The 230686-nt window shown below is 71.3% G+C and carries 199 protein-coding genes, 5 tRNA genes, 1 pseudogene and 1 riboswitch (1 of these 206 cut by a window edge); of the genes and pseudogenes, 63 read left to right on the forward strand and 142 right to left on the reverse strand.

What is annotated here, in order from left to right:
• Positions 1–48: 48 nt before the first annotated feature.
• The 6 genes from ACFV46_RS09610 to eccD form a co-directional block, all read right to left on the reverse strand.
• Entirely contained in the window at positions 49–501 is a 453-nt protein-coding gene (locus tag ACFV46_RS09610) for a tetratricopeptide repeat protein (RefSeq protein ID WP_151786208.1), read from the reverse strand.
• A 14-nt stretch (positions 502–515) separates the two neighbouring features.
• Positions 516–1268: a 4-hydroxy-tetrahydrodipicolinate reductase gene (dapB, locus tag ACFV46_RS09615; protein ID WP_361927312.1), complete on the reverse strand. Its 753-nt coding sequence runs from the start codon at positions 1266–1268 to the stop codon at positions 516–518.
• A gap of 28 nt (positions 1269–1296) precedes the next feature.
• Positions 1297–2676: a M16 family metallopeptidase gene (locus tag ACFV46_RS09620; RefSeq protein ID WP_385497669.1), complete on the reverse strand. Its 1380-nt coding sequence runs from the start codon at positions 2674–2676 to the stop codon at positions 1297–1299.
• A complete protein-coding gene (locus ACFV46_RS09625) occupies positions 2673–4892 on the reverse strand; it encodes a polyribonucleotide nucleotidyltransferase (protein WP_361927307.1) in 2220 nt (739 codons plus the stop codon). The genes ACFV46_RS09620 and ACFV46_RS09625 overlap by 4 nt, the downstream gene beginning before the upstream one ends.
• 340 nt (positions 4893–5232) lie before the next feature.
• Positions 5233–5520 (reverse strand): 30S ribosomal protein S15, encoded by a 288-nt coding sequence (gene rpsO, locus ACFV46_RS09630; protein WP_030046008.1) that lies wholly within the window; start codon positions 5518–5520, stop codon positions 5233–5235.
• 197 nt (positions 5521–5717) lie between these two features.
• Positions 5718–7175 (reverse strand): type VII secretion integral membrane protein EccD, encoded by a 1458-nt coding sequence (eccD, locus tag ACFV46_RS09635; protein WP_283285611.1) that lies wholly within the window; start codon positions 7173–7175, stop codon positions 5718–5720.
• A gap of 266 nt (positions 7176–7441) precedes the next feature.
• Between eccD and eccCa the strand changes: the two genes are divergently transcribed.
• From eccCa to ACFV46_RS09675, 8 genes are all read left to right on the forward strand, one after another.
• On the forward strand, positions 7442–11386 hold the full coding sequence (eccCa, locus tag ACFV46_RS09640; RefSeq protein WP_385497670.1) for a type VII secretion protein EccCa: 3945 nt from the start codon (positions 7442–7444) through the stop codon (positions 11384–11386).
• A gap of 163 nt (positions 11387–11549) precedes the next feature.
• Positions 11550–11936, forward strand: a complete 387-nt coding sequence (locus ACFV46_RS09645; protein WP_361927298.1) for a hypothetical protein — start codon at positions 11550–11552, stop codon at positions 11934–11936.
• 157 nt (positions 11937–12093) lie between these two features.
• Positions 12094–12393 carry a DUF397 domain-containing protein gene (locus ACFV46_RS09650; RefSeq protein ID WP_283285614.1) on the forward strand — a complete coding sequence of 100 codons (300 nt, stop codon included), beginning with the start codon at positions 12094–12096 and terminating at the stop codon, positions 12391–12393.
• 123 nt (positions 12394–12516) lie between these two features.
• Positions 12517–14478: an ATP-binding protein gene (locus tag ACFV46_RS09655; protein WP_385497671.1), complete on the forward strand. Its 1962-nt coding sequence runs from the start codon at positions 12517–12519 to the stop codon at positions 14476–14478.
• A 92-nt stretch (positions 14479–14570) separates the two neighbouring features.
• Positions 14571–15902 carry an SUKH-4 family immunity protein gene (locus ACFV46_RS09660; RefSeq protein WP_385497672.1) on the forward strand — a complete coding sequence of 444 codons (1332 nt, stop codon included), beginning with the start codon at positions 14571–14573 and terminating at the stop codon, positions 15900–15902.
• A gap of 246 nt (positions 15903–16148) precedes the next feature.
• The gene (locus tag ACFV46_RS09665) at positions 16149–17222 is read left to right on the forward strand and encodes a hypothetical protein (protein ID WP_385497674.1); all 1074 of its coding nucleotides are present in this window, start codon (positions 16149–16151) and stop codon (positions 17220–17222) included.
• Positions 17223–17607: 385 nt separating this feature from the next.
• Positions 17608–18297 carry an SUKH-4 family immunity protein gene (locus tag ACFV46_RS09670; RefSeq protein WP_385497675.1) on the forward strand — a complete coding sequence of 230 codons (690 nt, stop codon included), beginning with the start codon at positions 17608–17610 and terminating at the stop codon, positions 18295–18297.
• A 605-nt stretch (positions 18298–18902) separates the two neighbouring features.
• Entirely contained in the window at positions 18903–20669 is a 1767-nt protein-coding gene (locus ACFV46_RS09675; RefSeq protein WP_385497676.1) for an SUKH-4 family immunity protein, read from the forward strand.
• Positions 20670–20738: 69 nt separating this feature from the next.
• Here ACFV46_RS09675 and ACFV46_RS09680 read toward each other — a convergent pair whose 3' ends face one another.
• The 5 genes from ACFV46_RS09680 to ACFV46_RS09700 all read right to left on the reverse strand — a co-directional run bounded on the left by ACFV46_RS09680 (position 20739) and on the right by ACFV46_RS09700 (position 24846).
• Positions 20739–21164 (reverse strand): hypothetical protein, encoded by a 426-nt coding sequence (locus tag ACFV46_RS09680; RefSeq protein ID WP_361927284.1) that lies wholly within the window; start codon positions 21162–21164, stop codon positions 20739–20741.
• 244 nt (positions 21165–21408) lie between these two features.
• Complete coding sequence (locus ACFV46_RS09685; protein WP_376727309.1) at positions 21409–21792, reverse strand: hypothetical protein; 384 nt, start codon at positions 21790–21792, stop codon at positions 21409–21411.
• Positions 21779–22903: a hypothetical protein gene (locus ACFV46_RS09690; protein WP_385497677.1), complete on the reverse strand. Its 1125-nt coding sequence runs from the start codon at positions 22901–22903 to the stop codon at positions 21779–21781. Before ACFV46_RS09690 ends, ACFV46_RS09685 begins: the two co-directional genes overlap by 14 nt.
• 23 nt (positions 22904–22926) lie before the next feature.
• Complete coding sequence (locus tag ACFV46_RS09695) at positions 22927–23802, reverse strand: hypothetical protein (protein ID WP_385497678.1); 876 nt, start codon at positions 23800–23802, stop codon at positions 22927–22929.
• Between the two features lie 342 nt (positions 23803–24144).
• On the reverse strand, positions 24145–24846 hold the full coding sequence (locus ACFV46_RS09700) for a hypothetical protein (RefSeq protein ID WP_385497679.1): 702 nt from the start codon (positions 24844–24846) through the stop codon (positions 24145–24147).
• Between the two features lie 16 nt (positions 24847–24862).
• Here ACFV46_RS09700 and ACFV46_RS09705 point away from each other — a divergent pair, with 16 nt between their 5' ends.
• Positions 24863–26827: a toxin glutamine deamidase domain-containing protein gene (locus ACFV46_RS09705; protein ID WP_385497680.1), complete on the forward strand. Its 1965-nt coding sequence runs from the start codon at positions 24863–24865 to the stop codon at positions 26825–26827.
• A gap of 107 nt (positions 26828–26934) precedes the next feature.
• Positions 26935–28965: an SUKH-4 family immunity protein gene (locus ACFV46_RS09710; protein WP_385497682.1), complete on the forward strand. Its 2031-nt coding sequence runs from the start codon at positions 26935–26937 to the stop codon at positions 28963–28965.
• 39 nt (positions 28966–29004) lie between these two features.
• Here the strand turns inward: ACFV46_RS09710 and ACFV46_RS09715 are convergent, their stop codons facing one another.
• The 5 genes from ACFV46_RS09715 to ACFV46_RS09735 all read right to left on the reverse strand — a co-directional run bounded on the left by ACFV46_RS09715 (position 29005) and on the right by ACFV46_RS09735 (position 32771).
• Positions 29005–29289, reverse strand: a complete 285-nt coding sequence (locus ACFV46_RS09715) for a hypothetical protein (protein WP_361927263.1) — start codon at positions 29287–29289, stop codon at positions 29005–29007.
• A gap of 79 nt (positions 29290–29368) precedes the next feature.
• The gene (locus tag ACFV46_RS09720) at positions 29369–30487 is read right to left on the reverse strand and encodes a hypothetical protein (RefSeq protein ID WP_385497683.1); all 1119 of its coding nucleotides are present in this window, start codon (positions 30485–30487) and stop codon (positions 29369–29371) included.
• Between the two features lie 99 nt (positions 30488–30586).
• Positions 30587–31000: a hypothetical protein gene (locus tag ACFV46_RS09725; protein ID WP_385497684.1), complete on the reverse strand. Its 414-nt coding sequence runs from the start codon at positions 30998–31000 to the stop codon at positions 30587–30589.
• Between the two features lie 242 nt (positions 31001–31242).
• Entirely contained in the window at positions 31243–32382 is a 1140-nt protein-coding gene (locus ACFV46_RS09730) for a PE-PGRS family protein (protein WP_385497685.1), read from the reverse strand.
• 20 nt (positions 32383–32402) lie between these two features.
• On the reverse strand, positions 32403–32771 hold the full coding sequence (locus ACFV46_RS09735) for a WXG100 family type VII secretion target (RefSeq protein ID WP_385497686.1): 369 nt from the start codon (positions 32769–32771) through the stop codon (positions 32403–32405).
• 415 nt (positions 32772–33186) lie between these two features.
• Here ACFV46_RS09735 and ACFV46_RS09740 point away from each other — a divergent pair, with 415 nt between their 5' ends.
• Both ACFV46_RS09740 and ACFV46_RS09745 read left to right on the forward strand, forming a co-directional pair.
• Positions 33187–33441 carry a hypothetical protein gene (locus ACFV46_RS09740; protein WP_385497687.1) on the forward strand — a complete coding sequence of 85 codons (255 nt, stop codon included), beginning with the start codon at positions 33187–33189 and terminating at the stop codon, positions 33439–33441.
• Positions 33442–33535: 94 nt separating this feature from the next.
• Complete coding sequence (locus tag ACFV46_RS09745) at positions 33536–34138, forward strand: hypothetical protein (protein ID WP_385497689.1); 603 nt, start codon at positions 33536–33538, stop codon at positions 34136–34138.
• Between the two features lie 335 nt (positions 34139–34473).
• Here the strand turns inward: ACFV46_RS09745 and ACFV46_RS09750 are convergent, their stop codons facing one another.
• From ACFV46_RS09750 to eccB, 13 genes are all read right to left on the reverse strand, one after another.
• The gene (locus tag ACFV46_RS09750) at positions 34474–34899 is read right to left on the reverse strand and encodes a hypothetical protein (protein ID WP_385497690.1); all 426 of its coding nucleotides are present in this window, start codon (positions 34897–34899) and stop codon (positions 34474–34476) included.
• Positions 34900–35225: 326 nt separating this feature from the next.
• Positions 35226–36263, reverse strand: a complete 1038-nt coding sequence (locus ACFV46_RS09755; RefSeq protein WP_385497691.1) for a S8 family serine peptidase — start codon at positions 36261–36263, stop codon at positions 35226–35228.
• A 164-nt stretch (positions 36264–36427) separates the two neighbouring features.
• Entirely contained in the window at positions 36428–37147 is a 720-nt protein-coding gene (locus tag ACFV46_RS09760; protein ID WP_376727318.1) for a hypothetical protein, read from the reverse strand.
• An 878-nt stretch (positions 37148–38025) separates the two neighbouring features.
• Entirely contained in the window at positions 38026–39240 is a 1215-nt protein-coding gene (locus ACFV46_RS09765) for a hypothetical protein (RefSeq protein ID WP_385497692.1), read from the reverse strand.
• A 131-nt stretch (positions 39241–39371) separates the two neighbouring features.
• A complete protein-coding gene (locus ACFV46_RS09770; protein ID WP_385497693.1) occupies positions 39372–40541 on the reverse strand; it encodes a WXG100 family type VII secretion target in 1170 nt (389 codons plus the stop codon).
• Positions 40538–40906: a hypothetical protein gene (locus ACFV46_RS09775; protein WP_385497694.1), complete on the reverse strand. Its 369-nt coding sequence runs from the start codon at positions 40904–40906 to the stop codon at positions 40538–40540. Before ACFV46_RS09775 ends, ACFV46_RS09770 begins: the two co-directional genes overlap by 4 nt.
• Before the next feature lie 232 nt (positions 40907–41138).
• A complete protein-coding gene (gene mycP / locus ACFV46_RS09780; RefSeq protein WP_385497695.1) occupies positions 41139–42419 on the reverse strand; it encodes a type VII secretion-associated serine protease mycosin in 1281 nt (426 codons plus the stop codon).
• A gap of 120 nt (positions 42420–42539) precedes the next feature.
• A complete protein-coding gene (locus ACFV46_RS09785) occupies positions 42540–44093 on the reverse strand; it encodes a hypothetical protein (protein WP_385497696.1) in 1554 nt (517 codons plus the stop codon).
• Between the two features lie 40 nt (positions 44094–44133).
• Positions 44134–44484 carry a hypothetical protein gene (locus ACFV46_RS09790; RefSeq protein WP_361927230.1) on the reverse strand — a complete coding sequence of 117 codons (351 nt, stop codon included), beginning with the start codon at positions 44482–44484 and terminating at the stop codon, positions 44134–44136.
• A gap of 94 nt (positions 44485–44578) precedes the next feature.
• Positions 44579–45853: a type VII secretion-associated serine protease mycosin gene (gene mycP / locus ACFV46_RS09795; RefSeq protein ID WP_385497697.1), complete on the reverse strand. Its 1275-nt coding sequence runs from the start codon at positions 45851–45853 to the stop codon at positions 44579–44581.
• A 209-nt stretch (positions 45854–46062) separates the two neighbouring features.
• On the reverse strand, positions 46063–46353 hold the full coding sequence (locus ACFV46_RS09800; RefSeq protein ID WP_361927226.1) for a WXG100 family type VII secretion target: 291 nt from the start codon (positions 46351–46353) through the stop codon (positions 46063–46065).
• A 97-nt stretch (positions 46354–46450) separates the two neighbouring features.
• Positions 46451–46762, reverse strand: a complete 312-nt coding sequence (locus ACFV46_RS09805) for a WXG100 family type VII secretion target (RefSeq protein WP_055623214.1) — start codon at positions 46760–46762, stop codon at positions 46451–46453.
• A gap of 239 nt (positions 46763–47001) precedes the next feature.
• On the reverse strand, positions 47002–48567 hold the full coding sequence (gene eccB, locus ACFV46_RS09810) for a type VII secretion protein EccB (RefSeq protein ID WP_361927223.1): 1566 nt from the start codon (positions 48565–48567) through the stop codon (positions 47002–47004).
• Positions 48568–48940: 373 nt separating this feature from the next.
• Here eccB and eccE point away from each other — a divergent pair, with 373 nt between their 5' ends.
• The 3 genes from eccE (at position 48941) to ACFV46_RS09825 (ending at position 54377) form a co-directional block, all read left to right on the forward strand.
• Entirely contained in the window at positions 48941–50260 is a 1320-nt protein-coding gene (gene eccE / locus ACFV46_RS09815; RefSeq protein ID WP_361927220.1) for a type VII secretion protein EccE, read from the forward strand.
• A complete protein-coding gene (locus ACFV46_RS09820; RefSeq protein ID WP_151786169.1) occupies positions 50260–51099 on the forward strand; it encodes a hypothetical protein in 840 nt (279 codons plus the stop codon). The genes eccE and ACFV46_RS09820 overlap by 1 nt, the downstream gene beginning before the upstream one ends.
• A 299-nt stretch (positions 51100–51398) precedes the next feature.
• Positions 51399–54377, forward strand: coding sequence for an SCO5717 family growth-regulating ATPase (locus ACFV46_RS09825; protein ID WP_385497698.1), 2979 nt, complete (start codon positions 51399–51401; stop codon positions 54375–54377).
• Between the two features lie 215 nt (positions 54378–54592).
• On the opposite strand, the gene ACFV46_RS09830 is transcribed toward ACFV46_RS09825, so the two are convergent.
• The 9 genes from ACFV46_RS09830 to rimP form a co-directional block, all read right to left on the reverse strand.
• On the reverse strand, positions 54593–55549 hold the full coding sequence (locus ACFV46_RS09830; RefSeq protein ID WP_361927215.1) for a bifunctional riboflavin kinase/FAD synthetase: 957 nt from the start codon (positions 55547–55549) through the stop codon (positions 54593–54595).
• Positions 55550–55695: 146 nt separating this feature from the next.
• A complete protein-coding gene (locus ACFV46_RS09835; protein ID WP_385497699.1) occupies positions 55696–59277 on the reverse strand; it encodes a trypsin-like peptidase domain-containing protein in 3582 nt (1193 codons plus the stop codon).
• 272 nt (positions 59278–59549) lie between these two features.
• On the reverse strand, positions 59550–60455 hold the full coding sequence (truB, locus tag ACFV46_RS09840) for a tRNA pseudouridine(55) synthase TruB (RefSeq protein ID WP_385497700.1): 906 nt from the start codon (positions 60453–60455) through the stop codon (positions 59550–59552).
• Positions 60452–60907: a 30S ribosome-binding factor RbfA gene (gene rbfA, locus ACFV46_RS09845; RefSeq protein ID WP_108708958.1), complete on the reverse strand. Its 456-nt coding sequence runs from the start codon at positions 60905–60907 to the stop codon at positions 60452–60454. Before rbfA ends, truB begins: the two co-directional genes overlap by 4 nt.
• A 32-nt stretch (positions 60908–60939) precedes the next feature.
• Positions 60940–61233 (reverse strand): DUF503 domain-containing protein, encoded by a 294-nt coding sequence (locus tag ACFV46_RS09850; protein ID WP_062669224.1) that lies wholly within the window; start codon positions 61231–61233, stop codon positions 60940–60942.
• A gap of 143 nt (positions 61234–61376) precedes the next feature.
• Positions 61377–64454 carry a translation initiation factor IF-2 gene (infB, locus tag ACFV46_RS09855; protein WP_361927207.1) on the reverse strand — a complete coding sequence of 1026 codons (3078 nt, stop codon included), beginning with the start codon at positions 64452–64454 and terminating at the stop codon, positions 61377–61379.
• 146 nt (positions 64455–64600) lie between these two features.
• A complete protein-coding gene (locus ACFV46_RS09860) occupies positions 64601–64897 on the reverse strand; it encodes a YlxR family protein (RefSeq protein ID WP_376727331.1) in 297 nt (98 codons plus the stop codon).
• 102 nt (positions 64898–64999) lie between these two features.
• Complete coding sequence (gene nusA, locus ACFV46_RS09865; RefSeq protein ID WP_151786165.1) at positions 65000–65986, reverse strand: transcription termination factor NusA; 987 nt, start codon at positions 65984–65986, stop codon at positions 65000–65002.
• A 2-nt stretch (positions 65987–65988) separates the two neighbouring features.
• On the reverse strand, positions 65989–66486 hold the full coding sequence (rimP, locus tag ACFV46_RS09870) for a ribosome maturation factor RimP (protein ID WP_385497701.1): 498 nt from the start codon (positions 66484–66486) through the stop codon (positions 65989–65991).
• A 221-nt stretch (positions 66487–66707) separates the two neighbouring features.
• On the opposite strand from rimP, the gene ACFV46_RS09875 reads away from it, so the two are divergent.
• Genes ACFV46_RS09875 through ACFV46_RS09885 form a run of 3 tightly spaced genes read left to right on the forward strand, consistent with a single transcriptional unit; the run spans position 66708 to position 68686 of the window.
• Positions 66708–67259 carry a hypothetical protein gene (locus ACFV46_RS09875; RefSeq protein ID WP_385497702.1) on the forward strand — a complete coding sequence of 184 codons (552 nt, stop codon included), beginning with the start codon at positions 66708–66710 and terminating at the stop codon, positions 67257–67259.
• Complete coding sequence (locus tag ACFV46_RS09880) at positions 67256–67738, forward strand: ferritin-like domain-containing protein (protein WP_361927196.1); 483 nt, start codon at positions 67256–67258, stop codon at positions 67736–67738. The genes ACFV46_RS09875 and ACFV46_RS09880 overlap by 4 nt, the downstream gene beginning before the upstream one ends.
• Before the next feature lie 48 nt (positions 67739–67786).
• On the forward strand, positions 67787–68686 hold the full coding sequence (locus ACFV46_RS09885; RefSeq protein ID WP_361927193.1) for an aminoglycoside phosphotransferase family protein: 900 nt from the start codon (positions 67787–67789) through the stop codon (positions 68684–68686).
• 100 nt (positions 68687–68786) lie between these two features.
• Here the strand turns inward: ACFV46_RS09885 and ACFV46_RS09890 are convergent, their stop codons facing one another.
• The 4 genes from ACFV46_RS09890 to ACFV46_RS09905 form a co-directional block, all read right to left on the reverse strand.
• The gene (locus tag ACFV46_RS09890; protein ID WP_376727333.1) at positions 68787–69299 is read right to left on the reverse strand and encodes a hypothetical protein; all 513 of its coding nucleotides are present in this window, start codon (positions 69297–69299) and stop codon (positions 68787–68789) included.
• A gap of 172 nt (positions 69300–69471) precedes the next feature.
• Positions 69472–70185, reverse strand: a complete 714-nt coding sequence (locus ACFV46_RS09895) for a WhiB family transcriptional regulator (RefSeq protein ID WP_385497703.1) — start codon at positions 70183–70185, stop codon at positions 69472–69474.
• A complete protein-coding gene (locus tag ACFV46_RS09900; RefSeq protein WP_385497704.1) occupies positions 70182–70886 on the reverse strand; it encodes a BN159_2729 family protein in 705 nt (234 codons plus the stop codon). Before ACFV46_RS09900 ends, ACFV46_RS09895 begins: the two co-directional genes overlap by 4 nt.
• Positions 70883–71473 (reverse strand): RNA polymerase sigma factor, encoded by a 591-nt coding sequence (locus ACFV46_RS09905; RefSeq protein WP_062669235.1) that lies wholly within the window; start codon positions 71471–71473, stop codon positions 70883–70885. Before ACFV46_RS09905 ends, ACFV46_RS09900 begins: the two co-directional genes overlap by 4 nt.
• 276 nt (positions 71474–71749) lie before the next feature.
• On the opposite strand from ACFV46_RS09905, the gene ACFV46_RS09910 reads away from it, so the two are divergent.
• Positions 71750–72175: a helix-turn-helix domain-containing protein gene (locus tag ACFV46_RS09910; RefSeq protein WP_361927181.1), complete on the forward strand. Its 426-nt coding sequence runs from the start codon at positions 71750–71752 to the stop codon at positions 72173–72175.
• A gap of 187 nt (positions 72176–72362) precedes the next feature.
• Positions 72363–72605 carry a hypothetical protein gene (locus tag ACFV46_RS09915; RefSeq protein WP_376727336.1) on the forward strand — a complete coding sequence of 81 codons (243 nt, stop codon included), beginning with the start codon at positions 72363–72365 and terminating at the stop codon, positions 72603–72605.
• Positions 72606–72692: 87 nt separating this feature from the next.
• Here ACFV46_RS09915 and ACFV46_RS09920 read toward each other — a convergent pair whose 3' ends face one another.
• The 10 genes from ACFV46_RS09920 to ACFV46_RS09965 form a co-directional block, all read right to left on the reverse strand.
• On the reverse strand, positions 72693–74396 hold the full coding sequence (locus ACFV46_RS09920) for a proline--tRNA ligase (RefSeq protein ID WP_151786156.1): 1704 nt from the start codon (positions 74394–74396) through the stop codon (positions 72693–72695).
• 72 nt (positions 74397–74468) lie between these two features.
• Positions 74469–75032: a GNAT family N-acetyltransferase gene (locus tag ACFV46_RS09925; protein WP_361927173.1), complete on the reverse strand. Its 564-nt coding sequence runs from the start codon at positions 75030–75032 to the stop codon at positions 74469–74471.
• A gap of 84 nt (positions 75033–75116) precedes the next feature.
• Entirely contained in the window at positions 75117–75965 is an 849-nt protein-coding gene (locus tag ACFV46_RS09930; RefSeq protein WP_361927170.1) for a GNAT family N-acetyltransferase, read from the reverse strand.
• 119 nt (positions 75966–76084) lie between these two features.
• Complete coding sequence (gene ispG, locus ACFV46_RS09935) at positions 76085–77242, reverse strand: flavodoxin-dependent (E)-4-hydroxy-3-methylbut-2-enyl-diphosphate synthase (RefSeq protein WP_151786153.1); 1158 nt, start codon at positions 77240–77242, stop codon at positions 76085–76087.
• A 169-nt stretch (positions 77243–77411) separates the two neighbouring features.
• Positions 77412–78704 carry a site-2 protease family protein gene (locus ACFV46_RS09940; RefSeq protein ID WP_361927327.1) on the reverse strand — a complete coding sequence of 431 codons (1293 nt, stop codon included), beginning with the start codon at positions 78702–78704 and terminating at the stop codon, positions 77412–77414.
• Between the two features lie 8 nt (positions 78705–78712).
• On the reverse strand, positions 78713–79972 hold the full coding sequence (gene dxr, locus ACFV46_RS09945; protein ID WP_376727337.1) for a 1-deoxy-D-xylulose-5-phosphate reductoisomerase: 1260 nt from the start codon (positions 79970–79972) through the stop codon (positions 78713–78715).
• 106 nt (positions 79973–80078) lie between these two features.
• Positions 80079–82013, reverse strand: coding sequence for an acyl-CoA dehydrogenase family protein (locus tag ACFV46_RS09950; protein WP_385497705.1), 1935 nt, complete (start codon positions 82011–82013; stop codon positions 80079–80081).
• Positions 82014–82283: 270 nt separating this feature from the next.
• On the reverse strand, positions 82284–83729 hold the full coding sequence (locus ACFV46_RS09955; RefSeq protein WP_361927160.1) for an aldehyde dehydrogenase family protein: 1446 nt from the start codon (positions 83727–83729) through the stop codon (positions 82284–82286).
• Positions 83730–83892: 163 nt separating this feature from the next.
• Positions 83893–85557 carry a PucR family transcriptional regulator gene (locus tag ACFV46_RS09960; RefSeq protein ID WP_361927157.1) on the reverse strand — a complete coding sequence of 555 codons (1665 nt, stop codon included), beginning with the start codon at positions 85555–85557 and terminating at the stop codon, positions 83893–83895.
• A 143-nt stretch (positions 85558–85700) separates the two neighbouring features.
• Complete coding sequence (locus tag ACFV46_RS09965; RefSeq protein WP_385497706.1) at positions 85701–88085, reverse strand: ATP/GTP-binding protein; 2385 nt, start codon at positions 88083–88085, stop codon at positions 85701–85703.
• Between the two features lie 262 nt (positions 88086–88347).
• On the opposite strand from ACFV46_RS09965, the gene gabT reads away from it, so the two are divergent.
• Positions 88348–89682: a 4-aminobutyrate--2-oxoglutarate transaminase gene (gene gabT / locus ACFV46_RS09970; RefSeq protein WP_385497707.1), complete on the forward strand. Its 1335-nt coding sequence runs from the start codon at positions 88348–88350 to the stop codon at positions 89680–89682.
• A 190-nt stretch (positions 89683–89872) separates the two neighbouring features.
• Positions 89873–90736, forward strand: a complete 864-nt coding sequence (locus ACFV46_RS09975) for a phosphatase PAP2 family protein (protein ID WP_385497708.1) — start codon at positions 89873–89875, stop codon at positions 90734–90736.
• On the opposite strand, the gene ACFV46_RS09980 is transcribed toward ACFV46_RS09975, so the two are convergent.
• The 8 genes from ACFV46_RS09980 to ACFV46_RS10015 all read right to left on the reverse strand — a co-directional run bounded on the left by ACFV46_RS09980 (position 90675) and on the right by ACFV46_RS10015 (position 100341).
• Positions 90675–92468 carry a chitinase gene (locus tag ACFV46_RS09980; protein WP_376727341.1) on the reverse strand — a complete coding sequence of 598 codons (1794 nt, stop codon included), beginning with the start codon at positions 92466–92468 and terminating at the stop codon, positions 90675–90677. The two genes, ACFV46_RS09975 and ACFV46_RS09980, sit on opposite strands and share 62 nt — an antisense overlap.
• A gap of 93 nt (positions 92469–92561) precedes the next feature.
• A complete protein-coding gene (locus ACFV46_RS09985; RefSeq protein WP_361927143.1) occupies positions 92562–93023 on the reverse strand; it encodes a hypothetical protein in 462 nt (153 codons plus the stop codon).
• Between the two features lie 126 nt (positions 93024–93149).
• The gene (locus ACFV46_RS09990) at positions 93150–94577 is read right to left on the reverse strand and encodes an NAD(P)/FAD-dependent oxidoreductase (protein ID WP_376727342.1); all 1428 of its coding nucleotides are present in this window, start codon (positions 94575–94577) and stop codon (positions 93150–93152) included.
• 22 nt (positions 94578–94599) lie between these two features.
• Positions 94600–95400, reverse strand: coding sequence for an ABC transporter permease (locus ACFV46_RS09995; protein WP_361927137.1), 801 nt, complete (start codon positions 95398–95400; stop codon positions 94600–94602).
• Positions 95400–96335: an ABC transporter permease gene (locus tag ACFV46_RS10000; RefSeq protein ID WP_283285724.1), complete on the reverse strand. Its 936-nt coding sequence runs from the start codon at positions 96333–96335 to the stop codon at positions 95400–95402. Before ACFV46_RS10000 ends, ACFV46_RS09995 begins: the two co-directional genes overlap by 1 nt.
• Positions 96335–97504 carry an ABC transporter ATP-binding protein gene (locus ACFV46_RS10005; protein ID WP_361927132.1) on the reverse strand — a complete coding sequence of 390 codons (1170 nt, stop codon included), beginning with the start codon at positions 97502–97504 and terminating at the stop codon, positions 96335–96337. Before ACFV46_RS10005 ends, ACFV46_RS10000 begins: the two co-directional genes overlap by 1 nt.
• Before the next feature lie 4 nt (positions 97505–97508).
• Positions 97509–98756, reverse strand: coding sequence for a spermidine/putrescine ABC transporter substrate-binding protein (locus ACFV46_RS10010; protein WP_385497710.1), 1248 nt, complete (start codon positions 98754–98756; stop codon positions 97509–97511).
• Positions 98757–98805: 49 nt separating this feature from the next.
• The gene (locus ACFV46_RS10015; protein ID WP_361927126.1) at positions 98806–100341 is read right to left on the reverse strand and encodes a gamma-aminobutyraldehyde dehydrogenase; all 1536 of its coding nucleotides are present in this window, start codon (positions 100339–100341) and stop codon (positions 98806–98808) included.
• Between the two features lie 198 nt (positions 100342–100539).
• On the opposite strand from ACFV46_RS10015, the gene ACFV46_RS10020 reads away from it, so the two are divergent.
• On the forward strand, positions 100540–101109 hold the full coding sequence (locus ACFV46_RS10020; protein ID WP_385497711.1) for an NADAR family protein: 570 nt from the start codon (positions 100540–100542) through the stop codon (positions 101107–101109).
• Positions 101110–101136: 27 nt separating this feature from the next.
• Here ACFV46_RS10020 and ACFV46_RS10025 read toward each other — a convergent pair whose 3' ends face one another.
• Positions 101137–101898 (reverse strand): DUF4190 domain-containing protein, encoded by a 762-nt coding sequence (locus ACFV46_RS10025; RefSeq protein WP_385497712.1) that lies wholly within the window; start codon positions 101896–101898, stop codon positions 101137–101139.
• 155 nt (positions 101899–102053) lie between these two features.
• Here ACFV46_RS10025 and ACFV46_RS10030 point away from each other — a divergent pair, with 155 nt between their 5' ends.
• The 3 genes from ACFV46_RS10030 to ACFV46_RS10040 all read left to right on the forward strand — a co-directional run bounded on the left by ACFV46_RS10030 (position 102054) and on the right by ACFV46_RS10040 (position 105156).
• Positions 102054–103115, forward strand: coding sequence for an adenosine deaminase (locus tag ACFV46_RS10030; RefSeq protein WP_361927118.1), 1062 nt, complete (start codon positions 102054–102056; stop codon positions 103113–103115).
• A 17-nt stretch (positions 103116–103132) separates the two neighbouring features.
• Positions 103133–103831 carry a glycerophosphodiester phosphodiesterase gene (locus tag ACFV46_RS10035; protein WP_385497713.1) on the forward strand — a complete coding sequence of 233 codons (699 nt, stop codon included), beginning with the start codon at positions 103133–103135 and terminating at the stop codon, positions 103829–103831.
• 164 nt (positions 103832–103995) lie between these two features.
• Positions 103996–105156 (forward strand): serine hydrolase domain-containing protein, encoded by a 1161-nt coding sequence (locus ACFV46_RS10040; RefSeq protein ID WP_361927113.1) that lies wholly within the window; start codon positions 103996–103998, stop codon positions 105154–105156.
• Here the strand turns inward: ACFV46_RS10040 and ACFV46_RS10045 are convergent.
• Positions 105146–105682, reverse strand: coding sequence for a hypothetical protein (locus tag ACFV46_RS10045; protein WP_361927110.1), 537 nt, complete (start codon positions 105680–105682; stop codon positions 105146–105148). The two genes, ACFV46_RS10040 and ACFV46_RS10045, sit on opposite strands and share 11 nt — an antisense overlap.
• Positions 105683–105810: 128 nt before the next feature.
• Between ACFV46_RS10045 and ACFV46_RS10050 the strand changes: the two genes are divergently transcribed.
• The 4 genes from ACFV46_RS10050 to ACFV46_RS10065 all read left to right on the forward strand — a co-directional run bounded on the left by ACFV46_RS10050 (position 105811) and on the right by ACFV46_RS10065 (position 114992).
• Entirely contained in the window at positions 105811–107175 is a 1365-nt protein-coding gene (locus ACFV46_RS10050; RefSeq protein WP_361927107.1) for a diacylglycerol kinase family protein, read from the forward strand.
• A 270-nt stretch (positions 107176–107445) separates the two neighbouring features.
• Positions 107446–107883 (forward strand): hypothetical protein, encoded by a 438-nt coding sequence (locus tag ACFV46_RS10055; protein WP_385497714.1) that lies wholly within the window; start codon positions 107446–107448, stop codon positions 107881–107883.
• Between the two features lie 89 nt (positions 107884–107972).
• A complete protein-coding gene (locus ACFV46_RS10060; protein WP_361927101.1) occupies positions 107973–110006 on the forward strand; it encodes a flotillin family protein in 2034 nt (677 codons plus the stop codon).
• A 96-nt stretch (positions 110007–110102) separates the two neighbouring features.
• The gene (locus ACFV46_RS10065; protein ID WP_385497715.1) at positions 110103–114992 is read left to right on the forward strand and encodes a DNA repair ATPase; all 4890 of its coding nucleotides are present in this window, start codon (positions 110103–110105) and stop codon (positions 114990–114992) included.
• Between the two features lie 180 nt (positions 114993–115172).
• Here ACFV46_RS10065 and ACFV46_RS10070 read toward each other — a convergent pair whose 3' ends face one another.
• A complete protein-coding gene (locus tag ACFV46_RS10070) occupies positions 115173–116621 on the reverse strand; it encodes a gamma-aminobutyraldehyde dehydrogenase (protein ID WP_385497716.1) in 1449 nt (482 codons plus the stop codon).
• Positions 116622–116804: 183 nt separating this feature from the next.
• Between ACFV46_RS10070 and ACFV46_RS10075 the strand changes: the two genes are divergently transcribed.
• From ACFV46_RS10075 to ACFV46_RS10105, 7 genes are all read left to right on the forward strand, one after another.
• On the forward strand, positions 116805–117323 hold the full coding sequence (locus tag ACFV46_RS10075; protein ID WP_361927094.1) for an Lrp/AsnC family transcriptional regulator: 519 nt from the start codon (positions 116805–116807) through the stop codon (positions 117321–117323).
• Positions 117324–117342: 19 nt separating this feature from the next.
• A complete protein-coding gene (locus ACFV46_RS10080) occupies positions 117343–118707 on the forward strand; it encodes an aspartate aminotransferase family protein (protein ID WP_361927092.1) in 1365 nt (454 codons plus the stop codon).
• 181 nt (positions 118708–118888) lie between these two features.
• A complete protein-coding gene (locus ACFV46_RS10085; protein WP_376727349.1) occupies positions 118889–119629 on the forward strand; it encodes an ABC transporter ATP-binding protein in 741 nt (246 codons plus the stop codon).
• On the forward strand, positions 119611–120882 hold the full coding sequence (locus ACFV46_RS10090; RefSeq protein ID WP_385497717.1) for a hypothetical protein: 1272 nt from the start codon (positions 119611–119613) through the stop codon (positions 120880–120882). Before ACFV46_RS10085 ends, ACFV46_RS10090 begins: the two co-directional genes overlap by 19 nt.
• Positions 120883–120980: 98 nt before the next feature.
• The gene (locus ACFV46_RS10095) at positions 120981–121400 is read left to right on the forward strand and encodes a VOC family protein (RefSeq protein ID WP_385497718.1); all 420 of its coding nucleotides are present in this window, start codon (positions 120981–120983) and stop codon (positions 121398–121400) included.
• 26 nt (positions 121401–121426) lie between these two features.
• Positions 121427–122551: an LOG family protein gene (locus tag ACFV46_RS10100; RefSeq protein WP_385497719.1), complete on the forward strand. Its 1125-nt coding sequence runs from the start codon at positions 121427–121429 to the stop codon at positions 122549–122551.
• Positions 122552–122731: 180 nt separating this feature from the next.
• The gene (locus tag ACFV46_RS10105; RefSeq protein WP_361927080.1) at positions 122732–123385 is read left to right on the forward strand and encodes an LAETG motif-containing sortase-dependent surface protein; all 654 of its coding nucleotides are present in this window, start codon (positions 122732–122734) and stop codon (positions 123383–123385) included.
• A 75-nt stretch (positions 123386–123460) separates the two neighbouring features.
• Here the strand turns inward: ACFV46_RS10105 and ACFV46_RS10110 are convergent, their stop codons facing one another.
• The 6 genes from ACFV46_RS10110 to ACFV46_RS10135 form a co-directional block, all read right to left on the reverse strand.
• A complete protein-coding gene (locus ACFV46_RS10110; RefSeq protein ID WP_376727353.1) occupies positions 123461–124258 on the reverse strand; it encodes a maleylpyruvate isomerase family mycothiol-dependent enzyme in 798 nt (265 codons plus the stop codon).
• Positions 124259–124282: 24 nt separating this feature from the next.
• Positions 124283–125302, reverse strand: coding sequence for an ABC transporter ATP-binding protein (locus ACFV46_RS10115; protein ID WP_385497720.1), 1020 nt, complete (start codon positions 125300–125302; stop codon positions 124283–124285).
• The gene (locus ACFV46_RS10120) at positions 125303–126970 is read right to left on the reverse strand and encodes an ABC transporter permease (protein ID WP_385497721.1); all 1668 of its coding nucleotides are present in this window, start codon (positions 126968–126970) and stop codon (positions 125303–125305) included.
• The gene (locus ACFV46_RS10125; RefSeq protein ID WP_385497722.1) at positions 126946–128040 is read right to left on the reverse strand and encodes a thiamine ABC transporter substrate binding subunit; all 1095 of its coding nucleotides are present in this window, start codon (positions 128038–128040) and stop codon (positions 126946–126948) included. Before ACFV46_RS10125 ends, ACFV46_RS10120 begins: the two co-directional genes overlap by 25 nt.
• Positions 128041–128117: 77 nt before the next feature.
• A riboswitch (TPP riboswitch) is annotated at positions 128118–128223 on the reverse strand.
• A gap of 24 nt (positions 128224–128247) precedes the next feature.
• On the reverse strand, positions 128248–129354 hold the full coding sequence (gene rlmN, locus ACFV46_RS10130; RefSeq protein WP_376727357.1) for a 23S rRNA (adenine(2503)-C(2))-methyltransferase RlmN: 1107 nt from the start codon (positions 129352–129354) through the stop codon (positions 128248–128250).
• A gap of 365 nt (positions 129355–129719) precedes the next feature.
• Positions 129720–130865 (reverse strand): hypothetical protein, encoded by a 1146-nt coding sequence (locus ACFV46_RS10135; protein WP_385497723.1) that lies wholly within the window; start codon positions 130863–130865, stop codon positions 129720–129722.
• Positions 130866–131680: 815 nt separating this feature from the next.
• Between ACFV46_RS10135 and ACFV46_RS10140 the strand changes: the two genes are divergently transcribed.
• Complete coding sequence (locus ACFV46_RS10140) at positions 131681–133135, forward strand: PIN domain-containing protein (RefSeq protein ID WP_385497724.1); 1455 nt, start codon at positions 131681–131683, stop codon at positions 133133–133135.
• A gap of 341 nt (positions 133136–133476) precedes the next feature.
• On the opposite strand, the gene ACFV46_RS10145 is transcribed toward ACFV46_RS10140, so the two are convergent.
• Both ACFV46_RS10145 and ACFV46_RS10150 read right to left on the reverse strand, forming a co-directional pair.
• Positions 133477–133830, reverse strand: coding sequence for a hypothetical protein (locus tag ACFV46_RS10145; RefSeq protein ID WP_385497725.1), 354 nt, complete (start codon positions 133828–133830; stop codon positions 133477–133479).
• 51 nt (positions 133831–133881) lie between these two features.
• Positions 133882–134233, reverse strand: a pseudogene (locus ACFV46_RS10150) (NUDIX hydrolase).
• A 64-nt stretch (positions 134234–134297) separates the two neighbouring features.
• Here ACFV46_RS10150 and ACFV46_RS10155 point away from each other — a divergent pair.
• The gene (locus ACFV46_RS10155; RefSeq protein WP_385497726.1) at positions 134298–134498 is read left to right on the forward strand and encodes a replication initiator; all 201 of its coding nucleotides are present in this window, start codon (positions 134298–134300) and stop codon (positions 134496–134498) included.
• 404 nt (positions 134499–134902) lie between these two features.
• Here the strand turns inward: ACFV46_RS10155 and ACFV46_RS10160 are convergent, their stop codons facing one another.
• From ACFV46_RS10160 to rpsB, 6 genes are all read right to left on the reverse strand, one after another.
• Entirely contained in the window at positions 134903–135052 is a 150-nt protein-coding gene (locus tag ACFV46_RS10160) for a hypothetical protein (RefSeq protein ID WP_385497728.1), read from the reverse strand.
• A gap of 287 nt (positions 135053–135339) precedes the next feature.
• Complete coding sequence (locus tag ACFV46_RS10165; RefSeq protein WP_361927051.1) at positions 135340–136497, reverse strand: phosphatidate cytidylyltransferase; 1158 nt, start codon at positions 136495–136497, stop codon at positions 135340–135342.
• A complete protein-coding gene (frr, locus tag ACFV46_RS10170; RefSeq protein ID WP_062666818.1) occupies positions 136497–137054 on the reverse strand; it encodes a ribosome recycling factor in 558 nt (185 codons plus the stop codon). The genes ACFV46_RS10165 and frr overlap by 1 nt, the downstream gene beginning before the upstream one ends.
• A gap of 168 nt (positions 137055–137222) precedes the next feature.
• Positions 137223–137981, reverse strand: coding sequence for a UMP kinase (gene pyrH, locus ACFV46_RS10175; RefSeq protein ID WP_361927049.1), 759 nt, complete (start codon positions 137979–137981; stop codon positions 137223–137225).
• Positions 137982–138175: 194 nt separating this feature from the next.
• Positions 138176–139012 (reverse strand): translation elongation factor Ts, encoded by an 837-nt coding sequence (tsf, locus tag ACFV46_RS10180; RefSeq protein ID WP_361927046.1) that lies wholly within the window; start codon positions 139010–139012, stop codon positions 138176–138178.
• Between the two features lie 179 nt (positions 139013–139191).
• Positions 139192–140085 (reverse strand): 30S ribosomal protein S2, encoded by an 894-nt coding sequence (gene rpsB / locus ACFV46_RS10185; RefSeq protein ID WP_385497729.1) that lies wholly within the window; start codon positions 140083–140085, stop codon positions 139192–139194.
• Positions 140086–140355: 270 nt separating this feature from the next.
• On the opposite strand from rpsB, the gene ACFV46_RS10190 reads away from it, so the two are divergent.
• Positions 140356–141012 (forward strand): murein hydrolase activator EnvC family protein, encoded by a 657-nt coding sequence (locus tag ACFV46_RS10190; RefSeq protein ID WP_385497730.1) that lies wholly within the window; start codon positions 140356–140358, stop codon positions 141010–141012.
• On the opposite strand, the gene ACFV46_RS10195 is transcribed toward ACFV46_RS10190, so the two are convergent.
• From ACFV46_RS10195 to proS, 18 genes are all read right to left on the reverse strand, one after another.
• Positions 140993–141550, reverse strand: coding sequence for a TetR/AcrR family transcriptional regulator (locus ACFV46_RS10195; protein WP_385497801.1), 558 nt, complete (start codon positions 141548–141550; stop codon positions 140993–140995). The two genes, ACFV46_RS10190 and ACFV46_RS10195, sit on opposite strands and share 20 nt — an antisense overlap.
• A 94-nt stretch (positions 141551–141644) precedes the next feature.
• A complete protein-coding gene (gene whiG / locus ACFV46_RS10200; RefSeq protein WP_062666734.1) occupies positions 141645–142487 on the reverse strand; it encodes an RNA polymerase sigma factor WhiG in 843 nt (280 codons plus the stop codon).
• A gap of 299 nt (positions 142488–142786) precedes the next feature.
• The gene (dprA, locus tag ACFV46_RS10205) at positions 142787–143962 is read right to left on the reverse strand and encodes a DNA-processing protein DprA (protein WP_385497731.1); all 1176 of its coding nucleotides are present in this window, start codon (positions 143960–143962) and stop codon (positions 142787–142789) included.
• Positions 143959–145584, reverse strand: coding sequence for a YifB family Mg chelatase-like AAA ATPase (locus ACFV46_RS10210; RefSeq protein ID WP_385497732.1), 1626 nt, complete (start codon positions 145582–145584; stop codon positions 143959–143961). The genes dprA and ACFV46_RS10210 overlap by 4 nt, the downstream gene beginning before the upstream one ends.
• Before the next feature lies 1 nt (position 145585).
• Complete coding sequence (locus tag ACFV46_RS10215) at positions 145586–145948, reverse strand: YraN family protein (RefSeq protein ID WP_361927034.1); 363 nt, start codon at positions 145946–145948, stop codon at positions 145586–145588.
• Positions 145949–146077: 129 nt separating this feature from the next.
• On the reverse strand, positions 146078–146386 hold the full coding sequence (locus ACFV46_RS10220; RefSeq protein WP_003993268.1) for a DUF2469 domain-containing protein: 309 nt from the start codon (positions 146384–146386) through the stop codon (positions 146078–146080).
• 56 nt (positions 146387–146442) lie between these two features.
• Positions 146443–146979, reverse strand: a complete 537-nt coding sequence (locus ACFV46_RS10225; protein ID WP_385497733.1) for an NUDIX hydrolase — start codon at positions 146977–146979, stop codon at positions 146443–146445.
• Positions 146969–147736, reverse strand: a complete 768-nt coding sequence (gene lepB, locus ACFV46_RS10230) for a signal peptidase I (protein WP_385497734.1) — start codon at positions 147734–147736, stop codon at positions 146969–146971. Before lepB (ACFV46_RS10230) ends, ACFV46_RS10225 begins: the two co-directional genes overlap by 11 nt.
• 176 nt (positions 147737–147912) lie before the next feature.
• Entirely contained in the window at positions 147913–148815 is a 903-nt protein-coding gene (gene lepB / locus ACFV46_RS10235) for a signal peptidase I (RefSeq protein WP_376727367.1), read from the reverse strand.
• Positions 148748–149857, reverse strand: coding sequence for a signal peptidase I (gene lepB / locus ACFV46_RS10240; protein ID WP_376727368.1), 1110 nt, complete (start codon positions 149855–149857; stop codon positions 148748–148750). Before lepB (ACFV46_RS10240) ends, lepB (ACFV46_RS10235) begins: the two co-directional genes overlap by 68 nt.
• Positions 149850–150566: a signal peptidase I gene (lepB, locus tag ACFV46_RS10245; RefSeq protein WP_385497735.1), complete on the reverse strand. Its 717-nt coding sequence runs from the start codon at positions 150564–150566 to the stop codon at positions 149850–149852. The genes lepB (ACFV46_RS10240) and lepB (ACFV46_RS10245) overlap by 8 nt, the downstream gene beginning before the upstream one ends.
• Before the next feature lie 60 nt (positions 150567–150626).
• Positions 150627–150977, reverse strand: a complete 351-nt coding sequence (gene rplS, locus ACFV46_RS10250; protein ID WP_151786088.1) for a 50S ribosomal protein L19 — start codon at positions 150975–150977, stop codon at positions 150627–150629.
• A gap of 135 nt (positions 150978–151112) precedes the next feature.
• Positions 151113–151946, reverse strand: a complete 834-nt coding sequence (trmD, locus tag ACFV46_RS10255; RefSeq protein WP_385497736.1) for a tRNA (guanosine(37)-N1)-methyltransferase TrmD — start codon at positions 151944–151946, stop codon at positions 151113–151115.
• On the reverse strand, positions 151946–152497 hold the full coding sequence (gene rimM / locus ACFV46_RS10260; RefSeq protein ID WP_151786086.1) for a ribosome maturation factor RimM: 552 nt from the start codon (positions 152495–152497) through the stop codon (positions 151946–151948). The genes trmD and rimM overlap by 1 nt, the downstream gene beginning before the upstream one ends.
• A 105-nt stretch (positions 152498–152602) precedes the next feature.
• On the reverse strand, positions 152603–152842 hold the full coding sequence (locus tag ACFV46_RS10265; protein ID WP_003973401.1) for an RNA-binding protein: 240 nt from the start codon (positions 152840–152842) through the stop codon (positions 152603–152605).
• Positions 152843–152844: 2 nt separating this feature from the next.
• The gene (rpsP, locus tag ACFV46_RS10270; RefSeq protein WP_151786085.1) at positions 152845–153264 is read right to left on the reverse strand and encodes a 30S ribosomal protein S16; all 420 of its coding nucleotides are present in this window, start codon (positions 153262–153264) and stop codon (positions 152845–152847) included.
• Positions 153265–153648: 384 nt separating this feature from the next.
• The gene (locus ACFV46_RS10275; RefSeq protein ID WP_086870333.1) at positions 153649–154245 is read right to left on the reverse strand and encodes a hypothetical protein; all 597 of its coding nucleotides are present in this window, start codon (positions 154243–154245) and stop codon (positions 153649–153651) included.
• Between the two features lie 260 nt (positions 154246–154505).
• A complete protein-coding gene (gene proS, locus ACFV46_RS10280; RefSeq protein ID WP_361927016.1) occupies positions 154506–155921 on the reverse strand; it encodes a proline--tRNA ligase in 1416 nt (471 codons plus the stop codon).
• Between the two features lie 198 nt (positions 155922–156119).
• On the opposite strand from proS, the gene ACFV46_RS10285 reads away from it, so the two are divergent.
• Positions 156120–156974 (forward strand): SAM-dependent methyltransferase, encoded by an 855-nt coding sequence (locus ACFV46_RS10285; protein WP_385497737.1) that lies wholly within the window; start codon positions 156120–156122, stop codon positions 156972–156974.
• A 19-nt stretch (positions 156975–156993) separates the two neighbouring features.
• Here the strand turns inward: ACFV46_RS10285 and ftsH are convergent, their stop codons facing one another.
• The 6 genes from ftsH to ACFV46_RS10315 all read right to left on the reverse strand — a co-directional run bounded on the left by ftsH (position 156994) and on the right by ACFV46_RS10315 (position 166645).
• A complete protein-coding gene (gene ftsH / locus ACFV46_RS10290) occupies positions 156994–158931 on the reverse strand; it encodes an ATP-dependent zinc metalloprotease FtsH (protein ID WP_376727371.1) in 1938 nt (645 codons plus the stop codon).
• Positions 158932–159030: 99 nt separating this feature from the next.
• A complete protein-coding gene (gene ffh / locus ACFV46_RS10295) occupies positions 159031–160584 on the reverse strand; it encodes a signal recognition particle protein (protein ID WP_385497738.1) in 1554 nt (517 codons plus the stop codon).
• Between the two features lie 84 nt (positions 160585–160668).
• The gene (locus ACFV46_RS10300; protein WP_385497739.1) at positions 160669–163116 is read right to left on the reverse strand and encodes a [protein-PII] uridylyltransferase; all 2448 of its coding nucleotides are present in this window, start codon (positions 163114–163116) and stop codon (positions 160669–160671) included.
• Between the two features lie 25 nt (positions 163117–163141).
• Positions 163142–163480 (reverse strand): P-II family nitrogen regulator, encoded by a 339-nt coding sequence (locus tag ACFV46_RS10305; protein WP_003997576.1) that lies wholly within the window; start codon positions 163478–163480, stop codon positions 163142–163144.
• On the reverse strand, positions 163477–164820 hold the full coding sequence (locus ACFV46_RS10310; protein WP_361927005.1) for an ammonium transporter: 1344 nt from the start codon (positions 164818–164820) through the stop codon (positions 163477–163479). Before ACFV46_RS10310 ends, ACFV46_RS10305 begins: the two co-directional genes overlap by 4 nt.
• Positions 164821–165154: 334 nt before the next feature.
• Positions 165155–166645 carry a hypothetical protein gene (locus ACFV46_RS10315; RefSeq protein WP_385497740.1) on the reverse strand — a complete coding sequence of 497 codons (1491 nt, stop codon included), beginning with the start codon at positions 166643–166645 and terminating at the stop codon, positions 165155–165157.
• Between the two features lie 459 nt (positions 166646–167104).
• Here ACFV46_RS10315 and ACFV46_RS10320 point away from each other — a divergent pair, with 459 nt between their 5' ends.
• On the forward strand, positions 167105–167761 hold the full coding sequence (locus tag ACFV46_RS10320; protein WP_376727374.1) for a bifunctional DNA primase/polymerase: 657 nt from the start codon (positions 167105–167107) through the stop codon (positions 167759–167761).
• 131 nt (positions 167762–167892) lie between these two features.
• On the opposite strand, the gene ftsY is transcribed toward ACFV46_RS10320, so the two are convergent.
• Complete coding sequence (gene ftsY, locus ACFV46_RS10325) at positions 167893–169101, reverse strand: signal recognition particle-docking protein FtsY (protein WP_385497741.1); 1209 nt, start codon at positions 169099–169101, stop codon at positions 167893–167895.
• A 102-nt stretch (positions 169102–169203) separates the two neighbouring features.
• Between ftsY and ACFV46_RS10330 the strand changes: the two genes are divergently transcribed.
• The gene (locus ACFV46_RS10330) at positions 169204–169359 is read left to right on the forward strand and encodes a hypothetical protein (protein WP_385497742.1); all 156 of its coding nucleotides are present in this window, start codon (positions 169204–169206) and stop codon (positions 169357–169359) included.
• A gap of 116 nt (positions 169360–169475) precedes the next feature.
• Here the strand turns inward: ACFV46_RS10330 and ACFV46_RS10335 are convergent, their stop codons facing one another.
• From ACFV46_RS10335 to ACFV46_RS10350, 4 genes are all read right to left on the reverse strand, one after another.
• The gene (locus ACFV46_RS10335; RefSeq protein WP_376727376.1) at positions 169476–170891 is read right to left on the reverse strand and encodes a sugar porter family MFS transporter; all 1416 of its coding nucleotides are present in this window, start codon (positions 170889–170891) and stop codon (positions 169476–169478) included.
• A 228-nt stretch (positions 170892–171119) separates the two neighbouring features.
• Positions 171120–174674 carry a chromosome segregation protein SMC gene (gene smc / locus ACFV46_RS10340; RefSeq protein WP_376727377.1) on the reverse strand — a complete coding sequence of 1185 codons (3555 nt, stop codon included), beginning with the start codon at positions 174672–174674 and terminating at the stop codon, positions 171120–171122.
• A 253-nt stretch (positions 174675–174927) separates the two neighbouring features.
• Positions 174928–175131: a hypothetical protein gene (locus tag ACFV46_RS10345; RefSeq protein WP_055623302.1), complete on the reverse strand. Its 204-nt coding sequence runs from the start codon at positions 175129–175131 to the stop codon at positions 174928–174930.
• 381 nt (positions 175132–175512) lie between these two features.
• Positions 175513–175794 carry an acylphosphatase gene (locus ACFV46_RS10350; RefSeq protein WP_062666689.1) on the reverse strand — a complete coding sequence of 94 codons (282 nt, stop codon included), beginning with the start codon at positions 175792–175794 and terminating at the stop codon, positions 175513–175515.
• 152 nt (positions 175795–175946) lie between these two features.
• On the opposite strand from ACFV46_RS10350, the gene ACFV46_RS10355 reads away from it, so the two are divergent.
• The gene (locus tag ACFV46_RS10355; protein WP_376727378.1) at positions 175947–177089 is read left to right on the forward strand and encodes a CAP domain-containing protein; all 1143 of its coding nucleotides are present in this window, start codon (positions 175947–175949) and stop codon (positions 177087–177089) included.
• A 225-nt stretch (positions 177090–177314) separates the two neighbouring features.
• Here ACFV46_RS10355 and ACFV46_RS10360 read toward each other — a convergent pair whose 3' ends face one another.
• The 3 genes from ACFV46_RS10360 to ACFV46_RS10370 all read right to left on the reverse strand — a co-directional run bounded on the left by ACFV46_RS10360 (position 177315) and on the right by ACFV46_RS10370 (position 179182).
• Positions 177315–178091, reverse strand: coding sequence for a phosphotransferase (locus ACFV46_RS10360; RefSeq protein WP_385497743.1), 777 nt, complete (start codon positions 178089–178091; stop codon positions 177315–177317).
• A 28-nt stretch (positions 178092–178119) separates the two neighbouring features.
• Positions 178120–178461 (reverse strand): hypothetical protein, encoded by a 342-nt coding sequence (locus ACFV46_RS10365; RefSeq protein WP_385497744.1) that lies wholly within the window; start codon positions 178459–178461, stop codon positions 178120–178122.
• Between the two features lie 133 nt (positions 178462–178594).
• A complete protein-coding gene (locus ACFV46_RS10370; RefSeq protein ID WP_385497745.1) occupies positions 178595–179182 on the reverse strand; it encodes a flavodoxin family protein in 588 nt (195 codons plus the stop codon).
• Between the two features lie 159 nt (positions 179183–179341).
• Here ACFV46_RS10370 and ACFV46_RS10375 point away from each other — a divergent pair, with 159 nt between their 5' ends.
• Complete coding sequence (locus ACFV46_RS10375; RefSeq protein WP_361926976.1) at positions 179342–179743, forward strand: helix-turn-helix domain-containing protein; 402 nt, start codon at positions 179342–179344, stop codon at positions 179741–179743.
• On the opposite strand, the gene mutM is transcribed toward ACFV46_RS10375, so the two are convergent.
• The 8 genes from mutM to recG form a co-directional block, all read right to left on the reverse strand.
• Entirely contained in the window at positions 179716–180576 is an 861-nt protein-coding gene (gene mutM / locus ACFV46_RS10380) for a bifunctional DNA-formamidopyrimidine glycosylase/DNA-(apurinic or apyrimidinic site) lyase (RefSeq protein WP_376727383.1), read from the reverse strand. The genes ACFV46_RS10375 and mutM overlap by 28 nt on opposite strands.
• A gap of 81 nt (positions 180577–180657) precedes the next feature.
• Positions 180658–181443: a ribonuclease III gene (gene rnc, locus ACFV46_RS10385; RefSeq protein WP_151788276.1), complete on the reverse strand. Its 786-nt coding sequence runs from the start codon at positions 181441–181443 to the stop codon at positions 180658–180660.
• 19 nt (positions 181444–181462) lie between these two features.
• Positions 181463–181636: a 50S ribosomal protein L32 gene (gene rpmF / locus ACFV46_RS10390; protein ID WP_003951102.1), complete on the reverse strand. Its 174-nt coding sequence runs from the start codon at positions 181634–181636 to the stop codon at positions 181463–181465.
• Positions 181637–181638: 2 nt separating this feature from the next.
• Positions 181639–182280, reverse strand: coding sequence for a YceD family protein (locus ACFV46_RS10395; protein WP_361926972.1), 642 nt, complete (start codon positions 182278–182280; stop codon positions 181639–181641).
• A gap of 140 nt (positions 182281–182420) precedes the next feature.
• Positions 182421–183485, reverse strand: coding sequence for an ATP synthase F0 subunit B (locus tag ACFV46_RS10400; protein WP_385497746.1), 1065 nt, complete (start codon positions 183483–183485; stop codon positions 182421–182423).
• A 58-nt stretch (positions 183486–183543) separates the two neighbouring features.
• Entirely contained in the window at positions 183544–184023 is a 480-nt protein-coding gene (gene coaD, locus ACFV46_RS10405; RefSeq protein ID WP_225994478.1) for a pantetheine-phosphate adenylyltransferase, read from the reverse strand.
• A 26-nt stretch (positions 184024–184049) separates the two neighbouring features.
• Positions 184050–184637 (reverse strand): 16S rRNA (guanine(966)-N(2))-methyltransferase RsmD, encoded by a 588-nt coding sequence (gene rsmD / locus ACFV46_RS10410; protein WP_361926968.1) that lies wholly within the window; start codon positions 184635–184637, stop codon positions 184050–184052.
• Between the two features lie 106 nt (positions 184638–184743).
• Positions 184744–186948, reverse strand: a complete 2205-nt coding sequence (gene recG, locus ACFV46_RS10415; protein ID WP_385497747.1) for an ATP-dependent DNA helicase RecG — start codon at positions 186946–186948, stop codon at positions 184744–184746.
• 190 nt (positions 186949–187138) lie between these two features.
• Between recG and ACFV46_RS10420 the strand changes: the two genes are divergently transcribed.
• Together ACFV46_RS10420 and ACFV46_RS10425 are read left to right on the forward strand one after the other, a co-directional pair.
• Entirely contained in the window at positions 187139–188965 is a 1827-nt protein-coding gene (locus ACFV46_RS10420) for an HSP90 family protein (protein WP_385497748.1), read from the forward strand.
• The gene (locus ACFV46_RS10425; protein ID WP_385497749.1) at positions 188965–191904 is read left to right on the forward strand and encodes a tetratricopeptide repeat protein; all 2940 of its coding nucleotides are present in this window, start codon (positions 188965–188967) and stop codon (positions 191902–191904) included. The genes ACFV46_RS10420 and ACFV46_RS10425 overlap by 1 nt, the downstream gene beginning before the upstream one ends.
• 12 nt (positions 191905–191916) lie before the next feature.
• On the opposite strand, the gene ACFV46_RS10430 is transcribed toward ACFV46_RS10425, so the two are convergent.
• Positions 191917–193587, reverse strand: coding sequence for a DAK2 domain-containing protein (locus ACFV46_RS10430; protein ID WP_385497750.1), 1671 nt, complete (start codon positions 193585–193587; stop codon positions 191917–191919).
• 255 nt (positions 193588–193842) lie between these two features.
• Between ACFV46_RS10430 and rpmB the strand changes: the two genes are divergently transcribed.
• On the forward strand, positions 193843–194028 hold the full coding sequence (gene rpmB, locus ACFV46_RS10435) for a 50S ribosomal protein L28 (protein ID WP_004924906.1): 186 nt from the start codon (positions 193843–193845) through the stop codon (positions 194026–194028).
• Positions 194029–194129: 101 nt separating this feature from the next.
• On the opposite strand, the gene thiD is transcribed toward rpmB, so the two are convergent.
• Together thiD and ACFV46_RS10445 are read right to left on the reverse strand one after the other, a co-directional pair.
• Positions 194130–194912 carry a bifunctional hydroxymethylpyrimidine kinase/phosphomethylpyrimidine kinase gene (gene thiD, locus ACFV46_RS10440; RefSeq protein WP_385497751.1) on the reverse strand — a complete coding sequence of 261 codons (783 nt, stop codon included), beginning with the start codon at positions 194910–194912 and terminating at the stop codon, positions 194130–194132.
• The gene (locus tag ACFV46_RS10445) at positions 194909–195877 is read right to left on the reverse strand and encodes a thiamine-phosphate kinase (RefSeq protein WP_385497752.1); all 969 of its coding nucleotides are present in this window, start codon (positions 195875–195877) and stop codon (positions 194909–194911) included. Before ACFV46_RS10445 ends, thiD begins: the two co-directional genes overlap by 4 nt.
• Before the next feature lie 206 nt (positions 195878–196083).
• On the opposite strand from ACFV46_RS10445, the gene ACFV46_RS10450 reads away from it, so the two are divergent.
• On the forward strand, positions 196084–196317 hold the full coding sequence (locus ACFV46_RS10450; RefSeq protein ID WP_055623321.1) for an Lrp/AsnC family transcriptional regulator: 234 nt from the start codon (positions 196084–196086) through the stop codon (positions 196315–196317).
• Between the two features lie 20 nt (positions 196318–196337).
• The gene (locus ACFV46_RS10455; RefSeq protein WP_361926951.1) at positions 196338–196847 is read left to right on the forward strand and encodes a DUF3515 domain-containing protein; all 510 of its coding nucleotides are present in this window, start codon (positions 196338–196340) and stop codon (positions 196845–196847) included.
• Between the two features lie 51 nt (positions 196848–196898).
• On the opposite strand, the gene ACFV46_RS10460 is transcribed toward ACFV46_RS10455, so the two are convergent.
• From ACFV46_RS10460 to ACFV46_RS10470, 3 genes are all read right to left on the reverse strand, one after another.
• Complete coding sequence (locus ACFV46_RS10460) at positions 196899–198056, reverse strand: D-alanine--D-alanine ligase family protein (protein ID WP_361926949.1); 1158 nt, start codon at positions 198054–198056, stop codon at positions 196899–196901.
• 104 nt (positions 198057–198160) lie between these two features.
• Positions 198161–199171, reverse strand: a complete 1011-nt coding sequence (locus ACFV46_RS10465) for an NAD(P)H-dependent glycerol-3-phosphate dehydrogenase (protein ID WP_361926946.1) — start codon at positions 199169–199171, stop codon at positions 198161–198163.
• Entirely contained in the window at positions 199168–199956 is a 789-nt protein-coding gene (locus ACFV46_RS10470; protein WP_361926943.1) for a lysophospholipid acyltransferase family protein, read from the reverse strand. The genes ACFV46_RS10465 and ACFV46_RS10470 overlap by 4 nt, the downstream gene beginning before the upstream one ends.
• A 213-nt stretch (positions 199957–200169) precedes the next feature.
• On the opposite strand from ACFV46_RS10470, the gene cofC reads away from it, so the two are divergent.
• Both cofC and ACFV46_RS10480 read left to right on the forward strand, forming a co-directional pair.
• On the forward strand, positions 200170–200808 hold the full coding sequence (cofC, locus tag ACFV46_RS10475) for a 2-phospho-L-lactate guanylyltransferase (protein WP_376727390.1): 639 nt from the start codon (positions 200170–200172) through the stop codon (positions 200806–200808).
• Between the two features lie 65 nt (positions 200809–200873).
• A complete protein-coding gene (locus ACFV46_RS10480) occupies positions 200874–201077 on the forward strand; it encodes a hypothetical protein (protein ID WP_055623327.1) in 204 nt (67 codons plus the stop codon).
• An 87-nt stretch (positions 201078–201164) separates the two neighbouring features.
• Here ACFV46_RS10480 and ACFV46_RS10485 read toward each other — a convergent pair whose 3' ends face one another.
• From ACFV46_RS10485 to leuC, 4 genes are all read right to left on the reverse strand, one after another.
• A complete protein-coding gene (locus ACFV46_RS10485) occupies positions 201165–201818 on the reverse strand; it encodes an HU family DNA-binding protein (RefSeq protein WP_361926939.1) in 654 nt (217 codons plus the stop codon).
• Between the two features lie 139 nt (positions 201819–201957).
• The gene (locus ACFV46_RS10490; protein ID WP_055623329.1) at positions 201958–202188 is read right to left on the reverse strand and encodes a hypothetical protein; all 231 of its coding nucleotides are present in this window, start codon (positions 202186–202188) and stop codon (positions 201958–201960) included.
• 263 nt (positions 202189–202451) lie between these two features.
• Positions 202452–203045 carry a 3-isopropylmalate dehydratase small subunit gene (gene leuD, locus ACFV46_RS10495; protein WP_361926936.1) on the reverse strand — a complete coding sequence of 198 codons (594 nt, stop codon included), beginning with the start codon at positions 203043–203045 and terminating at the stop codon, positions 202452–202454.
• Between the two features lie 6 nt (positions 203046–203051).
• Positions 203052–204482: a 3-isopropylmalate dehydratase large subunit gene (gene leuC / locus ACFV46_RS10500; protein WP_361926933.1), complete on the reverse strand. Its 1431-nt coding sequence runs from the start codon at positions 204480–204482 to the stop codon at positions 203052–203054.
• Between the two features lie 203 nt (positions 204483–204685).
• On the opposite strand from leuC, the gene ndgR reads away from it, so the two are divergent.
• Entirely contained in the window at positions 204686–205402 is a 717-nt protein-coding gene (ndgR, locus tag ACFV46_RS10505; RefSeq protein ID WP_055623332.1) for an IclR family transcriptional regulator NdgR, read from the forward strand.
• Positions 205403–205774: 372 nt separating this feature from the next.
• Here ndgR and ACFV46_RS10510 read toward each other — a convergent pair.
• The 10 genes from ACFV46_RS10510 to ACFV46_RS10555 all read right to left on the reverse strand — a co-directional run bounded on the left by ACFV46_RS10510 (position 205775) and on the right by ACFV46_RS10555 (position 210594).
• A tRNA-Glu gene (locus ACFV46_RS10510) sits at positions 205775–205847 on the reverse strand.
• A gap of 28 nt (positions 205848–205875) precedes the next feature.
• Positions 205876–205947: transfer RNA gene (locus ACFV46_RS10515), tRNA-Gln, on the reverse strand.
• 20 nt (positions 205948–205967) lie between these two features.
• Positions 205968–206040 (reverse strand) — tRNA-Glu (locus tag ACFV46_RS10520).
• Positions 206041–206102: 62 nt separating this feature from the next.
• Positions 206103–206175 (reverse strand) — tRNA-Glu (locus ACFV46_RS10525).
• 40 nt (positions 206176–206215) lie between these two features.
• Positions 206216–206287 (reverse strand) — tRNA-Gln (locus tag ACFV46_RS10530).
• 91 nt (positions 206288–206378) lie between these two features.
• Positions 206379–207110 carry an HAD family hydrolase gene (locus tag ACFV46_RS10535; protein ID WP_385497754.1) on the reverse strand — a complete coding sequence of 244 codons (732 nt, stop codon included), beginning with the start codon at positions 207108–207110 and terminating at the stop codon, positions 206379–206381.
• A 67-nt stretch (positions 207111–207177) separates the two neighbouring features.
• Entirely contained in the window at positions 207178–207852 is a 675-nt protein-coding gene (locus ACFV46_RS10540) for a DUF4241 domain-containing protein (RefSeq protein ID WP_385497755.1), read from the reverse strand.
• A gap of 128 nt (positions 207853–207980) precedes the next feature.
• Positions 207981–209468 carry a glutamate--tRNA ligase gene (gene gltX / locus ACFV46_RS10545; protein WP_385497756.1) on the reverse strand — a complete coding sequence of 496 codons (1488 nt, stop codon included), beginning with the start codon at positions 209466–209468 and terminating at the stop codon, positions 207981–207983.
• Complete coding sequence (locus tag ACFV46_RS10550; RefSeq protein WP_361926923.1) at positions 209461–210246, reverse strand: fumarylacetoacetate hydrolase family protein; 786 nt, start codon at positions 210244–210246, stop codon at positions 209461–209463. The genes gltX and ACFV46_RS10550 overlap by 8 nt, the downstream gene beginning before the upstream one ends.
• A 165-nt stretch (positions 210247–210411) precedes the next feature.
• Complete coding sequence (locus ACFV46_RS10555) at positions 210412–210594, reverse strand: hypothetical protein (RefSeq protein ID WP_376727396.1); 183 nt, start codon at positions 210592–210594, stop codon at positions 210412–210414.
• A 606-nt stretch (positions 210595–211200) separates the two neighbouring features.
• Here ACFV46_RS10555 and ACFV46_RS10560 point away from each other — a divergent pair.
• The 8 genes from ACFV46_RS10560 (at position 211201) to ACFV46_RS10595 (ending at position 221682) form a co-directional block, all read left to right on the forward strand.
• Positions 211201–214896 carry a nitrate- and nitrite sensing domain-containing protein gene (locus tag ACFV46_RS10560; protein ID WP_385497757.1) on the forward strand — a complete coding sequence of 1232 codons (3696 nt, stop codon included), beginning with the start codon at positions 211201–211203 and terminating at the stop codon, positions 214894–214896.
• Between the two features lie 9 nt (positions 214897–214905).
• A complete protein-coding gene (locus ACFV46_RS10565; protein WP_055624380.1) occupies positions 214906–215319 on the forward strand; it encodes a roadblock/LC7 domain-containing protein in 414 nt (137 codons plus the stop codon).
• Between the two features lie 114 nt (positions 215320–215433).
• Positions 215434–215832, forward strand: a complete 399-nt coding sequence (locus ACFV46_RS10570) for a DUF742 domain-containing protein (RefSeq protein WP_003997626.1) — start codon at positions 215434–215436, stop codon at positions 215830–215832.
• The gene (locus ACFV46_RS10575; protein WP_055624289.1) at positions 215813–216388 is read left to right on the forward strand and encodes an ATP/GTP-binding protein; all 576 of its coding nucleotides are present in this window, start codon (positions 215813–215815) and stop codon (positions 216386–216388) included. The genes ACFV46_RS10570 and ACFV46_RS10575 overlap by 20 nt, the downstream gene beginning before the upstream one ends.
• 385 nt (positions 216389–216773) lie before the next feature.
• Positions 216774–220031, forward strand: coding sequence for a nitrate- and nitrite sensing domain-containing protein (locus ACFV46_RS10580; RefSeq protein WP_385497758.1), 3258 nt, complete (start codon positions 216774–216776; stop codon positions 220029–220031).
• 10 nt (positions 220032–220041) lie between these two features.
• Positions 220042–220455 carry a roadblock/LC7 domain-containing protein gene (locus ACFV46_RS10585; RefSeq protein WP_004983065.1) on the forward strand — a complete coding sequence of 138 codons (414 nt, stop codon included), beginning with the start codon at positions 220042–220044 and terminating at the stop codon, positions 220453–220455.
• A 95-nt stretch (positions 220456–220550) separates the two neighbouring features.
• Complete coding sequence (locus ACFV46_RS10590; protein ID WP_062666611.1) at positions 220551–221120, forward strand: DUF742 domain-containing protein; 570 nt, start codon at positions 220551–220553, stop codon at positions 221118–221120.
• Entirely contained in the window at positions 221101–221682 is a 582-nt protein-coding gene (locus ACFV46_RS10595; protein WP_026248371.1) for an ATP/GTP-binding protein, read from the forward strand. Before ACFV46_RS10590 ends, ACFV46_RS10595 begins: the two co-directional genes overlap by 20 nt.
• A 148-nt stretch (positions 221683–221830) precedes the next feature.
• Here the strand turns inward: ACFV46_RS10595 and ACFV46_RS10600 are convergent, their stop codons facing one another.
• The 3 genes from ACFV46_RS10600 to ACFV46_RS10610 all read right to left on the reverse strand — a co-directional run bounded on the left by ACFV46_RS10600 (position 221831) and on the right by ACFV46_RS10610 (position 226127).
• The gene (locus tag ACFV46_RS10600; protein ID WP_062666609.1) at positions 221831–222022 is read right to left on the reverse strand and encodes an acyl-CoA carboxylase subunit epsilon; all 192 of its coding nucleotides are present in this window, start codon (positions 222020–222022) and stop codon (positions 221831–221833) included.
• 45 nt (positions 222023–222067) lie between these two features.
• Positions 222068–223651 (reverse strand): acyl-CoA carboxylase subunit beta, encoded by a 1584-nt coding sequence (locus tag ACFV46_RS10605; RefSeq protein WP_361926910.1) that lies wholly within the window; start codon positions 223649–223651, stop codon positions 222068–222070.
• 154 nt (positions 223652–223805) lie between these two features.
• Positions 223806–226127: a polysaccharide lyase 8 family protein gene (locus ACFV46_RS10610; RefSeq protein ID WP_385497759.1), complete on the reverse strand. Its 2322-nt coding sequence runs from the start codon at positions 226125–226127 to the stop codon at positions 223806–223808.
• Positions 226128–226256: 129 nt separating this feature from the next.
• On the opposite strand from ACFV46_RS10610, the gene ACFV46_RS10615 reads away from it, so the two are divergent.
• Positions 226257–226868 (forward strand): YceI family protein, encoded by a 612-nt coding sequence (locus ACFV46_RS10615; RefSeq protein WP_385497760.1) that lies wholly within the window; start codon positions 226257–226259, stop codon positions 226866–226868.
• A 278-nt stretch (positions 226869–227146) separates the two neighbouring features.
• Positions 227147–227929 carry a serine protease gene (locus ACFV46_RS10620; protein WP_361926901.1) on the forward strand — a complete coding sequence of 261 codons (783 nt, stop codon included), beginning with the start codon at positions 227147–227149 and terminating at the stop codon, positions 227927–227929.
• A 66-nt stretch (positions 227930–227995) separates the two neighbouring features.
• Here the strand turns inward: ACFV46_RS10620 and ACFV46_RS10625 are convergent, their stop codons facing one another.
• Entirely contained in the window at positions 227996–229354 is a 1359-nt protein-coding gene (locus tag ACFV46_RS10625) for a hypothetical protein (protein WP_385497761.1), read from the reverse strand.
• Positions 229355–229408: 54 nt separating this feature from the next.
• Positions 229409–230686, reverse strand: the 3' portion of a protein-coding gene (gene cimA / locus ACFV46_RS10630) for a citramalate synthase (protein ID WP_376727401.1). It continues 327 nt past the right edge of the window; only the last 1278 of its 1605 coding nucleotides appear in the window; the start codon falls outside the window, past its right edge — the gene reads right to left on this strand; the stop codon is at positions 229409–229411.

Consider the following 230686-nt stretch of genomic DNA (forward strand, 5'->3'; position numbering starts at 1 on the left):
CGTGAGGGGCCGGTCCACGGTGGTGGACCGGCCCCTCACGTATGCGGGTCAGGCGTCGACGGTCCTGCCGTCGTGCAGGGCGATGGCGCGCTGCATGGCCTTGCGGGCCCGCGGGGTGTCACGGGCGTCGTGGTAGGCGACGGCGAGGCGGAACCAGCTCCGCCAGTCGTCGGGCGCGGCCTCGGTCTCGGCCTTGCGCCGGGCGAAGACCTCGTCGGCGGAGTCACGGTCGATACGGCCGCCGGGGGTGCGCCGCAGTTCGTCGACCGGCAGGCCGCCCTCGGCGTCGAGTTCGGCGGCCAGGGCGTTGGCCCGGCGGACGAACTGGGTGTTCTTCCACAGGAACCACACGCCGATGACCGGCAGGATCAGCACGGCCACACCGAAGGTGACCGTGATGACGGTGCCGGACTGGATGAGCATGACGCCCCGGCTGCCGACCAGGACGAAGTAGACGACCAGGACGGCGGCCGTCACGGCGTAGGAGATCTTCGCGCGCATCAGTGGGTCTCGTGTCAGCTCAGGTCGAGGAAGTGCTCCAGGCCGAAGGTCAGGCCCGGAGTGGTCACCACCCGCCGCGCGCCGAGCAGGATGCCCGGCATGAAGCTGCTGTGGTGCAGGGAGTCGTGGCGGACGGTGAGGGTCTCGCCTTCGGCGCCGAGGAGGACCTCCTGGTGGGCGAGCAGGCCGCGCAGCCGGACCGAATGGACCGGGACCCCGTCGACGCTGGCGCCGCGAGCGCCGTCCAGGGCGGTCTCCGTGGCGTCCGGCGCCGGTGCCGTGCCCGCCGCGCGGCGTGCCTCGGCGATGAGCTGAGCGGTGCGGGTGGCGGTGCCGGAGGGGGCGTCGACCTTCTTCGGGTGGTGCAGTTCGACGACCTCGACGGACTCGAAGTACGGCGCGGCGATCTGCGCGAACTTCATCGTCAGGACGGCGCCGATGGAGAAGTTCGGCGCGATGAGCACGCCCGTCTCCGGGGAGGCGTCGAGCCAGCCGCCGAGCTGCGCGAGGCGGTCGTCGGTCCAGCCGGTCGTGCCGACGACGGCGTGGATGCCGTGGCCGACGCAGTACTCCAGGTTGGCCATCACCGAGTCCGGCGTGGTCAGTTCGACGGCGACCTGGGCACCCGTCTCGGCGAGGGTCTCCAGCTGGTCGCCCCGGCTCAGGGCGGCGACCAGCTCCATGTCCTCGGCGGCCTCGACCGCCCGTACCGCCTCGGAGCCGATCCGGCCCTTGGCGCCGAGGACCGCCACGCGCAGCTTGCTCATCTCTTGTGCTTCCTTCAACCGGGGATGGTCAGGCGACGGCGTCGTGCAGCCGGGCCGCCTGCTTGTCCTTGAGCGGGCCGATGACCGACAGCGAGGGCCGCACACCCAGGATGTCGCGGGCGACCGCGCGCACGTCGTCGGGGGTCACGGCCGCGATGTGGGACAGCATGTCGTCGACGGACATCTGCTCGCCCCAGCACAGCTCGCTCTTGCCGATACGGTTCATCAGCGCGCCGGTGTCCTCCAGGCCGAGGACCGTGGAGCCGCGGAGCTGGCCGATGGCGCGGTCGATCTCGTCGTCGGACAGGCCGTGCTCGGCGACCTGGTCGAGCTCGTCACGGCAGATCTTCAGCACGTCGTGGACCTGCGAGGGACGGCAGCCCGCGTACACCCCGAACAGCCCGCAGTCGGCGAAGCCGGAGGTGTACGAGTACACGCTGTAGGCCAGGCCGCGCTTCTCGCGGACCTCCTGGAAGAGCCGGGAGGACATGCCGCCGCCGAGGGCGGTGTTGAGGACGCCGAGCGCCCAGCGGCGCTCGTCGGTGCGGGCCAGGCCGGGCATGCCGAGGACGATGTGCGCCTGCTCGGTCTTGCGGCCGATCAGATCGACGCGGCCGGCCGCCCGGACGGTGCGCCGTCCGTGGCGCGGGGCGACGGGGACGGCCGCCGTGTCCTTGAAGGCGCCCGCCTTCTCGAAGGCGGCGCGGACCTGCCGGACGACCTTCTGGTGGTCGACGTTGCCCGCGGCGGCCACGACCAGGTGCGTCGGGTCGTAGTGCTTCTTGTAGAAGCGGCGGATGCGGTCGGCGGTGAGCGCGTTGACGGTGTCGACGGTGCCGAGGACGGGGCGGCCGAGGGGGTTGTCGCCGAACATCGTGTGCGCGAACAGGTCGTGCACACAGTCGCCCGGGTCGTCCTCGGTCATGGCGATCTCCTCGAGGATCGCGCCGCGCTCGACGTCGACGTCCTCCTCGCGGATCAGCGAGCCGGTCAGCATGTCGCAGACGACGTCGATGGCGAGCGGCAGGTCGGTGTCGAGCACGCGCGCGTAGTAGCACGTGTACTCCTTCGCCGTGAAGGCGTTCATCTCGCCGCCCACCGCGTCGACCGCGGCGGAGATGTCCAGGGCTGACCTGCGGGCCGTGCCCTTGAACAGCAGGTGTTCCAGGTAGTGCGTGGCGCCGTTCAGCGCGGGCGTCTCGTCGCGGGAGCCGACGTGCGCCCAGATGCCGAAGGTCGCCGAGCGGACCGAGGGCAGGGTCTCGGTGACGATGCGCAGACCGCCGGGGAGGGTGGTCTTGCGGACCGTGCCGATGCCGTTCCGTCCCTTGATCAGGGTTTGGGTACGGGCGACGGCCCGCGCCTCCGAGGAGGTGCGGGCCGTCGCCGTGGAGCTGATCGACGTCACTTGTCGGCGTCGTCCTTCTTGTCGGCGGAGTCCTCTTCGCCCTCGATCACGGGGATGAGGGAGAGCTTGCCGCGGGAGTCGATCTCGGCGATCTCGACCTGGACCTTCTGGCCCACGCCGACGACGTCCTCGACGTTCTCCACGCGCTTGCCGCCGGCGAGCTTGCGGATCTGCGAGATGTGCAGCAGACCGTCCTTGCCGGGCAGCAGCGAGACGAACGCGCCGAAGGTCGTCGTCTTCACGACGGTGCCCAGGTAGCGCTCGCCGACCTCCGGCATGGTCGGGTTGGCGATGCCGTTGATCGTGGCGCGGGCGGCCTCGGCGGCCGGGCCGTCGGCGGCACCGATGTAGATGGTGCCGTCGTCCTCGATCGTGATCTCGGCGCCGGTGTCCTCCTGGATCTGGTTGATCATCTTGCCCTTGGGGCCGATGACCTCACCGATCTTGTCGACCGGGATCTTCACGGTGATGATCCGCGGCGCGTTCGGGGACATCTCGTCCGGCGTGTCGATCGCTTCCATCATCACGTCGAGGATGTGGAGGCGGGCGTCACGGGCCTGCTTCAGGGCGGCGGCCAGGACGGAGGCCGGGATGCCGTCCAGCTTGGTGTCGAGCTGGAGGGCGGTCACGAACTCCTTGGTGCCGGCGACCTTGAAGTCCATGTCGCCGAAGGCGTCCTCCGCACCGAGGATGTCGGTGAGGGTGACGTAGTGCGTCTCGCCCTCGATCTCCTGGGAGATCAGGCCCATGGCGATACCGGCGACGGGGGCCTTCAGCGGCACACCGGCGTTCAGCAGCGACATGGTGGAGGCGCAGACCGAGCCCATGGACGTCGAGCCGTTGGAGCTCAGCGCCTCGGAGACCTGGCGGATCGCGTAGGGGAACTCCTCGCGGGTCGGCAGGACCGGGACGAGGGCGCGCTCGGCGAGGGCGCCGTGGCCGATCTCGCGGCGCTTCGGGGAGCCGACGCGGCCGGTCTCGCCGGTGGAGTACGGCGGGAAGTTGTAGTTGTGCATGTAGCGCTTGCGGGTCACCGGGGAGAGGGTGTCCAGCTGCTGCTCCATGCGGAGCATGTTGAGGGTGGTGACGCCCAGGATCTGGGTCTCGCCACGCTCGAACACCGCGGAGCCGTGCACGCGCGGGATGGCCTCGACCTCGGCGGCGAGCGTACGGATGTCCGTGACGCCGCGGCCGTCGATGCGCTTCTTCTCCTTGATGACGCGCTCACGGACCAGGGTCTTGGTCAGCGAGCGGTACGCGGCGGAGATCTCCTTCTCGCGGCCCTCGAACTCCGGGAGGAGCTTCTCGGCGGCGAGCGCCTTGACGCGGTCCAGCTCGGCCTCGCGCTCCTGCTTGCCGGCGATGGTCAGCGCGGAGGCGAGCTCCGGCTTCACGGCGGCGGTGAGGGCCTCGAGGACGTCGTCCTGGTAGTCCAGGAAGATCGGGAACTCGGCGGTCGGCTTGGCGGCCTTCGCGGCGAGGTCGGCCTGGGCCTTGCACAGGACCTTGATGAAGGGCTTCGCGGCCTCGAGACCGGCGGCGACGACCTCCTCGGTCGGCGCCTCGGCGCCGCCCTTGACCAGCTGGATGGTCTTCTCGGTGGCCTCGGCCTCGACCATCATGATCGCGACGTCGCCGTCCTCCAGGGTGCGGCCCGCGACGACCATGTCGAAGACGGCGTCCTCGAGCTCGGTGTGCGTGGGGAAGGCGACCCACTGGCCGTTGATCAGCGCGACGCGGACGCCGCCGATCGGGCCGGAGAAGGGCAGGCCGGCCAGCTGCGTCGACGCGGACGCGGCGTTGATCGCCACGACGTCGTACAGGTGGTCGGGGTTGAGCGCCATGATCGTGGCGACGACCTGGATCTCGTTGCGCAGGCCCTTCTTGAAGGAGGGGCGCAGCGGGCGGTCGATCAGGCGGCAGGTGAGGATGGCGTCCTCGGAGGGACGGCCCTCACGGCGGAAGAAGCTGCCGGGGATCTTGCCGGCCGCGTACATCCGCTCCTCGACGTCCACCGTGAGGGGGAAGAAGTCGAGCTGGTCCTTGGGGTTCTTGGAGGCGGTGGTGGCCGACAGCACCATGGTGTCGTCGTCCAGGTACGCCACGGCGGAACCGGCGGCCTGCTTGGCCAGGCGGCCCGTCTCGAAGCGGATGGTGCGGGTGCCGAAGGAGCCGTTGTCGATGACGGCCTCGGCGTAGTGGGTCTCGTTCTCCACTAGCGTTTTCTCCGTTACTTGTCGTCTTTCGTCCGCCGGCTGCCCGTGTGGCAGGGGGACGGTGGCGGAGAAGCGCTCCGTGCGGTGCGGGCCGGTCTTCGATCGAAGCACCCGGGGATCGCTTCCCCCCGGGGGCCACTACCGAGGACCGGCGGCGGCTAGGCGCGCTTCTCCTCGTGGCGTGGACCACATCGTTCCGTGTTCCACGTCATGCGTTGTGCTACCACACTACAAAGCGTGAGTGACAGTCCGCATGTTTCCGCATGTGCGGGCGGTTTTCCGCATGTACGGCAAAGGGAGCGGCCCCCGAGTCGTCGGGAACCGCTCCCCTCATGGCGTCCTACTTGGCGCCCGCCGCACCGCGGCGGATGCCGAGGCGGTCGACCAGCGTACGGAAGCGCTGGATGTCCTTCTTGGCCAGGTACTGCAGAAGGCGGCGACGCTGACCGACCAGGATCAGCAGACCACGACGGGAGTGGTGGTCGTGCTTGTGGGTCTTGAGGTGCTCGGTCAGGTCGGAGATCCGACGGGAGAGCATGGCGACCTGGACCTCGGGGGAGCCGGTGTCGCCCTCCTTCTGGCCGAACTCGCTGATGATCTGCTTCTTCGTAGCGGCGTCGAGCGGCACGCGTACTCCTTGGGTGTCTTCTGTTGCCACCGAGTGCCCCTGGTCTGCATCTCAGGGGAGCTTCCGTGACTCGGGAGGCGGGGATCCGCTGGGCGCAGCCCCCAGGTGGACCGGGGGCGCGTACACAAACGGCCGTCACACAGCGTACCAGCCCCGAGGCGCGCCCCCGGACGGGGCCCTCCCCCGCCGGGACCGGGTCAGAATCCGCCGCGGACCTCGGCGTACACGTCGAGGACGGCGAGGCAGATCGGCACCAGGGAGAGCAGCACCAGGGAGTCGGCGAGGTCGAGCATGCGGCCCCAGAAGGGGGACAGCCCCTTCTGGGGGACGATCAGGGCGATCGCGATGAGCAGCAGGACGCCCGCGCCGACGGAGGCGCCGAGCCACAGGGTGCGTACGTCGACCGGTCCGGAGTTGCCCTGGAGCAGGTCCATGATGATGTCGGCCGGCGGGGAGATCGCGAGGCCGAGCACCAGCAGCGCGAGGGTGACGATGCCGGCCACGAACAGGCAGGTCACCTGCGCGGTGTAGCGGAAGAGACGGGCGCGCAGCATCGCGGCCAGGCCGGTGCACAGGGCGAGCAGCTGCGCCCAGCCGCTGTCGCTGAAGCCGAGGACGGCGCCGGCGGAGCCGACGATGACAGCGGCGCAGCCGCCGACGAGACCGAGCAGCAGCTCGTGGCCGCGGCTGGTCTGGGCGACGATGCGCTGGACGTCGACGGCCTCCAGGTCGCCGTCGCGGCCCTCGCGGCGGGCGCGGGCCAGGTCCTCGGGGTTGCGGAAGCCGATGGGCAGCTTGGCGAAGCGGGCCGACCAGCCCGGCAGGAAGCCGACGACGGCCAGGGCGACGACGGCGGTGCCGGCCGCGATCTCGCGGGGCTCGGCCTCGGTGAGCACTCCGCAGAACACGGCGAGGGTGCCGATCGCGGAGGCGAGCGCGGCGGCCACGAACGGGGCGTCGCCCTGCGGCAGCAGCATGATCAGGACGACGGAGAGGAGCAGCACGGCGACACAGCCGACCAGGAACTGGATGCGTCCGGGGCCCTCCCCCGCGTCCTGCGGGATGGCGCCGGAGCCGGCGATGAGCGCGTGCGGCAGCGCCGAGATGCCGAGGGCGACGGCGGAGCCCCGGTCGTCGTAGACACGGGCGCGGACACCGGCGAGGGCGGTCAGGGCGATCGCGGTGACACCGGCGAGGATGCCCTGCAGTCCGTGCATGTCGTGCCGGACCGGGTCGGCGAACCAGAACACGAAACCGAGCATGACCAGCAGCAGGGACCCGGCGACGAGACCGGCGAGCCGCATCAGGTTGTCGTTCCAGCTGCGCAGGTCCTGCTTGACGGCGGCGGCGATGGCGTCCACCACGTCGTCGTGCACGGCCGGCGGCAGCGAGTCCGCGAAGGTGCGCAGCAGCAGCACCTCGCCGTCCCTGACCCGGTGCTCCAGCAACGAGCGGCTGGCGTCGAGCACCTGTCCCTCACGGGTGACGAGGTGGTAACCCGAGGGGCTGGTGTCCGACTGGACCAGGCCCGAGAGCCTCACGATCTCGGGAAAGAGGTCCTGGATCGGCAGGTCCTCGGGCAGCGCGACGTCGACACGGCTGTCCGGTGCTGCGATGGTGATTCGGCAGAAACCTGTCGAAGTCCCCGTGCTCACCTGGTGTTCCCCCTGCTAGACAAGGCTTCTTCGCGTCGCTCGTACGACGCGGTTGGCCACCCTATCCGTTGTGGCACCCGCCTCACGGGGCACCTCCCGCATTCCTCCCAGGACCTGCGCCGCATCTCCATCCTCCTGGCTCCCTGGGGTCCTGCCCGCATCAGTAGGATCGACGCCTACGCGAACGACGCCTACGCGAACAGAACGTCGCGGTACACGGGGGCGTCAATGCCAGGACGTATCAATCGCGAAGGATGAGTGCATCGGTGAGCGTCGTCATCATCAAGCGACCACCGCGGACAGTGCCCCCGGCCGTCCCGGACGGCGAGGTCAAACTCGAGACGCCGCCCGAGATTCCGCGCGAGGGCGACGAGAGCATGCTGATGAACCTGCTGCCCATGATGGGCATGCTGGGTTCGGTCGGCTTCTTCTTCATGCCCAACCTGCCCTCGTACATGAGGGTGGTCGGTGGTCTGATGCTGGCTTCGACGGTGGCCATGGCCATAGCCCAGTTCGCCAAGTCGCGGCAGGGCGGCGGCGCGGGCATGGCGCAGGACCGGCGTGACTACTTCCGCTATCTGGAGCAGGTCCGCAAGGACGTGCACAAGACCGCCGAACTCCAGCGGCAGAGCCAGCTGTTCCAGCACCCGGACCCGGAGCAGCTGTGGGCGGTGGCGGCCGACAGCAGGCGGCTGTGGGAACGGCGCCCGATGGACGGCGACTTCGCCTCCGTGCGCATCGGCCGCGGTGTCCAGCAGCTCAACACCCCGCTGGTGGCGCCCGAGACGGCGCCGAAGGAGGAGCTGGAGCCGCTGACGGCGGCCGCGATGAAGGCGTTCCTGGACGCGCACGGCAGCCTGTCCGACCTGCCCGTCGCGATCTCGCTGCGCGCCTTCTACCACGTGACGATCTGCGGCGAGACCGAGACGGTCTACGGCAACGCCCGCGCGGCCCTGGCCCAGTTGGCGACGCTGCACTCCCCCGAGGACCTGATGATCGCCGTCGTGGCGCATCCGTCGTCGGCGGAGGAGTGGGACTGGATCAAGTGGCTGCCGCACAGCCAGCACCCGAACGCCAAGGACGGCGCCGGCTCGGCCCGGCTCCTCTTCGACGACCTCGGCGAGCTGGAGGAGTCGCTGGCGGACCAGCTGGACGACCGGCCGCGCTGGAACCGCGAGGCGAACCCGGTCTACGACCAGCCGCACCTGATCGTCGTCCTGGACGGCGGCACCGTGCCACCGGACTCCGAACTGGCCAGCAGCGAGGGCCTGCAGGGCGTCACCTTCCTGGAGATCGCCCCCGGTGAGCTGGAGGAGGAGCTGCGGGCCGGCCTCACGGCGTATGTGAAGCCGCAGCGGATGCGGCTGTTCGTCGGCCACGAGTCCGCGTACACCGGCAGGCCCGACGTCCTCAACGTGGCGCAGGCCGAGTCCCTGGCCCGTCAGCTCGCCCCGTTCCGGGTGGGCTCGGCGGAGGAGGGCGAACCGCTGCTGTCCAACCTGGACTTCACCGACCTGATGGGCATCGGCGACGCCGGCACGGTCGACGTCTCCCGCACCTGGCGGCCGCGCACCCTGCACGAGCGGCTGCGCGTGCCGATCGGTGTCGGGGAGAACGGCGAGCCGGTCATGCTCGACCTCAAGGAGGCCTCCCAGGAGGGCATGGGCCCGCACGGCCTGTGTGTCGGCGCGACCGGTTCCGGCAAGTCAGAGGTGCTGCGCACGCTGGTGCTGGGTCTCGCGGTCACGCACTCCTCGGAGACGCTGAACTTCATCCTCGCGGACTTCAAGGGTGGCGCGACCTTCGCCGGTATGGCGGACATGCCGCACACCGCCGCCGTCATCACCAACCTGGCCGACGACCTCACCCTGGTCGACCGCATGCGCGACTCGATCATGGGTGAGACGCAGCGCCGTCAGGAGCTGCTGCGCTCGGCGGGCAACTACGCCAACCTGCACGACTACGAGAAGGCGCGGGCCGCGGGCGCCGCGCTGGAGCCGCTGGCGTCGCTGGTGATCGTGCTCGACGAGTTCTCCGAACTCCTCACCGCCAAGCCCGACTTCATCGACATGTTCATCCAGATCGGCCGTATCGGCCGGTCGCTGGGCATCCACCTGCTGCTGGCCTCGCAGCGGCTGGAGGAGGGCAAGCTCCGCGGTCTGGACACCTATCTCTCGTACCGGATCGGTCTGCGGACGTTCTCCGCCGCCGAGTCCCGTACGGCGATCGGTGTGCCGGACGCCTACCACCTGCCGTCGATCCCCGGCTCGGGCTATCTGCGCTACGACACCGACACGATGGTCCGGTTCAAGGCCGCGTACGTGTCCGGGCCGTACCACGGCGAGGGCCCGTCGCGGGTGAGCCGTTCGACGCAGCTGCGGCCCGCCCTGTTCACGGCGGAGCAGGTGGCGCTGCCCCCGCAGCCGGTCGTGGAGGAGCCGGAGCCCGAGAACCGCGTGGACGACGCGCTCGCCGACACCGTCCTCGACGTCCTGGTCAGCCGTATGGTCAACCAGGGTCCGCCCGCCCACCAGGTGTGGCTGCCCCCGCTGGAGGAGGCGCCGTCGCTGGAGCAGCTGCTCCCGCAGCTCGCCGTCACCCAGGACCGCGGTCTGACCGCGCCGGACTACACGGCCCTGGGCCGGCTGAACGTGCCGGTCGGCCTCGTCGACAAGCCGTTCGAGCAGCGGCGTGACGTGCTGTACCGGGACTTCCTGGGCGGTGCCGGTCACGGTCTGTTCGTGGGTGGCCCGCAGTCCGGCAAGTCGACCCTGCTGCGCACGCTGATCTCGTCGTTCGCGCTCACGCACACGCCGTCCGAAGTGCAGTTCTACTGCCTGGACTTCGGCGGTGGCGGGCTGATCTCGATGGAGGAGCTGGCGCACGTCGGCGGCGTCGCCAACCGTCTGGACGCCGAAAAGGTGCGCCGCACGGTCAGCGAGGTCGAGGGCATCCTCAACGCCCGCGAGGAGTACTTCCGCGCCCACAACGTCGACTCGATCGCCACGTTCCGTCAGCGCCGGGCCTCGGGTCAACTGCCCGACCAGCCCTGGGGCGACGTGTTCCTGGTCATCGACGGCTGGGCCACCTTCAAGACGGACTACGAGCAGCTGGAGGCGTCCGTCACCGAGATCGCGACGCGTGGCCTCGGCTTCGGCGTGCACGTGATCCTCACCGCCAGCCGGTACACCGAGGTCCGGCCCGCGCTCAAGGACATGCTGCAGAACCGCATCGAGCTGCGGCTCGGTGACCCGACCGAGTCCGAGATCGACCGCAAGGTCGCCCAGAACGTCCCGGCGACCGTGCCGGGCCGCGGTCTGACCCAGGACAAGCTGCACTTCATGGCGGGTCTGCCGCGCGTCGACGGCTCCTCGGAGACGGAGGACCTCTCCGAGGCCACGTCGATCCTGATCCGCGGCATCAACGACAACTGGCAGGGCAGCCACGCCCCGGCGGTGCGCCTGCTGCCCACGATGATGCCGGCGGACCGGCTGCCCAAGGGCTTCGAGCACCCGGACCGCGGTGTCGCCATCGGCATCGACGAGTCGTCGCTGTCGCCGGTCTTCGTCGACTTCGAGACCGACCCGCTGTTCATCGTGTTCGGTGAGAGCGAGTCCGGTAAGTCCGCGATGCTGCGGCTGCTCATCAAGCAGATCACCGAGCGGTACACGCCGGAGCAGGCGAAGATCGTCATGGGTGACTACCGGCGCGCCCACCTGGAGGGCGTGCCCGAGTCGCACCTGTCGCGCTACTGCGCGGCGGCGCCGGCCCTCACGGAGACGCTGGAAGGTCTGGCCGGTTCGATGCACCGCCGGATGCCCGGCCCGGACGTCACGCCCGAACAGCTGCGCAACCGCAGCTGGTACAGCAGCCCGGACGCGTTCGTCATCGTCGACGACTACGACCTGGTGGCGACCGGCGTGAACCCGCTGGCGCCGCTGCTGGAGTACCTGCCGTTCGCCCGCGACATCGGTCTGCGCGTGATCATCGCGCGGGCGTCGGGCGGTGCCAGCCGGTCGCTGTACGAGCCGGTGATGCAGCGGATGCGGGAGCTCGGCGCCCAGGGTGTCGTGCTCTCCGGCGACCGGTCCGAGGGCGCGCTCCTCGGCAACATCACGGCGACGCAGCTGCCGCCGGGGCGTGGGTACTTCCACACCCGCCGGCGCGGTGGGCAGCTCATCCAGACCGGGTGGCTGCCGAACCGGTTCTGAGCACTGCCGGCTTCTTCCGAGGGGGCGGTACCCGAGCACGGGTGCCGCCCCTCCGCCGTCCCGGGGTTGTCCCCAGGGGCTGGGGCCGCGGCCGGTGCCCCGGTTATGGTGGCGGTGGACCAGAAATGCCGAGCCACGGGGGGCAGTTGTGTCATCGGACTACATGGACTCCGATCCCGCGGTCCTCAAGAGCGAGGGCTACACGATGTTCAGCGTCGGCGTGGACTTCGCCAAGGCCGTGAAGGAGCTCCAGACGGGGCTGACCGCGCTGGAGAAGGGCGACACCCCGCCCTGGGGCGACGACGACATCGGCGAGAAGTTCGGCGTCGTCTACGAGGGCCTGCGCGACGGCATGTACGAGTCGATGGGCAGCCTCGCGGAGCGCATCGCCGGGATGGGCGTCGCCTTCACGAAGATGGGCCTGGCCCACGAGAAGAACGAGGCCGAGCAGGACGCCATCTGGCGCGACACGATGGCCGACTACGACGGTCAGGTGAAGGTGCCGTCGGGGGTGGCGCAGGGCCAGCTGCACACGCGGCCGTCGAACTGATCCTCCCCCGGCCTGTGATCGCGGCCTGTCACACGCCCGTTGTCGACGGCTCGCCACCCGCCCGGGGGACGAGTGCGCGACCGCCATGTGGGGGACCCCCGGCGTCAGTAGGGTGAGAGCCGTACGTCGTTCGCACGTCAGGAAGAGGCCCAGCGGCATGACCGAGGCACGCAACAACGAGGCCGGGACCGCGGCCGAGGACACCAAGGCGCGCAAGGAGCGGGAGCGGGACGAGCTGTACGCCCTCGACATCTCCGGCGTCGAGTGGCACTGCGCGCCCGGCACCGAGCAGGACGAGGAGCGCGTGGAGATCGCGTACCTGCCGAACGGCGCGGTCGCCATGCGGTCCTCCCTGGACCCCGGCACCGTGCTGCGCTACACCGAGGCGGAGTGGGAGGCGTTCGTCCTGGGCGCGCGGGACGGCGAGTTCGACCTGGAACCGGCGCCGGGCGAGTAGCCGGGACGGGAGGAGGACGGTCGGCCCCTGTCCGTACACCCCCGCCGTCGTGTTCGTTCCCTGTCCGGCGCCTAAGATCGGGGCCGTATCGATTGCGTCCGCGACGGCGGAGGACGGGGACACATGACCGGCTCGACCGAGGACTACGCACCGCACCCCCACATAGGCGGCCGTACGGCGGCGTTGCGCGCGCTCGCCGCGTGGCGGGCGGCGGCGCCGGGCGCTCCGCGCGTCGTGGTGCTCACCGGGGACGCGGGCAGCGGGCGTTCGCGACTGCTCACCGGCTTCCTCATGCTGTGCGAGCCGGAGTACCGCAAGCAGCTGCCGCTGGACGCGATGGACCCGTCGACGGTGCCGCCGGAGCTGCCGCCGCCCGCGGTGCCGAGCGCCGAGGGGCTGACCGCCGCCCAGGTCCTGTGGCTGATCGCCGACCACTTCGGGCTGCGCGCCACCGGTGTCGAGGGCGTGTACGCCGAACTGGCCGCCCTGGACGAGCCGGTGACCGTCGTCGTCCCGGACGTCGACCGGGCGGGCCCGGTGCGGGCCGCCGACGAACCGGCCCGTCTCGTACGGGAGGTGCTGGCCCCGCTGGCCGCCACCGAGACCGTACGGCTGATGGCCGAGGTGCCGCGTCCGCTCGCCGCCGAACTGGTGGAGGGGCTGCCGCCGGACACCGCGCAGATCATCGACCTCGACGAGCCCGAGTGGGCCGACCCGGACGTGCTGGTGCGGTTCGCGCAGGCCGCGTTGAACCCGGAGTTCGGGGCGCCGGAGTTGCCGTTCACCGTGGACCCGGCCGTGCGTCTCGCCCTGGGGGCGGCGATCGGGCGGCGGGCCGGCAGCCCGTTGGGCGTCCAACTGGCCGTCAACTGCATCCTCATGGCCCCGGAGGGGTTCGATCCGGCCGACGAACGGTTCCTGCCGACGTCGGTCGGCGCGGCGCTGGACCTGCACGCCAGGCGGCTCGGCACCGACTCGCAGACGCTGCGGATGCTGCTGGCGCCGCTCGCGCTGGCCGAGGCGGAGGGGATACCCGTCCAGCTGTGGGCCCGGCTGGCGAGCGCCGTCGCCGGGCATGACATGAGTCCGGCCATCGCGGGCGGCATGCTGCTCGCGGGGCCGTTCGTGCAGCCGGTGGAGGTGCCGGGGTCGGGCGCGGAGAGCGACGGGGCCGATGAGGGGCGCACGTTGTTGCGGTTGCTGCATCCGGCGCTCGCCGAGGAGATCCGCGCCGGGCTGCCGAACGTCGCCGCCGCCCAGACGCAGATCGCGATGTCTTTGCTGGAGGCCGTGCCGGAGCAGGACTGGGGCAAGGCCGATCCGTACGTCCGCGACCACATCGCCGGCCACACGCTGGAGGCCGGGCTGCTGCCCCAACTCCTCACGGACCCCGGCTTGTTCGTACACGCCGATCCGGTACCGCTGCGGGCCGCCGTCGAGGCCGTACCGCTGGAGCAGTTGGGCGCGCCGGCCCGGACGTATCTGCGGACGGCTCCCCTGCTGACCCGCACGCAGGCGCCCGCCGAGCTGCGGGCCGCGTTCCTGGAGACGGCGTTCGTCGAGGACGGGCTGCCGGAGTACGCCGAGGCCATTCGCGAGCGGCTTGGTCTGGAACTGCCCTGGCAGACGCTGTGGAGCCTGCCGGTGAACGGCGGCGTCAGCGCGGTGACGGTGGGCAGCCTGCCCGGCGCGGAGGGGGCCGGCGCCACGCCGGTCGCTGTGCTGGTCGTACCGCCGGGGACGCCGGGCGCACGGCCGGTCGGCGCCGGTGCGGAGACTGGGGAGTCCGGGCCGGCGGCGCTGGTCCACGGTCTCGTACAGCCGGGTCTCCTGGACGACGCCGATCTCGACCGGATCGTCCGCCCGTCCGAGGAGGAGCGTGCCGCCGCACCGCTCGGTCTGAGCCGTGGCGGGGACTACCTGCGGGTCTGGAACCGGGCGGACCAGGAGGTGGTGGCCGCGCTGATCTCGGACACGCCCTTCACGGCCGCCGACCTGTCCCCCGACGGCATCCTGCTCGTGGCCACGGAGCGGGGGGCGAAGGCCCTCCGGATCCGGGCGGCGGGCGCGGAGATAGCCTCGTAAGCAGCAGACACGACGACCTCGGACGCAGCCCCGTCCGTCTCCTCCCCCTCTTCTTCTGCAGCAGTGCATCGACCGATCGAAGGAGCCTCCCCGTGACCAGCCAGGAGCAGGCGCTCGCCGTCGCCGACCGTTGGCTCAACCCGGAAGGGTCGACGGAGCCGCGCCGCGAGGTCCGGATGCAGGAGTTCGACCTGGGCTGGGTCGTGTGGGCGGCACCGGCGGCGCCCGAGCGCGACCCGGAGACCGGGGAGCGGCGGCCGCCCGCCGAGATCGGCAACGCGTGCGGGGTCGTGGACCGCCGTACCGGCGAACTGACGGTCTGGCCGTCGGTGCCGGTGGAGGAGGTCATGCGGATGTACCGGGAGAAGCATGGGGGTGCGGGTGCCGCCGGTGGCTCGGAAGCTGCCGGTGCGCGCCCGGTAGTGGGTCCCGGCAACACGGCGGTGTTCACGTACACCGACCCCGCGAACGGTGAGGAGACCACCCTCTTCCGCACCTCCGCCCCGGGGCTACCCCCGGCCGAGTACCAGGCGTGGGCCGAGCTGCGACGCATGGAAGTGCCCGCGGAGAGCGTGCTGGCCGTACACACCGACCTGCGCCCCAGCCTGCTGCCCGGCGGCTACACCGCCGAGCTCCTCAACACCTTCCGGAACGCCCAGTTGTCCTGCTCGCAGACGTACGGTGCCCGTGCGGAGACGCGGGCCGAGGGCATCGCCGCGCTGGTCGAGCAGGTCGAGACGACGCATCGCATCGCCGGCCAGCAGCCGCCGCCCCGCCCGCACCGCGTGCCGGTCCCGGCGCAGGTGACGCCCGCCGCGCCGATGTCCGACGAGGAGCTCGGCCGCCATCTCGTCGAGGTGTTCGGCGGGGAGGGCGTACGCCGGTACGCCGCCGAGGCCGTGGCGGGCAGCGCACTCCCGGAGACCGCCGCGTCCACGCTGACCTCGGCGGGGCTGCCCGACGACCTCCCGCTCTTCTTCACGGCCGACCGGCCCGACGCGCCCCCGGCCGGCGGCCTGTTCACCGACGTCTCCACCAACCTGCGCGAGCGGCGCAGCCCGGCCGGCGAGGAGAAGATCGCCGCCCTGTCGTACCTGGTCCGCATCGGCTTCGACGGCGTGGCGGTCATCGCGGTGCAGTGCCTGCCCGGCACCGGCCAGCCGGACGGTCTCGGCGCGCTCTGGGCGGTGGACCCGGTCACGGCGACGGCCCGCTACGTCAACGTCTCGACGGCCGCGTTCGCCCGCTCCCTCGCCCTGCTGGCGACGGCAAGGCAACGGATGCGGGGCCTGGACCCGGTGGCGGCGGGCGCGGAAGTGGCCGCGCTGCAGGAGCAGTTGGTGGCGGTGGACGCGTCGGCGCTGACGGATCCGGACGCGTGGTGGTCGCTGGTGGTCGAGCAGATGTGGCATGGGTTGTTCTGACGTCGGCGGTCAGCAGTCGGGTGCGGGGTGTGGGGTGTAACGCCTGCTCCCGGGCCCAATTCTGGGGCTGGGCCCTCTCCAACGCCTGATCAGGAGTGACCGACGACGGGTGGTCCCCTTGCTTCTTCGAAGAGCTCAAAGCCTGGCTTGCAGGCATCGACCCCGCCGCCGCAGCCACCCGCAACTGGGGACACGTCACAGAGGCCGATGAATTCTTCTACCTGAGGAAGACATGACCCGAAGCACATGAGTACAAGCCCATACCCGGACGCCGTCACAGCCGACCTCGCCTTGAATCGCGCCCTGCGCTGGATCGACCGCCCTCGCGACCACAGCGCATGGATGTGGATCGGCGGTCGCGCGGGCAGCGGGAGAACGGCGCTGCTGCGCGAGGTCGTCGTCCGTCACCCTGCCGCGGCCTACGTCGACTGCGCGGGCAGGTCCGCGGAAGAGGTGGCCCGCGACGTGGCGGCCGCCCTCGACATCCGCGCCACGGACTCGTTCAAGGGCAACTTCGCCACCGTCGTCGGCCAGATCACCGACGACCCCGTGGTCATCCTCGCGAACACGCAGTGGGCCGGACGACTGCGCACCACGCGTGAACCGGAACGTGTGCTCGGTCAGGTGGCGCACGCGCTGATCGAGCACCATCGGCGCGGCCTGCGGATGCGCTTGCTCGTCGAGGTCGACGACGGTCCGGGCAGGGTCGCCGAGTGGCACGGACGGCAACTGACACTGGAGGGCGGCTTCGAACCCGGGCCCGCCCTCCCATCACCGGCCGACGAGGCGCCTTGGCCGTCCGCCCTTCGCGCGCTGGGCTTGGCCGAGCACCGTTTCGTTCCCCTCTCCATATGGTCCGTTCTCTGCTCGGCCCTGGGCCGGGACATGTCGGAGGTCCAACTCGAGTCGCTGCTCGACGACACGGCGGCCACGGAGTGGATCCACCGCACCGAGGACGGGACCGGCGCTCCGCAGGTCTCCTTCAAGCAGGAAGCAGCCGCCCGGCACTTGCGTGGGCAGATGCCCGCCGACGAGGCCGAGCGTTGTCACGCGCGTATCGTCACCGCCCTGTCGGCCGCAGACACCTCGGACGATGCCACGCGCTGGTACGCCGAGCGTGCCTTGGCCGGTCACGCCGCCGGCAGCCGGCCAGTTCGAGGGACTTCTCGGGGACACCGCGGCAGTCGCCAGGGTCGGATTCGCAACGCTCTTCGAGGCGTTCGAGGCCGCTTTCCATGGGCAGCCCATTGCCCAGGGCACGGCGGGAGCCCGACTCCACTACCTGGTACGCCGTGGTGGGCAGCCTTCGTCCCAGGGTGAGTGGCTGGCCTTGTTGCACCTGACATTGATGCAGGGCGGACCGGCGGAAAGAGCGGCCGCCGATCGGCTTTTGGCGGCGGCCGCACCCGTGGTGCTGCCTTGGCGGACGCTCTGGGCCCAAGGTGTCGGCGCCGGTGCGTTGAGTACAGACGCCCTGGTCAAGCGCCCGATTGTCCGAACTCTCCAGATCACGCACACCCCGGCCGGTGACGTCCTCACAGCCCGCACCCGCCGCGACTACATCGGCACCTGGGACCTGGCCACGGGCGCACCACGCCCCGAGCCCGGCGAGGCGACGAGCACGCCGAGTGCGACGGCAGCAGATCAAGGGCCCCGCGGGTGGCGCCCTGAGGGAGCCGCGGATGGGGAAGTGGATCTGCCTCGCATGCCCGAGTACGTTCGGCGAGGCGTGCGCCTGGGCCAGTACCTTGCTCTGGCCTCCACGGACGGAGTGTTCGTGGTCGAGATCGATCAAAGCGCAGGGCGGGAGACCGCGTCCGGTCTCCTCAAACGGTTGGTGGGCACCGGAACGACTCTCGCTCCGGCGGACCTGCCGGCCGCGGCCTCGGCCCCCACGACCGAATGGCTGACGGACCTCTGGGGCTCTGCGGCGGTCAGGCGCTTCTCGCAGGAGGCTGTGCCGTCCGCCCTCTCGGACGCCGGTGCCCGCGAATTCCTCACCTCAGTCGGCTTCCCCTGCGTCACGGGCTTCCTCGAACTCGACACCACCGGCCTCGCGGACACCGGCCCGCGCCCCCTCGCCGGGCCGGCCGAGGAGGAATCCGCGTACTACTCGCTCGGATGGTGGCAAGGTGCGCGTCTGCTTCTCGACGGTCACAACGGGCGGGTGCTGCAAGACGGTTCGTCCGGGATCGAGGACGCGCTGGCCGGCAGCAGCCTCGGTCAGTTCGTCGCCATGGTCCGTCTCTACTACTGGTGGTTCGCGTCCGACTGGTCGATCGAGGACACGGAGTCGGACCTACGTCACTGGCTCGATCGCATCGACCCCGATGCCTACCGGACACAGGGATGGCAAAGAGTCTTCGAGGACTACAACTTCGCCGACCGAGTCTGACCGGGGCGGGTCGAGGACCGGTCGCACGGGACGAGTTCGGGCCTCGCTCGGGAGGACGGCATCCCTCTCATGTGCGCGCCATCGGGCCGGGTCAGTAACGTCACGGACCGCACCACCACTTTTGGAGGGGGATCACACGAGTGCCCGAGATCAACGCTGAGGACTGGGCTCGCGTCGAGGCCTGGCGGGAGCTGCCCGCACGGCAGCGGCGGGTGTTCTCCGTCCTCGGCCCGGCGCTGAGTGGCAAGAGCGCGTATCTACGGGCTGTCCAAGACCGCTGGCCCAGCGCCCTACTCATCGACTGCCGGGGCTTGAGCGCCGACGCCGTGGCAACAAGCATGCGCGAAGAGTGTCGTGCCGCTCCGGCCGGTCACCCGTGTGTCCTTCTCCTCGCCAACGTGCAGTACGCGGGTGAGGCGGTGACGTCGACCGAACCCGCCCGCGTGGCTGAAGTCCTGGCTCCGGGGTTTCGACGGTTCCAAGGGCGTGAGGTCTGGGTCATGGCGGAGTATGACCAGGACCTCGTGGCAACCCCCCACATCGCCGAACATGAAGTCATCCTCCCCACACCGGTCTTGGGCACGAAAGGTGGCAGGGAGGAGGAGTTGTCCGCCCTGGCCGCTGCCGAGCTGCGTCAGGTGCCGCTGCTCGTCTGGCAGTTGCTGTGCGACGCGCGCGATGTGCCCACGGAGGCGCGCTCGCTCCTCTCCTTCGCGGAGGAGCGCCCGGACATCCTGATCGTGGACGAGGACCGGTCGTCGGTCGCGTTCCGGTCCGAGGCGTTCCACCATGTGTGGCGACGCAGGCAGCCCATGGATTCGGAGGTCCAGACCCGCATCGTCGACGCGTTGGTGTCCGCGATGACGGACGGCGATGGACCGGGTCTCTGGTCGGAGCAGGGGCCGGTGAGGCAGTACGCCGCTCGCGCTCTGCCTCTGCATGCGGCCCTGGCGGGCACCCTCCCCCACCTCCTGGACGACGGGCGTCTGCTGGCCCAGTTCTCGCCCACTGCGCTGCGTGAGGCTCTCGCCATCGCCCACCCGGACGGCGTGCCGTACGGCAGCGTGGCCGCGATGCTGCACTATCTGGAGGCTCAGGGCGTTACTCCCTCGTCGCAGGGTGAATGGGTGGCCTGGCTCCACCACGCCGCGCTCAGCTCCGGCCGCGCGGAACTGGCCGACGGGCTCCTGGCCGCGGGGGTCCCGCTGTCGTGGCGGACGACATGGACGCACTGGCGCCCCGCAGGCATCTTCGGTCGCATCGAGAGCGAGGCCGGCCGGGTCGACGAACTCGGCGTGCTGGTCGGACAGTCGGGCCTGACCGTCGTCACGGCCCGGGACGTGACGACCGGCAAGATCGCCCATCCGAAGTACCAGTACGTCCGCCAGGAGTGGAGCCCGAGGACCGGGGAGCCCGACTCGGCTCCCGTCGAGGTGCGCGCCTCCCTGTCGGACGAACTTCTCCCCTGGAGCAGCCCGAGACGCTCCGAGGGTCCCGAGGTGCATGACGTCACGTTCGCCGAGCACACGGACACCGGCTGGAAGCTGGAGACGCCCACCGTCCCCGGCCCGCCCGCCTGCCCTCAGGCAGTCACGAAGGGCGCCTACGTCGACGGACACTGGGTACTCGCCGGCACCATGGGCCTCTTCGCCGTGTCCGTCCAGGCGACGGCCGACACCGCGCAGGTCACCTACCCCAAGCGCCCTCTGATCGCCGCTCACACCCGCCCCGCCCCCTGGCCCCTCCCCCCGTCCGCGGCAGCCGCCCTACGCGGTGACGGCATGCGGGACTGGCTCGAGGAGACCTTCGGCACAGGGGCCTGCCACCAGCTCGCCGATGAGCAGCTCCCTGCCGGCCTGACGGACCCCGCCGCACGGGACTTCCTCACCCGGACGGGTCTGCCGGAGATCAGAGACTTCCTGCACCTGGCCATCACCCCGCGCGGAGACAGCCCCTTGGCCGAGGTGCCCTGGCCCGGCCAGGACCGGAGCCTCCCCCGGCAGCGCCGCGCCAAAAGCGAGGCACCCACCAGCGGCCCGTTCTACGAGCTGGGCACGTGGATGTACTCCAGACTCCTGCTCGACGGCGGCACCGGCCGGCTCTACCGAGACACCACGGGCGGCTCCCCCGACCCCGTCGCAGGCAGCAGCCTCACCCAGTTCTTCGCCACCGTCCGGCTGTACGACGAGTTCCGCAGGACCCACTTCCCCTACGCCACCGACCACAAAGACGCACTGGACAACCTCGCCAGGTGGCACGAGCACATCGATCCCGCCGCTTCCCGGGCCGAGACCTGGACGCTCATCCTCGAGGGCTACGACTTCGAGGACAGCACGTGGGACCTGGCGTCCTACGGACTGGAATGGATCTGAGCCGTAGTTCAAGCACCCCGCTTGTCCGCCGCCGACAACGGCAGTGGTTCAGGGCCGCGTGCGGGGCCCTCAGTACAGCGAGAAACCCCCGCTGTGCCGCCCCCCGCCCGGCTTCTTGCCGCCCGGTTCCGAAGGCCCGCCCTCGGCGTCCTTCCGAGCGGCGTCGGCGTCACCCTGCAAGGGCTCGCCGTGCCTGAGGCGGTCGCGCTCCTCCTCGGGCAGGGACTCCCACTGGCCGCGCAGGGACGCCAGTCCCCCGCTGCCGAAGGCGCGGGCGAACGCCGGGTCGTCCAGGGCGTCACGCAGGGCGAGCCGACCCGACAGCATGCGCTTGGCGGCGTCCTGGAGGTCCTTGCTCACGTTGTCGGTCTGCGACAGCTTGCGCAGCGCGGAGTTCAGGGACTTGATCTGCTCGGGCTCGAGCGCCTCGTCGAGCACGCCGCGCTCGGGCGACGCGCCCTGCGGGTTCGATGAGTTGTCGGGCTGCCGTGCCATGTCGCATCTCCTCGCTGTTCCGGTCCGCTCGTCGGCCCCCGCAGTATCTCGTGATCTCGTGCGGGATGTTCCGTGGGACCGCATGGCTGCTGCCGTGGCCACCCCAACCGTACGGCCACCGCCGCCAGGAGCCGCACGGACCTCCACATCAGCCACACGGGCGGACACAGCAGTCTCACGGGGCCAAGCGGCAAGTACCGCCTCAGCCACTCGCCCAGGCCACCCGGTCACGGCCGCTCGGCGGTCAGGGCAGCGCGTTGCCCAGCGTCGCGCCGACCGCGCCCACGATGGTCGCCATGAGGGCCCAGCGGGTGCGGCCGCGCCGGGCGAGTTCCACGCCGGGTGTGGCGGAGGCGAGGCCTATCGAATAGGCCACGGTCCAGGCACCGGCCTCCGTGCCGCCGTTCAGCCGCCCCACGATCGCGAAAAGGCACGCCACCGCGACCAGTGCCCCTATGGCCATGAGGCCGCCACGAGCGCTCCGCGCCTGCTGCGACCGCTCGCTCGGCGTGCTGGGCTCCGTGAGTCTCTGAGGACGCGCCCGCAGTTCCTTTACGTCTACGTCGTCCCGGACCGGACTGTCCGCGCCGCGTTCCGCCAGCATTTGTTCCCCATCACGCGTCGTCATGTGCAGGCAGCGTAGCGCCCGCGGGGCCGTACGCGAACGGCGGGCGAGTCCCATGATCCGGCCGCGCGGACGGCCGTCGCGTGGCGCGCCGCGACAGGCCTCGGCTCTGCTCTTCGCCCGAGGGTCTCGCTGGGGAGGTACGGGCGTCGGGCGAACGTCGGTCGGCCCTAAAGAAGGGGGCGTTCGGTGTGCATCGCGGTGACGCCAGCCGGGCCGTCCCGCCAACGGCTCCGTCCTGAAACGGACTTGTGACAGCACCACCCTGAGGCGGTTCGACGGTGATTCCGTAAACTTTGCGGACGGCTGTACTCCTGTGTGATTTCCCTGGACGGGTGAGGGAGTTGTACGGCCGTTCGGTCTGACGGGGGTGCTTTCTGCTGTGTCGATGATGCTGCCGGACGAGCTCGAGTGGGTACTCGAGATGCTGGGCTACCGATGGCCTACAGCGGACGAGGACAAGCTCAGAGACTGTGCCGAGGTGTGGCGGCAGTTCGGCGAGAAGGTCACCGAGCTGCACGGCACGGCGAACGGCGCCGCCCGTCAGGTCACCGCGCACAACGCCGGTGAGTCGATCGACAAGTTCGTCAAGACGTACGAGAAGTTCGACGGCGGTGGCGGCGGAGACGGTTACCTCCGCAACGCCGCCGAGGCCGCGTTCCTCATCGCAAACGTGCTGGAGGCCTGCGCCTACCTCGTCGAATTCGCCAAGTGGGCGGTCATCGCCCAGCTGATCGCCCTGGCGATCGAGATCGTCGCCGCGCACGCCGCCGCTCCCTTCACCTTCGGCCTGTCGGAGGTCGCCGGCCTCGGCGCCACGCAGGTCACCCGTCTCATCGTCCGCCGCCTCCTCGACGAGCTGAAGAAGGCTCTGCTCGAGGCGATCGTGGAGACGATGAAGGAGCCGGCCATCTCGGCGATCGAAGCGATCATCACCGACCTCGTCCGCCAGACGGTGAACGTCGGCTTCGGTGCTCAGGAGGGCTACGACGTCGGCGCCACCCTCAAGGCCGGGGGTACGGCGGGACTGGACGCGCTCAAGCAGAGCCCGCAGACGTTCGCCGAGGGCGTCCGCGACAGCCTGGGCCAGAAGGCCGGCAGCCGGGCCCGCCATGCGATCGACAGCCGTATCGACGGCTACGACGGGGCGTCGGGACTGCCTGACGGCGACGTCGGCAGCGACCCCGGTTCGGACAGCGGCTCCAGGTCGTCCTCGTCGTCCTCCGACTCGCCGTCCTCCAACTCCTCGCCGTCGAACTCGGACGGCAACTCCGGCACGTCCAGCTCCGATTCGAACGGGTCGGACTCCTCGACGTCCACGCGGTCGGGCAACGGCAACAACCTGCCCGGCACGAACATAGGCAACGGCATATCCGCCGACATCGGCGGCAACAACATAGGCGGCCCCAATGTGGGGGCGGGTCCGGACTCCGGTTCTGGGCCGGGCTCGGACTCCAGGAGTCCGTCCTCCTCGGACACGCCGTACTCGCGGCCGGCGCAGTCGCCGTCCGACTCGTCCCTGTCCGACTTCGACGACCCCTCGCCGGGCGGCCGCTCGCCCAGCGGCTCCGACAGCTCCACCGGCTCGTCCAGCTCCCCGAGCACGTCGGGCCCGTCCCACAGCGGTGGCTCCCCGGTGTCCGGGCTGTCGTCACCGTCCCCGCAGTCGGCGCCCGCGCACGCGTCGTCGTCCAGCAGTCCGTCGTCCTCGCCGACGGGCGGCTCGATCGGCACCCAGATCGACAGCCTGGCGGCCACCGCGCCCACGCAGACCAACGCGGCGCCGACGCCGACGACCGGCGACTCCGCCCCGACCGGCTCCGGAGGCCGTCCGGACGGTGGGTCGGGCGGCATGCCGACGTCGCCCACTGCGGCCTCCCCCGCCGGAACGGCTCCGGCCGCGAGCCACAGTTCAGGCGGCCCGTCGGGCGGCGGTACGTCCCCGACGAGCCCGGCCGCCAACTCGAACCCGGCGAGGAATCCTTCCGCCAGCACCCCCGGCAACGCGCCCACTGCCGGGACAGGACCGGCCTCCACCTCACGCCCCACATCTCCCACGGCGCCTCGGAGCACACCCGCTCCGGACGGCCGCGTCCCCGGAGCCGGGGACAGCCGTACGCCGGGCACGGCCGACGGCCGAATACCGGCGCAGCGCCCCGGGGGTACCCCCACGGGAGATTCCGGCACCACGCCACGCAACACCCCGGGCACTCCTCCCGGCGACCGCACCGCACCGCGCGGCAACACGCCTGGTAGTCCTGCCACCGCCGGGGACGGCAACACACCCCGGCCGCGTCCGACGACCGCGACCCCCGGCGACGGAACGGCGTCCCGCACCAACACGAGTACGACGCCTCACGACAACTCGACGTCCCGGAACAACCCCGGCACGAGGCCGAGCGACACGTCAACGCCCCGCAGCAACCCCACTACGACGCCGGGCGACAACTCGACCTCCCGCAACAACCCCGGCACGACACCGAACGACCGCGGCGACCGCACGCCGCCCCGCACCACCACCCCCGGCAACCCGAGCACGGCCCCCCGGAACGACAGCACCGCTCCGCGCAGCACGCCGGACCAGCCCGGGAGCAGCCGTACCCCCACCCCGGGGCAGAACCCCACACAGTCGTCGCCGTCCAGGACGACACCGCCGTCCACGACGTCTCCGTCCACATCGACACCGGGCGGCAGCACTCCCCACGCCCCGTCGACCTCGCCGAGCCCCGCCACGCCCAACCAGCCGGGCACCGGCACCACCCCGTCCCGTCCGCCGCAGCAGCCCGCAGGCAGCACACCGAACCAACCCGGTCCCCAGACCCAGCCGCAGCCGCACACCCAGCAGCACCCTGCGAGCACCCCGAACCACCAGCAGCAGTCGCAGGTCACACCGGTCCCGATCCACCACGTGACCACCACGCCGAGCGGACAGGCCACCCCCTCCGCGCCCCACAACCCGGACTCGGGCGGCCCCACCACTCCCGACCACCAGAGCACCACCCCCGACACCGCGAAGCCGAGGGACGTCCCGACCCCGGCCTCGGAGACGCGCAACACGAACCCTCCGGGTGGCGTGACCGACCCCAGCCGGGCCGAACAGGACGCCCTGGAGAACTCGGTCCCCCGAGACGAGAACGGCGACCCGACCCGGCCGCCGGACCCGGCGGACGGCCCGTGGGTGCAGCGCATCAACGGCGAGGGCCCGGACGCACCGGGCCGGAGCAACAACTGTGTCGACACGGCCCTGTCCACGGTCGACACGTACGCGGGCAACCCGACGGCCGCCGGCGCCCGTACCCCCGACCTGGACGCGGACGGCAACCCGTCGGACCGCGGTGAGAGGGGCGGCCGCGACCGCATCGAGAACACGCTCGGCGCCCGCTTCAACGACATGGGCAACGGACGCGACGCCTTCAACCGCTTGGAGAACACCCTCCGCGACAGCGGCCACGGCTCCCAGGCCGTCATCATCACCCAGGACGCCAACGGCCGCGCCCACGCCTGGAACGCCGTCAACCACAACGGCAAGATCACCTACATCGACGCCCAGACGGGCCAGCAGAGCCGGAACCCGCTGCACAGCGGCGACCACGGCGTCTTCGCCATCCCCCTGGACTCGAACCGCCAGCCGGCCACGCCGGACCGTGCGCCAGGGCGTGACCACTCCCAACCCGACGGGACCACCCGCCCTGACCGAGATGCGCCGACGACACCTGCAGAAACTGACCGGCGTGCCCCTGAGGAGCCTGCAGGTACGGATCCGACGAAGAACGACCAGAACCCGCCCGACGACCCCACTCGGGAGGAACGCAACAAGTCGTTGCCCAATCCGGAGGATCGGACGCAGGAGCGCAGTAACCTGGCTCCCGACTCGGCCCAGCAAGATGTGCGCAATTATCAAAGTGACGCTCAGGACACGCACCAGGCATACGACCCGGATGCACCTCGTGGCCTGAAGGTGTACCGCATCGGGCTGGACCCGGTACACGACAGCCTGAGGAACTGGGCCGACGAAGGTCGTCTGACTCCCCTACTCCAGAGCGCCGCGGCCCGTATGGACGCATACAACCAGGCGCGAGAGAACGGCGACACGAACCTTCCGCCAACCGCCTTCACGCGCCAGGAGTTGGAAGACGCTTTGGGCGACGACTTCCGTCAGATGAACGACGGACAGCGCTACGCGGTCGTCGCCTCACTCGCTCGCCTCAGTCTCGGGTACCACGAGAGCCAGGGAGTGGGGCACAACCCCGAGCACGACAGGGACGGTCGCCCCTATGCGGACTCCAAGCGTGCCAACGGTACGCCCGATGCGGCCGCCGAGAACGAAAGGGCTCGAAGCGCGGAGTCTCGAGATGAAGCCAACGCAAAGTTCCCGAAGGAATATCGCAACGACGCCGAGACAAAAAAGAATATAAGCGAACTACACCACAGACTAACTGGAGCAAAAAAGGCCAATCCCAGCAACGCCGATGTCAACAAACTGATCGACGCCATGGGCGCCCACAAGCCAGATTTCTCCGGCAAAAATTATGCCGTGATCGAGATGGTGGACAATGACGGGAACAGCACGTTCGTCGTCGACTCATCGGTTCCGGCAGATCCAACCGGCGTCACTCCTCGGCACTCTGAAAAACATCTCCTCGACTGGTTCGACCGGACTAATTCCGGCCCAGGTGGAGCGAAATACCGCCTAGCAGGCCTATATACCGAGCGTGAGCCTTGCGGCTCCGGACAGGGTCACGCTGACTGCTCGACACGGCTCCGCACACACCCTGATTTGAAAGACGGAAAGGCACCCGTGTATTACAGCACTACATACCGGACCGATCCCGACGGCGTTGCCTTGCGCGACGCAGCGCGTGCGAAGCTAAAGGAACAGCAAGAAAAGAGTGGGCTCACCGAGCAACAGATAGCCACCAGGGTAAAGAAGATCCGCACAGATAGGGAAAATGATATGCGGAACGAGATGGAAGACCATCTCAAGGTCATCGGATCGGTTTGGGCCAAGGCTATGCTGCACATAGGTCCGTCGGAGTAGGGAGCCCCATGTCCGTTCCACCCCCGCCCCCCGAACGCTTCACTCCAAGCCAGCTGATAGTCCGGCTACGTCAGTGGTGGGGTGACGGCTCCCCGGAGAAGAAGCGTGTGGACGTTGTCGGCAACTTCGGCGGTGCGGCAGTTCTGGAGGAAGTGCACCGGCAGATCCCCGACAGCGTGCTGGTCGACGCTACTGAAGCGGATCTGGAAGCCGTATTCCGAAGTGCGCTTAGGGCCATTGGGGTACCTGATGACTCGGCGCAGTCCGATGCCTGGCGCCGAGCTGTCCGCCAGCACAGGGACGGCAAGCTGGTACTCATCACTCACGCAGGCCGCGCGGGACTCACGCGGCGCTCCGCTCAGCCGACTCTTGTCCGGGAGCATCCGGTGGAACGCCTCGCGCTCGCCGGAGTGAGCACTGTGGTTGACACGCTCCCATCTGCCGGCGGGGTGCTGACACGCCATCACCTGTCGCTCTGCCTGGACGACAGCACACCAGACCCGGTCCCGGCGGCTTCGCGGTCCCCACAAATTCGTGCGCTGGCTTTGTCGGAGCCGCGGCGAGTGCCCTGGGAGGCGTGGTCCGAGCTGGCCCGAGCGGCGGGAGCCGAGGAAGTCGACGACACGGCCCTGCGCGGTCTGACCCATCGATTCTCCGATGTGCTGACCGTGACCGGCGAGGAGGTTTCCTTCATCGATGAGGCGGTCGCTGAAGCCCTGCGCCGGGACACGCCGGCGGAGTTGAGCCAGCGGGTGAACAGCCACATGGTCGCCTGGCTGCGTGGGCTGGCCTCGCGGCTCCGTCATCCGGACGGTTGGGCCGCCTCCGGCCCCCTCGGCCGATACGCCGCACACGGTCTGGCGATGCATGCCGTACAGGCCGGCGAGTTCGACACGCTGCTGCGTGCCGGCGAGATCCTGGCCAACCTCCCGCAGTCCGCCCTCCTGGATGCGGCGCACTGCGCCCACGACGGCTCCGTCCCCGACACCAATGCCGCCGCCGACGCCGTCTACCTGCACATGTACGGGGTGACACCTGCTGAACAGGGCGAGTGGGCGGCGTGGCTGCACCTGATGGCGACGGCCCGCAACGACACCGCCCTGTGCGCCTCCATCGAACGATCGGGCGTCCAACTCCCCTGGAAGGTGCGCTGGACCCACTGGCGTCCCCCCGGCGGATACGACCCCAGCTACCTCGAACCAGGCCCCGTCTCCTCACTGTTGGACGTGCGCTGGCACGACCGCCCCGCCATCGCCACCCAGGGGGACGACGACAGCATCCGTGTGTATGACGCCGAAACTGGCCGCCTGGTAGCAGGGCCCTACTACGGCGAGCTTCCCGACGAAGTCACCAGCGCACTCACGTGGCCGATGGAAACAGGCCGGGCCCGGCCTACCAGCAGGCAGCAGCTCCTCGCCCATGACGACACCCAAGAAGGACCAGACTTCTTCTTCCTCGGCGCTCTCCTGCGCACCGGCCAACTGACCGTACTCGCCGGACCCGGTGGACTCTTCGCCGTCCAAGGCACCGACCCCGCACCGCTGCCCGGACCACCGCTCCTGGGCACCAAAACCGCAGCGAGCCCCACCCTCCTCAGGGACGCCTCCGGCACGACCGCAGCCGACCTGCCACAACTCTTCCCCGACGCCAGCGTCTTGTGCACTCCGCTCGAGTCCCTGCCGCCAGGGCTGGCCGATGAGACGGCCCGCCGCGTCCTCACCGAGATCGGGCTCCCCGTCATGCAGGAGAAGGGCATCCGGCTGGAACCCGACTACGACAAGTTCCTGTTCGAGCTGCCCTGGACCAAAGACATCGAACCGCCGGCGGAAACCGGCCCGTTCTTCCAGATCGGCCTCTGGTCAGGCGCCGAGATCGTCATCGACGGCCCCACCGGCCACATCCTGCGCATGCCCCGCAGCACCGACGAAAGCGGCCTCGACGGCTACCTCGTCGCCACGAATCTCGACCGCTTCCTCGCCATGGTCACCTGGTGGATCACCGGCCGCCGCATTCTCAACACCATCGAGAACCGCGACGAGGAACACCTCTTCCGGCAGCACATCGAAGACGCCATCTGGATCATCGACAACGCCGGCTCCCGAGCCCAGATCTGGACCTACGCCCTCTACAACGACTGACGGGGAGGCGTGTGGCCCGGCACGGCACGAGACCCCGCCTCACGCCCCCTCGAGCACCGCCAGCCCGAACGCCAACGGCAAGGCACCCACAGCGAGGAGCAAGCCGATCGCCGCCAGCCCCGCCCGGATCTCCCGGTTGCCCCGGAAGGCCAGGTAGGCGCCGATCGGCGGCAGGATGCAGCACAGCAGCAGGCTGAAGCGCCAACCCTCTTCGCGGATGAAGAAGAACATGAGTGCCAGGCTCACAGGAACCAGACAGGCACTCATGATCCGGGCACGCCCGAGGAAGAGATCGAGGCCCCCGGCGCCGTTGAAGAAACTCATCCCGTCCGTCCAGTTCCGTCAGAAGTGCGCAGTCAGCAGTCAGCAGTCAGCAGTCAGCAGTCAGCAGTCAGCCATTGTTCTAGACGGCCGCGTGGTCGTAGCCGCCGGTTCCCACCTGCGGGAATCCGTCCGCGGCCGCGAACCCGTTCACGGCCGTCGACATGACCAGACCAAGCGCACTCAGCGCCGACGCGAACGTGTCGAACGCCTTCGACGCCTCGGCCCACAGCTGCATGAGCCGGATGGCCTCCGCCGCGGCCAGCGCGAACATCGCCGCCGAAGCGACCTGTCCGCCGACCGGGATGACGTTGACGGCCTGCGCCGCGAGCAGGTTGACCAGCCAGATGACGAGCAGGTCGCAGAACATCACCAGGAACGACTTCAGGAACTCCGCGAACTGGAACGCCATCTGCGCCGCCTGCGCATAACAGCGCTGCAGGGACGTGAACGTCTCCTTGATCTCCTCGAGCTTCTTGGTGAACTCGTCGAAGTACACGGTCGCCGCATTCGCGGCGTTGCCGTCCCAGGTCAGACCGACGTTCTGGGTGCCCTTGCGCACGTTGGCGGCGAGCGCGTCGCAGAAGGACGCGAGACTGCCCCAGACGTCGGAGCAGTCGTTGTACCCGTTCCAGTCCCCGAACACCCAGTTCGTCACTTCGGCGAAGGGGTCGAAGTCGAAGAGCAGCTTGGACGCCTCCACGGCCATCGCCGAGGGGCTGCCCAGGTCAAGAACGCTGCCCAGCGTCTTCTGCACCGGGCTCATCTGGTATTCGTCCGCGTGCCCGGACGCGTATTTGACGAGGGGATTGCTGGGATCCCCGGGTGCCTTCAGCAGGTCCACCGCGTCGCTGGCGTCGGAGAAGTCGTGCGGATCGCCGCCGGAGTCCCCGCCCGAGACCTTGGAACCCGGGTAGGTGGCGTCGAGCTTGGCCGCCTCGTCCGTGTCGGTCGCCCTGTAGTACTTCGCCGTGCCGGTCAGCTCCTTCTCGGACGCCTCCAACAGGCTCTTGACCTTCTCCAGCGCCTTCTTGGCCTCGCTGACGTACCGGTCGTGCTCACCTGCGACGAGGTCCCAGGCCATTCCACCGACCGACTTGTCGATCTTCGCGTTGTTGCCGACGAACGAGACCGCCTGGGCGCCGCCGTCCGCGGCACGGCCGACGAGCTTCGAGAAGCCGTCGATCGCACCGGGTTCCACCCGAAAGTTCACTTCTCCCCCATTGCCGGGACCAGAGCCGCGTACAGCCGCTCAGTACGGGGCCGGCCACCGCTCGGTACAGGAACCAGCCAGTCGCATCTAGTACAGGGACCAACCACGCCCGTCGTGACGCCGCTTGGCGCTGGAACGGTTCTCCGGCTCGGCGCGCCGCTCCTCCTCGAGCTTGCGGCGTTCGTCCTCCAGTCGGCGTTCTCCCTCCGCCGCGAGGGCCTCGCGCTCGCTGTCGGACATGGCGGCCCACTTCTCCGCCAGCGGCGCCGACCGCTGCACGGCCTCCTCCGCGTACGCGGAGACGTTGGCGGCCTCGCGCAGCCCCATGCGCCCGGAGAGGACCTCCTGGGCCATCTCCTTGAGGGCCGGACCGCCCAGTCCCGAGGCGAGATGTTCCAGGGACTGCCGCAGGATCCTGGCGTGGGCGGGGTCCTGCTGGGTCATCTCCAGAAACTCGGAGTCGTCGACGCGTTTGTCGGAACTGCTCTCGGCGCTGTCCAAGGGAAACCTCATCAGGAGGGTCGGCGGGTCTCGACCGGCGTGAACCTACCAACGCATCTGCGAACGCTTCAACACACGTTCCGCGGGCCATATCAGTCGCTCGCTCCAACTCCAGTTCGCCGCGTGCGGCTTGGAGCTCCCAGTCGGCGTCTCCGCGTATCCCTATGAACGCGCTCACTCACGGTGAGCCAACGCGAAGGATGCGAGCGGGCCCGATATGCCCGCGTATCTCCGGTGCCGGCTCACCCGAACTCGTTCCGAGCCCAGTCGTCCCCGGCCCCCGACGCGGCCGGAGGACGGGAGGGGCGGGAGCCTGCCACGGACGCCGCACCCGCGGGTGCACCGGCCGCCGCGGGTACGGCGGGCGAGTCGGCGGTTGAACCGGCGTAGGAGCCGGAGGCCGGGGTCGAAGCGGTGGCCGGAGTCGAGTCACCGGACGCCTGCTCCCCACCCGTGGCATCCTGCCCGTCCGCCCCGCCATGCCCGCTCAGCGCGTCGACTCCCCGCTGCACGCGGTCGCCGGCCGCGCCCGTGACCGCCTCCGTGCCGCGGTCGATGTACGTGTTCGGATCGAGGTAACCGGCGGCCGACGAGCCCTCTCCTCCCGTGACCTCCGCCTTGAGGCCGTCCAGGTACTCACCGCCCGCCTTCTTGGCGACGTCGACGGTCTCCCCGACGTCGATGCCGGAGCGGGCGTCGAAGTAGGCCTCGATGCTCTGCTGGCCGACGTTCTGGGCCATGCCGACGGCGGCCTCGCGGGCCTTCTCCTTGGCGGCGTCGACGACCTTCTCCTGGACGATCTGCTTGACCTGGTCCTTGACGACCCGCTTGGCGGCCTTCTTCAAGGCGTCCACGGTGGCGTGCTCCATGGCCTTCGCGGCGGCCTCCAGGATCTCCTTCTTCAGGCGGTCGAGCAGCTCGCGGACGATCAGCCGGGTGGCCTGCGTCGCGCCCATCGCCCCGAGTTCGGACAGCCCGAAGGTGAAGGGCGCCGCGGCCTGCGCCGCGATGATCTCGATGGCCAGGGCGATGAGCTGGGCGATGACGGACAGTTTGGCCGTGAGGACGGCGATCGCGGCCGCGTCGAAGGCGAGGGCGATCACCTCGCACGCGAGCTTCGCGTCGGGGAGATACCGGTCCTCGCCGTTCGCGCCGGTGTAGGCGCCCCAGTCCTTGCTGAACCCCTCGATGGCGGAGCCGACGTTGGCGGCGACGACCGTGCGGGCGAAGCCTTCGCCCTGCGCCTCGATCTTCTCGAGTTGGGCTCCGAAGCCACGCCAGGTCTCGGCGACCTGGTGGAGCGCCTCCTCGTCGGCCTCGGGCCAGCTGTAACCGAGCAGGTCCAGCACCCAGGCCAGCTCGTCGGGCAGAGTGAGCGACATGTGAAGTACCCCCGCGCCACTCAGAGTTGACCGGCGATGCCGCTCAACAGCCCGCTGTTCGACGTATCGGAGGCGTCGTACGTACGGGCGTTGTCCTGAAGTGTGTGCCCGATCTGCTGCATCCGCTCGGCGAGGCTGTCCAGCGAGGCGAGGATTCCGTCCCGGATCGGCGTGTAGATCTCACCGAAGACATCTCCGAAATCGGCGTCTGACCAGGGCTCACCAAGCCCTTCCAGAGCACTTGCCAGTTGTTTGGACGCCTTGGCGAAATCGCCTCCGAGGTCGGTGAAATTCTGGCCCTGCCGTCGCAGCACGGCCGTATCCACGTCAAATCCGCCGAACGTCATCGCATCTCCCCCGAACTCCCGGTCCAGCACGTCATATTGCATGACAGGCCGGTAGCTTAGACTCCTCGCGCACGACCCCGAAAGTCGATGGGTCAAGAGATCGTCAAGTTGACCAAAGGACCCCCAAGTGGTGACGTCGCCGCCGCATCATCCCAGCTCAGCCAGCCTCTGGACGGGACGGCTCATAGGGCTCGGAGCACTCCTCGCGGCCATCGTGATAGCCGCGGTGGCGATTCCGGAACTGCGCAGTGAACTCGCTGGAGAAGGAACCGAGGGAACCCTCACGGTATCTTCATGCGAGGCACACACGAAGACCCGTTACGGCGGCTCGCACCGGCGTTCCACCGAACTCCGGTTCGACTGCGCCGGAACCTGGACCGCGCAGCAGAGTGACCTTTCTTACGAAGACGTGGAAGTGGACACTTCATCGCGTTTCGAGACAGGTTCGAAGATCCCCGTGATACAGGTAGACGACACGTTCGAACTCCCCCAGGACCGCGATGCCGGGGACGACGCGGCCGTGGTCGCACTCTGCCTCTCCCTGCTGGCCGCGGGCGTCTACTGCCTGCTGACCGGCTTCGGCGCCCGCAACGGCCTCGGCTTCGCGGCCTCCTGGCGCCGCCTGCCGGCCGCCACCGTCACGGGCCCCCTCCTGGGCGGCCTCTTCGGCCTGGGCGTCCTGGCGGCACTGATCTGCGCGTTCGCCCTGTGAGGCACAAGTCCGGGGCCGCCTCCCCCACACAAGGGCTCTCGCCGTTGACGACCCCCCTGACCACTCCCGTAACCCCACCGTGAGGAGCGCCCCCATGGCACAAGCACAAGCGAGCTCCACCTCGTCGGGATCGAGCGCGGGCGGCCCCGGCCGGCTGATCGGCGTCGGCCTGGTCCTGGTGAGCGTGGTCCTCCTGGCCCTGGGCGCCTACCTCGGGCCGTACGCGTACGCCACGTCCACCCCCGGCAAGCTGACGGTCGAGACCTGCACGGTCGACTACAAGCACCGCAGCAGTTCGTCCAGCAGTTCGCGCAAGCGCACCAAGACCAGATGGTGCTACGGCACGTTCACGGCGAACGACGGCTCCGTCAAGGACCTCAACGCCGAGCTGCGCAGCGACTCGCTGCACCAGCGGGGCGAGGTCATCGAGGCCCTGAAGACCGGTGAGACGTCGTACCAGCAGGACAGCGGCTGGGTCGGCTCGATCGCGGTCGGCTGCGCGTGGTGGTTCGGCGCCCTGATCCCGCTCGCCCTCGGCCTCCTGTCCACCGCCACAGGCTTCGCCTTCGGCGGCGCGTCCGACTTCAACCGGGCCAAGCAGGCGATGGGACACGGCCTGCTCAACACGTTCGTCACGCTGATCGCGGTCGGCGTGATCGGCGTCGCGCTCAGCTTCCTGGTGATGTTCTTCGCGTGACGCGGGCCCCGGCGCCGCCTCATGAGACGAACGCCGCGTGCGGCCATTCGGAACGGGCGGCCCACCAGGCAGGGACGCAGAACCGCCTCGAGGTGGCTGAGCCGCAGCGTAAACGCGTCCGGCACCCGGCTCCAGCCCTGGCCCGAGAGGTGGGCCGAGCACCACGACCCATCGACGAAGCCGATCTCGTGGTCACCGCACACCACATCGCCGCGGTCCCGGATCCAGGCCACATTGCGGATGTTCGTGCCCCACCCCGCCTCGACCGAGCCCGGCCAGCCGGCCGGTGAGGGAGAGCACGCGGGACACGTACACGATGTGCATACGGCGGTCGGTCACCAGCGTGGCCACGAGCGCGGGGTTCGCCGGGTTCTTCGTCCGAGGGACCAGGCGCGGGCCGGATGCCCTGCCATGATGTTCCAGCCGCCGTGGAACGGCTTGCCCGGCTTCCTCTCCTCCCGCTCCGTGAACGCTTCGGTTAACCGCTCGAACGGGCTCAGGGAGGCCGTGACCATGCGCAGGAGCCAGGCGAACGGAATCAGCAACCAGCTTCCGAGCGCACGCCCTTCGGACGCGAGAACCCGCGGGCGACGGAGGTAGCCGGGCGAAGGCGCGCGCACGGCCAGATTGATCACCTGATCAGCGCGCAGCACCTCACCCGCCGGCACCGACGCCCTCGCCCGCTCAACCGTGTCACGAACGAATTCCGCCTGCCCCACCTGCAACAAGGCGTCGCCTTCAACATCGAATTCCCCGCTCATGACTTCCTTTTTGTCCGGATCCTGGAGGCGGCGGGGCCGACACCGCGACCATTTCATCAGTCATCGCAAGCCGGCCGCTCGACGACGGGGGGGGGGAGGCAAGTGTGCGTATCAAAGCGGGCGCACTCCTCGATTCGGGTTCGCGTTGTTGTTCCATCCCGGAGAGCGGGCATGGATTCGAGTGGAACCTGCTGACCCCCGTGCTCCTGGGGGTACTTGAGGGCATCGCATCCACACGAAGATCTCGGGGAACCCGCGGGGCTCCTGCGCTACTGGTGACGACACCTCAAGTCTTCCCAGGGGCCCTCGCAATGAAGCGTCAGGGCTCAGCTCGGGTAGGAACCCTGCGGCGGCATCATGTGGGTCGTACCTGCCTGATCATTGCGTCGTCCGGAGCGCGCGAGGAATACGCCACCGATCAAGGAGACCAATCCCGCGACCGCGGCGACCAAACCCGTCATCCGCAATCCCTGCTCCAGCTCAGGGTGCGTAGTCTTGGGAGTGCCGTCCGGAGCAGCCAGGTGCTCGTTGCCGTTGTAGGCAACGGCCCCCGTCCTGTCCTTGGGCGGCGCTGCAGCCGCCTTCACTGCCGCATCGGCATTGATCAATCCGTAGCCCAGCATGGCGTTACCACCACCAGGAGGACGATGGGTGGTGGCGATAAGTACGTCGTTCGCCTGCGCAGGCGAGAGCTTCGGATTCTCAGCGTGCATGAGCGCCACGACGCCCGCCGCCAGCGCACATGCGGGCGATGTGCCGTCGACCGACCGATAGCCTCCGGTGTTGCTGGCACTGGCGATGTCGACGCCGGGTGCGGCCACATCGTTGTACGTATGCACGGTCGAGAAGTCGGCACGCTCGCCGCCCGGCCTTACGGCCGCCACCGAGATCACGCCCGCATAACCGGCAGGATAGGAGCCTCCATTGAGTACGTCGCCCGAGTTGCCGGCCGAAGCGAGGACAGTCACCCCTTTCCGTGCGGCATAGGCAACGGCGGCGGCCTCGCCCTTGTCGTAGGAACTGAGCATGTCGTCATCACCGAGAGACATGGAGATCACATCCGCCCCGTGCTCGACCGCGTACCGGATGCCCTGAGCGACCGGGCTCTCGCCGCGCTGCCGCAGCTCCTCAAACTCCTTCCGATCGAGTTCCTCGTTGACCTCGTCGTCGATGACCCGTACAGAGAGGATCTGCGCCTTCGGAGCCACCTTGAGGACATCCGATGCCATAGCAGTCCCATGCCGGCCCCATTTCGGATTGCCCGGCTGCAGGCCGTCCTTGCGGAAGTCAGGTCCCGTCGTCACACGGCCTTTGAGTGCAGGATGATCCACCTCGACACCAGTGTCGAGAACGGCAACCGTCACTCCCTCACCCTGGCTGCGCTTCTGAGCGGCCGACAGCCCGAGCGCTGCTCCCTCCCATCCGATGGGGGTGGCTGCTTGTGCCGGCGTAGCAGCGAGAGCGCTGAGCAGACCGGTGAGGACCAAGGCCCCGCAAGTTGAGTTTAGAGTCTGGAACTTCACTGGTCTTACCTCTCCAGGCGCGTGATGTGTACGTGGAATGCCTTGCTCAGCGCCTCCGCCGCATTCATCCAGGGTCGTCTGTCTTCGACGTCCGCGCCGTACTCGCCGAACTCATCAGGCAGATTTCCCGAAACGCGGCCATCGACCGCGCCGGTAGTGACGGCGATGGCATAAGGGAGATTTGCTCCCAGTCCGACGCCGCCCATGCCGTTACGTCTGTCCTCCTTCCACTTCGCTGCGAGCGTCCCCGGCACCTTGAACGGAATCACGGCGCCATCGGGATACTCCTCGCCCGACTGATCCTGGAGATACTCGCCCATTTCCTGAGCGGCAGTAGCGGACTCGGGAAGGACGACGATCGCTACGGTAGCGACCATTTCGCCGGTCAGATCGACGTATGTGGCCCGCACCACGGCCTTGCATCCAAGCTGCTGTGCAGTCTTCCTGGTCTCCCCGCTGAGGCCCTTGGAACACTCCGTGTCCTCGGAGATACCCATCCGGCGCCACTGAGCCACACTCTTGTCGGACACTTCATACTGGCTGTTGGGCGGATCCCCGACCGAGGCCGGGAAGAGCCTCTCAGCCGATTCGTTGCGCCACAGGACCGGGCCGTACGCCTCGGCATTGGGTACGTCTTGCTGGCTGTTGCTGTACGCGTGAGCCGCCAGCGCTCCGCCACCCACCATGCCGAGCACCCCGAACGCGGTGAGCAGAGCCCCCGTCACCCTTCGGCCGTTGCCTCCCCGACTGGGCGGACGCACCGATGCTCCGTGCCCAGTGTTCCCGGAAGGGCCATAGGGAGACGGCCCCGGTTGAGCCGGAAACCCAGTCGGCGGCGCCCCTGGTGGTGCGAGCGGCGCGGGGATCGAACCCTGCCATTGCTGCTGCCAACCGTTCTGTGAGGGTGGCTGCCCGTACGGATTGCCGCCTCCTGGAGGCGTGGGATAAGACATCGGTTCCCTCTCACAGGTCAATCTGCGAGGGAGCACCCCGGGTTGTGCGGCCTCACCAGACGCGACCGCATCCCAACAGACCCGCGTCCCGGGTAGCAGCAGGGCCGACTCAGGCCACTCGCTGCACCCTCCGGCGCCCCCGTGAATCATCTGACAGTTTATGACCTTCGCAGCCGCAAGGCATAACCCACCCCACGGCGGTCGCCCTAGGTTGCCGCTGCGTCAATCGCCGCCCCACGGCGGAAGGTTGAAGTCCGCCAGGCTGCGAAGGGGTTTACTGCCCCGGCGCCTGGCCCGGATGTGGGGGTAGCTGAGCATAAGGATTCGAATGCTGGGGGGCTTGCCCGGGAGGAGAGACGTACCCCTGGTTGGAGGTCTGCGGGTACGGCTGCTGAGCAGGTGGGTAGATCCGATGCTGGGGCGCATAGCCCATCGGCTGCTGTGAGATTCCGGGAGCACCTCCCGGCCTGGAATCGGGCCGGCGATTGCGTGTTGTGGCGTACACCACGACTGCGGCGATCACGGCTCCTACGACTGCGATGAGGACAATGGCGCCCACTATCGAGTAGTCCCTTCTTGTACTCAGGTTGATTTTCGACTCGGCACCATTGCTCCGTGCCGAAGGCCGGGCCCACACGGGCAGGCCACGGTCACGCACGAAGCCTGACACCCATACCGAGGTCGCAGTCCGGTTCGAGACCCTCCAAGTGCCGCTTCACCAGACGCGCCGCTCGCCTTCGTCCTGCCACCACCGCAAGACCGGAGGCGACGGCGAGAGCTACAGCCGCCACGTCACTGACACCGAACGTGATCACCGCCAGGGGCACGAGCGCGACCAAGAAGCTCTGGAGAATGGCCGAGTTGGCGTGCGCCACTACTCGGGAATTGGGACGTATGGCTCGTGACTCTCCAGCGATGGGCAGCTCTCGGTCTGACGGGACGAGCGCGTCTCCCGGAAGGGGGACGGAAGCATCCGGTGACTCGAGCCATCCCCAGAGGTAGCGCTGTTCGTCCAGAATCACCACGGCGTAGCCGACCGAATCCGCGTAAGGGAGCTGCCGCGTAGGCGGTCGCCAAAAGACCTGGCCACGAACGCCCACGAGCTGCTGCGCCAAGGAGACTGGGTCGACGATGTCATCGAGGTAGAAGTACAGCTCGCCGAATCCCGTGCTCGTCATGCGAATACGAGGCTTCAGGTGCTTCCTGCTCGACGCCGAAGCTGGGCGCTCATCGATTGCCACCTGCACACCTGCAACGACGACCGGGAGCTCGTGCAGCGTGCCCTGCTGCCGTGTTCGGTGTAGACCAGCCACGGGATCTGACCGCCAGCGGCCGAACAGGTTCATGAACCAGCAGAGCGCCAACCACCCGACGACTACGAACACAGTCCACAGATCTGCGCGCCCGCCAATCTCCTCCTCAAGCGACTGCCGGTCTCCGACGAACACACCCAGTTCGGGTGCCGAGGGGGCGAAGAGTACCCACACCTCTTCACCCGGAGTCGGCTTGTCCCCCGAGGTCAGCGCCACTTCAGTGATCCGCGGTCCTTGGTCGAAGGGCACGGACACCAACACGGTGGAGGTGTAGTGGCCCGTGCGCTGGCTGCTCACGTACTTCGAGGACACGACCTTCTCGATTTCGGTCGTTCGCATCGCGGAGTCGGCGTCAACGATTTCCCAGGCCGCGGGCGTGGGAGACAGCGCGGCGTACGCCACGAAGAATGCCAGTGCCCCCCAGGACCAGGCGGCAAATCCGACCCAGCCATTGCGCTGCTCGACCCACCAGTGCCTGCCTGCCGTCTCCCGACTGTCGGAGGCGCTGCGACGTATGAGAAGAACTCCTACGCCGGCAGCGATCGCCGCCACTACAAGGCAGGACAAGAGGTCCCATCGCGGAGGCCGAGTGGCGGGCTGTATCAGTACGACGGCAACCGCAGCGGCAAGACTCAGGCCCAGCAGAGCCATACAGCGGGCCACGGCGCTGAACCTCGTCCTCATCATCCGAAGTCTTCCTCGAGGCTGCGCTGCTTGCGACCGAAAGCCGTCTTCGGTGCGTCCTCGCCGCTGCCCTTAGCGGTGCCCTCCTGGTCGTCGCCCCCGGTCAGCTCGCCGCCTGCGCCTGCCAACCCGGCACCCACGCCACCGGCGGGTACCTCGATGGCGAAGTCGGGATTGTCGCCACGCCCTCCGTAGCGCGACGTGTCCCAACCCTCCGCAACGGGGATGCTGTCCCGGTAGTGGCCGGCGCCACCAACGGCTCCTCCGCCAATTGCGCCACCTACGGCATTGACTAGAGCGTTCTTACCCCACTCAGGGTCTTCATTCGTCGTGAGGGCTGTATGCCCGTCCACAGCCAGGCCGCCGGCCACGTTGCCGACGACTCCACCCGCGACGTTCTCGGCAACGCTCTTGGTCAGTGCACTCGGCGGTGTGGCCATGCCATCCATGACCTTGGCGGCCTTGCCCGCTGCTGCGGCGCCGGCAGGGGTACCGGCAGCAGCGGCAAGCCCTCCCTGCCATGTTGCTTCCCACATCTTGGCCCCGTCGATGTCCTGGCCGGAGAGGCCGGCACCGAGCAGCGTGCCACCAGTGTTTCCAGCCCAGTTGACGAAGAACCCCGCAACCAGTTTGGTTGCCTTGCCGGCTTGTTGGTACGCGCGGATCGCAGCCGCGATGCGCCTGAGCAAAGCGCCAAGGCGAGCCGAGATACGAACCGCCTGAGCGGCGAGTCGCGTGACGTTCGCCGCGGCTGCACCGCCCGCGACACCAAAGCTCACAAATGACAACGCGACGCCGACGCCGATCGAGACACCGATTTCTGCATAGATCGCGTGGATCTCGTCGTTGACGGTCTCGATTTCATCGGCCACTTCATCGAGCTGCTTGGCGATGTCATCGTATTCTTCGACTCCGTCTTCGACAGCAGCTTTGAACTCGAGCCAGTGCTTACGGAATGCCTCCGCTGCTTCGCCACGCCACGTGTGACCGACGGTGTCTTCGACATTTCTGTCCAGAGCCTTGAGGAGGCCTTCCGGACCCGCCACATCCGCCTTCAACTGCCGCCAGGCCTTGGCAGCTTGCCTCAGTTCGTCAGGTCGACCGCCGGGATTGACGATCTCGAGCCCCAGCTCTACGAGCTCCTCAGCACCCGACTCGTTCCCACTCACCGATCTCCCCCAGCGCCCTTACCGAAGAGCACAGCCACATCTTCATCGGTCACTTCGGTGTTTCTGTTGACCTTCCTCAGCGCATCGGCGATTGCGTCCAGGTGGTCATGTACGGCTTTCATAGCAGCGGCCGCGGTGGTTGAGTACTCGATGTACGCGTTCCGGACCTCGTCCGATTCCGTGAGCAACCCAAACCCGTCAGAGATTGCCTCTTCGTCCGTTTCCTGTTCGAATTTCTTGAGGTAGGCACGCAGGTCGTATGCTTGGAGTTCGAACTTCTTACCGAGGCTCCTACCTACACCATCGGCGAAGTACGACGCATCGTCTGCCACTTTCTTCCCCCGGTTCCTAGGCGGCCTGCCCATCTTCTATATGGCGCACGCCACCTCACTGCGCGGCGTCTTCGACTAACTCACTGCACTTCACTTATTACTGTCAAGTCACGGGTGTGACTATTTAGAGCGTGGATATCAGGCCGCTTCCAGAAGGATGGCGCGTTCCAAGGGGATCCACTTGCGCTGGCGTCAAATTGAACGCGCACCCGTTGGATGACCGGGTGCGTCTCAGTTGCCACCGCTCACGATGGAGACTCCCTGCCTACTGCCCCTGATGAGGAGGTTGTTGGGAGTAGGGGTTCGGCTGCTGCGAACCCGGCGCGCCGTACTGCTGGTGACCCATAGGAGGCTGGGGCGGGTAACCCGTGCCCTGAACAGGTGTTCCACCACTGGGGCCGGAGCCACCGCTACCGCCGTTGCGGCGGCTGCGCACTACCGCGACGAGGATGCCGATGACGATCACGGCGCCTGCAATGCCGGCAATGAGGTAGGCACTCCCCGACGAGGACTCCTTCTCGTTCTTTGCGGCCTGATTCGTAGGGCCACCATCGGAAGCGGCACCAGAATTGGTGGACGTGGATGGGGCGGCTTGAGCCAGGGGGCCCTGCTTCGGCCCCTTTGGAATATCCATAGTCAACGCCTTGTACGGGCGGATGATGCCGTAACCGAGCTCCTCGTCAGGCCTCTTCTTGACATCTTGGTCAAGGAAAGTAGCCGACTTGACCATCCTGTTGATGACTTGGCCTGCGGTGAGGTCAGGGTACTTGGATCGGACCAGCGCAGCCGTCGCTGACACGTAGGCGGCAGCATCTGACGTGCCTGTCCCTTGTGCGTAGCCACTGGCCTCCGTGGAGTCAGCCTCGATGATGCTCACTCCAGGGGCTGCAAGCGTTACTCCTGGCCCAGTATTCGAGTCTGCCCAATGTTCCAGAGACTCATCGACTGCGCCGACGGCAACTACCCCTGGCAGCTTAGACGGATACGAAAGTTCCGCATTCCCTTCATTTCCGGTGGCGGCGACAACAACAACGTCATGATGCTGTGCATAGGCGATTGCCTTAGCACCCTCTGAGCCTGGCGTTGCGAGGGAATCACCGAAAGACAGATTGATTACGTCTGCACCCTGATCAACGGCAAATCGGACGCCTTTCGCCCATTCGTCATCGTCGAAATCGTCGCTCTCGGCGGCCTTAATCGGGAGGATTTTGGCCTTAGGCGCCAACCCGATCACGCCTGCTGAGTTGTTTTCTCCATGCCCGCGACCGGCAATAATGCTGGCCATCCCAGTACCGTGACCGGCGGTATCATTGTGGGCATTTCCGCCGCCTGCGGTGACATCTTTACCTTCTAGGACTTGGCCGACCAGGTCGGGGTGGTCTTTATCTACCCCCGTATCCACGACCGCGACGGTAACTCCCTGCCCCTGAGACTCGGACCATACCTTCTGGAAGTCGATGACGTCGATAACCCATTGTTTGTCTCGAACGTAATCCGCCGAAGCAATAGGAGCGGACGCGAGGAGCAAGGCTCCTGTCAATGCCACGACCCCAGTCGCGGACCAGACACGCTTGAAACCCAATTCCTTGCTCCTCACTCGCCGATGGCTGGGGCTCATGAGCCCCATGCGTGACCGAACGACAAGTCGTCCGGCCCTCCTACATGCTTACTCGATGGTCCGCGGCACGTTGCGGTTACGATCTTCTTCGGAGATCCAGGTCTCTTCATCCTCGACCAAGTAGTCGGGACGGTCACCCCTGTTGTTCTCGTCCTCGGAGCGTCGACCGCTTCGGCCGCCAAGGCCGCCGGCTCCGCCCGCCATGGCGCCACGCTGGGACCCGCCTCGACTCCCATGCAAACCTGCGCCGCCGCCGGCCCCTTTACCACTGGGACCCTTGGCCGCTCCAATAACACCGCCGCGGGCCTTCGCGAGGGCTCCACGGCCTCCGGCGCCAGCACCACCCCTACCAGCCGCACCGGTGCCCGCACCGCCCATGCCGCCCATACCCGCACGGCCTCCGGCACCTCGACCAGTTCCCGCGCCGCCGCCGGTCAAGCCGCCACGACCGCCAGCCATCCCAATGCCAGCTCTTCCAGCACTGCCGCGCCCCAACCCAGATGTGCCACCAGGGGCCACGATCCCCGGGCCCTGCGCTCCACCAGCGCCACCGCCACCGCCACCGGCGCCGATCCCGCCACTTCCCGTGCTAGGACCTGTACCGGTAAGGCCCGGAGAAATGCTGTCGACCTTTGTCCTGGCAGTCGGTAGCTGTGTGCCCCCCGTAACTCCCTGGTCACGCGGCACGGCAGGAGCAGGCTTGATGCTGGCAGTCGAGCCGGCGCTCCACGGCTTGTTGGTCATAGCACCCGGCTTCGGGCTACCAGCAGTGCCGCTTGGCACCGAGATCGGAGGAGGCATGCTCACGTCCATGTTCGGAGGAGAGACAGGATCCTTCTCGTTGTAGCGTCCGCCGCTTTTGAGGTTTTTTGTATAAACCTGGTAGTTGGCCGCCAGCTCCTCCATGACCGCCACAGCCTGGAGCCGTCGTTCCATCTGAAGCGACAGGCTCTTCTCGTTGGCGTCGGCGACAGTGCTTGCGCTCACGCCCGCAGCCAAGTCCTTCTTCATCTGAGCGTCATCGCGGCCGTTGTCGTTGAGCTTGTCGCCGGCGCGCTCAGCAAGAGAAGGCTCCTTGATGTCCTCCATCTTGGTCTTGGCGGCATCAAGGTCCTTGCTGATCGCGAACAGCTGCTCAGCAGTGAAGTTGGCGTGCGCGGCGCCGTTCCGGATCTGGACGGCGATTTCGTCAGCCCGACGCTTGAATGCCTGGGCAGCCTCACCTTCCCAGTGCTCAAGAACGTTGTCGACAGCTGTCTGCAGCATGCCGGCGACGCTGTCCTTGGAGGACACCTGGTCCACACCACCGGACTTGCCGTCGCCGTCCCCGCCGGACAGGACATTGTGAACCGACTTCCAGTGGCTTCCCGCCTCCGCCACCTTGCCCGGCTGGGAGTCGAGGATCATCTGGCGCAGGCCGTTGATCGAGTAGGAGATGAAGTCCGTCTTGAAGGACGAACGGTCAATCCCACCACCATTCTGCGCGACCTTGTCCGACTCAAGAAGGCGGTCGTGTTCTTTCTTCTGTTCTTCCTGCCTCTGTTTGGCCTGCGCTTCAGCGTACTGCTGGCTTGCCCGGTAATCTCCTGCTGCATCGGCCATGGTCCGCTCCCCTCGTTACTGATCTGCCTGGACCCGACTACTACGCGAGTTTCCCCTTCGCGGGGCTACCCGAGTTGTCCCCCACGCTCCGCTTGATCTCGTGCTCTTCGTCGTTGTACTTGTCTCGGACCTTCGAGGTCTTCGTACTGAAGTCGTCGATGAGCTCGTGAAGCTTCTTGATCATCTGCTCGATCTTGGCCTTCATCTCGCCCTGAGCCCCATGCAGGTCTCGAGCTTCGGTGAAGAAGCAAGACTGACCGAAGGCATCCATCGGGATTTCAGTGCTGTACTTCGACGTGGTGCCGGCCTTGTCCATGTCGTCCAGCAACCGCCACAGCTTTCGGATGACCTCGTCCAGCGCGCTGAGATCGACCCGCATTCCGTTACTCATACCCCGTTGTCCTCTCCCCTGTTGTCCAAGTCCTCGGCATCCCCGGATGCCTGCTCGTCGCCCGCCGTCTGCTCCGGCGCCCCCGTCCGGCTGCTCATCGCCCGGTCCGTCGGGTGCGCCAGTCCCGGACGGCTACGCCGCTGCCCGCGATCACCAGGGCCAGGGCCACTCCTGTGCCCAATACGTAGACGGCGGTGCGGCGTTCACGTTCTGCCTCGGTCTCCCCCATCGTCACAGCCATCGGGACGACACCGCCAGACCCCGCCTTCACCGGTGGGTCCGGTTCCGGGGTGGTGCCCGGGGTCGAGTCGTCCGAGAGGGCGGCCACCGGGTCGACGACGCCCCAGCCGATGAAGCCGTTGGGGCCGCGGCCCGGGCGCTGGGCCGTCTCCTCGATGCGGGTGGCGATCTGGGCCGCCTTCCACTCCGGGTGCTTCTCCTTCAGCAGGGCCGCCACACCGGCGACGTACGGCGCCGCGAAGCTTGTGCCGTCCGCGGTGCACTGGCCGCCGCCCGGGACGGTGGAGACCATGCCGACGCCGGGTGCGGCCACGTCCACGAAGTCGCCGGACTGTGAGAAGAAGGCCCGCTCGTCGTTGCGGTCGGAGGCGCCGACCGCCAGGACGCCGTCGTACGCGGCCGGGTAGGTGTCGGCGAACTTGCCGTCCGCTCCGTCGTTGCCGGCGGCCGCGACGATCAGGGCGCCCTTCCGCACGGCGGCGGCGACGCTGGTGCGCAGTTGGCCGTTGTCCTGCCTGTTCGCGGTGTCCGAGGAGATGTTGATGACGTCGGCCCCGGCGGCGACCGCGGCGTCGATCGCCTGGGACATCGTGCGGGAGTTGCCCTGCTTCTCCTGGCCGCCCGTGTAGCGGAAGGACAGGATGTCGGCGTCGGGGGCGAGGCCCACGAAGCCGGTGCCCTTCAGCGGGCGGGCGGCGATGATGCCCGCCACGCGTGTCCCGTGACCCTCGATGTCCCGGGCGGCGGAGCCGTCGACGTAGCTCTTGCCGCCGGTCACCGCCGCCGTAAGCTGACGGTTCCGCTTGTCCACGCCCGTGTCGATCACCGCGACCTTGACGCCCTTGCCGGTGGAGTGCTCCCACAGCTGGTCCAGGAGGATCCGCTGGAGCGACCAGGGCGTGGACTTGATGACGTCGCCACCGAACACGCACTCGGTGCTGGCCGTCAGACCGAAGTCCGGGCCGCCGTCGGACGCGGCCGCCGTCGGGGCGAACGGCGTCGCGGTGACGCAGACACCCGTCACCGCGAGCACGCCGAGGACCCGCTTCAGAGCGCGGGTTCCACTCGTGCGGCCACTCGTGCGGCTACGCGAACCGGCCTTGTGGCCCTCCACGTTCAGGCCCCTCATGTCCAGGCCCCCAGGGCTTCCTTGTCGACGGTGTCCCGGCCGCCGGCGCGTACGCCGCGCCGTCGGCCGATGTGAAGATTCGGCGGATTTACCGTGTGCGGTCCGGAAGGCGGTGTGAACGACCCCGGAGCAGAGGTCGGCCCAGCGGACGCCATGGCGTCGGCTGGGCCGAATCTCTTCATCCGATGTCCCCCGGCTCGCCGGCTGGCTCAGCTCCAGGTGGAGGCGTTGCTCTTCTCCGTGGCCTGGTAGTTCTCGGCGGCGCTCTGCAGGGCGGTGGAGATCTTCAGCAGGGTGGAGTGCAGGTCGGCGGCGGTCTGGTCCCACTCGCGCTGCTTGCGCTGGTAACCCTCCTGCGCCTCACCTTCCCAGGTGTTGGCGACACGCTTGACCGCGGCCTCGAGGTCGTCCAGCTGCTGCTTGATGCGGCCGGCCGTCGACTTCACGTCGGTGGACGCGTTGGTGATGGTTGCGTAATTGACGAGGATCGACATCGTCATTCCCTTTCAGGAAGATTCGGAGGAAAGTCGCTGGAAAGAGGGAGGAGCGGACGGGTCATGCCGGTGGACGGCACGACGCGCGAACCGGTCGGCTCGATCAGCCGAAGTCCGACATGATCTTGCTGATCTCGGAGTTCTGCTGCTCCTCGGACGCGGAGTAGTTGCTCCGCGTGGAGTCCACGGCTTCCTTGATGTCGTTGAGGATGTCGCTCATCTTCTTCGCGTCCGCGTTCCAGCGCTCCTGCAGCTGGCGGTAGGACTGGGCAGCCTGGCCCTTCCAGCCGCCCGCGATCTGGTCGATCACTCCGTTGAGGCGGCGGATCTCGCCCTGCAGCTGACCGTTGGCGGTGCTGATGTCGCTGGAGAGCTTGGTGAGTTCGTCCTCTGTTACCCGGAACTGGCCGGCCATGTGAACCTTCCCCCATGTCGTCGTTGGTCCGGGAAACCTGAAGCCGTTGCCCGGAGCTGCTTCGCACGCTTGAGCGCTGCAAACACTCTATCGTCAGCCTGTCACTCATCCACAGGCGAGGCCAATCAGTTACACGCCTCACACACATGGGCGACGAAGCTGTGACCCGTGCGTCGTCTTACCTCAAATGCCTTGGCAGAAAACGTTGTTGGGGCCGGAGGTCCGGCCCCCGTCCCGCGTCACTGGCTCTGCGGCTGCGCCGCGCCCGCCGTGTCGAGCGTCGGTCCCTTGGGGATGAACGTCGCCCACGTCTGCGGCACGACCGCGGGCTGGTTGAGGTCCTCGTAACCCAGCCGGGTACGGGCCTTGTCCGTCTCGCTCGCCTCGCCCTGGGACGAGCCGCCGCCGGTCGACGCGGCCGGGTTCTGCGCCTCGCTGTCGTTGCCCTTCGGCAGGGAGTACCGCAGGCCCGTGTCCGTCAGCAGATACGTGGCACCGCCGCCTGCGGCCGTACCGGCGACCTCCTGGAACAGCAGGCCGGAGCCGGAGGAGACGTACGCGCTCAGCGAGTCGGTGATGACCTTCTTGGGGTAGTCGGCCCCGGCCCACGCCGCCAGGCTCGGCTTGCGGTCGGCGCCGAACGCGCCCTTGTAGACGCTGCAGGACGTCCTGGCCGCCGCACCCGTCGTCGGGTTGGCGCTGTTGGCCTGCCGGGGAACGATCTCGGGCCAGCCCCTGTCGGCGTAGAAGCGGTCGGCGCGGCCGCCGTTGGCCTCGATGACGACGCGGGTGTCGACCTTCAGGGCGCCGTTCTCGTCGCGGGCCACGAGCAGGGCTGCGACGAACGGCGAGACGGCGGCGACCTTGTCCTTCAGGACGATGTAGAACTGCTCGCCCTGGGCGTCCCGGGCCCGCAGCACCTGACCGATCGTGCCCGCCTCGGCGGGGAGCCCCTGGACGGCGGTCCGGCCGCCTGCGCCGGGCACGACGGGGAAGGTGATGTCCCCGCCGTCGTTGAGGGTGTTGAGCCATTCCTGGCTCACCGGCTGCGGGTCGGTGGTGGCGCTGCTGCCGATGACGGCGGACCGCAACTGCTCCATCGAGGTCTCGTCGAGGCCGGACTTCCCGCCGAGCAGGAAGCGGTTCCCCTTGCTGTCGACCAGGTACTCGGCCTTGGTCCTGCTGTCGGTGACGTACAGGGCCTCGCGGGGGTCCACCTTCCCGGCGTTCCCAAGGGACTTGGCGTCGCTGTCGTCGAAGACGAACACCGCGCGGTCGATGGCCGCCTTGGAGCCCGGCGCCGGACGCTCGCACACCGCCCAGGTCTTGGTCTTCTCGGCGTCCTCCTTGGAGGGGAGGCGGTCGGGCGCGTACGGGATGCCGATGGTCGCGCCGTGCCGGATGCCGCTCTTGTCGATCTCCTTGCCGGGGACCTCGAGGACGCTTCCCTTGCCCTTGTCCAGCAGCAGCTTCGCGGACGCGTAGTTGAGAACCGGGTGGAGGACCTTCTCGACCTTGCTGTCCTTGGGGTTGGGGTCGAGGACCACGTACCGCGTCGTGGAGTCGCTGTCGACGATGATGTACTCGCCGGGGGTGTCCCAGCCCTTGGGAGCGGTGGGCTTGATCACGCCCCACGCGATGAAGCCGATGACCAGGACCACTCCGACGGCGAGGCTCGGCATCACCGTGCGCACGGGCCGCGGGGCGCCTTCCTCCGAGCCGCCCGGCGACGGCGCCAGGAAGGCCGCGACGGTGCGCTTGCGAGCGAACGTGTAGGCGGCGAGCTCGTCCCGACGCTTTGCCATGGTCCCCGTATCTCCCGTTCGGTGATGCTTCGATCGCGCTCGAAGAGGCCGCGACGGCCGTGCAGGGACCTACTATGCCCTGCGCCGCCCGCCGACGATCCCTCAGGTGTGGACAGGCCCCGGCATCTTCACAGAGCTTGCCCACAGCCCTCCACCACGCGGGCGCGGACCATGACAGGCTGGCCGTTCGGGGCCCGGGTGTCGTCCGTGGGTCCGGGTGTCCCCTGTGTCGCCCGGGGTGCCGCAGCGGGTACCGTGAGCCACCCGCATGGATGGTGTGGGCCGATGAAGCCCCTGGCCCGGCGCCGGGATCCGGGACAGCGGTTCCCGCCCGCCCGACGGCCACTACTTCGCGAAAGGGATGTCCCGGGGGATGAGCAGCGCTACGAGCACTCGGCGCGGACGCCGCGCACCGCAGCAACCGGGAGGCCCGGACGGCAGACGTACGCCCGCCCCGTCCCCCGCTCCCTCCGCCGCCTCGCCGCGTACGCTGCCCCGCCCGGGCGGGCTCGGTCCGGTCCGTCTGCAGCAGCTGATCCTGGTGGAGCTGGCGGTGGCCGTCATGGTCGCCGCCTGGGCCGCCGGGACGTCCTGGCTGCTGGCCCCGGCCGGTGCCGTGGCCGCACTGCTGCTGCTCCTCGCGGTGCTGCGCCGCGGCCGCCGTCCGCTGCCGGAGTGGTACGAGACGACGCGCGCCCTGCGGCAGCGCCGGCGGGACGCCAAACTGCCCGTGCCGCCGGGGACGGACGCCATGCTGGTGCCGGTCGTCGAGTGCGATCCGGCCCTGCGGACGTACGCGTTCGTGTCCCGTGACGATCGCTCGATCGGGATGATCGGCGACGGCACGTTCCTGACGGCCGTGCTCTTCGTGCAGCCCGGCGACCAGCCGCTGCGGCCCGGAGCGGGCGAACGGCAGCTGCCGCTGAAGCTGGTCCAGGACGCCCTGGAGGTCGACGGGATCCGGCTGGCCTCCGTGCAGGTCGTGCAGCACACCCAGCCGGCGCCCGCCCCGCATCTGCCGTCGCAGTCGCTCGCCGCGCGGTCCTACGGCCCGCTCCAGGCGCAGTCCGGTTCGCCTGCGCTGCGGCTCACCTGGGTGGCCCTCAAGCTGGACCCGGAGCTGTGCCCGGAGGCGGTGAAGGCGCGCGGGGACGGTGTCCCGGGGACGCAGCGCGCCCTGCTGCGGGTGGCGGACCAACTGGCGAGCCGGCTGGCCGGCGCGGGCTTCAAGGCGACGATCCTCGACGAGACCGAACTGGTGCAGGCGCTCGCGACGTCGAGCTGCCTGAACCCGCGCGCCAACCAGCAGCACGGCCAGGACGGGCGCACCCAGCGCCGTACGGTCGAGGCGGTGCGCACCTGGCGGGTCGACGACCGGTGGCACACGACGTACTGGGTGTCCCGCTGGCCGCAGTTGGGCCCCGGCGGGGTGGCGCTGCCGGAGCTGGTGACGCGGTTCACCTCGTTGCCGGTGCTGGCCACGACGTTCAGCATGACCCTGAGCAAGGCGGGCAACCGGGGTGTCGCCCTCACCGGGCACATCCGTGTCACCGCGCGCGGTGACGACGAACTCGGCCAGGTGGGCCGGGAGTTGGAGCGGGCCGCGAGCGCCGCGAAGGTCGGCCTGGTCCGCCTCGACCGGGAGCAGGTCCCCGGAGCCCTCGCCACTCTGCCGCTCGGAGGTACCTACTGATGTCCCAGCCCGCTCCGACCATGCCCCCGGGACAGCAGGGCCGCGCCCCCGGCACCCCGGCCCATGTGGCCTCCCCGACCGACACCGGCATGATCCCGATCATCCGGCAGCCGGAGGCGCCGCAGCGTCAACGGCGCATCTTCAGCCCGGGGTTCGGGCTGCGCGGCCCGCGCCGCAACCGTCATGTGGTGACCGTCGACGAGCTCGCGGCCATCAGCATGCCGATCGGTGACGACGGTGTGCTCATCGGGACCGACGCCGAGTCGCAGCCGGCGGTGCTCGGCCTCGCCCGTCCCACCCCGTTCGACGTCGTGCTCGTAGGCGGTCTGTGGCTGGCGCAGGTGCTGGCGCTGCGGGCCGCCGCGACCGGCGCGCGTGTGGGTGTGGAGACCGGACGTCCGCAGGCCTGGCAGCAGTTGGCCCAGGCGGCCGGCGGCGGTCAGCAGTGTGTGACGGTCTATCCGGTGGGCCGGGTGCCCGCGCAGGGCCCGTCCGTGTCCAGCCCGGTCGTGCTGATCCGGGACTGCGGTATCCGTCCGCCGCGCGGGCGGGTGACGTCGGTGCCGTGGCAGTCCGTGGTGACGGTGCTGCCGTTCGTCAGCGAGCACGCGCCGCGCTGGCTGGCGCAGGCGCACCTCGTGGGCATCCAGCGCATCTCGCCGTACGAGACCGAGTCCGTGAAGGACACCCTGGGCATCCCGGAGGAGCACCTTCAGCATCTTCCGACGCTGCACGACGGTGTCGCGCTGTGGTGTACGCGCAAGCACCAGAAGTTCGTGATGACCGAGCCGACCGACGCGGAGACGGGGCTGCTCGGTGTGGCCCGCCGGATGGACTGAGCCGTCGTCGGTGCCGGGCCGGGTGTGAACGGGGCGGGGTCGTCGGGGACTTGTGCCGGGGTGTGCCGGTCGCTCGTTTGAGGGGCCGGCGGTCAGGTCCCTCCGGGCCCGGAGACCCCTTCCGTCCACGCAGTCCGGGCTATAGCGTCCGCGCACATGGGGCCTTTTCCGTCCCGCCGAGCGAGTGATTAGGCTTCTGGTGGTGCGGTGACGATCGCAGTCGCGGGGGACTCGCCACTCGGTCCGCCCGGCCGCGACGACGACACGCTCAGCAGCAGTGGCTGACCAGGAGGCAAGCAGTGAACAGGGATCGGTCCGAGTACAACGGCGGGAGCCCTTCCTCGGACGGGGACGATCACGAGGTGGATCTGACGGGCGAGTTCGAGATCGTCTACACACCTCCCGCCTGGTATGCCCAGAGCACGCAGGGTGGCTCCTCGCCGAGCGGTCAGCAGGAGGCCGAGCGGGCGGCACCGCCGCCGCCGACCGGCCCACCCGTCGGGACGCCCACGGGTCCGCCCGGCACGGGCCCCGCACCGGCCCAGAGCACTCCGGCCGCGCCGCAGCAGGGACAGACCGCGGGTGGCTACGGCTTCCCCCAGCAGCAGTCCGTCCCGGGCGCGGCCCCCGCGTCCGGCGCGTACGGCTACCCCCAGCAGCAGCCCGGGCCGCCGGCGCCGCAGCAGAGCCAGGACACCTCCGGCGGATTCGGCACGCCTCAGCCGAACACCCCCGGCGGCTACGGCTACCCCCAGCAGCCCCCCACCCCCGCACCCCAGCAGGCCCAGGACACCTCCGGCGGATTCGGCACGCCTCAGCCGAACACCCCCGGCGGCTACGGCTACCCCCAGCAGCCCGCCACCCCCGCACCCCAGCAGGCCCAGGACACCTCCGACGGTTACCAGGCGCCCCAGCAGGCGACGCCCGCCGCGCCCGCGACTCCGCCCGCCGCACCGGCCGCCCCCTCCGTTCCCCCGGCCGCGCCCGGTTTCCCGGTGCTGCGCCCGGTCGACGAGAGCACCCAGACCCCTGCCGCGCCCGAGCCACCCGCCCCCGTCCCCCCGGTGACGGAGGCGCCCGAGGCCGAGCGGTCCGAGTCCGAGCCGGAGCTCAACCACGCCGCCGCCGACGCCGAGGCGGCCCGCCTGTTCGGCGGGGACGACGACGAGCCGGAGGCCGAGCGGGACGCCGAGCCGGAGGCCGGCACCGCGTCCGGCGCGGCCGACGACACCGCCCAGGCCGACCCCGACCCGGCTCGGCCCGAGCCCGCCGCACAGCCCGAGCCCGAGGTACAGCCCGACGCCGCCTCGGCCACCCCGGAGGCGGCGCCCGCCGCCGAGCCGGAAGCGCAGCCCGCCGCGCCCGAGCAGCCGCAGGCCCCGCCCGCCGGCCAGGCCCCCATGCCGCCGCACGCCCAGCCCGGCGCCCCCGCGCAGCCGCCCGCGGCTCCGGGTGAGCAGCCGCACGCCCAGCCCGCAGGACAGCAGCAGCCCGGCCAGCCGCTTCCGCCGCTGCCCCAGGGCTTCGTGCCCGCGCACCCCCAGCCGGGCGCGCCGCAGCCGGGCGTACCGCAGCCGCCCGCCCAGGGCGCCCCGCAGGCTCCCGGCTACGGCTATCCGCAGCAGCCCGGCCAGCCGCAGCCCCATCCGCAACAGCCGCCGGTCCAGGGCGGGTTCGGCCCGGCCCAGCCGCAGCCGGCGCCGGGCCAGCCCGGCCAGCCCGTGGACCCGCGCCAGGCGCACCAGCCCGCCCAGCCGGCCCAGCCGTACGGCTACCCGCAGCAGCCCGGCCAGCCGCAGCCCCAACCCCAGCAGCAGGCACCGCAGCCGGGCCAGCCCCAGCCCTACGGCTATCCGCAGCAGCCGGGTCAGCCGCAGCCCGGTTACGGCTACCCGCAGCAGCAGCCGGGCTACGGCTACCCCCAGCAGCCCGGCCAGCCCGCGCAGCCCCAGCAGCCCGCCGCGCAGCAGCCCCCCGCCCAGCCGCAGCCTCAGCCGCAGGCCCCGCAGGCTCCACAGACCCCCGCCGCCTACGGCAATCAGGGCGGCTGGCAGGCGCCGCCCGGGCCGCAGGCCGGTCCGGGTGCTCCACAGCAGCAGCAGGCCGCACCCGGCACACCGCTCGGCTACAACGCCGCCGTGGAGCTGTCGTCCGACCGTCTGCTGCGCAACCAGCCGAAGGCCCGCAAGAACAACCAGGGTCCGTCCCGGTTCAAGCTCGGCGCCAAGAAGGAGCAGGCGGAGCGGGAGCGCAAGCTCGGTCTGATCCGGACGCCGGTGATGTCCTGCTACCGGATCGCGGTCATCAGCCTCAAGGGCGGTGTCGGCAAGACCACGACGACCATGTCGCTGGGCGCCACGCTGGCCACCGAGCGGCAGGACAAGATCCTTGCGATCGACGCCAACCCGGACGCCGGCACGCTCGGGCGACGGGTGCGGCGCGAGACGGGTGCGACGATCCGCGACCTCGTGCAGGCGATCCCGCAGCTCAACAGCTACATGGACATCCGCCGCTTCACCTCGCAGGCGCCCTCCGGTCTGGAGATCATCGCCAACGACGTGGACCCGGCCGTCTCCACCACGTTCAACGACCAGGACTACCGCAGCGCGCTGGACGTGCTGGGGCGGCAGTACCCGATCATCCTCACGGACTCGGGCACCGGTCTCCTCTACAGCGCCATGCGGGGCGTGCTGGACCTCGCCGACCAGCTGATCATCATCTCCACCCCGTCGGTGGACGGTGCGAGCAGCGCCTCGACGACGCTCGACTGGCTGTCGGCGAACGGCTTCGCGGATCTCGTGCAGCGGTCGGTCACCGTGATCTCGGGTGTCCGTGAGACCGGCAAGATGATCAAGGTGGACGACATCGTCGCGCACTTCGAGACCCGCTGCCGCGGTGTCGTCGTGATCCCCTTCGACGAGCACCTCGCCGCGGGTGCCGAGGTGGACCTCGACATGATGCGTCCCAAGACGCGTGAGGCGTACTTCGACCTCGCCGCCCTGATCGCCGAGGACATCGCGCGGACCCAGCAGGGCTTCGGCAACCCGCATCTGCAGTACCAGCACCCGCAGCAGCAGGGCTACCCGCAGCAGCCCGGCCAGCCGCAGCCCCAGCAGCCGTACGCCCAGCCCGGTGGTGCCCCGCAGCCCGGGCAGGGCTGGCAGCAGGCGCCGCAGCAGCCGGCGCCGGGTCAGGAGTGGCAGCAGCAGGCCCCGCCGCCGCAGGAACCGCAGCAGGGACAGCAGGGCGTAGTGCCGCCCGGCTGGACCCAGCAGTAGCGGGCGGGAGCGCGAGAACGGCGGAGGGCCGGCACCGTACGGGTGGCGGGCCCACCCCCGCCCCAACCAAGTAACCGGGGACGGCCGGGCCCCCGCCCCAACACCGTTTCCGGGGAAGGCCGGGGGGGGGCCGGCACCGTACGGGTGCCGGCCCTCCGCCGTCCGAAGCAGAGATCCGGGTCAGGCCGGTCCGCCGTCCGAAGCAGAGATCCGGGTCAGGCCGGTGCGTCGGCCGCCGCGATCAGTTCCCGGCAGCGCTGCACGTCCCGGGCCATGGCCTCCAGGAGCGCGTCCAGCGAGTCGAACTTCTCCTGGCCGCGCACGAAGGCGAGGAAGTCCACCGCCACGTGCAGCCCGTACAGGTCGAGTCCGACGCGGTCGATGGCGTACGCCTCCACCGTGCGCTCGGTGCCGTCGAACTGCGGGTTGGTGCCGACGGAGACGGCGGCCGGCATCACCTCGCCCTGGGCGTGCAGCCAGCCGGCGTAGACGCCGTCGGCGGGGATGGCGGTGTGCGGCAGGGTCTCCACGTTGGCGGTGGGGAAGCCGAGCTCGCGGCCGCGCTGGGCGCCGCGCACGACGACGCCCTCCACCCGGTGCGGGCGTCCCAGGATCTCGGCGGCCCCGGCGACGTCGCCCTCGGCGACCAGACGGCGGGTCAGGGTCGAGGAGAACGGCTCGCCGCCGCCCGCCTCACCGCTGACGAACAGGTCGACGACCTCGACCTCGTAGTCGTAGGTCTCGCCCTGCTCGGCGAGGAACTCGACGTTCCCGGCGGCGCGGTGCCCGAAGCGGAAGTTGGGGCCCTCGACGACCGCCTTGGCGTGCAGCTTGTCGACGAGGACCTTGACGACGAACTCGGCCGGCGACAGCTTCGAGAACTCGGTCGTGAACGGCAGGACCAGCACCGCGTCCACGCCCAGTTCGGCCATCAGCTCGGCGCGCCGGTGGTGCGGGGCGAGCAGGGGCGGGTGGCTGCCGGGGCGGACGACCTCGCTGGGGTGCGGGTCGAAGGTGACGACGACGGCCGGGACGCCCAGCTCCCGGGCGCGGTCCACGGCGTGCCGGATGATCAGCTGGTGTCCGCGGTGGACTCCGTCGTAGGAACCGATGGTGACGACGCTGCGCCCCCAGTCCTGGGGGATGTCCTCCAAGCCACGCCAGCGCTGCACTGTGCCTGCTCCTTGTCGCAAACTCGTCGAACCGGTGTCCGTCATTGCCCAAACGGTCTTACGCAGGTCTAAGGGTGCCATGCCGACGGCCCCCGGCCCGCATCGGCATGGGCGCTGTGACGGGGTGCACTGTGCCGGCGCGGTGCTCAGACGGGGACCCGGACGCCCGCCAGGTTCTCGATCATGCGGCGGGTGCTGGGGCCGACGACGGCCGCCCAGTCCCGTGGGGTGCCGGTGAGCCAGCCGGCGACCCGCGCGGCGAAGCCGGGAACCTCCCGGGCGAGGCCGGCCAGGCCCCGGTCGAAGCGGGCGGCGCCGTCCGGGGTGCGGACGAGCAGCAGCCCGGTGTGGTGGACGAGGTCGCGCAGGGTGTCGTCCGCCGCGCCGCCCGTCGTGCGGACGGCGGCGTGCAGCAGGGCCTCGAGCACGGCGGGCGCCTGTTCCCGGGTGAGCAGGAAGTCCAGGAGTTCCCGGCGCAGTCCCCGGGAGGCGGGGGTGCCGGGGGCGGCGAGGACGGTGGCGAGGGCGGCCCGCACCTGTTCGGGGCCGCCGTCGAGGAGGCCGGTGACGAGTGGGAAGAGGACGGCCCGGGCGCCGGGTCCCTGGTCGAGGGACCGGTCGACGTAGGCGGCGACGTCGGTGGCGGTCTCGGGGTGCCGCCGTACCGCGTCCCCGACGAGGCCGGCGACCTTGCGGGCGAGGCCGGGCGCGGTGACGTCGGCGAGGGAGCGCAGCACGGCGCCGGTGCCGGGCCGCTCGAGGCGGGCGCGGAAGGCCTCCAGGACCGGTTCGGGGTGGGTGGAAAGGGCGGCGACGAGGGCGCTGGGCGGGAACTGCGGGTCGGCGGACGTGAAGTGCGCGAGGGCCTGCGGGAGGTGGCGGGCGCGGGTGCGGGGGTCGCGGACGAGGAGGGCGAGGGCGCCGCCGTGCAGGGCGCTGTCGGCGGGGCGGGCGAGCAGCGCGAGGGCGGCGTAGCGCAGCAGCGCGCGGTCGGCCTCGGTGTGGACGTGGGGTGCGGCGCGCAGCCCGTGGGCGAGGGCGGCGACGCGCCGGGCGGGGCGTTCGTCGTGGGCCCAGCGGTCCACGGCCCGGCAGACGGCGGAGGGCTCCTCCTCGGCGAGCGCGCCGAGGAGTTCGTCGGCGCGGGGGTGGGCGCTGGCCACGAGGGTCTCGGTGAGGTCGTCGAGGGCGCGGTGGCGGTGGGTGTGGAGCAGGGCCTGGGCGGCGAGGGCGACGGTCGCGTGCGGGGTGGCGGGCAGCGGCCGGTCGTCGTCGAACCAGCGGGTGAGCCGGGGCTGTACGACGGTGGGGTCGGCGGCGAGGAGGCGGGCGACGGCGTCCAGGTAGCGGGGCGGCCGAGGTCCCTCGGTGTCGTCGAGGGGGCCGTCGGCGGGGACGAGGCGGCGCAGCAGGTCGAGGCGTTCGGTGTCCGGGAGGGGCAGCGCGGTCCAGAAGGCGGGGCCGAGGTCGGCGGGCGCGGGGTGCCCCTGGCGGCGCCAGGCCACGATCCGGTCGGCGGTCAGCCGCAGGACGTCCAGATAGGGCGTGGCGTCGGGGACCCGCAGCAGGGTCTCGGTGAGCAGCCGGGCCGCCCACCAGTCGGTGCGGTCGGCGTCGAGCGCGTCGGAGAGCCGCGCGAGCCGGTCGCCGAGCCGGCCGGTGCCGTGGAGGCGTGGGAGGAGCAGGAGGGCCTGGAGGACGGGGCCGATGCGGTGGTGCGGTACGGGCGGGGCGGGGTGGTCCGTGACGCCGGTGGGTCCGGGGCGGAGCAGGGCGCGCAGGGCCTCGTCGAGGTCGAGGTGGAGGCCCTGGAGCCAGTCGGCGAGTTCCTCGTGGGCGAAGCGGTAGCCGTCGCCGGCCGGGACGAGGAGTCCTTCGGTGAGGACGGCGCCGGCCCAGCCGGTGGTGCCGCCGAGCCAGCGGGGCGCGGGGCCCCAGGGGAACACCGCTTCGAACGTGGGCCGGTCCAGTTCGCCCTGGCCGGTGCCGAGGCTGCGCCGGGCGGCCTCGTGGACCTGGCCGGCGACCCGGGCGGCGAGCCGGCGGACGGCGGTGCCGCGCAGGCCGTTCTCGGCGGCGAGGCGGACGGCGACGCGCAGGCACATCAGGTCGAGGTGGGCGGAGAGGACGTCGTGCCGGTCGGCCCGGTGGGGTGCGGGCGCACCGGGCAGGGCCGCGCTCACCTCCGCGAGGAGGCGGAGGGTCAGGGGGTGGCGGGCGTCGGCGTCGGTGAGGGCGTCGTCGGGGATGCCGTGGCGGGTGCGGGCCTGCCGGGCCTCTTCCGTGGTGAGGTCGCCGAGGGGGAGGCAGGGCGGCACGGGTGCGTGGGGCGGGTGGCCCATGGGCGTGTGCAGCAGGTCCTCGGGGAATCCGGCGCCGGCGGTCTCCCAGTACTCGGTCCGGCAGGCCACCACCAGCCGGGCGCCGTGGGCGCGCAGCCAGCGCGCGGTGGCGCCGGTCCACTCGGCGAGGCGGTCCGCGGCGGCGGGCGGTGACTCCTCGGGGCCGTCGAGCAGGAGCAGCAGGGGGCGCCCGGCGTCACGGGCGAGGCGGGCGAGGCGCTCGGGGGTGAGGTCGGCGGCGAGGTCGGCGTCGGCGGAGGCGGCGACGATGCGCGCGGCACGGTCGAGTGCCCGGCGCGCGGCGTCGGCGACGCAGGTGTCGCCGCTCGCCAGGTCGGCGCCGCGCAGCCACAGGGTGGGCGCCGGGTCGGGCCCGTGGGTGCGCCGGGCGGCGAGCCCCGCGAGTTCTGTCGTACGGCCGCTGCCGGGCGGTCCGACGAGGCCGAGCACGGCGGCCGGGCCCGTGAGGAAGGCGTCGAACTCGGCGGTGACGGCGGCCCGTTGGACAGGAGCCCCCTGTGACCCGGAAGGTGGGGCGTCCTGGGCGACCTGGGTGGCCGTCAGTTCCAGCACTCCGGCGAGGTTCAGGTCGGCGCCGTGGGCGGGGACCGTCGCGGCGTTGCCGGCGAGAAGGGCGGCGAGCGGGCCGTCGGGGGCGGGCCGCAGGGGCGCGGCGAGCACGGCGTCGCTGTGGGCGGACTGCAGGGCGGTGCCGAGGACGCCGAGGACGGCGCCGGTCGCGGCGTCGAGCACGGGTCCCCCGGCGGCGCCTCCGCCGAGCCGCAGGGCGTCGCGGCCCGCGGTGCCGATGGCGAGCTCGAGGACGCCGTCGAGGGCGTGGGGGCGGTCGGTCGCCGTGCGGGTGGCGGGGCTGGCGTCGAGGACGCGGGCCTGCCGCCAGCCGCCGGCCGGGATGTGCACGTAGGTGCCGGTCCCGGTGTGGTCCCGCACGGTCACCGGGAGGGGGTCGACGCCCAGCCCTTCGGTGCGGACGAGGGCGAGGCCCCGCTCGGGCAGCGGGGTCACCGCGGCGGCGGTCACCGCGCAGCTGCGGCTGCCTGAGGCGGTGTGGACGACGAGCCGGGACAGCCCGTCGACGACTTCGTGCGCGGTGACGACCGTGCCGTGGTGGTCGGCGAGGAAGCCGAGGCCGCGGGGCCGTCCGGCCGGGTCGTGCACGCGGACCAGGGCGTCGTCCCGAAGGAGGGGACCCGGTACGTCGGTCTCCGGGTCCGGCCGGCGGTGTGCGTGCCGGGGGCGGCCGTCGTCGTGGGGCCGCTCGCAGCGTGCCCGGTGGGACGCGGTGGCCCCGTCGGGCTGCTCCGGGCCGTCGCCCGTCCCCCGTGTCCCGTCCGTGTCCGCCGCCCGCGGGCCCCGTCCCGCCATCGTCGAACCTCCCCGCCCCGCACCCGCACGCTCGTCGCCCACCCTGTCGCTTCGACGGTAGGCGGCACATGATCAGCGGGACAGGTCTCGTGCCGAACGCGCCCCCTTGCACCCCCTCGGTTCACTCCGAGCGCCTGCCCGGACGGGTGAACAGGCGGGGGTGGGTGGATAACCCTAGGGGTGGGGGAACCGAGGGGGGACCGTGGAGCGGCGGGCGCAGGACGACCCCGTGACCGCCGCTCCACGGGCAGGCACCCGTGCCGTGCGGGCGCTCAGCCGAACACGGCGAGGCTCTTGGCCTTGCCCTTGTGCTCCTCGACGAGTGCGAGGAAGCGGCCGTCGGCGTCGAAGACCCCGACGGCTCCGGCACCGGTGTACTCGTCGGGCATGTCGAGGCGCACGCCGTTCGTGAGCAGCCGGGCGCGCCGGGCGTCGATCTCCCAGCGGGGGAAGGCGGCCGTGGCGGCCTCGGCGATCGGCATGACCGTGAGCTCCTGCTGGAGCTGGTCGAGCGTCCGCGCGGCGTCCAGTTTGTACGGCCCGACGCGGGTGCGGCGCAGGGCCGTGAGGTGCCCGCCGACGCCCAGGTCGGCACCGAGGTCGCGGGCGAGGGCCCGGATGTAGGTGCCGGAGGAGCAGACGACGGAGACGACCAGGTCGAGGACGGGGGTGCCGTCGTCGGCGACGGCGTCGCGCAGGTCGTACACGGAGAAGGACGACACGGTGACCGGGCGGGCCGGGATCTCGAAGTCCTCGCCCTCGCGGGCCCGCTTGTAGGAGCGCACGCCGTCGATCTTGATGGCGCTGACCTTGGACGGGACCTGCATGATGTCGCCGGTCAGCTTGGCGATCCCGGCGTCGACGGCGGCGCGGGTGACCTTCGAGGCGTCCGTGGACCCCGTGATCTCGCCCTCGGCGTCGTCCGTGACCGTGGTCTGGCCCAGGCGGATCGTGCCCAGGTACTCCTTCTCGGTCAGGGCCAGATGACCGAGCAGCTTGGTCGCCTTCTCGACGCCGAGGACGAGGACACCCGTGGCCATCGGGTCGAGGGTGCCGGCGTGCCCGACCCGGCGGGTGCGGGCGATGCCGCGCATCTTGGCGACCACGTCGTGCGACGTGAAGCCCGACGGCTTGTCGACGATGACAAGGCCGTCGGGCGTGGTGTTCTTCTGCGTCATTCCGCGGTGTCGCCGTCCGTCTCGTCCTCGGAGCCCGGCTTGCGGTACGGGTCCGCCTCACCGGCGTACCGGGCGCCCGCGGAGGCCTCGCGGACCTTCTCGTCGGACTGGCGCGCCTTGTCGAGGAGGTCCTCGATGGTCTTGGCGGTGTCCGGCAGGGCGTCGGCGACGAAGGTGAGGGTCGGGGTGAACTTCACCCCGGCGGCCCGGCCGACCTCGGACCGCAGGACGCCCTTGGCGCTCTCCAGACCGGCCGCCGCGGCCGCCCGCTCCTCGTCGTCGCCGTACACCGTGTAGAAGACGGTCGCCTCCCGCAGGTCACCCGTGACGCGGGTGTCCGTGATGGTGACGTGCGAGCCGAGCCGCGGGTCCTTGATCCCGCGCTGCAGCTTCTGGGCCACCACCTCTCGGATGAGGTCCGCCAGCCTCTTGGCACGCGCGTTGTCGGCCACTGGTCCGTCTCCTTAAGTGCTTACGTTGTGCTTCAGTCTTCGTCGCTGTGGAGCCTGCGTCGAACCGAGAGCAGTTCCACCTCGGGGCGTCCGGCGACCAGCCGCTCGCAGCGGTCCAGTACGCCGGTGAGGTGTCCCATGTCCCCGGAGACCACCGCGAGGCCGATCCCGGCCCGGCGGTGGAGGTTCTGGTGGTCCGTCTCGGCCACGCTCACCGCGTACTTGCGCTGGAGCTCGGCCACGATGGGACGGACGAGGGAGCGTTTCTCCTTGAGCGAGTGGACGTCGCCGAGGAGCAGGTCGAAGGACAGAGTCCCCACATACATAGGTGTCCGGATGTCCCGCCGGTTCGGGGTACGGGCGCCAGGCTCGGCGCCGATACGGGAACCGTACACGCAACGGCCGGGGCCGATCGACGGAGTTTCCCTTCCGGGAACTCGCGCCGACCGGCCCCGATCGCGTGCTGGGATCAGACGCGCGGCTTCTCGCGCATCTCGTACGTCGCGATGACGTCGTCGACCTTGATGTCGTTGAAGTTTCCGAGGTTGATACCACCCTCGTAGCCTTCGCGGATCTCGGTGACGTCGTCCTTGAAGCGACGCAGACCCTCGATGTTGAGGTTCTCCGCGATGACCTTGCCGTCGCGGAGGAGGCGCGCCTTGGTGTTGCGCTTGACCTCGCCGGAGCGGATGAGGACACCCGCGATGTTGCCCAGCTTGGACGAGCGGAAGACCTCGCGGATCTCCGCCGTACCGAGCTCGACCTCTTCGTACTCCGGCTTGAGCATGCCCTTGAGGGCCGCCTCGATCTCCTCGATCGCCTGGTAGATGACCGAGTAGTACCGGACGTCCACGCCCTCGCGCTCCGCCATCTGCTGCGCACGGCCGGCTGCCCGGACGTTGAAGCCGATGACGATGGCGTCGGAGCCCATGGCCAGGTCGATGTCGGACTCCGTGACCGCACCGACGCCGCGGTGCAGGACGCGGATGTCGACCTCTTCGCCGACGTCCAGCTGGAGCAGCGAGGACTCGAGGGCCTCGACCGAACCGGAAGCGTCACCCTTGATGATCAGGTTCAGCTGCTGGACCTCGCCGGCCTTGAGCACCTTGTCCAGGTCCTCCAGCGACACGCGGCGCGTGCGCTTGGCGAACGCGGCGTTGCGCTCACGGGCGGCGCGCTTCTCCGCGATCTGGCGGGCCGTACGGTCCTCCTCGACCACGAGGAAGTTGTCACCGGCACCCGGGACGTTGGTGAGGCCGAGGACCTGCACCGGCGTCGAGGGACCGGCCTCGGCGACGTTGTTGCCGTTGTCGTCGAGCATGGCGCGCACCCGGCCGTAGGCGTCGCCCACGACCATCGTGTCGCCGACCCGCAGCGTGCCGCGCTGGACGAGGACCGTCGCCACGGCACCGCGGCCGCGGTCGAGACGGGACTCGATCGAGATGCCCTGCGCGTCCTGGTTCGGGTTGGCCCGCAGGTCGAGCGAGGCGTCCGCCGTGAGGATCACGGCCTCCAGCAGGGAGTCGATGTGCAGACCCTGCTTGGCGGAGATGTCGACGAACATAGTGTCGCCGCCGTACTCCTCGGCCACCAGCCCGTACTCGGTGAGCTGACCGCGCACCTTGGTCGGGTCGGCGCCCTCGACGTCGATCTTGTTGACCGCGACGACAATCGGGACCTCGGCCGCCTTGGCGTGGTTGAGCGCCTCGACCGTCTGCGGCATGACGCCGTCGTTGGCCGCGACGACCAGGATCGCGATGTCGGTCGACTTCGCACCACGGGCACGCATGGCGGTGAACGCCTCGTGACCCGGGGTGTCGATGAAGGTGATCTTGCGCTCTTCGTCGTTGACCTCGGTCGCGACCTGGTAGGCACCGATGTGCTGGGTGATGCCGCCGGCCTCGCCCGCGATGACGTTCGTCTTGCGGATGGCGTCGAGCAGTCGGGTCTTTCCGTGGTCGACGTGACCCATGACGGTGACGACCGGCGGGCGGACCACCAGGTCCTCCTCGTCGCCCTCGTCCTCGCCGAACTCGATGTCGAAGGACTCGAGCAGCTCGCGGTCCTCCTCCTCCGGGCTGACGATCTGAACGGTGTAGTTCATCTCGTCCGCGAGGAGCTGGAGCGTCTCGTCGGAGACGGACTGGGTCGCGGTGACCATCTCGCCGAGGTTCATCATGACCGCGACGAGCGACGCCGGGTTGGCGTTGATCTTCTCCGCGAAGTCGGTGAGCGACGCACCGCGCGACAGGCGAATCGACTCGCCGTTGCCGCGAGGCAGCATCACACCGCCGACCGACGGGGCCTGCATGGCCTCGTACTCCTGGCGCCTCTGCCGCTTCGACTTGCGGCCACGACGCGCGGGACCACCGGGACGGCCGAAGGCGCCCTGCGTGCCACCGCGGCCACCGGGACCGCCGGGACGGCCACCGAAGCCGGGACGGCCGCCGCCACCACCGGGACCGCCGGGACGGCCGGCGAAGCCGCCGCCACCGCCACCGGGACCGCCGGGACGACCGGCGAAGCCGCCGCCGCCACCCGGACGGCCGGCGAAGCCGCCGCCACCCGGACGACCGCCGCCACCACCGGGACGACCGCCGCCACCGGGGCCACGGCCACCGGGACCGCCACCGCCGGGACGCGGGCCCGCGGCGGGACGCTGCGGCATCATGCCCGGGTTCGGACGCGGGCCACCGGGACGGGGGCCGCCGCCCTGCGGACGGGGCATGCCGCCCGGCGTGGGACGCGGACCGCCCGGAGCCTGCGGACGGGGACCGCCCGCGGCGCCCTGGGGACGGGGACCGCCCTGACCCTGGCCCTGCGGACGCGGGGCGCCGCCGGGGGCACCGGGGCCACCCGGACGCGGGGCACCGCCGGGACGGGGCGTCTGCGGACGCGCCATGCCGGTGGAGCCGCCGGAGGTGAAGGGGTTGTTGCCCGGACGGGGACCGGCCGGACGGGCGCCGGGACGCGGCGCCTGGCCGCCCGGACGCGGGGCGCCGGGACGCTCACCGCGGCCCTGGCCGCCCTGCTGGCCGCCGGGACGCGGAGCACCCGGACGCGGGGCCTGGCCACCCGGACGCGGGGCGCCCGGACGGGTGCCGGAGCCCTGGCCCTGCGAGGCCGCCGGAGCGGCGGGCGCCGACGGGGGCGCCGTGAACTCGGGCGTGGTCGGAGCCGGGGACGCCGGGGCGGGCCGCGGCGCGGGCTTCGGGCCCGGGGTGGGACGGGGGCCGGAGGAGGCCGGCGCGGCGGGAGCCGCGGGCTTCTCGGCGGCCGGCTTCGGGGCCGGCGGGCGCGGGGCTGCCGGACGGGCGGCCTGCGCGGGAGAGGGGGCACCCGGCTTCGCCGGGGCAGCCTTGCGTGCGGCGGGCTTGCCGCCGCCGTTGCCCTGCTGGAGGGCGTCCGTCAGTTTGCGGACTACGGGCGCTTCGATGGTCGAAGACGCCGAACGGACGAATTCACCGAGTTCTTGGAGCTTGGCCATGACGACCTTGCTCTCGACGCCGAACTCCTTGGCGAGTTCGTATACCCGGACCTTAGCCACTTCGCTCCTTTTAGGTCCGGGTTGCGGCCGGACCGTCGCTACTTCATGGGCGTACTCATCGCGTACTCATCGAGTGCTCATCGCAATCTCGACCTACTTCCGACTCGCGAGGTACCAGGGCCGCACGGGGTTCCGCGCGACGCTTCTTACGGTGTTGCCTGCTCGGCAACTGTCGTCTGCTCGACGTACCGGCGCAACGCCTTTGTGTCGAGCGCTCCCGGGGCGCGCAACGCCCTCGTGAACGCCCGGCGGCGTGTCGCCTGGTCGAGACAGACCAGGGCGGGGTGTACATACGCACCCCGGCCGGGCAGCGTACCGCGAGGATCGGGGACGCACTCGTCCTCGATCGCCACGATCCGCAGCAGATCAGCCTTGGCCGCTCGCTCCCGGCACCCCACACAGGTGCGCTCAGGGCATGCGCGGACGCGTGTCCGGCCAGACACTGTTAAGTCTACCTCCCCGTACCGACCTCACCCCTTTGGGGCAGGATTCGAACAGTTGCCGGGCGATAACCTGACGTGATCTGAGCGACCTGAGGTCTGGATCTATTCCCCGGCCTGCTCGGTGTCCGGCCGGATGTCGATGCGCCAGCCGGTGAGCCGGGCCGCGAGCCGGGCGTTCTGCCCTTCCTTGCCGATCGCCAGCGACAGCTGGTAGTCGGGCACGGTCACACGGGCCGACCGGGTCGCCATGTCCACGACCTCCACCTTGGAGACGCGGGCCGGGGAGAGCGCGTTCGCCACCATCTCGGCCGGGTCGTCCGACCAGTCGACGATGTCGATCTTCTCACCGTTCAGCTCACCCATGACATTGCGCACCCGGCCGCCCATGGGGCCGATGCAGGCGCCCTTGGCGTTCAGGCCGCTGCGGGTGGAGCGCACGGCGATCTTGGTGCGGTGACCGGCCTCACGCGCGATGGCGGCGATCTCGACGGACCCGTCGGCGATCTCCGGCACCTCCAGCGCGAAGAGCTTCTTCACCAGGTTCGGGTGGGTGCGCGAGAGGGTCACGGAGGGCCCGCGGACCCCCTTGGCGACCCGCACCACGTACGACCGCAGCCGCATGCCGTGCGGGTAGGTCTCGCCGGGGACCTGCTCCTGCACCGGCAGGATGGCCTCCAGCTTGCCGATGTCCACGAGCACGTTCTTCGGGTCGCGGCCCTGCTGGACCACGCCGGTGACGATGTCGCCCTCGCGGCCGGCGTACTCGCCGAGCGTCGCGTCGTCCTCGGCGTCGCGCAGCCGCTGCAGGATGACCTGCTTGGCGGTGGTGGCGGCGATACGGCCGAAGCCGGACGGGGTGTCGTCGAACTCGCGGGCCTCCTGGCCCTCGTCGAGGTCCTCGGGGTCCTCCTTCGCCCACACGGTCACATGCCCGGTCTCCCGGTTGAGCTCCACGCGCGCGTGCCGGCGGCTTCCCTCGGTGCGGTGGTAGGCGATGAGGAGGGCCGACTCGATCGCCTCGACCAGCAGGTCGAAGGAGATCTCCTTCTCCCGAACCAAGCCCCGCAGGGCACTCATGTCGATGTCCACGGCTACGCCTCCTCTTCCTTCTTGTCCTTGCGGTTGAACTCGACCTGCACGCGGGCCTTCTCGATCTCCGGGAACGCGAGTCTGCGGCTGGTCGCCTTGCGGCCCTTGACGCCGGGCACTTCGAGGTCGAGACCGTCGTCGTCGACCTCGAGGATGCGCGCCACCAGCTCGCCGCCCTCGGCCAGCTCGAACTTCACCAGCCGGTCGACGGCGCGCACATAGTGGCGGTGCTCCTTGAGGAGGCGTTCCGCGCCCGGGGTGCCGACCTCGAGGGTGTACTCGCCCTCGCCCATCGCGTCCGTCTCGTCCAGCTTCGCCGAGAGCGCGCGGCTCACATCGGCGATCCGGTCCAGGTCGGCGCCGGTGTCGGAGTCGACGACGACGCGCAGCACACGCTTGCGTCCGACCGAATCCACTTCGATCTCTTCGAGGTCCAGTCCCTGGGAGCTGACGAGGGGTTCCAGGAGTGCTCGCAGCCTCTCGCTCTGGGTGGTGCTCATCCGGGTGACTCCTCGGCCGCGTGTGCTGTTGTGGGATGGGTCGCGTGTCAGGTCAAAGGGTATCCGGTCGCAGGGTGTGTTGCCGTCCACCTGTGCGTGACCGGTGCCGATGAGTGGCACCGTCGCGCCGCGCGGGTACGGTGATCACGGGCACGCGGCCCGCTGACCGGGCAGCCGCCGTCGCAAGTGCTTTCGTACGAACTCCCCTGAGGAAGTCGCCCGTGCCGTACCCCCCGCCCTCGCGCGCCCTCCCGGGGCCGCGCAGAAGAACCCTGCTCGCCTCGGCCGCGGGAACCGCGCTGCTGGCGGGCTGCTCCTCCGCTCCCGGTGACCCGGACGGCGGTACCAGCGGCAGTCCCTCGCTCGCCGAGCGGGCACGCGCGCGTGCGGCCCGGGACAGCGAGGGCCTGGTCGGGCGGTACGACGCCGTCCTCGCCGCCCACCCGGCGCTGGAGCGGCTGCTGGTCCCGCTGCGCGCGGAGGCCGTACGGCATGTGGAGGCGTTCGGCGGGGGCGCGTCCGGGGCGTCGGCGTCCCCCTCCCCCTCCCCCTCCCCCTCGGGCCCCGGCTCCCCGTCGCCCTCCGCCTCGGCCCCGGCGGTGCCCACGGACGAGCGGGACGCGCTGGCCGAACTGGCCGCCGCCGAACGGACGCTCGCGGACCAGCGGGCCAAGGCCCTGCTGGAGATGCCCGGTGAACTGGCCCGGCTGCTCGCCTCGGTGGCGGCGGCCGGCGCCGCGCACGCGTTCCTGCTGACGGAGGGTGCCCGGTGAGCGACACCGACAAGGCGAGCCGAGCGGCCAAGGCGACGGTGACGGCGCTTCAGGCGGCGCTGGCCGCCGAACACGCGGCGGTCTACGGGTACGGCGTGGTCGGCGGGCGGATCGACGCCGAGCGGCGCTCCGACGCGCGTGCCGCGTACGAGGCCCATCGGGCGCGGCGGGACGCGCTGGCCCGCGCGGTGCGCGACCTGGGCGCCGACCCGGTCGCCGCGAGCGCCGGGTACGCGCTGCCGTTCCCGGTGACGGACCGGGCCACGGCGGTGCTGTTCGCGGCCGAACTGGAGAGCCGGCTGGCCGGGGTGTACGCGGACGTGGTGCGGGCGGCCCGGGGCGAGGTGCGGGGCACGGCCGCCGAGGCGCTGCGGGAGGCGGCGGTCCGGGCGGTGCGCTGGCGGGGCGAGAGCGTAGCCTTCCCTGGGCTCGCCGAGCGGGCGGACACGTCGTCCGCGCCGGGGGCGCCCACCGCGTGACGCGGGCGGCAGGACACCGACGGGCAGGACGGAAGGGACGACTCGCGCATGGCTTTCGAACCGCCGCAGCGTCTGGTCAGGGCGCTCGGTGAGACGGCGCCGGACGGCGACGCCTGGCTGGAGGAGCTGCCGGGGGCGGCCCGGCAGGCCGTCGAGGCGCGCGAGTTGACGGTGGAGCGGGTGCAGTTGCCGGGTGGCCGCAGCAGCCTGGTGGTGCTGGTCCGGCGGGCCGACGGCACCCCGGCGGTGCTGAAGCTGGCGCCGCCCCGCGCGCGTCCGGAGAGCGAGCGGGCCGCGCTCGCGCACTGGGGCGGCAGCGGTGCCGTCCAGCTGATCGAGCCGTTCGTGACCGAGGGCGTGCTGCTGCTGGAGCGGCTGCGCCCGGACCGGTCGGTGCGGTCGCTGCCGGAGGCGAAGGCGCTGCTGGAGGCGGCGGGGACGCTGCGCCGGCTGTGGGTGGCGCCCCCGGAGGGCCACCCCTTCGAGACGGTCGAGGAGCGCACGGGACGCCAGGCGGAGGCGATGCGGGCGACCGCGTCGGAGCGGGCCGAGGTGGCGGTGCTGGTCGACGCCGCGCTGGCGGCGCGGGACGAGCTGCTGGCGGCCCCGCCGGAACGGCAGCTGCTGCACGGCACGTTCCGGCAGAGCAAGGTGCTCGCCGGGGAGCGGATGCCGTGGCTGGCGGTGGGCCCCGACCCGGTGGTCGGTGAGTGCGCGTTCGATCTGGCGCGGCTGGTGCGGGACCGGGTGGAGGACCTGATCGCCTCGCCGTCGGGTGCCTCGACGACGCGCCGCAGGGTCAAGCGCCTGGCGGAGTCCCTGGAGGTCGACCAGGAACGGCTGCGCGGGTGGACGCTGTTCCGCGCCGTGGAGTCGGGTGTGCGGGCGCTGCGGGTGGGCCGGCCGCAGGACGCCGAGCTGCTCCTGGAGTTCGCGAGCTGGCTGTAGGCCGCGGGCCGCGCCCCCCTGCGGGGAGCTCTCGCAGGGGGGCGCGGTGGGTCCGGCCGACGTGCCTCCCGAGCCTGCCGGCCGGAGTCCGGCGGGGTGTTCAGCGGTCGTCGGGGGCCGTCGCGAACAGCATGCCCTCCATGGCCAGCAGCCGCGTGTGGCGCCGCAGATGGGCCGCCTGGTCCCCGCCCGCGCGGCCGTGCGTCCCCGCGGTGTGCGGGGCGTACGGGATGTGGGCGAACTGCGCCAGGTCGGCCGGGTGCAGGGGCCAGGACAGCTGCCGGCCGCCCGCCTCGATGCCGAGCTGGTGGATGCCGTCGGCGCCCCGGGTGAGGACGGCGCTGGCCGGGTGCAGCGCGGCCAGCCAGGCCAGCAGCTGGGCGCGTTCGAGCCGTACGCGGGTCAGGTCCCGCTCGTAGGAGTCGGCGTGGCGCTGCCAGCGGTCGCGCTCCTGCCGGCACAGGTCCAGCTCACGCTCGCACGGCCGCCGGGGCGGGCCGGCCGGCCGGAGCCGCCGCCACAGCGCGGTGGCCGCCCTGCGCAGGCGTCCCGGGGGCCGGGGGTCGCCGGCCGCGGGCTCGTCGGACGGCGGGGGCGAGGAGGGCGTGGGCATCGGGTACTCCGTGACGGTGGAGGAACGGCTGCGGGCCGGGCCGCCGGGTGCTCCGGCGCGGCACGCGGACGGGGGAGGGCGGCGGCGCGGGAGGGGCGCGCGGGGCGGGGGCGGGGAGGGCCTGGACATGCGGTTCTCCGGGAAACGGTCGGCGAACGGGCGGCGGCGCGGGTCAGGCGGGCGGGCGCGGCGGACGGGCGCGGGTGGTACCGGTACGGCGATAGCGCCCGGCCTCATAGGTGTTGGCGGCCCGGCACGCCGCGTCGACGGGCTCGCCCCGCCGCAGATGCCGCTGGTAGGCGGCGCGCGTGCCACAGGGCGCCGGGCGGGTGCGCGGGGGCGCGTCGCCCCGCTCCGGCGTCCGCCGCTCGGGCGGGGGCGCCTCGTCGGGCCGGGGGTGCGACGCCTCGATCGCGCACCGGCCGGGGGTGGGCGACGTCTCCTCCCGTGAGACCGGCGGCGCCGGTTCGGGCGGCGCGGGCTCGGACGGGAAGGCCACCGTGGCCGGGCGCCGGCCGGAGTCGGCCGGGGCCGCCTCCCGCGGAGGGGACGGGGCACGCTCGGGCAGGGCGGTCGGGGCGAGCCGGGGCGCCGCCGCGGGGCGGACCGGCGCGGGAGGTGCCGCCGCGGGGTGCCCCGCTTGGTCCAGGGCGTGCCGTTGGGGGCCGGTGAGGCCCGCGACGACGCCCTGCCGGCGGCATCGGGGCAGGCCCCGCTCCCGTCGCAGCACGGCGTCCCGGCACGGTTCGAGCACGGGGCAGAGCGCGCAGATCGCGACCGCGAGGGGCCATGTGCGGCGGGTGAACCACAGATCGGCGTCCCACTCCCGGCAGGCCGCGCGCAGTTCCCAGACCCGTGATCCGCCGTCGGGTACCGCCGGGGTCATCCGGCCGGCTCGGGCGGGGACGTGCGGTCCCCGGTGCGGCGGGCGTCGCACACCGGGGACAGGGGGCCCAGATGGGCCGCCACATTGGCCAGGGAGCACCGTTCGGGGCGCCCGTCCAGGGACAGCAGCGGCATCCCGTCGGGCCGCCGGCAGCCCTGGAAGTACCAGACGTCGCCGTGGGCGTCGCGCAGCGGGGACGCGAGGTCGTAGGTGGCGTCGCCGACGCGGAAGGGGCGGCGCCCCCGCCGTCGGGGCGTGGCGCCGTGGGCCACCACGGTGACACGGACGCCGTCGCGCTCGCCGTCGCCGACGAGGGTGTGGGGCCGGCTGCCCTCCCCGACGACGCGGATGTGGAAGTAGGCGCGCCAGCGGCTCCAGCACTCGGCGCCGTCCACGCGCAGCACGACCCGGACCCGGTCGCCGTCCACGCGGACGTCGGAGGGACCCGCGTGCCCGGCGAGGTGGCGCTCGACCGCACGGGCGACGGAGCGCGCGCGGGCGCACGAGGCGTCCCAGGCGAGGGCCTTGCGCTCCAGGTCGGTGAGCGGGCGGGGCCCGCGGGACCAGCGTCCGTCCGCGCCGCGGTGCAGGACGGCGACCGGGGGGCGGGCGGGGCCGAGGGGGACGGCGGCGGGTTCGGGGTCCACGGACCGCAGTACCGTGCGGATCGCTCCCCCGGAGTCGGGGGTGTTGCCGTTCACGCGGACACCGCCTCCGTCGTCCAGCGCAGTTTGCGCAGCGCCCGGTAGGTGAGCGTCTTGACCGCGCCGACGCTGCGTCCCATGGCCAACGCGGTCTCCTGCGCGCTCAGTTCGTCCAGGAAGCGCAGCTCCAGGCAGTGCCGTTGGTGGGGGTTGAGCCGGTGCAGGGCGGTGTGGACGGTCTCCTGGGCCTCGACGGCGTCCAGTTCGCGCAGGACGAGCGCCTCGGTGCCGCGCTGGGCGTCCCGGGGGTCGTCGAACTCGGCGACGGGGGTCTCCCACCGTGTGCGGCCGCGCCCGAGTTCGTCGAGCCAGAGGTTCTTGGCGATCGTGGTGAGCCAGCCGGCGAAGGCGGTGCCCTGCCAGTGGAAGGTGCCGATGCGGCGCAGGGCGCGGACGAACACCTCCTGGGTGAGGTCCTCGGCGAGATGTCTGTTGCGGGTGCGAACCAGGAGGAACGCGTAGACGGCGCGGTAGTGCTCGAAATACAGGGCGGCGAACGCCTCCCGGTCGCCGGCGCGGGCCCGGGCGACCAGTTCGGGCTCCGGACCGGCCGGGGCGGTGGTGACGTTGTCCGGATGGGACACGACGGCTTCTCCTCTGCAATACGCATGTAGATGTAGATTCCTTGGACGGACGCGCGCAGGCCACGGCGGAAACCCGCAATCCCCTCCCAGGGCGTCTACAGTCTTCATGTAGATGCATATCGTGTCAAGAAGCCTACGGAGCGTGAGACTTGAGGGCGCGGACGGGGCGCACAGGAGCACCCGCACCCCCGGAACGCTCCGGCGTGCTCCCGAAGCACCCGCACTGGTCTGCGATCTACTTGCGTTTGTAGACAATGATGACCGATCCTCTGAGTCGTGACGAACCAGCGGAGCCATCCCCCAGCCGATCCCGAAGCCGCCCGGCACGCCCAGCAGCGGGACGAGGATCTGGCGGCCCTGCTCGAACGCCTGCTGGCCCAGGTGCCGGACCGCACCCAGAAGGACCTGGCGGCGGAGTCCGGCATCTCGTACCCGACGCTCAACGCCTGGATGAACCGCACGCGCGGCACCTCGCGCATCGACCCGGAGAGGCTGCGGGCCATGGTCGACGTGTTCCGGCGCTGGGGCGTGCGCACCACACCGCGCGAGTTCTTCGAGGCGGTGGGCCGGCCGGTGCCGGGACCCAGCGGGGACGAGCGCGAGGCACGGCTCCTGAAGCTGTACCGGCAATTGCCGGAGTCACGGCAGCGCGCGCTGCTGAAGGACGCCGAGGCGATGCTCCAGGTCAGCCGTATCGTCTGAGGTCAGCGCCGCGCGAGCGGAACACGGAGCGGACCGCCCGTCTCCCCCGGCCGTAACGGATGTTGGGCGCGCTCCGGGAGAATATGACGAAAGTCCTCACGAACCCCACACACATCGGTACCATCAGTCAGCCGCTGACCTCCCGGAGCGGAACGCTCGTGCCGTAGGCATTCCTGGGGAGGCAGTTGTGTGCGTTCGCATTGCCGTGACGGACGGTCTGGCGGGCATCGCGGTCTGGGACCCCGACGAGGTCAGCATCAGGGTGGCCCGCAGTGCGCCGGCGGGTGACGTGCTCAGAGAAGTGGCGGACATCCTCATGGTCGACCTGGGGGCTCCCGCCTCCCGGGGCGGACTGCGCTGCTTCTGCGGGATGGGTGTGGAGCTCCCCCACGAACTGCTGCCCCGCCTGCTCGCGGCCGAGGCCGGCTGACCCGGGTCCGACGGTCGCCCGGACCGGAGACGGCGCCGGCCGCCCCTCTCTCCCGAGGGACGGCCGGACGTCGAAGAGGTGTGCCGGTCAGGCGGTCAGGCGGGCGATCGCCTCGTCCACCGTCAGCTCCTCGCGCTCACCGGTCCTGCGGTCCTTCAGCTCCACGACGCCCTCGGCCGAGCGGCGCCCGGCCACGAGGATCCGCGGAACGCCGATCAGCTCGGAGTCCGTGAACTTCACGCCCGGCGAGACACCGGCGCGGTCGTCGCACAGCACCCGCAGCCCGGCCGCGGACAGCTTCTCGGACACGTCGAGGGCCAGTTCGGTCTGCAGGGCCTTGCCGGCGGCGACCACGTGCACATCGGCCGGGGCGACCTCGGCGGGCCAGCACAGGCCCTTGTCGTCGGCGGTCTGCTCGGCGAGCGCGGCCACCGCGCGGGAGACGCCGATGCCGTAGGAGCCCATGGTGACGCGGACCGGCTTGCCGTTCTGGCCGAGGACGTCGAGCTTCAGGGCGTCGGCGTACTTGCGGCCGAGCTGGAAGATGTGGCCGATCTCGATCGCGCGGTCCAGCTTGAGGCCGGTGCCGCACTTGGGGCAGGGGTCGCCCTCCTGCACGACCACGACGTCGACGTAGGTGTCGACCTCGAAGTCACGGCCCGCGACGACGTTCTTCGCGTGCGTGCCCTCCTTGTTGGCGCCGGTGATCCAGGAGGTGCCGGGGGCCACGCGCGGGTCGGCGAGGTACGTGACCTTCTCGCCCAGGCCCTGCGGGCCGACGTAGCCGCGCACCAGGTCGGGGCGCGCGGCGAAGTCCGCCTCGGTGACCATCTCGACGACGGCCGGGGCGAAGTGCGCCTCGACCTTGTCGATGTCGACCTCGCGGTCGCCGGGGACACCGACGGCGACGATCTCTCCGTCGACCTTGACCAGGAGGTTCTTCAGGGTGGCCGAGGCCGGGACGCCGAGGTGGGCGGCGAGGGTCTCGATGGTGGGGGTGTCCGGGGTGGGGATCTCCTCGAGCGCGGGGACGTCCGCGGCCTCGACCGGCTTCAGCTCGTAGGTGATCGCCTCGGTGTTCGCCGCGAAGTCGCAGTTCGGGCAGTCGGCGAAGGTGTCCTCGCCGGCCTCGGCGGGCGCCAGGAACTCCTCCGACTTCGAGCCGCCCATGGCGCCGGCGGTCGCCGCGCAGATGCGGTAGTCCAGGCCCAGGCGCTCGAAGACACGCTGGTAGGCCTGGCGGTGCAGGGCGTAGGACTGGGCCAGGCCCTCGTCGTCCGTGTCGAACGAGTAGGAGTCCTTCATCAGGAACTCGCGGCCGCGCAGGATGCCGGCCCGGGGACGGGCCTCGTCGCGGTACTTGTGCTGGATCTGGTAGAGGATGACCGGCAGGTCCTTGTAGGAGGACGCCTGGTCCTTCACCAGCAGGGTGAAGATCTCCTCGTGGGTCGGACCGAGCAGGTAGTCGCCGCCCTTGCGGTCCTTGAGCCGGAACAGCTCCTGGCCGTACTCGTCCCAGCGGCCCGTGGCGTCGTAGGGCTCACGCGGCAGCAGCGCGGGCAGCAGCACCTCCTGGGCGCCGATGGCGTCCATCTCCTCGCGGACGATGCGCTCCACGTTGGCCAGGACCCGCTTGCCGAGGGGCAGCCAGGACCAGATGCCGGCCGCCGTGCGCCGGACGTAGCCGGCGCGGACCAGCAGCTTGTGGCTGAGGACCTCGGCGTCCGCCGGGTCGTCGCGCAGCGTCTTCGCCATCAACTGGGACATGCGCTGGACCGGTGCTTTCGCCATGGTTCTCGTACTCCTGCCGGATGTGGTTGATGGCAGGAGGTTAGCCGGGCGGGACGGGACGGTGGAAATCGGTTAACGGCGCAGCGGCAGCGGGGCGCCCATGACGGCGTACGGCTTCGGGGCGCTGGGGAACAGCACCCGGCGTGCGAGGTCCTGGTAGCCGAGGGAGTGGTAGAGGCCGCGGGCCGGGCTGTCGATGTCGATCGCGGAGAGGATGGAGCGCGGCTCGGTGGCGCTGTCCGTGATGGTGGTGATCAGGGCACGCCCCACGCCGCGGTTCTGGTAGGCGGGGTGGACGTGCAGCTCGGTGATGACGAAGGAGTCGTCGAGCCAGTCGTCGCGCCCCTGGGCGCGCAGGTACGGCTCCACCACCGTGGACCACCAGTGGCTGCGGCTGTTGGGCATGCCGTAGACGAAGCCGGCGAGGCGGTCGCCGTCGGTGGCGCCGAGGGCGCGGGCGCCGGGATAGGTCATGTGCCGCAGGACGATCTGGCGGCGGACGGCGACCTCGTCGGGGCCGAGTCCGAACGCCACCGCCTGGACGGCGAGGGCCTCGTCGACCCGGGCCGGGAGGTCGAGCGGGCCGATCACGATGTCGTCGGGGTGGCGGCGGTGTGCGTGACCGGGAAGGCGCATGGTGGGGAGCCTACAAGCAATGCCGTGCCGAGGTGCCGGTACGGCCTGGCGGGGGCCCCTCCGGCCCGCGCGGGCGGGACGCCCTCAGAACAGGACGCTCATGAAGGCGCCGACCTCCTGGAAGCCCACCCTGCGGTACGTCCTGCGGGCCGCGGTGTTGAAGTCGTTGACGTAGAGGCTGGCGACCGGGGCCACGTCCGCGAGGGCGTAGCGCAGGACCGCCGCCATGCCGGGCGCCGCGAGACCCTGGCCGCGGTACTCGGGGGCCACCCAGACGCCCTGGATCTGGCAGGCGCGGTCGGTGGCGGCGCCGATCTCCGCCTTGAAGACGACCTTGCCGTTCTGGTCGAGGCGGGCGAAGGAGCGGCCGGAGCCGACGAGTTCGGCGACCCGGGCCTGGTAGAGGAGGCCGCCGTCCCCGGCGAGCGGCGAGACGCCGACCTCCTCGGTGAACATGGCCACGCACGCCGGGAGGATCGTCTCCATCTCGTCCTTGCGGATGCGGCGGACGTACGGGTCCGGGGCGATGTCGGCCGGCATGTGGTCGGTGACCATGAGCGGCTGGTGGGCGCGGACCTCGCGGGCCGGGCCCCAGGTGGGTTCGAGCAGCCGCCACAGCTGGGCGGTGGGCTCTGCGGGACCGACGATGGAGGAGCAGCGGCGGCCGGCCCGGCGGGCGCGGTCCGCGAAGGCGCGCACGGCGCGCGGGGTGGCGCAGATGGGGACGAGGTTGGCGCCCGCGTAGCACAGGGACGTCAGCATGCCGTCGTCGTACCAGCCCCACATCTCGCCGCCGAGGCGCCAGGGGTCGAGGCCCGCGACCTGGACGCGGGACGTCACGAAGGCGTTGGCGACCGGCTCGCGGTCGAGGACGGCGAGCGCGGCGTCCAGGTCACTCGGTTCGAGCACCCGTGAGGTGGTCTGGGTCAACACGTGCGGGGCCTCACGCTGGAGTTCTGCTGGTCCCCGCACTGTACCCGCGGATGCTGTGCCGTGCCGCCCCGCGGTCGTGACCGGTGGTCCCGGCCGGGGGCGGTCGGAGCGTGGGCGGATCAGCCCGCGACCGCGACGGAGGGCTCGCCGCTCGTCACGCCGTCGGCCTCCATCTGCTCGGCCAGCTTCATGGCCTCCTCGATGAGGGTCTCGACGATCTTGGACTCGGGGACGGTCTTGATGACCTCGCCCTTGACGAAGATCTGGCCCTTGCCGTTGCCGGAGGCGACGCCGAGGTCGGCCTCGCGGGCCTCGCCGGGGCCGTTGACGACACAGCCCATGACGGCGACGCGCAGGGGGACCTCCATGCCGGTCAGTCCGGCCGTGACCTCCTCGGCGAGCTTGTAGACGTCGACCTGGGCGCGGCCGCAGGACGGGCAGGAGACGATCTCCAGGCCGCGCTGCTTGAGGTTCAGGGACTCCAGGATCTGGATGCCGACCTTGACCTCCTCGGCCGGCGGGGCCGACAGGGAGACGCGGATGGTGTCGCCGATGCCCTGGGAGAGGAGCGCGCCGAAGGCGACCGCGGACTTGATGGTGCCCTGGAAGGCGGGGCCGGCCTCGGTCACGCCGAGGTGCAGCGGGTAGTCGCACTGGGCGGCGAGCTGCTTGTACGCCTCGATCATGATCACCGGGTCGTTGTGCTTCACGGAGATCTTGATGTCCCGGAAGTCGTGCTCCTCGAAGAGCGACGCCTCCCACAGCGCCGACTCCACCAGTGCCTCCGGCGTCGCCTTGCCGTACTTCTGCAGCAGACGCCGGTCCAGCGACCCGGCGTTCACACCGATCCGGATCGGCGTGCCGTGGTCCTTCGCGGCCCGCGCGATCTCCTTGACCTTGTCGTCGAACTGCTTGATGTTGCCCGGGTTCACCCGGACCGCCGCACAGCCCGCCTCGATCGCCGCGAACACGTACTTCGGCTGGAAGTGGATGTCCGCGATCACCGGGATCTGCGACTTCCGCGCGATCGTCGCCAGCGCGTCCGCGTCGTCCTGCGTCGGACACGCCACCCGCACGATCTGGCAGCCCGACGCCGTCAACTCCGCGATCTGCTGCAACGTCGCACCGATGTCGGACGTACGCGTCGTCGTCATCGACTGCACCGACACGGGGGCGTCCCCGCCGACCGCGACGGACCCCACCTGGATCTGCCGGCTCTTGCGGCGCTCGGCGAGCTTGGTCGGAACGGACGGCATGCCGAGAGAAATCGCAGTCATCTGCTGTGCAACCCCAAGTCGTGGATCAAGGTCCGGTCCCGTCAGCAGCGGGCTCCAGGCTTCGAGATTACGGCACGGACGCTCAGCCCCTCACCTCACGCCCCGTAAACCCACTCGATGGAAGGCGGCCCGGGGCACTGGGCCCCGGGCCGCCTCGACGGCCGTACGGCTAGGAGATCCTGACCGGGTTGACGACGTCCGCGACCAGTACCAGCAGGGTGAAGCAGACGAAGACACCTGCGACCACGTACGCCACCGGCATGAGCTTGGCCACGTCGAACGGGCCGGGGTCCGGCCGGCGCAGCACCCGCGCCAGGTTCCGGCGCAGCGACTCCCACAGGGCGCCCGCGATGTGACCGCCGTCGAGCGGCAGCAGCGGGAGCATGTTGAACAGGAACAGGGAGAGGTTGAACCCGGCCAGCAGGAAGACGAACGTGGCCAGTTGCTGGGAGGCCGGGATGTCGAGCGTGGCGATCTCCCCGCTGACCCGGGCCGCGCCGACGATGCCCATCGGGGAGTCGGGCTCGCGGGGGCCGTCGCCGAAGGCCGCGTCCCACAGGGCGGGGACCTTGGAGGGCAGGGCCACCAGCGAGTCGACGGCGTCGCCGACCCGGTCCGACATCCAGGTCACCGACGCGCCGAAGTCCTGCTTGACGACGCCGGTGGCCGCGCTGAAGCCGAGGAAGCCGGCCTTGATGTACTCGCCCTCCACGTAGGCGCCGCTCGCGTCCTTCTTGACGACCCGGTTGGTGGCGATCTTCGCCTGGAGGGTGACCTCGCGGCCGTCCCGGTCGACGACGATCGGCACCTGCTTGCCGGCGCTGTCACGGATGAGGTCGGAGAGGGTGTTCCAGTCCTCGGTGCGCACGCCGCCGAAGGCGACGATCTTGTCGCCGGCCTTCATGCCCGCGGCCGCGGCCGGGGAGCGGGGGTCGGACGCCTTGCAGGTGTCGCGGTTCTCGGTCTGGGCGATGACGCACGGGGAGACCGAGCTGACCGTGGTGGTCTGCTGCTGGATGCCGAAGCCCATCAGCACGGTGAGGAACAGGACGACCGCGAGGATCAGGTTCATGAAGGGGCCCGCGAACATCACGATGACCCGTTTCCACGGCTTGCGCGTGTAGAACAGGCGGTTCTCGTCGCCCGGCTTCAGCTCCTCGAAGGCCGCCGAGCGCGCATCCTCGATCATGCCGCGCCACGGCGAGGTGGAGCGGGCCTCCAGCCGGCCGTCGGGGCCGGGCGGGAACATGCCGATCATCCGGATGTAGCCGCCGAACGGGATCGCCTTGATGCCGTACTCGGTCTCGCCCTTGTTCCGCGACCAGATGGTCGGGCCGAAGCCGACCATGTACTGCGGCACGCGGATGCCGAACAGCTTGGCCGTGGACAGGTGACCCAGCTCGTGCCAGGCGATCGAGAAGAGCAGCCCGACCGCGAACAGCACTATGCCGAGGATGAACATCAGGAGTGTCATGCACGGGCCTCCGCCGTGTGTGCCGCCAGTTCCCGGGCGCGTGCGCGGGCCCAGGTCTCCGCTTCGAGGACGTCCGCGACGGTCAGCGAAGTTCCCGAGCGCGGGGTGCCGTGCTCCTCCACCACCCGCGTGACGGTCTCCATGATGCCGTTGAACGGCAGCGCGCCGGCCCGGAAGGCCTCGACGCACTCCTCGTTGGCGGCATTGAACACCGCCGGGGCCGTGCCCGCGAGCTCGCCGACGTGCCGCGCCAGGTTCACCGACGGGAAGGCGTCGTCGTCGAGCGGGAAGAACTCCCACGTCGACGCCTTGCTCCAGTCGAAGGTGGGGGCGGCGTCCGGGACGCGCTCGGGCCAGCCCAGTCCGATGGCGATCGGGCCGCGCATGTCGGGCGGCGTCGCCTGGGCGATCGTGGAACCGTCGGTGAACTCGACCATCGAGTGGACATACGACTGGGGATGCACGACCACCTCAATGCGGTCGAAGGAAATGTCGTAGAGCAGGTGCGCCTCGATGACCTCCAGCCCCTTGTTGACGAGGGTCGCGGAGTTGATCGTGATGACCGGGCCCATCGCCCAGGTGGGGTGCGCGAGGGCGTCCTCGACGGTGACGTCCGCCAGCTCGGCCTTCGTCCGGCCGCGGAAGGGGCCGCCGGACGCGGTGACGACGAGCTTGCGCACGTCCGCGCGCGAGCCGGAGGCCAGCGCCTGGAAGAGGGCGGCGTGCTCGGAGTCGACCGGGATGATCTGCCCGGGCTTGGCGAGCGCCTTGACCAGGGGGCCGCCGACGATCAGCGACTCCTTGTTGGCGAGTGCGAGGGTGCGGCCGGCCTCCAGCGCGGCGAGCGTGGGGGCCAGGCCGATGGAGCCGGTGATGCCGTTGAGGACGGTGTGGCAGTCGGAGGCGGCGACCTGCGTGGCCGCGTCCGGTCCCGCGAGGATCTCGGGCAGCGGCTCCCCCGCGCCGTACCGGTCGCGCAGAGCGTCGCGGAGGGCCGGGACGACGTCCTCGCGGGCGACGGCGACGGTCCGGGCCTTCAGCCGGTGCGCCTGCTCGGCGAGGAGCGCGACCCGGCCGCCGTTCGCGGACAGCGCGGTGACCCGGAACCGGCCGGGGTTGCGCAGCACGAGGTCGATGGCCTGGGTGCCGATCGAGCCGGTGGAGCCGAGGATCACCACGTCCTTGGGACCGTCGCCCGCCACGGGGTCGTAGACGAGGTGCGGGTCGGCGAGGGGGGAGGCTGGACTGTCGCTCATCCCCCCATTGTGGCCGCAGCGGTCCGCGGGCAGGACCGCGTGTCCCCATCCGGTGGGTAACAGGATGGTGAGGGGACGCCGCGGGCGGTGACCCCTCACGGGGCGGTCAGCGGATCGGGCGGTGGACGTTCTCGTGCGTGCTCGGGCCCGGGGTGGCGTCGGCGATCCAGACGCCGCCGTCGTCGGACGGGTCGACGATGCCCTGCTCCAGCCACTCGTACGTGCCGGACATCACGCCCTTGACGACCTTGCGGTCCAGGTCGTCGGTGTTGGACCAGAGCCGGCCGAACAGCTCCTCGACGCGCAGCCGGGACTGCCGGCAGAACGCGTCGGCGAGCTGGTACGCCTCGCGGCCGTGCTCCCCGCGGACCCGCAGGTGCTCGGCGCGGACGCAGGCGGCGCTCATGGCGAACAGCTCGGCGCCGATGTCGACGATCCGGCCGAGGAAGCCCTGCTTGCTCTCCATGCGGCCCTGCCAGCGGGACATGCCGTAGAAGGTGGAGCGGGCGAGCTTGCGGGCGGTGCGCTCGACGTACCGCAGATGTCCGGAGAGATCGACACCCTGCTTGAACTCACTGAACGTGTACGGCAGTTGCCCCTGACCGGCGACGAGCTTCGGCAGCCACTTGGCGTAGAAGACACCGGCGTTCGCGCCCGCCTTCGCCTTGTCCTGGAGGGACTTGTCGGGGTCGATGAGGTCCCCGGCGACGGTGAGGTGGGCGTCGACGGCCTCGCGGGCGATGAGGAGGTGCATGATCTCCGTCGAGCCCTCGAAGATGCGGTTGATGCGCAGGTCGCGCAGGACCTGTTCGGCGGGGACGCCGCGCTCGCCGCGCGCCCGGAGCGAGTCGGCCGTCTCGAAGCCGCGGCCGCCGCGGATCTGGACGAGTTCGTCGGCGATGAGCCAGCCCATCTCGGAGGCGAACAGCTTGGCGAGGGCGCCTTCGATCCGGATGTCGTTGCGGTCCTCGTCGGCCATCTGGGAGGCGAGGTCGGTGACGGCCTCCAGGGCGAAGGTGGTGGCCGCGATGAAGGAGATCTTCGAGCCGACGGCCTCGTGGTGGGCGATGGGCTTGCCCCACTGCTCACGGGCCGCCGACCACTCGCGGGCGATCTTCAGGCACCACTTGCCGGCGGCCACGCAGGACGCGGGCAGCGAGAGCCGGCCGGTGTTCAGCGTGGTCAGCGCGATCTTCAGGCCGGCGCCCTCGGGGCCGATGCGGTGGGAGGCGGGGACGCGCACCTGGTGGAAGCGGGTGACGCCGTTCTCGATGCCGCGCAGGCCCATGAACGCGTTGCGGTTCTCGACGGTGATGCCGGGCGAGTTGGTCTCGACGACGAAGGCGGTGATGCCGCCCTTGTGGCCCTCGGACCTCGGCACCCGGGCCATGACGACGAGGAGGTCGGCGACGACGCCGTTGGTGGTCCACAGCTTCACGCCGTCGAGGACGTAGTCGTCCCCGTCGGGCACGGCGGTGGTGGCCAGGCGCGCGGGGTCGGAGCCGACGTCGGGCTCGGTCAGCAGGAAGGCGCTGATGTCGGTGCGGGCGCAGCGCGGGAGGAAGCGTTCCTTCTGCTCGGGGCTGCCGAACAGCTTCAGCGGCTGCGGTACGCCGATCGACTGGTGGGCCGACAGCAGTACGCCGATCGCCGGGGAGGCCGAACCGACCAGGGTGAGGGCCTTGTTGTAGTAGACCTGCCCGAGGCCGAGACCGCCGTACTTGGTGTCGATCTTCATGCCGAAGGCGCCGAGCTCCTTGAGCCCGTCGACGACGTCGTCGGGGATGCGCGCCTCGCGTTCGATGAGGGCGCCGTCGACCTTGGTCTCGACGAAGTCGCGCAGTTTGGCGAGGAACTCCTCGCCGCGCTGGGTCGCCTCGTCCGTGGGCATCGGGTGGGGGTGGATGAGGTCGAGGCGGAACCGCCCGAGGAACAGCTCCTTGGCGAAGCTGGGCTTGCGCCACTCCTGCTGGCGGGCGGCCTCGGCCACCTGCCGTGCCTCACGTTCGGTGACGGTGGGTTTGGGGGGTGCTGCGGACATGAGGCTCACCTCGCCGCGAATCGGGATCATGGGCCATTTGGCTACCGACGGGTGCTACCCGATCGTATGTACCCGATTACGGACGCGGCCACCACCCCGCGCGCAGCCGTCGTCCGGCTCCGGCGGGCCCGCGGCGGGTGTCCGGGCCGGTGGGCCCGTGCGCGGCGATCCGGCGGGCGGCCTGGGCCGGACGGGTGGCCCGGCGGCCCGTGTACGCCGACGGCCGGAGCCCCCGCACAGCGGGCTCCGGCCGTCGGACCGAGGGTGGTGTCAGAGAGCGAGGCCGGTGAGGACCAGGACCCGCTCGTAGGTGTAGTCGTCCATCGCGAACCGCACGCCCTCGCGGCCGACGCCGGACTGCTTGGCGCCGCCGTAGGGCATCTGGTCGGCGCGGTAGGAGGGCACGTCGCCGATGACGACACCGCCGACCTCCAGCGCCCGGTGGGCCCGGAAGGCGGCCTGCAGGTCGTGGGTGAAGACGCCCGCCTGGAGGCCGTACTTGGAGTCGTTGGCGGCGGCGAAGGCGGCGGCCTCCCCGTCGACCCGCTGCACGGTGAGGACGGGCCCGAAGACCTCCTCGCAGGCGAGGGTGACGTCGGAGGGCACGTCGGTGAGGACGGTCGGCGCGTAGGAGGCGCCGTCGCGCTTGCCGCCGGTCAGGAGGGAGGCGCCGGCCGCGACGGCCTCGTCCACCCAGGTCTCGACGCGCTTGGCGGCGTCCTCGCTGACCAGCGGGCCGACGTCGGTGGCGTCGTCGCCGGGGTCACCGGTGACCTGGGCCTCGACGGCGGCGACGATGCGCGGCAGCAGCCGGTCGTACACGGAGGCGTCCGCGATGACCCGCTGCACGGAGATGCAGGACTGGCCGCCCTGGTAGTTGGAGAAGGTCGCGATGCGGGTCGCGGCCCAGTCCAGGTCCTCGTCGGAGGCGAAGTCGGCGAGGACGACCGCCGCGCCGTTGCCGCCGAGCTCCAGGGTGCAGTGCTTGCGCGGCACCGAGTCCATGATCGCGTAGCCGACCTTCTCGGACCCGGTGAAGGAGATGACCGGAAGGCGCTCGTCCTGCACCAGGGCCGGCATCTTCTCGTTCGGCACCGGCAGGATGCTCCAGGAGCCCGCCGGGAGCTCGGTCTCGGCGAGCAGCTCACCGAGGATCAGGCCGGACAGCGGGGTGGCCGGGGCCGGCTTGAGGATGATCGGGGCGCCGGCGGCGATGGCCGGGGCGATCTTGTGGGCGCACAGGTTCAGCGGGAAGTTGAAGGGCGCGATGCCGAGGACGACGCCCTTCGGGAAGCGCCGGGTGAGGGCGAGCCGGCCCTGGCCGCCGGCGTCGGTGTCGAGCCGCTGGGCCTCGCCGCCGTTGAACCGGCGGGCCTCCTCGGCCGCGAAGCGGAACACGGACACGGCACGGCCGACCTCGCCGCGGGCCCACTTGATCGGCTTGCCGTTCTCGGCGGAGATGAGCCGGGCGATGTCCTCGGTGCGCTCGGCGAGCCGCCTGCTGACGTGGTCGAGGGCGGCGGCCCGCACATGGGCCGGGGTGGCGGCGAACTCCTCGCGGACGGCGTACGCGGCGGCCACGGCCTCCTCGGTCTGCGCGTCCGTGGGCACGCTCACCGTGCCGACGACGCGGCCGTCCCACGGCGAGGTGACGTCGAAGCTGTCCTCGCCGCTGACCTGGCGGCCGGCGAGCCAGAAGGCGTGGGTGGAAGTCATAGGGATTCCCGGCCCTTCCGCGTTGGGGGTGTCCTGGTCTGTCGAGACCCACGGTAGGGGCGCGGGGGCATCCGGGTGTTTGGCCGGGGTGTACTGGTGGGGTGCCGGGCTTCGACGGATTGGCGCAGCCCGGCCGGTCCCGCGCTGTTCCTCGTCGGGCGACCTACTCCTCGGTGGAGGTCGCCTTCAGGGCGAGCCACAGCTCCATGCGCACGTCCGCGTCGTCCAGCGAGCGCCCGAGGATCTCCTCGACGCGCCGCATCCGGTAGCGCAGGGTGTGCCGGTGCACGCCCAGGTCGGCGGCGGCCGCGTCCCACTGACCGTGCCGGGACAGCCAGGCCCGCAGCGAGGCCACCAGGTCGCCCCGGCCGGTCGCGTCGTGCTCGTGCAGGGCCCGCAGCAGCCCGTCGGCGAACGCCCGCACCGCGTCGTCCGCGAGCAGCGGCAGCACGGAACCGGACGCCAGCTGCTCGTGCTCCACGCACACCCGTCCGCGCCGCCGGGCCACCGACAGCGCCTGCTCGGCCTGCTTGTACGCGGCGGCCGCGGCGATCGGCCCGGCGGGCGCCGACAGTCCGACGACCAGTTCGTCCGCGTCGCCGCCCGGCTGGTCCGGTACGGATCGCGCCGCCTCCAGTCCGGCCGCGTACTCGGCGCACGCGGAGACGGCGGCGCCCCCGTCGGTGGCGAGCACGACGAGCCGCCCGGTCTCCGTCTCGGGCACCACCAGCACGGCCTCCCCCGCACGGGCCGCCGCCGACTCGACGACCTCGGTCAGCGCGCCGAGCGGGTCACCGGCGTCGGCGGCGACGACGAGGGCCGCGGCGGACGCCTTGGTCAGCGCCACGCGGGTGCCGGAGTCCACGACCCTGGCCGCCGAGACGGACGCCGCCTCGGCGACGATCACCCGGAACGGCGCGTCCAGCAGGTCGCCGTACAGGCTCCCGGCCACCGCGCGGGCGTGGTCGGGCTGCCCGGCCAGCAGCATGCGCAGGACGGCGGCGCCGACCCGCTGCTCGGCGGCCTGGAGCGAGCGGGACCGCTCGGTGGTGAGGGTCAGCAGGGCGATCGCCGAGTGGACGGCGTACCGCTCGGCCGTGCCCGGCGCGGCCGCGGTGCCCACGGCGAGCGCGGCGCGCGGGCGGCGCCCGGTGCCGAGGGTGTGCAGCTCGACCCGGTCCTCGTTCTCGGGCCCGCCGACCACGGAGGACGCCGGTGCCGGGCGCTCGCGCAGCCGCTCCACGTCCGGGGTGAGCCGGGCCGCCCTCCGCCCGGCCCACTCGGGGGCGGTGGCGACGACGGCGCCGGACGCGTCGTACAGCGCGGCCCAGCCGTCGACCTGGGAGGCCAGCGCGGCCAGCAGTCCCTCGGGGCCGGCGGTCAGCGCCTGCCGGGTCAGTTCCCGCTGGGCGGCGAAGCCCGCGGTCACCGCCCGGTACTGCTCGGCCGCGATGGCCGCCGAGACGGCCTTGCTGATGGCGAGGAAGGGGGTGCGGCGCGGCACCTCCAGCAGCGGCAGGTCCTCCTCCTCGGCGGCGTCGACCAGCGCCTTGGGGATCTCCTCGTAGTTGACGCCGACCGCGAAGCCGAGGCCGACGACTCCGGCCCCGGCCAGCCGCCGGACGTAGCGCCGCATCGCCTCCGGGTCCTCGGCGTCCAGCTGGAGGGCGGTGATCAGCAGCAGCTCGCCGCCCTCCATGTACGGCACGGGGTCGGCGAGCTCGCTGACGTGCGCCCAGCGCACGGGCACGTCCAGGCGGTCCGCGCCCGCCCGCACGGTCAGCTTGAGCGCGGAGTGGTGGACGAGCGAGGCAAGCGTCGGGGGCATGGGGCCTTCACATCGGTGTGATCGGGTGTGATCGCCGGATCTTCGGTGATCCGTGTGATCAATTGGCCGTCATGTATGAACGGCCTGTGCCGATTCTGCCTCACCGTACGGTCGTCGCGCGGCCCGGTGCCCGCATCGCCCGGTCAGCCCCGCAGATCCACCAGCAGCGGCGGGGCGTGCTCGCCCCGGACGCTGGTCACCGACAGCACCGCGTGCCCCGGCGGCACCCCGTGCGCCAGCTCGGAGGCGGACCAGCGCTCCCGCTCGACCTGCCGCACGGTCACCGCCTCGGTGGTGACCGCCTTGCCGGTGACGAGCTTGCGCAGCCGGTGCAGGGCGCGGGTCATCGGCTGGTCGGCGAAGACGGTGTGCTGCGCGACGTCCCGGGTCTCCACCCACTCGGTGCCCCAGGCCTCGGCGAAGCGGCTGCCGTCCCAGGTGGTCACGCCGGACAGCGCCATCCGGCAGCCCACGGCCCCGTACAGCGGCCCGTGCAGAGCCTCCGGCACGTCGGAGACCGTGCGCAGCGCCAGCACGACCCCGGCGTTGCGCGGGCGCAGCCGCTGCACGCGCCGGACGGACTCGGGGGTGACGGTGCCGGTCGCGTCGTCGAGGACGAGCGCGGCGAAGTGGTCGCCGGACCCCTCCTGGACGACCTCGGTGAACTGGGCGAGGACCAGCCGGGCGATCAGCCGGGAGACCTCACCGTGGGTGCGTTCGGGCAGGTCGATCCGGACCCGCAGCGGGTGGTGGGCGACCGCCCGCAGCGAGAAGGGGCGGTGTTCCTCGCCGCCGGCGCCGAGGAAGCCGGCGAAGGCGGGCCGGTCGAGCAGGGCGAGCCGGCCGGCGAGGACCGGGCCGGGGTCGCCGGCGGTGCCGGTCAGCCGGACACGGGCCTCCAGTTCGCGGCGCATCGGCGTGTGGGCCTCGCCGGCCAGCCGCTCGCGCAGATCGGTGAGGGCCCGCTCGTCGCCCTCCAGCAGGTCCCGCAGCACGGGGAGGGTCGGGAAGCGTCCGTGGGCGGCCCGGTAGGGGCCGAGCAGCTGGGCGAGCGTGGTGGTGGCGCGCTCGGCGCCGACGGTGTCGAGGTCGCCGGCGAGCGCCTCGGCGAGGAAGCCGGCGGCCTCGTCGGGGTCGTCGCTGCCCGCGTAGGGGTCGAGGTCGTGGGTCGAGGCGGGGTCGCCGATGCGCACCACGACGTCGTACGAGGTGTCGGGGCCCACCGCGGCGCCCGCGCCGCACACCACGACGACCGCGCAGGTCCCGGTGAGGGCCTGCAGCGCGAGGGACTCGGCCAGCGGGGCGATCACCTGCCGGGTCTTCCCGGACCCGGAGGGCCCGACGACCAGCAGCGAGGTGCCCAGCGTCGCCGGTTCGAGGGCGGCTCCGGCCCCGCCGTACGCGGCCGGGGTGCGCTCGGTGGCGGCCCACCGGCCGATGCGCACCTGCCCGCTGAGCAGGTCGTGCCGCGCGGTGCGGCCGGGCAGGTCGCGGGCGCCGGAGGGGTGCGTGAACGCGGCGGCGCCCTGCCGCAGGACCGTGTCGGTGAAGTCCGCGGAGCGGCCCTGGCTCCGGGCGAGCGCCCAGTGGTGCGCGACGCGGGCGCAGTCCACGTCGGTCATGCGCCCGGCGAGGACCTCGGCGGAGAGGACGTCGGCGGCCTGGTGCTGGCCGGCCTCCCGCAGTTCGGGGAAGCGGGACGGCGGTTCCACGGGGGCGGACTCCGGGTCCTCCCCCTGCGCCGGGCCGCGTGCCGCGAGCCGGTCCCGGGCCAGCGACCACCAGCCGCCCAGCCGGGCGAACGGCCACACCACGAGGGCGGTGACGAGCAGGTGGAGGACGGTCTCCCAGGGGGCCGAGTAGACGTCGTAGGAGTCGCTGAGCAGCACGATCAGGGAGAACAGCGGGCTCACGACGGGCAGCGGGTCCCAGCCGACGCCGGGGAAGGTGGCCGGGTAGACCAGGGTGAGGGCGGCGAGGGCGCCGAAGGCCGCCCACAGGGCGCGGGCCGGCTGGGGCCTGCCGTCCAGGAGGTGCCGGACGACGGCGGGCCAGCTGCCGAGCCGGGCGACGGTGTAGAGGAGCAGGGCGAAGAAGAGGCCGTTGTACACGTCCAGGGCCTCCACGCCCGGGTACTGCAGCGCCTCGCCCTCCAGATGCTTGGGGCGGGCCGTGGTGCCGCCCCACCACCAGTCCTGCGGGGTGAACAGCCGCAGCAGGGTGAACTCGTACGGCAGCGCCCCGCGCCGCCAGAACGACCACACCAGCAGCGCGGCGGCCAGCGGGATCAGCATGCCGACGACGGTCGTGGGGCTGACCCGTTCGGCCTTCGCCGCCTTCGGCGGCCGGTACCCGAAGCGCCAGATGCCGGGGCCGGTCTCGGGACGTGGTTCGTCCAGCCAGTCGGCCACCGGGGCGCCCAGGGCCCGGCCGGGCGGGGCCGACGGCATCGGCGGCAGGGCCGAGCGTGATCGCGGCACGGGGGTCGCGTGGGTGCCCCGTGCTTCCTGCGTGCCGTCGCCGTCCATCGCCGTTGCCCCCTGACCAGCCGTTCCGTGCAACCGTCAGCGAGTCAATCTAGTGCCCGGCACCCGCCAGTCCACCGCTTACGCGGCCGACGCGGCGGACCCGGGCGTTCCGCTCGCCTTCGGGCAGGCGGACCCGCCATGTCCACCACGGACAACCGGCGCCGCGGACAACGCCCACATGGAGCATGCCCACCCCCCGCTCCCCGCCCTAGCCTGCGAGAAAAGAGAAGACAAAACGTCCGCAGAACCCCAGGAGCCCCTCATGAGCGCACTTCCCCAGGAGCGCCGCGTCGTCACCGCCATCCCCGGCCCGAAGTCGCAGGAGCTGCAGGCCCGCCGTACGGCCGCGGTGGCGCAGGGTGTGGGCTCCGTCCTGCCCGTGTTCACCGCGCGCGCGGGCGGCGGCATCATCGAGGACGTCGACGGCAACCGCCTCATCGACTTCGGCTCCGGCATCGCCGTGACCTCCGTCGGCGCCTCCGCCGAGGCCGTCGTGCGCAAGGCGTCCGCGCAGCTCGCCGACTTCACCCACACCTGTTTCATGGTCACGCCGTACGAGGGGTACGTCGCCGTCGCCGAGGCGCTGGCGGAGCTGACGCCGGGTGACCACGCCAAGAAGTCCGCGCTGTTCAACTCGGGCGCCGAGGCCGTCGAGAACGCCGTGAAGATCGCTCGCGCGTACACCAAGCGCCAGGCCGTCGTCGTCTTCGACCACGGCTACCACGGCCGGACCAACCTGACGATGGCGCTGACGGCGAAGAACATGCCGTACAAGCACGGCTTCGGCCCGTTCGCGCCCGAGGTCTACCGGGTGCCCGTGGCCTACGGCTACCGCTGGCCGACCGGTGCCGAGAACGCCGGCCCCGAGGCCGCGCAGCAGGCCATCGACATGATCACCAAGCAGGTCGGCGCCGACAACGTCGCCGCGATCATCATCGAGCCGGTCCTCGGCGAGGGCGGCTTCATCGAGCCCGCCAAGGGCTTCCTGCCGGCGATCGTGAAGTTCGCCAACGACAACGGCATCGTCTTCGTCGCCGACGAGATCCAGTCGGGCTTCTGCCGCACCGGCCAGTGGTTCGCCTGCGAGGACGAGGGCATCGTCCCGGACCTGATCACCACCGCGAAGGGCATCGCGGGCGGTCTGCCGCTCGCCGCCGTGACCGGCCGCGCCGAGATCATGGACGCCGCGCACGCGGGCGGCCTGGGCGGCACCTACGGCGGCAACCCGGTGGCCTGCGCCGGTGCGCTCGGCGCCATCGAGACGATGAAGGAGCTCGACCTCAACGCCAGGGCGAAGGACATCGAGGCCGTCATGAAGGCGCGCCTGACCGCCATGGCCGAGAAGTTCGACGTCATCGGCGACGTCCGGGGCCGCGGCGCCATGATCGCCATCGAGCTGGTCAAGGACCGCGCCACCAAGGAGCCGAACCCGCAGGCCACGGCCGCGCTGGCCAATGCCTGCCACGCCGAGGGCCTGCTGGTCCTGACCTGTGGCACCTACGGCAACGTGCTCCGCTTCCTGCCGCCGCTGGTCATCGGCGAGGACCTGCTGAACGAGGGCCTCGACATCATCGAGCAGGCCTTCGCCCGTATCTGAGGCCCCGCGAAACCACTGGTGGGACCGGTGCACCGGTCCCCCGCGTCGCATCCGCCCCAGCCCTGCCGCGGTCCGCGGTTCCGGGGCTGGGGCGGTCGGCGTCAGAGCGTGTGAAGAAGGTGTGCGAGGTGGATGGCAGGACGCGATTCCGACTGTCCAACACCATCTCCCTGACGTAGGTTCTCCCCAGATGAGAGATACACCCCGCCCGGAGGGGACTCTGGGCGACATCAGGCCGGGGCCTCCCCAGCTTCGACCTGGTCGTGCCCTCGCGCACACAACCGGCGCCTCCGGCTCCGGATCTCCTCACCGATCGGACAGTCGCCCGCCCCAAACCCCCCGGGGCGCGCGGCCACCCGATCCGGACGGCCGCCTCGGAACCACCCCCCCTGTTCCGGGGCGGCCGACCTCCCTCCTTCTCCTTCTCGGGCTTCCCGCCCTGTTCTTCGCGCTCATCACCTGGCAGGTGGTGACGGACGGCCCGCTGGTCGGTCTCGACGAGACCGCCAGTCGGGCCCTCGTGCGTCCCGGCCGCCTCTCCGAACTGCTGGCCGATCTCGGCAACGTCCAGGTCGCCGTGCCGGTCCTCCTGGCCGCCCTCGGCCACGTCACCTGGCGGCACCGCCGCGCGGGTACAGACCACTGGTGGCTGCCCGGCGTCCTGGCCGCCCTGCTGATGGCGCTGGTCCCGTTGCTGGTGATTCCGCTCAAGGTGCTCACCGACCGCCCGGGCACCCCGGCCGTGCCGCCCGCCACCGGGTACTACCCGTCGGGGCACACGGCCACGGCCGCCGTCGCCTACGGGGCCGCGACCCTGCTCCTTCTGCCGCTGCTGCGGTCGGCCGGCGCCCGCCGGGCCCTCCTCGTCCTGTGCGCCGCGCTGAATCTCGGCGTCGGATTCGGGCTGACCCGGCGGGGCTACCACTGGCCGCTGGACGTCCTGGCCAGCTGGTGTCTGGGCACGGTCCTGCTCGGCTCGCTGTGGCTGTTCCTCAGCCGAAGTAGCCGTCGAACGTCCGCTGGAACTCCCAGCCGCCGAACCGGTCCCAGTTGACCGACCAGGTCATCAGGCCGCGCAGCTGGGGCCAGGTGCCGTGGGTCGTGTACGAGCCGCAGTTCGTCCGCTTCGTCAGGCAGTCGAGGGCCTTGGTGACCTCGGCCGGGGACACATGGCCGTTGCCCGCGTTCGGCGTGGCCGGCATGCCGATCGCCACCTGGTCCGGGCGCAGCGGCGGGAAGACGTTGTTCGCGTCGCCCGCCACCGGGAAGCCGGTGAGCAGCATGTCGGTCATCGCGATGTGGAAGTCGGCGCCGCCCATGGAGTGGTACTGGTTGTCCAGGCCCATGATCGGTCCCGAGTTGTAGTCCTGGACGTGCAGCAGCGTCAGGTCGTCGCGCAGGGCGTGGATCACGGGGAGATAGGCGCCGGCGCGCGGGTCCTGGCCGCCCCACCTGCCGGTGCCGTAGTACTGGTACCCGAGCTGGACGAAGAAGGTCTCCGGGGCCATGGTCAGCACGAAGTCGTCTCCGTACTTGGCCTTCAGGGTCTTCAGCGCCGAGATGAGGTTCACGATCACCGGGGTCTTCGGGTTCCGGAAGTCGGTGTCGTCGGCGTTCAGGGAGAGGGAGTGGCCCTCGAAGTCGATGTCGAGGCCGTCGAGGCCGTACTCGTCGATGATCTTCGAGACGGAGGAGACGAAGGTGTCGCGGGCGGCCGCCGTGGTCAGCTGCACCTGGCCGTTCTGGCCGCCGATGGAGATGAGCACCTTCTTGCCGGCCGCCTGCTTGGCCTTGATGGCCGCCTTGAACTCGGTGTCGCTCTCGACGTTCGGGCACTCGGAGACGGGACAGCGCCGGAAGCGGATGTCGCCGGAGGTGACGGAGGTGGGCTCGCCGAAGGCCAGGTCGATGACGTCCCAGCTGTCGGGGACGTCGGCCATGCGGGTGTAGCCGGAGCCGTTGGCGAAGCTCGCGTGGAGGTAGCCGACCAGGGCGTGCGCCGGGAGGCCGGCGTCCCCGCCGCCGGTCGGTTCGGTGGTGGTGGCCGTCACCGTGGCGGAGCGCGCGGACTCACCGGCCTCGTTGAGCGCGGTGACCTGGAAGGCGTACGCGGTCGTGGGTGACAGTCCGGTGACGGTGGCCGACGTCCCGTTCACCGTGCGGACCTTGGCGCCGTCGCGGTAGACGGCGTAGCCCGTGGCGCCGGGGACCGGCGACCAGGTGAGGGCGACGCTGGAGGAGGTGACGGTCCCGGCGGTGAGGCCGGCCGGGGGTGCCGGCGGCTGGGTCGCGTCGCCGCCCGGCCCGATCAGCGAGATGTCGTCGGCCTGGTAGGCGCCGGTGCCGTACCAGCCGTGGGTGTAGAGGGTGACGCGGGTGGTGGAGGGGCCGGTGCGGAAGGTGGTGGTGAGCCGCTGCCAGTCCGGGGCGGACTGGGTCCAGGTGGAGACGTCGGTGGTGCCGGTGCCGTCGGCGCCGAGGTACACGTAGGCGCCGCGGACGTAGCCGGACAGCGTGTACGCGGAGTCCGGCTTCACCGTCACGGTCTGCGCGCAGCGGGCGTTGTCGCTGCCGGCCGGGGTCGCCCGGAGGGCGGAACTCCCGCTGTGCACGGGCGAGTCGACGGCCGTGCCCGCCGTGCAGGTCCAGCCGTCGAGGCCGGACTCGAAGCCACCGTTGCGGACGAGGTCGGCGTCGGCCGCGCGGGCGGCCGACGAGAGCGCGGTGAGGCCGGGCAGGGCCAGTGCCACGGCGGCGAGCAGGGCGAGCGGTCTGGAACGGTCCACAAGTGCCTCCGGGCAAGGGGGAGTTGGAGGAGGGAGCCGCCCCCAACTTGGTCCAGACCAATCCGCCGTGTCAAGGGGTGTCGCGTGTCGCGGCTAGCCTTCCGCCTCCGTGTCCCGGCGGGCGAGCCCTGCCGCCGCCTCGTGCATGGCCAGTTCGAGCAGGGACGGGTCGGTGAGGGTGCCGCCGCCGTCCGGCGGCACCAGCCAGCGCACTCCGCCCGACGCCCGCCCCGGATACGGCACGACGATCCAGGTGCCCGCCCCGGCGGTGCGGATGCCGGTGCCGAGCCAGCGCGCGGCGGTGCCCGGCGGCACGAAGAACCCCATGCGCGCATCGCCGAAGTCGACCAGGACCGGGCCCGGCCGGTCGAGGATGCGGGTGAGCACGTCGAGCGTGGGATAGCCCAGCTCGGCCGGGAGGATGAGCACGTCCCAGGCCCGCCCGGCCGGCAGCAGCGCCACCCCGAGCGGATTGCGCTCCCACTCCCAGCGGCAGCCCTCGGGATCCGGTGCGACCGATGCCAGCCATTCCACCGCCGTCTTGGCCCCTGTCATGACGATGACCTCCCTCTTCGTCGTGGACGCCCGATCGCGTCACGAGGGAGAGGGAGGTCGTCGGCGGGCATTACGCGGTTTCCGCACCCCGTTCGGGTGATGTGGCGCACACCGGGTCGTCGGGCGTCAGCTGTCGAAGCCGAGGCCCAGCCGGTCCATCGTCCGCAGCCACAGGTTGCGCCGCCCTCCGTGCGTGTCCGCACGGGCCAGCGACCACTTGGTGAGCGCGATACCGGTCCAGGCGAACGGCTCCGGCGGGAACGGCAGCGGCTTCCTGCGCACCATCTCCAGCTCCGTGCGCTCGGTGCGCTCCCCCGCCAGCAGGTCCAGCATCACGTCGGCGCCGAACCGGGTCGCGCCCACACCGAGGCCCGTGTAGCCCGCCGCGTAGGCCACCTTGCCCTGGTGGGCGGTGCCGAAGAACGCCGAGAAGCGCGAGCAGGTGTCGATCGCGCCGCCCCAGGCGTGCGTGAAGCGCAGGCCCTCCAGCTGCGGGAAGCAGGTGAAGAAGTGCCCGGCCAGCTTGGCGTACGTCTCCGGGCGGTCGTCGTACTCGGAGCGCACCCGGCCGCCGTACGGGTAGACGGCGTCGTAGCCGCCCCACAGGACGCGGTTGTCGGCGGAGAGCCGGAAGTAGTGGAACTGGTTCGCCGAGTCCCCGAGGCCCTGGCGGTTCTTCCAGCCGATCGACGCGAGCTGGTCCGCGGTGAGGGGCTCGGTCATCAGGGCGTAGTCGTAGACCGGGACGGTGTAGGGGCGGACCCGGCGGACCAGGTTCGGGAAGATGTTGGTGCCGAGCGCGACCCGGCGGGCGCGGATCCGCCCGTAGGGCGTGCGGACGGCCATGCCGGCGCCGTACGGCTTCAGGTCCAGGGCCGGGGTGTGCTCGTGGACGCGGACGCCGAGCTCCTTGCAGGCGCGCTTGAGGCCCCAGACCAGCTTGGCCGGATGGAGCATGGCGACCCCCCGGCGGTCGTGCAGGCCGGCCCGGAAGGTCGGCGAGTCGACCTGCGCCCGCACCGCGTCGGCGTCGAGGAACTCGATGCCCTCGGCCAGGCCCCGGTCGCGCAGTTCGTCGTACCAGGAGCGCAGTTCCTCCGCCTGGTACGCCTCGGTGGCGACGTCGATCTCACCGGTGCGCTCGAAGTCGCAGTCCAGGGAGTACCGGGCGACCGCGCGCTCGATCTCGTCGAGGTTGCGGGCGCCCAGCCGCTCCAACTGGTGGATCTCCCGCGGCCAGCGGGCGAGCCCGTTGGCCGTGCCGTGGGTGAGGGAGGCGGCGCAGAAGCCGCCGTTGCGGCCGGAGGCGGCCCAGCCCACCTCGCGGCCCTCGACCAGGACCACGTCCCGCCCGGGGTCGCGCTCCTTGGCGAGCAGCGCGGTCCACAGCCCGCTGTACCCGCCGCCGACGACCAGCAGGTCGCAGGTCTCGGCGGTCGTGAGGGCGGGCTCGGGGCGGGGGCGGCCGGGGTCGTCCAGCCAGTACGGGACCGGCTGGGCGTCGGAGAGGGACTTCGTCCAGTGACTGCCAGAACTCATGGCGCTCGGGGCCATGATGTCAACTCCCTACAGGGGTCTATGCCTTCTGCTTCTTGCGGCGGTTCCCGACGGCCATGGAGACCAGGACGAGGAGAACGGCGATGACGAACATGGCCGTGCCGATGACATTGATCTGAACGGGCGTTCCGCGCTGTGCCGAGCCCCAGACGAACATCGGGAAGGTGACGGTGGAGCCGGCGTTGAAGTTGGTGATGATGAAGTCGTCGAACGACAGCGCGAAGGCGAGCAGCGCGCCGGCTGCGATGCCCGGCGCCGCGATCGGCAGGGTCACCCGCAGGAACGTCTGCACGGGACCGGCGTAGAGATCCTGCGCGGCCTGCTCCAGGCGCGGGTCCATCGACATCACGCGCGCCTTGACCGCCGTCACGACGAAGCTGAGGCAGAACATGATGTGGGCGATCAGGATCGTCCAGAAGCCCAGCTGCGCGCCCATGTTGAGGAACAGGGTGAGCAGCGAGGCCGCCATGACGACCTCGGGCATCGCCATCGGCAGGAAGATCAGCGAGTTGATCGCCCCGCGCGCCCGGAACCGGTAGCGGACCAGCGCGAAGGCGATCAGCGTGCCGAGGAGGGTGGCGCCGAGGGTCGCCCAGAAGGCGATCTGGAGGCTGACGGACAGCGAGCCGCACAGGCCGGAGACGCCGCACGGGTCGCGCCAGGCGTCCGTGGAGAACTCCTGCCACTCGTAGTTGAAGCGGCCCTTGGGGCGGTTGAAGGAGAACACCGTCACGACGACGTTCGGCAGCAGGAGGTAGGCGAGCGTGACCAGTCCCGCGATGACGACGACGTGCCGCTTGAGCCAGTTGACGACGGCCATCAGACCAGATCCTCCGTTCCGGACCTGCGGATGTAGACGGTCACCATGACGAGGATGGCGGCCATCAGGATGAAGGAGAGGGCCGCGGCCGTCGGGTAGTCCAGGATGCGCAGGAACTGCGACTGGATGACGTTGCCGACCATCCGGGTGTCCGTGGAGCCGAGCAGGTCGGCGTTGACGTAGTCGCCGGTGGCCGGGATGAAGGTCAGCAGGGTGCCGGAGACGACACCGGGCATCGACAGCGGGAAGGTGACCCTGCGGAAGGTGGTGACCGGCCGGGCGTACAGGTCGTTCGCCGCCTCGTGCAGCCGCGGGTCGATCCGCTCCAGCGAGGTGTACAGCGGCAGGATCATGAACGGCAGGAAGTTGTACGTCAGACCGCACACGACCGCGAGCGGGGTGGCCAGCACCCGGTCGCCCTGGGTCATGCCGAGCCAGCTCGTCACGTCGAGGACGTGCAGCGTGTTGAGGGCGTCGACGACCGGGCCGCCGTCGGCGAGGATCGTCTTCCAGGCGAGGGTGCGGATCAGGAAGCTGGTGAAGAACGGCGCGATCACCAGGATCATGATCAGGTTCCGCCAGCGGCCCGCCCGGAACGCGATGAGGTACGCGAGCGGATAACCGAGGAGCAGGCACAGGATCGTCGCGGAACCGGCGTAGAGCACCGACCGCAGGAACTGCGGGTAGTACTCGGACAGGGCGTCCCAGTACGTCGCGAAGTGCCAGGTGACCTTGTAGCCCTCCTCCAGGGAGCCCGTCTGCACGGACGTGGAGGCCTGGTAGACCATCGGCAGCGCGAAGAAGACCAGCAGCCACAGGATGCCGGGGAGCAGCAGCCAGTACGGGACGAGACGGCCGCGCCGGCGCGGCGGCTTCGCCTTCTTCTCGGGGGCGGCGGGGGTGAGAGGCGGGGGCGCCTCGGTGAGGGTCGCCATCAGACCGCCGCCTCTTCCTCGGTGCCGGCGTCGATGTCCTGGGTGGCGTCGAGCCCGAAGGTGTGCGCCGGGTTCCAGTGCAGGACGACCTCGGCGCCGGGCACGAGCCGCGGGTCGCGGTCGATGTTCTGGGCGTAGACCTCGAACTCGGGGCAGACGGGGCTGTCGACGACGTACTGCGTGGAGACGCCGATGAAGGAGGAGTCGGCGATCCGGCCGGTGATGCGGTTGCGTCCCTCGGGTATCTCGCCGGCCTCGTCGGCGTGGGTGACGGAGATCTTCTCGGGGCGCACGCCGACCAGCACCTTGCCGCCGGTCGCCGTCGGCGCGGAGCAGCGGGCCTCGGGGAGGACCAGCTTGCCGCCGCCGGCCTTGAGGACCAGGCCGTCGCCGGCGCGGGAGTCGATCTCGGCCTCGATGAAGTTGGAGGAGCCGAGGAAGTTGGCGACGAAGGTGGTGCGGGGGTTCTCGTACAGGTCGGCCGGGGAGCCCAGCTGCTCGACGCGTCCGGCGTTCATCACGGCGACCTGGTCGGCCATGGTCATGGCCTCCTCCTGGTCGTGCGTGACGTGCACGAAGGTGATGCCGACCTCGGTCTGGATGCGCTTGAGCTCCAGCTGCATCTGACGGCGCAGCTTCAGGTCGAGGGCGCCGAGGGGCTCGTCGAGGAGGAGCACCTTGGGGTGGTTGATCAGGGCCCGGGCGACGGCCACGCGCTGCTGCTGGCCGCCGGAGAGCTGGTGCGGCTTCTTGCGGGCCTGCTCGCCGAGCTGCACGAGGTCGAGCATCTCGTCGACCTGCTTCTTCACGCTCTTGATGCCGCGCCTGCGTAGACCGAAGGCGACGTTCTCGAAGATGTCGAGGTGCGGGAAGAGGGCGTAGGACTGGAAGACCGTGTTCACCGGCCGCTTGTACGGCGGGAGGGCGGTCACGTCCTGGTCGCCGAGGTGGACGGTGCCCGCGGAGGGCTCCTCCAGGCCGGCGATCATGCGCAGGGTGGTGGTCTTGCCGCAGCCCGAGGCGCCGAGCAGGGCGAAGAAGGAGCCCTCGGGCACGGTCAGGTCGAGCGGGTGGACGGCCGTGAAGGAGCCGTAGGTCTTGCTGATGCCGGAGAGGCGGACGTCGCCGCCGTGCGCGGCGGCCGTGGTGGTGTCCTTGGTGGTCTTCATCTCGTCACGCCCCAGTGAGCTTCGCGAACTTGCCTTCGAACTCCGTGTCTTCCTTGCTGCTGAGCGAGCGGAAGGCACGGGACTTGGCCTGCATGGCCTTGTCGGGGAGGATCAGCGGGTTGTTCGCCGCGTCCTCATCGAGCTTCGCGAGCTCGTCCTTGACCCCGTCGACGGGACAGACGAAGTTGATGTACGCGGCGAGCTCGGCGGCCGGCCGCGGCTCGAAGTAGTAGTCGATCAGCCGTTCCGCGTTCGTCTTGTGCCGCGCCTTGTTGGGGATCAGCATGTTGTCGCTGGAGAGCATGTAGCCGCTGTCCGGGATGACGAAGTCGATGTCCGGGTTGTCGGCCTTCAGCTGGACGACGTCACCGGCCCAGGCGACACAGGCGGCGAGGTCGCCCTTGCTCAGGTCCGAGGTGTAGTCGTTGCCGGTGAAGCGGCGGATCTGGCCCTTGTCGACGCACTTCTGGAGCCGGGCGAGCGCGGCGTCGTAGTCGTCGGCGGTGAAGCCGCGCGGGTCCTTGTCCATGTCGAGCAGCGCCATGCCCATGGTGTCGCGCATCTCGGTGAGCAGCCCGACCCGGCCCTTGAGCTTCGGGTTGTCGAGCATGTCGGACAGGCTCTTCACCTCGACGCCGTCGAGCGCCTTCTTGTTGTAGGCGATGACGGTCGCGATGCCCTGCCAGGGGTAGGAGTAGGCGCGGCCCGGGTCCCAGTCGGGGCTGCGGTACGACGACGCCACGTTGGCGAAGGCGTGCGGCAGGTTGGACGCGTCCAGCTTCTGCACCCAGCCGAGGCGGATCAGGCGGGCGGCCAGCCAGTCGGTGAGGACGATGATGTCGCGGCCGGTGTCCTGGCCCGCGGCGAGCTGCGGCTTGATCTTGCCGAAGAACTCGGTGTTGTCGTTGATGTCCTCGGTGTACTTCACCTTGATGCCGGTGCGTTTCGTGAACGCGTCCAGCGTCGGGTGTTCGCGCCCGCTGTCGTCGGTGTCCATGTACTCGGTCCAGTTGGAGAAGCTGACGGTCTTCTCCTTCGCCGAGTGGTCCTCGGCCGAGACGCCGCCCTCGGTGTCGCCGGCCGCGGGGATGCCGCAGCCGGTCAGTGCCCCGAGTCCGCCGACCGCGAGCGCGCCGCCCGCGGAGGCGCGCAGCAGGCTGCGGCGGGTCATGGCGGCCCGGCCGTTGCTCAGGCTGCGCCGCATGGCGGCCAGTTGCGGCGGGGAGAGGCGGTCGGGCTCGTACTGCTCCATGCGCGTGGTGCCCTTTCGGGAGGTGGCCGCGGGTCGGGCGGCCTGGCTGCTATCGGTCCCCGAAGACGGTGCGGTGCCAGTCCTTCGCGGCGACCGCGGTGTTGTCGAACATGACGTGCTTGATCTGGGTGTACTCCTCGAAGGAGTACGCGGACATGTCCTTGCCGAAGCCGGACGCCTTGTAGCCGCCGTGCGGCATCTCGCTGATGATCGGGATGTGGTCGTTCACCCACACGCAGCCCGCCTTGATCTCGCGGGTGGCGCGGTTGGCCCGGTAGACGTCACGGCTCCAGGCGGAGGCGGCGAGGCCGTACGGGGTGTCGTTGGCCAGCGCGATGCCCTCGTCGTCCGTGTCGAAGGGGAGGACGACCAGCACCGGCCCGAAGATCTCGGACTGCACGACCTCGCTGTCCTGCGGGGCGTCGGCGACGAGGGTGGGGCGATAGTACGCGCCGTTTCCGAGCTCCCCCTGTGGGGCCTCGCCGCCGGTGACGACGCGCGCGTAGCCGCGCGCCCGGTCGACGAACCCGGCCACCCGGTCGCGCTGGGTGTGCGAGATCAGCGGGCCGAGGTCGGTGCCGGGGGCGAAGGGGTCGCCGAGGCGGACGCTCTCCATCAGCGCGGCGGTGCGCTCGACGAACGCCTCGTACAGGGGGCGCTGCACATACGCGCGGGTGGCGGCCGTGCAGTCCTGCCCGGTGTTGATGAGCGAGCCCGCGACGGCGCCGTGCGCTGCGGCCTCGAGGTCGGCGTCGTCGAAGACGAGGAAGGGGGCCTTGCCGCCGAGCTCCAGGTGGATCCGCTTGACGGTGGCGGTGGCGATCTCGGCGACGCGCCGGCCGACGGCGGTGGACCCGGTGAAGGAGGTCATGGCGACGTCGGGGTGCCCGACCAGGTGCTCGCCGGCCTCCTTGCCGGTGCCGGTGACGATGTTGATCACACCGTCGGGGATGCCGGCGTCGGTGGCGGCCCGCGCGAACAGCAGGGAGGTGAGCGGGGTCAGCTCGGCCGGCTTGAGGACGATCGTGTTGCCCGCCGCGATCGCGGGGAGGATCTTCCAGGCGGCCATCTGCAGCGGGTAGTTCCAGGGGGCGATCGAGCCGACGACACCGATGGGCTCACGCCGGACGTACGAGGTGTGGTCGCCGGAGTACTCCCCCGCCGACTGGCCCTGGAGGTGGCGGGCGGCGCCCGCGAAGAAGGCGGTGTTGTCGATCGTGCCCGGCACGTCGAACTCACGGGTGAGCTTCAGCGGCTTGCCGCACTGGAGGGACTCCGCGCGGGCGAAGTCCTCGGCGCGCTCGGCGAGGACGGCGGCGAAGCGGTGCAGGGCGTCGGACCGCTCGGCCGGGGTGGCACCCGACCAGCCGGGGAAGGCGGCGCGTGCCGCGGCTACGGCGGCGTCGACGTCGTCGGTTCCGGCCAGGTCGTAGGTGTACACCTCCTCGCCCGTGGCGGGGTCGACCACGGCGTGGGTGCGCCCCGAGGTCCCCTTCGTCAACCGGCCCGCGATGAACTGGGCGCCGTCGGCGAAGCGGTCCTGGGCCGGGAATCGTTCCGGGGTCGGGTTGCCCGGGTTGTGCATGTCGCTCCCTCCGTGCCCCGGAGTGGGGCCGGCGTGGCTCAGGCTCGATTTGAGTGCCGATCCTGACAGAGCGGGTGGACTCCAACAAGTGATTCCGTTGTTGCCATTTGGTTACGCGACGGAATCTGTCGACCAGGTGTCGAGTCGGCACGGAAAACCGAGGACGGGTTGTCGGTGGTGCGTGCCAGACTCGGGCCCATGGCGAAGATCGATTCTTGGGATGTCCTGAAACAGGAGGTCCGCTCGGGGGCGAGGGTCAAGTATCTCCACTTCTGGGGACACCGCCCGCTCCCGGACGGACGTGTCGGAGCGAGCTGTCTCAGCCAGTGGTGGCCGTCGCCGTTCACGGTGGACGGCGTGCGGTACGCGACGGCCGAGCACTGGATGATGGCCGGCAAGGCCCGGCTCTTCGGGGACACGGAGGCGGAGCGGCGGGCGTTGGCCGCGGAGCACCCGGGCGAGGCGAAGAAGGCCGGCCGGCTGGTGCGCGGGTTCGACGACGCGGTGTGGGCGCGTGAGCGGTTCCGCGTCGTCGTCGAGGGCTCCGTGCACAAGTTCGCCGCGTACCCCGATCTGCGCGCCTTCCTGCTCGGCACTGGCGACCGGGTCCTGGTGGAGGCCAGCCCGCTGGACCGCGTGTGGGGCATAGGACTGGCCGCGACCGACCAGGGCGCCTCCGACCCGCAGCGCTGGAAGGGCCCGAACCTGCTCGGGTTCGCCCTGATGGAGGCACGGGAGCGGCTGCGGGGCTCCGCCGACACCGCGTAGAGGGGCCCGCCTCGCGGCGCCGGGTGGCTACAGGTTCGCGAAGACCGTGATCGCCAGGATGCCCACGCCGAGGACGATGCCCGCGACCCCGCAGATGATCCCGGCGAGCGCCTGCCCCGGGTTCGTGGCCTCGCCGCGCCGCGCCTTGCCGCGCCCGATCGCACCGAAGATCAGCGCCAGCACACCCAGGATGATGGCGATCGGCCACAGGCAGAAGATCACCGCCGAGACGATGCCGAGCACCAGTCCGGTCGTCCCCATGCCGTTGCTGGGCAGGGGGTGGTGCATCCCGGGCCAGCCGTAGGAGTAGCCGCCGGGTGCGTGGGCGCCGCCCGGATAACCGGGGGTGCCGGGATGCCCGGGGGTGCCCGGATAGCCGTACGGCACCTGGCCGGGCCCCTCGGGGCCGATGGGCGGCGGCGGGACGGGCTCGCCGTACGAGCCGTAGGGGCCCGTGTCCGCCGGGGGTGCGAACGGGTCGGCGGCGGGGCCCGGTGCCGCGGGGTGCGCCCAGGGCGTCGCGCCCGGCTGCCCGGGGCCGCCCGGCGTGGGCAGGGCGGCCATCGTCCGCTGGTCGTGGACGGTGGGACCGGCCCAGGCCGGCGGCTCGTTCGCGGCGACGGTGTGCCCGGGTCCGTCCGGCGCGGGCGGCGCCCACGGGTCCCGCTCGTCCGTGGCGGGCGCGGCGGGGCTCGGTGTCTTCTCCAGCGAGGTCCTCGGAGCCGCGGCCCCGTCCTCGGGCGCCCCGGGGCCTTCCGGCGCCCCCGGCGGCTGCGTGTCGTCGGACATGCGCGGACCCCCTCAGTCGTACGTGCCGTCATGCTAAGGCCCGGGCCTGCCGGTCACGGCCCCGGCCTACGATGATCCCGAGTCACCGATCAGCCGATCACCCGCGTCGCGCCGCCGGCACCCCGGCCGCGCGGACGCCGTTCCGGGGAGGAACCTTGACCGACCATCTCGTCGACGCCCACGCTCCGCGCGATCTGCACGCGTTCATCGCCGGGCTGCCGAAGGCCGAACTGCACGTCCACCACGTCGGCTCCGCCTCCCCCCGCATCGTCGCGGAACTCGCCGCCCGGCACCCCGACTCCCGGGTGCCCACCGATCCCGAGGCGCTGGTCGACTACTTCACGTTCACCGACTTCGCCCACTTCATCGACGTGTACCTGTCCGTCGTGGACCTCATCCGCACCCCCGAGGACGTGCGGCTGCTGACCTACGAGGTGGCCCGCGACCTGGCCCGGCAGCAGGTGCGCTACGCCGAGCTGACGATCACGCCGTTCTCCTCCACCCGGCGCGGCATCGACGAGCGGGCCTTCATGGAGGCCATCGAGGACGCCCGCAAGGAGGCCGAGGCCGAGTTCGGGACCGTGCTGCGCTGGTGCTTCGACATCCCCGGCGAGGCCGGACTGGAGTCCGCGGAGGAGACCGCGCGGCTCGCGACCGACGACCGGCTGCGCCCCGAGGGCCTGGTCTCCTTCGGGCTCGGCGGCCCGGAGATCGGCGTGCCGAGGCCGCAGTTCAAGCCGTACTTCGACCGGGCGATCGCGGCCGGGCTGCACTCCGTGCCGCACGCCGGGGAGACCACCGGCCCGCAGACGATCTGGGACGCGCTCACCGAGCTGCGCGCCGAGCGCATCGGGCACGGCACGAGCGCCGCGCAGGACCCGAAGCTGCTCGCGCACCTCGCCGAGCACCGGATCCCGCTGGAGGTGTGCCCGACGTCCAACATCGCCACGCGCGCGGTGCGCACGATCGAGGAGCACCCGCTGGCGCGGTTCGTGGAGGCGGGGGTGCTCGTCACCGTCAACTCCGACGACCCGCCGATGTTCGGCACGGACCTCGACAACGAGTACGCCGTCGCCGCCCGTCTCCTCGGCCTCGACGAGCGAGGGCTGGCCGACCTGGCGAAGAACGCCGTGACCGCGTCGTTCCTGGACGAGGCGGGCAAGGCCCGGATCGCCGCGGAGATCGACACCTACACGGCCGGGTGGCTCGCGCCCTGAGCGGCCACAATGGCCCCATGGACCATGTGACCGCCGTCGCCCACCGCGGCGACCCCTACCGCGTCCGCGAGAACACGCTCGGCTCGCTGCGCTCCGCGCTCGCCCTGGGCGCGGACGCGGTGGAGATCGACGTACGGCTCACCCGGGACGGGGTGCCGGTGCTGCTGCACGACGCGACGCTGGACCGGCTCTGGGGGCAGGACCGGCCGCTGAAGTCCCTGTCGGCGGCGGAGGTGCGGGGGCTGACCGAGGGCGGGGTGCCGGCCCTGGAGGAGGCGCTCGCCGCGTGCGAGGGGAGCCGGGTGATGATCGACCTGCCCGGCGCCCCCGAGCCACGGGCGGTCCGGCGGATCGTGGAGGTCGTGCACGCGTGCGGCGCGCAGGACCGGGTGTACTACTGCGCGGGCGCCCCCGCGATGCTCGCGGTGCGCGCCGCCGACCCGGCCGCCGAGATCGCGCTGACCTGGACGACGAAGGCGCCTCCGCGCGCCGGTCTGCTGGACGCGGTCCGGCCGCGCTGGCTCAACTACCGCTTCACCCTGGTGGATCGGGCGCTCGCCGAGCGGGTCCACCGGGGCGGGTATCTGCTGTCCGCGTGGACCCCGGACACCCGGCGGTCGATGCGCCGGCTGCTGGACGCGGGCGTGGACTCGGTGACGACGAACCGCGTGGACGTCCTGGTGTCCGAGCGGGAACGCTCCGGCCGGCACCCGTAGGGGCCATCCCTCATCAACGCCCTTGCGACACACAGGATTTGCTGGGGGCCCGGTCAGGGTCCCGCCCCTCCTCGGTGACGATCCGGCTCCGGCCGGTCCGGCACGACGATGATCACGCACCGTCCGCCGGACGCCCGGTCCGACTCGTCACCCAGGAGCAGCAGATGCCCGTACGCCCGTTCCCCGCGCTCGTCACCTCCGCGCTCGCCCTCGCCCTGACCGCGCTGCCGCTGGCCGGCACCGCGTCCGCCCGGCCCGCCCCCTCGTCGTGCTCCGCACGGGCGATCGAGGCCGCCGACCCGGACGGCCCCGATGTCGCGGCCCTGTGCGCGGCCCTCGAGGGGCTGCCCGACCGGGACGCCACGGCAGCCCTCATCCGCGTCGGCGGGCAGGGCAGTTGGCACGGGGCGGCGGGCGTGCGGGACATCGGGTCGGGGGCGCCCGCCCTGGAGGACGCCCGGTTCCGGGCCGGGTCCACGACGAAGATCGTCACGGCGGCGATCGTGCTGCAACTGGCGGCGGAGGGCCGGATCTCGCTCGACGGCACCGTGCAGCACTATCTGCCCGGTCTGCTCACGGACGACTTCGCGCCCATCACCGTACGGCAGTTGCTGAACTTCACCAGCGGTCTCCAGCCGGGCGCCTCCCTCGGCGACGACGTCGACACCGGCTACGCGCACCGCTTCGAGACGCTGACCCCGCGGGAGGTGGTGGCCGCGTCGGTGGCCAAGGGTCCCGATCCGGAGCACGCGCCGGGCGAGTTCCAGCGGTACGGCAACATCCACTACACCGTGCTGGGTCTGCTCATCGAGAAGGTCACCGGTGACTCGTACGCCCATCAGGCGGCCGTGCGGATCTTCCGGCCGCTCGGCATGCGGCACACGTCCTTCCCGGCCGGACCCGACCCCCGTATCCACGGCCCGCACAACCGCGGCTACGACTGGATCGACGGACGGCTCGTCGACGTGACCGAGTGGAACATGAGCGACCGGTTCGCGGCCGGCGATCTGATCTCCACGACGGCCGACATGGAGCGGCTGCTGGTCGCCCTGTTCCGCGGCCGAGTGGTGCCCGAGCCGCAGCTGAAGGAGATGTTCACCGTTCCGGACGTCGAGGGGGCCACCATGGGGGCCGCCTTGGAGCGCTTCGAGCTGAACGGCAAGGTGGTCTGGGGCAAGACGGGCTCGCGGCCCGGCTATCACACCGTGGTCGCGGCCACCCGCGACCTGTCGCGGACCGTCGTGTACTCGGTCGCCTCCACCGACGCGAAGGGCGACGGCCTGGCCATCGCCCAGCGCTTCGCCTTCCCCGCGTTCAACCGCTGACGACGGCGGCGGGGGCCCCGGCGACGGGTGCCCCCGCCAGTGCCTCCAGCCGCTTGATCCTGCGGCGCACCACGTACAGCGGGATCACCCCGACGACGCCGAACGACATGTCGATCACCGACCACCACAGCGGGATGCCGCGGATGGGGCCGCAGATCAGGGCGAGCGGGATGATGCCGGCGCAGGCGATCATGCCGAACTCGACGACCCAGATGTTGCGGACCGGGTCGCGGTAGGGGCCGTAGAAGGCGACCGCGATGACGAGGTGGGCGAAGGCCAGCCAGTCCGTGCCGTAGAGGAGGAACGGGTGTTCGGCGTCGGCGGTGTCGAGTCCCTGCCGGACGCGTGCGATCCACTCCGTCAGGCCGGGCAGGCTCTCCTGGACGGACAGGGCCCGCAGCAGGTCCTCCGTCCAGCGCAGCTCGTGGACGAGGGGAAAAGCCGTGGCGCCACTGAGCACCAGGCAGACGACGAAGACGGCCAACCACACGCGGATGCCCTTGAGCAGGGCGGCTCTGTCGCTCATGACCGTAGCCTACGCCCGAGTTGAACATGTTCAAAAGCGGGTTCCGGCCCGGCGGGGTTCGGCGCGTCCAGGGCGAGCATCCGTAGACAGACCGGTCCTACGATGTGCACGGGGCGAACGGAGGAACGATGGCCCTCGACGTGAGCGGGCGCGCCTTGGTGAAGCAGCGGTGGGCTGCCCGTGCCGCACTGGTCGCCGCCGGGCTCGCCCTGCTCGTGCCGCTGGTCCACGGCGGCTTCGTCGGCGTCCTGCTCCTGGTCGCCGCGGCGGTCGGCCTGGCCGTCAGCGCGGTCGCGCTGTGGTGGACGCTGACCCTGCGCGGCCCCCTGCGCTGGGTCGCGGCCCTGGTGGCGCTGCTCGTTCCGGCCGCACTCGTCGCCCTGTTCGCGGTCACCCTCCTGTGGTCCCTGCTGGTGTCGGTGGCCCTGTGGGCGGTGGCCGTCTGGAGCGGGCGGTACGCCCTCGGCAGCACGGCGCCCTCGCGGAAGCACGTGATGCGCGAGCGCAGGGCGCTGCCCGTACGGCGGCCCTTCCTGATCATGAACCCCCTCTCGGGCGACGGGAAGGTGGGCCGCTTCGGGCTGAAGGAGAAGGCCGAGCGGCTCGGTGCCCAGGTCGTCCTCCTCGACCCCGAGCGGCACCAGGACGTCACCGCCCTGGCCCGCGAGGCCGTCGCGGACGGGGCCGACCTGCTGGGGGTCGCGGGCGGCGACGGCACACAGGCGCTGGTCGCGGCGGTCGCCGCCGAGCACGGCCTGCCGTTCCTGGTGATCAGCGCCGGCACCCGCAACCACTTCGCCATGGACCTCGGCCTGGACCGGGACGACCCCTCCACCTGCCTCGACGCGCTCACCGACGGTGTGGAGCTGCGCGTGGACCTCGGCTTCGCCGGCGACCGCCCCTTCGTGAACAACGCGTCCTTCGGGGCGTACGCGGCCATCGTGCAGAACCCCGGCTACCGGGAGGCCAAGATCGGCACCAGTCTGGAGCTGCTGCCCGACCTGCTCCTCGGCGAGGAGGGCCCGCGGCTCACCGCCCGCGCCGGGGCCACCACGCTCGAGGCCCCGCAGGCCGTGCTGATCAGCAACAACGTCTACCGCACCGACGACCCGTTCGGCGTCGGCTACCGCGACCGCCTCGACGGCGGGGTGCTCGGTGTCCTCGGCATCCGGGTGGACAGCGCCGCCCAGGCCGCCGCCCTGCTGCTGACGCCGGGGCCGCACGGCCTCACCTTCGTCACCGCGCGGGAGGTGGTGGTGGACGCCGACCGCCCCGAGATCGAGGCCGGTGTCGACGGTGAGGCGCTGTTGCTGCCCGCCCCGGTGCGCTGCCGGGTCGCGCCGGGTGCGCTGCGGGTGCGCGTGCCGCGCGGACGCCCGGGTGTCCCCCGCCGCAAGGCCCGTCTGGACTGGCGCCGGCTGGGCCGGCTGGCGGCGACGGTGGGCCGCACCGCCGTCCATCACCGGCACCATCACGGGCACCCCTCCGGGTGACCTCGCCGGGTGACCTCGCCGGAACGTTCCCTTCCGGCCTTCCGGTGACTCCTCCGGGACGGCGTCCGGCACCCAGGAGCGGATGAACATTGCCGTAAACCGGCAATGCGACACCGTACCCGCGTCCGGCAGCATGGCCCGCGGGGAGCACCACGGACGGTCGCGGTGCCGGACACCGGCAGGTGTCCCGGCGCCGCACCGCTGCCGTGCCGTGCCCTCCGGACGACATGCGCCGCTCTGCGCGGCGCCGAGGGGAGAGGGGGCCCGCAGATGCGCACGGTTCTGACAGCCGCCACGGGCCTGCCCACCCTCGTCCTGAGCGCGGCCCTCGTCGTGGCCGTCTGCTTCTGGCTCCTGGCCGCCGCCGGTCTGGCCGTCGTCCGCAGCTTCGACGCGGACGTCGATCTGCGCCGGTGGGGCCTGGACGGCGTGCCCGTGACGGTCGCGCTGTCACTGCTGACGGTCCTCGCCTGGTCCCTGAGCGTCGGGGCGGCCGTGCCGCTCGCCGCGCTCACGCCCGCCGGGGGCGCCGCCGGCCCGCTGCTGCGGCTGGTCCTCCCGGTCGCCGCCCTCGTCGTGGCCCGGTCCGCGACCCGCCTTCTCGTCCGGCGGCTGCACCGCCTCTTCCCCGACGAACCCGGCCCGGCCGCGCGTCGCGCGGTCCGCACGGGCGGCCCCGTCCTCCGCGCGGGGGACCGCGCCGCCTGAGCCGCGCCGACCCCGGGGGCCCGGCGCCCGCGCCCCCGCTCACCCACGCCTGTTTCTCCCCGCACACCTACGCCCGAAGGACGTATGTCATGGTTCCCATGATCGTCGGCACCGGCGCGCTCGTCGTCGCCTGCCTGCTGGTGGTACTGGTCGTCGCCCGGCTGTTCCGCAAGGTGGAGCAGGGCAAGGCCCTGATCGTCTCCAAGATGCGCAAGGTCGACGTGACCTTCACCGGGCAGGTCGTGCTGCCCGTGCTGCACAAGGCCGAGGTCATGGACATCTCGGTGAAGACCATCGAGATCACCCGGGCCGGCAAGGAAGGGCTGATCTGCCGCGACAACATCCGCGCGGACATCCGGATCACGTTCTTCGTCAAGGTCAACAAGACCGTCGAGGACGTCGTCAAGGTCGCCCAGGCCGTCGGCACGGCCCGCGCCAGCGACCGCGACACGCTCCAGGAGCTGTTCCACGCCAAGTTCTCCGAGGCGCTGAAGACCGTCGGCAAGCAGCTGGACTTCACCGACCTCTACACCAAGCGCGAGGAGCTGCGGTACCGGATCATCGAGGTCATCGGCGTCGATCTGAACGGCTACCACCTGGAGGACGCGGCGATCGACTACCTGGAGCAGACGCCGCTCACCCAGCTCGACCCCGCCAACGTCCTCGACGCCCAGGGCATCCGCAAGATCACCGAGCTGACGGCCGTGGAGCACGTGCGCACCAACGAGGCGCAGCGCACCGAGCAGAAGGAGATCACCCGGCAGAACGTCGACGCCCGCGAGGCCATCCTGGAGCTGGAGCGCCGGCAGGCCGACGCCGAGATCAAGCAGCGCCGGGAGATCGAGACCGTACGGGCGCGCGAGGAGGCCGAGACGGCGCGGGTGGTGGAGGAGGAGCGGCTGCGGGCCCAGGCCGCCTTCCTCAAGACCGAGGAGCAGCTCGGGGTGCAGCGGGAGAACCAGGCCCGCGAGGTCGCCGTCGCCGCCAAGAACCGTGAGCGGGTCATCGCCGTCGAGAGCGAGCGCATCGAGAAGGACCGCCTGCTGGAGGTCATCGCCCGGGAGCGGGAGACGCAGCTGACCCGGATCGCCGCCGACAAGGAGGTCGAGGCGGAGAAGCGGCAGATCGCCGAGGTGATCCGCGAGCGGGTCGCCGTGGACCGGACGGTCGCCGAGCAGGAGGAGGCCATCAAGCGGCTGCGGGCCGTCGAGGAGGCGGAGCGCGACCGGCAGTCCGTGATCATCGCCGCCGAGGCCGAGGCGCAGGAGCGGCTGGTCAAGGACATCAAGGCCGCCGAGGCCGCCGAGCAGGCCGCCGTGCACCGCGCGGCCGAGGAACTGACGCTGGCCGAGGCGCGGTTGAAGAGCGCCGACCTGGACGCGCGGGCCAAGCTCCGGCTCGCCGAGGCGGTCCAGGCCGAGGCCGCCGCCGAAGGGCTGGCCTCGGTGCAGGTCCGCGACAAGGAGGCCGAGGTCATCGAGAAGGCGGGCCGCGCGGAGGCCGAGGCCACCGAGGCCCGGATGCGGGCGGAGGCCGAGGGAGCGCGGGCGAAGGCGCTGGCCGAGGCGCAGGGCGTCGGCGAGAAGCTGAAGGCCGAGGCCGCCGGGCTCACGGAGAAGGCGGCGGCGATGGCCGCGCTGGACGACGCCTCCCGGGGCCACGAGGAGTACCGGCTGCGCCTGGAGGCGGAGAAGGACATCCGCCTGGCCGGCCTGGAGGTGCAGCGGCAGGTCGCCGAGGCCCAGGCCACGGTGCTCGCGACGGGACTCGAGAACGCCGACATCGACATCGTCGGCGGGGAGTCGGTCTTCTTCGACCGTCTGGTGTCTTCCATCGCGCTCGGCAAGGGCGTGGACGGGTTCGTCCAGCACTCCGAGACGGCGCAGGCGCTCGGCCGGCCCTGGCTGGACGGCACGCGGGACCTCGGCGACGACCTCACCCAGGTTCTCGGGTCCGTCTCCACGGCGGACGTGCAGAACCTGACCGTGTCCGCGCTGCTGATGAAGCTCATGAAGACGGACACCGCGAACACCGGGCAGCTCCAGCAACTGCTGGACAGGGCGGGCGAACTGGGTCTCGCGGAGACCCCCCTCGCCTCCCTGAACGGCAGCGCCAGGGGCTGACCGGCACCCGGTCCGGAGCCGCCGCGCAGGGGACGGCGGCTCCGGACCGCGTCCTCGCCGTCCGCCGAGACCTCCACGACGTACGAGAGGGATCCCATGACCACCGGGACGACGAGCCTGGACACCGGCACCTACGAGGTGCTGCGGGACCGGCTCACCGCGCAGGCCGCCGAGCTCGCCCGGCGCGCCGAGGCGCTGAACGCCCGCCGGGCCGAGGAGTTCGGCGCGGTCCGCCTCGAACTCGCCGGCACCGCACGGCTGCACACCGAGCACGCGTGTGTGCCCCGCGATCTCGTGGCCGTCGGGGACGTCCTGCTGTTCGGTCACGGCCTTCCGGCGGACGCGGGCACCGAGCCGGCCGTCGGCGACGTCTTCGCGCTGCACGACCGCGACCTGAACCGGCTGCCCGAGGACGCCGTTCCGGGCCTCCTCGACGACCCCGCCTTCCTTCGTGAGTTCGGGGCGCTGCACCGCTACTACCGGCAGGCCCGGCTGCTGCGGCTGCGGCACGTGGAGGGCCGGCTGCTGGCCGTCTTCCAGACCGGGGAGAAGGCGGACGACATCCGGGTGCTGCGCTGGGCGGTGTCCGGCAGCGGCGAGGTGTCCTTCCTCGACGCGCGCGGCGACCGCGACCATGTACTGCCCCCGGCCCACGACTTCACGTGGACGCCGGCCACCCGCGAGGACCACCGGCTCGGCCGGCACCCGCACGTCTCCGTCGAGGACGAGCTGTTCGTGGCGACCGTCGGCGGTGCCCTCACCGTCAAGACCGAGGACGACACGGAGACCGGCGAGGGCGTGTACGCCGAGCCCGTCGACGAACCGCTGCAGTCCCTCGCGGACGCCGAGATCGCCTACGCCCGGGTCGGCGCCCTGATCCTGCTGCGCGTGCGCCCCTACAACGAGACCGCCCACCGGTACCTGGTGTTCAACACGCTGACCAGGGCCGTCGTCCGTCTCGACGGGATCGGGCAGGCGTGCCGCCGGCTCCCCGAGGACCAGGGCATCGTGTTCCCGGGCGGGTACTGCCTGACGAGCGGCGCGTACAAGATCTTCGAGGGGGCCGCGGGCGCGGAGGACGGGGCGTCCCTGGAGTTCGAACGGACGGTCCGCTCCCCCAACGGGGAGGACGTGCTGTTCACGTTCCACGCGCGGGAGACGGGCCGCGGTCTGCTGCTGCCGTACAACGTGATCCGCAAGGAGGTGTCGACGCCGCTGTCGTGCGGCGGCTGGGCCCTGTTCGGCGACGGCGGGCTGGTCCTGCTGCGCGCCGAGGGCGCCGAGCCGGGGCGCGTCCACCCCGTCCAGCTGTGGGACTCCCCGTACGTCTCCGACGTGCACGCCGCGGCGCAGCCCGTGGGCGCCGGTCCGCTGGCCCGGGTCGGCAACGCCGATCTGGTGCGCGGCGTCTCCGACTGCCTGTCGATCGCCGCGGCCGTCGCCGAGACCACCCCGACCGTCGAGGTGTACGAGGCGCTGACGGCGGCCTGCGTCCGGACGGCCGACGCCTACCACTGGCTGGACGAGGACGAACTCGGCTGCCTTGGCGAGCCGTTGGGGCAGGTGCGGGCGACCGCCGAGCAGGTGCTCACCGAGTTCCGCACGGTGCGGGCGCTGACCCGGCAGGCCGCCGGGGCGCTCACCGAGGCCGCCGACCGGGTCGCGGCGGTCGTACGGCGGTTGCGCGGCGAGGCGCCGCGGGGCGCCGGCGCCTGGGTGTCCGGGCTCGCCGAACTGCGCCGGGCCCAGGGGCATCTGCTCACGCTGAAGGATCTGCGGTACGCCGACACGGACCGGATCGACGAGCTCGCCGCGGACGTGGCGTCCGACCTCGCCGCGTTCGGCCGCCGCGCGGTCGCCGACCTGGCCCGCGAGGACGCGTTCGCCGCCCACCACGAGCGGGTGGACGGGCTCCTCGCGGACGCCGCGGGCATCGCGACCGTCGCCGAGGCGGGACCGGTCGCCGCCCGGGTCGACGAGCTCGCCGAGGGCCTGGAGACGGTGACGGAGGTCGTCGCCGGTCTCGACATCGCCGACGCCACGGTCCGTACGGCCGTCCTGGGGCGGATCGCCGAGGTCGCCGGCGGCGTCAACCGCGCCCGTGCCGTCCTGGACGGGCGCCGCCGCGACCTCCTCGACCAGGAGGGGCGTGCCGAGTTCGCCGCCGAGTTCGCGCTGCTCGGGCAGACGGTGACCGGCGCGCTCGCGGCCGCCGGGACGCCCGAGGCGTGCGAGGAGCACCTGGCCCGGCTGCTGGTGCAGGTGGAGAACCTGGAGTCGCGATACGCCGAGTTCGACGACTTCCTCGGCGCGCTCGCCGACCGGCGCGACGAGATCCACGAGGCGTTCACGGCCCGCAGGCAGGCCCTCGCCGACGAGCGGGCCCGCCGCGCCGAGCGGCTGGCCGCCTCGGCGGAGCGGGTGCTGCGGACCGTCGCCCGGCGGGCCGCCGCGCTGCCCGACGCGGACGCCGTCGCCGCCTTCTTCGCCTCCGACCCGATGCCCGGCAAGGTCCGGCGCATCGCCGGTGAGCTGCGCGAGCTGGGCGACCGGGTCCGCGCGGAGGAGCTGGACGGACGGCTGAAGGCCGCACACCAGGAGGCCGGCCGCGCGCTGCGGGACCGTACCGACCTGTATGCGGACGGCGGTCGCACCCTGCGCCTGGGCGCCCACCGCTTCGCCGTCCACACCCAGCCGCTCGACCTCGCCCTGGTCCCGGACGGCGACGGCCTCGCCTTCGCCGTCACCGGCACCGACCACCGCACCCCGGTGACCGACCCCGAGCTCATGGCGGGCCGCGCGTACTGGGACCGGCCGCTGCCGTCGGAGTCGCCGGACGTCTACCGCGCCGAGCACCTGGCCGCGCGGCTGCTGGACACGCACGGCGCCGAGGCCCTGGCCGGGGCGGACCTGCCGGACCTCGTGGGCCGGGCGGCCCGGGAGGCGTACGACGAGGGGTACGAGCCCGGCGTCCACGACCACGACACGGTGCTGATCCTCACCGCGCTGCTCGGCCTGTACGAGAGCGCGGGCCCGCTGCGCCACGAGCCGTCCGCCCGGGCGCGGGCCCAGCTGTTCTGGGCGCACGGCACGACGGACGGGGTCCGCGCGGACTGGGCCCGGCGCGCGGTGTCGCTGGCCCGCGCCCGCGACACGTTCGGGCCGGCCCCGGCCATCGCCGACCTGCGCCGCGAGCTGGCGGAGGCGATCGGCGGCGACGGCGCGCAGGCCGCCGCGGACTACCTCTTCGACGAACTGACCCGCGGCCCGGACGGGTTCGCCCTGAGCGCGGGCGCCCGCACCCTGCTGGAGAAGTTCCGCCGCACGGTCGGCACGTCCGCCTACGACGACGACCTCGCCGCGCTCACCGGCCCGGCCGCCCGCCGCCAGCTGGTCGAGGCGTGGCTGTCCGCGTACACCGCCTCCACCGGCACGGAGGTCACCGCCGGGGACCTGGCGGAGGCCGTGGCCGCCGAGCTGTGCCCGGACCTCCCCCGCTACGCGGGGGACGCGCCCCTGACCGCGACGGTGGAGGGCCTGCTCGGCACCCACCCCCGGATCACCGGGGGCCGGCTCACGGTCCGCGTCGACGAGTTCCTCACCCGCACCCGGGACTTCGCCGCGCACGAGGTCCCGGCCCACCGCGCCCAGCTGCGCCGCCGCACCGCCGTGACGGCGGCGGAGCGGGCCCGGCTGCAGCTGGACGAGCACCGGCCGCGCGTGATGCCGGCGTTCGTGCGCAACCGGCTCGTCGACGAGGTGTACCTCCCGCTCGTCGGCGACAGCCTCGCCCGGCAGCTCGGCACCACGGGCGAGACCAAGCGGACCGACACCGGCGGTCTGCTGCTGCTCCTGTCCCCGCCCGGCTACGGCAAGACGACCCTCGTCGAGTACGTCGCGGACCGGCTGGGACTGATGCTGGTCAAGGTCGGCGGGCCCGCGCTGGGCCGGGACGTGACCTCGCTGGACCCCGCCGAGGCGCCGAACGCGACCGCCCGCCAGGAGGTCGAGAAGATCAACTTCGCGCTGGCGGCGGGCAACAACACCCTGCTGTACCTGGACGACATCCAGCACACCTCGTCGGAGCTGCTGCAGAAGTTCATCCCGCTGTGCGACGCCACCCGCCGCATCGACGGCGTCCACGAGGGCGAGCCGCGCACCTACGACCTGCGCGGCAAGCGGTTCGCGGTCTGCATGGCCGGCAACCCGTACACCGAGTCCGGCGGACGCTTCCACGTCCCCGACATGCTCGCCAACCGCGCCGACGTGTGGAACCTCGGCGACGTCCTCACCGGCAAGGAGCAGGTCTTCGCGCTGAGCTTCCTCGAGAACGCGCTCACCGCCAACTCCGTCCTGGCCCCGCTCGCCGGCCGGGACCGGGCCGACCTGGACCTGCTCGTCCGGCTGGCCGAGGGCGACCCGACGGCCCGTCCGGACCGGCTGGCCCACCCGTACCCGCCCGCCGAGCTGGAGCGGATCCTCGCCGTGCTGCGCCATCTGCTGACGGTGCGGACGACCGTGCTCGCGGTGAACGACGCGTACATCGCGTCCGCCGCGCGGTGCGACGCCACCCGTACGGAACCGCCGTTCCGCCTCCAGGGCTCGTACCGGAACATGAACAAGATCGCCCAGCGTGTCCAGCCGGTTATGAACGACGCGGAGCTCGCCGCGCTGATCGACGACCACTACCGCGCCGAGGCGCAGACGCTCACCTCCGACGCCGAGGCGAACCTGCTGAAGCTGGCGGAGCTGCGCGGCACGCTCACCGCCACGCAGGCCGCCCGCTGGGCGGAGGTGAAGGCGGCGTACGTCCGCACCCAGGCCCTGGGCGGTCCCGAGGACGACCAGCTCACCCGGGCGGTGGCGGCACTCGGCCTGCTCGCCGACCGCGTCGCCGCCGTCGAGTCGGCCATCACCCGCGCCGCCGACCCCCGCCACCTGCTGACCCGCCCGGCGGCCGGGACCGGGCCCGCCCCACAGACCTGACGCCAGGCCGGACCCCCAGGAGCGCGGGCAACTCCGCGACCAGCCACGACGGCGCCGCGGCGGACCACGCACCGACCGTGCAGGTATGAGCGGACGCCTGTCCCGCGGGGACGCGGAGCGGCCCCGGGCCGGCGTGTGCCGGGCCCGGGGCCGCGCCGTGCGCCGGGGAAGGGCCGGCCGTCAGGCGTCCAGCGACGTCATGACGTGCTTGATGCGCGTGTAGTCGTCGAAGCCGTACGCCGAGAGGTCCTTGCCGTAGCCGGACTTCTTGAAGCCGCCGTGCGGCATCTCCGCGACCAGCGGGATGTGGGTGTTGATCCACACGCAGCCGAAGTCGAGGGCCTTGGACATGCGCATCGCGCGCCCGTGGTCCTTGGTCCACACGGAGGAGGCGAGCGCGTAGTCGACGCCGTTCGCCCACTCGATCGCCTGGGCCTCGTCCGTGAACGACTGGACGGTGATGACCGGCCCGAAGACCTCGTTCTGGATGATCTCGTCGTCCTGCTTCAGCCCGGAGACGACGGTCGGGGCGTAGAAGTAGCCCTTGTCGCCGACCTGGTGGCCGCCCGCCTCGACCTTGGCGTGCGCGGGCAGCCGGTCGATGAACCCGGCGACCTGCTTGAGCTGGTTGGGGTTGTTGAGCGGGCCGAACAGCACGCCCTCGTCGTCCGGCTGACCGGTCTTGGTCTCGGCGGCGGCCTTGGCGAGCGCCCGCACGAACTCGTCGTGGATGGACTCCTGGACGAGCACGCGGGTGGCGGCCGTACAGTCCTGGCCGGCGTTGAAGAAGCCCGCGACGGAGATGTCCTCGACGGCCTTGGCGATGTCGGTGTCCTGGAAGACGACGACCGGGGCCTTGCCGCCCAGCTCCAGGTGGACCCGCTTGAGGTCCTTGGAGGCGGACTCGGCGACCTGCATGCCCGCGCGGACGGAGCCGGTGATCGAGGCCATCGCCGGGACGGGGTGCTCGACCATCATGCGGCCGGTGTCGCGGTCGCCGGTGATGACGTTGAAGACGCCCTTGGGCAGGATCCCGCCGATGATCTCGGCGATCAGGACGGTCGACGCGGGGGTCGTGTCCGACGGCTTCAGGACGACCGTGTTGCCCGCGGCGAGGGCCGGGGCGAACTTCCACACGGCCATCATCATCGGGTAGTTCCAGGGCGCGACCTGCGCGCAGACGCCGATCGGCTCCCGGCGCACGATCGAGGTCAGGCCCTCCATGTACTCGCCCGCCGAGCGGCCCTCCAGCATCCGCGCCGCGCCGGCGAAGAAGCGGATCTGGTCGACCATCGGCGGGATCTCCTCGGACCGCGTGAGGCCGATCGGCTTGCCGGTGTTCTCGACCTCGGCGGCGATCAGGTCCTCGGCGCGCTCCTCGAAGGCGTCCGCGATCTTCAGCAGGGCCTTCTGGCGCTCGGCGGGGGTGGCGTCGCGCCAGGCCGGGAACGCCTGGGCCGCCGCCTCCATGGCGGCGTCGACGTCCGCCTGTCCGGACAGCGGCGCGGTCGCGTACGCCTCGCCCGTCGCGGGGTTGACCACCTCGGTGGTCCGTCCGTCGGCGGCGTCCCGGAACTCCCCGGCGATGTAATTGCGTAGTGTGCGCAGCCCACGCAGCTCGGTGCTCACTGCCGGCCTCCTGTCAGGGGTCTTCACTGGTTCTCCGACTGTCCATTCTCTGAGACACCCACCCTAATCGGCAGGCCGACGTTTTCAACACCCCCATCGGGCCCGCTTCTGCGAAATCCGCAGGTATCGCACACGTGAACAACGAATTTCATCGCCTCGACCTTGCGGAACTATCGATACGTCGTGCAGAGTGACGTCGTGGCCAGTCGAAGCGCAGAGCACAGGGACTCCCGCGAGTCCAGGAACGGCGGCGGTCCCCAGCTGGACGCCGTCTCCCTCGCCATCATCGAGCAGCTGCAGGAGGACGGCCGCCGGCCGTACGCCGCGATCGGCAAGGCCGTCGGCCTGTCCGAGGCGGCCGTGCGCCAGCGCGTCCAGAAGCTGCTCGACCAGGGCGTCATGCAGATCGTCGCCGTCACGGACCCGCTGACCGTGGGCTTCCGCAGGCAGGCGATGGTCGGCGTGAACGTCGAGGGCGACGTGGAGTCCGTGGCCGACGCGCTGACCGCCATGGCCGAGTGCGAGTACGTGGTGATGACCGCCGGCTCCTTCGACCTGATGGTGGAGATCGTCTGCGAGGACGACGACCACCTCCTCGAGGTCATCAACCGGCGCATCCGGGCCGTCCCGGGCGTGCGTTCGACGGAGAGCTTCGTCTACCTCAAGCTCAAGAAGCAGACCTACATGTGGGGAACCCGATAACCGTGAGGACCCGATAACCGTGAGCACCAAGGACCTCAGCCGCACCGCGTACGACCACCTGTGGATGCACTTCACCCGCATGTCCTCGTACGAGAACTCGCCGGTCCCGACGATCGTCCGGGGCGAGGGCACCTACATCTACGACGACAAGGGCAAGCGGTACCTGGACGGTCTCGCGGGTCTGTTCGTCGTCCAGGCCGGCCACGGCCGCACCGAGCTGGCGGAGACCGCCCTCAAGCAGGCGCAGGAGCTGGCGTTCTTCCCGATCTGGTCGTACGCCCACCCGAAGGCCGTGGAGCTGGCCGAGCGCCTGGCCGACCACGCCCCGGGCGACCTGAACAAGGTCTTCTTCACCACCGGCGGCGGTGAGGCGGTCGAGACCGCCTGGAAGCTCGCCAAGCAGTACTTCAAGCTGGTCGGCAAGCCCACCAAGCACAAGGTGATCTCCCGCGCGGTCGCCTACCACGGCACCCCGCAGGGCGCCCTGTCCATCACCGGCCTGCCCGCCCTGAAGGCCCCCTTCGAGCCGCTGGTCCCCGGCGCGCACAAGGTGCCGAACACCAACATCTACCGCGCCCCGATCCACGGCGACGACCCCGAGGCCTTCGGCCGCTGGGCCGCCGACCAGATCGAGCAGCAGATCCTCTTCGAGGGCCCGGACACCGTCGCCGCGGTCTTCCTGGAGCCCGTGCAGAACGCCGGCGGCTGCTTCCCGCCCCCGCCCGGCTACTTCCAGCGGGTCCGCGAGATCTGCGACCAGTACGACGTGCTGCTCGTCTCGGACGAGGTCATCTGCGCCTTCGGCCGCCTGGGCACGATGTTCGCCTGCGACAAGTTCGACTACGTGCCGGACATGATCACCTGCGCCAAGGGCATGACCTCGGGCTACTCCCCGATCGGCGCCTGCGTGATCTCCGACCGGATCGCCGAGCCGTTCTACAAGGGCGACAACACCTTCCTGCACGGCTACACCTTCGGCGGCCACCCCGTGTCCGCGGCCGTGGGCCTCGCCAACCTCGACCTGTTCGAGCGCGAGAACCTCAACCAGCACGTCCTCGACAACGAGGGCGCCTTCCGCTCCACCCTGGAGAAGCTGCACGACCTGCCGATCGTCGGCGACGTCCGCGGCAACGGCTTCTTCTACGGCATCGAGCTGGTCAAGGACAAGGCGACGAAGGAGTCCTTCAACGACGAGGAGACCGAGCGCGTCCTGTACGGCTTCCTGTCCAAGAAGCTCTTCGAGAACGGCCTGTACTGCCGCGCCGACGACAGGGGTGACCCGGTCGTCCAGCTCGCCCCGCCGCTGATCTCGAACCAGCAGACGTTCGACGAGATCGAGCAGATCCTGCGCGCCACCCTCTCGGAGGCGTGGACCAAGCTCTGATCCACCGCGGCCCGTCGGCGGGAGTGCACCCGTAGGAGTGAGAAGGGTGCACCCCCGCCGCGTGCTGTCCGGCGTTCGACGCCCCGGTCCTTAGCGTGCCTGGTAACCGATCGGCCCTGTCTTCGTTCCCCCGGACGGGGGAACGGCACGGGAACTACGGATCTGAACCGAGGTGTACGCCATGGTGGCTCCGCCGGACAACGACGTGCTCTGGGCACGCGCCCTGCACTTTTCGTACGACGACGGCTCGCCCGCGCTCAGCGGCGTCTCGCTCGGGGTCCAGGAGGGCGAGATCCTCGCCGTGGTCGGCCCGCGCGGCAGCGGCAAGACCGCCCTGCTGCGCTGCCTGTCGGGACTGACCCCGCCGGGCGGCGGCGAGATCTGGTTCAACAGCGTGCCGGTGCACACCATGGGGGCACAGGCCCGTGACCGGCTCCGCCGCGACCGCTTCGCCTGGATCGGCCCCACCCCCTCGCTGGTCCCCGAGCTGAACGTCTGGGAGAACACCGCCCTGCCCCTGATGCTGCGCGGCAGCGGCCGGCGCCGGGCCAAGACCGCCGCGCTGGAGTGGCTGGAGCGCCTCGACGTCGGCGACGCCGCCCGCAAACGCCCGCACCAGCTGGTCCGGGCCGAACGCCAGCGCGTCAGCATCGCCCGCGCCCTGGCCCCCGCGCCCCAGGTGCTCTTCGCCGACGAGCCGACGGCGCCCCTGCACCGCGCCGACCGCACCCAGGTGCTGCGCACCCTGACGGCGGCGGCCCGCTCGCACGGCATCACGGTCGTCCTGACCGGCCACGACCCCGAGTGCTCGGCGTTCGCCGACCGCACCATCGCCCTGCTCGACGGACGGCGCGTGAACACCGTGCACCTGCCGCCCGTCCCCGAGACGGAAGGCCGGGCGGCGTGCTCGCTCTCCGCCTGACCCGCGGCGCCCGGCCCGCCGTCCAGCTGCGCCGCCTGCTGGTCACGGCGGCCTCGGCCGGAACCGGCTTCCTGCTGCTGTGCGCCCTGGGCTACGCCCTGTCCCACCCCTACTCCCCCGGCGACGCGACCGCGCGGCTCGCCTGGTGCCTGCCCCCGCTCGCCGCGACGGTCCATCTCGCGGTGGCCGTCGCCCGTACCGATCCCGGCACCCGGCCGCGTCCCGGCCTCGCCGCGGTCGGCCTGGGCCCGGCCCGCCTGATGCTGGTGTCGGTCACCACCACGGCGCTGTCCTGCCTGCTCGGCTCGATGCTGGCCCTGCTGGTCTTCCTGCATCTGCGGGGCGACCTCACCGGCATGCCGTTCGACGGAGCGGCCACGGAGGCGCTCGCGGCCGGCACCCCGCTGCCGGTGCCCGGCTCCCTCACCCTGCTCGGGCTGGTGCCGGTGATCGCGTCGGCCGCCGTGGCGTTCGTCCTGCGGCCCCAGGGGCTCGGCCCCGCACCGGACGGCGGCACCAGACGGGTGAACGGCCGGTTCGGCACCCGGGTGCGGGAGGCCGTGCGGGGCACGCCGGGCACCGATCAGGTACCGGAGTCCGCGCAGGGCACCGGGGCCGCGCCGGACGCGCTCCCCGCGCTGCCGGAGCCGAGCCCGGCGCCCAAGGGCCTGCCGTGGGGCGTGGCGGTGCTCGCCGCGGGCCTGGCCGTGGAGACGTACGCCGCCGGCGCGTCGGACGACGGCGGACCCGCCCTGCCCGCGGCGCTGCCCGCCGGTCCCACCGGGGTGCTCGTGGGCTGGCTGCTCACGGCGGTGGGCCTCGCGCTGGCCGCCCCCGGACTCACCCACCTGTGCGGCCTGGTGCTGCAGGCCGTGCGCCCCGGCGCGCTGCGGCTGCTGGCGGGCCGCGGCCTCATGGCGGAGGCCGCACGGATCGGGCGCCCTCTCGGCGTCGTGTGCGCGGTGGCCTCGGCCGCGTACGCCATGACGCCCCTGCCGGACGCGGGCTCCTTCGGTCCGCTCACCGCGCTGGGCGCCGCCGTGGTCACCGGCTGCGCCGTGGCCACGCTGCTCACGGCCGCCGTCGAGGCCCGGCAGGACCGCTCCGGCACCACGGCGGCCCTGCTGCGCCTCGGCGCCCCGGCGGGGACGCTGCGCGCGGCGGCGGCCCTGCGCGCCGGTGCGCTGCTCGCCGTCTTCGGCCCGCTGACCCTGGTCGTGGCCGAGCTGGCCGCGCTGCCCCTGTCCCGCTGAGCGCGCCGCCCGGAAAAAGGTTCCCGGGCGGCGATGAGTTCCGCGGGGCCCTCGGGTCTACCTCACCGAACAGCGACGAACCGATGGGAGAGACCCCGATGACCGCCCCCGCGTACCAGCAGATGATCTTCGTGAACCTGCCCGTGAACGACCTCGACGCGTCGAAGAAGTTCTTCACGGAGCTGGGCTACTCGATCAACCCGCAGTTCAGCGACGACAACGCGGCCTCGGTCGTGATCAGCGACACCATCGTCGCGATGCTGCTCACCAAGCCGTTCTACGCGACCTTCACCAAGAAGGAGATCGCGGACGCCACCACGACCAGCGAGGTCCTGATCTGTCTGAGCGCGGAGAGCCGCGCCAAGGTCGACGAGCTGGTGGAGAAGGCCGTCGCGGCCGGCGGCACCGCCTCGGACAAGGTCCAGGACATGGGCTTCATGTACGGCCGCGCCTTCGACGACCTCGACGGGCACACCTGGGAAATCGTGTGGATGGACCCGGCGGCGGTCGAGGGCTGACGAGCACCCGGGCCTAGCATGGGCGGGTGCAGACGATGCCCGCCCATGCGGCCCACCACGACGACCACGAGATAGAGACGCTGGAGGAGTTCGACGCGATCGTCTCGGCGCGCGGCTCCCTCGCCGGATTCCGCGTCCAGGCCGTCGATCTGACGGACCGTACGCGCGAACTGCTCACCACCGGCGCGGCCGGCGCGGTCTTCCTCGGCTGCCCGATGCGCGAGGACGCGGCCGCCAAGGTCCGTTCCGAGGGCGCCCTGGTCTTCCCGCCCGTCCCGGACCTGCCCTTCGACCCCTACCGGGGGCACGTCTACACGCCGGACGAGCTGTTCGCGTCCCTGGCCGACGGTTACGAGGCCACGCCGGACGCCCGCGCCTACGCCTGGCTCCAGCGCACGAAGGCCGACCGGGACGTGTACGCCTCGACGCTGCGCGCGCTCCACGACGACGCCGTGTCCGACGCCCTGGACGAACTCCTCACCGACACGCGGGTGGTGGGTGTGATGGGCGGGCACGCGATGCGCCGCGGAACCCGGGAGTACGAGGGTGCCGTGCGGCTCGGCCGGGAGCTGGCGCGCGCCGGTCTGACGGTGGCCACCGGCGGCGGCCCCGGCGCGATGGAGGCGGCCAACCTCGGCGCCTATCTGTCCCCGTACGGCGACGAGGAGTTGGGCGACGCGCTGCGGCTGCTCGCCAAGGCGCCGGGGTTCACGCCGTCCGTGACCGAGTGGGCGTCGGTCGCCTTCGAGGTGCGGGCCCGGTTGCCCCGCGGCGGTCGCTCGGTCGGCATCCCGACCTGGTTCTACGGCCATGAGCCGCCGAACCCCTTCGCGTCCCACATCGCCAAGTACTTCTCCAACGCCACCCGTGAGGACGGCCTGTTGGCGCGTTCCACGGCGGGTGTGGTCTTCCTGCCCGGGGCCGCCGGCACCGTCCAGGAGGTCTTCGACAACGCGACGCCCAACTACTACGAGTCGCGGGGCGAGCCCACGCCGATGGTCCTGGTGGACCGGGCGCACTGGACCGAACGCCTGCCGGTGTGGCCCCTGCTCCAATCCCTCGCGCGAGACCGGTCGATGGAGACGCGGATCGCCCTGGTCGACCGGATCGAGGAGGCGCCGGAGGCCCTGAAACGTCTCCTCGGGCAATAAGAGGGCAAAGCCAACGCCTGTAGGCTGCATATGCGTTGACAGTGCTTATGCGACGCTTATAAATCTGTGGGTCTCACGGGAACGGTGATGTCCCGTCACCGCTTCCTTCCAACCCCCCTCAGTGGTGCAACTCCCGTAAGGACAAACGTGTCCATAAACCGCCGTACTGTCGCACGCTCCGTGCGGGCCCTGGGCGTGGCGTCCGCCTCGGCCGCACTGGCCCTCTCCGTCGCGGGCAACGCGCTCGCGTGCGACATCAGTGAATTCTCCGCCGAAGCCAAGTGCGACGGCGACAAGGGCGTCATCACGGTCACCGACAAGGACCCCAGCGGTGTCCCGGCGACGGTCACCGTGTTCCTGCAGAACAACGGCGCCGACCTCGAGAAGGTCGGCGAGCAGGTGGTCAAGGGCTCGCGCGAGGGCGTCACCATCACCTTCGCCGAGGACTGGAAGCCGAACGCCGAGTACCGCGTGCACGTCAAGGCCGCGGGCTACGTCGACAAGGACATCAAGCCGAACCTGACGACGCCGTCCACCGCCTGCAAGAAGGACGAGGAGCAGCCCCCGGCTCCGTCGGACACGCCGACGCCGACGCCGTCGGACTCCGCCTCGACCCCGGCCGAGGAGACCGAGACCCCGGCTCCGTCGGAGAGCGCGTCCACCGCTCCTGCGGAGAACGCCCCGTCCCCGGCGGCCGGTGACTCCAACCTGGCCGAGACCGGTGCGAACTCCAACACCGGTCTGATCGCGGGCATCGCGGTCGCGCTGGTCGCCGTCGGCGGTGGCGCGGTCTTCTTCGGCCTGCGTCGCCGTGGGGCCAAGAGCGAGGGCTGATCCGGCCCTTCCGTGACACCGCTGCGGCCCGTCCCCGTCCCCGGGGGCGGGCCGCAGTCGTTGCCTGCCGCGGGCTCAGCCGAAGGTCGCCCGCTCCAGCCAGAACTCCAGCAGTTCCCGCTCGCCGAGGATCTCCAACCGGGGGCTGTCCAGCGGCAGTCGGCGGTAGAACGCCAGCAGGACGTCGGTGAGCGTGCCGCGCAGCGCGACCGTCGCCTTCTCGTGGCCGCGGCGCCATACGATCGCCTCCCCGTCCAGGTCGACGCACCACTCGGCGTCCACGCCGGGCGTGGGGTCGGTGGCGTGCAGATGGATGCTCGCGCCGGGCCGGCGCAGCTCGCGCGAGGGGTCGTCGGGGATGGTCCGCTGCGCCCACCGCACGATCTCCAGCCACTCGTCGATCGCGTCGGCCGCGATCTCCGGTGCCACCTCGTACGGCAGTCCGGCGGCGAGCGTCGCGTCGGCGCGGTGGATCGTGAGTTCGTGCGTCATCCGGCGGGCCCAGAACCCGGAGGTGGGGATCCCGGCCCACGACCACACCGGGGTGTCCGGACCGGCCTCCCGGAGCGTGTGGACGAGCAGTTCGCCGGTCTCCGCAAGCCAGGCGTCGAGCGCGGCGGGGTCGCCCTGCGCGTCGGGCCCCTGGGCGCCCGGAACGGTCTCCTCCGGGATCTCCTTCTCGGCGCGTGTCCGCACCATCAGCTCGACCCAGCGCAGGGCCTCCCCCGTGTGCCGGACGAGCTGCTCCAGCGACCAGTCGGGGCAGGTCGGCACGGTGGCCGACAGATCGGCACCGGAGGCCACCACCGCCCTGAGCAGGCCGACCTGGTGATCTATCTCGTCGCAGTAGCGGTCATGTGCGAGCAGCGTCATGCCCGCACCCTAAGCGCCGGGTGATCAGCCGAGCACCACGATTTCCGCCGCGTCGAACTCCACGCCGACCACGTCCCCGACCTCCGGTGCCTCCCGCAGCGCGCAGGCGGCCTCCAGGCGTGGCGCGCCCTCCGGCTGGAGCCGCAGGGCGACATGCGTGCCCCGGAACGTCCGCGCGGCGACCGTGCACCGCAGTCCCTCGTCGGGCGCGACGAGCCGCACCCCGGCGGGCCGCACGAGCAGGCTCCGGACGCCCTGCGCGGCGTTCCCGTCGACCGGGAGCTTGCCCCAGGGGGTGTCCGCGGCCTCACCGGCCACGGTGCCCTCGACCACGTTGTCGAAGCCGAGGAAGCGGGCGACGAACGCGTCCGCCGGGTGCTGCCACACCTCGAGCGGTGTCCCGGTCTGCGCGATCCCGCCGTCCCGCATCACCACCACCCGGTCGGCCAGCGCGAACGCCTCCCCCTGGTCGTGGGTGACGGCCAGCACGGTGGTGCCCAACCGCCCGAACAGCTCCCGCAGTTCGACCACCAGGCGTTCCCGCAGCGAGCGGTCGAGCTGGCCCAGCGGCTCGTCCAGCATCAGCAGTCGCGGCCGGGGCGCGAGGGCACGGGCCAGCGCCACCCGCTGCTGTTCCCCGCCGGACAGCGAGGCGACGGCCCGCCCCGCGGCACCCGGCAGTCCGACCAGCTCCAGCAACTCGCCCACGCGCTCGGCCTGTTCACGCCGGGAGGCCCCGTGCATCCGGGCGCCGAACGCCACGTTGCCGCCGACGTCCCGCTGCGGGAACAGCTGGTGGTCCTGGAACATCAGACCGACACCGCGCCGGTGCGCGGGCACCCCGGCCTGGTCGCGCCCGTCCAGCGTCACCCGGCCGGCGTCCAGGGACTGCAACCCCGCCACGGCCCGCAGCAGCGTCGACTTGCCGCTGCCGCTCGGCCCCAGCACGCACACGATCTCGTGCTCGGCGACGTCCAGGTCGACGGCGTCGAGCACCGCCCGCCCGCCGAAGCGGACCGTCGCGCCCGTCAGGCTCAGCAGCATCTAGAACTCCCCCGTCCGGTCGGTGCGCAGCCGCTCCAGCACCAGGAGCGCCACCGCGCACACCACCATCAGCACCGTGGAAAGGGCCATCGCCTGGCCGTAGTTGAGGTCACCCGCGCGCCCCAGCAGCCGGGCCACCGCGACCGGCAGCGTCGGATTGTCGGGCCGGGCGATGAACACGGTCGCGCCGAACTCGCCGAGCGACACCGCGAACGCGAACCCGGCCGCGATCAGCAGCGCCCGGCGCACCATCGGAAGGTCGATCTCCCGCCACACCCGCCAGGGCGAGGCGCCGAGGACCGCGGCGGCCTCCCGCAGCCGGTCGTCGACGGCCCGCAGCACGGGCAGCATCGTCCGCACGACGAAGGGCACCCCGACCAGCGCCTGCGCGAGCGGCACCAGGATCCAGCTGCTCCTCAGGTCGAGCGGCGGCTCGTCCAGGGAGATCAGGAACCCGAACCCGACGGTCACCGCGGACACCCCGAGCGGCAGCATCAGCAGCGCGTCGAAACCCCGGACGAACCGGCCGGCGTCCCGCCGGGTCAGCGCGGCCGCCGCCAGACCGCCGACCAGCACGGCGATGAGGGTGGCGACCACGGCGTACTGGAGGGAGTTGGCGATCGCCTCGATCGGCGCGACGAGGAAGACCCCGCCGTCGGACTCGGTGAGTGCCCGGTAGTAGCCGAAGCCGGGCGCGTCCAGGGAGCGCCGCACGAGGACGGCGAGCGGCAGCACCAGCAGGACGGCGACGACGGCCAGGACCCCGGCGAGCAGCGCCCACTGCCCGGCCCCGCGCGGCCGCCGCGCCGTCACGGACGCGTCGACGAGCCGCAGGGTGCTCTCCCGCCGCCGTACGGTCCAGGCGTGCACGGCGAGGATGGAGCCGACCGCCAGGAACTGCACGATCGTCAGCACGGCGGCCGTGGACAGGTCGAAGATCTCGGAGGTCTGCCGGTAGATCTCGACCTCCAGAGTCGAGAACGCCGGACCGCCGAGGATCTGGACCACGCCGAAGGACGTGAAGGTGAACAGGAAGACCATGAGCGCGGCGGCGGCCACGGCGGGCCCGAGCGCCGGCAGCGTGACGGTCCGCCAGGCGGTCCACCGGGACGCCCCGAGCATCCGCGCGGCCTCCTCCTGCCGGGGGTCCAGCTGGGCCCACAGGCCGCCCACCGTCCGTACGACGACGGCGTAGTTGAAGAAGACGTGCGCGAGCAGGATGGCCCACACGGTGGTGTCCAGCCGTACGCCCCACAGCTCGTCCAGCAGCCCGCCGCGGCCGACGAGCGCGAGGAACGCCGTGCCGACGACGACGGTCGGCAGCACGAACGGCACGGTCACCACGGCCCGCAGGACCTGTTTGCCGGGGAAGTTGAAGCGGGCGAAGACATAGGCGCCGGGCAGCGCGATCAGCAGGGTGAGCGCGGTGGAGGCGAGGGCCTGCCAGGTGGTGAACCACAGCACGTGCCGGATGTCGGACTGCCCGAGCACGTCCCACAGCCGCCCGAACCGCCACACCCCGTCGACATGCAGGCCGCGCGCGACGATCGCGGCGACCGGGTAGGCGAAGAAGACCACGAAGAACGCGACGGGCACGGCCACGAGACCGAGCCGCGCCGCCGCGCTCCGTGTGCGGCGCCCCGCTACCTGAGGACGAGCGAGGTCCACGACTTGACCCAGTCGTCACGGTGGGCGGCGATCTTCGCCGGCTCCATGGTCTCGGGGTTCTTCGCCGCCGGCCCGTAGGCGGTGAACTCCTTCGGCACCTGGGCGCCCTCGCGCACCGGATACACGAACATGTTCAGCGGCATGTCCTTCTGGAACGTGTCGCTCAGCAGGAAGTCGATCAGCGCCTTGCCGCCCTCGGCGTTCCTGGCGTTGCTGAGCAGACCGGCGTACTCGACCTGCCGGAAGCAGGTGCCCTCTACGACACCCGTGGGCGCGGTCGAGGGCCGGGGATCGGCGTAGATCACCTCGGCGGGCGGCGAGGAGGCGTACGACACGACGAGCGGCCGGTCGCCCTTGGCCTTCTTGCCGCCGGCCGAACCGGAGAACTCCTCGTTGTACGCCTGCTCCCAGCCGTCGACGACCTTGACGCCGTTGGCCTTCAGCTTCTTCCAGTAGCCCTCCCACCCGTCGTCGCCGTACTCGGCGGCGGTGCCGAGCAGGAAGCCGAGGCCGGGCGAGGAGGTGGAGGCGTTCTCGGTGACGAGGAGGTCCTTGTACGCGGGCTTGACCAGGTCGTCGAAGGAGGTGGGCGGGGTGAGCCCGTGCTCGCTGAAGTACGCCTTGTCGTAGTTGACGCAGACGTCGCCGGTGTCCACGGGGGTGACCCGGTGCTTCTCCTGGTCGACCCGGAACTCGGGCGCGACCTTGTCGGAGCCCTTGGCCTCGTACGACTGGAACAGGCCGTTGTCGAGGGCCCGGGACAGCAGGGTGTTGTCGACGCCGAAGAAGACGTCGCCCTGGGGGTTGTCCTTGGTCAGGATGGCCTTGTTGACGGCCTGCCCTGCGTCGCCGTCCTTGAGGACCCGGACCTTGTAGCCGGACTGCTTCTCGAAGGCGGCGAGGACGTCCTTGGACACGGCCCACGAGTTGTGGCTGACGAGGGTGACGGTCCGGGAACCGCCGCCGCTGCCGTCGCCGCCGTCGTCGGACGACCCGCAGGCGGTCAGCGCCGGCAGGGCGACGAGACCGAGCCCGACGGCGAGGGCCGTGGCCTTCTTGGTGATGCTCACTGGATTCCTCCTGGGGGTGACCAGGAAGAGACGCGGCCCTGCCCGTGGCCCCGGGGGGCTCGGGCAGGGCGCAACAGCTCGAGTGATGACCGATCTCCCTACCCAGAATGACCTGGGCCAGGTTCGGAGGGTCTGCGGCCGGTGCCGCACTCTCAGCGCTGTGGCGCTCCCCTGTCGGAATATGCAGATGTGTTGACGCCGGTCAGACTACCGCTCGGTGGCGGCGAGCTGACCACACGCCCCGTCGATCTCCTGACCACGGGTGTCCCGGATCGTCACCGGTACACCGTGGGCGGCGATGGCCTCGACGAACGCCTTCTCGTCCTCGGGCCGGGAGGCGGTCCACTTCGACCCCGGGGTCGGGTTGAGCGGAATGAGATTGACATGCACAGGCTTGCCCTTGAGCAGCCGCCCGAGCCGGTCACCACGCCAGGCCTGATCGTTGATGTCCCGGATGAGCGCGTACTCGATGGACAGCCGGCGGCCGCTCTTCCCGACGTACTCGAACCCGGCGTCCAGCACCTCGCGCACCTTCCACCGCGTGTTCACGGGGACGAGGGTGTCACGCAGCTCGTCGTCGGGGGCGTGCAGCGAGATGGCGAGCCGGCACTTGAACCCCTCGTCGGCGAACCGATGAATGGCAGGCACGAGCCCGACCGTGGAAACAGTGATCCCCCGCTGCGAGAGCCCCAGCCCGTCGGGCTCAGGATCGGTGAGCCGCCGAATGGCCCCGACAACGCGCTTGTAGTTGGCGAGCGGCTCGCCCATCCCCATGAAGACGATGTTGGACAGCCGAGCAGGCCCCCCAGGCACCTCACCGTCCCGGAGCGCCCGCATCCCGTCGACGATCTGATGGACGATCTCGGCGGTGGACAGATTCCGATCCAGTCCCGCCTGCCCGGTGGCACAGAAGGGACAGTTCATCCCGCACCCGGCCTGAGAACTGATGCACATCGTGACCCGATCCGGGTACCGCATCAGCACGGACTCCACGAGCGTCCCGTCGAACAGCCGCCACAGCGTCTTGCGCGTGGTCCCCTCGTCGGTCGACAGATGCCGCACGACGGTCATCAGCTCGGGAAACAGCTCCTCCCGCAGCTTGGCGCGGGACCCGGCGGGGATGTCGGTCCACTGCTCCGGATCGTGCGCGTACCGCGCGAAGTAGTGCTGCGACAGCTGCTTGGCACGAAACGGCTTCTCGCCGATCGCGGCGACGGCGTCCTTGCGCTCACCGGGCGTGAGATCGGCAAGATGCCGCGGCGGCTTCTTGGCTCCGCGCGGGGCGACGAATGTGAGTTCTCCGGGTGCAGGCATAACCCTTCCAGTGTGGCAGATCAACTCTGGATGCCCAGGCCGGAGCGGGGTGGGGGCGGTCACCCACGGGTGCCGTCTGCCATCGTCGGCCAACGTCGCACGGCCCAGGGGACGGCCCAGCCTTGCCCCGGCGCTTAGAAGACGCCGGCACACCTGGCTGCGCACGGTGATCGTCTTACTCCCGTGCCACGCTGGGATGCTGAGTGTCACTATCGTGCGCCGTCCTTGCTGTCAGCGTTACTGGAGGTCCGGTCCAGCCGAGAGCGCCTGATCCGGCACCCTGCCTTTCTCTAGGGCTGATTGAAGTCGCGGCGTCCGCCCTCCGTGATGACACCAACAGCCCGCCGCTGCTGGACTACCGTGCGCTACACCACGCGGATCCGCACCCCAGTACCATCACTTCCCACGGAGACGGCCTGGTGCGAACCGCTCGCAGGCGCTCCTCTGCCCACCGTGGCCCATGTATCGCGAAGCCGACGGGCTCTTTGGAGATAGGCACCCATTCTTCCCTCGCGAAGATTCTCATACATCCCTTTTTCGACTCCCCTGAAGATTTCGAGCGAGGCGCCATCGGGGAGCGGCATGGTGTATTTGATGCCAACGAATCGATGTGAATCAAAGCTGGACTCGGCGCTGACGGTAAAACTTTGCCAGTCCGGGGCGGGATCATCTATGGGGAGTCGCTGAATGTCTGCGGTTCTCGGTGAGGTGAACTGTGATGCAGCAGTATTGTCACCGGCGAAACGCAGGACTGAATGGGCTGCATTTCTCGCCAGAACGCGAAATAGCCACTCCTTTCCGTCCTCGGGTACTTGAAAGATTACTGGCAGCTCGTTCGCGCTTGCCTCATACGCGGCGCGCGCCGACCTCAATTCCGCCTCACTGGCCTCATATGCTCCGGACCCGAGAAGCTCTCGCTGCCGTGCATGGAATTGTTCAAATGTGGGCTTTCCTGAAGTCCACTGCCGAGGACCAGGATCCTCTGCCAGCAATGAATCAAGTTCTCCGCTCGGGCCTGTCCAAAGGTCGTCGTCTCCGGGCGGGTCGAGTACATCAATAGAAACGCCTGCAGTGGACAGACGAGACGCGACGATTAGGCTCGGTAGAGTCTTAGACCCTACCTCAATGGTACCCACTTGAAGGGAGGCCGTGGCCAACTGCTTCCTGGAATGATAGGAGTTTCCATGAGTGCCCTTGCATTCCAGTACATATACTTTACATCCCGAGTTCGCAGATCCCGCACGTCGACCGACCAGAAAGTAGTCAGGACGCATGGTTGCCCTATTCTTCTGGCGAACTAGGCCGACCCCCTCAATAAAACCTGCGGCGAGTGCAACATCCACGTCAACGCTTGAGAACAGCCACCCAGGATATTTCCGCTCAAGAATCCTCTTCGCCACTACAAGGGCAAGGCCAACACCTAACTGCTCTGACTGTGCGACTTTGTGATGGTGAACTATGTCGGAGCCTGCCTGAGTCAAAGCCAGTATCTTCTTCTGATTGCTCTTCAAGGTGGCGCAGTAGCGCACATGCGCCCAGTGTCGTGCTATATCAGCGAACGGGGAAGCGGTAACAAACGTCGTGGCCAACCCTAATTCGCGCAACACTTCCGCAGGGCTAGACTCGATCCCATTGAATAGGGTGGATGGGATCGCATACACAGGCTTGCGATAAAGACTTGATGCGCCGCGTTTCGGGCCAATGCGTTCTCGGGCTTCCTTCTCGACCTCTTCTGCTAATTCTGGAGTCGAGCTAACGATAAGTCTCGAAGGAGTTCCCAGCTCGCGCACTAAAGCACTAAAGTCAAGATGCACGCTTCCCCCAGGTGCGTAGCACTGCTTGAGAAGACCGACCGTAGATGCCGGGGCAGGCCGCCACAAGACCGCCTGTTGTAGGTGCGGCTGCGCCGGCGCCAAGGTCGCCGCGTCCGCCGCGCCTCACCCACTGGGGCGTTCGGACGGCTGAGATGAGCCGGCCGCGACTCCGAGGTAATACGACAGACCGACGAGCCATCGGTCTCTGCCCAGCCACAACTGATCACCGGCGGCCAGGCCTGCGGCCGCCTTACCGATCAAGGCCATGACCTGCTGCTGAGCTGTCGGTAGCTGTCGGCGTTGGTCAACGCTGAGCACCCTCCCACGGCCCGAGGGCGGCTCGGGAGAACGCTCGTGCGTGGGCATGCTGGACCCAACTCGCACCGCTGCCCCTGCCATCAAGGTCAGGCCACCATGCCCCATGGAAAAAAGCCGCAACCTGATTTTTTGCGGCAAATGGAACATTGTCAGAATCTCGTGAAAGAGTGGTCAACGTCCGGCATCATGGGCTGATGATCGTGCTTCTCGACACCACGGCCTTCGTTGCTGATCCTCACTGCAGTGGTACTGCGTGGCGCGTGTTGGCCCACGCGACATCCGCCTGGAACGTTCGCATCGTGGTGCCCAGGGTGGTTATTCAAGAGGCGGTAGCCGGGTACCGCAGACGTGCAAACGAAGCGCTGGTGGGGCTCCAAAGACAGAAAGACAAGAATGGAGGTGCCCTTGGCATCTCGGCAATCTACGACAAAGCGCGAGCTGATATCGAGGAAGAGGTCGAACGGTACTCGGAGAGCCTAGAAGGACATCTCAATGAGATAGGTGCTGAATTCCTCGATCCTCCGGCGATAGGGCATCTTGAGCTCGTCGAACGCTCCACTCAGCGCAGGAAGCCCTGCGACGGAAACGGCAACGGGTATCGGGATACCCTGAACTGGATATCCGTGTTGCAGACGGCCAAGGAAACCGACGAGGAAGTCATTTGGGTCTCTGACAACAGTAATGATTTCGGCAGCGAGGAAGGTGACGGTCTGCATGAGGAGCTTGCGGAGGAAGTAGCCGAAGTTGGTGCAGAAGGACGGGTAAGATGGCTTAAGAGTCTGTCCGAACTGGTTTTGCAAGTAACTAGCGAGCGATGGCCGGAGTTTTCAGATGATCTCCGTCAGATACAGGAGCGTTTGCAGGGCGACTCTATGGCGACTTACCTTAACCATGAAGTTCTTGCAACTTGTATGGAGCGCCGTGTCAGTCCACGGATGTGCGGACTGCCCATCCATACAAGCACCGCGAAGATCATGGCAGTCGGCGCCTTGACGGAATCTAAATTCACGGTGCGGGGGGCCTCCGCCGGGGAAGAGGGGATCATTGAGTTCAGGGCAACCTGCCCCACGACGGTCCTCGTGGAACTGCCGGTCACGGCCGACATCGAAGGCCTCGAAGTTAATGCGATAACAGAAGAAGGCGTTTCTGTATGGGTTGAAAAAGATCTTCAATTTGCGGGCATAGTTACTTCAGACAGGTTTGGCCGTCCGGTCAGTGGTGAGGTCACAACGATCGGCGCTCTACCTGATGATCCCGGGCGTACCGCTTGGTCTCGTACATCAATCTCCAGCCATCTTGAATCTCTGCGTGCCGCTACGGTACTCGATCCGAAAGTCATCGAATCCTTCCGCACTGCCATATCGACTAACAGCAAGATAGCGGAAATGGTGGTTACGCCTCTGATCGATCCTAAGGTTCTCGAAGCTATGCGCAGGCCTCTGATCGACCCGAAGGTTCTAGAGGCTATGCGCAAGCCCCTAATTGACCCCAAACTTCTGGAGTGGATGCGAGCCCCGATTCCGGGCCTCAGCGCACTTCAGCAGTTGCGCGGCACAAGCCGGAGGGAGCAGGGTGATGTGGGCACTGGTAGTGAAGTCGAGCGCGATGAAGAAACGTCGCCAGATGATGACTCGGCCTCCGATGACTAGCGTGCACTGAGCGCGGAGAGGTCGGCGGAGCGGCTTTGGGTTGGAGCTGCTTTGGGGCGAGTGATCATGGCCCCTTAAGCTTCCGGCGAGTCGGGCAGTCTGTGGACCTGCCCGTTGCAGCACGACGTTGGGGCCATGATCTTAGAGGCTCGCCCCAAAGTGGCTGCCTAAAGCCGTGGAGCAGACCGCCCCAGCCACAGAGGGTGTCTCCCCACTTCATGCCCGCAGTTGCCAAGCGCGCCGCCGGGCGCGGCCAGCCGGGCCAAGACAGGAGGCAGGCCGCGCCGCAGAGGCGGCGCGCGCCTGCGCCGTGCGCGGGCCTTGATGAAGTAGGGAAAGTCTTATCCCTCGGGCTGAGACTCGACAGGCTGGGACTGCTCGGCTCGGTACTCGTCGAGGAGCCTGAAGAAGAGTTCGATCGCGGGTACGCCTGCTGCCTCGGCGTCCCGCTCGATCTCGATCGGCCACCCCAGAGCGCTGTGGTGGCCGCGACGTTGCTGGAACCACTCTTCGAATGGGCCTCGGTCGCCGGCGCCCCAGAAGGGGAAGTCGTCCTCGTGGATGCCGTGGACTTCCATAGCGACTCTGTAGCCGATCAGGATCGAGTCCAGGTGCTGCAGAGAGCGGTGGCGCACCCACATGCCAGGGCGTTGCCGTACCTGGTCTAGAAACTCGTAGACGTCGCTCAACTCCACGAGAGGGCGGTGTCCGTTACCCGCAGCTCGCTCTACTGTCATGAACGCCCCCTACCGGCGAAGCAGGTGCGTGCCGTCATGGCTGCGCACGTATGGATTGTCGCCGTCCAATGCATCCAAGAGGCGGACGGCGAACACCTCGGACATGCGTTCCGCCACCTCGTCGGTCGTCCGCTCCTCGCCGCCGGATGGCTTGCAGCGGAAGACCATGGCCACGATGCCTCGGAGCGTGTTCTAGTAGATCCCCGTCAGCTCGTCCACCTCGACCTGGATGCCTGTCTCCTCCGGACCTCGCGGGCGACGCCCCCTTCCGGTGTCTCTTCGAGTTCGAGTACGCCGCCGGGGAGCTCCCAAGTGCCTTTGTCGCGCGGCGGGTCGCCCGGAGACGCCCGTCCTCGCTCACCGCGGCTCCGGCCACGGATACTGAGTGCAGCGATGGTGCCTGCCTTGCCTCCTGTGATGGACTCATGTTCCTGAAGCGCGGCGCCCTACACTTTCACGCCGTGATCCGCCTCGACGGCCCGGACGGCCTTGACACTCCGCCGCCCGCCTGGGCCAGGGTCAGCCTCCTCGCCGACGCGATCCACGCCGCTGCCAGCCGGGCTGACGCTGCGGGTGTACGCCCACCTGATGCCGACGAACCAGGCACGCACGCGGAAGGCTATTGATCGCGTGTCCTGCCCATACAACGGGCACGCGCAAGGGATGACCTCTTACTACGCGGTATCAGTCCAATTGGCAGAACGCCCGGACGGCCCTCCGTGGTTCAAGTGGGCCTTCTTAGGTGTGTGGGCGCTCTGCGGAGTGTTCGTCCTCTACAAGCTGCGCCAGAACGGTTGGAAGTTCCCCCGACGACGCTGAGGCCGACCGACCGCGCAGAAGAGGTGCGGCTGCGCGAGTCTGACGGCCCAGAGACGGCCCAGCGCCACAGAAAAGGCCCCCTATCCGCGCTGAATGCGCAGGTAGGGGGCCTGTTCGCGTCTCTTGCCTGCCAGTTCTCCAGGTGCAGGCAAAGCCCTGCCAGTGTGGCAGATCAACAGCGGAGCCCCGGGCGCGCGTCGGGTGGGGACGCTCACCCCGCGCGAGGTGCCCCCAGCGTCTCCCTCACCCGCTCCAGCATGCCCAGCGCGTCGACAGCCGGCGGTGACAGGATGGCGTCATCCCGCAGATCGGCCAGCGGCAGCCATACCGCCGTGTCCGTGGAACCGTCGATCTCGGCCATCACCGGCGCTCCACTCTTGACCGCCGTCGCATAGAACAACGCCGTCAAGCTCCACGTCCGACAACCTCGCCAGCAGCATCCGGTCGCGCTCCACGGCGATCGCGTACGCCGACAAGCGTGTCCGTACCTGGGCGTCGTCCATCCGTCCCCCTCCCCCACAGAACCACTCGAGCCGCACCCTAGTGCTCCTGGCCGTCCCCGAGATCGGCATACGCCGAAGCCCCCGCTCGGCGAGAGCGGGGGCTTCGGGAGGACGTCGCGGCCCGGCGGGAGCGGGGAAGCCGGGATCAGCCCGACCCCACGAACACCACCAGCAGCAGCCACACCACCGGTGCCGTCGGGAGGAGGGAGTCCAGGCGGTCCATGATGCCGCCGTGGCCCGGCAGGAGGGTGCCCATGTCCTTGATGCCCAGGTCGCGCTTGATCATCGACTCGCCGAGGTCGCCCAGCGTCGCGCTGGCCGCGACCGCGAGGCCCAGGAGGAGGCCCTGCCACCAGCGGCCGTCGTCGATCAGGAACTGCATGCACAGCGCGCCCGCCACCATCGCGAAGCTCACGGCGCCGAGCAGGCCCTCGCGGGTCTTGCCGGGGCTGATGCGCGGCGCCAGCTTGGTGCGGCCGAAGCGCCAGCCGACGGCGTACGCGCCGGTGTCGCTGACGACCGTCAGGACCAGGAACGTCAGGACGCGCCACGCCCCGTCGTCCGCGGCCAGCATCATCGTGACGAACGTGGCGAGGAACGGTACGTAGAACGCCGCGAAGACACCGGCCGTGACGTCCCGCAGATAGTCCTCGGGCGGTTCGGTCATCCGCCAGACCAGGACGGCCAGCGCGGTCAGCGCCATCGCCACCCAGGCGCCCTCGGCGCCCCGCACATATCCCGCGACCACCATCGCGGCGCCACCGACCGCGAGCGGAACGAGCGGCGCCTTGATGCCCTTGCGCTCCTCCAGCCGCTTGGTCAGCTCCCACAGGCCCACGACCACGGCCACGGCGACCACACCGACGAACACGGCCTTGACGACGAACAGGGACGCCACGATCACGACGCCGAGTCCGACGCCGACCCCTATGGCAGCGGTCAGGTCGCGTCCCGCGCTCTTCTTCTGCGGCGGGGGCGCCGGCTGCGAGGCGTCGGGCATGGGCTCCGGATTCTGCGGCACCGCCGGGAACGGCTGCGCCTGCGGCGTGTGGTGAGGCCGCGCCTGCGGCGGTTCCTCCCGGAACAAGGGGCCGCTCAGCCGAGCGGCCCCCCGGTCGTCATCCTGGTCTCCGCCGTACGCGGGTTCGTCGGGCACGATGGGCATGGGGCGAGTCTGCTGCGCCTGAGGCGCATCGTACGCGGGACCCGCCGGGTCGGCCCCTTGGACAGGTCCTCGATCGTCGGGCCCCCAGTACCCGGCCTGCCCGGCCCCGGTCGGCGCGCCCCAGGAAGAGTCGTTCATCAGACCTCGAGCAGCTCGGCTTCCTTGTGCTTCAGCAGCTCGTCCACCTGAGCGACGTACTTGTGGGTGGTGTCGTCGAGCTCCTTCTCCGCACGCCGGCCCTCGTCCTCACCGATCTCGCCGTCCTTGATCAGCTTGTCGATGGCGTCCTTGGCCTTGCGGCGGACGGAGCGGATGGACACCTTGGCGTCCTCGCCCTTGCCCTTGGCGACCTTGATGTAGTCGCGGCGGCGCTCCTCGGTGAGCTCGGGGAACACCACACGGATGATGTTGCCGTCGTTGCTCGGGTTGACGCCGAGGTCGGAGTCGCGGATCGCCTGCTCGATGTTGCGCAGCGCGCTCTTGTCGAACGGGGTGACGACCGCCATGCGCGGCTCCGGCACGGAGAACGAGGCCAGCTGGTTGATCGGCGTCGGCGCACCGTAGTAGTCGGCCACGATCTTGTTGAACATCGCCGGGTGCGCACGGCCGGTGCGAATCGCGGCGAAGTCCTCCTTGGCGACCACGACGGCCTTCTCCATCTTCTCCTCGGCCTCGAGGAGGGTCTCTTCGATCACCACTTGCTCCTGCGTGTCTTGAGTGAAAGGCCCGGCTGCGGTTCCTGTGGGGGCGGCGGCCGGCTGCGTCGCGTCTTCTTCCTGCACGGTTCCCGACCGGTAGGACATTGTCCATCCCCCGGCCAGGGTCCGTCCCGTCCGTCCCCCGGACGGGTCGGTGCCGAGGCGTCAGCCCCGGCCTCCCTGCTCACCCACCAGCGTGCCGATCTTCTCACCCTTGACGGCACGGGCGATATTGCCCTCCGTCAGAAGCTCGAAGACGAGGATCGGGAGCTTGTTGTCGCGGCACAGTGTGATCGCCGTGGCGTCGGCGACCTTGAGGTCCCGGGTGATGACCTCGCCGTATCCGAGGGAGTCGAACTTGACGGCGTCCGGGTTGGTCTTCGGGTCGGAGTCGTAGACCCCGTCGACGCCGTTCTTGCCCATGAGCAGCGCCTCGGCGTCGATCTCCAGGGCGCGCTGCGCGGCGGTGGTGTCGGTGGAGAAGTACGGCATGCCCATGCCCGCGCCGAAGATGACCACGCGGCCCTTCTCCAGGTGCCGCACGGCGCGCAGCGGGATGTACGGCTCGGCGACCTGCCCCATGGTGATGGCGGTCTGGACCCGGCTGTCGATGCCTTCCTTCTCCAGGAAGTCCTGGAGGGCGAGGCAGTTCATCACGGTGCCGAGCATGCCCATGTAGTCGGAACGGGCGCGGTCCATGCCGCGCTGCTGGAGTTCGGCGCCGCGGAAGAAGTTGCCGCCGCCGATGACGACGGCGATCTCCGCGCCGTCGCGGACGACGGCCGCGATCTCACGGGCGATCTTGTGCACCACGTCCGGGTCGACACCGAGTCCCCCGCCGCCGGAGAAGGCCTCTCCGGACAGCTTCAGCAGAAACCGGCCGTGTACTTTGCCGTCGTCGCTCTTCTGGGCCTTGGTGGTCATCGAGATCCCGCCTTTGTTACTGGGTGCACATGCGAGAAAGGCCATTGCCGGTTGGGGTGTGTTCGCATCCCATGCGCGGCAATGGCCTCCTCGTCAGATCTGCTGTCGTCCGTCACCCGCGCGAGCGCGGTGGCGGCGTCCGCCATCGACTGCCTTCGACCCTATAGGGGCGGGGCGTCGAGCGCGGTACGGACTCAGATGCCGACCTTGATGCGCGTGAAGCGCTTCAGGGTGACACCGGCCTCGTCCAGGACCTTCTGGACGGACTTCTTGTTGTCGAGCGCGAACGGCTGACCGAGCAGCGTGGCGTCCTTGAAGAAGCCGTTGAGGCGACCCTCGACGATCTTCGGCAGGGCGGCCTCGGGCTTGCCCTCGGCGCGGGTGGTCTCCTCGGCGACGCGGCGCTCGGACTCGACGACCTCGGCCGGCACGTCCTCCTTGGAGAGGTACTTCGGCGCGAAGGCGGCGATGTGCTGGGCGACGCCCTTGGCGATCTCGGCGTTCGGCTTGTCGAGCTCGACGAGGACACCGATCTGCGGGGGCAGGTCGGGCATCGTGCGGTGCATGTACGCCGTCACGTAGCCGTCGCCGAACTGCGCGAAGCGGTCCAGGACGATCTTCTCACCGAGGTTGGCGTTGGCCTCGTCCACGAACGCCTGGACGGTCTTGCCGGGCTCGATCTCGGAGGCGAGCAGGGCCTCGATGTCGGCCGGGGAGGTCTTGGCGACGTGCTCGGCGATGGCGTTGGCCACGGCCTGGAACTTCTCGCCCTTGGCGACGAAGTCCGTCTCGCACTTCAGCTCGACGAGGACACCGGAGGAGTTGTCGTCGGCGATGATCGAGACCACGGCGCCGTTCTCGGCGGAGCGGCCCTCGCGCTTGGCGACGCCCTTCTGGCCCTTGATGCGGAGCGCCTCGACGGCCTTCTCGACGTTGCCCTCGGCCTCGTCCAGCGCCTTCTTGCAGTCCATCATGCCGGCGCCGGTGAGCTCGCGGAGCTTCTTGACGTCAGCGGCGGTGTAGTTCGCCATGAGTCTGTGAATCTTTCTGGAAGTCTGGAAGATCGAAGATCTACGGGGTCCGCGGCCGCCATGGACTGGCCGGGGCCGCGGGCCTTTCGTCGACCTACAGGTGAACGGCGGGAGCGGGTTTCACCCCGGCACGGGGGCCGTGGGATCCAGTACCGCTCCCGCCGTCAACGCTGACGGTGTCAGGCCTGCTCGCCCTCGGCGGCCGGAGCCTCGGTGGCCGGGGCCTCCGCGGCGGGGGCCTCGGCGGCGGGGGCCTCGGCGGCGGGGGTCTCGGCGGCGGCCGGGGCCTCGTCGGCCTTCTTCTCGCCCTCGAGCAGGTCGCGCTCCCACTCGGCCAGCGGCTCGCCGGCGGCCTTCTCGCCCTTGCCCTCGGTGGCGACACCGCTGCGGGCGATGAGGCCCTCGGCGACGGCGTCGGCGATCACGCGGGTGAGCAGGGTGACGGAGCGGATCGCGTCGTCGTTGCCCGGGATCTTGTAGTCGACCTCGTCGGGGTCGCAGTTGGTGTCGAGGATGGCGACGACCGGGATGTTGAGCTTCCGGGCCTCGCCGACCGCGATGTGCTCCTTCTTGGTGTCCACGATCCAGACGGCGCTGGGCACCTTCTGCATCTCGCGGATACCACCGAGGGTCTTCTCGAGCTTGGCCTTCTCACGCGAGAGGACCAGGAGCTCCTTCTTGGTCAGACCCGACGCGGCGACGTCCTCGAAGTCGATCTGCTCGAGCTCCTTGAGGCGCTGCAGACGCTTGTAGACGGTCGAGAAGTTGGTGAGCATGCCGCCCAGCCAGCGCTGGTTGACGTAGGGCATGCCGACGCGGGTGGCCTGCTCGGCGATGGCCTCCTGCGCCTGCTTCTTCGTGCCGACGAACATGACCGTGCCGCCGTGGGCGACGGTCTCCTTGACGAACTCGTAGGCGCGGTCGATGTACGACAGCGACTGGAGCAGGTCGATGATGTAGATGCCGTTGCGCTCCGTGAAGATGAAGCGCTTCATCTTCGGGTTCCAACGGCGGGTCTGGTGACCGAAGTGGACGCCGCTCTCCAGCAGCTCCCGCATCGTGACGACGGCCATGGCCGTGTTCTCCTTGGTTCTCGGTTGTGCCGCGGGGGCCGGACGGCTCCCGCGCCTGACGCCCGCGTGCGCCGTGCCACTAAGGACCGAGGGGCGCTGACACCGACCGTTTCCGGCGGGATGTCGGGGCGTGCGAAGTCGACCCGGTGACCCGGATCGCCAGAAGAAGTGTACGGGACCTTCGAGGTCCCGGGTGACGCCGCTGTCCACAGCACGGAGGTTGTCCACAGATACCGGCCATGATCGGCGGGATTGCGCCACCGTTCGGACATGCGACAGAGGCGATCACAGAAGCGATGCGTGAAGGCGGCGAGGGCGTCCGGGCGGCTGGTCCTGCTGCTTCTCCTGACGGCCGCCGTCCTGCTGGCACCGGTGCCCGACCTGACCCCGACCGCCTCCCGGGTGCGCGCGGCACCGGCCGCGGACCCCGGGGACCCCGAGGTCCCGAGGCTCGGCCGGGCCTGGCCCGTGGGGGCGCGCCCACCGGTCCTGCGCGCCTGGGAGGCCCCGGCGACGCCGTACGGCCGCGGCCACCGGGGCGTGGACCTGTCGGCCCCGGCCGGCAGCCCGGTGCGGGCGGTGGCGGCCGGACGGGTGTCCTTCTCGGGCCGGGTGGCCGGCCGGGGCGTGGTGTCGGTGGAGCTGGCGGGAACGGGCGATCCCCCGCTGCGCACGACGTACGAACCGGTGCGGGCGTCCGTCGGGAAGGGCGAGGAGGTGGCGGCGGGTGAGGTCGTCGGGACCGTCGAGCCGGCCGGCTCGCACTGTCCGGCGGTCTGCCTGCACTGGGGGCTGCGCCGGGGCGAGGGCTATCTGAACCCCTTGGCGCTGCTCCCGCCCTGGCTGCTGCACGGCCCGTCCCGCCTGCTGCCGGTCGTGGGGGTGCCGGTGCCCGAGGCGCCGGGTCTCAGCCCCGCACTCCCCTGAGCGTCATCGAGACGGCCGCGTCGGTGATCGCCGCCGGTTCCTCCGCGGCTCCGAGTTCGATCCTGCGGACCGCCGCGTCGACGACGCCCTGGAGCAGCATGGCGGCGAGCCGGGGCTCGGCGTGGCCCATCTCGCGCAGCGCCTCGACGATCATCGCGATCAGCCCGCCGTGCGCGGCCCGGATCTTCTCGCGGGCTCCGGCGTCCAGCTCGCTCGCGGAGATCGCCACGACGGCCCGGTGCCGTCGGTCGCCGACCAGCGCGAGCTGGCGGCGCACATACGCCTCGACCTTGCCCTCGGGGGTCGTCTCCTCCGCCATCGCGGCCTCGACCTCGGCGGCCCAGACCGGGAAGTCGACCGCGCACAGCTCCTCGACCACGGCGGCCCGTGACCGGAAGTACTCGTACACGGACGACCGCGCGAGTCCGGTGCGCTCGGCGAGGGCCGGGAAGGTCAGCGCCTCCGTCCCGCCCTCGGACAACAGGGAACGAGCCGCGTCCAGCAGGGCGGCTCGCTGCATCGACCGGTGCTCGGCCACGGAGGCCGCTCGAATCCTTGGCACCCGTCCACTGTACGGACGCCGCTCGCCCGACGGGAGTGTCTGCGCCGAACACCACTGTCGTCGCGGCAGGTCACCGGCCGAAGCCGGCCAGTTTCGCCCGGAGCTGGAGCACGGACTTGGTGTGGATCTGGCTGACCCGGCTCTCCGTCACACCCAGGACGTTGCCGATCTCGGCGAGGGTCAGGCCCTCGTAGTAGTACAGCGTCACCACGGTCTTCTCCCGTTCGGGGAGCGTGTTGATCGCCCGCGCCAGGAACCGCCGCAGCTCCCGGTCCTCGGCGACCTCGACCGGGTTGTCCGCGGCGGTGTCCTCCAGCGTGTCCATCACGCTGAGTCCGTCGCCGCCCTCGGCGCCGACATGCAGCAGCTCCTCCAGGGCCACGACGTTGGCCAGCGACAACTGGCTGAACACCGAGTGGAGTTCGTCCACCGCGATGCCCATCTCGGCGGCCACCTCGGACTCGGTGGGCGTACGCCGCAGCCGCGCCTCCAGCGTCGCGTACGCGCGCTCGACATTGCGCGCCTTCTGCCGGACCGAGCGCGGGATCCAGTCCAGCGCCCTGAGTTCGTCGATCATCGCGCCGCGGATCCGGGTGATCGCGTACGTCTCGAACTTGATCTCCCGGTCGACGTCGAACTTCTCGATCGCGTCGATCAGGCCGAACACCCCGGACGACACGAAGTCCGCCTGCTCGACGTTGGGCGGCAGGCCGACGCTGACCCGGCCCGCCACGTACTTGACGAGGGGCGAGTAGTGCAGGATCAGCTGTTCGCGCAGCCGCTCGTCCCCCGTCGCCTTGTACGACCGCCACAGCTCGTCGAGTGTCGAGGGAGCGGGCGGCCGCGCGCTGCCACCGTCACGGGCGGCTGGGGGGATCGCCGCCCGGTCGGACCCGGAGGTGTGCTGGGGCATTCGTTGCCTAGTGCCGTTCTGCCGTGAAGCGGGGTGCCTGAGGAGCCGTCGGTCTGGAGGTCGTCGTGGTCGCCGTACTCGCTTTCCGTGTCGGGAGTCCCGTCGGAGCCGGAACCCCGTGAGCGTAGCGTGACTGACGTGTCGCGGTGCGCGAAGGGTGGAGGCCGAGCCGTACGCAGATACGTTCCGCTGGACGCCCCGCCGGGGTATGGCGGTCGCGCTGCGTGATCACACGAACACCCCAACTGGGGGAATTCACAAGGGCGTCCGTGTTCCCCCGTACGGCCGAACACGCTCGGTCAACATGGACGTCGCCCGGTGCGGGCGGTCATCATCGCCTGGCGTGTCAACTTCCAGCCGTCGCCGTGTCGTTCGACCCAGCCGAGTGAGCGGAGTTCGTACAGTCTCGCGACGGCGTCGTCCTGCGTGGTCTGCGCACCGCGCGCGATCTCGTCCGCCCGGGCGGCGCGCCGGCCGGGCAGGGCGGCCAGGACCGCCCGTGCCCTCGCCTCGAGCAGGTCGTGCGGCAGGACGGGACCACGCCGCTCGGGGGCCAGCTCCCCCATGTCCCCGACGATTTCGATGATCTCCGCCGCGTCGGTGACCAGCACCGCGTCCTGCCGCAGCAGGTCGTGCACGCCGGCGGAGAGGCCGCTGGTGGCGGGACCGGGGACACCCATGGTGTGCCGGCCGAGGCGCCGGGCGGCCCGTGCGGTGGACAGGGAGCCGCTGCGGTGGGCGGCCTCCACGACCACCGTGCCCCGGGTGAGCGCGGCGATCACGCGGTTGCGCACGATGAATCTGCTCGGGGTGGGGTGCTCACCCGGTGGCAGCTCCCCGACGACCAGGCCCTGCCCGGCGATCCGGTCGATCAGCTGGGTGTGCCCGCGCGGGTAGGGCCGGTCGGCGCCGCAGGCGAGGACGGCGACGGTGGCGCCGCCCGCGCCGAGGGCGCCCCGGTGGGCGGCGCCGTCCACCCCGTACGCCCCGCCGGAGACGACCACCCAGCCCTCTTCGGCGAGCGCGCCGGCGAGGGTGGCGGCCATGTGCGCGCCGTACTCCGTGCAGGCCCGCGCTCCGACCAGCGCGACGGAGCGCAGCGCCCACATGCGCAGGTCGGCCGGTCCGCGCACCCACAGGCCGAGGGGCCGCGCGTCGCCGAGGTCGTCCAGCTGCCCGGGCCACTCGGGGGTCCCCGGGCACACGAACCGCATCCCGGCGCTCTCGGCCACCGCGAGGTCCCGGGCGGGGTCCGCACGCTCCGCCCGGGCGCGCAGCCCCTCCCAGCGCCGGGAGCCGATGCCCGGCAGGGGCGGCTCGGCGTCCTCCCGCAGCCGCCGTACGACCGCGCCGGCGCCGTACTCGCGCACCCAGCGCCCGGCGGTCTCGTCGCCGGGCTCGACGACCCGGCTGAGGAAGACCCGGTCGAGCAGGGCGTCCGAAGGGGCCTCCCGCGATACCCCGGCGGCGCTCATGCCAGGGCCCCGATCGCCATGGGGACGCCACGGGGGACTCCCGTGCGCAGTTGCAGGGCGAGGGCGACGTCCGTGGCGTCGGGCCGGTCGTGGCCGACGAGATCGGCGACGGTCCACGCGACGCGCAGAACGCGGTCGAGTCCGCGGGCCGTGAGCACGCCCCGCTCAAGGTTCCGCTCGGCCTCGTCCATGGCCCCGCTCACCGCGTGCCAGCGGCTGCGCAGCTCACGTCCGGGGATCTCGCTGTTGGTCCGCCAGGGGGTCCCGGTGAGCCGCGCGGCGGCCCGCTCACGGGCGGCGCGCACCCGGTCGGCGACGGTGGCCGTCGACTCGCCGCGGGCGCCGCGCTCGGCGAGCTGGGCCCGGGTGACGCGGTCGACCTCGACGCGGAGGTCGACGCGGTCGAGCAGCGGCCCGGACAGCCGGGCCTGGTAGCGGCGGACGGCGGAGGGCGGACACTCGCAGAGGTCGTCGGTCCGGGAGAAGCGCCCGCAGGGGCAGGGGTTGGCGGCGAGGACCATGAGGAACTTCGCCGGGAAGCGGACGACACCCGCGCTGCGGGCGATCACGACATGACCCGCCTCCAGGGGCTGGCGCAGGGCGTCGAGCGCCTGGCCGCTGAACTCGGGTGTCTCGTCCAGAAACAGCACCCCCCGGTGGGCGAGCGACACCGCTCCGGGGCGGGCGAAGCCGGGTCCGCCGCCGACCAGGGCCTGCATGGTGGCGGAGTGGTGCGGGGCGCAGTAGGGGGCCGCGTCGATGAGGGGCTTGCCCGCCGGCAGGAGTCCCGCGACCGAGTGCACGGCCGTGACCTCCAGGGAGTCCTGCCGGCCGAGGGGCGGGAGGATGGCGGGCAGCCGCTCCGCGAGCATCGTCTTGCCTGCGCCGGGCGGACCTTCGAGGAAAAGGTGGTGCCCACCGGCGGCGGCGACCTCCACGGCGGTGCGTGCCGAGGTCTGCCCGACGACGTCGGCGAGGTCGTGGCCGTGGTCGCAGGCGGTGGCGCCCGGGTTCTGCATGCCGGTGGCCGCGCCGGTCCCCGGCATCCGCAGGCCGGCGAGCAGCGGGTCGGGGCGGCCGTGCTCCTCGGGTTCCTCGTCGGGGACGGGTTCGTCGGCGAGGACGGCGATCAGCTGGCGCAGGCTGCGCACGCCGAGCACGGAGACGCCCGGCACCAGGGCCGCCTCGGCGGCCGCGCACTCCGGGACGACGACCTGTTCGTATCCGGCGTCGGCGGCGGCGAGCACGGCGGGGAGGATGCCCCGGACGGGGCGCACCCGGCCGTCCAGTCCGAGTTCGCCGATCATCACGATGTCGGCGAGGACGCGTGGGTCGATGCGCTCGGCGGCGCCGAGGACGGCGCAGGCGACGGCCAGGTCGAAGCCGCTGCCTCCCTTCGGCACGGACGCCGGGCTGAGTCCGACGGTGAGCTTCTTCTGCGGCCACTCGCCGCCGGAGTTGACGACGGCCGCCCGGACGCGGTCGCGGCTCTCGGTCAGGCTCTTGTCGGGCAGGCCCACCAGGGTGAAGGCGGCGACGCCCGGTTCGAGGTCCGCCTGGACCTCGACGACGACTCCCTCGACGCCCACGAGCGCGACCGCGCAGGTGCGTGCGAACCCCATGTCAGGCCACCCCTCGCGCGTGCTCGACGACGGGGGCGCCCCGGTCGGGCAGGACGACGCCGACGAGGTCGATCCGGACGCCTCCGGGTGGGGCCCCGCCGTGCGCGTGGATCCAGCGCTCGGCGAGGCCGCGCAGCCGCCGCGCCTTCTCGGGTCCCACGGCGGCCATCGGATGTTCGAAGCCGCCGGCCCTGCGGGTCTTCACCTCGCAGACGACGAGGACGTCGCCGTCGCGGGCGACGATGTCGATCTCTCCGGTCCTGCCACAGCGCCAGTTGCGCCCGAGAACCGTCATCCCGGCCTGGGCCAGCCGCCTCGCGGCCAGATCCTCGCCGTACCTGCCGAGTGCCCTGCGTGCGTTCATGTCGGCACCACCTCCGGCGCCAACGATGAGCCCGTCCCAAGACGCTGTTGGATCTTGGTGGACGACTACCGGGCTGTGGACAACCCGCTCACTCGTTCGGGGGAACCTCAGCCGCGGCCTCGGCCGGCCTCAGCCACTGGGAAGTTCGAGGTCGCTCTTGTTCAGCTCCTCGATGTTCACGTCCTTGAACGTGAGCACGCGCACCTGCTTCACGAACCGGGCCGGCCGGTACATGTCCCAGACCCAGGCGTCCGCCATGGACACCTCGAAGAACACCTCACCCTGGACCGAGTGCACCTGCATCTCGTAGTCGTTGGTCAGGTAGAAGCGCCGCTCGGTCTCGATCACGTACTTGAACAGACCGACGACATCGCGGTACTCCCGATAGAGCTTCAGCTCCATCTCGGTCTCGTACTTCTCGAGGTCCTCGGCGCTCATGGCATGTTCCCCTTCAGCCGTGCGATCCCCCCATTGTGCGCCAGTCCCGCAGGCCCCTAGACGATTTCGGTGTCGAGGGTCACGGGCCCGGCCGGGGGACCTTCGTCGAGCAGCCTCCGCAGCAGCTCGGCGAGTCTGGTCGGATACACCGTCTCATGTGCCCGGGCGAGTTCCCGACACGTCCACCAGCGTGCTCCGGCGACGCTGCGCCGCTCCAGCTCGGTGAGGGCCAGTGCCCTGACCGCCGTCTGGGTCGTACGGGCCAGGAAGTACCACTCGTCCTGGTCCCAGCGGCGGCCCGCGAACGGGAACGAGCACCGGCGGCGCCACAGCACGGGGCCCAGATCGACGTCCGTGATGCCGGTCTCCTCCGCGAGTTCCCGCAGAGCGGCCTCTTCGCGCGTCTCGTCGCCCTCGACTCCCCCGCCGGGCGTGAACCACCAGTCGTCGGCGGGGTCCTCCGGCTCATGGCCGTGCAGCAGCAGGATGCGGTCCTCGGGGTCGAGCAGCACGACGCGGGCGACCCTGCGCACCCCGTCCTCGGGCGGGCTGTCGGCCCCGTACCCGGGCGAGCCGTCGGCCTCAGCCGGCACGGGCGGGCTCCGGCTTGCGGGAGCGACCGAGGAGCTTGGCGATCGGGCCGTACGCCCCGCCGCCCAGGACGAGCACGGCCCCGGCGAGGATCATGAGGCCCTGTGTGCGCAGCGGCCCCTGCGGGGACAGCGCGCCGAGCTTCTCGAAGCCGGTCGCCTGCTCCAGCATGCCGTCCATGGGCCACACGACGGCCTCCACACGGGCCGAGACGGCACTGCGGGCGACCGTGCCGCTCGCGGCGTCCGTGAGGTGGGCGGTGGAGTCGAGGGAGCCGCTGCGCTCGTCGCCGAGGAGGAAGATCCGGCCCTCGGGGACCTTCACGCTCGGGAAGCCCTGGAGCTCGGCGAGGCCGTCGTCGGCCAGGTAGGGCTCGTCGATCTGCTTGCCGTTGACGGTCAGCTTGCCGTCGGTGCAGCAGGCGACGGTGTCGCCGCCGATGGCGACGACGCGCTTGACGACGGGGGCGTTGCTCACCCAGGTCTTGTCGGTGAAGACGACGACGTCACCACGGTGGACGTCACCGCCGTCGACGCGCTGGGCGAGCACCCGGGCGCCGGCGCCGATCGTGGGCGCCATCGAGCTGGTGGGGACGGTGTACGGCCGGTACACGAGCGCTCCCCAGGCGAAGCCGCCCAGAAACAGCAGCAGACCCAGCGCCACGGCCAGCCCGGACAGCACCTGTCCGGTCCGGCTGCCCGCCGGGCCCTTGCTCGCGCCGGCACGCGGCGCCGTACGTATCGTGCTCTCGCCACCCATGGACCCGCACCCTACCCGGCGGTACCGACGCCGGGCAGCCCCTCAGGAGCCCGCGGACCGGCGGCCCGGCAAAGCTTTCCCCAGCTGCGGGTGCGAAACGGAACGGCTGGTGCCGTACTCCGCGGCGGGCCCGGTGCGGCTGCCCGGGCCGGTCCCGTCCGCGGTGTCCCGGCCGCTCAGCGCGTCCGCTCGGCCTTGATCCGCTGCCGGCGCCACAGCACCAGCGGCACCGCGCCGGCCAGCGCGAGGCTCGGCGGGGCGACCGTCAGGGCCGCGGACCGCGTGCTGAGGTCCTGGTCGAAGGTGTCCGGAACCGGCAGGGTGCTCCAGCGGCCGACCGGCCACGCGATCACGACGGCACGGCCGACGACCTTGTCGACGGGGACCATGCCGTGGTTCTTGTCGGACTGGTTGTAGCGCGAGTCCCGCGAGTTCTGCCGGTGGTCGCCCATCACCCAGATGAAGCCCTCGGGGACCTTCACCTTGAACTGGCCGCCCTGGTCGTCCTGGCTGCACGGCGTGTTGCCCGGGTAGACGTAGGGCTCGTTCAGCGCCTTGCCGTTGACCGTCAGCGGACCCGTGCCCTTGCACTCGACGGTGTCGCCGCCGACGCCGATCACACGCTTGATCAGGTCCTTCTCCTCGGAGGACGGCATCAGGCCGATCCAGCTGAGGAAGGTCTGCAGGGCGTTCGGGTCGGGGGTGGGCTCCCCCGCGAGCCACTGGTCGGGGTCGTGGAAGACGACGACCTCGCCGCGCTCCGGCTCGGAGCCGAACCACGGGGTCAGCTTGTCGACGAGGACGCGGTCACCCTGCTGGAGGGTGTTCTGCATCGAGTCGGAGGGGATCGAGAACGCCTGCACCAGGAACGTCTTGATCAGCAGCGCCAGGACGAGCGCGATCCCGATCAGGATCGGCAGCTCCTTCCAGAAGGAGCGCTGCTTCTTCGCGGGGGCGGCCCCGCCCGACCCCTGGCCGCCGGTCGGGGGCTCGCCGCCCGACCGTCCGCCGTCATCGCCGGATCCGGGCTCGTTCCCGGAGGTCACGGCGCCGTCCGCAGCCGGGTCGGCCGCGCCCACGGGGTGTCCGCGGTGCTCCTCGCCGTCGTGCCCGGACCGTGCGCCAACCGCCACATCCCCCACGCCAACTCCTTACTCTGTGCCGCTGCCTGCCCCATGCGCGGCGCAGGCCCACCACTCCCATAACGAGCGGGAGTTCCGCAGGGCTCGGGAGCTGGAGCGTTCCGTTCGATTCGTCCGGGGCAACCCTATGCGACAGCGGGACGGACGCGGTCGACCCGGGCGCCGAGTCGGCCACGGAGGCGTAGGTGTTCGGCTCGTCCAGACTGGTCCAGTGCCCGAGGGGCCAGGCGATCCACTTCGCGCGTCCGACGACCTCGTCCTCGGAGACCGTGCCGCCGTACTCCTGGTCCTGGTGGGCGCGGGAGTCGGCCGAGTTCGCCCGGTGGTCGCCCATCACCCACAGCCGGCCCTGGGGGACGGTGATGTCGAACTGGGTCTTGGACGGGGTGTTGCCCGGATACAGATAGTCCTCGTTCAGGGGAACGCCGTTGACGGTGACCCGGCCCTGGGCGTCGCAGCACTTGACGCGGTCGCCTCCGACGCCGACGACCCGTTTGATCAGGTCCTTCTCGTCGTCGGACGGCAGCAGGCCGATGAAGGTGAGGGCCTCCTTGACCTGCTTGACGACGACGGGGTCGTCCTTCTTCACCGTCGTCTGCTCGTCCTTGAGCCAGCCGCCGGGGTCCTTGAAGACCACGACGTCGCCGCGCTCGGGCTTGTTGCCGAACCACGGGGTCAGCTTGTCGACGAGGACGCGGTCGCCGACCTGGATCGTCTGCTCCATGGAGCCGGACGGGATCACGAAGGCCTGGACGAGGAAGGTCTTGAGGACGAGCGCTATCAGGACGGCGACGCCGACGAGGAGGGGTATCTCCTTGATCGCGGAGCGCCTGCGGCGTCGTTTGACCTTGCGCTGGAGCTTGCGCCGCTCGGCACGGCTGCGCCCGCCCGTGGGGCCGGAGGCGCGCCGGGAGCCGGTGGGGAGCAGATTGTCGGCCGCGCTGCTGGGCAGGCCGCGCGGTTTGCCGCGGTTACCCATGGGCGCCGTCCGGGGCGGGCACGCGCGCGTAGGCGTCCGGACGGTGCAGCCGGGTCCAGTGGGCGGCGGGCCAGACGATCGCCTCGGCGCGGCCGATGACGGCGTCGACCGGGATCATGCCGCCGCCGGGTGAGCCCAGGTGGTCGCGGGAGTCGCTGGAGGCGCCGCGGTGGTCGCCGAGGACGAAGAGCCTGCCGTCGGGGACGACGATGTCGAACCGCACGGCGGACGGGCGGTCGCCGGGGTGCACGAAGGCCGACTCGTCGACCGGGCGGCCGTTCACCTGGATCCTCCCCTCCTTGTCACAGCAGACCACGTGGTCTCCCCCCACACCCACAACGCGTTTGACGTAGTCGGCGTCCCCGAAGTACCCGGTTCCGTCGAACACGACGACATCGCCGCGCCGCGGCCCGGCATCGAAACGGTACGCCAACTTATTTACGAGGACGCGGTCGCCGATCCTCAATGCGGGCTCCATGGATCCGCTCGGAATCTCGAACGGCCGCGCGACGAACAGGTTGAGCAGCAGGACGCCCACGAGGACCAGCAGCAGGGTCAGGCTGTACCGGCCGCCGGGAAGCCGGGCGGTGGTCCGGCCCGCCAACGCGAAACGCGACCGTCCCTCCCGGCCCTCCGGGTCCGGGGCGTACCCGGTGCCGGAAGGGCGGGAGGAGCGGTCGCGCTCCGTGTGCTGTGCTTCGGTGTCCATCGAGGCCAGATGCTATCCGGCCCCGCCGCGGACCCCTCGGGGGCGAGCCCCCGGAAGCGCTCAGTTCTCGCGCTTCTCCTTGATCTTCGCGGCCTTGCCGCGCAGCTCGCGCAGGTAGTACAGCTTGGCGCGACGCACGTCACCGCGGGTGACGAGCTCGATCTTCTCCACGATCGGGGTGTGCACCGGGAAGGTGCGCTCGACGCCGACGGAGAAGGAGACCTTGCGGACCGTGAAGGTCTCGCGCACGCCGGCACCCTGGCGGCGGATCACCACGCCCTTGAACTGCTGCACACGGGAGCGGTTGCCCTCGATGACGCGCACGTGGACGTTGACGGTGTCGCCGGGGCGGAAGGCCGGGACGTCGCTGCGCAGCGACGCGGCGTCGACGGAGTCGAGCAGGTGAGACATTTCGTCTGCTTTCTTCGCTGATGCCACAGGTCATCAACGGAACTAGGTGTTCGAGATGAGAGTGCTGTGCCCGTCGGGGCGGGCGTCGTGTCCCCCTGTGGCAGGGGCGCACGCCGGACGGCGCACAACAGCGGCCTATTCTTCCACGGCCTTGGTCCTGCGCCAAAATCGGCCGAACCGCTCGCCCTCCGGGTCGGGCATCCAGCCCAGGATGGAGAGCATCTCGCGGTCCTTCTTGTCGAAGGCGGCGGGCTCGCAGCGTTCGATCAGGTCGGGCCGGTTGGCCGTGGTGCGCCGCAGCGCCTCGTCGCGGCGCCAGCGGGCGATCTTCCCGTGGTGGCCGCTGAGCAGCACCTCCGGGATGTCCCGGCCGCGCCACTCGGGCGGCTTGGTGTAGACGGGGCCCTCCAGCAGGCTCGCCATGGCGCCGGGCGCGAAGGAGTCGTCGCGGTGCGACTCGGCGTTGCCGAGGACGCCGGGCAGCAGCCGGGCCACGGCCTCGGTGATCACGAGGACGGCCGCCTCGCCGCCGGCGAGGACGTAGTCGCCGATGGACACCTCGTGCACGGGCATCCGGGTGCCGTACTCGTCGATGACACGGCGGTCGATGCCCTCGTAGCGGGCGGGGGTGAAGATCAGCCAGGGCCGCTCGGACAGCTCGACGGCGAGTTCCTGGGTGAAGGGCCGCCCGCTGGGGGTGGGGACGATCAGCGTCGGCTCGCCGGCGCCGCCCTCGTAGCCGTCGGCCAGGACGGAGTCGAGTGCGTCGCCCCAGGGCTCGGTCTTCATGACCATGCCGGGGCCGCCGCCGTACGGGGTGTCGTCGACCGTGTTGTGGCGGTCGTACGTCCACCGGCGCAGGTCGTGCACCTGGACGTTCAGCTGCCCGCGCGCGCGGGCCTTGCCGACGAGGGAGACGTTCAGGGGGTCCAGGTACTCGGGGAAGATCGTGACGACGTCGAGCCGCATCAGCTCTCGGCCTCCGCGTCCCGGGACGAGGCGATCTCCGCCCGGTCGTCGATGAGGCCCGGCGGCGGGGTGATGACGGCCCGCTGCTCCTCCAGGTCGATCTCGGTGACGATCTCGGAGACGAACGGGATCATCACCTCGCTCCCGTCGGGCCGTTCGACGATGAACAGGTCCTGGGTGGGCAGGTGCGAGATCTCGGTGATGCGGCCGACCTCGACGCCGTCCGCGGTGACCACGTCCAGGTCCATGAGCTGGTGGTCGTAGTACTCGTCCTCCTCCTCGGGCAGCTCGTCGGGGTCGACGTCCGCGATCAGGAGGGTGTTGCGCAGGGCCTCGGCGCCGGTGCGGTCGCGTACGCCCTCGAAGCGCAGCAGGAGGCGTCCGCTGTGGACGCGGCCGCTCTCGATGGTGAGGGGTCCCGTGGAGGCGGGATCGGTGGCGAGCACGGCTCCGGGCGCGAGCCGCAGCTCCGGCTCGTCGGTGCGTACCTCGACGGTGACCTCGCCCTTGATGCCGTGGGCCCGGCCGATCCGTCCGACTACCAGCTGCACGTGTCCAATCTCCTGTCGTGTGCCTGCGGCATGACTGCGTAGACGACTACGGGCCGGGGACGGCCGAGTGGCCCTCCCCGGCCCGAGCCGGTGCTGTGTTCGGCGTCAGCGGACGTGGTCCACGTCGACGAGGTCGACGCGGACACCGCGGCCGCCGATGGCGCCCACGACGGTGCGCAGAGCGCGTGCGGTGCGGCCGTTGCGGCCGATCACCTTGCCGAGGTCGTCGGGGTGGACCCGGACCTCCAGCACACGTCCGCGGCGCAGGTTGCGCGAGGCGACCTGCACATCGTCAGGGTTGTCGACGATGCCCTTCACGAGGTGCTCGAGAGCCTCCTCGAGCATGCTCAGGCCTCGGCCGACTCGGACTCGGCCGCGGCCTCGTCCTTCTTCTCCGCCTTCTTCTTCTGGGTGATCGCCTCACCCTTGCCCTCGTCGTCGCCACCGAGGGCCTCGAACGACGGGCGCGCCTTCTTCGGCTCGGCGGTCAGCAGCGGAGCCGGGGCGGGCTCGCCCTTGAACTTCTGCCAGTCGCCGGTCTTCTTCAGAATGGCGAGGACGGGCTCGGTCGGCTGCGCGCCGACACCCAGCCAGTACGCCACGCGCTCGGCGTCCACCTCGATGACCGACGGGTTGTAGGTCGGGTGGTACTTGCCGATCTCCTCGATCGCACGGCCGTCACGACGGGTACGGGAGTCGGCGACGACGATGCGGTAGTGAGGCGAACGGATCTTGCCCAGACGCTTCAGCTTGATCTTGACTGCCACTGGAGTGGGTTCTCCTGGATTTGACGTGGTTGGGCACGGCAGGACTGCCGCGTGGGGTTGCGGTACCCGAGTGCCCGATGGACGCGTCAGCCGGAGGAGAGAGGGGTCCTGTGCGGCTGTCGAGTACAGCTAGCCATTGTGCCACACCCGGCGGGTCGCTCCCGGCCGGGTGTGGCCGGCCGTGCGCGGGCATGCCAATGGGGCACCCGGCGGACCGGGTGCCGTGAGCATCGGCCACGAGCAGCCCGACGCCGCGGGGTGCCGTCCGCGTCCGGCCGTGCCGTCCTCGACGCCACGGCCGGACGGGTCACGACGGCACCCGCCTCGCCCTGCGTCCCTGACCGGCAGCCACGAGATGCCGGTGCCGGACGCCGTGCGAGCGCGTCACGCCGCTCCCATGACCTCCGGGATGCGGAACGGCTTGCCGCAGCCGCCGCACACGATGGGGGCCTGGGCGAGGACCGAGGGGACGACCCGGACGTTGCGGCCGCAGTCGCAGACCGCCTTGACGCGGACGCCCCCTCCGGAGGAGCCGTGCCGGGCGGCCGGGCCCCGGAAGGTCCTGCCGGTGTCCGAGGAGGTCGCCGCCATATGGGCCTTCAGCGCCCGCTGGAGGCGCTCGATGGTCGGGCGGTACCGGCGCTTGGCCTCGGGGTTGAGCGTGACCAGGGAGAAACCGCTGCTCGGGTGCGGCTCCTCGGGGTGGTCCAGGCCCAGCTCCTCGGCGATGGTGAGGAATCGGCGGTTGTGGTAGCGGCCGGCCCGGGACGTGTCCCGGATGCCGCGCGCGGCGGCGATGCCATGGACTGCCTCATGGAGCAGTCGCTCGAAGGAGAGTTCGTGACCGCAGGCGGACGACGACTCCCCGATCAGGGACTCTGGCGCGGCGAGATCCGGCAGCTCGGGGTGGTACCGCTGAATGTCGGCCCACGCCTGCGCCAGCTCCGCGGCGAGAACAGGTGGTGTCTGTGTCGTGCTCACGTAATGACAACGAGCCGGGGTGCCGCTGTGTTCCGATTCCAGGGCATCCCAAATAATTTGCACGTACCCGTCAGTCGGGAATGATGCGCACCGACGAGGGCGGGTGCGCTGATCTGCGGAGAAAGGCCTACAGCTCGTACCAAGACGGTGCGTAGCCTGACGTACGACCCGGCGCGTAGCCCGGGTCCAGACGCGGTCACCCCTGTGATGGGCGCGTGCGCAAGAGGCGTTTCGGCCGCTGTCGCTCCCCCGGCGTCATCTCAGTAAGCGCGCGCGACGACCGCGACGTTACCGGGTGCGTCCTCGGCGTCCGGCACCGACCCGTCCGCGGCGACCAGACACCGTACGGTCACCGCGTGCTCGGCGAGCGCGGCCTCGCCCTCCGGGCCGAGCGCGGCCCACGGCAGGCGCGCCCAGCCGCCGCCCGCCACCGCCTCAACGGCCTCCTCGGCGCTCGCCACGTCCGCGGTGCGGGAGGCGCGGCGCTCACGGGACTGCGCCAGCAGCAGCGCCTGGTCCTCCTCCAGGAGCGCGGGCAGCCGGGCCGGCAGCGCGTCGAGCGCGATCGGCTCCTTTCCGCCGGGGATCCGCCGGGCCAGCGTCGCCGTGCCGTTCCGCAGGTCACGGGGGCCGACCTCGACGCGGGCCGGTACGCCCTTGAGCTCCCAGTCCACGATCCGGCGGCCGAAGGGGGTGTCCGTGCGGTCGTCGACCTGGACCCGCAGACCGGCGGCGGCGAGCCGGGCGCCGATCTCCCGGACCGTGGCCAGAACCTGTTCGTCGCCCTTCACCGCGACCACGACGACCTGGGTCTGCGCGAGCCGCGGCGGGACGCGCAGGCCGTCGTCGTCGCCGTGCATCATCACGAGCGCGCCGATCATGCGGGTGGTCGAGCCCCAGGAGGTCTGCCAGACCAGCTCCTGCCGGCCGTCGGCGGAGAGGTAGCGCGTGTCGAACGCCTTGGCGAAGTTCTGGCCCAACTCATGGCTGGTGGCCATCTGGAGGGCCTTGCCGTCGCCCATCATGCCTTCGAGCGTGAGGGTGTTGACGGCCCCGGCGAAGCGCTCCTTCGTGGTCTTGCGGCCGGGAAGGACGTCCATCGCGAGGACGTCCACCATGAAGTCCTCGTAGACCTCGCGGTGGATGCGGGCGGCGAAGTCGCGGGCCTCCTCGTAGGTGGCGTGCGCGGTGTGGCCCTCCTGCCACAGGAACTCGGTGGTGCGCAGGAACAGCCGCGGCCGCAGCTCCCAACGCACCACGTTCGCCCACTGGTTGATCAGCAGCGGCAGATCGCGGTAGCTCTGCACCCACTTGGCGAAGTACTCGTTGACGATCATCTCGGAGGTGGGGCGGACCACGGCGGGCTCCTCCAGCTCCTTGCCGCCGCCGTGCGTGACCACCGCGAGTTCGGGCGCGAACCCCTCGACGTGGTCGGCCTCCCGGGCCAGCGAGGACTGCGGGATCAGCACCGGGAAGTACGCGTTCTGCGTGCCGGTCGCCTTGATGCGGGCGTCCATCTCGGCCTGCATGCGCTCCCACAGGCCGTAGCCGTACGGCCGGATGACCATGGTGCCGCGCACCGGTCCGTTGTCGGCCAGCTCGGCCTTGGCGACCAGATCCTGGTACCAGCGCGGGAAGTCGTCGGCCCGGGGCGTGAGTACGGGTGCCTTCACCATGACGGGATCGTACGGCCTCCGATTACCGGAATGTGAATTTTGGCCACGGACACGGGGAAGCCACAAGCAGGGCCCCGCAACCCCTGGACGCGGGGACGGGCGCGGAGTTACCTGGCATACGGGGGGAGCGCGAGCGCATGCCACGGGGGCGACGGAAGCGGGCATCGCGACAACTCTCGGCGGATTGGGGCGCTTTACATGACACCTACGCTCGTGCGGCAGCGTCTGCCTCGCGCGGGCCGGGCACCTCGCGTGGACCCGTGTGCACGCGCGCGTGACTGGTCCGAGATCCAGGAGCGGATGCTGGTCCCGCTCTACGAGGCGGTCTACGAGCGCTTGGAGGTGGGTCCCGGCAGCAGGCTGCTGGGCCTGGGCTGCGGCAGCGGACTCGCCCTGCTGATGGCGGCGTCCAGAGGCGCGGCCGTGACCGGCGTCGAGGCGTCCGCCCCCGAGCGGCTGGCCCTGGCGCGGCAGCGGCTGCTCCCCGCGGGCGGGGACGCACGCGCGCGGAGCGGCATGCGGCTCGTCGACACCCTGGCGGACGCGAGGGAGGCGCGGTCGCCGGCCTTCACGGTCGTGACCGCCTTCGAGCCCATCGGGTGCCTGGCGGGCGACGCGGAGGGGCTGGCCGGTCTGCTGGCGTCCGCGACGCCACTCGCCGGGCGGGGCGCGCCGGTGGTGCTGGCGGGCTGGGGGCCGCCCGAGCGCTGTGCGACCTCGTCGGTACTGCGGGTCGCCACGAAGCTGGCCGATCCGCTGCGGGGCGCGGGCAGTTGGCGTCAGGCGCTGCGGGACGACCTGGAGGAGGTCGCCCAGCGGGCGGGGCTGCGGATCGACGGCTCGGGCCGGGTGGCCTGCCCGTTCGGGTACGCGGACGTGGACAGCGCCGTGCGCGGGCTGAAGTCGACAGGGCTGTTCGACGCGGCGATCACGGCGACGGACCAGGCGCAGGTCGACAAGGAGCTGGCGGAGGCGCTGCACCCGCATCAGCGGCGGGACGGGACGGTGTGGATGCCGAACGTCTTCCGGTATCTGATCGCGCGCGTGCCGTGAGCTCGGCCGACCCCGTCCGCTACGCGGTGTCGTTCTTCGCCAGCCGCGGGATGCCGGCGACCCGGTAGGCGTCGGCCTCCTCCAGGGTCTCCTGCTCCAGCAGGGCCTGCGCCAGGGCGTCCAGCCGGCCGCGGTGCTCGCGCAGCTTGCGGCGGGCCTCCTCGTAGCAGTCGTCGACGATGCGGCGCATCTCGGTGTCGATGACGTCGAGGGTGCGGGGGGCCGCGGAGAGCCCGTACGCCTGCTGGGCGTCGCTGGGCAGGGCGGACAGCCGGCCGACGGCTTCGCTCATGCCCCAGCGGGCGACCATGCCGCGGGCGATGGCGGTGACCTGTTCGAGGTCGTTCTCCGCGCCGGTGGTGACGACGCCGTAGACCTCCTCCTCGGCGGCCATGCCGCCCAGGGCGCCGATGATGCGGCCGCGCAGATACTCCTCGGAGTGCGCGTACCGCTCCACCTCCGGGGTGGACATGGTGACGCCGAGGGCCCGGCCGCGCGGCACGATGGTGACCTTGCGGACCGGGTCGGCGCCGGGCTGGAGCATGCCCAGCAGGGCGTGGCCGCTCTCGTGGTAGGCGGTGCGCCGGCGGTCCTCCTCGGGCATCACGAGGGTGCGCTCGGCGCCGAGCTGCACCTTCTCCAGCGCCTCGGACAGGTCCGTGGCCGTCACCTGCGACTGACCCCTGCGGACGGCGAGCAGCGCGCCTTCGTTCGCGAGGTTGGCCAGGTCCGCGCCGGTCATGCCGGGGGTGGTGCGCGCCAGCTGGGTCAGGTCCACGTCGTCGGCGAGCGGGATGTCGCGGGTGTGGATGCGCAGGATGGCCTCGCGGCCGCGGCGGTCCGGCGGGGAGACGTTGACGACGCGGTCGAAGCGGCCGGGCCGGGTCAGCGCGGGGTCGAGGATGTCGGCGCGGTTGGTGGCCGCGATGACGATGACGCCCTCGGAGCCGGTGAAGCCGTCCATCTCGGTGAGGATCTGGTTCAGGGTCTGCTCGCGCTCGTCGTGGCCGCTGACCGAGGCGCCGCCGCTGCGGACGCGGCCGATGGTGTCGATCTCGTCGATGAAGATGATCGACGGTGCCACCTTGCGGGCCTCGGCGAACAGCTCCCGGACGCGGGACGCGCCGACGCCGACGATCATCTCGATGAACTCGGAGGCGGAGGCCGAGAAGAACGGCACGCCGGCCTCGCCCGCCACGGCCCGTGCGAGCAGGGTCTTGCCGGTGCCGGGCGAGCCCGCGAGGAGGACGCCGCGCGGCATCTTCGCGCCCATCGCGCGGTAGGCGTCGGGGTGTTCCAGGAAGTCGACGACGTCGTCGAGTTCGCCCTTGACCTCGTCGATGCCGGCGACGTCCGCGAAGGTGGTGCGGTGCCGGCCCGGCAGCAGCTCGACCGGTCTGGGCGGTGGCTTGCGCCCGAACATGCCGCCGGCGCCGCCGCGTCCCGGGCCGAACCGCCGGGCGACGAAGATCCACACCGCGACGATGACGACGATGGGCGCGAGGGAGATCAGCAGGTTGGTGAGGGCGCTGCGCTCCTTGACGACCGGCTCCGCGGTCACGGTCACCCCACGGCTGTTCAGCTCCTGCCAGAGGTCGTCCTCGGCGAACGCGGGGCGCTGGGTGCGGAACTTGGTGAACGTGCCGCCGTCGCCGGGGGCGTCCCGGGCCTTCTTGAGCTCGCCCTGGATGGCGTCGCCCTTGGAGTAGATCTTGGCGATGTTGTCCGCCTCGACCTGCCGGCTGAACTCGGTGTACGAGATCGTCGGCTCGTCGCCCCGGTCGAGGTAGTTCAGGCCCACATAGGCGAGCAGGAACACGACCACCACGGTGACGGCCAGACCCCACCAGCGGCCGCGCATCCGGCGGCCCCCGGACCGCCCGGGCGGCTCCTCCGGTGTGCCCTCGGTGCGCCACGGCTGGTCCGGAGCCTTCCGTCGTGGCGCGGTATCGCTCATATCTGGACGTTACGGCAGTCGCCGGGCCTCGGCACGCGCAGAGGGCGCCCCTCCCGGAGTTCCCGGAGGAGGGACGCCCTGTGCGACGTACGGGAGCGGTCAGCCCATGAACTTCTTGAACTCGTCCGGGAGCTCGAAGTCCTTGCCGGGCTGCTGGCCGGGCACCCCGAAGGCCCCGCCGCCCTGCGCGGCGGCGGCGCGGCGGGCGGCCTCCTCCTGCTCCTGCTGCTTGCGCTTCATCGGGTTGCCGGAGCGCTGCTTGCCCTTGGCCTTCTTCGGCTGCTTCTTGGTGCGGCCGGGGCCGCCACCCATGCCCGGCATCCCCGGCATACCGGGCATCCCGCCGCCCTGGGCCATGCGGGACATCATCTTGCGGGCCTCGAAGAACCGCTCGACCAGGTTCTTGACGGCACTGACCTCGACGCCGGAGCCCTTGGCGATACGGGCGCGGCGGGAGCCGTTGATGATCGTCGGCTCCTGACGCTCGGCCGGGGTCATCGACTTGATGATCGCGGCGGTGCGGTCGACGTCCCGCTCGTCCAGGTTGTTGATCTGGTCCTTGATCTGGCCCATGCCGGGCAGCATGCCGAGCAGCTTGGAGATGGAGCCCATCTTGCGGACCTGCTCCATCTGGGCCAGGAAGTCGTCCAGGGTGAAGTCCTGGCCCTTCTTGGACGCCAGCTTGGAGGCCATCTTCTCGGCCTCTTCCTGGCTGAACGTCTTCTCCGCCTGCTCGATCAGGGTGAGCAGGTCACCCATGTCGAGGATGCGGGAGGCCATCCGGTCCGGGTGGAAGGCGTCGAAGTCGTCCAGCTTCTCGCCGTTGGAGGCGAACATGATCGGCTTGCCGGTGATCTGCCGGATCGACAGGGCGGCACCACCGCGGGCGTCACCGTCGAGCTTGGAGAGCACCACGCCGTCGAAGCCGACGCCGTCACGGAAGGCCTCGGCGGTGTTGACCGCGTCCTGGCCGATCATCGCGTCGACGACGAAGAGGATCTCGTCCGGGGAGACGGCGTCGCGGATGTCCGCGGCCTGCTGCATCATCTCCTGGTCGATGCCGAGGCGGCCGGCGGTGTCCACGATGACGATGTCGTGGACCTTGGTCTTCGCGAACTCGATGGAGTCCTTGGCGACCTTCACCGGGTCGCCCACGCCGTTGCCCGGCTCGGGCGCGTAGACGGCGACGCCGGCGCGCTCGGCGACGACGCTCAGCTGGTTGACGGCGTTGGGGCGCTGGAGGTCGGCGGCGACCAGCACCGGCGAGTGGCCCTGCTCCTTCAGCCAGCGGCCGAGCTTGCCCGCGAGGGTGGTCTTACCGGCACCCTGCAGACCGGCCAGCATGATCACGGTGGGCGGCTGCTTGGCGAAGCGCAGCCGGCGGGTCTCGCCGCCCAGGATCGTGACGAGCTCGTCGTTGACGATCTTCAGGACCTGCTGGGCCGGGTTCAGCGCCTTGGAGACCTCGGCGCCGAGCGCGCGCTCCTTGACGTTCTTGATGAACGTCCGCACGACGGGCAGCGCCACGTCGGCTTCGAGGAGCGCGATACGGATCTCGCGCGCGGTGGCGTCGATGTCCGCTTCGGAGAGCCGTCCCTTGCCACGCAGGTTCTTGAACGTCGCTGAGAGGCGATCGGAAAGAGTATCGAACACGGCGCTCGCGGTCCTCGGGGTCGGTGGCAGCTGGGAATCGCCCTCCAGGGTATCCCGGCGACACAGGTGGCCGGGATCCCCCGGTCAGCCCCGCAGGGTCTCCTCCAGCTTGCGGGCCACGGACACGGCCTCCTCACCGGGCAGCGGCGCGCCCTCGGGACCTGTGACATAGAACGCGTCGACGGCGTTGGCGCCCAGGGTGCTGACGTGGGCGCTGCGCACCCGCACGCTCGCGTCCTCCAGCGCGCGCCCGATCCGGAACAGCAGGCCGGGCGCGTCCTGGGCGCGCACCTCGATGACGGTGGCCAGCCGGGACGCCGCCGGATGCACGGTGACCCGGGGCGGCGGCGCCACTACGCCCCGCCGGCGCGGATAGGCGGCGTCCCGCTCCGCGAGCCGCCCGGCGATGTCCAGCGAGCCGTCCAGGGCGCGCACGAGGTCGGCGCGCAGCCGGGTCGCCTGCGGCAGGGAGCCGTACTCGGCGGCGACCCGCCAGTTCAGCAGGAGGACGGAGCCGTCGACGCCGTCGGGCAGGTCCAGGGCCCGCAGCTCGGCGGTGCGCACGGTCAGCCGGTGCATGGCGAGGACTCCGGCGACCGCGGGCAGCACGCCCGGCTGGTCGGGGACGGCGATCAGGAGCTCCACGCCGAGCGGTTCCGGGCCGCCGGCCGGCCCGTCCTCGGACGGTGGCTCGGTCTGGGCGCGCAGAGCCAGGACGGGGCTGCCCACGGCGATCGCCTCGAGGGCGAGGCGTTCCTGTTCGGCGGTGGGCGCGGCGGCCTCCGGCTCGTCGGGGGCGTCCCCGGCGAGCACCGCGCCGACCCGTTTGACCAGGTCGGCGACGAGGGAGCCGCGCCAGGCCGACCAGGCGGCGGGGCCGGTGGCCAGGGCGTCCGCCTCGGTCAGGGCGTGCAGCAGCTCCAGCGTGCCGGGCGTGCCGACGGCGTCGGCGACCGCGCGGACGGTCGCCGGGTCCTCCAGGTCCCGCCGGGTGGCCGTCTCGACGAGCAGCAGGTGGTGGCGGACGAGGGTGGAGAGCACCGCCACGTCGTCGCGGTCGAAGCCGATCCTGGCGGCCATGTCCTTGACGATGATCTCGCCGGCCACCGAGTGGTCGCCGGGCCAGCCCTTGCCGATGTCGTGCAGCAGCGCGGCGACGAGCAGCAGGTCGGGGCGGTGGACGCGGCGGGTGAACTCGGAGGCGCGGACGGCGGTCTCGATGAGGTGCCGGTCGACGGTCCAGACGTGGACGGCGTTGCGCTGCGGGCGGCAGCGCACCCGCTCCCAGTCGGGCAGGAAGTGGGTGATCAGCCCCTCGGCCTCCAGGGCCTCCCAGACCTCGACGGTGGGCCGGCCCGAGCCCAGCAGGGTGACGAGCTGTTCGCGGGCCTCGGCGGGCCAGGGCGTGGTCAGCGGGCGCACCCCGGTGGCCATGCGCCGGACGGCGTGCAGGGAAAGCGGGAGCCCGGCCTGGGCGGCGGCGGCCGCGGCGCGCAGCGGGAGCACGGGGTCGCGGTCGGGGCGCGCGGCGCGGGCGAGCACGACCTCGCCGTCCTGCTCGACGACGCCCTCGGCCAGCGGGGAGCGTTCCGCGGTGGGCTTCCCGCCGCCCAGCATGGCCCGCAGCCGGGGCCGTACCGCGCGGGCCCGCAGCACACGGTTCACCTCGCGCCAGGTGACGTCGCTGGCGTACGAGATGACCCGGGCCGCCTCGTACACCTGGCGCAGCAGGGTGTCGGCGTCGAGCAGGCCGAGTTCGGCGGCGACCTGGTCCTGCTCCTGGAGGGCGAGCCGGTCGGTGGCCCGTCCGGTGGCCAGGTGCAGCGCGTCGCGGACGTCGAGGAGGCGGCGCCGGGCGTCGGCGAGGCCCTCGCGGGGGGCGTCCGCCAGCCAGGAGGCGGCGACGGCGCGCAGGATGGTGGCGTCCCGCAGTCCGCCGCGGGCCTCCTTGAGATCGGGTTCCAGCAGGTACTGGAGTTCGCCCTGCCGCTGGGCGCGCTCGGCGGACAGCTCCTGGAGCTCGGGCAGCCGCTTGGCCGCCTGGTTGCGCCAGTCGGCGAGGACGGCGGTGCGCAGTCCCGTGGTGAGGCCGAGGTCGCCGGCGATGTGCCGGGCGTCCAGCAGGCCCAGCTGCACCTTGAGGTCGTCGGCGGCGGTCTTGCGGGCCTCGGCGAGGGTGCGCACGGAGTGGTCGAGGGCGAGCCCGAGGTCCCAGACCGGGTACCAGATGCGGTCGGCGAGGGCGGCGACCGCCGTGCCGTCCCCTCCGTCGTGCAGCAGGAGGAGGTCCAGGTCGCTGCGCGGGGACAGCTCGCCGCGGCCGTAGCCGCCGACGGCCACCAGGGCGACGCCTCGCGTCCCCTCGGCGCCCGCGGCGAACAGGCCGGTCAGCCACTCGTCGGTGAGCTGGGCGAGGGCGGAGCGGCGCGGCGGCCCGGACCGCGCCCCCTCGGTGAGGAGGCGCAGCCGGGCCGCCGCGTAGCCGCTGGGTCCCGAGTCCTCTGCTTCGTCCCGCACATCCGTACTCGACACCCGGCAGCTCCTGTTCTTCCGCTGATCAGAGCGCGTCGGGGCCGCGCTCGCCGGTCCTGACCCGTACGGCCGTCTCGACCGGCAGGGACCAGACCTTGCCGTCACCGATCTTGCCGGTGCGGGCCGCCTTGACGATGACGTCGATCAGCTGCTCGGCGTCGTCGTCCTCGGCCAGGACCTCGATGCGGATCTTCGGCACCAGGTCGACGGTGTACTCGGCACCGCGGTAGACCTCGGTGTGGCCCCGCTGACGACCGTAACCGCTGGCCTCGGTGACCGTCAGGCCGTGTACTCCGAAGGCCTGGAGGGCCTCCTTGATCTCGTCGAGCCGGTGGGGCTTGACGACGGCGGTGATGAGCTTCATGCGTCCACCTTCTTGCTCTCGGCCGCGGCGACCGGGGCCGGGGCCGCGGCGGTACGGGCGGCACCGCCACCGGCACCGCTGAAGTCGTATGCGGTCTCGGCGTGCTCGGCCTGGTCGATGCCGGCGATCTCCTCGTCCTCGGAGACGCGCATCCCGATCGTCTTGTCGATCAGGAAGGCGAGGACCGCGGAGGCGATCAGCGAGTAGGCGAGGACACCGAAGACACCGGCGCACTGCTTCCAGAACTGGTCGAGGCCGCCGCCGTAGAAGAGGCCGGCCACGTCGGACTGGCCGCCGCCGGTGGCGAAGAAGCCGATGAGCAGCGAGCCGAGGATGCCGCCGACGAGGTGGACGCCGACCACGTCGAGGGAGTCGTCGTAGCCGAACCTGTACTTCAGGCCGACCGCCATGGCGCACAGGACACCGGCGATGAGGCCGACCGCGATGGCGCCGAGCGGGGAGACCGCGCCACCGGCCGGGGTGATCGCGACGAGGCCGGCGACCGCGCCGGACGCGGCACCGAGGGTGGTGAACGCGCCGTGGCGGATCTTCTCGTAGGCGAGCCAGCCGAGGACGGCGGCACCGGTGGCGACCTGCGTGTTGACGAACATCAGCGCGCCGACGCCGTCGTCGTTGCCGAGCCACGAACCGGCGTTGAAGCCGAACCAGCCGAACCACAGCAGGCCGGCGCCGAGCATGACCAGCGGGAGGCTGTGCGGGCGCATCGGGTCCTTCTTGAAGCCGACGCGCTTGCCGATGACCAGGATCACGCCGAGCGCCGCGGCACCCGCGTTGATGTGGACGGCCGTACCACCGGCGAAGTCGATCACGCCGAGCTCGAAGGCCCAGCCGCCGGCGCCCCAGACCCAGTGGGCGACCGGGAAGTACACGATCGTGACCCACAGGGTGATGAACAGGGCCCAGGCCGTGAACTTCACGCGGTCCGCGAGGGCGCCGCTGATCAGGGCGGGCGTGAGGACGGCGAACATCAGCTGGAAGACGGCGAAGACGTAGACCGGGATGGTGTAGCCGTCCCAGAGCTCGGTCAGTCCGATCCCGCTGAGCCCGACGAAGTCGGAGGACCAGCCGATGAGGCTGCCGGAGTCGGTGCCGAACGCCAGGGAGAAGCCGTACAGCACCCACAGGATGGTGACGATCCCCAGGCTGATGAAGCTCATCATCAGCATGTTCAGTGTGCTCTTGACGCGGACCATGCCTCCGTAGAAGAAGGCCAGGCCCGGGGTCATGAGCATCACCAGGGCGGAGCAGATGAGCATGAAACCTGTGTTGGCGGCGGACAGCTCGGGAGCGTCTGCCGCAAGCGTGATGGCTGATGCCATCGGCGTCTCCTCGTCATAGGTACGGCGGCCCCGTGCGGGCGAAGCCTGAGCGGAGTGAGGGGTGGGCCGGTATGGGCCAAGAGATTGGCGCAGCGCGGTTTCGGTGGAAGCCCCTCGTTGTTTCGCCGCCGTGACGAAGGCACCTCGCGTGTTACGCGTCGATGAACTGCCGGATCCGGGTCCGCCGGATCGTTATCGTGGCGCAACCTTCGTGGAGGGATGCAAACCGGCCGCGGTCGGCCTTCCGATGACCTGGCATGGGGGAGCCGAGTCGGGCAGTTCGGGAGGGCCGGCCGCGGCCGGGGTCAGGGGTGCCCTGGGCACACGCGCGTGGTCAGACCGCCTCCGCGGTCTCGGGCAGCTCCACGGCGAGCTTCTCGGTCAGGTCCACGACCTCGGCCAGTTCCCCGAAGTCGCGTACGGCTGTGTCGACCGTCTTTCGGATACGAGTGTTCACACGCTCGGAGCGGACCTTCTTGGCGATCCGCATGGCCTGCTCGGCGTAGCCGACGCTCTGTTCGGGCTCGCGTCGCAGCAGGTGCACGGTGGCCATGCCGATCAGGTTGAGCGCGTACGACCGCTGGTGCTCCGCGTCCTGGGCGAACAGGTCCACGGCCCGCCGCATCACGGGCTCGGCGAGGGAGGCGTAGGCGGGGCTGCGGCCGGCGACATAGGCCAGGTCGCGGAAGGAGTGGGAGTTCTCCCCGTACAGCTCGGCCTCGGAGAAGAAGCGGATCCAGTCGGGGTCCGGCTCGTCCCACTCGTCGGCCTCGGCGAAGGTGTCCTCGGCCATCCGGACGGCCCGCTTGCACTTGCCGGGCTGGCCCATGTTGGCGTAGGCGCGGGCCTCCATCGCATACAGCATCGACTGGGTGCGGGGGCTCGCGCAGTCCCGGCTGCCGTACTGCGCGAGATGGATCAGCTCCAGGGCGTCGTCCGGCCGGCCGAGGTGGATCATCTGGCGGCTCATGCTGGACAGGACGTACGAGCCGAGCGGCCGGTCACCGGCCTCCTTGGCGGCGTGCAGCGCGAGGACGAAGTACTTCTGCGCGGTGGGCTGGAGCCCGACGTCGTACGACATCCAGCCGGCCAGCTCGGCCAGCTCGGCGGCCACCTTGAACAGCTTCCGGGTGGTGGCCTCGGGCTGGGGCTCCTGGAGGAGGTCGGTCACCTCGTGCAGCTGCCCGACGACGGCCTTGCGGCGCAGGCCGCCCCCGCACTGGGCGTCCCACTGCCGGAACATCACCGTGGTGGACTGCAGCAGGTCCAGCTCGGGCTTGGACAGACGCCCGCGCGCCCGCGAGGACGGGACGGCCCGGGACTCGCGCTCGGCGGCCGGGGAAGGGACCAGCCAGCGCTGCATCGGCTCGACGAGCGCCGGGCCCGCGGACAGCGCGAGCGAGCTCCCGAGGAAGCCGCGCCGCGCGAGCATGAGGTCGCTGCGCGAGAACTCGCTGAGGAGGGCGACCGTCTGGGGGCCGGTCCAGGGCAGGTCGACGCCGGACACGGACGGTGACTGGCGGGCCGTGCGCAGGCCGAGGTCCTCGACGGAGACGACACAGCCGAACCGCTCGGAGAAGAGCTCGGACAGGATCCTCGGGATCGGCTCGCGAGGGTTCTCGCCGTCCAGCCAGCGGCGGACGCGGGAGGTGTCGGTCGAGATGTGGTTGGCGCCCAACTGGCGCGCGCGGCGGTTCACTTGGCGGGCCAGTTCGCCCTTGGACCAGCCGCTGCGCACGAACCAGGACGAGAGAAGGTCGTTCGGGCGCTTGTCCGTGTGCGACGCGCCGGTGGCACTCGTACCGCTTCCGCCGTTGCCGCTCACTGGAACGCCCCCATCCCTTGGACCACTTGTCACCGAGTGCGCCAAGCCCTATCAGAATGCCGGTAAACACGGTCGCTCGTCCGGCAGTTGTCACCCTTCGAACGGAAAGCCGACTTGCCCGCGGCATACCCACAAGTGCATGTGCCCCGAGGCTCCGTGCACACACGGTAATCCTACGATCACTGGCGCAGCCATGGCGTTCGCAGAATCGCCACCATTCGCCACCCCTTCGAATGAACTCACGGACGCCGCAACGCGATTCACTTGACATAGGACGGCCGGAAGTAGGCGGAGCGGAGCACTCAGGGGCGCGTGTCACGCCCCCCACCACCCCGCACACTCCAACGCGCCGCATTGGACGACGCGGCGCCCGGGGTATCCGGCCATTCTGAGAACACAGAGGGTCACGATCCGCTCTCACGCCGTAACCAGCGGTGTGCTGGACCCGTTGGAGGGGGCATGGGCTTCACGATCGGCGGTATCCGGGAGATCCGATCCGGCGCGCGTCGGCGCGGCCGCTCCTCGGAGTGCACCGCCGTGGCCGAGTTCACCGGACTGTGGGGCTGGGACGTCGTGCCCGGCACCCGGGCCACGGGCGGCGTCTGCTCGTGCGGCCGCTCCGGCTGCGAGGCCCCCGGCGCGCACCCTCTGGACTTCGCCCCCGTCATCCCGGCCGGGGCCACGCTCGACGAGGTCAGCAAGGCGTGGTCGGAGTACCCCGGCGCCTCGGTGCTGCTCCCGGTCGGCCGGACGTTCGACGTGATCGAGGTGGCCGAGCCGGCCGGCCGCCGGGCGCTGACCCGGCTGGAGCGCATGGGCCTCCCCCTCGGCCCGGTCATCGCCACCCCCGGCGGCCGCGCCCAGTTCCTGGTCGCCCCGGGCGCCGCCGCCGAGCTGCACGACCTGCTCTACCGCATGGGCTGGGACGACCGCACCCACCTCGACCTGCACGGCCTCGGCCCCGGCGGCCATGTGACCGCGCCCCCCTCCGACCGGGGCGGCCTGGGCCCCGCCCGCTGGCTGCGGCCGCCCTCCCTGGACACGGCGACGAAGCCGCCGGCGGCGCGCCTGCTCCTCGGCACGCTGGCCTACGTGGCCCACCGCTCCCGCGCGTAGGGCGTCCTCGGGAAGTCCCGTCCGGCTCGCGGCACGGCACCTCGCCGTACACAGCGAAGCGCCCGCCCCCAACTGCACCTTGGGTGGCGGGCGCTTCTTCGCCCGGCGCGACGGGTTCGCGGCCGGTGAGGTCACTCCCCGATCAGGGCGTCGACGAACGCCTCGGGCTCGAACGGCGCCAGGTCGTCGGCGCCCTCGCCGAGCCCGATCAGCTTGACCGGGACGCCCAGCTCGCGCTGGACGGCGATGACGATGCCGCCCTTGGCGGTGCCGTCGAGCTTGGTGAGCACGATGCCGGTGATGTCGACGACCTCGGCGAAGACACGGGCCTGCACGAGGCCGTTCTGCCCGGTGGTGGCGTCGAGCACGAGCAGCACCTCGTCGAGCGGCGCGTGCTTCTCCACGACGCGCTTGACCTTGCCGAGCTCGTCCATGAGACCGGTCTTGGTGTGCAGGCGCCCGGCGGTGTCGATGAGGACGACGTCGGAGCCCATCTCCTTGCCCTCCTTCACCGCGTCGAACGCCACGGAGGCGGGGTCGCCGCCCTCGGGTCCGCGCACGGTGTAGGCGCCGACGCGCTCGCCCCAGGTCTGGAGCTGGTCGGCGGCGGCGGCCCGGAAGGTGTCGGCGGCGCCGAGGACCACACTGCGGCCGTCGGCCACGAGGACACGGGCGAGCTTGCCGGTGGTGGTGGTCTTGCCGGTGCCGTTGACGCCGACGACCATCACGATGCCGGGCTTGCTCGCCTCGGGCTCGGTGTGGACCGTGCGGTCCATGTCGGTACCGACGAGCTTGAGCAGCTCCTCGCGCAGCAGGCCCCGCAGCTCCTCGGGGGTGCGGGTGCCGAGCACCTTGACCCGATCGCGCAGGCCGTCGACCAGCTCCTGGGTGGGGGCCACGCCGACGTCGGCGGTGAGCAGGGTGTCCTCGATCTCCTCCCAGGTGTCCTCGTCCAGGTGCTCGCGGGACAGGAGCGTGAGCAGCCCCTTGCCGAGGGCGTTCTGGGAGCGGGAGAGCCGGGTGCGCAGCCGGACCAGGCGGCCGGCGGTCGGTTCCGGCACCTCGATCGCGGCCGGCGGCAGCTCCTCGACGACGGGCGGTTCCTCGACGGCCGTCGCTCCGCCGCCCGGGAGATCCACCTCCTCTATGGTCCGGCGCTCTTCGTCGCGCGGTGTCTCGGCCTCGTCGCCGACGTGCGGCTCGGCCGGTGGGGCGGTGATGTCGGGGGCGGCGGGCGGCGGCGGGGGCAGCTGCTTCTTACGGCGCGTGCCGATGACGAGCCCGCTGATCGCGCCGAGCACGACCACGGCGATGACTACAGCAAGGATGACGATGTCCATAACCCGACCAGTATCGGCCATGGAGTGCCGCGACACCCCTATGGATGTCTGACACACCGTCAGGCAAGGTCCGCCGTGCCACCCGCCCGGCGAAGGGGCCCCATGCCCGTCACGGTCGTGCGTTTCGACCTGGTCGAGCCGGAGGCGACCCCCGCCTCGCCGTCCGCCCGCTACCGGGCCGCCCTGGAGCCCCCACCCCCTGCTGCTGGTCGGCGGCTCCTCGATGGCGAGCGGGTGCTGCCCGCCCTGGGCGACTGAGCGGGCCCGGGCACGACGGCGCCGCCCCGGCTCGGGCAGTGGCCGAGCCGGGGCGGCGGCGGGTTACGGGGAGAGGGGCAGCGGGGACTTGGCCCTTCCCCCCGGGTCCGGGGCGGTCAGCCCATCTCCTCCAGCTTCTTGCCCTTGGTCTCGGGCACGAACTTGAGGATGAAGGGGATGGAGAGGAAGGCGAACACCGCGTACATGACGTAGGTGAGCGACAGGTTCCAGTCCGCCAGGTCCGGGAAGGTGATCGTGATCAGCCAGTTGGCGATCCACTGGGCCGAGGCGGCCACGCCCAGGGCGGCGGCGCGGATCTTGTTCGGGAAGACCTCGCCCAGCATGACCCAGACGACCACACCCCAGGACAGGGCGAAGAACAGGACGAACGCGTTGGCGGCGATCAGCGCCACATAGCCCTGCGCGGTGGGCAGCGGGTCGTTGCCGTGCTGGAAGGAGAAGGCCCAGGCGGCGGCCGCGAGGGAGACGCCCATACCGACGGAGCCGATGAGGGCGAGCGGCTTGCGGCCGAGACGGTCGACGAAGATCATCGCGATCACGGTGCCGAGGATGTTGATGATCGAGGTCTCGAACGAGTAGAAGAACGAGCTCGACGGGTCGACGCCGACGGACTGCCACAGCAGGTTCGAGTAGTAGAAGATGACGTTGATGCCGACCAGCTGCTGGAAGACGGACAGGCCGATACCGATCCACACGATCGGCAGCAGGCCGAAGCGGCCGCCCAGCAGGTCCCGGAACGTGGACTTGTGGTCGCTGCGCATGGCCTCGTCGATCTCGGCGACGCGGCCGTCCAGGTCGATGTCGCCCTCGACGTCCGCGAGGACCTTCTTGGCGTCCGCGATGCGGCCGACGCTGATCAGGTAGCGCGGGGACTCGGGGATGGCGAAGGAGAGCAGCCCGTAGACGAGGGCGGGCACCAGCATCACGCCGAGCATCCACTGCCAGGCCTCCAGGCCCGCGACCTGCCCGCGCTCGGCGCCGTCGGCCATGTTGAGGATGGCCCAGTTGACGAGCTGGGAGACGGCGATGCCGATGACGATGGCGGCCTGCTGGAACGAGGCGAGCCGGCCGCGGTAGGCGGGCGGGGCGACCTCGGCGATGTAGGCCGGGCCGATGACCGACGCCATACCGATGGCGATACCGCCGAGCACACGCCAGGCGGCGAGGTCCCAGGCGGCGAAGGGCAGCGCGGACCCGACGGCGCTCACGGCGAACAGCACCGCCGCGATCTGCATGACGCGGATACGGCCGATGCGGTCGGCTATGCGGCCGGCGATCGCGGCACCGAGGGCGCTGCCGAGCAGGGCGCTGGCGGCGACGGTTCCGGTGACGCCGGAGCTGAGGTCGAACCGGGCCTGGATGCCGCCGTTGGCCCCGTTGATGACGGAGCTGTCGTAGCCGAAGAGGAAGCCGCCCATGGCGGCCGCGGCGGTGATGAAGACGACGTGCCCGAGATGTTCGGGGTGAGCCGCTCTGGCTCGTGCGGGCTGCGCCTGCGCTGTGCTGGTCACGTGTAACTCCTCGGGCCCTCGGCAACGCTGCCGGATGGGGGGTCAGCCCCTTCAGGCCGTGATACCTGAAGGAAAAAGCAACGCTGGTGACCCTATGCCTTCAACTTTCGAAGTCAATAGGCTGAGGAGTGTGACTTTGAAGACCACTCGCGCACACGATGTGTTCAATTCTTGAAGAGTTGAAGGTGAGCGGCGGCAGGAGGAGGCCGCCCGCCGGGCGGAGAGCGCTCAGCGCAGACGCTGGCTGATGACCTTCGACACACCGTCGCCCTGCATGGAGACGCCGTAGAGCGCGTCCGCGACCTCCATCGTGCGCTTCTGGTGCGTGATCACGATGAGCTGCGAGGCCTCCTGCAGCTCCTGCATGATCCGGATCAGCCGCTGGAGGTTGGTGTCGTCGAGGGCGGCCTCGACCTCGTCCATGACGTAGAACGGGCTCGGCCGGGCCTTGAAGATCGACACCAGCAGGGCGACCGCGGTCAGGGAGCGCTCGCCGCCGGACAGCAGGGACAGCCGCTTGACCTTCTTGCCGGGCGGCCGGGCCTCCACGTCGACGCCGGTGGTGAGCATGTTGTCGGGATCGGTGAGGACGAGACGCCCCTCACCGCCCGGGAAGAGCCGACTGAAGACGCCCTCGAACTCCCGTGCGGTGTCCCGGTACGCCTCGGTGAAGACCTGCTCGACGCGCTCGTCGACCTCCTTGACCACCTGGAGGAGGTCCGCGCGGGTCTTGCGCAGGTCCTCCAGCTGCTCGCTGAGGAACTGGTGCCGCTCCTCCAGCGCCGCGAACTCCTCGAGCGCGAGCGGATTGACCTTGCCGAGCTGCTGGTAGGCGCGCTCGGCGGCCTTGAGCCGCTTCTCCTGCTCGGCGCGGACGAACGGCTTGGGCCGGTTGCGCGGATGGTCGGGGTCCTCCGGCAGCTGCTCCCCCTCGGCGGGCAGCGACGGCGGTACGAGCTGGTCGGGGCCGTACTCCGAGACCAGCCCGGCCGGCTCCACGCCCAGCTCCTCCAGGGCCTTGGTCTCCAGCTGTTCGATCCGCATCCGCTTCTCGGCGCCCAGGACCTCGCCGCGGTGCACGGAGTCGGTGAGCTTGTCCAGCTCCGCCTTGAGGTCGCGGCCCTCGGTGCGGGCGGCCGTCAGCTCCTGCTCGCGCCGTGCCTTGGCGGCCTCGGCGGCGGCGCGCTCCCGCTCTGCGCGGCCCAGCGAGACCTCGACATGGGCGAGGAGCTGCCGGGCGCCGGACGCGACGGCCTCCGCGACGGCGGCCTCGTGCCGCAGCCGCGCCCGCCGCTGCTCGGCACGCGCGCGTGCCTCCCGTTCGGCGCGGGCGGCCCGGTCCAGCGAGTCGGCCCGTCCGGCGAGCCCCTTGACACGTTCCTCGTGCGTACGGACCTGGAGGCGGGCCTCCATCTCGGTCTGGCGGGCGTTGGCGCCGTCGGCGGCGAGCCGGTCGCGTACCGAGGTGTCCGGTTCCTCCTCGACCGGCATCTCCTCGGCGACGGCGAGCCGTTCCGCCAGCTCCTCGACCTCCTGGAGCGCCTTGTCGAGCGCCTCCTGGGCACGGGCGGCGGCGGCCACGGACCGCTCGGCCTCCCCGGCGGCGCCGCGCGCCTGTCCGGCGAGCCGGCCGAGCTGCTGGGCGACGGCCGACTTCTCCCGGTCGGCGGCCCTGCGCCGCTCCCCCAGCTCCTCGACGAGCGCGGCGCACTCCCGGCGCCGTTCGGCGGCCGCGTGCTGCGCCTCGGTCAGTTCCTCGCAGCGCACGGCCAGCTCGTCCAGCTCGGCGGCGGCCTCGTCGACGGACGCCTGCACCTCCAGCAGGCTGGGAGCGCCCGCGGAGCCGCCGTGCGCGAAGTGGGCGCCGAGGAGATCGCCCTCGGCGGTGACCGCCGTCAGCTCGGGGTGGGCGTACACCAGGTCCTCGGCGTCCTCCAGGGTGCCGACGACGACGATCCCCCGCAGCAGACGGCGAACGGCGGGCATGAGCTCGGCGGGCCCGGTGACGAGGTCGGCGGCGAGGCGTCCGGCGGGCGCGGGAGGCTGCTCCGGTGCGGGCACGGGGTCGCCGGCCAGCAGCAGCGAGGCGCGGCCCCCGTCCTGTTTGCGCAGCAGGCGGATCGCCTCGGCGGCGGCCGACGGCGACGTCACCGCGAGGGCGTCCGCCGCGGTCCCGAAGGCGGCGGCGAGCGCCACCTCGTGTCCCGGTGCCACCGTCAGCAGCTCCGCGGCCGGGCCGAGCAGTCCCGTCAGGCGTTCGCGCGCGCCCAGCAGGGCGCCCGTGCCGTCCTTGCGGCGCAGGCCCAGGGCCAGCGCCTCGTGCCGGGCCTGGGTCGCGGCGCGGCGGCGTTCGGCCGCGGTGGCGGCCTCGCGGGCGGCGGTCAGCGCGGCCTCCGCCTCGGCGAGGCCCCGCTTGGCCGTCTCGTGCCGCTCGCCGAGTTCGGCGTCGCCGGCGTCCAGCCCGTCGACCTCGGCCTTCAGCGCCTCGTACTCCTCCTGGGCGGCGACGGCCCGCTCCTGCGCCTCGTCGCGGGCGGCGGCCAGCCGGTCGATCTCGGCCTGCGCGGAGGCGGCGCGTGAGCGGGCGGCGTTGACCTGGCCGTTCAGCCGGGCGAGGCCCTCGCGGCGGTCGGCGATGGCACGCGCGACGTCCTTCAGACGGCGCTCCTCCTGCGCCAGCTCGCGCTCCAGTTCGGCCCGGTGGGCGACCGTGTCCTCCAGGGCGCGCTCGGCCGCCTCCAGGGCCGCCTCCAGCTCGGCCTCCTGCTCGCGGATGCGGGCGGCCTCCCGCTCCATGTCCTCGGGGTCGCGGCCCCGGCGCTCCTCGGGCGGCGCGGAGGTGGCGCTCTTGACCCGGGCGTCGGCCAGCGAGATCGTGCCGCGCACCCGTTCGGCGAGCTGGGACAGCTCGTACCAGGTCTGCTGGGCCCGCTGGAGGCGCGGGGCGAGCCGGCGCACCTCGTCCTCCAGGGCCGCCTCCCGGTGGAGCGCCTTCTTCAGCTCCTGCTCGGCGGCCTCCTTGCGGGCCTTGAGCGCGGCCTCGTCCGCGACCTCGGCGCTCAGCGCCTCGCGCAGCCGTACGAGGTCGTCGGCGAGGAGGCGCAGCCGGGCGTCGCGCAGGTCGGCCTGGATGACGGCGGCCCGGCGTGCGACGGCGGCCTGGCGGCCCAGCGGCTTGAGCTGGCGCCGCAGCTCGTCCGTGAGGTCCTGCACGCGTGCGAGGTTGGCCTGCATCGCGTCCAGCTTGCGCAGCGCCTTCTCCTTGCGCTTGCGGTGCTTGAGGACGCCGGCCGCCTCCTCGATGAAGGCGCGGCGGCCCATCGGGTCGGCGTGCAGCACGGAGTCGAGCTGGCCCTGGCCGACGATGACGTGCATCTCGCGGCCGATGCCGGAGTCGGAGAGCAGTTCCTGGATGTCGAGCAGCCGGCAGGTGTCGCCGTTGATCTGGTACTCGCTGCCGCCGTTACGGAACATGATCCGCGTGATGGTGACCTCGGCGTACTCGATGGGCAGGGCCCCGTCGGAGTTGTCGATGGTCAGCGACACCTCGGCGCGGCCCAGCGGCGGGCGGCCGGTGGTGCCGGCGAAGATGACGTCCTCCATCTTGCCGCCGCGCAGCGACTTGGCGCCCTGCTCGCCCATGACCCAGCTGAGCGCGTCCACGACGTTGGACTTGCCCGAGCCGTTCGGTCCGACGACGCACGTGATCCCCGGCTCGAACCGGAGCGTGGTCGCCGAGGCGAACGACTTGAACCCGCGGAGGGTCAGGGCCTTGAGGTGCACGCCGCCGGACTCTACCGTCCGGCGATGTCTCGCTCCATGAACGTGCGGTTTCGCCGGTGAACGCTGAGGGCACACCAGACGTTGAAGAAGGTGAAAGGATGCGCGGGGCAATAAGGCGGGGGGAAAGAAAGAAGGGACGCCGAAGCGTCCCTTGCAATTTCTGACGACGGGAAGCCCAGTCGTCCGACAACTGCCGAGCGGTTGGATACGGGCCGCCCGACCACTGCCGTGCTTTCGTGGAGCGATGCAGTGATCAGGTGAGCGCAGGCTCCGCCTGGTGTGCGTCGATGCTCTCCATGATCCTGTCGTGAGAAGCGGCAGCCGTCAGCGCCTCGTTCTCGGCCTGGATCCGTACGAGCTCGGATTCCAGGTCCTGGACGCGCTGCTGGAGCCGTCGCATCTCGGCGAGGAGTCGCGGGTCGGAGCCGCCGACGTAACCGAGAAGCGCCTTTGCCATGATGGATGGTCCTCCACACTGAGTGACCGACCGATGCGGTTGGGTCGTGAGGGATTCGCACCCGTGGATGCTTGACGGGCCTTGAGTTGTACTGCCGTTCAGCCACGCCAAACAGCTGAGGTGCGCGGGGACTTTCAGCGTCTCACCAAAAAGTTTGACGGTCAACACGATCACGCCCCGTATTGGCGGGCGAACCCTGGGGCACACGGCCGGACGGCGGCACGCGGCGACTCCTGCGGGGCCCTGGGGGCGTGACGATCACCGTGAGAGCGGAGCTTGCCACTACGGGCGCTTCTTGGCAACCACCTGCTCCTTTCTGCTTCGGGCAGGTGCCGGTGGCATGTCCCTCCGGTTCCGCGGGGCCGGCGCGCGACCCCCGGATCACCGGATGGCGAAGCCGTCGTAGCCGCCACGGGGTGTGTCCCAGATCTCGGTGACGCCGTCCACCCGCCCGGGCGTGTCGGCTCCCTGGAGCCAGTCGAGCAGTCCTTCGCAGCCCTTGCGGGGGCCCTCGGCGACCACCTGGACCCGGCCGTCCTCCAAATTGAGAGCAAAACCACTCAGGCCGCCGATCTCGAGCGCCTTGGCCCGCGTGAACCAGCGGAAACCCACACCTTGGACCCGTCCACGCACCCAGGCGACCAACCGCACATCCTCACTCATGGCTGCAACCTAACGGGCGGATGTCCCTCAGGGCACGTTCTCCCCTGGCGCCATGCGGTACCGTCCCGACCCAATGAATCTCATTTGAAACTCACCTGATCGTGTGAGTTCCGTGAGGGCATGAAGACCGCAGGGACCAGGAAGGCCAGGACATGGGACGCCACCGACGCTCCGCCGCCGGCCGCGCCGCCACGGGCCGCGCCGCGGGGGGCACACACACGGACGGCTCGTACACGCACGGCGACGACCCGCTGAACCCCCAGGGCGACCGGCCCACCATGGGCATCGCGCCCTACCTGAACCCGGAGGCGTACGCCGAGGCCTACGCGGCGAGCGACGCCTACCTCTTCGCGACGGACGAGGGCTACGACCGGATCACCGCGACGACCACCTTCCCGGCCGACGGGACCACCGCCTTCCACAGCGAGGGCTTCACGCCCGACGCCGGCAGCCGGCTGCCGGGCGGCTCGCACCGCCGCCGCAAGAAGAAGGGCCCGGCCCCGGTGAAGACCGGACTGCTGGGTGTCTCGGCCGCGGTGGCGCTGGGCACGGTCGCGGTCGCCACCGGTGTGGTGCCCGGCATCGACAACTACCGGCTCGGCGGCGGCGACGGCACCGACCGGGTGCAGGCCGCCGACAGCCCGACCAACGCGCCGAACGAGCTGGGCGGCACGTCGGGCAGCGCCGAGGGCCACGAGAGCGGCGGCACGACGAGCCGTGACGTGGAGCGTCCCGCCTCGCCCGCTCCGTCCACGACGTCGTCCGCGCCGACGAAGGCGCCGTCGAAGAAGCCGTCGGCGACGCCGAGCGAGAAGCCGAAGGACACGCCGTCGCGTACGGCGACCAAGGCGCCGCAGAAGCCGGCGACGCCCCCGAAGGCCGAGGAGCGCACCAGCGCCCCGGTGACAGTCTCCGCGGAGGCGGCCGCCGCGGCCGAGGTCCTGCGGCTGGTCAACGACGAGCGCGCCCAGGTGGGCTGCACCCCGCTGGCCGCCAACAGCGCCCTGGCCGACCTGGCCCAGGACTTCAGCGAGGACATGGCCCAGCGCGGCTTCTTCGACCACACCGACCCGAGCGGCGCCTCCCCGTGGGACCGCGCGGCGAAGGCCGGCGTCACGGACCTGGGCGGCGAGAACATAGCCCGCGGCCAGGCGGACGCGGCGGCGGTCATGGAAGCCTGGATGAACAGCCCCGGCCACAAGGCCAACATCCTGAACTGCGACTTCAAGACCCTGGGAGTCGGCGTCCACATGGGCGCGGGCGGGCCTTGGTGGACGCAGGATTTCGGGTACTGAGACATACCCGGGTCAGAGGGCGGGACGCCTCCGTGGACGGCGTCCCGCCCGACGTGTTCTCGCCCGTGTCCAGCGGCGCCGGGGCACTCGCCCCGCGTCGGCACCGGCGCAGAGCCGCTCCACCGGGCTCTGCCGGGGCGGGCGCCCACTGCGGCACGGTCCAGTCATGAAGCCTCAGTCCGGTGAGCGACAGCGATATTGATCGCCCTGAAGGTCCGGCCTCTGTCAGACGAGGAGTTCCTCGCGGTGGGCCAGTGCCCAGGCTCGCTCCTCCTCGATGTCCGGGAAGAAGTCCTGGCGTAGGAAGGCCGCCCAGGGGTCCGCGCCGAGGGGGCCCAGGCGGGCTATGCGGTCGGTCTCGTCGCGTTGCAGTCTGGCCAGCGCGTCCAGCACGTCGGCCGGGTCCGCTCCGTAGGCGTCGCACAGGAGCCGCAGCCGTCGGGCCAACGGCGCGCCGTCCGCGCCGAAGCCGACCTTGCGCTGACGCTCGGGGAGCCGCAACGGCACGCCGTACCAGGCGAGTTGCGCGAGGTCGTCCAGTGGGTGGCCGGGGATGGCCAGGTCCCAGTCGATGAAGCCGACCAGGCGGTCGTCGGCCCAGACCGAGTTCCAGGTGGTCAGGTCGCCGTGACGCATGATCAGGCCGGGGCGCCAGCGGGCCTCCGGGTCGCACCAGACGGCGTCCGGCGAGGGGCGGAAGTCGCGTACGGCGTCGTGGTACTCGCGCAGCCATCCGCCGAGTTGGGTGACGCCCTCGTCCGTGAGAAGTGCCGGCGGCCACGGGCACAGGCCGACCTCGCCGCGCAGCAGGGACACCACCTCGTGGCCGTCCACGGGACCGTCGCCGAGAGCGCGGGGCGCGCCGGCGAAGCCCACCTGCTCCAGGTGGCGCAGCAGTTCCCGCACCGCCGGGGTCCACGCACGCCACGGCCTGAGAATGGTCTCCCCCACCCGGCGCACCGTCGAGAGGCCACCGCGCGCCGACTCACCGTCCTGGATCATGACGGGCATCGTAGTGGGCGCCCGCGATTCACCGGTCAGAGATGGCCTTCGGGTGGGCGGCGCTGGGCGTGCCGACGTACCCGCTGTGGCGGTGGAAGGAGTACGCCTTTCCGGCCGTCTGGAAGAAGTTGGTGAGGGCCAGGGCCGCCCAGAGGGCGCTGAGGCTGGCCGGGCTGAACACCGCCAGGGTGACGGCGAAGGCGGCCAGGGCGGCGGTCGTGTGGTTGCCCAGCAGGGCGGTGTCCACCAGGGCTCCGGCCGACGCGGCGATCATCGTCAGGTACAGCGGCAGCGCGGCCGCCGCTGTCCCGGCCCACGTACCGCGCCCGCCCCGCCCCACGCTCCCCTTGCCGACCACGATGTCGATCATGACACCGTGGGCGCCGGCGGGTGGGCGGGACGGGGGAAGCCGGACCCGGAGGCCGTCCCAGCGCCGGCCGGCTCGGTGGGCCGCGCCGCTGCGGGGCTCCGGGGCGTGCGCGCGCCGATCTCCCCGGCGACCGTCAGGCCGCCGCCGCCCGCCCCACCGCGAACGTCCTCGCCGTCTCCGCCACCCGCCGGCCCAGGTGTTCCGCCGTCGCCACGTCGGCCTTGTGGACGGCGTCCGGGGCCGCGTCGACGTCGGTCTGGGCGGCGGCGCCCGCGAAGACGCCGAGGCGGTTGAGGTCGTTCTCGGAGGCGGCGCTGTGGTTCCAGCCCGGGAGGAGGCCGAGGTTGATCCAGTGCATGCCGAGCTGCCCGGCGAGGATCTGGAAGAACTGCAGGGTGTGCAGCTTGTCGCCGCTCTTGGAGCCGGAGTTGGTGAAACCGGCCGCCAGCTTGTCCTTCCACGCCTGGGTGGCCCAGCGCTTGGAGGTGGCCTCCGCGAAGGTGTGGAAGGCGCCGGACGCGGTGCCCATGTAGGTCGGCGAGCCGAAGACGATCGCGTCGGAGCGGTCGAGGAGGGCCCACTGCTCCTCCGTGATCTCGTCCACCTTGATCAGGTGCACCTCGGCCCCGGCCTCGACGGCACCGGTCCGCACGGCCTCGGCGACGACGGCGGTGTGGCCGAAGCCGGAGTGGTAGGCGATGGAAACGACAGGGGTGGTCACAGGGTGCTCCTGGGTGCGGGAGATAGACAGAGAGATCGAACGGCGTGACGCGCCGCCGGTCGGTGACAGTAACCAAAGGAAAGCACTAACTATTCGAAAGCGCAACCGTGGCGATAGCGCCCCCGTCGCGGCAGCGCTGTATGCGAGTACGCTGTCCGTATGGAGAGCACCCAGGAGCGCACGGCGGAGCAGGACCTTCCGTACAACGTGTTCGCCAGGACCTGCCCCTCACGCGGCACGCTGGAGCACGTCACGGGACGGTGGGGCGGGCTGACGCTGGGCGCCCTGTACGAGGGGTCGCTGCGGTTCAACGAGCTGCGCCGCAGGGTCGACGGCGTCAGCGAGAAGATGCTGTCCCAGACGCTGCACGCGCTGGAGCGCGACGGCCTGGTGCACCGGGACGCGCAGCCGACGAACCCGCCGCGCGTGGACTACGAGCTGACGCCGCTGGGTCGCGGGGTGGCCGAGCGGCTGATGAGCCTCATCCAGTTCGTGGAGGGGCGGATGGACGACGTGCTCGACGCGCGCCGGACCTACGACGAGACGCGCGGCGCCCTCTGACACTTTGGGCAGAAGTAGCTGGACCGGTTCATCCAGGGCCGGCGCCGCATGGGCGTGCCGCACCGCTTGCAGGGCAGGCCCTCGCGCCCGTACGCGTCGAGCGAGCGGTCGAAGTAGCCGGACTCGCCGTTGACGTTGACGTAGAGGCTGTCGAAGCTGGTGCCGCCCACCGCGAGGGCCGCGTTCATCACGTCCCGGGCATGACCCAGCAGTTCCAGCGTGCGCGGGCGGGTGAGGGTCGCCGTCGGGCGGTCGTAGTGCAGCCGGGCGCGCCACAGGGCCTCGTCCGCGTAGATGTTGCCGACGCCGCTGATCAGCGACTGGTCGAGCAGGGCCCGCTTCACGGTCGTGCGCCGGCGCCGCAGCGCCTGGTGGAACGCCTCGTCGTCGAAGAGCGGGTCGAGCGGGTCGCGGGCGATGTGCGCGATGACGTCGGGCAGGCCGTCGGGGGTGGTGTCGTGCAGCGACAGGCCGCCGAAGGTCCGCTGGTCGACGAAGCGCAGTTCGGTGCCGAGGGCGTCGGCGAAGCGCACGCGGATGCGCAGATGCTTCTCCGCGGGGGCGGTGTGCGGCTGGACCAGCAGCTGGCCGCTCATGCCGAGGTGCGCCAGGATCGCCTGGCCGGTGTCCGCCAGGGGCAGCCACAGATACTTGCCGCGCCGGCTGGGGACGCCGACACGGTGGCCCTCGAGACGGTGCGCGAAGTCGTCGGCGCCCGCGACATGCCGGCGCACGGCACGCGGGTGCAGCACCTCGGCGTCGGCGACCGTGCGGTGGGCGACCCACCGCTCCAGGCCACGCCGGACGACCTCGACCTCGGGCAACTCGGGCATGGTCTCCCTCTCCACACCGTGCGGATACGGACCGAGCGCCCGCCCCGGGGCCGGGACGGGCGCTCGGATCGCGCTGTTCGGTCAGGCGGAGGCCGACGCGTCGGCGTCGGGTTCGGCGGCGGCGTTCGCCGCCTCCTTGGCGCGCTCGTCCGCCGCGGCCTTGATGGACCGCCACGCGGACTCGGCGGCCTGCTGCTCCGCCTCCTTCTTGCTGCGGCCGGTGCCGGTGCCGTACGAGACGCCTCCGACGCGGGCGGCAGCAGTGAAGGTCTTCTCGTGGTCGGGGCCGGTCTCCGTGACCAGGTACTCGGGGACGCCGAGCCCTTCGGTCGCGGTGAGCTCCTGGAGACTGGTCTTCCAGTCCAGGCCGGCACCGAGGTTCGAGGACTTCTCGATCAGGGGGTCGAACAGGCGGTGCACCAGCTCCGCCGCCGAGTCGAGGCCCTGGTCGAGATAGACCGCGCCGATCACCGCTTCCAGGGTGTCGGCGAGGATGGATGCCTTGTCCCGGCCGCCCGTGCCCTCTTCACCGCGGCCGAGCCGGATGAAGGCGCCCAGGTCGAGCCCACGGCCCACCTCCGCCAGCGCGCGCGAGTTGACCACCGCGGCCCGGAGCTTGGCCAGCTGGCCCTCCGGCAGATCGGGGTGGGTGCGGTACAGCGTGTCCGTGACCACCAGGCCGAGCACGGAGTCCCCGAGGAACTCCAGCCGCTCGTTGGTGGGCAGACCGCCGTTCTCGTACGCGTAGGAGCGGTGGGTGAGCGCACGCACCAGAAGGGCGGACTCGAGCTTGTACCCGAGCCGCCCTTCCAACAGCGTGTGGGACGAGGCCTGGTTGTCCGCTGCGTTCTTCTTGGGCGTGGACACAGTGCCTCTCACCAGCCGCTCAGACCTCGAGGACCTGGCGCTTGTTGTAGGTGCCGCACGACGGGCACGCGATGTGCTGCTGCTTGGGCTCGTGGCAGCGCTCGCACGCAACCAGGGTGGGGACCGCAGCCTTCCACTGCGACCGGCGGTGGCGCGTGTTGCTGCGCGACATCTTCCGCTTCGGAACAGCCACGGCTACTTCTCCTGCTTCTCGTCGACGCCCGGTTCGGCGCCGCTCTTGTCGTCCTTATCGCCGGGTTCGAGTGAATCGGCGAGTCCCTGCAGTGCCGCCCAACGGATGTCGACGGCGTCATGGTGGTGGTCCGGGTCGTCAGCGAGACGCACGCCGCACTCGGCGCACAGTCCCGGGCAGTCTTCCTGGCACACCGGCTGCATCGGCAGTGCGAGCACCACCGCATCACGCAGCACAGGCTCGAGGTCGAACAGGCCGTCCTCGAGGAAGAGCCTGTCCTCGTCGTCCTCGGCGTCGTCGCCGGGCTCCGCGCGGTGTGCACGGCCCCGGTCGTCGGCGTCAGGGTACGAGAACATCTCCTGGAAGTCCGCTTCCACGTCGAGCTGAAGCGGCTCCAGACACCTTACGCACTCCCCCTCGGCCCGTGCACGGGCGGTGCCTGTGACAAGCACACCTTCCATGACCGACTCGAGCCGGAGGTCGAGCTCCAGCGGGGCGCCTTCCGGCACTCCGACGACCTTCGGGATACCGAGGTCCTTGGGGGCGTCGACCGTGCGGGTCAGGCGCTGCAGCGCACCGGGCCGCCGGCCCAGCTCGTGTGTGTCGAACACGAGGGGGTTGCGGTGGTCGAGGCGGGCTGTCACGCCGTTCCTGCTTTCGATCTGCTGAGCTCAGGGGGTTCGCCGCCCAGTGGTGCCTGCGGGCAGCGTTGATCGCGGACGTACGCGCGACCGAAGAGCCAGGATACTGGACCTTTCGCTCATGGCCCAATCCGGTGGTCGTGCTACTGGCCACGCCCCTGCTCGTACGCCCTCAGCTGCTCCGGAGTGATCATGCTGGTGTCGAAGAGGCTGGTCTCGTCGAGCGCGTAGGACTGGTGGGTCTGCTCGGGCTGCCGGGGCGCCTGCTGCGGGTCGTACGCCTGCTGGCCGGTGTCGTACGTGTACCCGTACGGGTCCGCCTGCTGGTAGCCGTAGGCGTCCTGCTGGCCGCCGTAGCCCTGCTGCTGGTAGCCGTACGGGTCGGCGGCCTGCTGCTGGTAGCCGTACGCCGGCTGCGCGACCCAGGGGTCGTACTGCGGCTGCGGCGGTACGGCCGCCGGCTCGGCGGGGGCGGCCGGGGCGTCCTGCTGGGCGAGCGCGGCGAGGTCGGCGAGGTAGTCGGCGTCGCTGGAGTGCTGGACGGTGCTCATGTCGTCGGCGAGGGCGCCGAGGTCGTCGGTGGCGATCCGGCCGTGCAGCTTCTGCCGGCCGCGGCCGACCGCCTCCAGGGTCTTGGCGAGGACCGCCTCGAAGGCTCCGAGCTTGACGTCGACGTATTCGTCGGCGCTGCGGCGCAGGGTCTCCGGGTCGTGACTGCGCTCGGGGGCGTCCTCGTCCTCGTAGCCGTTCTCGTCGGTGCCCGGGCCGGTGCCGAGCAGCTTCTCGCGGCCGCGGCCGACGGAGCCGAGGGTCTTGGTGAGGACGACCTCGAAGTTGGCGAGCTTGGAGTCGACGTAGTCGTCGGCCTCCGCGCGGATCTCCTCGGCCTCCTGGCGGGCCTCGGCGAGGATGCGGTCGGCCTCGGCCTGGGAGCGGCGGGCCACCTCGGTGTCGGAGATCAGGGAGCCGCGTTCGGCGTGCGCGCCCTGGATGATCCGCTCGGCCTCCTGGCGGGCCTGCTCGACCATCTGCTCGCGGTCGCCGATCAGCTCCTGGGCCTGGGCGAGCGAGCCGGGCAGGGCCTCGCGGACCTCTTCGAGCATCGCGAGCAGTTCGGCGCGGTTGACCACGCACGAGGCCGACATCGGCATCGACCGGGCACTGGAGACCGCCGCGACGATCTCGTCGAGCTTCTTCTGCACGTCCACCGTGTGCTCGCCACTCTCTACAGCTGTGATGGAGACGGACGGGACGACTGTAGCCCCATCAGCTGTGCCGCAGGCGCTTGTTCAGCGCCTCCAGGACCACCGGCGGGACGAGGTGGGAGACGTCTCCGCCCCAGGTCGCCACTTCCTTGACCAGCGAGGAGGACAGGAAGCTGTAGGTGGGGTTGGTCGGGACGAAGAGGGTCTCCACGCCCGAGAGGCCGTTGTTCATCTGGGCCATCTGCAGCTCGTAGTCGAAGTCGCTGACCGCGCGCAGACCCTTGACGATGGCCGGGATGTCGCGCTGCTTGCAGAAGTCGACGAGGAGGCCGTGGAACGCCTCGATCCGGACGTTGCCGTACTCGGCGGTGACCTCGCGGATCAGGTCCAGTCGCTCGTCGACCTCGAACAGGCCCTTCTTGGACTTGTTGATCATGACGGCGACATAGACCTCGTCGTACAGCCTGGAGGCTCGGGAAATGATGTCCAGGTGTCCGTTGGTGATCGGGTCGAACGACCCGGGGCATACGGCGCGGCGCACTTGCGATCCCTCGCTCTCCGGTCCGGTCATCGTGCGTCTTCGCACGTAGAGGCGGCGCGACCGTACCAAAACGTTCCCTCGCCGTACCGACGGGCCCGGAGACCCTCGAAACCGTCCGGCCACCGGAATTCCCCGCCTCTGGTGCTGCGCTCCACGGTGACGAGCGCGTCCGGGGCGAGCCAGCCCCCGGTGCGGAGTGTGAGGAGAATCTCCCGAAGATCGTCGTCGGAGACGGCGTACGGGGGGTCGAGGAAGACGATGTCGTACGGCTCCGCGGGCGCCGGTGTGCGGATGATCTGTTCCGCTTTGCCCGACCTCACCTCGGCGCCGGGGAGGCCGAGACTCCTCACGTTCTCCCGGACGACGCGGGCGGCCCGGGCGTCGGCCTCGACGAGCAGGGTGTGGCTCGCACCGCGCGAGAGGGCTTCGAGACCGACGGCGCCGGAGCCGGCGTAGAGGTCGAGGACCCGCTCCCCGTCCAGCGGGCCGCCGAGGAGCGACTGCCAGGTGGAGAGGAGGCCTTCGCGCGCGCGGTCGGAGGTGGGCCTGGTCCCCGTGCCGGGCGGCACGGCCAGTCGACGTCCGCCGGCGGCTCCGGCGATCACGCGGGTCATCTTCTGTCCTCGGGTGTGGGCGGCTGTGGGTATCAGTGTGGCCGGTCGCTCACGGGCCCGGGTACCCGCCTGGTCCATCCGGTCGCGTCCCTGGCACGGGACCCTCTCACCCCTTCTCCAGGTACTGCTCCCGCTCCTCGTCCAGGAGGGCGTCCAGGGCGGTCCGCAGGCCGGGCAGGCCCGTGAGCTCCGGGTCCCGCTCCACGAGGGCCGCGGCCTCCTGCCGGGCCTCCGCGATGATCTCCTCGTCCTCGATGACGGCCAGCATCCGCAGGCTGGTGCGGGCCCCGGACTGGGCCTGGCCGAGGACGTCGCCCTCGCGGCGCTGCTCCAGGTCGATCCGGGAGAGCTCGAAGCCGTCGAGGGTGGAGGCGACGGCGGCCAGGCGCTGCCGGGCGGGGCTCGCCTCAGGCATCTCGGTGACCAGGAGGCACAGGCCGGGTGCCGAGCCGCGGCCGACGCGGCCGCGCAGCTGGTGCAGCTGGGAGACGCCGAAGCGGTCGGCGTCCATGATCACCATGGCGGTGGCGTTCGGGACGTTGACGCCGACCTCGATGACGGTCGTGGCGACCAGGACGTCCGTGTCGCCGGCGGCGAAGCGGCGCATCACGGCGTCCTTGTCGTCGGGGTGCATCCTGCCGTGCAGCACCTCGACCGCGAGGCCCATCAGGGGTCCCTTGGCGAGCTGGTCGGCGACGTCGAGGACGGCCAGCGGCGGGCGCTTCTCCGCCTCGTCCCCGGATGAGCCGGCCTTGGCCTTCCCGGGATCTTCCTCCTCGTCGCCGATGCGGGGGCAGACGACGTACGCCTGGTGGCCGTTCTCCACCTCCTCGCGGACCCGCTGCCAGGCGCGGGTGAGGAAGTGCGGCTTGTCGGCGGCGGGGACGACATGGGAGGCGATCGGTGAGCGGCCGGCGGGGAGCTGGTCGAGGACGGATGTCTCCAGGTCGCCGAAGACGGTCATCGCGACCGTGCGGGGGATGGGGGTGGCCGTCATGACCAGCAGGTGCGGGGGTTGCCTGCCCTTGCCGCGCAGGGCGTCGCGCTGCTCCACGCCGAAGCGGTGCTGCTCGTCGACGACGACCAGGCCGAGGTCGTGGAACTGGACCTTGTCCTCGATCAGGGCGTGGGTGCCGATGACGATCCCGGCCTCGCCGGTGACCAGGTCGAGCAGGGCCTGGCGGCGGGCGGCGGCCCCCATGGACCCGGTGAGCAGCACGACCTTGGTGGCGTGCTCGGCGCCGCCCAGGGTGCCGCCCTCGGCCAGGTCGCCCATCATCTTGACGATCGACCGGTGATGCTGCTGGGCCAGCACCTCGGTGGGCGCGAGCATCGCGGCCTGCCCGCCGGCGTCGACGACGGCGAGCATCGCGCGCAGCGCCACCAGGGTCTTGCCCGAGCCGACCTCTCCCTGGAGCAGCCGGTGCATCGGGTGCTCGGTGGCCAGGTCGGCGAAGATCTCCCGGGAGACCTGCTGCTGGCCCTCGGTGAGGGTGAAGGGCAGGCGGGCGTCGAAGGCGGTGAGCAGCCCGTCGGTTGCGGGGCGCCGGGCGACGGCGGGGAGTTGGGCGTCGGCGTGCCGGCGGCGGGCGAGCGCGACCTGGAGGACGAAGGCCTCGTCCCACTTGAGGCGGGCGCGGGCGTCCTCGATGTCCGCCTTGGTGTGCGGACGGTGGATCTTGAGCAGGGCCTCCGGGAGGGGGACCAGGCCGCGGCCTTCGCGCAGGGACTCGGGGAGCGGGTCGACGGCCTCCTGGGCGCTCGGCAGGACCGTCTGGATCGCCTTGCCGATCTTCCAGGACTCCAGCTTGGCGGTGGCCGGGTAGAGCGGGATCAGCGCACCGGCCCAGGTCTCGACGGCCTCCTCCGAGTCCGCCCGCAGCAGTTCGTACGCCGGGTGCGCCAGTTGGAGGCGGCGGTTGAAGACGGAGACCTTGCCCGCGAACATCGCGCGGGTGCCGGGCAGGAGCTCCTTGTGCGGCTTGTGGACGCCGTTGCCGAAGAAGACCAGTTGGAGGCGGCCGCTGCCGTCCGTGATGGTGACCTCCAGGCGCTGGCCCTTGCCGCGCGGCGCCCGGGCGGAGGCGAAGCTGTGCAGCCGGGCGTCGGCGACCATGGCGACCACGGTGACGTGCTCGTCCATGGGGAGGTCGGCGAGGTGGGTGAGCTGACCGCGCTCCTCGTATCTGCGGGGGTAGTGGTGCAGCAGGTCCCCGACGGTGTGCAGGCCGAGGTGCTCGGCCATCACCTTCGCGGTGGGGGGGCCGAGCACCTTCTTCAGTGGTTCGTCCAGTGCGGGCACGAGATCCATTCCACACCACGGCACTGACATCGCGTCGGGCGCCGCCGTGGCCTTGTGGGTAAACGTCCCGGAAACCCCTGGTCAGCCGGTTCGTCTCGGATCTAGGATGACGCGCCCCGGCCATCCCTTTCGCGGTCACCGCCCAACCGGGACCGCCCGACCCCGCGCCGTCGCCCCTCCCCCCACCGGCGCTGCGACGATGGACTCCCAGACCTCACAGTCATCCCAGGCATCCCCGGCTCCCCGTTCCTTCCAGGTCGACCTGCGCGGTCTGGTGGACCTGCTCTCCCACCACCTGTACTCCAGTCCGAAGGTCTACCTGCGCGAACTGCTCCAGAACGCGGTCGACGCCATCACCGCACGGCGCGCGGCCGAGCCGGACGCGCCCGCGCGGGTGCGGCTGTTCACCGAGCCCGGCGCGCTGCGGGTCGAGGACTCCGGGATCGGACTGACCGAGGCGGACGTGCACGACCTCCTCGCGACGATCGGGCGCAGCTCCAAGCGGGCGGAGGGGCTTCAGGAGGCGCGGTCGGACTTCCTCGGGCAGTTCGGCATCGGGCTGCTGGCCTGCTTCGTCGTCGCCGAGCGGATCCGGGTGGTCAGCCGCAGCGCGCGCACGCCGGACGCGGCGCCCGTGGAGTGGACGGCGACCGACGACGGTTCGTACACCGTGCGCACGCTGCCGGGCGACGCGCGCCCCGAGCCCGGCACCACCGTGCACCTGGTGGCCCGGGCGGGCGCCGCCGAGTGGCTGGCCGAGGACCGGGTGCTGGCGCTGGCGCGGGACTTCGGCTCGCTGCTGCCGTACGACGTGCGGGTCGGCGAGGAGGCGGTCACCGATCTGCCGGCGCCCTGGGACCGGCCGTACCCCTCCCCCGCCGCCCGTCGGGTGGCGCTCGGGCGGCACTGCCACGACCTGTTCGGCTTCACGCCGCTGGACGCGATCGAGCTGGACGTGCCGCTCGCGGGGATCCGCGGGGTGGCGTACGTCCTGCCGTCGGCGGTCAGCCCGGCCCAGCGGGCGGGTCATCGCGTCCATCTCAAGGGCATGCTGCTGACCGAGCGCGCCGAACAGCTGCTGCCCGACTGGGCGTTCTTCGTGCGGTGCGTGCTGGACACCGACAGCCTGCGGCCGACGGCGTCCCGCGAGGCGCTGTACGAGGACGAGACGCTGGCGGCGGTGCGGGAGGCGCTGGGGGAACGCGTCCGGGCCTGGCTGACGGGTCTGGCGGCCGGTGACCCGGAGCGGCTGGCCGCGTTCCTCGCGGTGCATCACCTGGGCGTGAAGTCCCTGGCGCGGCACGACCGGGAGATGCTGCGCACGATGCTGCCCTGGCTGCCGTTCGAGACGACCGACGGCCGGCTGTCCCTGGAGGAGTTCGCGCGGCGGCACCGGGTCGTGCACTTCACCCGGACCGTCGAGGAGTACCGGCAGGTCGCGCCGATCGCGTCCGCGCAGGGTGTCGGCGTGATCAACGGCGGTTACACGTACGACAGCGAGCTCGTCGAGGCGCTGCCGTCCGTGCGGCCGGGCACGGTCGTCGCCGAGCTGGACGCGGACACCGTGACGGCCCATCTGGACGCCGTCGATCCGGCGGTGGAGCTGGCCCTGTCGGGTTTCCTGGCGACCGCGCGGGCCACGCTCGACCCGCTGGGCTGCGACGTCGTGCTGCGCGCCTTCCACCCGCTGTCGGTGCCCGCGCTGCACCTGGACGACCGGGCCGCCCGGCACGAGCAGGCCCGCGCGCGGGCCGAGGAGGAGGCCGACGACCTGTGGGCGGGCATCCTCGGCTCGCTGCGCGGCGAGGCGCCCCGCGCGCGTCTGGTGCTCAACCACCTCAGCCCGCTGATCCGGCGGATCGGTTCGCTCGGCGAGCCGGAACTGATCGGCACCGCCGTGGAGTCCCTGTACGGGCAGGCGCTGCTGATGGCGCAGCGACCGCTCAGGCCCGCGGACTCGGCGCTGCTGAACCGGGCCTTCATCGGCCTGCTGGAGTGGGCCACGAACGGGGAGGGGGACCGCTGATGACGGAGATCACCGACCTCGACGCGCTGCGCCGGGCGATGGCGGAGAACGGCGAGCAGCCGGAGGGCCCGGCCCGCAACGCGCGCGCGGAGCAGCTGCTCGCCGAGGCGGAGCGGCTGGGTGAGCCGCTCGCCGTGATCGAGGCGCTCGGGCACCAGCTGAAGGTCTACAACTACAGCTCCGAGAAGGCGAAGATGTTCGTCCCGTTCGCGCGGCTGCTGCGCATGTGGGACGAGCGGCCCGAGGACTTCGACGAGTACGAGACGCACAGCCTGCACTGGGTCTTCAAGTGGATGTCGGCCGGGATGCTCGACCAGCCGCACATCCCGCTCTCCTCGATCGAGAAGTGGCTCGGCGAGATGGAGCACCGCTACCGGCTGGCCGGTCACTCCGAGCGGGCGGTGCGCGGCGCCGAGTTCAGCGTGGCCGCGCACGTCGGCGACCTGGAGCGGGCGGAGCGGGCGTACGCGGCGTGGCTGGCGGCCGACCGGGACTCCATGGCCGACTGCCACGCGTGCGAGCTGCACGGGCAGGGCTGGTGGCAGGCGGTCCGGGGCCGGGACGCGGAGGCGGTCCGGCTGTGGCGGCCGGTCCTGGACGGCGAGTACGCCTGCGCCCACGAGCCGCACACCGTGCTCGCGTCCTCCTTGGCCCCGCTGCTGCGCCTGGGCCGGGTGGACGAGGCCCGCGCCAACCATCTGCGGGGCTTCCGGCTGGTGCGGCCGATGGAGAGCATGCGGGGCGCGTACGCGGACCATGTGGAGTTCTGCGCGCTGACGGGCAACGAGGCGCGCGGTCTGGAGCTGCTGGCGGAGCGTCCGGCCTACTTCACGGACGACGGGCAGCCGCGCAGCAGACTGGACTTCATGGCGGCGGTGACACTGCTCATGGACCGGCTGACCGCGCTGGGACTGGGCGGGCAGCAGGTGCCCGGCCCGGCGGACCGGACGTGGACGGCGCGTGAACTGGCCGCCCACGCGCGTGCGCAGGCGCTGGCGCTGGCCGCGCGCTTCGACGAACGCAACGGCACGTCGTACACGAGTGAGCGGGTCCGGCTGCGCATGGCGCAGGAACCGCTGGTGGAGCGACTGCCGCTGGGCGTGCGGACGGCGAACCGCCCGGCGTCGGCGCAGCCGGCGGCGCCCGTGACGCCGTCCCCCGCCGCCGCGGAGGAGGCGCCCGGCCTGCCGGAGCTGCTCGCCGAGGCGCGGCGGCTGTCGGACACGCTGCGGCCCAGTGCCATCGAGGCGTGGGCGGCGGTGTCCCGGGCCGCCGAGGGCGTCGAGCTGGACGCGCGTGACCGGGCGGAGATCGCCGACCACCGGGCGATGGACCTCGGCCCGGAGGGTGTCCCCCTGTTCGAGGAGGCCGCCGCGCTGTACGCGGAGGCGGGCGACCCGGGCGAGGCGCTGGCGGCACGCGCGCGCGGGGCGTACGTCGAGGCGCTGACCGGCGAGGTGTCCGCGGCGATCGACGCGGTCGGCGTCCTGTACGACCAGGTCCTCGCGCTGTACGCCGAGGACGGCACGGGCGTGCGGCAGACGGCGGCCGTCCTGATGAGCCGGGCGCGGATCCTGATGCGCCGGGTGCACGAGGCGGAGGAGGGCGCCGAGGGCGCCGCGCTGTCCGCGGCGGAGTCGGCCGTCCGGGAGGTGCTGGCGTTCGTCTCGGGGCGCACCGGGGACGACGTACGGCTGCTCGCGCGGGTCGCGGAGGCCTGGGCCATGCTGGCCGAGCTGGCGGCGCTGTCCGGTGACGTGGAGGGGGCCGCCGAGCTGTTCGCGCGGGCCTCGGGCGAGTTCGTCGGGGCGGGGCTGCCATGGTTCGCGGTGGAGTACGAGGCCCGGCTGGCCGGTCTCGCCCACCATCTCGGGGACACGGCCCGGGCCGAGCGGGCGCTGCGGGCCGCCCTGGAGCACGGCGGGCCGTACCTGGAGGCGACCGGGCGGGCCCAGTTGCACCTCCAGCTGGCCGAGGTGCTGGGCGGCACCGGGGTGTCCGAGGAGGCCGCGGAGCACGCCCTGGAGGCGGCGCACTGGGCCGACGAGGCGGGTGAGAGCCGCACGCTGGGCGCCTGGGCGCGGCACCAGCTCGGTGGGTTCCTGGTGCGGCAGCAACGATTCGCCGAGGCGGCGGAGGTGCTGGAGTCGGCCCTGCCCGACCTGTCCGCGGAGACGCACGGCGACGGGGCGGTCGTCCAGACGCTGTGGTGGCTCGGTGACTGCCTGGGCGAGCTCGGCGACCACCGGGACGCGGCGGAACGGCGCCTGCAGGCGGCCGCGATCGCCCGGGAGTGGCCCGAGCAGCACGACCACGCGACGCTGGCGCACCTGGCCGCCGAGTCGCTGGGCCACGCGGGGCTGCACACCGACGCCGACCGCGCCTACACGCGCGCGGGCGAGCTGTGGCGCTCCCTGGGCAATGTCCACGGCCTGGTCCGCTCGCTGCGCGCCCGCGCGTGGCTGGCGCTGCGGGTGGAGGACGGCGACGGGGCGCGGGCGGCCGAGCTGATGGCGGGCGCGGTCGAGGAGTGCGCGGCGGCGCTGGACGAGGCCGCCGACGAGGAGGCCCGGCAGCGGCTGGTCGCCGAACTCGGCCAGACGCACCGCCAGTTCGGGGACCTGCTGGCACGTTCGGCGGCCGAGGACGCGGAGGACGACTCGATCCGCACGGCGCTGGAGGAGGCCCTGGCGCAGATGACCCGGGCCGTCACGGTGTTCGCCTCCCTCGGCGACGACGCCCTGCACAGCCGGACGGGTGCGGAACTCGCCGCGGGCTGGCTCCAGGCCGACCTCAGCCGCCCGGCCGAGGCGGCGGCACACGCGCGTGCCGTGCTCGCCGCCTACGAGGACGCCGACGGCCGGGACGAGACGGTCCGGCGGCGCCGGGCCGAGGCCGAGCAGATGCTGCAGGTCGTGGAGGAGCAGGACCAGGGGTGACGTGCGCCGGGGTCACTCCACGCCGATGAGCAGGAGCGCTCCTTGGCGGCCGCCCCGGTAGACCACCGTGTCGACGGCGAGGTACGCCTCCCGTACACGGCTCTCGAGGTGCTCGGCGATCGTGCCGGGGGCGTCGTCGCCGAGGACGAGGGTGACGAGTTCTCCGCCGGCGGCGAGCATGCGGTCGAGGACGGTCTCCGCGACGGCGGTGACGTCGGCGCCGATCACGGCCACGTCGCCGTCGACGAGGCCGAGGACGTCCCCGGCCTGGCAGATACCGGCCGAGGTCCAGGACCGGTGCTCGGCGACGGCGACCTCGGCGTGCCGGGTGGCGCCGGCCGCGGAGGTCATCGAGACGACGTCCTCGTCGAAACGGCGCCCGGGTTCGTGCACGGCGAGCGCCGCTATGCCCTGGACCGCGGAACGGGTGGGGATGAGGGCCACGCGGATGCCCTCGGCGCGGGCCTGCTCGGCGGCCGCGGCGGCGGTGTGCCGCAGGTCGGCGTCGTTGGGGAGCAGGACGACCTCGCGCGCGTGGGCCCGCCGTACGGCCTCGACGAGCTCCCCGCTGGCCGGGGGCTCACCGGGGCGGGCGAGCACGGTGGTCGCGCCGGCCTCGCCGTACAGCCCCGCCAGTCCCTCGCCGGGGACGACGGCGACGACGGCCCGCTGGACCCGTTCGCGGGGCGTGCGCTCGCCGGTACTGTGCGCGTCCCCGGCGCCGAAGTGGGTGATCCGGATCCGGTACGGCCGTCCGGCCTCCACGCCGGCCTCCACGGCGGCGCCCGCGTCGTCGACATGGACGTGGACGTTCCACAGGCCGTCCCCGCCGACGACCACGAGGGAGTCGCCGAGCGCGTCGAGGCGGTCCCGCAGCCGGGCCACGGCCGCGTCCTCCGCCTCCAGCAGGTAGAGGACCTCGAAGGCGGGGCCGCCCTCGCCGGGGCCGTCGGCGCAGTCCTCGGCACCGGCCGGATCGTCCCCCGTACCGGCACGCGCGCGCGTGGCCGTCGCCCCGGCGACCACGGGTGCCGCCTCCCCGGTGAACGTCTCGACCAGCGCGCCCAGGACCGCGACCAGGCCGCGCCCTCCGGCGTCGACCACCCCGGCGCGCTCCAGCGCGGCCAGCTGCCCGGGGGTCGCGGCCAGCGCCGCGCGCGCCCCGTCGAAGGCGGCCCGGGCGATCGCCCCGCAGTCGTCGCCGGTGGCCGCGCCGGCCGCGTCGGCGGCGGCCGAGGCCACCGTGAGGACCGTGCCCTCCACGGGGTGGGCCACGGCCTGCCGGGCGGAGTCGGCCGCGGTCCGCAGCGCCAGCCGCAGTCCGGTGCCGTCGGTGTGGGCCGTCTCCCCCTCGGCCGCGAGCACCTGGGCCATGCCCCGCAGCAGCTGCGCGAGAATCGTCCCGGAGTTGCCGCGCGCCCCGATCAGGGCGCCGTGCGCCATGGCGCGGACGGCGTCGGCGAGTGTGGGCTTGCCCACGTCGTAGGCGGTGAAGACGGCCTCCACGGCGGCGGCCGCGGACTCCACGGTCAGGTACAGGTTCGTCCCGGTGTCGCCGTCGGCCACGGGATAGACGTTGATCGCGTCGATCTCCTCGCGCGCCCTGCCCAGCGACTCCAGCGCGAGGCCGCACCAGGTGCGCACCGCGAGAGCATCGAAGAATGTCTGCGGCACCTGCGCCACCTGCGCCTCCTCGGACTGCTGGACGTGGGACGCAGCGTAGACCCAGGGCCGGGGCCCACCGGCGGTGGGCCGGGACCGCCCCCCGGGCAGCCATGGTAGTTTCGTTGTACTGGCGCAGCCGTTGTATGCTGCTCCGGTTGCCCGATCCAATCGGGCCATTCCCCTGGCAACGCCACTCAGATCTCTGATCCTACGATCTCGATCCCGGCCTGCCGGGATCAACCGTAAGTGCATCTGAAGTCTTTGGAGTGACCCGTGGCTGCCAACTGCGACGTCTGCGGCAAGGGGCCGGGCTTCGGCAACAACATCTCGCACTCGCACCGCCGTACGCCCCGTCGCTGGAACCCGAACATCCAGCGCGTGCGTACCGTGGTCGGCGGGACGCCGAAGCGCGTGAACGCCTGCACCTCGTGCATCAAGGCCGGCAAGGTCTCGCGCTGACGCCCACAGCTGAGCGCGCGGCCACTGCTGGTTCGCTGCAAACAGCCGGTCCACCCTCGGGTGGGCCGGCTTTTCGCTGTGCCTGACCGACGAGCCGCGGCCTAGCCGAGGGCCCAGCCGTGGTGCACGGGCCCGATCCCGGCGCCGAGAGCGAACCCGGCGGCGATCGCCCCGGTGACGTACTCCTTGGCGGCCCTGACCGCCTCCGGCACGGACTGCCCCTTGGCGAGCTGGGAGGCGATCGCGGAGGCGAGGGTGCAGCCGGTGCCGTGGGTGTGCCGGTTGTCGTGGCGCGGGGCGCGCAGCCAGTGCTCCTGCGAGCCGTCCGTGAGCAGGTCCACGGCGTCCCCGGCGAGATGGCCGCCCTTGATCACGACCCAGCGCGGCCCGTACGCCAGCACGGCCTCCGCCGCCCGCCTCAGGTCGCCCTCCGACTCGACGCGCACACCCGTGAGGTGCGCCACCTCGTCGAGGTTGGGCGTGGCCACCGTCGCCACCGGCAGCAGCGCGGTACGGACGGAGTCGAGCGCCGACGGGGCGAGCAGCGGGTCCCCGTGCTTGGAGACCCCGACCGGGTCGACCACGGCCGGCGCGTCCGTCCCGGCGATCAACTCGGCCACCGCGTGGACGAGTTCGGCCGAGGACAGCATCCCGGTCTTCACGGCCCGGACGCCGATGTCGTCGACGACGCTGCGGTACTGGGCGCGGACCGCCTCGACCGGCAGTTCCCAGGCCCCCTGGACGCCGAGCGAGTTCTGCGCGGTGACCGCGGTGATCACGCTCATGCCGTGCACGCCGAGCGCCAGCATCGTCTTCAGGTCGGCCTGGATGCCCGCCCCGCCGCCGGAGTCGGAGCCGGCCACGGTGAGTACGCCCGGTATCACGACTCGATGTCCCCTCCGAAGTGGTCCCAGCCGCCCTTGCGGGTCCAGGGCGCGCCGTCGACCGTGACCTGCGGGAGCGCCGACGGGTTGAGGACCTCCCCGATGACCTTCCAGCGGGCCGGGAGCTTCACGTCGGGCGGGAAGGTCGCCACGATCGCGTGGTCCTCTCCCCCGGTCAGCACCCACTGCATGGGGTCGACGCCGACGGCCTGCCCGATGTCGTTCATCTGGGTGGGGATGTCGATGGCGCCCGAGCGGATGTCGATGCGCACCTTGCTGGCCTCGGCGATGTGCCCGAGGTCGGCGATCAGTCCGTCGCTGACGTCGCACATGGCGGTCGCGCCGAGCCCGGCCGCGGCCGGCCCCGCGTGGTACGGCGGCTCGGGGCGCCGGTGCGCCTCCACGAAGGCGCGGGGCGAGCGGAAGCCCCGGGCGAGCACGGCGTATCCGGCGGCGGACCAGCCGAGCCAGCCGGTCACGGCGACGAGGTCGCCGGGCTGGGCGCCGGCGCGGGTGACGGGCTCCTGGTTGCGCAGATCGCCGAGCGCGGTGATGGACACCGTGATCGAGTCGCCGCGCACGACGTCGCCGCCGACCACCGAGGCGCCCGCGACCTGGCACTCGTCGCGCAGCCCGTCCATCAGCTCGCTCGCCCAGGTCACCGGGAGTTCGGCCGGGACGACCAGGCCGAGCAGCAGCGCGGTGGGCACCGCGCCCATGGCGGCGATGTCCGCGAGGTTCTGGGCGGCGGCCTTGCGGCCGACGTCGTAGGCGGTGGACCAGTCGCGGCGGAAGTGCCGGCCCTCGACGAGGATGTCCGTGCTGGCGACCACCCTGCGGTCGGGGGCGGCCACCACTGCGGCGTCGTCGCCGGGGCCGACCCGGACCGCCGGGGTGGTGGTGAGACGGGAGGTGAGCTCCCTGATGAGCCCGAACTCCCCTAGCTCACCAACAGTGCCCTTCATTGCCCTTACGCCCCTTCTGTCCCTGTTCGCACCCGGTCGCGCGTCCCTGCTGCCCTCGCTACGGTCGAGGTGCACGTCGACTTCTTCCGTGCGTGCACCCCGGCGCGCAAGCCCCGGCCCTCGCGGGTCTCCCCGCGACGAGCGGCGACGCGATACCGTGGCGTTCCTTTTCCCCACATGATCCTCGTGGCCGCCCTGGAGGTTCCGTGGTACAGGCGTACATCCTGATCCAGACCGAGGTCGGCAAGGCGTCGACCGTCGCCGAGACGATCGGCAAGCTCCCTGGAGTCATCCAGGCCGAGGACGTGACGGGACCGTACGACGTCATCGTGCGCGCCCAGGCCGACACCGTCGACGACCTCGGCCGCATGGTGGTCGCCAAGGTCCAGCAAGTGGACGGCATCACCCGCACCCTGACCTGCCCCGTCGTCCATCTGTAGCCCCCGTCTACCCTTGGCCGGTGAACTCCTTCCGTCACCGGCGCGCTGTCGTCCTCGGGCTGCCCGCACTCGCCGTTCTCGTCGCCGCCGCGGGCTGCTCCTCGGCAGACGGCGGTGCGTCGGCTGCGGTTCCCAGTCCCGGTGCGAAAGCCACGGAGCTGTGCCGGAACCTCGACAAGGTGCTGCCGGCCGAGGTGGACGGGGCGGACCGTGAGGATCCCTCGCCCGCGTCCGCGTTGACCGCGGGCTGGGGAGACCCGGCGATCATACTGCGGTGCGGTGTGGAACGGCCGCCCAAGATGCTGGATCCGAAGGTGGCCGAGGGCAGGGACCCCGACGCGGTGGCCGGCGGCGTGGAGGGCGTCCGCTGGCTGATGGAGAAGCGCGACGACGGGGGGTACCGGTTCACCTCGGCCCTGCGCAGGGCGTACGTCGAGGTGGACGTGCCCGAGGGCCGGGACTCCTCGGGCGTGCTGATCGACCTGGCCCCGGCCATCAAGAAGGCGATCCCCGAAGGGATCGCCGACTGAGGTTCCGGATGTCCGGCCGTCGCGGACGGACTAGTAGGTCGTGTCCGCGACCTAGCGCAGCCCGGTGGAGCGCCGCAGAGCCGCCTTGATGAGCCGGTCGATCAGCTCCGGGTACGCGACCCCGCTGGCCTGCCACATCTGCGGGTACATCGAGATCGGCGTGAAGCCGGGCATCGTGTTGATCTCGTTGATCACGAACTCCCCGTCGTCGGTGAGGAAGAAGTCCGCCCGCACCAGGCCCTCGCACGAGGCCGCCTCGAAGGCGTCCACCGCCAGGCGCTGCACCTCGGCGGTCTCCTCGGCCGTCAGCGGGGCCGGGACGATGCCGGGCGTCGAGTCGATGTACTTCGCCTCGAAGTCGTAGTACGCGTGGGCGTCCGGCGGCGGGATCTCGGCGGGGACGGAGGCGCGCGGGCCGTCCTCGAACTCCAGCACCCCGCACTCGATCTCCCGGCCGCGCAGGGCCGCCTCCACGAGGATCTTCGGGTCGTGCCGGCGCGCCTCGGCGATCGCCTCGTCCAGGCCGGACAGGTCGTCGACCTTGGTGATGCCGATGGAGGAGCCCGCGCGCGCGGGCTTCACGAACAGCGGCCAGCCGTGGTCGCCCGCCAGGTCGATGATCTTCTTGCGGGCGGCGGACTCGTCCTGCTCCCACTCACGCGGCCGGATCACCACGTACGGGCCGACCTTGAGCCCGAACGAGGTGAACACCCGCTTCATGTACTCCTTGTCCTGGCCGACGGCCGAGGCGAGCACACCCGAACCCACGTACGGCACACCGGAGAGCTCCAGCAGCCCCTGCAGGGTGCCGTCCTCGCCGTACGGGCCGTGCAGCACCGGGAAGACGACGTCGATCTCGCCCAGCGCCTTGGGCACCGAACCGGGCTCGCTGTAGACGACTTCGCGGTTCGCCGGGTCCACGGGCAGCACCACACCGCCGTCGTGGGACTCGGCGAGCTGGTCGACGCTGGGCGTACGGCGCTCGGTGATCGCCATGCGGTCCGGGTCGTCGGCGGTGAGCACCCAGCGGCCGCTCTGCGTGATGCCGATCGGCAGGACGTCGTACGTGGTCCGGTCGATCGCGCGCAGCACGGCCCCCGCGGTGACCGCGGAGATCCCGTGCTCGGAGCTGCGTCCGCCGAAGACGACGGCCACCCGCGGCTTGCGCGCCGGCCGGTCGGGGCTCTGGGGGAGGTTCTCGGTGCTCATATCGCGATGAGAGTACCCGGTGGTAGGGCACCGAGTCAGCGTCCGTTGACGGGTGGCGGTTCGAACCGTGCCCCGAACGGGTGCCGCGTCCTCACGGGGTCCGCTCAGCGCCGCTCCGGCTTCGCGCTGCGCGACATCAGCTCCTTCAGCGCGACGACCGGCGGCTTGCCCTCGTGCACGATCCCTACGACCGTCTCCGTGATCGGCATGTCCACCCCGTGCCTGCGGGCCAGATCCAGCACGGACTCGCAGGACTTGACGCCCTCGGCGGTCTGCTTGGTGACGGCGATGGTCTCCTGCAGGGTCATGCCCTTGCCGAGGTTGGTGCCGAAGGTGTGGTTGCGTGACAGCGGCGAGGAGCAGGTGGCCACCAGGTCACCGAGGCCGGCGAGCCCGGAGAACGTCAGCGGGTCCGCGCCCAGCGCCATCCCGAGTCGCGTCGTCTCGGCGAGGCCGCGGGTGATCAGGGAGCCCTTGGCGTTGTCGCCGAGACCCATGCCGTCCGCGATGCCGACGGCGAGGCCGATGACGTTCTTCACGGCACCGCCGAGCTCGCACCCCACCACGTCGGTGTTGGTGTACGGGCGGAAGTACGGCGTGTGGGAATGCGTCTGGAGCCGCTGGGCGACGGCCTCGTCGGTGCAGGCGACGACCGCGGCGGCCGGCATCCGGGCGGCGATCTCCCGCGCCAGGTTGGGTCCGGTGACGACGGCGACGCGGTCCTGGCCGACCTTGGCGACGTCCTCGATGACCTCGCTCATCCGCATCGCGGAGCCGAGTTCGACGCCCTTCATCAGGGAGACGAGGACGGTGCCCGGGGCGAGCAGCGGGGTCCAGTCGGCCAGGTTGGCGCGCAGGGTCTGCGAGGGGACGGCGAGGACGGTGAAGTCGGCGTCACGGGTGGCCTCGGCGGCGTCCGTGGTGGCCCGCAGGTTACGGGGCAGTTCGACGCCGGGCAGGTAGTCCGGGTTGGTCCGGGTGGAGTTGACCGCGTCGGCCAGGCCGGCGCGCCGGGCCCACAGGGTCACCTCGCAGCCGGCGTCGGCGAGGACCATGCCGAAGGCGGTGCCCCACGATCCCGTGCCCATGACGGCCGCCTTGACGGGCTTGCTCACGTGCCCTGCCCCTCCTCCTGCTCGGCCTGCTCGTCCTGAGCCCGCCGGCTCTGCGCGGTGGTCCTGCGGCGCTGCTCGATGCGCTCACGGCGCGGGTCGTAGGGCACGTCGGGCGCCTTCTCCCCGCGGATCTCCTCGAGCTGCCGGGTGATCGCGGCCATGATGACCTCGGTCGCCCCCTTCAGCAGCTCGGGAGTCATCTCCCGGCCGTAGAACGCCGAGAGGTCGACCGGGGGGCCGGCGAGCACCCGGTGCGTCTTGCGCGGGAACAGGTGCGGCTTCTTCGCATAGGGCGGCAGCAGTTCGTTGGCGCCCCACTGCGCGACCGGGATCACCGGGCACCTGGTCTGCAGCGCGACCCGCGCGGCACCGGTCTTGCCGGTCATGGGCCACAGGTCCGGGTCGCGGGTGAGGGTGCCCTCCGGGTAGAACGCCACGCACTCGCCGCGCTCGACCGCGTCGATCGCCGCGCGGAAGGCGCTCAGCGCGTCCGTGGTCTCCCGGTAGACGGGGATCTGCCCGGTGCCGCGCATCGCGGCGCCGACGAATCCCTTCTTGAAAAGGCCGCTCTTCGCCAGGAATCGCGGAACCCTGCCGGTGTTGTACTGAAAGTGCGCGTACGCGAAGGGATCGATGTGCGAATTGTGGTTCACCGCGGTGATAAATCCGCCCTCGGCCGGAATGTGCTCCATTCCGCGCCAGTCCCGCTTGATCAGAGCCACCAGCGGCGGTTTGCAGATCACCGCGGCGAAGCGGTACCAGAAGCCGATTCTGCGGCGGGGCACGCGGACACCTTCCTCTAGGAAATCGACGACATCGGGCCGGGGGGCCGCACAAGTGTCGCCCCAGGCCGCCGGTCTGTCGAGAACACTACGCCCGCCCGTTGCGCGCCCCCACCCCTCCAGGGCGCCGCGTCCGCCGCCGCGACCCGCGGCCGCCGGACGTCCCCGGGGACGACTGGGCGACAATGACCGCGACGAGAGAGGGACGGAACGCCGGTGCAGTGGACCTTGGTCGTACCCCTGAAGCCCTTGGCACGGGCGAAGAGCAGGCTGTCGGACACCGCGGCCGACGCGCTGCGCCCGGAGCTGGCCCTCGCCTTCGCCCAGGACACCGTCGCGGCCGCGCTGGCCTGCTCGGCGGTGAAGGATGTGGCCGTCGTCACGGACGACGTGCGGGCGGGCCGCGAGCTGGCGCTGCTCGGCGCCCACATCGTCGCCGACGAACCGCGCGGCGGTCTCAACGCGGCGCTGGCGCACGCGGCCGCCGCGGTGCGCGCCGCCCGCCCCGAGGCGGCGGTGGCCGCGCTGAACGCCGACCTGCCCGCCCTGCGCCCGCTGGAATTGGCCCGGGTCCTGGACGCGGCGGCGGAATTCCCGCGCGCCTTTCTCGCGGACGCAGCGGGCACCGGTACGACCCTGCTGACCGCGGCGCCCGGAAACGCGCTGCGGCCGGAATTCGGGGAGGACTCGCGCGCCCGGCACCGCGCCTGCGGCGCACGGGAACTGCCCCTCCACGATGTGGACTCCGTGCGCCAGGACGTGGACACCGGCGCGGATCTGCGGGCCGCCCTGGCGCTGGGTGTCGGCCCGCGCACGGCCCAGGTGGCGGCCCGGCTGCTCACCGAGGGCGCCTGAGGAGCGGCAGCGCGCCCGGCGAACACCCTCTCGCGGCCCCCCGGCAGAGCGCATAGGCTGCGAACATGCAGGCCACCGCATACACCTACGACGCCGACACCCGCTCCGGCAGTGTGCTGCTGGACGACGGGACGCCCGTCCCCTTCGACGCCCCGGCCTTCGACGCGGGCGGCCTGCGGCTGTTGCGGCCCGGACAGCGGGTCCGCATCGAGACGGAGGGCGACGGCGGTTCGCTGCGCGTGACGCTGGTGACGCTGCAGACCTTCTGAGCCCGCGCGGGCCGGACACCTGCCGGGAAACGCCGCGGGCCGGACTCCCCGCGGAGTCCGGCCCGGCGCGTGAGTGCCCCTGCGGTTCTACCTCTTGCGGGCGGTCGCCTTGGCGGTGGTCTTGCGAGCCGTCGACTTCTTGGCGGGCGCCTTCTTGGCGGTGGCCTTCTTCGCCGGGGCCTTCTTGGCCGCCGTCTTCTTCGCCGTCGCCGTGGTCTTCTTCGCCGTCGTCTTCTTGGCGGCGGCCGTCGTCGTCTTCTTCGCCGGCGCCTTCTTCGCGGCCGTCTTCTTCGCCGTCGCCGTCGTCTTCTTCGCCGTCGTCTTCTTGGCGGCAGCCGTGGTCTTCTTCGCGGCGGCCTTGGTGGTCTTCTTGGCGGCGGCCTTCTTGACCGTGGCCGAGGCACCGCCGGTCAGGCTGCCCTTCGGCGCCTTCTTCACGGAGACCTCTCCGCCGCGCGGCAGCTTCTTCGAGCCGCTCACCAGGTCCTTGAAGCCCTGACCGGCGCGGAAGCGGGGAACCGAGGTCTTCTTGACCCGAACCCGCTCGCCCGTCTGAGGGTTGCGGGCGTACCGGGCCGGGCGGTCGACCTTCTCGAACGAACCGAAGCCGGTGACCGAGACCCGCTCCCCCGCCACGACGGCGCGGACGATCGCGTCCAGTACGTGGTCGACAGCATCGGCGGCCTGCTGGCGGCCGCCCATCTTGTCGGCAATCGCTTCTACGAGCTGCGCCTTGTTCACGTCTTCCCCTTCGGAGACATCGCCAGAACGAAAGTGTTCAAGCTTTTTCGCACGTTAGGCAGATATATACCGCAAATCAAACACGAAACGGGCTAATCACCCTTGTGCCGCAACAGACTCGACTGCCTCGAAGGTGTTCTCAGCGTTCCTCTTCGGGGAATCGCCCCGCGTCGAGGTCCGCGACGAACCGCTCCAGACGCCTTGCCGCTTCGGCGACGTCGTGCTTGGCCGCGGCCGTAATGACCAGCAGCTTCCGGGTCAGCGCCATCCGTACGCCCTCCGGGACTTGCAGTGCGCGCACGCTCGCGTGCGCTTCCTTGAGTTGGTCCGCGACCGCCGCATAGAGCTCGAGTTGGCCGTCGTGTTCCATGCACAGATTGTGCCATCTGGGGCGAGTTGTCGCCTGCCAGGGGTGCAACTCCGGCCTCAGTTGGCCTTCCGGGCACTTGCGGAAGCCGCGGTGACATCACTCGCGTACCCTGGCAACACCCCTCGTAACGTGGGGTGTTGCCGGCGGCGCCGGGATCGCGCAGGGCCGTTCGGGTGCAGACATGGCAGTACCCCCGATCGGACCGATCGGGGGTACTGCGGGTGTGTTGGGGTGGCCGAAAGTCGCCTTGCGCGGCGTCCGGATCAGCCCTGGAGGGTGCGCGGCTTGAACGACGGCCGCTTCGCCTCGTAGGCCGCGATGTCGGCCTCGTTCTGGAGGGTGATCGAGATGTCGTCGAGGCCGTTCAGCAGCCGCCAGCGCGAGTTCTCGTCCAGCTCGAAGGAGGCGGTGATGCCCTCGGCGCGCACCTCACGCGCCTCGAGGTCCACCGTGACCTCGGTCGTGGGGTCGTTCTCGGTGAGCTCCCACAGCGCGTCCACGATCTTCTGGTCCAGCACGACCGTGAGCAGGCCGTTCTTCAGCGAGTTGCCGCGGAAGATGTCGGCGAAGCGGGACGAGATCACGGCCTTGAAGCCGTAGTTCTGCAGCGCCCAGACGGCGTGCTCACGGGAGGAGCCGGTGCCGAAGTCGGGGCCGGCGACCAGCACCGTGGCGCCTTCGCGCTCGGGGCGGTTGAGCACGAACTCCGGGTCCTTGCGCCAGGCCTCGAACAGCCCGTCCTCGAAGCCGTCCCTGGTCACCTTCTTGAGCCAGTGAGCAGGGATGATCTGGTCGGTGTCGACGTTGGAGCGGCGCAGCGGGACGGCCCGGCCGGTGTGCGTGGTGAATGCTTCCATGACTGATCAGACTCCAGCGGGCGTACGGGTCTCGGCGTCGGACAGGTCGGCCGGGGAGGCCAGGTGGCCCAGGATCGCGGTGGCCGCCGCGACCTGCGGCGACACCAGATGCGTACGGCCGCCCTTGCCCTGCCGGCCCTCGAAGTTGCGGTTGGACGTGGACGCCGAGCGCTCGCCGGGGGCCAGCTGGTCGGGGTTCATGCCCAGGCACATCGAGCAGCCCGCGTGCCGCCACTCGGCGCCGGCCTCCTTGAAGACGACGTCCAGGCCCTCGGAGACGGCCTGCAGACCGACCCGGGCGGAGCCGGGGACGACCAGCATCCGTACGCCGTCGGCGACTTTGCGGCCCTTGACGAGCTCGGCGGCGGCCCGCAGGTCCTCGATGCGGCCGTTGGTGCACGAGCCTACGAAGACGGTGTCCACCTTGATGGAGCTCAGCGGCTGACCGGCCTCCAACCCCATGTACTCCAGGGCCTTTTCGGCGGCCAGGCGCTCCGAAGCGTCTTCGTACGAAGCCGGGTCGGGGACGGACGCCGAAAGCGGCGCGCCCTGGCCCGGGTTGGTGCCCCAGGTGACGAACGGCGACAGCTCGGAGGCGTCGATGACCACCTCGGCGTCGAACTCGGCGTCGTCGTCCGTCCTCAGCGTCTTCCAGTACGCGACGGCCGCGTCCCAGTCCTCGCCCTTCGGCGCGTGCGGACGGCCCTCGAGGTAGTCGAAGGTGGTCTGGTCGGGGGCGATCATGCCCGCGCGGGCGCCGGCCTCGATCGACATGTTGCAGATGGTCATGCGGGCCTCCATCGAGAGCTTCTCGATGGCGGAACCGCGGTACTCCAGGACGTATCCCTGGCCGCCGCCGGTGCCGATCCGGGCGATGATCGCCAGGATGAGGTCCTTGGCGGTGACACCCTCGGGCAGCTCGCCGTCGACCGTGATGGCCATGGTCTTCGGGCGGCTCATGGGCAGCGTCTGGGTGGCCAGCACATGCTCCACCTGGGAGGTGCCGATGCCGAACGCCAGACCGCCGAACGCCCCGTGCGTGGAGGTGTGCGAGTCGCCGCAGACCACGGTCATGCCGGGCTGCGTCAGACCGAGCTGCGGGCCGACGACGTGGACGACGCCCTGCTCGACGTCGCCCAGCGGGTGCAGCCGGACACCGAACTCGGCGGCGTTCTTGCGCAGGGTCTCCAGCTGGACGCGGGAGACGGGGTCCGCGATGGGCTTGTCGATGTCGAGGGTCGGGGTGTTGTGATCCTCGGTCGCGATGGTGAGGTCGAGCCGGCGCACCTGCCGGCCGGTCTTGCGCAGACCGTCGAAGGCCTGCGGACTGGTCACCTCGTGCAGCAGGTGCAGATCGATGAAGAGGAGGTCGGGCTCGCCCTCGGCGCGCCGGACGACGTGGTCGTCCCAGACCTTCTCCGCGAGTGTCCTACCCATCGCTTTCCCTTCGGCCGGTCTACGGTCCACCGGCCCAACTAGAGATCTTGAGAAGGCGACCGCCGTCCGTGCCCCTGCTTCCGGACGTCCGCCGCCAGGCCCGTTCTGGTCCACGGGCCGCTGTGCCTTCGTGACATCCAGAGTGGCGTGTTCCACGGGAAATTGAACTTGCGTTTCACAGAGTGAGACGCGAGTATCGTTGCATGGACAACAGTAGCGGCGTCGGCGTCCTGGACAAGGCAGCCCTTGTCCTGAGCGCCCTGGAGTCCGGCCCGGCCACCCTCGCGGGACTCGTCTCGGCCACCGGACTCGCACGACCCACGGCACATCGGCTGGCCGTGGCATTGGAACACCACCGGCTGGTGGCGCGCGACATGCAGGGCCGTTTCATTCTCGGCCCCCGGCTCGCGGAACTGGCCGCGGCGGCGGGTGAGGACCGTCTCCTCGCGACCGCCGGCCCGGTCCTCACGCATCTGCGGGACGTCACGGGCGAGAGCGCCCAGCTCTACCGCCGCCAGGGCGACATGCGCATCTGCGTCGCCGCGGCGGAGCGGCTGTCCGGCCTGCGGGACACGGTCCCGGTCGGCTCGACGCTGACGATGAAGGCGGGCTCGTCCGCGCAGATCCTGATGGCCTGGGAGGAGCCCGAGCGGCTGCACCGCGGCCTGCAGGGCGCCCGCTTCACGGCCACCGCCCTCTCCGGCGTACGGCGCCGCGGCTGGGCCCAGTCGATCGGCGAGCGCGAGCCGGGTGTCGCGTCCGTCTCCGCGCCGGTGCGCGGCCCGTCGAACCGCGTGGTGGCCGCCGTGTCGGTCTCCGGCCCCATCGAGCGCCTCACGCGCCACCCGGGCCGCATGCACGCCCAGGCGGTCATCGACGCCGCCTCCCGTCTGTCCGAGGCCCTGCGCCGCACGGGCTGACCCCGCCGCCGACGACGTACCCACGCCGTCGGTCCGTGATCCGCCTCAACGCCGCGGCGGATCACGGACCGACGGCACGAGCTTTGACGCCCCCTGGGCTGGTGCGCGCCCGGTTCTGCCCCGCCTGCCGCTCCCTGGTCGTGGCGGTCGCGGCCCTGCGGCGCCTCGGCTACGACCGGCACCCTCAACTGCTGCCGTCCCAGGCCCGGTTGATGCACGGAGCGGCCGTCCTCGACCTGGACTTCGTGGAGATCCGCGCGTCGGAGGCCGAGAAGGTCGAGACGGCGGTGCTGGGCGCGGTCCTCGTGGAACCGATGCTCCAGGCGGGAACACGGCGAAGGCCCCCCGCCGAAGCGGAGGGCCTTCTCGCTGTACCCCCGACCGGATTCGAACCGGCGCTACCGCCTTGAGAGGGCGGCGTGCTAGGCCGCTACACAACGGGGGCGAGGATCGTACGTTTCCGCAGATCCGAGCTGGTCTACCTGGACTCGAACCAAGACTAACTGAACCAGAATCAGTCGTGCTGCCAATTACACCATAGACCAATGTGGTTTAGACCAGTTTGTACCCCCGACCGGATTCGAACCGGCGCTACCGCCTTGAGAGGGCGGCGTGCTAGGCCGCTACACAACGGGGGCCCTAGCGATCCTGCATCGAGGTCGGTGGGAGCTACCCGAGCCGTCCTCGCGGGAAGGATCTGTACCCCCGACCGGATTCGAACCGGCGCTACTGCCTTGAGAGGGCAGCGTGCTAGGCCGCTACACAACGGGGGCTTTGCGGATGGATCTCCGCGGCGCAGATGAGCTCTGCGAGCTGGCCTACCTGGACTCGAACCAAGACTAACTGAACCAGAATCAGTCGTGCTGCCAATTACACCATAGGCCACTGGAACGCAAGCCCCGGAGGGGATCTTGTTCTAGTTCGCTCCCCCGGTTCCCGGCCTTTCGGCCCGCTCCCCGGCGGCGCAGGAAGAACATTACCTGAACGTGGGCCGGGCTCCAAAACGGGTATCGGCGCCGAGCAGGGCGGGGAGTTCGGCGAGCGAGGCGATCCGGTGGGGGCCGGCGGCCCTGTCATCGGCGGTGTACACGCCGTCACGGTCGATCCAGACCGACAGCAGCCCGGCGTCCGCGGCGCCCCGACCGTCGATCAGCGGATGGTCGCCGACGTAGGCCACCTGGTGCGGGGCGAGCCGCAGGGCCGCGCAGGCGGCGTGGAAGGCGCCGGCCTCCGGCTTGGACACGCCGAGCTCGGCGGCGCACAGGATGGCCTCGAAGCGGTCGTGGACGCCCAGCACCCGCAGTTTGCGGTCCTGCACGTGCAGGCTGGAGTTGGACAGCACCGCGTGCCGGTGGCTGGCCGCGAGGGCGTCCAGGACCGGCAGGACGTCCGGGAACAGCGCCCAGGCCGTCTCGTAGTGCGCGACGTAGCGGTCGAACCAGGCGTCCGCGCCGGCGTCGTCCAGCTCCTCGCCGAGGAAGGCCCGCACCCGGTCGCGGCGCTGCGCCTGGAAGGTCGCCTCGCCGGCCGCGAAGCGCGCCCACTGGGCGTCGGTGACCTCGCGCCAGAGCGTCAGGGCCCGCTCGGCGCTCCCGTACCGCTCGAGCAGCCCCTCGGCCGCCAGGTGCGCGCGCATCCCGGCCCGGTCGGCCGCCGTGTAGTCGAAGAGCGTGTCGTCCACGTCCCAGACCACCGCGCGAATGCTCATGATCCGACGGTAGCGCGCGCCACCGGGGCCTGTCCGGGGATCATGCCGGGCAGGCCCGGCAGGTCGGTCAGACCGGGGCGCCGGCCTCGGCCGGGGCCACGAAGAAGTCGGTGACGAAGCAGGTGACCTCGCCGTCGGCGCCGCGGCCCGTCCAGGTCGGGTAGGCGCCGTCGCCCCAGCCCGAGGTGAAGGCGGCCAGGGTGTGCCCGGTGCCGGGGGACCTGATCAGGTGGGGCCCCTCGGACCAGTCGCTGTCCTCGAAGGCGTCCCACAGCGGCCCCTCGTCCTCCTGCGCCTCCGGGAAGCCCTCCTCGGCCGCGGCGTCGTAGAAGCAGCCGGTGCCGGCGTCGACGCCGTAGCCGTAGAACTCGTCGTCCCCGAGATCGGCCGGGTCCTGGCCGGGGAGCAGGGCCAGCTCCCACATCACGGTCGGTTCGTCGCGGATGACCAGGCGGGCCGCCGCCACCCGGCGGTGGGGGCGGTCGGACGGGGCCTCGCCGGGGCGGGTGAGGGTGGCGACGGCGGCCTCGACGCGGTAGCGGCCGGGGGCGACGGTGACCGTGAAGGGCTCTATGTCGCCGGTGCCCAGGTACACGAAGGGGTCGCAGGCGACGACGCGGCCGGTGGGCAGGTCCAGCTCGCCGCCGTCGGCCACGTGGATCACGCCGGTGGTCCCGGAGGGGTGGCCGAACGTGCTGCCCGGCGTGAACAGCCAGGTGTAGTCGCGAGGGGACATCGGCATGGCGGCGCGCCTTCCTGATCAAGGAACTCGATGCGGGGAACCGTAGCCGGGCCCACTGACATCGCCGCCGACGACGAAGGGGCGGCCCCCGCGTGCTGCGGGGGCCGCCCCTCACGGGCGCGCGGGGATCAGGCCGCGGACAGCTTCGCCAGCGCCGCGTCGATCCGGGCCAGCGTCTTCTCCTGGCCCAGGACCTCCAGGGACTCGAAGAGCGGCAGGCCGACCGTGCGGCCGGTGACGGCGACGCGGACCGGGGCCTGGGCCTTGCCGAGCTTGAGGCCGTGGGCCTCGCCGGCGGCCAGGACGGCCTCCTTCAGCGACTCGGCGGAGGACCAGTCGGCGGCCTCCAGCTTCTCGCGGGCGGTGCGCAGCAGGGCGTCGGAGCCCTCCTTCATGGCCTTGGTCCAGGACGCCTCGTCGAAGACCGGCTCCGGCAGGAACAGGAAGTCGACGTTGTCGGTGATCTCGGACAGGACCTTGAGCCGGGTCTGCGCGTGCGGGGCGATCGCCTGCCACTTGGCCTCGTCGAACGCCTCCGTGGCCCACGGGGCCACGGGGGCCTGGAGCCACGGGCGGCAGCGCTCGGCGAAGTCCTTCACGTCGAGCAGCCGGATGTGGTCGGCGTTGATCGCCTCGCACTTCTTCAGGTCGAAGCGGGCCGGGTTCGGGTTGACGTCCTCGATCTCGAAGGCCGCGACCATCTCGTCGATGCTGAAGATGTCCTGGTCGGCGGAGAGCGACCAGCCGAGCAGCGAGAGGTAGTTGAGCAGGCCCTCGGGCAGGAAGCCGCGCTCGCGGTAGAGGTTCAGCGAGGACTGCGGGTCGCGCTTGGAGAGCTTCTTGTTGCCCTCGCCCATCACGTACGGCAGGTGGCCGAAGGCCGGGGTCCCCTTGGCGACGCCCAGTTCGGTGAGCGCCTTGTAGAGGGCGATCTGACGAGGCGTGGAGGAGAGCAGGTCCTCGCCGCGCAGGACGTGGGTGATCTCCATGAGGGCGTCGTCGACCGGGTTGACCAGCGTGTACAGCGGGGCCCCGTTGGCCCGGACGATGCCGTAGTCCGGCACGTTCTCGGGGAGGTAGGTGATCTCGCCGCGGACCAGGTCCGTGAAGGTGATCGGCTCGTCGGGCATCCGGAAGCGGACGATCGGCGTGCGGCCCTGGGCCTTGTACTCCTCGACCTGGGCGTCGGTGAGCGCACGGCAGTGCCCGTCGTAGCCGGACGGCTTGCCGGCGGCGCGGGCGGCCTCACGGCGGGTGTCCAGCTCCTCCTGGGAGCAGTAGCAGTGGTAGGCGTGGCCGGCGTCGAGCAGCTTGGCGGCGACGTCCTTGTAGAGGTCCATCCGCTGCGACTGGCGGTACGGCGCGTGCGGGCCGCCGACCTCGGGGCCCTCGTCCCAGTCGAAGCCCAGCCAGCGCATGGCGTCCAGCAGCTGGTTGTAGGACTCCTCGGAGTCGCGGGCCGCGTCGGTGTCCTCGATACGGAAGACCAGCGTGCCCTGGTGGTGCTTGGCGAACGCCCAGTTGAACAGGGCGGTGCGGACCAGGCCCACATGGGGGTTACCGGTGGGCGACGGGCAGAAACGGACGCGAACTGGGGAGCCTGATGCGCTAGCCACGCTTGACAACCTTGTTGGTGAGAGTGCCGATGCCTTCGATGGTGACGGCGACGTCGTCGCCGACGCTGAGGGGTCCGACGCCTGCCGGGGTGCCCGTGAGGATGACGTCGCCGGGGAGCAGCGTCATGGCCTCGGAGATGTTGACGACCAGGTCCTCGATGGAGTGGATCATCTCGCTGGTGCGGCCGAGCTGGCGCTGTTCGCCGTTGACCGTGAGCTGGATCGTCAGGTCGGACGCCGTCCCGATGTCCAGTCCGGTCTCCACCCAGGGGCCGAGCGGGCAGGAGCTGTCGAAGCCCTTGGCCCGCGCCCACTGCTTCTCGCGCTTCTGGACGTCCCGCGCGGTGATGTCGTTGGCGCAGGTGTAGCCGAAGATCACGTCCTTGACGCGCTCGCGCGGGACCTCGCGGCACAGCCGGCCGATGACGACGGCGAGTTCCGCCTCGTGGTGGAGGTCCTGGGTGAAGGACGGGTACTGGATGTCGTCGCCGGGGCCGATCACCGAGGTGGACGGCTTGAAGAAGGCGAACGGGGCGTCGGGCACCTCGTTGCCGAGTTCACGGGCGTGCTCGGCGTAGTTGCGGCCGAAGGCCACGACCTTGCTGGGGAGGACCGGCGGCAGGAGCCTGACCTTGCTCAGCGGCACCTTCGTGCCGGAGAGCTCGAAGTCCGTGAACGGGATGCCCTTGATGATGTCGAGGACGTATTCGTCCGGCCTGTCGCCCTCGACCGCGCCGAAGGCGACGTTCCCGTCGATGGAGAATCTGGCGATGCGCACGGGATCCTGCGCCCCTCACTTGAAGCCGGCTGGAGTCTGACGCTCCAGGCTAGCGCGGTGAGGCGTCCGCGCCTCGCGCGAGCGGCGCGGACGCCGGGGCCGTCGTGACGGATCCCTCGGGCGGGCGCTCGTCCGCCGATGAACGACATGCCGCCCGAGTCCGTACTAACCGGCGACGGTGGTCGCGGGGAGTTCCTGAAGGATGGTGCGCTTGGGGTTGGCGGTCTGAGCGGGGAGGTCGAGGGAGTGCTCCGGCTGCTCGGGGAGGCGCAGTTCGTCGGCGCTGCCGAGGTGGGCCAGCTTCGTGCGCCGCGGGTTGGCTATGGTGTGGATCATCGTCGTCTTCACGGTCGTACCGAGTCCTGTCGTGACGAAGCGCCCGGATACGGGCCTCTCGGGGCCTGCGTCCGGACGCGGGTGGGCAGAAACATCCCTCTTGTAAAGCGTCAGGCTAAACATCCGCTTCCCGGAGAAGTCGTGAAGACCCCTTGATCTGGGTGTGAGTTTCCTCACGCCCAGATGCATAATCCGGGCAATTCAGGCCCGCTCTCCGGGGCGGGGAAACGGACAATCGCCCCCTGAACCCATCATTCCGCTCCTGATCATGGCGACTGGGGCACTGTGCGCCCGAAAGCGACTCGCGGACCTATGTCCGTTCTGAGCCGAATGACGATCCACGGCAGGTAATCCCGCACTCACGCGGTGTCACGTATGTCACGGCTCGACCTACGGGCCTTGTTGGAGATCCTGCACTGTGCTGGAATTCCACGGACCGCCGCAGGATCGAGCCGGCGCACAGGGGGCGCATCGACGCGCCGAGTGGCGGCGAGAAGGGGGAGCCAGCGCCGGTCACTCACGACCACCAGGGAGCGTGTTCAGGACGCTCCCCAATACGCCGACACCGTGTCCGACCGCTCACGCGGAAGGGCGCCTGGTCCAGAGGTTGCGACGCTAGTGCAGGGACGTTTCAAGAGGGATGGCAGCGCTTCGGCGGAGCCGGAGCACGGCGGGACCGACCGAGGTCCCTCGCCCCAGCACGCCCAGACCCAGGGCCCGGCCCCGTCGGTCGACGGCGGTGAGCGCTCCGGGCGCCCCGCCGTGTCGGCGTCCCCGGGTACCGCGGTTCCCCCGCCTCCGACGAAGAAGCCGGCCAAGGGCGAGGTCGGCCCGGGCTCACGAATAGCCCTGCGCAACTGGCGTATCTCCACGCGCCTCGTCGCGCTGCTGACGCTCCCCGTGGTCGCGGCCACCTCGCTGGGCGCCCTGCGCATCAGCGACAACATGGACGACATCCAGCAGCTGGAGAACATGCGGCTGCTGACGGACATGACCAAGCGGGCCACCGAGCTCGCCCACGCCCTCCAGGAGGAGCGCGACCAGTCCGCCGGTCCGCTCGCCCACGGCGCCAAGTCGACCGACTACACGGTCAAGGGCTACCGCGACAAGACGGACCGCGCCGCGCAGAGCTTCCGCGACGCCTCCGAGGAGATCGACGACCAGAGCAAGGACGGCAGCCTCAAGGGCGTCCGCGACAACATCGTCCAGCTCATCCGCGAACTCGGCACGCTCTCCGAGGTCCGCGGCACGGCGTTCCAGGCCGACGGCAACTCCACGCAGACCGTGGAGGCCTACCACCGGCTGATCACCCACCTGCTGGACCTCTCCCAGGACATGGCCGAGGCGACCAGCAACCCGGACATGATCCAGAGCACCCGCGCCCTGGCGTCGTTCTCCTCCGCCAAGGAGTACGCCTCCATCCAGCGCGCGGTCCTCGCCGCGGCCCTGCCGGCGAACAACACCGCCGACGCCGACCTCTCGGACAACGACCGCCTCTACGCCGACTCCGCGCTGGAGAGCCAGAAGTCCGAGCTCCGCTCCTTCAAGAGCATCTACGGCAGCGAGCCCGCCGAGGAGCTGCTCAAGCCGATCGGCGACGGCAACCCGACGATCAAGGCCAGCGACACCTACGCCACCCGCGCCCTGACCTCGGCGACCGGTCTCGCCTCGCTGGACAAGCGCTCCTACCGGGACTGGGTGGACGACAGCACCACCAAGATCCAGGGCATGCGCGCCATCGAGACCACGCTGCTCGAGGAGATGGAGCAGAAGGCCCGCGAGCTGCGCAACGAGTCGGAGAGCGAAGCGATCATCTCCGGTGCGCTGATCCTGCTCGTGCTCGGTGTGTCGCTGGTCGGCGCGTTCGTCGTGGCCCGCTCCATGATCCGTTCGCTGCGCCGCCTCGAGGAGACCGCCACCAAGGTCGCCCAGGACCGGCTGCCCGAGCTGGTCAAGCAGCTCTCCGAGGCCGACCCGCAGGACGTCGACACGTCCGTGGAGTCGGTCGGTGTGCACTCCCGGGACGAGATCGGCCAGGTGGCCGCGGCCTTCGACGACGTGCACCGCGAGGCGGTCCGCCTCGCCGCCGAGCAGGCCCTCCTGCGGGGCAACGTCAACGCGATGTTCACCAACCTCTCGCGCCGCTCCCAGGGCCTCATCCAGCGTCAGCTCTCGCTCATCTCCGAACTGGAGTCCCGCGAGGCCGACCCGGACCAGCTGTCCTCGCTGTTCAAGCTCGACCACCTCGCGACGCGTATGCGCCGTAACGGTGAGAACCTCCTCGTCCTCGCGGGTGAGGAGCCCGGCCGCCGGTGGACCCGCCCGGTCCCCCTGGTCGACGTGCTCCGCGCCGCCGCGTCCGAGGTGGAGCAGTACGAGCGCATCGAGCTGGCCGCCGTGCCGACCACCGAAGTGGCCGGCCGTGTGGTCAACGACCTCGTGCACCTCCTCGCCGAGCTGCTCGAGAACGCCACCTCCTTCTCCTCGCCGCAGACCAAGGTCAAGGTCACCGGTCACGCGCTGCCCGACGGCCGCGTGCTGATCGAGATCCACGACACCGGTATCGGCCTCTCCCCCGAGGACCTCGCGGCGATCAACGAGCGGCTCGCCTCGCCGCCCACCGTGGACGTCTCGGTCTCCCGCCGCATGGGTCTGTTCGTGGTCGGCCGTCTGTCGCAGCGCCACGGCATCCGCATCCAGCTCCGCCCGTCCGACTCCGGTGGTACGACCGCGCTGGTCATGCTGCCGGTCGACGTCGCCCAGGGCGGCAAGAAGCCGGCCGGTGGCAAGCCCGGCCCGAACGGCCCCGGTGCCTCCGGTGGTCCCGCCGCCGCGCAGGCCGCCGCCGGTGCTGCGGCCGCGCGCCGTCAGGTGCAGTCCGGTGGCGGTGCCTTCGGCGGGGGTGCGCCCGGTGGCGGTGCCCCGGGCGGTGGCCGGCTCGGTGCCGGTCAGGGCCCGCGTGCGGCGCTGCCCGGGCGTGACGGCGGCGGTATGCAGGGTGGACCGGGCGCGCCGCGCGGACCGCAGGGCGGTCCCGGTGCTCCCGCGCAGGGCCGGCCGGCTCAGGCCGGTGCCGGGTTCGGTGGCCCGTCGCAGGGCGCCGGGCAGGGCATGCAGGGCAACGGTGGCGGTCAGGACATGTTCGGCGGCTCCCGCGGGACCGCCCCCGGACGCGACCAGTCCCGTCAGAGCGCCCCGACGCCTCCGCAGGCGCCGCCCGCCGCCGGCGAGCAGGGCCCCCGCCGTGGCCGCCGGCCGCAGCTGCCGCCGCGCGGCGGCGCGCGGGCCGAGCTGCCGGGCGGCAACCAGCCCTCGCGTCCCAGCTGGAGCGACGAGAACGCACAGCCCCCGGTGCCGCGCGCCTCGCTCGACGCCCCGCGCGGGCACGACGAGGACCCGGCGCAGCAGACCTCGCGGATGCCGCGGATCGACGACCGGCAGGGCCCGGCCTCCACCTCGGAGTTCGCCCGCCCGGACTTCGACGCCCAGGCGCCCGGCGGTTACGACCCGCAGAACACGGGTCAGTTCGCCCGCCCCAGTGCCGACGCGCAGCAGGACACCGGCCAGTTCGTCCGCCCGGACGTCTTCGGCACCAACGGCTCGGGGCAGTACAACGCCTCGCAGACGGGCCAGTTCGCCGTGCCGCAGGCCTACGACAACAGCTCGACCGGCCGGCACTCGCTGCCGGGCCAGCAGAGCCCGGAGTCGACCGGCCAGTTCGAGCGGCCCCAGGTCAACGGCAACGGCTCGTACGGCGGCAACACCGGCTACGGCGCCGGCCAGCAGCCCCCCGTCCCGCAGCAGCGTCCCGTGCGTCAGGAGCCCGAGGCCCTGCCGCCGGCGACCGGTCCCGGCGACGGCCGTACCCCGCTGTACGACACGCTCGAGACCAACTGGTTCCACGGCGGTCCGCAGGGACGCCAGCCGGGCACCGACACCCCGGCCGCCGCTCCGCAGCAGGAGCGTCCGGCCCCCGCGGAGCGGCCCCAGCCGTCCTCCGCCCCCCAGCGCTCCGCGTCGACCGCCTGGCGCAGCTCACCGAACGACGACCTCGTCCGGCAGGCTGAACGCGTCCGGCAGCCCGCCGCGGGCGGAGTCACCACCTCCGGCCTGCCGCGCCGGGTGCCCCGGGCGAACCTCGTCCCGGGCACGGCTCAGCAGCAACAGCACCAAAGCGGTCCGCAGGTCTCGCGTGCGCCCGATGACGTACGCGGCCGGCTGACCAATCTCCGTCGGGGCATCGCTCAGGGCCGTCAGGCCGGCGGCGGCCAGACCGGCAGCTTCCCGAGCCCCACTCACCAGCAGGAGCGTTAGTTGAGCCAGATGAGCCAAGCGGCACAGAACCTCAACTGGTTGATCACCAACTTCGTGGACAACACCCCCGGGGTGTCCCACACCGTCGTCGTGTCCGCCGACGGCCTTCTGCTGGCGATGTCGGAGGGGTTCCCCCGCGACCGTGCCGACCAGCTGGCGGCCGTCGCGTCGGGTCTGACCTCGCTGACGGCGGGTGCCAGCCGGATCTTCGAAGGCGGGGACGTCGCACAGACCGTCGTCGAGATGGAGCGGGGATTCCTCTTCCTCATGTCCATCTCGGACGGGTCGTCCCTCGCCGTACTCGCTCACCCGGAGGCGGACATCGGCCTCGTCGGGTACGAGATGGCACTGCTGGTCGACCGTGCGGGCGCGGTCCTCACCCCCGACCTGCGTGCCGAACTGCAAGGCAGTCTGCTCCACTGACATCTCCCGGATCCACCCGTCTCACCAAATCACCGTCCGGCCGCCACAATCCCCCCACTGGCACCCTCACCCGACGGCTTGACCGACCGACTTGTGTCCCAGCCCGGAGGATTCATGACCCCGCCCACCGCCTCTCATGATCCGTACGCGGAGCCGTACGAGGATGAGGGCGACCAGCCGCTGGTACGTCCGTACGCGATGACCGGCGGCCGGACCCGGCCGCGCTACCAGCTGGCCATCGAGGCCCTGATCAGCACCACGGCCGACCCGGCGGCGCTGATGGGGCTCCTTCCGGAGCACCAGCGCATCTGCCACCTGTGCCGCGAGGTGAAGTCGGTCGCCGAGGTCTCCGCGCTCCTGTCCATGCCGCTCGGCGTGGCCAGGATCCTCGTGGCGGACCTCGCGGAGGCGGGCTTGGTCGCCATCCACCAGCCGGGTGGCGACGAGAACAACGGTGGCGCACCGGACGTGACGCTGCTCGAAAGGGTGCTCAGTGGACTTCGCAAGCTCTGAACCAAGCCGGGCGACCACCTCTGCCAAGATCGTGGTGGCGGGTGGCTTCGGCGTGGGCAAGACCACGTTCGTGGGTGCCGTCTCGGAGATCAACCCGCTGCGCACGGAGGCCGTCATGACCTCCGCGAGCGCGGGGATCGACGACCTCACGCACACCGGGGACAAGACCACCACCACGGTGGCCATGGACTTCGGCCGTATCACCCTGGACCAGGACCTGATCCTCTACCTGTTCGGTACGCCGGGTCAGGACCGCTTCTGGTTCATGTGGGACGACCTCGTGCGCGGTGCCATCGGCGCCGTCGTGCTGGTGGACACCCGCCGTCTCGCCGACTGCTTCCCCGCGGTCGACTACTTCGAGAACAGCGGCCTGCCCTTCGTCATCGCCCTCAACGGCTTCGACGGGCACCAGCCGTACACACCGGACGAGGTGCGCGAGGCGCTGCAGATCGGGCCGGACGCGCCGATCATCACGACGGACGCCCGGCACCGTGCCGATGCCAAGAGTGCGCTGATCACGCTGGTGGAGCACGCGCTCATGGCACGGCTGCGGTAGTGGAAGTCTGCGGGCACATACGGCAGTTGTCGTAGATGTCCCGGAGCCGGCTGTGGCCTTTGACACGGTCGGCTCCGCTGTTCATAACGTTTCGGCAGAGGAATCGGGTGGTACGGCAACTCGTCGCGGTCAACCGGTCTCGCTGCGCGCACAATCGCCCCGTCTTTTGACGGGGCTCGCTCTTTATGACCGTTTTATCTGGGACTTACATCGCACGGAATCCTCCTCTTCCACTGTTTGGAGGAGCGCGGGCCCCCGTGCTGGAATGCCAGAACTGCCCACTGGCCGAAGACGTACTCATCAGTAATGCGTACTTCGAGGCGATGGGCTCTGAGACACAGCGGCACGACCTAGGTGCCGACCCCGCCGGAAGGTTGTTGGTCGAGTGAGGCGAAGCAAGAACAGTCCCGAGCCGTCGGCCCGGGGCAACTTCACCCCGCCGCCGCGCGGAGCGGCGCCCGCCCCTGTGCCCGGATCCGAGCCCACGGCCGCGCCGGCCCCGAGCGGCGGCCGTTTCTCGCCGCGCAACTGGCGGGTGCCCACCAGGCTGAACGCGATCCTGCTCATACCCGTGATGGTCGGCCTCGTCATGGGCGGCTTCCAGGTGAAGAGCTCGATCGACACCTGGCAGGACGCCGAGGACGCCGAGAACGTGGCCCTCCTGGTGCGCGCCGCCGAGGAGTACGGCAACGCCCTGCTGGACGAACGCGACCTCACCGCGGCCGACCTGCTGCAGGGCAAGGGCACCACGGACACCGTGACGCAGCTGCGCTCGGCGACCGACGGCGCCAAGGAGAAGTTCGACCAGGCGGCGCAGAACCTCCCGCACACGGCCGCGCTCGACCGCCGTATGCAGCTCTTCCGGTCCAACGAGACCAAGCTGGCACCCCTGCGCCAGGCCGCCTACACCAAGGCGATGGACCCGGTGAAGACCGAAGAGGGGTACGTCGCCGTCCAGCACTCCCTGATGGAGTTCGCCAACGAGCTCAGTCTGGGCACCGGCAACATCACCTCCTACGGCCGCACCGTCTACGCCGTCTCGCTCGCCAAGGCAGCCGTCTCTCTCCAGCGCTCGATCGGCGTGCACATGCTGATCCGGCCGAGCACCAAGGAGGCCGTGGCCCGTCAGCAGAGCGTCTCCCTCGTGTCGTACCGCTACCTCGAGGGCATCGCGATCAACGAGTTCGTCTCGGGTGCCACCCAGGACGACGTCGACCAGCTCGACGAGATCATGGCCGCGCAGCGAAAGAAGATCGGCGACAAGGGCACCGCCGTCGACGCCGGTGACAGCAGCTCCACGCAGGGCGGCGCCTACACCGCCATGCCGGCCGCCGACGCCATGCTCCAGGGCATCGCCGCGGGCACCTTCACCCCCGAGCAGCTGGCCGCCAAGGGCGTCACGCCCAAGGCGTGGCTGGGCGCCTCCACCGCCAAGTTCGAGGGCTACCGCGAGATCGAGACCGACCTCGTCAGCAAGGCCGTGGACGAGGCCGCGAGCGTCTCCGAGGACGCCAAGACCGACGCGCTCATCACCGGTGCCGCCGTCGTGGTCGCCCTGCTCGCCGCGTTCATCCTGGCGGGCATGGTGGCCCGCCAGATGTCCCGTTCGATGCGCCAGCTGCGCAACGCCGCCTTCGGCATCGCCGAGCAGCGCCTGCCGATGCTGGTCGACCAGCTCTCGCGCACCGACCCCGGCCGGGTCGACACCCGGGTCGCGCCCATCCCGATCACCACACGCGACGAGATCGGCGAAGTTGCCCGCGCCTTCGACCAGGTCCACCGCGAGGCCGTCCGGCTCGCCGCCGAGCAGGCCCTGCTGCGGGGCAACATCAACGCGATCTTCACCAACCTGTCGCGCCGCAACCAGTCGCTGATCGAGGGCCAGCTGACCCTGATCACCGACCTGGAGAACAACGAGGCCGACCCGGACCAGCTGGAGAACCTCTTCAAGCTGGACCACCTCGCGACCCGTATGCGCCGCAACGGCGAGAACCTCCTCGTCCTCGCCGGCGAGGAGCCCGGCCGCCGCTGGGACCAGCCGGTCCCGCTGGTCGACGTGCTGCGCGCCGCCTCCTCCGAGGTGGAGCAGTACGAGCGCATCGAGCTGTCCGGCGTCCCGGAGGCCGAGATCCACGGCCGCGCGGTCACCGACCTCGTGCACCTGCTCGCCGAGCTCCTGGAGAACGCCACCACGTTCTCCTCGCCGCAGACCAAGGTCCGCGTCACCGCGACCCGTCTCCCCGACGGCCGCGTGATGATCGAGATCCACGACAAGGGCATCGGCCTCACCGCCGAGGACTTCGCCGACATCAACCACAAGCTGGCGAACCCGCCCACCGTCGACGCGGCGATATCCCAGCGCATGGGTCTGTTCGTGGTCGGCCGGCTGTCCGACCGGCACGGCATCCGCGTCCAGCTGCGCCCCTCGGGCGAGCAGGCCGGCACCACCTCGCTGGTCATGCTGCCGGATGCCATCACGCACGGTGGCGGCGGCGCCGAACAGCAACCGCTGCAGGACGAGTTCACCGTCTCGCAGATCATCCCGGAGCAGCAGTTCCAGGGTGAGAACTTCGGTCAGCCGATGCGTACCGCGGCCGAGCTCGGCTTCGACGACAGCGCCTACACCGAGGTGCCGGACGACATCCGCGAGCTCGACCCGGTCGGCCGTTCCCTGATGCGCGAGGAGCGCCGCGCGGCCCTCGAGGCCGAGGCGCAGGGCCAGGACGGCACCGAGGCGCCCGCCTACGACGAGTTCGGCCGGCCCGCCTACGACGAGCGCAACGGCTACGCGGGGCCGCAGGACGGCTACGACCAGCAGCAGGCGTACGACGAGCAGCGGCAGCAGTCCTACGAGGACCAGCAGCAGGCGTACGGCGAGCAGCAGCACTCCGGCTACGAGGAGCCCCAGCAGGCGTCGTACGACGACACGTACTACGCGCCGAACGGCGGCCTCCCCCGCGACGACGGCTTCGCGTCCCCCAACGGCTACCCGGGCTCCGGCTATGCGGAGCCCGCCGCCGAGGAGCCGGTGGCCCGGAACGCCTCCGCGCAGGACGGCTTCACCGCCTTCGAGCAGCGGCGCCACCAGGACGACTGGCCTCAGCAGAACGGCTTCCGCGACGGCTACCAGGAGCAGTACGCTCCGGAAGCGGAATCCGCGCAGGCCGGTGACGCCGGCGAGTCCGACGGCGTAGGCTTCGACCGTCCGGGACCGGCCCATTCCGCGCCCCACGCACTGACCGACGCCGGGCTTCCGCGTCGCGGCGCCGCCGCGAGCGGCACCAACGGCACGCGGCCCGTGCGGCAGGAAGCGCCGGCGCCGGCTCCCACGCCGGAGAGCAACGGCGACAGCGCCTGGCGTTCCCAGAACGACGAGCGCTGGCAGCAGGCCTCGCAGCTCCGGAAGCCCAAGGCGGGCGGGGTCACCTCCTCCGGCCTGCCGCGGCGGGTCCCGAAGGCCAACCTGGTCCAGGGAGCAGCCGAATCCACCCCCCAGGGGGGCCCACAGGTCTCCCGTGCTCCCGAGGACGTCCGGGGCAGGCTGAGCAACCTGCGCCGCGGTGTCCAGCGGGGTCGCAGCGCGGGAAGTGAAACGAACGGCCAGGGCTTCGGTCCTGACAGCACCTACAACCAGGAGCGTTAGTGTGAGCCCGATGAGCCAGGCGGCACAGAACCTGAACTGGTTGATCACCAACTTCGTGGACAACACCCCCGGGGTGTCCCACACGGTGGTGGTCTCCGCCGACGGACTCCTTCTGGCGATGTCCGAAGGCTTCCCGCGCGACCGCGCCGACCAGCTCGCGGCCGTCGCCTCCGGTCTGACGTCACTGACGGCAGGCGCCTCCCGCATCTTCGAGGGCGGCAGCGTGAACCAGACGGTTGTGGAGATGGAGCGGGGATTCCTCTTCATCATGTCCATCTCCGACGGTTCGTCCCTCGCCGTCCTCGCACATCCCGAAGCGGACATCGGCCTCATCGGGTACGAGATGGCGCTTCTGGTCGACCGTGCCGGTACGGTCCTGACGCCGGATCTGCGGGCGGAACTCCAAGGGAGCCTGCTCAACTGAACGGACAGCGGTGCGTTTTGGCGTCCCGGGGCCGTAAGGTTTCGGGACGCGGCTCCACATGATGGGTGCCAGGCACAGTCGGAGGAGGAGAGAAAGTGGCAACACCCCCAGACGGTTCGTCATCGGGCAACTGGTCGTACGGCCCTGCCCAGGGCCAGAACGACGGTTCCCAGAACCGGTACTTCCCCTCCCAGCCGAACCAGCGGCAGCCGTACGCCCCGCAGGGCCCCGGGCCCTCGCCGTACGACCAGCCGCCGGCGCCGCGCATCCAGCCGGTGCAGCCGCAGCGACGCGCCCCTGAGCCGACGCCCGCCGGGGCGTCGAACAACCCCCTGGTGCGTCCGTACGCCATGACCGGCGGCCGGACCCGCCCGCGCTACCAGCTCGCCATCGAGGCGCTGGTGCACACCACCGCGCAGCCGCACCAGATGCAGGGCCAGCTGCCCGAGCATCAGCGGATCTGCAACCTCTGCCGGGAGATCAAATCGGTGGCCGAGGTCTCGGCCCTCCTCACGATCCCCCTCGGCGTGGCCAGGATCCTCGTCGCCGACTTGGCGGAGGCAGGACTGGTCGCGATCCATCAGCCCGGCGGCGACGAGAACGCCGGCGGCCAGCCAGACGTGACACTGCTCGAAAGGGTGCTCAGTGGACTTCGCAAGCTCTAGCGGAGGGCCTTCCCGCTCCACCACGTCCGCGAAGATCGTGGTGGCTGGCGGCTTCGGCGTGGGCAAGACCACGTTCGTGGGTGCCGTCTCGGAGATCAACCCGCTGCGCACAGAGGCCGTCATGACGTCCGCTTCGGCCGGCATCGACGACCTCACCCACACCGGGGACAAGACGACCACGACGGTCGCCATGGACTTCGGCCGTATCACCCTGGACCAGGACCTGATCCTGTACCTCTTCGGTACGCCCGGCCAGGACCGCTTCTGGTTCATGTGGGACGACCTGGTGCGCGGCGCCATCGGCGCGATCGTGCTGGTGGACACCCGCCGTCTCGCCGACTGCTTCCCCGCGGTCGACTACTTCGAGAACAGCGGCCTGCCCTTCGTCATCGCGCTGAACGGCTTCGACGGCAACCAGCCGTACAACCCGGACGAGGTGCGCGAGGCGCTGCAGATCGGCCCCGACACCCCGATCATCACGACGGACGCCCGGCACCGCGCGGACGCCAAGTCGGCGCTGATCACGCTCGTGGAGCACGCGCTGATGGCGCGGCTGCGCTAGACACGGGCTTCTTCGCTCACAGGGCTGCCCCGGACGGTTGTTCGCCGTCCGGGGCAGCCCTTCGTCCGCCTCGCGGTTCCAGGCGCCCCCAGGGACGCCGAAGGGCCCCTCTCCCGGGAGAGGGGCCCTTCCTGTTCGTGTCGGCGGGTCAGCGCCAGCTGTGGGGGGCGCGGAAGCCGCCCTCGCGCTCCAGGCGGCGCCAGCCGGCCTTGGGGCGGCCCCGGTGGGCCGGGGCGGCGGCGGGGCGGGCGGCGGCGCGGGCCAGGAGGATCGCCGTGATGGCGGCGACTTCCTCGGGCTCGGCGTGGCCCTTCTCGACGCGGATGTCAGGGACGTTCATGGGCTCAGTCTCCATGGATGAGGTTTCCGCACGGATACCGGTGGGTTACTGCGGAGGGTTGCCGTGCTTGCGGGACGGCAGGTCGGCGTGCTTGGTGTGCAGCATCGCCAGGGAGCGGACGAGGACCTCGCGGGTCTCGGAGGGGTCGATCACGTCGTCGACCAGGCCCCGCTCGGCCGCGTAGTACGGGTGCATCAGCTCGGACTTGTACTCCTTGACCATGCGTGCCCGCATGGCCTCGGGGTCCTCGGCCTCGGCGATCTGCCGCCGGAAGATGACGTTGGCGGCGCCCTCGGCGCCCATCACGGCGATCTCGTTGGTCGGCCAGGCGTAGGTGAGGTCGGCGCCGATGGACTGGCTGTCCATGACGATGTACGCGCCGCCGTACGCCTTGCGCAGGATCAGGGAGATCCGGGGCACGGTCGCGTTGCAGTAGGCGTACAGCAGCTTCGCGCCGTGACGGATGATGCCGCCGTGCTCCTGGTCGACGCCCGGGAGGAAGCCGGGGACGTCCAGGAACGTGATGATCGGGATGTTGAAGGCGTCGCACATCTGCACGAAGCGGGCGGCCTTCTCGGACGCCTCGATGTCGAGTACGCCCGCCAGCGTCTGGGGCTGGTTGGCGACGATGCCGACGACCTGGCCGTCGAGCCGGGCCAGCGCGCAGATGATGTTCCGCGCCCAGCGCTCGTGGACCTCGAGGTACTCGCCGTCGTCGACGATCTCCTCGATGACCTTGGTCATGTCGTACGGCCGGTTGCCGTCGGCCGGCACCAGGTCGAGGAGCGTCTCGCTGCGGCGGTCCGCGGGGTCCGACGGCTCCACGCGGGGCGGGTTCTCCCGGTTGTTCTGCGGGAGGAGGGAGAGGAGGTAGCGCACCTCGGCGATGCACGTCTCCTCGTCGTCGTACGCGAAGTGGCAGACGCCGGAGGTCTCGGCGTGCACGTCGGCGCCGCCCAGGCCGTTCTGGGTGATCTCCTCGCCCGTCACGGCCTTGACCACGTCGGGGCCGGTGATGAACATCTGCGAGGTGTCGCGGACCATGAACACGAAGTCCGTGAGGGCGGGGCTGTAGGCCGCGCCGCCCGCGCACGGGCCGAGCATCACGCTGATCTGCGGGATGACGCCGGACGCCTTGGTGTTGCGCTGGAAGATGCCGCCGTACCCGGCGAGGGCGGAGACGCCCTCCTGGATACGGGCGCCGGCGCCGTCGTTCAGGGAGACCAGCGGGGCACCGGCCGCGATGGCCATGTCCATGATCTTGTGGATCTTGGTGGCGTGGGCCTCGCCCAGCGCGCCGCCGAAGATCCGGAAGTCGTGCGCGTACACGAAGACCGTGCGGCCCTCGACCGTGCCCCAGCCGGTGATGACCCCGTCGGTGTACGGCTTCTTGGCCTCCAGGCCGAAGCCCTGGGCCCGGTGCCGGCGCAGCTGCTCGACCTCCCGGAAGGTGCCGGGGTCCAGGAGCAGCTCGATGCGCTCCCGGGCGGTCAGCTTCCCCTTGGCGTGCTGCGCCGCGGTGGCCTTCTCGCTCGGGCCGGCCAGCGCCTGGGCACGGATCTCGTGCAGCTCGGCGGTCCGTCCACGGGCGTCGATCGGCTCACCCGGTGCCTCATCCAAAACGGTCATGTAGCGACCTTACGAAGGACCCGGCGCAATGCGAGCCGTCGACTCCTCACAGTCTCCGGAGCGTTTTCCTGGTAGCACCGAACAGAACCACGGCGGCATGCAGCCTTTCCGACTGCTCAGAGGGCCTGTGCGTTGTGGGGGTCACACAAACCCGTCAGGCGAGAACCACCTCACATCGGTGGGTCCGGCATACCGTCCCCGGAGTGACGCGGAGCCTGAGCCGGGGTCCGGTGGCGAGGATCTCGACCGTCTCGTCGGCGCGGGACACATGCCGTACGGGGTGGTCGAGGACGACCTCCAGGGGCTCGCCCGTGCGGGGCGGCTCGCTCACCCAGAGGGTAGCGGTCCGGCCCCGGCGCCGGAGCAGCACGCTCGCTCCCGCGCCGACGGTGAGGGGGCCCGCGGTGCCGGGCCGCCGGAAGAGGGCCGCCGTCACACCGAGGGAGGGGACGTGGACGGCCTGGCGGGCCGGGTCGTTGGCGAGGACCGTCAGCCAGCCGCGGTCGGCTGCCCGCGCGGCGACCTCCCGGCGGCTCGCGCCCGGCATGAGCACGTACTGGTAGGTCGCGCCCCGCGGGTCGGTGCCGTGGTCCAGCCAGAGGGTCTGCCAGCGGCGGGTGCGGCGTTCGGTGGTGCTGGTCGTGTTGATGTCGGCCCACGCGCCGGTGCGGTCCTCGCGCAGGGTGCGCAGCCGGCCGTACGGGACGATCCAGCCGCCGTGGCCCTCCAGATGGGCCCAGCCGGGGCCGCGCGTCAGGGCCTGGACGCCGTTCTCCCCCAGGTTCCGGTTGTCGACGACGGTTTCCACGGGGACGCCGTCGGCGCAGCTGATCCCGGCGCCGAGGCAGACCACGGCGTCCGCGAGACAGAACCACGCCTTGTGGGCCCGGAGCGTGGAGCCGAGGCCCTCCAGGTGCTGGCCGATCGCCGCGTACGTGCCGTCCGTCGTACCGCCGACCCAGCGGGCGCCGGGCCGGGCCTCGCCCCATTCGCCGCCCGCGCGGTCGGGCAGTCGGCGGGTGGAGACGGTCGTGCCGGGCAGCCGGTACCAGTCGACGGTCGGCCAGTACCAGTCCGTGTACTGGTCGCCGAGACCGTCGGCCCACCAGGAGACCATGCCGGCGCCGGTGTGCCAGCCGCGCGGGTTCTCGCCGTTGCCGCACTCGTAGTGGGCGATCCGGTGGCTGGCCATGGCGATGCTCGCGACGAAGCGCGGTCGGCGGTGGACGGCGCGGTCCATGGCGGCGAAGAGGTGGTGCCCGGGCGGCTCGGGCGCCGCCGGGACCGGCGACCGTGCGACCGCGTGCAGACGGGCGAGGTCGGCCACCCCGAACTGACGTGACGTCAGGATCGGGGTCACGGTGTCCCGTTCGATCCAGCCCTTGACACGGGCGTGCCACCGGTCGCGTTCGGCCGCGCTCGCGCCGGCGGCGAGGAGGGCGATCGCGGCGATGAGCCCGTGCCCGTGGTAGTGGTCGCCGCGCATGACCCGCCGGTCGTCGTTCTTGAGGTACCCGCGGCTGATGGCGCGCCCGTTGACGGCGTCCATGACCAGTCCGTCGTGGATCAGGGGGGCGTAGGCGCGTTCGACGCTGTCGAGGACGATCTGCCGGTTCGGGTCGGTGACCTCCCAGTCGGAGCCCGCCAGCAGGGCGAAGAGGCGTCCGAGTCCGTCGAGGAGGACCTGGCCGTAGGTGCCGGAGTAGGCGACCCAGGTGTGCTGCACGAAGGAACCGTCGGCGTGCAGGCCGTCGCCCGCCGTGACGTACGGGAATACCGGGGAGAGCGCGTCCCGGGCGAGCGCGATCCGGTCCGGGGCGCGCCCGAGGATGCCGCGCAGGACGACGGAGCGGCACAGGTCGACGCGGTTGGCGCCGGTGGAGGTGCCGGAGTAGTCCGTGAGCAGGGTGTCGGGGATGAAGTGGTCGACTGTGGCGCAGGCGGCGTCGATCCGGTCCTGCCCGAGGTGGCCGTACAGGGCCGCCGTGATGTCCATGAGCAGGCGCGGGCTGCCGATCTGCCACTCCCACCAGTTGCCGTGGCGGGGGGCGCCGGGGTGGTAGACGGTGGCGGAGAGGTGGTCGAGGCCGCGCAGCACGTCGGCGAGCAGGGCGGGGTCGGCGGTGGCGCCGGTGCCCGGCTGGACGTAGGCCTGGGTCATGGTCCACAGGCGGCTGTAGCTCTGGGTGATCCCGGCGGGCGGGTCGAAGGGGTGGCCCGGCCACAGGGAGGTGGGGGTGGGGTCCATGGCCCGCTGGAACGTGCGGGCCAGCGTGCCGGTCTCGGCGAGGCGCCCGGCGTACGGCTCGGCGGCCGGGTCGTAGCCGGTGCCGAGGGCGATGCCGAGCCAGCGGGCGCGGAGGGTGTCGTAGGGGCCGGCCGCGTCGGCATGGGCCGGGGTCGCGGCGGTGCGGCCGAGGGCCGCGGCGAGGGCGGCGGCGGTCAGCAGGGCTCGGCGCGAAGGGGTCATGTCCATGCCCTACCACGTCACGCGCGGTGACACCAGGAACACGCCGCGGATGATGTTGAAAGTTGAAGGGAATGCGTCTACGGTGGTGCGTGTTGGGTAGTTAAACATTCAACGACACACCCCGAGGAGAACGTCATGGGCATCTTCAACCGCAAGGACTCCGCCGAGACCACCGCTCCGGCCGCCGCCGTCGCCGTCGCGCCGGAGCTGGCCGCGCTGACCGGCGACTACACGATCGACCCGGCGCACTCCACGCTCGGGTTCGTCGCCCGGCACGCCATGGTCACCAACGTCAAGGGCAAGTTCCTCGACTTCAGCGGCTCCCTGCACCTGGACGGCACGGACCCGGCCGCGTCCACGGCGTCCCTGGACATCAAGATGGACAGCATCGACACCGGGTCGGCGGACCGCGACGGGCACCTGAAGAGCGCGGACTTCTTCAAGACGGACGAGTTCCCGACGATGACGTTCCGCTCCGCCAAGGCGGAGGCCCTGGGCGGCGAGGACTACCGCATCACCGGTGACCTGACCATCCTCGGCACCACCCGGCCGATCACCATCGACCTGGAGTTCAACGGCGCCGCGAAGGACCCGTTCGGCAACGAGCGCGTCGGCTTCGAGGGCAAGGCGGAGATCCTGCGCTCGGAGTGGGGCCTGACCTGGAACGCCGCGCTGGAGACGGGCGGCGTGCTGGTCTCCGACAAGATCAAGCTGAACTTCGACATCTCGGCGATCAAGAACGCCTGATCCGCGCGGCGCCGGCGCCGCACATACCGAGCACACCCGTCCACCGGCATCACGCCGGGTGGGCGGGTGCTCTGTTGGGGGGCCGCCGCCGAGGGGGTGATCACCCCGCCTGGCCGGAGTTCCGTGGCCGGAAACGGGCTCTTGTGGGGGGTGTCACAGGGTTCTCATAATCCAGCCAACGGAAACGGCCGGGGGTGTGTCAGTCCGTTGGATTGACATGTTCCTGCCATATGCACTTCTCGCGTTCGTATGTCGAACCCCCCACGGAAGGCATCACGTTGAAGAAGCTCCTCACCGCGCTCAAGAGATGCGCGGTCCTCGGCGCCGCCGCGCTCGCGATCGTCAGTCTCCAGCCCGTGTCGGCCGCACAGGCCGCGGACTCGCGTGTCGTCGGCGGGACCCGCGCCGCACAGGGCGAGTTCCCGTTCATGGTCCGGCTCTCCATGGGCTGTGGCGGCGCGCTCTACACCCAGCAGATCGTCCTCACCGCCGCCCACTGCGTCGGCTCGACCGGCCGGAACACCAGCATCACGGCCACCGCCGGTGTCGTGGACCTCCAGAACAGCAGCGGCCGCGTCCAGGTCCGCTCCACATACGTGTACCGGGCGCCGGGCTACAACGGCACCGGCAAGGACTGGGCGCTCATCAAGCTCGCGCAGCCCGTCGACCTGCCGACGCTGAAGATCGCCACCACCACGCAGTACAACACCGGCACCTTCACCGTCGCCGGCTGGGGCGCCAACCGCGAGGGCGGGGCCCAGCAGCGCTATCTGCTCAAGGCCGACGTGCCGTTCGTGAGTGACGCCCAGTGCCGTTCCTACAGCGGCTACAGCGGGCTCGTCGCGAACGAGGAGATCTGCGCCGGGCTGCCCTCCGGCGGCGTGGACACCTGCCAGGGCGACTCCGGCGGCCCCATGTTCCGGCGCGACGCGAACAACGCCTGGATCCAGGTCGGCATCGTCAGCTGGGGCATAGGCTGCGCCCGGCCGAACGCGCCCGGCGTCTACACCGAGGTCTCCACCTTCGCCTCCGCCATCGCCTCGGCGGCGGCCGGCCTCTGACCGGCGCCCCGCGCGACCGTTCCGCTCGAAGGGCCCGGTGTCCAGGGGACGCCGGGCCCCCGCGCGTCAGAAGCCGCCGCCGTCGAAGCCGCCTCCCCCGCCGAAGTCCCCACCGCCCCCGAAGCCTCCGTCGCCGAAGCCGCCGCCGAAGTCGCCCGGGTCGAAGTCCGCACCCGAGACGTCACCGCCCCCGTAGCCTCCGAAGTCGCCGTACCCGGCCCCGTAGTCCGCCGCGTACGCCGGCCCCGCCATGACGCTGCCCAGCAGGGTGCCGATGAGCAGGCCGGGGAGGATGCCGCCGCCGAAGTAGCCGCCCGCCCAGGGGCCGTACGCCGGTCCGGCGTCCCAGTACGGCCGCCGCCCGTACTCGGTGTCGACCTCGCGTACCTGGGGATCGCGGCCGTCGGCCAGCCGGGCCCGGTCCGCCGCGCACACCGGCACCTCGCGCGGGGCGCCACCGGGCGGCGTCCAGGTCTCGTCGGCCACCGCCGGCCCGTGGCGGGGGTCGAAGAAGCAGGGCGGCCGGCGCTCGGGCAGCGGCCGGCCCTCCCGGCGGGCCGCCAGCAGGGCGAGGGAGAAGCGGCCGTCCGCCAGGGCCTGGGTGACCGCCTTGACGTCCTCCGGTCTGCGCGCGGTGTCCATCAGGCGTTTGGCCTGCTCGTAGGAGTCGAGGGCGCGTTCGTAGTCGCCGCGCATCGCGTCGTCGGCGCCGGGTTCGGCCGGATGGAAGTCGAGACGGTCGAGTTCCTCGCCGTAGGCGGTGATGTCCTCGTCGACGACGACCCGCAGCTTCTCCAGCCCCGCCCGCTGCTCCTCCTCGTGGCGCCGCCGGTTGCGCCGGACCAGCGCGTAGGCGCCCGCGCCGCCCGCCGCGACCACGACCCCGGCGACGACCAGGCCGCCGGTGTCCACGCCGCCTCCCCCGCCGTCGCCCCAGGAGGCGGGGGCGGAGCCCCGGGCGCTGCGCAGCGCCGCGTCGACGAAGTCGTTCAGCTGGGCCTTGGTGTCGTCGACGCCCCGGACGGCCGTGACGAGGTTCTGCACCCCGCGCGGGGGCAGGACGACCGTGTCGGCCCGTGCGCCGAAGCGGTCGCCGCTGCGGATGGCGTACAGGCCGGTGATGCCGGTCTCCGTCCGCAGGTTCAGGAAGATGTCCCGCTTGGGCTGGTCGGCGGGCAGGACGGCCACGAAGACCGGTCTTCCGGCGTCCTTGATCTTGTCGGAGAGCGCCTCGGCGTCCGCCGACGACAGCTGGTCCGAGGCGGCGGGATCGACGTACACGGGATCCTCGCGGAGCGCCTCGGCCACTGTGGACAGGTCCGTGGCCGCATGTGCGCCGGGCGGGCCGGTCAGGAGCACCATCGCGGTGGCGGCGACCGGCACCAGCAGGGAGCGCATGAGGCCCCTCATGCGCGGAGTCCTCATGTCTTCGACGCTACCCGATGAGGCGGCCCCGGGCGTCCGGGACCGCCGTGCCCCTCACTGGGCGGGTGCGACCCCGGCCCGCAGCAGGCCGTAGGTGTAGGCGTCCTCCAGGGCCTGCCAGGACGCGGCGATGACGTTCTCCGCCACCCCGACCGTGGACCACTCGCCCGCCCCGTCGGACGTGGAGATCAGGACGCGGGTCGTGGACTGGGTGCCGTGGACGCCCTCCAGGATGCGGACCTTGTAGTCCACGAGGTCGAGGGCGGCGAGCTGGGGGTAGATCTTCTCCAGGGCGACCCGCAGCGCGCGGTCGAGGGCGTTGACCGGGCCGTTGCCCTCCGCGGTGGCGACGATCCGCTCGCCCTTGGCGAAGAGCTTGACGGTGGCCTCGTTGGCGTGGCTGCCGTCGGGGCGGTCCTCGACGATCGCGCGCCAGGACTCGACGTCGAAGTACTTCAGCGGCCTGCCCTCGACCTCGGCGCGCAGCAGCAGCTCGAAGCTCGCGTCGGCGGCTTCGTAGGTGTAGCCCCTGAGCTCGCGCTCCTTGACCCGCTCGACGACCCGGCCGACCAGCTCGCGGTCGCCGCCGAGGTCGATACCGAGCTCCTTGCCCTTGAGCTCGACGGAGGCGCGGCCGGCCATGTCGGAGACCAGCATCCGCATGGTGTTGCCGACCCGCTCGGGGTCGATGTGCTGGTACAGGTCCGGGTCGACCTTGATCGCGGAGGCGTGCAGTCCGGCCTTGTGGGCGAAGGCGGAGACGCCGACGTACGGCTGGTGCGTGGAGGGGGTGAGGTTCACGACCTCGGCGATGGCGTGCGAGATCCGGGTCATCTCGCGCAGCCGGCCCTCGGGCAGGACCTTCTTGCCGTACTTGAGCTCCAGGGCGGCGACGACCGGGAAGAGGTTGGCGTTGCCGACGCGCTCGCCGTAGCCGTTGGCCGTGCACTGGACGTGGGTGGCGCCCGCGTCGACGGCGGCGAGGGTGTTGGCGACCGCGCAGCCGGTGTCGTCCTGGGCGTGGATGCCGAGCCGGGCGCCGGTGTCGGCGAGGACGGTGGAGACGACCGCCTGGACCTGCGCGGGGAGCATGCCGCCGTTGGTGTCGCAGAGGATGACGACGTCGGCGCCGGCCTCGGAGGCGGTCCGTACGACGGACTTGGCGTACTCGGGGTTCGCGCGGTAGCCGTCGAAGAAGTGCTCGCAGTCCACGAAGACGCGGCGGCCCTCGCCGACCAGGTACGAGACGGTGTCGCGGACCATCTCCAGGTTCTCGTCGAGGGTGGTGCGCAGCGCCAGCTCGACGTGCCGGTCGTGGGACTTGGCGACCAG

The organism is Streptomyces sp. NPDC059852, from assembly GCF_042731455.1.
Classification (GTDB): domain Bacteria; phylum Actinomycetota; class Actinomycetes; order Streptomycetales; family Streptomycetaceae; genus Streptomyces.

What these genes read in the sequence shown, in the direction of transcription:
- ACFV46_RS10600 (WP_062666609.1), bottom strand. Translation starts at nt 222,022, where the DNA reads ATGAACGTCCCTGACATCCGCGTCGAGAAGGGCCACGCCGAGCCCGAG.
- dxr (WP_376727337.1), bottom strand. Translation starts at nt 79,972, where the DNA reads ATGAGCGACAGTCCAGCCTCCCCCCTCGCCGACCCGCACCTCGTCTAC.
- ACFV46_RS09895 (WP_385497703.1), bottom strand. Translation starts at nt 70,185, where the DNA reads ATGACCCCGGCGGTACCCGACGGCGGATCACGGGTCTGGGAACTGCGC.
- proS (WP_361927016.1), bottom strand. Translation starts at nt 155,921, where the DNA reads ATGGTGAAGGCACCCGTACTCACGCCCCGGGCCGACGACTTCCCGCGC.
- ACFV46_RS09885 (WP_361927193.1), top strand. Translation starts at nt 67,787, where the DNA reads ATGGCTTTCGAACCGCCGCAGCGTCTGGTCAGGGCGCTCGGTGAGACG.
- lepB (WP_385497734.1), bottom strand. Translation starts at nt 147,736, where the DNA reads ATGGGTGGCGAGAGCACGATACGTACGGCGCCGCGTGCCGGCGCGAGC.
- ACFV46_RS10005 (WP_361927132.1), bottom strand. Translation starts at nt 97,504, where the DNA reads ATGAAGACCACCAAGGACACCACCACGGCCGCCGCGCACGGCGGCGAC.
- ACFV46_RS09990 (WP_376727342.1), bottom strand. Translation starts at nt 94,577, where the DNA reads ATGGCCCCGAGCGCCATGAGTTCTGGCAGTCACTGGACGAAGTCCCTC.
- ACFV46_RS10425 (WP_385497749.1), top strand. Translation starts at nt 188,965, where the DNA reads ATGACGGAGATCACCGACCTCGACGCGCTGCGCCGGGCGATGGCGGAG.
- ACFV46_RS10540 (WP_385497755.1), bottom strand. Translation starts at nt 207,852, where the DNA reads ATGCCGATGTCCCCTCGCGACTACACCTGGCTGTTCACGCCGGGCAGC.
- ACFV46_RS09690 (WP_385497677.1), bottom strand. Translation starts at nt 22,903, where the DNA reads ATGGCGGGCCCGGCTGCCGGCCTTCTGGCCCAGGCTGTCGCGGACGCC.
- ACFV46_RS09960 (WP_361927157.1), bottom strand. Translation starts at nt 85,557, where the DNA reads ATGCCCCCGACGCTTGCCTCGCTCGTCCACCACTCCGCGCTCAAGCTG.
- eccE (WP_361927220.1), top strand. Translation starts at nt 48,941, where the DNA reads ATGAGCAGCGCTACGAGCACTCGGCGCGGACGCCGCGCACCGCAGCAA.
- ACFV46_RS10480 (WP_055623327.1), top strand. Translation starts at nt 200,874, where the DNA reads ATGCAGGCCACCGCATACACCTACGACGCCGACACCCGCTCCGGCAGT.
- ACFV46_RS10360 (WP_385497743.1), bottom strand. Translation starts at nt 178,091, where the DNA reads ATGATCCAGGACGGTGAGTCGGCGCGCGGTGGCCTCTCGACGGTGCGC.
- lepB (WP_385497735.1), bottom strand. Translation starts at nt 150,566, where the DNA reads ATGGACACCGAAGCACAGCACACGGAGCGCGACCGCTCCTCCCGCCCT.
- ACFV46_RS10010 (WP_385497710.1), bottom strand. Translation starts at nt 98,756, where the DNA reads ATGGAGCAGTACGAGCCCGACCGCCTCTCCCCGCCGCAACTGGCCGCC.
- ACFV46_RS10215 (WP_361927034.1), bottom strand. Translation starts at nt 145,948, where the DNA reads ATGAACGCACGCAGGGCACTCGGCAGGTACGGCGAGGATCTGGCCGCG.
- ACFV46_RS09790 (WP_361927230.1), bottom strand. Translation starts at nt 44,484, where the DNA reads ATGAGTAACGGAATGCGGGTCGATCTCAGCGCGCTGGACGAGGTCATC.
- trmD (WP_385497736.1), bottom strand. Translation starts at nt 151,946, where the DNA reads ATGCGGCTCGACGTCGTCACGATCTTCCCCGAGTACCTGGACCCCCTG.
- ACFV46_RS09645 (WP_361927298.1), top strand. Translation starts at nt 11,550, where the DNA reads ATGGACTCCGATCCCGCGGTCCTCAAGAGCGAGGGCTACACGATGTTC.
- ACFV46_RS09940 (WP_361927327.1), bottom strand. Translation starts at nt 78,704, where the DNA reads ATGTTCATCCTCGGCATAGTGCTGTTCGCGGTCGGGCTGCTCTTCTCG.
- ACFV46_RS10020 (WP_385497711.1), top strand. Translation starts at nt 100,540, where the DNA reads ATGGCGAAGATCGATTCTTGGGATGTCCTGAAACAGGAGGTCCGCTCG.
- ACFV46_RS09800 (WP_361927226.1), bottom strand. Translation starts at nt 46,353, where the DNA reads ATGACGATGTCGATCCTCGTCAATTACGCAACCATCACCAACGCGTCC.
- recG (WP_385497747.1), bottom strand. Translation starts at nt 186,948, where the DNA reads ATGGATCTCGTGCCCGCACTGGACGAACCACTGAAGAAGGTGCTCGGC.
- ACFV46_RS09785 (WP_385497696.1), bottom strand. Translation starts at nt 44,093, where the DNA reads ATGGCCGATGCAGCAGGAGATTACCGGGCAAGCCAGCAGTACGCTGAA.
- ndgR (WP_055623332.1), top strand. Translation starts at nt 204,686, where the DNA reads ATGGACAACAGTAGCGGCGTCGGCGTCCTGGACAAGGCAGCCCTTGTC.
- dapB (WP_361927312.1), bottom strand. Translation starts at nt 1,268, where the DNA reads ATGAGCAAGCTGCGCGTGGCGGTCCTCGGCGCCAAGGGCCGGATCGGC.
- ACFV46_RS09655 (WP_385497671.1), top strand. Translation starts at nt 12,517, where the DNA reads ATGACCGGCTCGACCGAGGACTACGCACCGCACCCCCACATAGGCGGC.
- ACFV46_RS10605 (WP_361926910.1), bottom strand. Translation starts at nt 223,651, where the DNA reads ATGACCGTTTTGGATGAGGCACCGGGTGAGCCGATCGACGCCCGTGGA.
- ACFV46_RS10110 (WP_376727353.1), bottom strand. Translation starts at nt 124,258, where the DNA reads ATGACGCTGCTCGCACATGACCGCTACTGCGACGAGATAGATCACCAG.
- ACFV46_RS09750 (WP_385497690.1), bottom strand. Translation starts at nt 34,899, where the DNA reads ATGAGCGGGGAATTCGATGTTGAAGGCGACGCCTTGTTGCAGGTGGGG.
- ACFV46_RS10310 (WP_361927005.1), bottom strand. Translation starts at nt 164,820, where the DNA reads ATGGCATCAGCCATCACGCTTGCGGCAGACGCTCCCGAGCTGTCCGCC.
- ACFV46_RS09820 (WP_151786169.1), top strand. Translation starts at nt 50,260, where the DNA reads ATGTCCCAGCCCGCTCCGACCATGCCCCCGGGACAGCAGGGCCGCGCC.
- ACFV46_RS10375 (WP_361926976.1), top strand. Translation starts at nt 179,342, where the DNA reads ATGGAGAGCACCCAGGAGCGCACGGCGGAGCAGGACCTTCCGTACAAC.
- ACFV46_RS09995 (WP_361927137.1), bottom strand. Translation starts at nt 95,400, where the DNA reads ATGGCCGTCGTCAACTGGCTCAAGCGGCACGTCGTCGTCATCGCGGGA.
- ACFV46_RS09665 (WP_385497674.1), top strand. Translation starts at nt 16,149, where the DNA reads ATGAGTACAAGCCCATACCCGGACGCCGTCACAGCCGACCTCGCCTTG.
- ACFV46_RS10140 (WP_385497724.1), top strand. Translation starts at nt 131,681, where the DNA reads ATGATCGTGCTTCTCGACACCACGGCCTTCGTTGCTGATCCTCACTGC.
- ACFV46_RS10610 (WP_385497759.1), bottom strand. Translation starts at nt 226,127, where the DNA reads ATGGACATGACCCCTTCGCGCCGAGCCCTGCTGACCGCCGCCGCCCTC.
- truB (WP_385497700.1), bottom strand. Translation starts at nt 60,455, where the DNA reads ATGACGCAGAAGAACACCACGCCCGACGGCCTTGTCATCGTCGACAAG.
- leuD (WP_361926936.1), bottom strand. Translation starts at nt 203,045, where the DNA reads ATGGAAGCATTCACCACGCACACCGGCCGGGCCGTCCCGCTGCGCCGC.
- ACFV46_RS09955 (WP_361927160.1), bottom strand. Translation starts at nt 83,729, where the DNA reads ATGACTTCCACCCACGCCTTCTGGCTCGCCGGCCGCCAGGTCAGCGGC.
- ACFV46_RS10305 (WP_003997576.1), bottom strand. Translation starts at nt 163,480, where the DNA reads ATGAAGCTCATCACCGCCGTCGTCAAGCCCCACCGGCTCGACGAGATC.
- ACFV46_RS10535 (WP_385497754.1), bottom strand. Translation starts at nt 207,110, where the DNA reads ATGAGCATTCGCGCGGTGGTCTGGGACGTGGACGACACGCTCTTCGAC.
- ACFV46_RS10490 (WP_055623329.1), bottom strand. Translation starts at nt 202,188, where the DNA reads ATGGAACACGACGGCCAACTCGAGCTCTATGCGGCGGTCGCGGACCAA.
- gabT (WP_385497707.1), top strand. Translation starts at nt 88,348, where the DNA reads ATGAGCGCACTTCCCCAGGAGCGCCGCGTCGTCACCGCCATCCCCGGC.
- ACFV46_RS10055 (WP_385497714.1), top strand. Translation starts at nt 107,446, where the DNA reads ATGCGCACGGTTCTGACAGCCGCCACGGGCCTGCCCACCCTCGTCCTG.
- ACFV46_RS10615 (WP_385497760.1), top strand. Translation starts at nt 226,257, where the DNA reads ATGGGCATCTTCAACCGCAAGGACTCCGCCGAGACCACCGCTCCGGCC.
- ACFV46_RS10000 (WP_283285724.1), bottom strand. Translation starts at nt 96,335, where the DNA reads ATGGCGACCCTCACCGAGGCGCCCCCGCCTCTCACCCCCGCCGCCCCC.
- ACFV46_RS10460 (WP_361926949.1), bottom strand. Translation starts at nt 198,056, where the DNA reads ATGAGCACCGAGAACCTCCCCCAGAGCCCCGACCGGCCGGCGCGCAAG.
- ACFV46_RS10085 (WP_376727349.1), top strand. Translation starts at nt 118,889, where the DNA reads ATGGTGGCTCCGCCGGACAACGACGTGCTCTGGGCACGCGCCCTGCAC.
- rsmD (WP_361926968.1), bottom strand. Translation starts at nt 184,637, where the DNA reads ATGACCCGCGTGATCGCCGGAGCCGCCGGCGGACGTCGACTGGCCGTG.
- ACFV46_RS10045 (WP_361927110.1), bottom strand. Translation starts at nt 105,682, where the DNA reads ATGAGCGACAGAGCCGCCCTGCTCAAGGGCATCCGCGTGTGGTTGGCC.
- ACFV46_RS10320 (WP_376727374.1), top strand. Translation starts at nt 167,105, where the DNA reads ATGGGCTTCACGATCGGCGGTATCCGGGAGATCCGATCCGGCGCGCGT.
- ACFV46_RS09735 (WP_385497686.1), bottom strand. Translation starts at nt 32,771, where the DNA reads ATGCAATATGACGTGCTGGACCGGGAGTTCGGGGGAGATGCGATGACG.
- ACFV46_RS10330 (WP_385497742.1), top strand. Translation starts at nt 169,204, where the DNA reads ATGCCCGTCACGGTCGTGCGTTTCGACCTGGTCGAGCCGGAGGCGACC.
- ACFV46_RS09985 (WP_361927143.1), bottom strand. Translation starts at nt 93,023, where the DNA reads ATGACAGGGGCCAAGACGGCGGTGGAATGGCTGGCATCGGTCGCACCG.
- ACFV46_RS10040 (WP_361927113.1), top strand. Translation starts at nt 103,996, where the DNA reads ATGCCCGTACGCCCGTTCCCCGCGCTCGTCACCTCCGCGCTCGCCCTC.
- ACFV46_RS10285 (WP_385497737.1), top strand. Translation starts at nt 156,120, where the DNA reads ATGACACCTACGCTCGTGCGGCAGCGTCTGCCTCGCGCGGGCCGGGCA.
- ACFV46_RS09890 (WP_376727333.1), bottom strand. Translation starts at nt 69,299, where the DNA reads ATGCCCACGCCCTCCTCGCCCCCGCCGTCCGACGAGCCCGCGGCCGGC.
- ACFV46_RS10060 (WP_361927101.1), top strand. Translation starts at nt 107,973, where the DNA reads ATGGTTCCCATGATCGTCGGCACCGGCGCGCTCGTCGTCGCCTGCCTG.
- ACFV46_RS10565 (WP_055624380.1), top strand. Translation starts at nt 214,906, where the DNA reads ATGAGCCAAGCGGCACAGAACCTCAACTGGTTGATCACCAACTTCGTG.
- ACFV46_RS10265 (WP_003973401.1), bottom strand. Translation starts at nt 152,842, where the DNA reads ATGCTCGAGGAGGCTCTCGAGCACCTCGTGAAGGGCATCGTCGACAAC.
- ACFV46_RS10050 (WP_361927107.1), top strand. Translation starts at nt 105,811, where the DNA reads ATGGCCCTCGACGTGAGCGGGCGCGCCTTGGTGAAGCAGCGGTGGGCT.
- ACFV46_RS10155 (WP_385497726.1), top strand. Translation starts at nt 134,298, where the DNA reads ATGTTCCTGAAGCGCGGCGCCCTACACTTTCACGCCGTGATCCGCCTC.
- ACFV46_RS09835 (WP_385497699.1), bottom strand. Translation starts at nt 59,277, where the DNA reads ATGGCGGGACGGGGCCCGCGGGCGGCGGACACGGACGGGACACGGGGG.
- ACFV46_RS10365 (WP_385497744.1), bottom strand. Translation starts at nt 178,461, where the DNA reads ATGATCGACATCGTGGTCGGCAAGGGGAGCGTGGGGCGGGGCGGGCGC.
- ACFV46_RS10345 (WP_055623302.1), bottom strand. Translation starts at nt 175,131, where the DNA reads ATGGCAAAGGCGCTTCTCGGTTACGTCGGCGGCTCCGACCCGCGACTC.
- ACFV46_RS10095 (WP_385497718.1), top strand. Translation starts at nt 120,981, where the DNA reads ATGACCGCCCCCGCGTACCAGCAGATGATCTTCGTGAACCTGCCCGTG.
- pyrH (WP_361927049.1), bottom strand. Translation starts at nt 137,981, where the DNA reads ATGACCACCAAGGCCCAGAAGAGCGACGACGGCAAAGTACACGGCCGG.
- ACFV46_RS09715 (WP_361927263.1), bottom strand. Translation starts at nt 29,289, where the DNA reads ATGAGTTTCTTCAACGGCGCCGGGGGCCTCGATCTCTTCCTCGGGCGT.
- ACFV46_RS10585 (WP_004983065.1), top strand. Translation starts at nt 220,042, where the DNA reads ATGAGCCAGGCGGCACAGAACCTGAACTGGTTGATCACCAACTTCGTG.
- rimP (WP_385497701.1), bottom strand. Translation starts at nt 66,486, where the DNA reads ATGAGCACCACCCAGAGCGAGAGGCTGCGAGCACTCCTGGAACCCCTC.
- rlmN (WP_376727357.1), bottom strand. Translation starts at nt 129,354, where the DNA reads ATGCCTGCACCCGGAGAACTCACATTCGTCGCCCCGCGCGGAGCCAAG.
- ACFV46_RS09965 (WP_385497706.1), bottom strand. Translation starts at nt 88,085, where the DNA reads ATGGACGGCGACGGCACGCAGGAAGCACGGGGCACCCACGCGACCCCC.
- ACFV46_RS09775 (WP_385497694.1), bottom strand. Translation starts at nt 40,906, where the DNA reads ATGGGCAGGCCGCCTAGGAACCGGGGGAAGAAAGTGGCAGACGATGCG.
- ACFV46_RS09670 (WP_385497675.1), top strand. Translation starts at nt 17,608, where the DNA reads ATGCCCGAGTACGTTCGGCGAGGCGTGCGCCTGGGCCAGTACCTTGCT.
- ACFV46_RS10625 (WP_385497761.1), bottom strand. Translation starts at nt 229,354, where the DNA reads ATGAGGACTCCGCGCATGAGGGGCCTCATGCGCTCCCTGCTGGTGCCG.
- ACFV46_RS09680 (WP_361927284.1), bottom strand. Translation starts at nt 21,164, where the DNA reads ATGGCACGGCAGCCCGACAACTCATCGAACCCGCAGGGCGCGTCGCCC.
- ACFV46_RS10035 (WP_385497713.1), top strand. Translation starts at nt 103,133, where the DNA reads ATGGACCATGTGACCGCCGTCGCCCACCGCGGCGACCCCTACCGCGTC.
- mutM (WP_376727383.1), bottom strand. Translation starts at nt 180,576, where the DNA reads ATGCCCGAGTTGCCCGAGGTCGAGGTCGTCCGGCGTGGCCTGGAGCGG.
- ACFV46_RS09975 (WP_385497708.1), top strand. Translation starts at nt 89,873, where the DNA reads ATGAGAGATACACCCCGCCCGGAGGGGACTCTGGGCGACATCAGGCCG.
- ACFV46_RS09745 (WP_385497689.1), top strand. Translation starts at nt 33,536, where the DNA reads ATGGCACAAGCACAAGCGAGCTCCACCTCGTCGGGATCGAGCGCGGGC.
- ACFV46_RS10445 (WP_385497752.1), bottom strand. Translation starts at nt 195,877, where the DNA reads ATGAAGGGCACTGTTGGTGAGCTAGGGGAGTTCGGGCTCATCAGGGAG.
- ACFV46_RS09850 (WP_062669224.1), bottom strand. Translation starts at nt 61,233, where the DNA reads ATGTATGTGGGGACTCTGTCCTTCGACCTGCTCCTCGGCGACGTCCAC.
- ftsH (WP_376727371.1), bottom strand. Translation starts at nt 158,931, where the DNA reads ATGAGCGATACCGCGCCACGACGGAAGGCTCCGGACCAGCCGTGGCGC.
- ACFV46_RS10065 (WP_385497715.1), top strand. Translation starts at nt 110,103, where the DNA reads ATGACCACCGGGACGACGAGCCTGGACACCGGCACCTACGAGGTGCTG.
- ACFV46_RS09685 (WP_376727309.1), bottom strand. Translation starts at nt 21,792, where the DNA reads ATGACGACGCGTGATGGGGAACAAATGCTGGCGGAACGCGGCGCGGAC.
- leuC (WP_361926933.1), bottom strand. Translation starts at nt 204,482, where the DNA reads ATGGGTAGGACACTCGCGGAGAAGGTCTGGGACGACCACGTCGTCCGG.
- dprA (WP_385497731.1), bottom strand. Translation starts at nt 143,962, where the DNA reads ATGAGCGCCGCCGGGGTATCGCGGGAGGCCCCTTCGGACGCCCTGCTC.
- ACFV46_RS10355 (WP_376727378.1), top strand. Translation starts at nt 175,947, where the DNA reads ATGGGACGCCACCGACGCTCCGCCGCCGGCCGCGCCGCCACGGGCCGC.
- ACFV46_RS10210 (WP_385497732.1), bottom strand. Translation starts at nt 145,584, where the DNA reads ATGGGGTTCGCACGCACCTGCGCGGTCGCGCTCGTGGGCGTCGAGGGA.
- ACFV46_RS09920 (WP_151786156.1), bottom strand. Translation starts at nt 74,396, where the DNA reads ATGGCGAAAGCACCGGTCCAGCGCATGTCCCAGTTGATGGCGAAGACG.
- ACFV46_RS09730 (WP_385497685.1), bottom strand. Translation starts at nt 32,382, where the DNA reads ATGTCGCTCACTCTGCCCGACGAGCTGGCCTGGGTGCTGGACCTGCTC.
- ACFV46_RS10015 (WP_361927126.1), bottom strand. Translation starts at nt 100,341, where the DNA reads ATGCACAACCCGGGCAACCCGACCCCGGAACGATTCCCGGCCCAGGAC.
- ACFV46_RS09650 (WP_283285614.1), top strand. Translation starts at nt 12,094, where the DNA reads ATGACCGAGGCACGCAACAACGAGGCCGGGACCGCGGCCGAGGACACC.
- ACFV46_RS10165 (WP_361927051.1), bottom strand. Translation starts at nt 136,497, where the DNA reads ATGAACGACTCTTCCTGGGGCGCGCCGACCGGGGCCGGGCAGGCCGGG.
- ACFV46_RS10025 (WP_385497712.1), bottom strand. Translation starts at nt 101,898, where the DNA reads ATGTCCGACGACACGCAGCCGCCGGGGGCGCCGGAAGGCCCCGGGGCG.
- whiG (WP_062666734.1), bottom strand. Translation starts at nt 142,487, where the DNA reads ATGCCCCAGCACACCTCCGGGTCCGACCGGGCGGCGATCCCCCCAGCC.
- rpsB (WP_385497729.1), bottom strand. Translation starts at nt 140,085, where the DNA reads ATGGCCGTCGTCACGATGCGGGAGCTGCTGGAGAGCGGCGTCCACTTC.
- mycP (WP_385497697.1), bottom strand. Translation starts at nt 45,853, where the DNA reads ATGAGGGGCCTGAACGTGGAGGGCCACAAGGCCGGTTCGCGTAGCCGC.
- ACFV46_RS09610 (WP_151786208.1), bottom strand. Translation starts at nt 501, where the DNA reads ATGCGCGCGAAGATCTCCTACGCCGTGACGGCCGCCGTCCTGGTCGTC.
- tsf (WP_361927046.1), bottom strand. Translation starts at nt 139,012, where the DNA reads ATGGCGAACTACACCGCCGCTGACGTCAAGAAGCTCCGCGAGCTCACC.
- ftsY (WP_385497741.1), bottom strand. Translation starts at nt 169,101, where the DNA reads ATGGACATCGTCATCCTTGCTGTAGTCATCGCCGTGGTCGTGCTCGGC.
- lepB (WP_376727368.1), bottom strand. Translation starts at nt 149,857, where the DNA reads ATGGGTAACCGCGGCAAACCGCGCGGCCTGCCCAGCAGCGCGGCCGAC.
- ACFV46_RS10160 (WP_385497728.1), bottom strand. Translation starts at nt 135,052, where the DNA reads ATGGCCGAGATCGACGGTTCCACGGACACGGCGGTATGGCTGCCGCTG.
- ACFV46_RS10420 (WP_385497748.1), top strand. Translation starts at nt 187,139, where the DNA reads ATGGACTCCCAGACCTCACAGTCATCCCAGGCATCCCCGGCTCCCCGT.
- ACFV46_RS09950 (WP_385497705.1), bottom strand. Translation starts at nt 82,013, where the DNA reads ATGTCCGCAGCACCCCCCAAACCCACCGTCACCGAACGTGAGGCACGG.
- rplS (WP_151786088.1), bottom strand. Translation starts at nt 150,977, where the DNA reads ATGTCTCACCTGCTCGACTCCGTCGACGCCGCGTCGCTGCGCAGCGAC.
- ACFV46_RS10220 (WP_003993268.1), bottom strand. Translation starts at nt 146,386, where the DNA reads ATGAGCGCCGAGGACCTCGAGAAGTACGAGACCGAGATGGAGCTGAAG.
- ACFV46_RS10190 (WP_385497730.1), top strand. Translation starts at nt 140,356, where the DNA reads ATGCGACAGAGGCGATCACAGAAGCGATGCGTGAAGGCGGCGAGGGCG.
- ACFV46_RS10570 (WP_003997626.1), top strand. Translation starts at nt 215,434, where the DNA reads ATGACCCCGCCCACCGCCTCTCATGATCCGTACGCGGAGCCGTACGAG.
- eccB (WP_361927223.1), bottom strand. Translation starts at nt 48,567, where the DNA reads ATGGCAAAGCGTCGGGACGAGCTCGCCGCCTACACGTTCGCTCGCAAG.
- ispG (WP_151786153.1), bottom strand. Translation starts at nt 77,242, where the DNA reads ATGACTGCGATTTCTCTCGGCATGCCGTCCGTTCCGACCAAGCTCGCC.
- ACFV46_RS10115 (WP_385497720.1), bottom strand. Translation starts at nt 125,302, where the DNA reads ATGCTGCTGAGCCTGACGGGCGCGACGGTCCGCTTCGGCGGGCGGGCG.
- ACFV46_RS09805 (WP_055623214.1), bottom strand. Translation starts at nt 46,762, where the DNA reads ATGGCCGGCCAGTTCCGGGTAACAGAGGACGAACTCACCAAGCTCTCC.
- ACFV46_RS09925 (WP_361927173.1), bottom strand. Translation starts at nt 75,032, where the DNA reads ATGCGCCTTCCCGGTCACGCACACCGCCGCCACCCCGACGACATCGTG.
- ACFV46_RS10350 (WP_062666689.1), bottom strand. Translation starts at nt 175,794, where the DNA reads ATGAGTGAGGATGTGCGGTTGGTCGCCTGGGTGCGTGGACGGGTCCAA.